The organism is Bacillus sp. FSL R5-0443 (genome assembly GCF_038608285.1).
GTDB lineage: Bacteria > Bacillota > Bacilli > Bacillales > Bacillaceae > Bacillus > Bacillus velezensis.
Window position 1 is genome coordinate 4,015,971 of the sequence record NZ_CP152013.1, and the last position, 196,778, is coordinate 4,212,748.

185 protein-coding genes, 4 tRNA genes, 5 pseudogenes and 1 riboswitch (1 of these 195 only partly in view) are annotated in these 196,778 nt (G+C 45.2%); of the genes and pseudogenes, 45 read left to right on the top strand and 149 right to left on the bottom strand.

Translation table 11 applies throughout. From position 1 onward, the window contains the following. The 19 genes and pseudogenes from NYE28_RS20270 to NYE28_RS20360 all read right to left on the bottom strand — a co-directional run. Window positions 1-179, bottom strand: the 5' portion of a protein-coding gene (locus NYE28_RS20270; protein ID WP_015240866.1) for a hypothetical protein. The gene continues 157 nt to the left of window position 1, outside the view; the window shows 179 of its 336 coding nt (coding positions 1-179); it begins with the start codon at window positions 177-179; its stop codon lies off the left edge, out of view. Beyond that, entirely contained in the window at window positions 166-426 is a 261-nt protein-coding gene (locus tag NYE28_RS20275; RefSeq protein ID WP_236658288.1) for an SMI1/KNR4 family protein, read from the bottom strand. The genes NYE28_RS20270 and NYE28_RS20275 overlap by 14 nt, the downstream gene beginning before the upstream one ends. Beyond that, window positions 369-530, bottom strand: coding sequence for a hypothetical protein (locus tag NYE28_RS20280; RefSeq protein WP_236658289.1), 162 nt, complete (start codon window positions 528-530; stop codon window positions 369-371). The genes NYE28_RS20275 and NYE28_RS20280 overlap by 58 nt, the downstream gene beginning before the upstream one ends. Before the next feature lie 50 nt (window positions 531-580). Continuing rightward, window positions 581-1,034 (bottom strand): annotated as a pseudogene (locus NYE28_RS20285) (DUF2716 domain-containing protein). Between the two features lie 63 nt (window positions 1,035-1,097). After that, window positions 1,098-1,904 (bottom strand): hypothetical protein, encoded by an 807-nt coding sequence (locus NYE28_RS20290; RefSeq protein WP_236658290.1) that lies wholly within the window; start codon window positions 1,902-1,904, stop codon window positions 1,098-1,100. A 95-nt stretch (window positions 1,905-1,999) separates the two neighbouring features. Beyond that, window positions 2,000-2,242 carry a DNA-binding protein gene (locus tag NYE28_RS20295; protein WP_160223355.1) on the bottom strand — a complete coding sequence of 81 codons (243 nt, stop codon included), beginning with the start codon at window positions 2,240-2,242 and terminating at the stop codon, window positions 2,000-2,002. Continuing rightward, a complete protein-coding gene (locus tag NYE28_RS20300) occupies window positions 2,239-2,619 on the bottom strand; it encodes a YxiJ family protein (RefSeq protein ID WP_025285506.1) in 381 nt (126 codons plus the stop codon). The genes NYE28_RS20295 and NYE28_RS20300 overlap by 4 nt, the downstream gene beginning before the upstream one ends. Beyond that, complete coding sequence (locus NYE28_RS20305; protein WP_164463371.1) at window positions 2,613-2,774, bottom strand: hypothetical protein; 162 nt, start codon at window positions 2,772-2,774, stop codon at window positions 2,613-2,615. Before NYE28_RS20305 ends, NYE28_RS20300 begins: the two co-directional genes overlap by 7 nt. Before the next feature lies 1 nt (window position 2,775). Next, window positions 2,776-3,379, bottom strand: a pseudogene (locus tag NYE28_RS20310) (hypothetical protein). Then, window positions 3,361-3,870: a hypothetical protein gene (locus NYE28_RS20315; protein ID WP_015240874.1), complete on the bottom strand. Its 510-nt coding sequence runs from the start codon at window positions 3,868-3,870 to the stop codon at window positions 3,361-3,363. Before NYE28_RS20315 ends, NYE28_RS20310 begins: the two are co-directional and overlap by 19 nt. 61 nt (window positions 3,871-3,931) lie before the next feature. Continuing rightward, window positions 3,932-4,759 carry a hypothetical protein gene (locus tag NYE28_RS20320; RefSeq protein ID WP_060562348.1) on the bottom strand — a complete coding sequence of 276 codons (828 nt, stop codon included), beginning with the start codon at window positions 4,757-4,759 and terminating at the stop codon, window positions 3,932-3,934. Between the two features lie 42 nt (window positions 4,760-4,801). Next, complete coding sequence (locus NYE28_RS20325; protein ID WP_076424776.1) at window positions 4,802-5,281, bottom strand: hypothetical protein; 480 nt, start codon at window positions 5,279-5,281, stop codon at window positions 4,802-4,804. A gap of 67 nt (window positions 5,282-5,348) precedes the next feature. Beyond that, window positions 5,349-5,756, bottom strand: a complete 408-nt coding sequence (locus NYE28_RS20330; RefSeq protein ID WP_015387499.1) for a hypothetical protein — start codon at window positions 5,754-5,756, stop codon at window positions 5,349-5,351. A gap of 3 nt (window positions 5,757-5,759) precedes the next feature. After that, a complete protein-coding gene (locus NYE28_RS20335) occupies window positions 5,760-12,791 on the bottom strand; it encodes a DNRLRE domain-containing protein (RefSeq protein ID WP_337681120.1) in 7,032 nt (2,343 codons plus the stop codon). Between the two features lie 161 nt (window positions 12,792-12,952). Next, the gene (locus NYE28_RS20340; RefSeq protein ID WP_033574322.1) at window positions 12,953-14,017 is read right to left on the bottom strand and encodes a pectate lyase; all 1,065 of its coding nucleotides are present in this window, start codon (window positions 14,015-14,017) and stop codon (window positions 12,953-12,955) included. 141 nt (window positions 14,018-14,158) lie between these two features. Further along, window positions 14,159-15,070 carry a DMT family transporter gene (locus NYE28_RS20345; protein ID WP_012118812.1) on the bottom strand — a complete coding sequence of 304 codons (912 nt, stop codon included), beginning with the start codon at window positions 15,068-15,070 and terminating at the stop codon, window positions 14,159-14,161. A 147-nt stretch (window positions 15,071-15,217) separates the two neighbouring features. Beyond that, window positions 15,218-15,664, bottom strand: a complete 447-nt coding sequence (locus NYE28_RS20350) for a universal stress protein (protein ID WP_007407802.1) — start codon at window positions 15,662-15,664, stop codon at window positions 15,218-15,220. Window positions 15,665-15,745: 81 nt separating this feature from the next. Next, complete coding sequence (locus NYE28_RS20355) at window positions 15,746-17,143, bottom strand: 6-phospho-beta-glucosidase (protein ID WP_015240882.1); 1,398 nt, start codon at window positions 17,141-17,143, stop codon at window positions 15,746-15,748. 18 nt (window positions 17,144-17,161) lie between these two features. After that, the gene (locus tag NYE28_RS20360) at window positions 17,162-18,997 is read right to left on the bottom strand and encodes a beta-glucoside-specific PTS transporter subunit IIABC (RefSeq protein ID WP_337681119.1); all 1,836 of its coding nucleotides are present in this window, start codon (window positions 18,995-18,997) and stop codon (window positions 17,162-17,164) included. Window positions 18,998-19,669: 672 nt separating this feature from the next. Here NYE28_RS20360 and NYE28_RS20365 point away from each other — a divergent pair. Continuing rightward, window positions 19,670-22,801 (top strand): DUF3427 domain-containing protein, encoded by a 3,132-nt coding sequence (locus NYE28_RS20365; RefSeq protein ID WP_337681118.1) that lies wholly within the window; start codon window positions 19,670-19,672, stop codon window positions 22,799-22,801. Here NYE28_RS20365 and NYE28_RS20370 read toward each other — a convergent pair. Further along, entirely contained in the window at window positions 22,790-23,179 is a 390-nt protein-coding gene (locus tag NYE28_RS20370; protein ID WP_007407807.1) for a (deoxy)nucleoside triphosphate pyrophosphohydrolase, read from the bottom strand. The genes NYE28_RS20365 and NYE28_RS20370 overlap by 12 nt on opposite strands. 179 nt (window positions 23,180-23,358) lie before the next feature. Then, the gene (locus NYE28_RS20375) at window positions 23,359-24,765 is read right to left on the bottom strand and encodes a glycoside hydrolase family 43 protein (protein WP_337681117.1); all 1,407 of its coding nucleotides are present in this window, start codon (window positions 24,763-24,765) and stop codon (window positions 23,359-23,361) included. A gap of 241 nt (window positions 24,766-25,006) precedes the next feature. Between NYE28_RS20375 and hutP the strand changes: the two genes are divergently transcribed. From hutP to NYE28_RS20405, 6 genes are all read left to right on the top strand, one after another. Continuing rightward, window positions 25,007-25,453, top strand: coding sequence for a hut operon transcriptional regulator HutP (gene hutP, locus NYE28_RS20380; RefSeq protein ID WP_004393292.1), 447 nt, complete (start codon window positions 25,007-25,009; stop codon window positions 25,451-25,453). A 112-nt stretch (window positions 25,454-25,565) separates the two neighbouring features. After that, window positions 25,566-27,104, top strand: coding sequence for a histidine ammonia-lyase (gene hutH / locus NYE28_RS20385; RefSeq protein ID WP_064108000.1), 1,539 nt, complete (start codon window positions 25,566-25,568; stop codon window positions 27,102-27,104). Beyond that, on the top strand, window positions 27,101-28,693 hold the full coding sequence (gene hutU / locus NYE28_RS20390; protein WP_342490236.1) for a urocanate hydratase: 1,593 nt from the start codon (window positions 27,101-27,103) through the stop codon (window positions 28,691-28,693). The genes hutH and hutU overlap by 4 nt, the downstream gene beginning before the upstream one ends. A 1-nt stretch (window position 28,694) precedes the next feature. Continuing rightward, on the top strand, window positions 28,695-29,960 hold the full coding sequence (gene hutI, locus NYE28_RS20395; protein WP_099567214.1) for an imidazolonepropionase: 1,266 nt from the start codon (window positions 28,695-28,697) through the stop codon (window positions 29,958-29,960). Next, window positions 29,953-30,903 (top strand): formimidoylglutamase, encoded by a 951-nt coding sequence (hutG, locus tag NYE28_RS20400; protein ID WP_047936324.1) that lies wholly within the window; start codon window positions 29,953-29,955, stop codon window positions 30,901-30,903. The genes hutI and hutG overlap by 8 nt, the downstream gene beginning before the upstream one ends. A gap of 70 nt (window positions 30,904-30,973) precedes the next feature. Beyond that, window positions 30,974-32,392 carry an amino acid permease gene (locus tag NYE28_RS20405; protein WP_007407815.1) on the top strand — a complete coding sequence of 473 codons (1,419 nt, stop codon included), beginning with the start codon at window positions 30,974-30,976 and terminating at the stop codon, window positions 32,390-32,392. Between the two features lie 39 nt (window positions 32,393-32,431). Here NYE28_RS20405 and NYE28_RS20410 read toward each other — a convergent pair whose 3' ends face one another. From NYE28_RS20410 to NYE28_RS20440, 7 genes are all read right to left on the bottom strand, one after another. Continuing rightward, entirely contained in the window at window positions 32,432-33,733 is a 1,302-nt protein-coding gene (locus NYE28_RS20410) for a pyrimidine-nucleoside phosphorylase (RefSeq protein ID WP_025285525.1), read from the bottom strand. A gap of 27 nt (window positions 33,734-33,760) precedes the next feature. After that, window positions 33,761-34,942, bottom strand: coding sequence for a NupC/NupG family nucleoside CNT transporter (locus tag NYE28_RS20415; protein ID WP_004393280.1), 1,182 nt, complete (start codon window positions 34,940-34,942; stop codon window positions 33,761-33,763). 92 nt (window positions 34,943-35,034) lie between these two features. Continuing rightward, window positions 35,035-35,703: a deoxyribose-phosphate aldolase gene (gene deoC, locus NYE28_RS20420; RefSeq protein WP_004393277.1), complete on the bottom strand. Its 669-nt coding sequence runs from the start codon at window positions 35,701-35,703 to the stop codon at window positions 35,035-35,037. Between the two features lie 90 nt (window positions 35,704-35,793). Further along, entirely contained in the window at window positions 35,794-36,735 is a 942-nt protein-coding gene (locus tag NYE28_RS20425) for a sugar-binding transcriptional regulator (RefSeq protein WP_007614813.1), read from the bottom strand. A gap of 70 nt (window positions 36,736-36,805) precedes the next feature. Continuing rightward, on the bottom strand, window positions 36,806-37,618 hold the full coding sequence (gene yidA, locus NYE28_RS20430) for a sugar-phosphatase (RefSeq protein ID WP_015240895.1): 813 nt from the start codon (window positions 37,616-37,618) through the stop codon (window positions 36,806-36,808). A gap of 68 nt (window positions 37,619-37,686) precedes the next feature. Next, complete coding sequence (locus NYE28_RS20435) at window positions 37,687-38,211, bottom strand: hypothetical protein (RefSeq protein WP_337681115.1); 525 nt, start codon at window positions 38,209-38,211, stop codon at window positions 37,687-37,689. Continuing rightward, a complete protein-coding gene (locus tag NYE28_RS20440) occupies window positions 38,201-38,620 on the bottom strand; it encodes a DUF3255 family protein (RefSeq protein WP_025285528.1) in 420 nt (139 codons plus the stop codon). Before NYE28_RS20440 ends, NYE28_RS20435 begins: the two co-directional genes overlap by 11 nt. Window positions 38,621-38,730: 110 nt before the next feature. On the opposite strand from NYE28_RS20440, the gene NYE28_RS20445 reads away from it, so the two are divergent. Then, the gene (locus NYE28_RS20445; protein WP_032867907.1) at window positions 38,731-39,117 is read left to right on the top strand and encodes a hypothetical protein; all 387 of its coding nucleotides are present in this window, start codon (window positions 38,731-38,733) and stop codon (window positions 39,115-39,117) included. 160 nt (window positions 39,118-39,277) lie between these two features. Further along, complete coding sequence (locus NYE28_RS20450) at window positions 39,278-39,640, top strand: hypothetical protein (protein WP_007407823.1); 363 nt, start codon at window positions 39,278-39,280, stop codon at window positions 39,638-39,640. A gap of 50 nt (window positions 39,641-39,690) precedes the next feature. Here the strand turns inward: NYE28_RS20450 and NYE28_RS20455 are convergent. After that, window positions 39,691-40,076, bottom strand: a pseudogene (locus tag NYE28_RS20455) (hypothetical protein). Between the two features lie 126 nt (window positions 40,077-40,202). Between NYE28_RS20455 and NYE28_RS20460 the strand changes: the two are divergent. Then, window positions 40,203-41,165 (top strand): iron-hydroxamate ABC transporter substrate-binding protein, encoded by a 963-nt coding sequence (locus tag NYE28_RS20460; RefSeq protein ID WP_025285529.1) that lies wholly within the window; start codon window positions 40,203-40,205, stop codon window positions 41,163-41,165. Window positions 41,166-41,205: 40 nt separating this feature from the next. Here the strand turns inward: NYE28_RS20460 and NYE28_RS20465 are convergent, their stop codons facing one another. From NYE28_RS20465 to NYE28_RS20495, 7 genes are all read right to left on the bottom strand, one after another. After that, window positions 41,206-41,553, bottom strand: a complete 348-nt coding sequence (locus tag NYE28_RS20465) for a YxeA family protein (RefSeq protein WP_012118831.1) — start codon at window positions 41,551-41,553, stop codon at window positions 41,206-41,208. Window positions 41,554-41,566: 13 nt separating this feature from the next. Continuing rightward, window positions 41,567-43,435 carry an ABC transporter permease YxdM gene (yxdM, locus tag NYE28_RS20470; RefSeq protein ID WP_342490237.1) on the bottom strand — a complete coding sequence of 623 codons (1,869 nt, stop codon included), beginning with the start codon at window positions 43,433-43,435 and terminating at the stop codon, window positions 41,567-41,569. Beyond that, window positions 43,410-44,183: an ABC transporter ATP-binding protein YxdL gene (gene yxdL / locus NYE28_RS20475; protein WP_015240899.1), complete on the bottom strand. Its 774-nt coding sequence runs from the start codon at window positions 44,181-44,183 to the stop codon at window positions 43,410-43,412. The genes yxdM and yxdL overlap by 26 nt, the downstream gene beginning before the upstream one ends. A gap of 143 nt (window positions 44,184-44,326) precedes the next feature. Further along, complete coding sequence (gene yxdK / locus NYE28_RS20480) at window positions 44,327-45,304, bottom strand: two-component system sensor histidine kinase YxdK (protein WP_059367500.1); 978 nt, start codon at window positions 45,302-45,304, stop codon at window positions 44,327-44,329. Next, window positions 45,301-45,990: a two-component system response regulator YxdJ gene (yxdJ, locus tag NYE28_RS20485; RefSeq protein WP_342490238.1), complete on the bottom strand. Its 690-nt coding sequence runs from the start codon at window positions 45,988-45,990 to the stop codon at window positions 45,301-45,303. The genes yxdK and yxdJ overlap by 4 nt, the downstream gene beginning before the upstream one ends. A gap of 149 nt (window positions 45,991-46,139) precedes the next feature. Beyond that, complete coding sequence (locus NYE28_RS20490; RefSeq protein WP_059367496.1) at window positions 46,140-47,579, bottom strand: HAMP domain-containing sensor histidine kinase; 1,440 nt, start codon at window positions 47,577-47,579, stop codon at window positions 46,140-46,142. Then, window positions 47,576-48,298, bottom strand: a complete 723-nt coding sequence (locus NYE28_RS20495) for a response regulator transcription factor (RefSeq protein ID WP_012118836.1) — start codon at window positions 48,296-48,298, stop codon at window positions 47,576-47,578. Before NYE28_RS20495 ends, NYE28_RS20490 begins: the two co-directional genes overlap by 4 nt. Before the next feature lie 242 nt (window positions 48,299-48,540). Here NYE28_RS20495 and NYE28_RS20500 point away from each other — a divergent pair, with 242 nt between their 5' ends. From NYE28_RS20500 to NYE28_RS20510, 3 genes are read left to right on the top strand one after another with little or no spacing between them, the layout of a single operon-like run. Beyond that, entirely contained in the window at window positions 48,541-49,452 is a 912-nt protein-coding gene (locus tag NYE28_RS20500; RefSeq protein WP_012118837.1) for an ABC transporter ATP-binding protein, read from the top strand. Further along, window positions 49,449-50,207 carry an ABC transporter permease gene (locus NYE28_RS20505; protein ID WP_012118838.1) on the top strand — a complete coding sequence of 253 codons (759 nt, stop codon included), beginning with the start codon at window positions 49,449-49,451 and terminating at the stop codon, window positions 50,205-50,207. Before NYE28_RS20500 ends, NYE28_RS20505 begins: the two co-directional genes overlap by 4 nt. Before the next feature lie 16 nt (window positions 50,208-50,223). Continuing rightward, on the top strand, window positions 50,224-50,958 hold the full coding sequence (locus tag NYE28_RS20510) for an ABC transporter permease (RefSeq protein ID WP_012118839.1): 735 nt from the start codon (window positions 50,224-50,226) through the stop codon (window positions 50,956-50,958). 277 nt (window positions 50,959-51,235) lie between these two features. Here the strand turns inward: NYE28_RS20510 and fba are convergent, their stop codons facing one another. From fba to iolA, 10 genes are all read right to left on the bottom strand, one after another. Then, entirely contained in the window at window positions 51,236-52,108 is an 873-nt protein-coding gene (gene fba, locus NYE28_RS20515; protein WP_059367494.1) for a class II fructose-1,6-bisphosphate aldolase, read from the bottom strand. Window positions 52,109-52,110: 2 nt separating this feature from the next. After that, complete coding sequence (iolI, locus tag NYE28_RS20520; RefSeq protein ID WP_007407832.1) at window positions 52,111-52,953, bottom strand: 2-keto-myo-inositol isomerase; 843 nt, start codon at window positions 52,951-52,953, stop codon at window positions 52,111-52,113. An 88-nt stretch (window positions 52,954-53,041) separates the two neighbouring features. Beyond that, window positions 53,042-53,911: a sugar phosphate isomerase/epimerase gene (locus NYE28_RS20525; protein WP_007407833.1), complete on the bottom strand. Its 870-nt coding sequence runs from the start codon at window positions 53,909-53,911 to the stop codon at window positions 53,042-53,044. Window positions 53,912-53,930: 19 nt separating this feature from the next. After that, window positions 53,931-54,965, bottom strand: a complete 1,035-nt coding sequence (locus tag NYE28_RS20530; protein WP_015418570.1) for a Gfo/Idh/MocA family oxidoreductase — start codon at window positions 54,963-54,965, stop codon at window positions 53,931-53,933. Between the two features lie 22 nt (window positions 54,966-54,987). Then, the gene (locus tag NYE28_RS20535) at window positions 54,988-56,283 is read right to left on the bottom strand and encodes an MFS transporter (RefSeq protein WP_032867917.1); all 1,296 of its coding nucleotides are present in this window, start codon (window positions 56,281-56,283) and stop codon (window positions 54,988-54,990) included. Window positions 56,284-56,295: 12 nt separating this feature from the next. Continuing rightward, the gene (gene iolE, locus NYE28_RS20540; protein WP_012118844.1) at window positions 56,296-57,192 is read right to left on the bottom strand and encodes a myo-inosose-2 dehydratase; all 897 of its coding nucleotides are present in this window, start codon (window positions 57,190-57,192) and stop codon (window positions 56,296-56,298) included. Between the two features lie 15 nt (window positions 57,193-57,207). Continuing rightward, the gene (gene iolD / locus NYE28_RS20545; RefSeq protein ID WP_039253257.1) at window positions 57,208-59,121 is read right to left on the bottom strand and encodes a 3D-(3,5/4)-trihydroxycyclohexane-1,2-dione acylhydrolase (decyclizing); all 1,914 of its coding nucleotides are present in this window, start codon (window positions 59,119-59,121) and stop codon (window positions 57,208-57,210) included. 24 nt (window positions 59,122-59,145) lie between these two features. Next, window positions 59,146-60,138, bottom strand: a complete 993-nt coding sequence (gene iolC, locus NYE28_RS20550; protein WP_007407838.1) for a 5-dehydro-2-deoxygluconokinase — start codon at window positions 60,136-60,138, stop codon at window positions 59,146-59,148. Between the two features lie 23 nt (window positions 60,139-60,161). Further along, entirely contained in the window at window positions 60,162-60,977 is an 816-nt protein-coding gene (gene iolB / locus NYE28_RS20555; RefSeq protein ID WP_032867923.1) for a 5-deoxy-glucuronate isomerase, read from the bottom strand. 73 nt (window positions 60,978-61,050) lie between these two features. Further along, window positions 61,051-62,514, bottom strand: coding sequence for a methylmalonate-semialdehyde dehydrogenase (gene iolA, locus NYE28_RS20560; protein ID WP_012118848.1), 1,464 nt, complete (start codon window positions 62,512-62,514; stop codon window positions 61,051-61,053). Window positions 62,515-62,960: 446 nt separating this feature from the next. Between iolA and NYE28_RS20565 the strand changes: the two genes are divergently transcribed. The 4 genes and pseudogenes from NYE28_RS20565 (at window position 62,961) to NYE28_RS20580 (ending at window position 67,501) form a co-directional block, all read left to right on the top strand. Beyond that, entirely contained in the window at window positions 62,961-63,716 is a 756-nt protein-coding gene (locus tag NYE28_RS20565; RefSeq protein WP_007614879.1) for a DeoR/GlpR family DNA-binding transcription regulator, read from the top strand. A gap of 77 nt (window positions 63,717-63,793) precedes the next feature. After that, window positions 63,794-64,726, top strand: a complete 933-nt coding sequence (locus tag NYE28_RS20570; RefSeq protein ID WP_337681112.1) for an aldo/keto reductase — start codon at window positions 63,794-63,796, stop codon at window positions 64,724-64,726. Between the two features lie 115 nt (window positions 64,727-64,841). Beyond that, window positions 64,842-65,970, top strand: a pseudogene (locus NYE28_RS20575) (IS3 family transposase). A 142-nt stretch (window positions 65,971-66,112) separates the two neighbouring features. Then, the gene (locus NYE28_RS20580) at window positions 66,113-67,501 is read left to right on the top strand and encodes a sugar porter family MFS transporter (protein WP_032869301.1); all 1,389 of its coding nucleotides are present in this window, start codon (window positions 66,113-66,115) and stop codon (window positions 67,499-67,501) included. A gap of 42 nt (window positions 67,502-67,543) precedes the next feature. Here the strand turns inward: NYE28_RS20580 and htpG are convergent, their stop codons facing one another. Further along, window positions 67,544-69,424 (bottom strand): molecular chaperone HtpG, encoded by a 1,881-nt coding sequence (gene htpG, locus NYE28_RS20585; protein ID WP_025285538.1) that lies wholly within the window; start codon window positions 69,422-69,424, stop codon window positions 67,544-67,546. Between the two features lie 171 nt (window positions 69,425-69,595). After that, window positions 69,596-69,844 carry a hypothetical protein gene (locus tag NYE28_RS20590; RefSeq protein WP_007614882.1) on the bottom strand — a complete coding sequence of 83 codons (249 nt, stop codon included), beginning with the start codon at window positions 69,842-69,844 and terminating at the stop codon, window positions 69,596-69,598. Window positions 69,845-69,972: 128 nt separating this feature from the next. Between NYE28_RS20590 and NYE28_RS20595 the strand changes: the two genes are divergently transcribed. Then, a complete protein-coding gene (locus NYE28_RS20595; RefSeq protein WP_007407847.1) occupies window positions 69,973-70,794 on the top strand; it encodes an SDR family oxidoreductase in 822 nt (273 codons plus the stop codon). Window positions 70,795-70,850: 56 nt separating this feature from the next. Here NYE28_RS20595 and NYE28_RS20600 read toward each other — a convergent pair whose 3' ends face one another. The 4 genes from NYE28_RS20600 to NYE28_RS20615 all read right to left on the bottom strand — a co-directional run bounded on the left by NYE28_RS20600 (window position 70,851) and on the right by NYE28_RS20615 (window position 75,156). After that, window positions 70,851-71,450 (bottom strand): response regulator transcription factor, encoded by a 600-nt coding sequence (locus NYE28_RS20600; RefSeq protein ID WP_007614886.1) that lies wholly within the window; start codon window positions 71,448-71,450, stop codon window positions 70,851-70,853. Continuing rightward, window positions 71,447-72,583, bottom strand: a complete 1,137-nt coding sequence (locus NYE28_RS20605) for a sensor histidine kinase (protein ID WP_025285539.1) — start codon at window positions 72,581-72,583, stop codon at window positions 71,447-71,449. The genes NYE28_RS20600 and NYE28_RS20605 overlap by 4 nt, the downstream gene beginning before the upstream one ends. A gap of 118 nt (window positions 72,584-72,701) precedes the next feature. Further along, entirely contained in the window at window positions 72,702-73,751 is a 1,050-nt protein-coding gene (locus NYE28_RS20610; protein ID WP_012118854.1) for a fatty acid desaturase, read from the bottom strand. Window positions 73,752-73,998: 247 nt separating this feature from the next. Continuing rightward, entirely contained in the window at window positions 73,999-75,156 is a 1,158-nt protein-coding gene (locus NYE28_RS20615; RefSeq protein ID WP_136396738.1) for a TetR/AcrR family transcriptional regulator, read from the bottom strand. Between the two features lie 141 nt (window positions 75,157-75,297). Between NYE28_RS20615 and NYE28_RS20620 the strand changes: the two genes are divergently transcribed. After that, the gene (locus NYE28_RS20620) at window positions 75,298-76,635 is read left to right on the top strand and encodes an aldehyde dehydrogenase family protein (RefSeq protein WP_136396739.1); all 1,338 of its coding nucleotides are present in this window, start codon (window positions 75,298-75,300) and stop codon (window positions 76,633-76,635) included. Window positions 76,636-76,672: 37 nt separating this feature from the next. Here the strand turns inward: NYE28_RS20620 and NYE28_RS20625 are convergent, their stop codons facing one another. Both NYE28_RS20625 and NYE28_RS20630 read right to left on the bottom strand, forming a co-directional pair. After that, window positions 76,673-77,893, bottom strand: coding sequence for a PQQ-binding-like beta-propeller repeat protein (locus NYE28_RS20625; protein WP_113766532.1), 1,221 nt, complete (start codon window positions 77,891-77,893; stop codon window positions 76,673-76,675). A gap of 130 nt (window positions 77,894-78,023) precedes the next feature. Continuing rightward, window positions 78,024-78,443 (bottom strand): DUF5391 family protein, encoded by a 420-nt coding sequence (locus NYE28_RS20630; RefSeq protein WP_015240917.1) that lies wholly within the window; start codon window positions 78,441-78,443, stop codon window positions 78,024-78,026. A gap of 142 nt (window positions 78,444-78,585) precedes the next feature. Between NYE28_RS20630 and NYE28_RS20635 the strand changes: the two genes are divergently transcribed. The 3 genes from NYE28_RS20635 to NYE28_RS20645 all read left to right on the top strand — a co-directional run bounded on the left by NYE28_RS20635 (window position 78,586) and on the right by NYE28_RS20645 (window position 80,667). Then, window positions 78,586-78,897, top strand: coding sequence for a helix-turn-helix transcriptional regulator (locus NYE28_RS20635; RefSeq protein WP_015240918.1), 312 nt, complete (start codon window positions 78,586-78,588; stop codon window positions 78,895-78,897). Window positions 78,898-78,975: 78 nt separating this feature from the next. After that, a complete protein-coding gene (locus NYE28_RS20640) occupies window positions 78,976-80,142 on the top strand; it encodes an MFS transporter (RefSeq protein ID WP_326144828.1) in 1,167 nt (388 codons plus the stop codon). A gap of 69 nt (window positions 80,143-80,211) precedes the next feature. Further along, on the top strand, window positions 80,212-80,667 hold the full coding sequence (locus NYE28_RS20645; protein WP_014419310.1) for an RDD family protein: 456 nt from the start codon (window positions 80,212-80,214) through the stop codon (window positions 80,665-80,667). A 36-nt stretch (window positions 80,668-80,703) separates the two neighbouring features. On the opposite strand, the gene NYE28_RS20650 is transcribed toward NYE28_RS20645, so the two are convergent. Further along, window positions 80,704-81,390, bottom strand: a complete 687-nt coding sequence (locus NYE28_RS20650) for a VOC family protein (RefSeq protein ID WP_342490239.1) — start codon at window positions 81,388-81,390, stop codon at window positions 80,704-80,706. A 298-nt stretch (window positions 81,391-81,688) separates the two neighbouring features. Between NYE28_RS20650 and ahpC the strand changes: the two genes are divergently transcribed. Then, a complete protein-coding gene (gene ahpC, locus NYE28_RS20655) occupies window positions 81,689-82,252 on the top strand; it encodes an alkyl hydroperoxide reductase subunit C (protein WP_004393188.1) in 564 nt (187 codons plus the stop codon). A gap of 13 nt (window positions 82,253-82,265) precedes the next feature. Continuing rightward, the gene (ahpF, locus tag NYE28_RS20660; RefSeq protein WP_007614902.1) at window positions 82,266-83,795 is read left to right on the top strand and encodes an alkyl hydroperoxide reductase subunit F; all 1,530 of its coding nucleotides are present in this window, start codon (window positions 82,266-82,268) and stop codon (window positions 83,793-83,795) included. Window positions 83,796-83,839: 44 nt separating this feature from the next. Here ahpF and NYE28_RS20665 read toward each other — a convergent pair whose 3' ends face one another. Together NYE28_RS20665 and NYE28_RS20670 are read right to left on the bottom strand one after the other, a co-directional pair. Next, the gene (locus NYE28_RS20665; protein ID WP_012118862.1) at window positions 83,840-85,072 is read right to left on the bottom strand and encodes a Fic family protein; all 1,233 of its coding nucleotides are present in this window, start codon (window positions 85,070-85,072) and stop codon (window positions 83,840-83,842) included. Window positions 85,073-85,211: 139 nt separating this feature from the next. Continuing rightward, window positions 85,212-86,558, bottom strand: coding sequence for an amino acid permease (locus NYE28_RS20670; RefSeq protein ID WP_007614904.1), 1,347 nt, complete (start codon window positions 86,556-86,558; stop codon window positions 85,212-85,214). A 145-nt stretch (window positions 86,559-86,703) separates the two neighbouring features. After that, window positions 86,704-86,784: riboswitch (glycine riboswitch) on the bottom strand. Between the two features lie 297 nt (window positions 86,785-87,081). Between NYE28_RS20670 and fbp the strand changes: the two genes are divergently transcribed. Continuing rightward, window positions 87,082-89,007: a fructose-1,6-bisphosphatase gene (gene fbp / locus NYE28_RS20675; protein ID WP_108725218.1), complete on the top strand. Its 1,926-nt coding sequence runs from the start codon at window positions 87,082-87,084 to the stop codon at window positions 89,005-89,007. Window positions 89,008-89,044: 37 nt separating this feature from the next. Here fbp and NYE28_RS20680 read toward each other — a convergent pair whose 3' ends face one another. The 16 genes from NYE28_RS20680 to NYE28_RS20755 all read right to left on the bottom strand — a co-directional run bounded on the left by NYE28_RS20680 (window position 89,045) and on the right by NYE28_RS20755 (window position 107,252). Next, window positions 89,045-89,503 carry a (2Fe-2S)-binding protein gene (locus NYE28_RS20680; RefSeq protein WP_015418586.1) on the bottom strand — a complete coding sequence of 153 codons (459 nt, stop codon included), beginning with the start codon at window positions 89,501-89,503 and terminating at the stop codon, window positions 89,045-89,047. Beyond that, on the bottom strand, window positions 89,496-90,338 hold the full coding sequence (locus tag NYE28_RS20685; RefSeq protein WP_206583768.1) for an FAD binding domain-containing protein: 843 nt from the start codon (window positions 90,336-90,338) through the stop codon (window positions 89,496-89,498). The genes NYE28_RS20680 and NYE28_RS20685 overlap by 8 nt, the downstream gene beginning before the upstream one ends. Further along, window positions 90,325-92,655, bottom strand: coding sequence for a xanthine dehydrogenase family protein molybdopterin-binding subunit (locus NYE28_RS20690; protein WP_337681389.1), 2,331 nt, complete (start codon window positions 92,653-92,655; stop codon window positions 90,325-90,327). Before NYE28_RS20690 ends, NYE28_RS20685 begins: the two co-directional genes overlap by 14 nt. 5 nt (window positions 92,656-92,660) lie before the next feature. Beyond that, entirely contained in the window at window positions 92,661-93,281 is a 621-nt protein-coding gene (locus NYE28_RS20695; RefSeq protein WP_039063855.1) for an NTP transferase domain-containing protein, read from the bottom strand. Next, entirely contained in the window at window positions 93,278-94,294 is a 1,017-nt protein-coding gene (locus NYE28_RS20700; RefSeq protein ID WP_342490240.1) for an XdhC/CoxI family protein, read from the bottom strand. The genes NYE28_RS20695 and NYE28_RS20700 overlap by 4 nt, the downstream gene beginning before the upstream one ends. A 68-nt stretch (window positions 94,295-94,362) precedes the next feature. Beyond that, the gene (locus NYE28_RS20705) at window positions 94,363-95,379 is read right to left on the bottom strand and encodes an FUSC family protein (protein ID WP_342490241.1); all 1,017 of its coding nucleotides are present in this window, start codon (window positions 95,377-95,379) and stop codon (window positions 94,363-94,365) included. A 602-nt stretch (window positions 95,380-95,981) separates the two neighbouring features. Beyond that, on the bottom strand, window positions 95,982-97,319 hold the full coding sequence (locus NYE28_RS20710) for a hypothetical protein (protein WP_337681386.1): 1,338 nt from the start codon (window positions 97,317-97,319) through the stop codon (window positions 95,982-95,984). Further along, a complete protein-coding gene (locus NYE28_RS20715) occupies window positions 97,319-99,298 on the bottom strand; it encodes a DUF87 domain-containing protein (protein ID WP_337681385.1) in 1,980 nt (659 codons plus the stop codon). Before NYE28_RS20715 ends, NYE28_RS20710 begins: the two co-directional genes overlap by 1 nt. Window positions 99,299-99,312: 14 nt before the next feature. Continuing rightward, complete coding sequence (locus NYE28_RS20720; RefSeq protein ID WP_326133984.1) at window positions 99,313-100,125, bottom strand: Dam family site-specific DNA-(adenine-N6)-methyltransferase; 813 nt, start codon at window positions 100,123-100,125, stop codon at window positions 99,313-99,315. An 834-nt stretch (window positions 100,126-100,959) separates the two neighbouring features. Next, on the bottom strand, window positions 100,960-102,450 hold the full coding sequence (locus NYE28_RS20725; RefSeq protein ID WP_342490489.1) for an AAA family ATPase: 1,491 nt from the start codon (window positions 102,448-102,450) through the stop codon (window positions 100,960-100,962). 402 nt (window positions 102,451-102,852) lie between these two features. Beyond that, window positions 102,853-103,815 (bottom strand): DUF4365 domain-containing protein, encoded by a 963-nt coding sequence (locus NYE28_RS20730; RefSeq protein WP_326133982.1) that lies wholly within the window; start codon window positions 103,813-103,815, stop codon window positions 102,853-102,855. Between the two features lie 190 nt (window positions 103,816-104,005). Continuing rightward, on the bottom strand, window positions 104,006-104,485 hold the full coding sequence (gene rlmH, locus NYE28_RS20735; protein ID WP_007407874.1) for a 23S rRNA (pseudouridine(1915)-N(3))-methyltransferase RlmH: 480 nt from the start codon (window positions 104,483-104,485) through the stop codon (window positions 104,006-104,008). A gap of 80 nt (window positions 104,486-104,565) precedes the next feature. Continuing rightward, on the bottom strand, window positions 104,566-104,736 hold the full coding sequence (locus tag NYE28_RS20740; protein ID WP_004393147.1) for a CxxH/CxxC protein: 171 nt from the start codon (window positions 104,734-104,736) through the stop codon (window positions 104,566-104,568). A gap of 153 nt (window positions 104,737-104,889) precedes the next feature. After that, on the bottom strand, window positions 104,890-105,060 hold the full coding sequence (locus NYE28_RS20745) for a hypothetical protein (protein WP_007407875.1): 171 nt from the start codon (window positions 105,058-105,060) through the stop codon (window positions 104,890-104,892). 268 nt (window positions 105,061-105,328) lie between these two features. Then, window positions 105,329-106,492, bottom strand: a complete 1,164-nt coding sequence (locus NYE28_RS20750) for a hypothetical protein (protein WP_337681382.1) — start codon at window positions 106,490-106,492, stop codon at window positions 105,329-105,331. 10 nt (window positions 106,493-106,502) lie between these two features. Next, a complete protein-coding gene (locus NYE28_RS20755) occupies window positions 106,503-107,252 on the bottom strand; it encodes a hypothetical protein (protein WP_342490242.1) in 750 nt (249 codons plus the stop codon). A gap of 182 nt (window positions 107,253-107,434) precedes the next feature. Between NYE28_RS20755 and NYE28_RS20760 the strand changes: the two genes are divergently transcribed. Further along, window positions 107,435-108,415, top strand: coding sequence for an aldo/keto reductase (locus NYE28_RS20760; protein WP_012118882.1), 981 nt, complete (start codon window positions 107,435-107,437; stop codon window positions 108,413-108,415). A 29-nt stretch (window positions 108,416-108,444) separates the two neighbouring features. On the opposite strand, the gene NYE28_RS20765 is transcribed toward NYE28_RS20760, so the two are convergent. The 8 genes from NYE28_RS20765 to NYE28_RS20800 form a co-directional block, all read right to left on the bottom strand. Beyond that, window positions 108,445-108,918: a GNAT family N-acetyltransferase gene (locus NYE28_RS20765; RefSeq protein ID WP_012118883.1), complete on the bottom strand. Its 474-nt coding sequence runs from the start codon at window positions 108,916-108,918 to the stop codon at window positions 108,445-108,447. Window positions 108,919-108,965: 47 nt separating this feature from the next. Beyond that, window positions 108,966-109,100 carry a hypothetical protein gene (locus NYE28_RS20770; RefSeq protein WP_342490243.1) on the bottom strand — a complete coding sequence of 45 codons (135 nt, stop codon included), beginning with the start codon at window positions 109,098-109,100 and terminating at the stop codon, window positions 108,966-108,968. Next, the gene (locus NYE28_RS20775) at window positions 109,087-110,202 is read right to left on the bottom strand and encodes an aspartate phosphatase (protein ID WP_025285560.1); all 1,116 of its coding nucleotides are present in this window, start codon (window positions 110,200-110,202) and stop codon (window positions 109,087-109,089) included. The genes NYE28_RS20770 and NYE28_RS20775 overlap by 14 nt, the downstream gene beginning before the upstream one ends. A gap of 130 nt (window positions 110,203-110,332) precedes the next feature. Then, window positions 110,333-111,223, bottom strand: a complete 891-nt coding sequence (rocF, locus tag NYE28_RS20780; protein WP_169510212.1) for an arginase — start codon at window positions 111,221-111,223, stop codon at window positions 110,333-110,335. Between the two features lie 73 nt (window positions 111,224-111,296). Next, window positions 111,297-112,697 (bottom strand): amino acid permease, encoded by a 1,401-nt coding sequence (locus tag NYE28_RS20785; protein WP_020958097.1) that lies wholly within the window; start codon window positions 112,695-112,697, stop codon window positions 111,297-111,299. A 223-nt stretch (window positions 112,698-112,920) separates the two neighbouring features. Next, complete coding sequence (locus NYE28_RS20790; protein ID WP_004393130.1) at window positions 112,921-114,126, bottom strand: ornithine--oxo-acid transaminase; 1,206 nt, start codon at window positions 114,124-114,126, stop codon at window positions 112,921-112,923. Window positions 114,127-114,355: 229 nt separating this feature from the next. Continuing rightward, window positions 114,356-114,991, bottom strand: coding sequence for an SdpI family protein (locus NYE28_RS20795; RefSeq protein WP_063093748.1), 636 nt, complete (start codon window positions 114,989-114,991; stop codon window positions 114,356-114,358). Further along, window positions 114,988-115,275, bottom strand: coding sequence for an autorepressor SdpR family transcription factor (locus NYE28_RS20800; RefSeq protein ID WP_015240946.1), 288 nt, complete (start codon window positions 115,273-115,275; stop codon window positions 114,988-114,990). Before NYE28_RS20800 ends, NYE28_RS20795 begins: the two co-directional genes overlap by 4 nt. 204 nt (window positions 115,276-115,479) lie before the next feature. On the opposite strand from NYE28_RS20800, the gene NYE28_RS20805 reads away from it, so the two are divergent. After that, the gene (locus tag NYE28_RS20805) at window positions 115,480-116,865 is read left to right on the top strand and encodes a sigma-54-dependent Fis family transcriptional regulator (protein ID WP_160242669.1); all 1,386 of its coding nucleotides are present in this window, start codon (window positions 115,480-115,482) and stop codon (window positions 116,863-116,865) included. A gap of 41 nt (window positions 116,866-116,906) precedes the next feature. On the opposite strand, the gene NYE28_RS20810 is transcribed toward NYE28_RS20805, so the two are convergent. From NYE28_RS20810 to dnaB, 20 genes are all read right to left on the bottom strand, one after another. Next, window positions 116,907-117,626 (bottom strand): cupin-like domain-containing protein, encoded by a 720-nt coding sequence (locus tag NYE28_RS20810; RefSeq protein ID WP_025285562.1) that lies wholly within the window; start codon window positions 117,624-117,626, stop codon window positions 116,907-116,909. A 13-nt stretch (window positions 117,627-117,639) separates the two neighbouring features. Beyond that, window positions 117,640-119,265, bottom strand: a complete 1,626-nt coding sequence (locus NYE28_RS20815) for an ABC-F family ATP-binding cassette domain-containing protein (protein WP_072589768.1) — start codon at window positions 119,263-119,265, stop codon at window positions 117,640-117,642. A gap of 27 nt (window positions 119,266-119,292) precedes the next feature. After that, a complete protein-coding gene (locus tag NYE28_RS20820; RefSeq protein WP_014306161.1) occupies window positions 119,293-120,483 on the bottom strand; it encodes an MFS transporter in 1,191 nt (396 codons plus the stop codon). 18 nt (window positions 120,484-120,501) lie between these two features. Then, on the bottom strand, window positions 120,502-121,824 hold the full coding sequence (locus NYE28_RS20825) for an ABC transporter substrate-binding protein (RefSeq protein ID WP_052828045.1): 1,323 nt from the start codon (window positions 121,822-121,824) through the stop codon (window positions 120,502-120,504). Further along, on the bottom strand, window positions 121,821-122,828 hold the full coding sequence (locus NYE28_RS20830) for a ThiF family adenylyltransferase (RefSeq protein WP_337681380.1): 1,008 nt from the start codon (window positions 122,826-122,828) through the stop codon (window positions 121,821-121,823). The genes NYE28_RS20825 and NYE28_RS20830 overlap by 4 nt, the downstream gene beginning before the upstream one ends. Before the next feature lie 231 nt (window positions 122,829-123,059). Further along, on the bottom strand, window positions 123,060-124,478 hold the full coding sequence (locus NYE28_RS20835; protein ID WP_136396746.1) for a HAMP domain-containing sensor histidine kinase: 1,419 nt from the start codon (window positions 124,476-124,478) through the stop codon (window positions 123,060-123,062). After that, window positions 124,475-124,684, bottom strand: a complete 210-nt coding sequence (locus NYE28_RS20840; protein ID WP_042635664.1) for a winged helix-turn-helix domain-containing protein — start codon at window positions 124,682-124,684, stop codon at window positions 124,475-124,477. Before NYE28_RS20840 ends, NYE28_RS20835 begins: the two co-directional genes overlap by 4 nt. A 509-nt stretch (window positions 124,685-125,193) precedes the next feature. Then, a complete protein-coding gene (locus tag NYE28_RS20845) occupies window positions 125,194-126,390 on the bottom strand; it encodes a S1C family serine protease (RefSeq protein ID WP_007614967.1) in 1,197 nt (398 codons plus the stop codon). 86 nt (window positions 126,391-126,476) lie between these two features. Beyond that, window positions 126,477-127,271, bottom strand: coding sequence for an MBL fold metallo-hydrolase (locus NYE28_RS20850; protein WP_007407895.1), 795 nt, complete (start codon window positions 127,269-127,271; stop codon window positions 126,477-126,479). Between the two features lie 14 nt (window positions 127,272-127,285). Next, window positions 127,286-128,125: a two-component system regulatory protein YycI gene (gene yycI / locus NYE28_RS20855; RefSeq protein WP_160222781.1), complete on the bottom strand. Its 840-nt coding sequence runs from the start codon at window positions 128,123-128,125 to the stop codon at window positions 127,286-127,288. After that, entirely contained in the window at window positions 128,112-129,470 is a 1,359-nt protein-coding gene (yycH, locus tag NYE28_RS20860) for a two-component system activity regulator YycH (protein WP_025285568.1), read from the bottom strand. The genes yycI and yycH overlap by 14 nt, the downstream gene beginning before the upstream one ends. Further along, the gene (gene walK / locus NYE28_RS20865; protein ID WP_004393106.1) at window positions 129,460-131,295 is read right to left on the bottom strand and encodes a cell wall metabolism sensor histidine kinase WalK; all 1,836 of its coding nucleotides are present in this window, start codon (window positions 131,293-131,295) and stop codon (window positions 129,460-129,462) included. The genes yycH and walK overlap by 11 nt, the downstream gene beginning before the upstream one ends. Window positions 131,296-131,301: 6 nt before the next feature. After that, a complete protein-coding gene (gene walR / locus NYE28_RS20870) occupies window positions 131,302-132,009 on the bottom strand; it encodes a cell wall metabolism DNA-binding response regulator WalR (protein ID WP_004393104.1) in 708 nt (235 codons plus the stop codon). 337 nt (window positions 132,010-132,346) lie between these two features. Continuing rightward, window positions 132,347-132,419 (bottom strand) — tRNA-Phe (locus NYE28_RS20875). A 36-nt stretch (window positions 132,420-132,455) separates the two neighbouring features. Next, window positions 132,456-132,532, bottom strand: a tRNA-Asp gene (locus NYE28_RS20880). Between the two features lie 84 nt (window positions 132,533-132,616). Next, window positions 132,617-132,688 (bottom strand) — tRNA-Glu (locus tag NYE28_RS20885). A gap of 8 nt (window positions 132,689-132,696) precedes the next feature. Continuing rightward, a tRNA-Lys gene (locus NYE28_RS20890) sits at window positions 132,697-132,772 on the bottom strand. A 202-nt stretch (window positions 132,773-132,974) separates the two neighbouring features. Beyond that, window positions 132,975-134,267, bottom strand: a complete 1,293-nt coding sequence (gene purA / locus NYE28_RS20895) for an adenylosuccinate synthase (protein ID WP_012118894.1) — start codon at window positions 134,265-134,267, stop codon at window positions 132,975-132,977. A gap of 238 nt (window positions 134,268-134,505) precedes the next feature. Further along, window positions 134,506-134,919 (bottom strand): VOC family protein, encoded by a 414-nt coding sequence (locus NYE28_RS20900; RefSeq protein WP_041482233.1) that lies wholly within the window; start codon window positions 134,917-134,919, stop codon window positions 134,506-134,508. Window positions 134,920-135,035: 116 nt separating this feature from the next. Beyond that, complete coding sequence (gene dnaB, locus NYE28_RS20905) at window positions 135,036-136,400, bottom strand: replicative DNA helicase (protein WP_004393100.1); 1,365 nt, start codon at window positions 136,398-136,400, stop codon at window positions 135,036-135,038. 170 nt (window positions 136,401-136,570) lie between these two features. On the opposite strand from dnaB, the gene NYE28_RS20910 reads away from it, so the two are divergent. Further along, window positions 136,571-136,768: a DUF2188 domain-containing protein gene (locus NYE28_RS20910; protein ID WP_025285570.1), complete on the top strand. Its 198-nt coding sequence runs from the start codon at window positions 136,571-136,573 to the stop codon at window positions 136,766-136,768. Between the two features lie 30 nt (window positions 136,769-136,798). Here the strand turns inward: NYE28_RS20910 and NYE28_RS20915 are convergent, their stop codons facing one another. Continuing rightward, a complete protein-coding gene (locus tag NYE28_RS20915; RefSeq protein WP_015418617.1) occupies window positions 136,799-137,008 on the bottom strand; it encodes a hypothetical protein in 210 nt (69 codons plus the stop codon). A gap of 118 nt (window positions 137,009-137,126) precedes the next feature. Here NYE28_RS20915 and NYE28_RS20920 point away from each other — a divergent pair, with 118 nt between their 5' ends. Together NYE28_RS20920 and NYE28_RS20925 are read left to right on the top strand one after the other, a co-directional pair. After that, complete coding sequence (locus NYE28_RS20920) at window positions 137,127-137,270, top strand: YycC family protein (RefSeq protein WP_014306172.1); 144 nt, start codon at window positions 137,127-137,129, stop codon at window positions 137,268-137,270. 92 nt (window positions 137,271-137,362) lie between these two features. Beyond that, a pseudogene (locus tag NYE28_RS20925) lies at window positions 137,363-137,608 on the top strand (hypothetical protein); the annotation flags it as partial. Between the two features lie 79 nt (window positions 137,609-137,687). Here the strand turns inward: NYE28_RS20925 and NYE28_RS20930 are convergent. The 10 genes from NYE28_RS20930 to NYE28_RS20975 form a co-directional block, all read right to left on the bottom strand. Beyond that, window positions 137,688-138,980 (bottom strand): glycosyltransferase family 4 protein, encoded by a 1,293-nt coding sequence (locus tag NYE28_RS20930; protein WP_305175715.1) that lies wholly within the window; start codon window positions 138,978-138,980, stop codon window positions 137,688-137,690. A gap of 22 nt (window positions 138,981-139,002) precedes the next feature. Beyond that, entirely contained in the window at window positions 139,003-140,058 is a 1,056-nt protein-coding gene (locus tag NYE28_RS20935) for a phosphotransferase (RefSeq protein WP_342490244.1), read from the bottom strand. Continuing rightward, complete coding sequence (locus NYE28_RS20940; RefSeq protein WP_007614989.1) at window positions 140,051-141,238, bottom strand: carbamoyl-phosphate synthase; 1,188 nt, start codon at window positions 141,236-141,238, stop codon at window positions 140,051-140,053. Before NYE28_RS20940 ends, NYE28_RS20935 begins: the two co-directional genes overlap by 8 nt. Beyond that, window positions 141,228-142,562, bottom strand: a complete 1,335-nt coding sequence (locus tag NYE28_RS20945) for a glycosyltransferase family 4 protein (protein WP_025285574.1) — start codon at window positions 142,560-142,562, stop codon at window positions 141,228-141,230. Before NYE28_RS20945 ends, NYE28_RS20940 begins: the two co-directional genes overlap by 11 nt. Then, on the bottom strand, window positions 142,559-143,215 hold the full coding sequence (locus tag NYE28_RS20950) for a PIG-L deacetylase family protein (protein WP_023357224.1): 657 nt from the start codon (window positions 143,213-143,215) through the stop codon (window positions 142,559-142,561). Before NYE28_RS20950 ends, NYE28_RS20945 begins: the two co-directional genes overlap by 4 nt. 87 nt (window positions 143,216-143,302) lie before the next feature. Further along, window positions 143,303-144,001: a kinase gene (locus tag NYE28_RS20955; protein ID WP_079891037.1), complete on the bottom strand. Its 699-nt coding sequence runs from the start codon at window positions 143,999-144,001 to the stop codon at window positions 143,303-143,305. Between the two features lie 6 nt (window positions 144,002-144,007). Beyond that, window positions 144,008-144,457, bottom strand: coding sequence for a 50S ribosomal protein L9 (rplI, locus tag NYE28_RS20960; protein ID WP_004393063.1), 450 nt, complete (start codon window positions 144,455-144,457; stop codon window positions 144,008-144,010). Then, window positions 144,454-146,433 (bottom strand): DHH family phosphoesterase, encoded by a 1,980-nt coding sequence (locus tag NYE28_RS20965; RefSeq protein WP_342490245.1) that lies wholly within the window; start codon window positions 146,431-146,433, stop codon window positions 144,454-144,456. The genes rplI and NYE28_RS20965 overlap by 4 nt, the downstream gene beginning before the upstream one ends. A gap of 30 nt (window positions 146,434-146,463) precedes the next feature. After that, window positions 146,464-147,399, bottom strand: a complete 936-nt coding sequence (locus tag NYE28_RS20970; protein WP_007615002.1) for a DUF2232 domain-containing protein — start codon at window positions 147,397-147,399, stop codon at window positions 146,464-146,466. 243 nt (window positions 147,400-147,642) lie between these two features. Then, entirely contained in the window at window positions 147,643-147,795 is a 153-nt protein-coding gene (locus NYE28_RS20975; RefSeq protein ID WP_004393059.1) for a hypothetical protein, read from the bottom strand. A gap of 133 nt (window positions 147,796-147,928) precedes the next feature. Here NYE28_RS20975 and NYE28_RS20980 point away from each other — a divergent pair, with 133 nt between their 5' ends. Beyond that, window positions 147,929-148,414 carry a spore coat protein gene (locus tag NYE28_RS20980; RefSeq protein WP_007407913.1) on the top strand — a complete coding sequence of 162 codons (486 nt, stop codon included), beginning with the start codon at window positions 147,929-147,931 and terminating at the stop codon, window positions 148,412-148,414. A 36-nt stretch (window positions 148,415-148,450) separates the two neighbouring features. Here the strand turns inward: NYE28_RS20980 and NYE28_RS20985 are convergent, their stop codons facing one another. Then, a complete protein-coding gene (locus NYE28_RS20985) occupies window positions 148,451-148,822 on the bottom strand; it encodes a winged helix-turn-helix transcriptional regulator (protein ID WP_007615010.1) in 372 nt (123 codons plus the stop codon). A 206-nt stretch (window positions 148,823-149,028) separates the two neighbouring features. Here NYE28_RS20985 and NYE28_RS20990 point away from each other — a divergent pair, with 206 nt between their 5' ends. The 5 genes from NYE28_RS20990 (at window position 149,029) to NYE28_RS21010 (ending at window position 155,186) form a co-directional block, all read left to right on the top strand. Beyond that, the gene (locus NYE28_RS20990) at window positions 149,029-149,958 is read left to right on the top strand and encodes a manganese-dependent inorganic pyrophosphatase (RefSeq protein ID WP_004393053.1); all 930 of its coding nucleotides are present in this window, start codon (window positions 149,029-149,031) and stop codon (window positions 149,956-149,958) included. Between the two features lie 182 nt (window positions 149,959-150,140). Beyond that, window positions 150,141-151,058 carry an EamA family transporter gene (locus NYE28_RS20995; protein WP_282996349.1) on the top strand — a complete coding sequence of 306 codons (918 nt, stop codon included), beginning with the start codon at window positions 150,141-150,143 and terminating at the stop codon, window positions 151,056-151,058. A 346-nt stretch (window positions 151,059-151,404) separates the two neighbouring features. Continuing rightward, entirely contained in the window at window positions 151,405-152,826 is a 1,422-nt protein-coding gene (locus tag NYE28_RS21000) for a glycoside hydrolase family 68 protein (RefSeq protein WP_012118909.1), read from the top strand. 61 nt (window positions 152,827-152,887) lie between these two features. Next, on the top strand, window positions 152,888-154,444 hold the full coding sequence (locus NYE28_RS21005; protein ID WP_123912822.1) for a glycoside hydrolase family 32 protein: 1,557 nt from the start codon (window positions 152,888-152,890) through the stop codon (window positions 154,442-154,444). A gap of 79 nt (window positions 154,445-154,523) precedes the next feature. After that, window positions 154,524-155,186 (top strand): GntR family transcriptional regulator, encoded by a 663-nt coding sequence (locus NYE28_RS21010; RefSeq protein WP_122504312.1) that lies wholly within the window; start codon window positions 154,524-154,526, stop codon window positions 155,184-155,186. Between the two features lie 77 nt (window positions 155,187-155,263). Here the strand turns inward: NYE28_RS21010 and NYE28_RS21015 are convergent, their stop codons facing one another. The 3 genes from NYE28_RS21015 to NYE28_RS21025 form a co-directional block, all read right to left on the bottom strand. Next, window positions 155,264-155,773: a DinB family protein gene (locus NYE28_RS21015; protein ID WP_012118912.1), complete on the bottom strand. Its 510-nt coding sequence runs from the start codon at window positions 155,771-155,773 to the stop codon at window positions 155,264-155,266. A 50-nt stretch (window positions 155,774-155,823) separates the two neighbouring features. Continuing rightward, window positions 155,824-157,041, bottom strand: a complete 1,218-nt coding sequence (locus NYE28_RS21020; protein WP_052828051.1) for an MFS transporter — start codon at window positions 157,039-157,041, stop codon at window positions 155,824-155,826. Window positions 157,042-157,211: 170 nt separating this feature from the next. Next, window positions 157,212-158,090, bottom strand: coding sequence for a LysR family transcriptional regulator (locus NYE28_RS21025; protein WP_059367440.1), 879 nt, complete (start codon window positions 158,088-158,090; stop codon window positions 157,212-157,214). Window positions 158,091-158,216: 126 nt separating this feature from the next. Between NYE28_RS21025 and NYE28_RS21030 the strand changes: the two genes are divergently transcribed. Beyond that, window positions 158,217-158,795 carry a LysE family transporter gene (locus tag NYE28_RS21030; protein ID WP_012118916.1) on the top strand — a complete coding sequence of 193 codons (579 nt, stop codon included), beginning with the start codon at window positions 158,217-158,219 and terminating at the stop codon, window positions 158,793-158,795. Between the two features lie 18 nt (window positions 158,796-158,813). Here the strand turns inward: NYE28_RS21030 and NYE28_RS21035 are convergent, their stop codons facing one another. The 7 genes from NYE28_RS21035 to NYE28_RS21065 all read right to left on the bottom strand — a co-directional run bounded on the left by NYE28_RS21035 (window position 158,814) and on the right by NYE28_RS21065 (window position 164,202). Beyond that, window positions 158,814-160,016, bottom strand: a complete 1,203-nt coding sequence (locus NYE28_RS21035; protein ID WP_076424872.1) for an MFS transporter — start codon at window positions 160,014-160,016, stop codon at window positions 158,814-158,816. Next, window positions 160,017-160,907 carry a LysR family transcriptional regulator gene (locus tag NYE28_RS21040; protein ID WP_342490246.1) on the bottom strand — a complete coding sequence of 297 codons (891 nt, stop codon included), beginning with the start codon at window positions 160,905-160,907 and terminating at the stop codon, window positions 160,017-160,019. It abuts the gene before it with no gap. Between the two features lie 157 nt (window positions 160,908-161,064). Next, window positions 161,065-161,433 carry a DUF1304 domain-containing protein gene (locus NYE28_RS21045; protein ID WP_015240972.1) on the bottom strand — a complete coding sequence of 123 codons (369 nt, stop codon included), beginning with the start codon at window positions 161,431-161,433 and terminating at the stop codon, window positions 161,065-161,067. Window positions 161,434-161,463: 30 nt separating this feature from the next. Further along, window positions 161,464-162,102 carry a nitroreductase family protein gene (locus tag NYE28_RS21050; RefSeq protein WP_337681374.1) on the bottom strand — a complete coding sequence of 213 codons (639 nt, stop codon included), beginning with the start codon at window positions 162,100-162,102 and terminating at the stop codon, window positions 161,464-161,466. 13 nt (window positions 162,103-162,115) lie between these two features. After that, complete coding sequence (locus tag NYE28_RS21055; RefSeq protein WP_007409877.1) at window positions 162,116-162,550, bottom strand: MarR family transcriptional regulator; 435 nt, start codon at window positions 162,548-162,550, stop codon at window positions 162,116-162,118. Between the two features lie 138 nt (window positions 162,551-162,688). Then, window positions 162,689-163,567 (bottom strand): YitT family protein, encoded by an 879-nt coding sequence (locus NYE28_RS21060; protein WP_012118921.1) that lies wholly within the window; start codon window positions 163,565-163,567, stop codon window positions 162,689-162,691. A 182-nt stretch (window positions 163,568-163,749) separates the two neighbouring features. Further along, window positions 163,750-164,202, bottom strand: coding sequence for a MarR family transcriptional regulator (locus NYE28_RS21065; RefSeq protein ID WP_007615031.1), 453 nt, complete (start codon window positions 164,200-164,202; stop codon window positions 163,750-163,752). 119 nt (window positions 164,203-164,321) lie between these two features. Between NYE28_RS21065 and NYE28_RS21070 the strand changes: the two genes are divergently transcribed. Continuing rightward, complete coding sequence (locus NYE28_RS21070) at window positions 164,322-164,753, top strand: GNAT family N-acetyltransferase (protein ID WP_072589783.1); 432 nt, start codon at window positions 164,322-164,324, stop codon at window positions 164,751-164,753. A 351-nt stretch (window positions 164,754-165,104) separates the two neighbouring features. Next, window positions 165,105-165,971 carry a DUF1259 domain-containing protein gene (locus NYE28_RS21075; RefSeq protein ID WP_012118923.1) on the top strand — a complete coding sequence of 289 codons (867 nt, stop codon included), beginning with the start codon at window positions 165,105-165,107 and terminating at the stop codon, window positions 165,969-165,971. A 180-nt stretch (window positions 165,972-166,151) separates the two neighbouring features. On the opposite strand, the gene NYE28_RS21080 is transcribed toward NYE28_RS21075, so the two are convergent. Together NYE28_RS21080 and NYE28_RS21085 are read right to left on the bottom strand one after the other, a co-directional pair. Further along, window positions 166,152-166,553 carry a carboxymuconolactone decarboxylase family protein gene (locus NYE28_RS21080; protein ID WP_007409882.1) on the bottom strand — a complete coding sequence of 134 codons (402 nt, stop codon included), beginning with the start codon at window positions 166,551-166,553 and terminating at the stop codon, window positions 166,152-166,154. A 104-nt stretch (window positions 166,554-166,657) separates the two neighbouring features. Next, window positions 166,658-167,566 carry a LysR family transcriptional regulator gene (locus tag NYE28_RS21085; protein WP_025285581.1) on the bottom strand — a complete coding sequence of 303 codons (909 nt, stop codon included), beginning with the start codon at window positions 167,564-167,566 and terminating at the stop codon, window positions 166,658-166,660. Between the two features lie 118 nt (window positions 167,567-167,684). On the opposite strand from NYE28_RS21085, the gene NYE28_RS21090 reads away from it, so the two are divergent. After that, complete coding sequence (locus tag NYE28_RS21090) at window positions 167,685-168,470, top strand: 3-hydroxybutyrate dehydrogenase (protein WP_015240976.1); 786 nt, start codon at window positions 167,685-167,687, stop codon at window positions 168,468-168,470. A gap of 308 nt (window positions 168,471-168,778) precedes the next feature. Here NYE28_RS21090 and NYE28_RS21095 read toward each other — a convergent pair whose 3' ends face one another. Then, window positions 168,779-170,227, bottom strand: a complete 1,449-nt coding sequence (locus NYE28_RS21095) for a PLP-dependent aminotransferase family protein (protein WP_025285583.1) — start codon at window positions 170,225-170,227, stop codon at window positions 168,779-168,781. A 135-nt stretch (window positions 170,228-170,362) separates the two neighbouring features. Here NYE28_RS21095 and NYE28_RS21100 point away from each other — a divergent pair, with 135 nt between their 5' ends. Both NYE28_RS21100 and NYE28_RS21105 read left to right on the top strand, forming a co-directional pair. After that, window positions 170,363-171,274: an EamA family transporter gene (locus NYE28_RS21100; RefSeq protein WP_025285584.1), complete on the top strand. Its 912-nt coding sequence runs from the start codon at window positions 170,363-170,365 to the stop codon at window positions 171,272-171,274. A 149-nt stretch (window positions 171,275-171,423) separates the two neighbouring features. Beyond that, the gene (locus NYE28_RS21105) at window positions 171,424-173,493 is read left to right on the top strand and encodes a thioredoxin domain-containing protein (RefSeq protein ID WP_043020841.1); all 2,070 of its coding nucleotides are present in this window, start codon (window positions 171,424-171,426) and stop codon (window positions 173,491-173,493) included. On the opposite strand, the gene NYE28_RS21110 is transcribed toward NYE28_RS21105, so the two are convergent. Next, on the bottom strand, window positions 173,490-174,386 hold the full coding sequence (locus NYE28_RS21110; protein ID WP_025285586.1) for a CPBP family intramembrane glutamic endopeptidase: 897 nt from the start codon (window positions 174,384-174,386) through the stop codon (window positions 173,490-173,492). The genes NYE28_RS21105 and NYE28_RS21110 overlap by 4 nt on opposite strands. Window positions 174,387-174,600: 214 nt before the next feature. On the opposite strand from NYE28_RS21110, the gene NYE28_RS21115 reads away from it, so the two are divergent. Continuing rightward, on the top strand, window positions 174,601-175,932 hold the full coding sequence (locus NYE28_RS21115) for an MFS transporter (protein ID WP_007615061.1): 1,332 nt from the start codon (window positions 174,601-174,603) through the stop codon (window positions 175,930-175,932). A 32-nt stretch (window positions 175,933-175,964) separates the two neighbouring features. Here the strand turns inward: NYE28_RS21115 and NYE28_RS21120 are convergent, their stop codons facing one another. From NYE28_RS21120 to NYE28_RS21175, 12 genes are all read right to left on the bottom strand, one after another. Continuing rightward, on the bottom strand, window positions 175,965-176,345 hold the full coding sequence (locus NYE28_RS21120; RefSeq protein ID WP_015418645.1) for a VOC family protein: 381 nt from the start codon (window positions 176,343-176,345) through the stop codon (window positions 175,965-175,967). Window positions 176,346-176,396: 51 nt separating this feature from the next. Further along, window positions 176,397-177,341: a LacI family DNA-binding transcriptional regulator gene (locus NYE28_RS21125; RefSeq protein ID WP_015240984.1), complete on the bottom strand. Its 945-nt coding sequence runs from the start codon at window positions 177,339-177,341 to the stop codon at window positions 176,397-176,399. Between the two features lie 63 nt (window positions 177,342-177,404). Next, window positions 177,405-178,163 (bottom strand): exodeoxyribonuclease III, encoded by a 759-nt coding sequence (gene xth, locus NYE28_RS21130; protein WP_043020840.1) that lies wholly within the window; start codon window positions 178,161-178,163, stop codon window positions 177,405-177,407. Further along, entirely contained in the window at window positions 178,160-178,717 is a 558-nt protein-coding gene (locus NYE28_RS21135; protein WP_015240986.1) for a methylated-DNA--[protein]-cysteine S-methyltransferase, read from the bottom strand. The genes xth and NYE28_RS21135 overlap by 4 nt, the downstream gene beginning before the upstream one ends. Beyond that, window positions 178,714-179,295: a bifunctional transcriptional activator/DNA repair enzyme AdaA gene (locus tag NYE28_RS21140; RefSeq protein ID WP_043020839.1), complete on the bottom strand. Its 582-nt coding sequence runs from the start codon at window positions 179,293-179,295 to the stop codon at window positions 178,714-178,716. Before NYE28_RS21140 ends, NYE28_RS21135 begins: the two co-directional genes overlap by 4 nt. A 192-nt stretch (window positions 179,296-179,487) precedes the next feature. Beyond that, on the bottom strand, window positions 179,488-179,727 hold the full coding sequence (rpsR, locus tag NYE28_RS21145) for a 30S ribosomal protein S18 (protein ID WP_004392983.1): 240 nt from the start codon (window positions 179,725-179,727) through the stop codon (window positions 179,488-179,490). A 43-nt stretch (window positions 179,728-179,770) separates the two neighbouring features. Continuing rightward, a complete protein-coding gene (gene ssbA, locus NYE28_RS21150) occupies window positions 179,771-180,289 on the bottom strand; it encodes a single-stranded DNA-binding protein SsbA (protein WP_004392979.1) in 519 nt (172 codons plus the stop codon). A 39-nt stretch (window positions 180,290-180,328) separates the two neighbouring features. Beyond that, window positions 180,329-180,616, bottom strand: coding sequence for a 30S ribosomal protein S6 (gene rpsF, locus NYE28_RS21155; protein ID WP_004392977.1), 288 nt, complete (start codon window positions 180,614-180,616; stop codon window positions 180,329-180,331). Between the two features lie 111 nt (window positions 180,617-180,727). After that, window positions 180,728-181,828 (bottom strand): redox-regulated ATPase YchF, encoded by a 1,101-nt coding sequence (ychF, locus tag NYE28_RS21160; protein ID WP_004392975.1) that lies wholly within the window; start codon window positions 181,826-181,828, stop codon window positions 180,728-180,730. Window positions 181,829-181,954: 126 nt separating this feature from the next. Beyond that, on the bottom strand, window positions 181,955-183,958 hold the full coding sequence (locus tag NYE28_RS21165; RefSeq protein WP_122504319.1) for a molybdopterin-dependent oxidoreductase: 2,004 nt from the start codon (window positions 183,956-183,958) through the stop codon (window positions 181,955-181,957). 46 nt (window positions 183,959-184,004) lie between these two features. Next, window positions 184,005-184,211: a DUF951 domain-containing protein gene (locus NYE28_RS21170; RefSeq protein WP_012118942.1), complete on the bottom strand. Its 207-nt coding sequence runs from the start codon at window positions 184,209-184,211 to the stop codon at window positions 184,005-184,007. Window positions 184,212-184,296: 85 nt separating this feature from the next. Further along, window positions 184,297-185,322 (bottom strand): hypothetical protein, encoded by a 1,026-nt coding sequence (locus NYE28_RS21175; protein ID WP_088005468.1) that lies wholly within the window; start codon window positions 185,320-185,322, stop codon window positions 184,297-184,299. A 143-nt stretch (window positions 185,323-185,465) separates the two neighbouring features. Between NYE28_RS21175 and NYE28_RS21180 the strand changes: the two genes are divergently transcribed. Together NYE28_RS21180 and yyaC are read left to right on the top strand one after the other, a co-directional pair. Then, window positions 185,466-185,972, top strand: a complete 507-nt coding sequence (locus NYE28_RS21180; RefSeq protein ID WP_163114154.1) for a GNAT family N-acetyltransferase — start codon at window positions 185,466-185,468, stop codon at window positions 185,970-185,972. Between the two features lie 173 nt (window positions 185,973-186,145). Continuing rightward, entirely contained in the window at window positions 186,146-186,760 is a 615-nt protein-coding gene (gene yyaC, locus NYE28_RS21185) for a spore protease YyaC (protein WP_004392969.1), read from the top strand. A 28-nt stretch (window positions 186,761-186,788) separates the two neighbouring features. Here yyaC and NYE28_RS21190 read toward each other — a convergent pair whose 3' ends face one another. From NYE28_RS21190 to rpmH, 10 genes are all read right to left on the bottom strand, one after another. Further along, a complete protein-coding gene (locus NYE28_RS21190) occupies window positions 186,789-187,640 on the bottom strand; it encodes a ParB/RepB/Spo0J family partition protein (protein ID WP_012118944.1) in 852 nt (283 codons plus the stop codon). Continuing rightward, the gene (soj, locus tag NYE28_RS21195) at window positions 187,633-188,394 is read right to left on the bottom strand and encodes a sporulation initiation inhibitor protein Soj (protein WP_007409899.1); all 762 of its coding nucleotides are present in this window, start codon (window positions 188,392-188,394) and stop codon (window positions 187,633-187,635) included. Before soj ends, NYE28_RS21190 begins: the two co-directional genes overlap by 8 nt. Before the next feature lie 298 nt (window positions 188,395-188,692). Next, window positions 188,693-189,544: a nucleoid occlusion protein gene (gene noc, locus NYE28_RS21200; RefSeq protein WP_007409900.1), complete on the bottom strand. Its 852-nt coding sequence runs from the start codon at window positions 189,542-189,544 to the stop codon at window positions 188,693-188,695. A 121-nt stretch (window positions 189,545-189,665) separates the two neighbouring features. After that, entirely contained in the window at window positions 189,666-190,385 is a 720-nt protein-coding gene (gene rsmG / locus NYE28_RS21205; RefSeq protein ID WP_007409901.1) for a 16S rRNA (guanine(527)-N(7))-methyltransferase RsmG, read from the bottom strand. Window positions 190,386-190,398: 13 nt separating this feature from the next. After that, on the bottom strand, window positions 190,399-192,285 hold the full coding sequence (mnmG, locus tag NYE28_RS21210; protein ID WP_007615086.1) for a tRNA uridine-5-carboxymethylaminomethyl(34) synthesis enzyme MnmG: 1,887 nt from the start codon (window positions 192,283-192,285) through the stop codon (window positions 190,399-190,401). Between the two features lie 16 nt (window positions 192,286-192,301). Further along, window positions 192,302-193,681: a tRNA uridine-5-carboxymethylaminomethyl(34) synthesis GTPase MnmE gene (mnmE, locus tag NYE28_RS21215; RefSeq protein WP_007615094.1), complete on the bottom strand. Its 1,380-nt coding sequence runs from the start codon at window positions 193,679-193,681 to the stop codon at window positions 192,302-192,304. A gap of 289 nt (window positions 193,682-193,970) precedes the next feature. Further along, complete coding sequence (gene jag / locus NYE28_RS21220; RefSeq protein WP_025285595.1) at window positions 193,971-194,612, bottom strand: RNA-binding cell elongation regulator Jag/EloR; 642 nt, start codon at window positions 194,610-194,612, stop codon at window positions 193,971-193,973. Next, window positions 194,609-195,358, bottom strand: coding sequence for a YidC family membrane integrase SpoIIIJ (gene spoIIIJ / locus NYE28_RS21225; protein WP_007409906.1), 750 nt, complete (start codon window positions 195,356-195,358; stop codon window positions 194,609-194,611). The genes jag and spoIIIJ overlap by 4 nt, the downstream gene beginning before the upstream one ends. 160 nt (window positions 195,359-195,518) lie before the next feature. Then, window positions 195,519-195,869, bottom strand: coding sequence for a ribonuclease P protein component (rnpA, locus tag NYE28_RS21230; RefSeq protein WP_004392944.1), 351 nt, complete (start codon window positions 195,867-195,869; stop codon window positions 195,519-195,521). 153 nt (window positions 195,870-196,022) lie between these two features. Further along, window positions 196,023-196,157 (bottom strand): 50S ribosomal protein L34, encoded by a 135-nt coding sequence (gene rpmH, locus NYE28_RS21235; protein ID WP_003178075.1) that lies wholly within the window; start codon window positions 196,155-196,157, stop codon window positions 196,023-196,025. Window positions 196,158-196,778: the final 621 nt, after the last annotated feature.

Below are 196,778 nucleotides of genomic sequence, written 5' to 3' on the forward strand. Positions count from 1 at the left end.
GCAGCATGACTCTCCATTTCTTTTATTTGAACGGAAGAAACGTCTTTGCATATGAGCCTCAAACAAATGAGCTGATGTTCATACTCGAAGGAAAACACCAACTCAATTACAGAAATCTCTCGTTCCCGGAAAAGGCGGAATTCTAAAAGCTCTTGAATCAGCCACTTATTCTTTTTCATTTTCTATAAATTCTCCTATAGAAGCGGCATACAACTCAACATCGGCAGTCTCATGATCCCACAAATAAACAGTCTCCTCCATTACACCGTCCTTCTTTTTCAAGCACAGCTTATCTCCGGTTCCGTTGTCAGCAATTACGATCATATCGTCGGGCATGCTCTCTTCTCTGCACACACTGTTTTGCCTGATCACATCATCCCAAGTTTTCTGTAAGCGGCTTTGTTCACGGATAGGAAAAAAATCCATTCTCCGATTTCCGCAGGGTTCTTTTTATGAAGCAGCCGTTTATACGCTTTCGGAAAAGACGCTCTCAAGCTTTGTTCCGCAGCTCCGAACTCTTCTTCTGTCATCCTGTTATTCCTCCTCCCGTAAAAGCATGAGATTCATTCACAAGCTGTCTTCACTTTTGAAATAAGACAGGAGCGTTTCTTTCTATCGCCCTTATTAGCGGTGAGCCAAATATCGTAATGGTTTGCTGCCGCGGATCCCCTAGCAGCCCCCACTGGAAGTCCTGGTGAATAAAGAAACCATAGTCTCCGTTTGGAATAACGGGGACAAGCCATTCACCGAATTCATCTTTATCAATTGGCACATGAGGATTAAATAGATAACATTCATGCTGCCAGTCCAGCGCATACATAAACTCATGCTTTAACGTACAAGATTGAAATGCCTTTAGAATCTGCATCTTCCAGAAAACCGATACCATTGAATCCTTGAGATACATCAAAGACCTGAAACGGCTTTGGAGGTTTTATAGAAGCAAATATACTGCCCGGTTTCCATTTCACTGCGCGATTCACCCTGCGCCACAAGCACTCTGTCTCCTCTTCACTCAAACCATGCCAATTCATGTATTTCTGCCTCCCGCAGTTCAAACGTTTCACCTCTGCTCTTCCTTTTTCAAAAGCCGCCTGTCAGCTTAGTAAGTAAAGCCGGTTGCTCTCATCAACCCCCGCAGCTTTATCTTGATATGCAGCCACTTGTGTAAAACGAAGAGGTTTTCTTGAGACTTTATCAGTGAGCTGATATTCCCCAGCCTGTTTCGCCATGTTATGAAATTTTACTGCCTTGTCAATTCGGCACGAAGCTTCATTCCGAATCAAAAAGTAATATGATGAACCAATCTTGAATTGTACACTAAAGTCAAAGTCTGCCTTATGAAAGCTTAACGTTTCGCCTTGCAAATCGACCTTCCGGATATAATCTTCACCAAGCGTACAGTAATGAAGATAAAGAGCATCCTTTTCTGCATACGCCCCATAAAAATGATCAATAAGGTGCGGAGCCGTACGGAAAGTATCACTGCAAGATTTCCAAGTTCCGTCTTCAAAGGGAAAGCGGGCCACGCCTTTTGAACTGATATCGTCGTCCAGGCAAGAAAATATTCCCGCTTCATCGTAGCCCAGCCACAAATTATTCGCAGAATCGACTGTCATTGACCGGATGTAACGGCCCCCGTAAAACGAATAGTAAAATCCTTTAATCGGGTGCCATACATAAATATTCGGTTCTTCATAAACCATCCCATCCTCATAGTCCTTATGGATAAGAAACAAAAATAAATCCCTTGATTTTTGAACTCCGATTATATTCATTGATGTTTGAATTTGATAGCGATGACGTAAATGTCCATCACCGTTCCGGAATATGAAAATGTGATTGATATATTCTTCTTTCCGCACTTTTTCCTGAGCCAGTACGATGAGTTCCGCTGCATTCATGGACAGAATGATTGGGCCGCTTGTGTTTATTTTTGTATTGATTCTTGTAAAGACTAATTCCGACATGAACGCACCCTTTCTTCATGTATTCCCGGTTACCTATATCCCTGCATCCAATCTTTTAATTCTTCAATCGTATGCAGATACGAATCAGGCGAATCTTTCAGATCAAACCCGCTCAAATACACGAGCATCTCCCAAACGGTTTCGTCCTCAACCGCCGGATCATCTGCAGCCACGTACTCGCACGCCCAATCCGACACTTCTTCCCTTACCGCTTGACCGTTCAGGATCAGATCAGCCTTCTTCAGACATTCTGCTATTGTTGGTTCTTTCACGTCAGAAGCCTGCCTTTCTTGTTTAAAATGCTGACCAACAGCCCTCTCACCCGTTCATGCCGCCCGATCTCCCGGCTGAGCTCCGGATAATCCGTTAAAGCGTATTTCAGCTGCGCATATTGCGGATAAAGCTCAAAAAAGGATTTATATAAGGCTTTACGCTGCCGCGCAGGCATTTGTTTATTCGCCAAAACAAAATCTAAGCTGCCGCAGACAAGCGCGAAATACTCATAAAAATCCCCCGCGCAGGCAACCCCCTCAAAGTCTTCTTCAAATCTCCCAGCATCTGAAGGCAGCGGACCCTCTAATTCTTTTTTGTGTAATTTCAGGTTTTGGATGACGTCATCATTTAAAGAATATCTGTTGGATCTTAACATCTCAGAATCACTCGAATATCACCTAATTCATCGATGATCGTAAACGAAAGCCCGTCATTCTGATGCCGTCCGAGATACAGATGCCCGCAGTAATCAAAATGACAAAAACATCCTTTTACTGATTCTTCGACTATCTTATTCATTTTTATTTTCATGTCATTGCCCCTTGTATTTATAATGCGCCGCGAGCTTTTTTTGAAATTCATCCGAAACAATCTGATCCGGGAATACAACAGATACCCAGTCTAAAACACGGTCGTCTAAGGGCCTCCATGATCCTAACGTTTTTCCCGCAATCTCCTGATCAATACCTAGAATACAGATTTCAAAATCTCTCTCCGTAAATCGCCCACTTTAAAGTCGGTGAAGCCCATACGACGCGGGATGCAATATTCATTATGCTGTCATTTTTACTGTGCTTTGGATAATCAGTTAAGATTGAAAGATATTCATCTTCGGTTATATTTAAAGGAATCTTTAACCAGTTAAAATATCCGAATTCCTCGTAAAACCGATTCATATCATCCGGTTGTGTCAGAACAGCCATTAAGATAAATTCATCGTGATGATGATGCGCCAAACTTTTGAGCATTTCCCAGCCTTCTTCAGACAAGACCCAGTGGAATTCTTCGAATAGATAATAATGTTTTCGTTGTTTAAAAACTTGTTCGGGCAACGCTTTGTCTTCATGAAATAAGGAATATATTCGAAATTGAAAGACTGCCGATTCCTTTGTGTTCTTTATAAAAAAGGGATGCATCTTGTACCTCTTTTCGGCGGTTTACACACAAGCTCACAGCCGTATTCTGTGTGAAATAAACAGACAGAAAATGAGAAGGACGGCTCCACTAAAATAAAGCTGTTAGAAAGCAGCCGGCCTTCAAAATCTATAAAATCCATGAGACAGTGCAGATGACTTGCACAATCCTTCAGCGCACATTTGATAGCACCGACTTCATTACTATACGGATGAAACAGATAAACAATATCATTCATCCGTTCAACCCCCGTATCCGCAATGTTTTCTAAAATAAGCGATATGGCTGTCTCCTTGTCGCTTATATCAACTTCACGCACTGCACTTGGGAAAGAATTCGATAATATAGTCTCAAATATCTGCCTGCTTTGTTCTGCCTCAGCTAATTGATAAACAAACCCTGATTCTTCACAAGATCTTAGCGAGGCACGCACCTGTTTCATTAAAAAATGCCTCTTGTTTTCCTCAAGCTTGTCAATTAACTTTTCTCTCATCACTGAACACTTCCTTACAGGATATTTTCATTCTGCCGGCATGTATGCTGCATAGAAGTAATCAATACTTCACCAGATATAAATCGTTATCATGAAAGATAAACATGCGGTCCTGTACGGCTCTGTACGTTGTTTCTCCTTTTCTATCAATACCGTGTATCATGACGTCAGTCTCTGATAAGCCTTTGTTCTCTTCATGAAATGCAAATAGGGTATCCTCGTGACTCTGAATCAGCAGCACCCTATTTTTCGAAACGGACAGCTGGTCACAATAGGAGTATTGATCGCCGTTTAGCACATATTCTGCAACAGTACGAATTCTGTCCTGTCCAATCTGATAATGCCCGATGACACAGCAATCCTCTCCCTCGAAACATACATACAAATCAGATTTGATCGATTGTACGGCATAGCATTCATGCATCATTTCTTTAAAATCGTCTTCAAAATAAAACGTTCTGTCTTCTGCATGAAAAGCAAATATCGCTTTCCCTTGAGGGTTTCTCTCATCATACATACCCTCGTCCGTTAATCCGATCCATAATAATCCATCCTCACCCAGATGAAATACATTGGCGCTTAATAGAAAAGAACAAATCGGATTGATTTTATTACTGTTTATGCAGTATGTTGCCAATTGACACGTATGATTTTCCAGATAAACGATCACGATTGTGTTATCATACGAATCAACGAGATAGAATTGGGCATCTTCAGAAAATCCGTGTAACTCTTTTTTGATTAAAAGAGAGCTGCCTTTCATAACCTCCAATATTACTTTGTGATCGTGCACCGACACAATAAATACTTGATCATCCCGACCCGCATTGAAATAAATGATGTGCTCTCTTTTATATGACCCAACCCGCTCCGCGATAAGTTCTAACATCAGCAACACTCCATAGATTAAGAATCTGGAATTTATATTAAATTAATCAATGATATATAAATTTGCTGCATCGTATTCAAACCAAATGATTTTTTCATTATTTTCAGTAGTTACATCAACCTTTTGAGTGTTCAGGTTCATGTAGGACTTATTTTTGGCAGGGTTTGCTATTATAACAACAAAATCATTGATCGATGATAAAAAATATAATTCATCTAATAAGTGATCTGCCATCAATTGTTCTTTGGTTAGGGCACATTCAATATGAATGAACTTTTTCGATACAGTATTCATATTTATCATTTTCTTTTCAACCTTCTTCTTCCGCTCTTCAATAAAAGAAGGAAATGCCATTACTTCTATTAGAGCTGTTTCGAACTCTAAGTCATTCATTAATTGAGAAAAAGTATCTTTACTCACTAGATCATACGAATATAGCGAGTTGTATTTAAGCGGATTAATCACATCCAGATTCCCTATAGCCCTCAATGATTCTTTTTGTATATTTAAAGGACTGCTCATGTTTGCCTCCGCGAACGGTTTCGTTATGTAAGAAAAGAGAGGCTGGGGACCTCTCTTATTTGTTTATTTATGATTTCGAATGATACGCATAAAATGATTGATCATCAAAGCGAACTGTTTCAGCTTCTATAGCAATCAGCATTCTGTTCATGTCAATGAGAAAATTAGCATTTGATTGATACTCCGGAATTACAGCATTTGATAGATTACCGATTCCTTCCGGGTGGTAACTCATCTCAAATACTTGCCAATTGTATTCTTCAGGATCTATTTTTTCTAATCTCATATCACCAATATCTGCACTAAAATAAACAGATGCTACATTTTGAAAAAGAATGTTATGCGTATATTCGGCTTTATTTTCAACGACCTGAATCTTAAGTGAAAGTTCTTTTTTAAACACTTGAAAATCAAAATGAAGGACAGCGCACCCCCCATCTATGTAATCTACCCATTCATTTATTGTTTTGTACATCGTTTATCTCCCCTTACGTAATCTTTTATTGATATTTCTATATGAATGCCATCTTAATTTAATATGAGTCTCAGCTTGTTTATTTGAATAGTGTCCCTTTGCGTTCATGGCCCCTTTTTTATGATGACTCATTCGATAATAAGGTCTTTTCCTTTGTCCTGAATTCCTTCCCATTAATCTTACTGTATGTTTTTTAGTAGTAACTACCCAACCTTTCTTATTTCTAGCTCTTTTAATTACACCTTTGTTTGCTTTTGCAACTTTTCTAGCGTTCCAATACGTTTTAGATAATTTTCCAGCCTTATATAGAGTACGTCCTACTCGTAGATAGTTTCCCCCGATTGCTCCGCCAGCAGCACCTAAGGCTACAGATCCAACTAACCTCCAACCTCTTGCCCCCTTTGCTTTTGCTGCTTTATAAGATGAAATTCCGCCAATTAAAGCTCCTGCTACCATCCACACCCAATGCCCGTCAGGATCGACGTTCATCACCGGGTTGTTGTTTCCGTATGCATATCCATTCTGATCTAAAGAATCGCCGTCACTGCCCGGGTCTGGGTCTAGTGATAAGAATACGCCGTTTCTTGGCTCGTAGTAGCGGGCCATGAGATAGTACAGGCCGGTTTCTTCGTCGTATTGGTAGCCTGCGTAGCGGTAGCGGTTGTCTTTTACTTCGTCGCTCGCTTCGGTTTTTGTCGGATTTCCCCATGCATCGTATTGATATTTGGCAACGGTTTTTCCGGTGCTGTCTGAGATGGCGATGACGTCACCGTGTGCGTTGTAGTGATAGAAATATTTCTTGCCGTTCTCTGTATAGGATAACAGCTGGCCGCTGTCACCGTACGTGTATGATTTAGTGACGTTGTTGTCGGCGTCTGTTTCATACAGGACATTCAAGCTGTCTCCGTCGTAGAAGTAGTTCGTGACGTTTCCGTTGACGGTTTTTTGGATTCTGTTTCCTTTTTCATCGTATTTGTATGTTGCGAACGGCTTGTCTTCGCCTTTTTTCGTGACGGCGGTCAGGTTGTCTTCCGCGTCCCACGTATATGTGTATTTGCCGTCGGATGTGCGGTTGCCGTTTTTATCGTAGGACAGGTCTTCGTCATTCACCTTCGTCAGCTGGTTCATGATGTTGAAGGATGCGTTGACTGATTTGCTTGCGCCGTCCTTGGTGGCGGTGACGTTTGTCCGGTTGCCGAAGCCGTCGTACGTATATTGAATGACGGTGCCGTCTTCATGAGTTTCTTTGACGAGCTGGTTGAGCTTGCCGTATTCGTACTGCACCTTTCCGCCCGCTGAGCTGTCGATGACCGTGCGGTTGCCGTTGGCGTCGTATTCATAGCTTTCCCGGAAGATGCTGCCGCCGTTTTTCGCTCCGATATGAAGAGAGCTGACAAGATTCCGCTCATCATATGAGAAGCTCGTGCCGACTTCATTTCCGCTGATGAATGTCTGGACATTGCCGTTTTCATCATAATCAAATGTATAGGCTGAAGTGCCGTCTTTCATTTCAATCATTTGATCAAGTTTGTTGTACGTAAAGCTGTTTGTTCCTTTTTGGCCGCCGTGGCTCCATGAGAAAGTTTTCAGCTTATCCGAATCAGCCGGATACGTCCAGCTTTGGCTGCCGCCGCGGTCGGTTAATTCGGTCAGGCGGTTTTTGTTGTCAAAGGTGCGTTTTTTCGTTGTATTTTGTTCTTTGTTTGTGACCGATGTTTCATTGCCGTTTTTGTCATAGGTAAAGTTGTATTTTTCAGTGCCGTTATACGCTTTTGACTTAACCCGGTCGGTGCCGTCATAGGTCAGCGACACTTCATTGCCGTTGGCGGAAACGGTTTTCGTCAAGTTGCTGTTGGCGTCATATTCACTCTTCAGTACATTGCCGAGCGGGTCGGTTGTTTTGACGAGCTTGCCCATGACGTCATATTCATATTGATAGGTCTGGTCTGCGCCGGCCCGAATCGTTTTTGTCAGCTCATTTCCTTCCTTGTCATAGCTGTGAAGGATGGATGTGCCGTTTGACAGGGTCAGCTTTGTCAGCTGGTCGGCCTGATCGTATTCGTAGGCGGTTGTTTCGCCTTTCGCGTCGGTTTCAGACATTTTCTTTCCAGTCTCGTCATATGAAGCAGTGCTTGCATACCCTAGTTCGTCTTCTTCTTTTGTGACGTAGTTTCCTTTTTCGTCATAGGTGTTTTTCGTCAGGATGCTTCCTTCGATTAAACGGATATCATCAAACCACGCCGTTCCTGTGGCGCTTTTTTGGAACAGAATGCTGAGTTCGATTTTATTGATCGGCTTTGTTTTCGGAATGACTGCCGCTGCCCGGTTCCATTCCTGTGTCCCCTGCGGGAATTTGGCGGTGTAGACGCCCGTCGTGCCGTCCGCATAAGTGACGTCAGCCTGAAGAGCGTAATCATTGTCATTCGTAAATTTTACGCCGTCAGCCTTGGACATCCCCGTCAGCGTGATATATACCGGCTTATCGTCCGCGCTTTGGCCTAATGTAACGGTTTGTTTTGCGGCCGCATTGGCTTGTGATGCATTTGTGCGGGACGCTTTTAATGAGCTGTCATCATCGAAGCCTTCATCAAGGTCAGCGGCGGCTCCGCTTGTGCTCCAGCCATCTGTTTTGGCCGTGAAACTGCTGTTTTGCACCGGGTTATAGCTTGAAGAGACTTCGCCTTTTTCCAGCTGAACCTGATCAAACCACGCTTTTCCTTTACCGTCCTTGTCGTTATGATCCACTTCCATATAGACGATGGCTTTTCCTGCATTGGCCGGTGTTGTAAAGGTGATCTGCCGTTTCGTCCAGTCATTCTTTCCGGCTAATGCGCCTGATTCATTGTGAATCCATTGAATGCGTTTTTGGTCTTTGTCACGCAGATCAATGTTGAAATACGCTCTTGCCTTTGTCAGATCCGTTTTGATCTGGCCGCTGAGTGTATACGTCGTATTCGGCTCAAGCTGCACTTCCTGCGTTGCGGACGCATGGCCGTGCTCTGTTCCGGCAGTAGAGGATTGTGAGGTGATCTCCAATGCTTTTTGTCCGGACAGCGCGCCACTTCTTCCTTTGACAGACGCGATGCTTCCGCTGTCTCTCGTAGCAGTGAGATTCCAGCCAAGCTTTGTTCCTTCAAAGCTGCCGTCTTTCAGCAGGCTCGCCGAAGCTGCCAGCTCTTTGCTTGATTGAATGAGATTTCCGTACTTGTCATACACGGCGGCGGATGAGGATTTTCCGCTTTGATCCGTCTCAGAAACGGCATCAAGTCCGTCGTACGCAATATCAGTGATGTTCCCCTCGGTATCCTTCATTTTCGTTACGTCATTGTTTTTGTTGTACTGATACGTTTCGGTGCCGTAGTTGTCTTTTACGGCTGTGACGTTTCCGTCTTTATCATATTGATAGCTTTCTGTCGCTTTGCCCGCATCCGCGTCGTTCGGATCGGTGTCCTGAATGACGTTGTTGCCTTCGTATACAGTGTTGGTCGTGATTTTCAGCCCTTCGGCATCATCGATCATCTGAATCGGGTTGCCCGCCTCATTATAGCCGTACTGCACTTTGCGGCCGTTCGGCTGCGTCATGAGCAGCGTTTTTTTGTCCGCGTCATAGCTGTAGTCGTACGTTTCTTTTTTCGCATTGACGGCTTTGGTCAGGCGGTGGCCGCTGTATTGGTATTCAGTGAACAGCGGTTTATCATCCGTGCTGTTTGCGGAATACTGCTTGACGAGGCGCCCTTCGGCATCATAGTCGTAGCTTGTGACGCTGCCGTCAGTATCCGTCACCTTTTTGAGAAGGTCTTTGTCATATGAATATGAAATCTTTTTGTTTTTCGGCCCTGTAAGAGATGTGACATGGCCGTTTTCATCATAGGTAAATGTCAGCTTGCGCCCTGATGCGTCTGTTATGGCGGTCAGCTGATTGCTGTCGTTATATTCGTATACGGTTGTATTGTTGTGTCCGTCAACGATTTTTTGGAGCTTGCCGCCTTTTTTGCTGAAATAAGCGTTCGTCTGATCTTTTGTTTTTAATACAAATTGGTCGCTTGTTTCCGTCAGTTCGAGATAAACGCCCGTCGGCGGCTGATACGTGCCGTCAGATTTTTTCGTGAAGACATGTGTTGTCGCGTCCTCATCAATATAAACGGCTCTGCCGTCTTCAGAAAGGATCGACGTTTCCGCATCGGCATACCAGCCTTGGCCGAACATATGGTCAGAGCTGTCAAGGCTGTTGAAGGTCCGGGAGAGCCCGAGCCCCGGCCCGCGTCCGTCGATTGACATATCTTCCTCATTGACGATGACATTTCCCGTCGCGCCGTTCAGCTGTCCGTCCGGAATGTCGATAATAGACCAGAATTCTTCCGTTCCGAGGAATTCCGCCCCTTCATGGAAAACAGGGTTAAAAGGTGCCGTCGGTATGCTGTCACCGTTTGCGTCATAGGCGGTCAGCGTGAAGGAATAGTTCTTCTTCCCTTTGTAATTGCCGTTTGCGTTTTCGTAAACAGGTGAAGGGTCAAGCGCCAGTTCGCCGCCCTTTCCGTCCGTGTGAAGCTGGAATCTTCCCGCTTTCACTTCATCGGCTGACGGCCAGATGCGTTTGTTTTGGGTCGTCCAATGATCGGTATCCCCGACATCGAATGATTGATAATCTTTTCCGTTGTAGATGTTGATTTTGTAGCCTTTGGCGTTTTTGACTTTATCCCATATGAGATTGACATAACCCGTTTGGCTCGATTTCGTGTTCGTATAGACATAGCCTGTCAGGTTTTTCGGCTTTGCGATATCAGGCAGCGCCGGACTCGCTTCCGGTGAGGCGATCGCTTCTCCGTCTTTGTTATAAGCAATGACTTTAAATCCGTAGGTTTTCCGGTTCGCATCTCCGCCGGCGTTTTTATAAACGGGGCCCGGGTTGATCGGCAATTCCGCGCCTTTTTTGTCTTTCAGGTGAAGCGCATATTTTCCGGCGCTGATTTCCGCCTTTGTCGGCCAGATGTTTTGGTCTTTTGTGGACCAGGATGTTTTATTTCCGAGGTCAAGCGTTTCAAAGCTTTTGCCGTTAAAGACTTGCATTTTATACCCGGCTGCGCCTGATACGGCTTTCCAGGAAAGATCAAACCAGCCTGTGGCGTTGTTGTTATTAAAGCCTTTCGTGCTTGGTTTCTGAACTCTTCCGATATTCGGAATGACGGGCTTGGCGGCCGCAGACATGGCGCCTTCTCCCTGGTCAAACACCGCGCTGACCGCAACCCAGTAATTTTTACTTGCCGGATAGCTGCCGCCGGCGTTTTTATAGACCGGCGAAGGATTAAGCGCTAATTCAGTTCCGCCTTTTCCGTCTGTATGCAGCTTATATTTGCCGGAGTCGATTTCCGCTTTTGTCGGCCAGATGTTTTTTCCTTTTGTGCTCCAAGAGGTTGCATTGCCGACCGGAATGGCCTGATATTCTTTCCCGTTATAAAGCCAGACTTTATAGCTTTTGGCGCCTTCAGCTTTTTTCCAGCTGATATTGAAAAATCCTGTCGAATCTCCGTTATGATACGCTTTGACAGACGGCGTGTCCGCCTTCGGAATCGTGTATGTCACTTCAATGTATGGTTTTTTAGCAGAGTTTGCTGATGACATCAGCTTCTTCCAATATTCTTTTCCGTTGCCGTTTGCGTGAAGCTTAAAGCCGTAATTGGCGCCGCCGCTGTTCCACGACTTGACTGCGGAGGTGACATCGAAGCTTGCCCATTGGCCTTTATAGACCTCGGCTTTGCCGATGTTTTTGGAGCCCGGCTTGTTCTTCCACGTAATCTTGGCATTGTCGTAATTGCTGTTAACGGTGTCGAGCCAAAGCCCCGTCGCCTTTGATCCGTAATAGGAGTGGGCTGTGTACGCTTTGAGCGTCGCTTTCGTTACCGTCATGTTTTTGATCGGCTTTAGATTATCAAACTTCATAAAAGCGTAGTTCGTTCCGGTTGTGCCGTCATAATATCCAGTTTTCAGCACGTACGCTTTCAATCCGGCGTCCCATTTCTGCGAAGCGGCAGAGTAGTTTGTCGTCGGGTACGCGCTCATGACAAAGGTATCGGACGACACAGATACTGATGTTGAAGGGTCAATAGATACCGGATAAACCCGCTTGGGATCTTTCAGCCATTTTTCATCGGCCGTTACATGGAGCAAGTACCCTTCACTGTTTTTTTCAAGCTTGAAGCTGACATCTTCTGACCTGCTGACTTCACCTGACTTTTCGTCGAGATCTGAGTCGGTCATAAAGGGCTTCGGCACGGTGTAGACGACATTGTCTTTATCATCAGAAAACGCGATAGAGCCGTCTTCCTGTTCTTTAGCCTGAAGATCGGTTTTGATTTGAAAGGTGAAGGAATTGTAGCCTTCATATTTGTGAAGCACAAGGTCTTCTTTTATGTTTTCGTTAAATGTGTAGGTTTGTAAATCAATTGCAGGAAACACTTGCTGATACGTAAGCTCGTTGCTGTCTTCCCTTACTTTTGCTGAGGCATCTGTCGGAGTAATTGCAGCCTGATCGGGGCCTTTTGCGCCGGTTAATGAGTATGTGAGCTTATGATCATTGTGTTCAAATGTAGCGTATAATCCGTTTTTCATTTGCTTCAGAAAATCGGAATTCAGCACTGTATTTTCCGTTCCGACTTCCTTTGAGCCGGTTTTCAATTCAGGAGAAACGTCTTCCCAGTCCGCATTGGCGGTTTCTTTCGTATGAATGGGGTCTGTGTAGATTTCCTGTTTGTACACACCCTCGCCTTCATAGTAAAGCTTTGAATTCTCAGTTCTTTCAGACGTGATCTCACCGTCTTGATTAATATCTTTTTGATCAAAAGGCATCTGCTCAGATGCTTTTTCCGCCGGAAGATCTTTTTCCGGGTCTGCAGCCGGAATGGCGGCGGTTTTCGCTTGATCTTGTTTTTCACGCGTTTCTGCCGCAAACACATCGGCAGGCGCAATGGAAATTATCAGCGTTGCCGCAAGAGTGCCGGCCAGCCATTTTTTCCACTTGTTCTTTTTTCCTATTTTCATAGGTTCTCCTCCTTCTTTTGTAATATAGGCTTAACAATAGTAATATTATTGAAATTGTTTATCAATATTTTCCTAGGTATTTAAGGTTATTTTAAGGATTATAGGGATTTTGAACCTTTTATTCATATAAAAAAACCGCCGGCTGCCGGCGGTTTTTCGTATTATGGATAGCGGAGATTTGTATTTTGCGCTCCCGCGTAAGATTGGGCGAAGTTTTTGGCGTCCTGGGCTGAAAGGGTGCCATAGCTGTAATTTGATCTCGGATTCCAGCCGGTGCGCGGTGATTTCGGGGCTTTGAGCGACGGGAATGAACCGATGTCGGTGAATTGGGCCGTCCCGTAGTCGTCTATCATTCCGCCTTTTTCATTTCCGTTACCGAAATAGTTGGCTTCTGAGAAGACAGTCGCGTTTGTATGAATGGTGAATCCTAAATTGAAATTGGTCACATAGTTGTTTTTCGCGTGAAAATAGCCGTATCTCATCAGGCCCGGTGAACGCACATAGACGTTATTAAAATAGTTGTTGGTGATCGTCATATGCGGATAGCCGATATAATTGCGTCCTTCGTTATCATCATTCGGATAACCGAGAATCAGGCCGTACAGATGGTCTGTGAATTTAGAGTTAGACAGCGTCACAAAATCCGCTTTGGCGCCGACATACAGAAGCTTTCCCAAATCACTGTGGCTGTTCGGATTGTAGCTGTGTCCTTCAAACCACACGTGGTCAATCCAGTAATTCTGTCCGTTCGCTATGTACATCGGAATATCGTTGTTGCCTGTAATGGCGGCACTATGGCTGATAATGAGATTTTTGAAAATCACATTGTTTGAGCCGGAGCCGGTGGTCAGATAGATGTTGGTCAGCCTGTGGCTGGTATAAGAGCCGACGATGGTTTTATTGGCGCCGACTGTCACAACGGCTTTACCCGGGGAAGAAATATCACTTGTGATGACGATGGTTTTGCGATCCGTTCCGCCCGCATTGTTTTTCAAATCATTGAGATTGCTGACGTAGACGACGGGGCCGCCCTGGCCTCCCGATACGGCAGATTTTGCTTTTCCGTTATGATCCTTCGCATTGCCCGCGAATCCGGTAAGTCCCTGCATCACATCCGGATAAGCCGCTGCCGCTTCTGCCTGCTTTGATACGGAACATACGATGGCCAGACAAAGCGCAAAGCCGAGTGCAGCCAAGAAAGCGAGATGACGCGTCTTCTTTATCATGCCCTTCACTCCTTTAATCTCTTAAATTGTAAACACAAGAAGTATTATACAATTACTATCCTCTTTTTCCATGATCTGTTTGTCTGCTTTTTCGTTATAGCTGAAAAGCCCCAAAACAAAAAAAGCAGCCGGTATGGCCGCCTATATACGGGTGCTGTCTGCCTGAGTTTCCGCCGGCACGGCTTTTTGCTTTCGAATCAGGGACAGCGCCATTCCCGCAAAAATCAATACAATCCCCAAAGATTGATAAAGGTCGGGGCGAAATCCCGTAAATACGGTGTCAAGCACAATCGCCACCGCCGGATCAAGAAATACGATGATTGAAATAAACCGGGTGGATAAAAACCGCAAGCTGTCAAAAAAGAGCAAATACACAATTCCCGTATGGATGATACCGGTCGACACAATCATGATCCAGTTCACATGCGACAAATCAGAAAAAGCGCCGAAACGGACGAACGGAAGAAGAATGATAACGCCCAATCCGGTCTGCAAACAGGTGACGGCGTATGGGCTGAGGCTGTTGATGCCTTTCCCGGCCAGTGTCGTAAAAGCATAAAAAAGAGCGGCCAGCACGGCCCAAATAATACCCGATCCCATCAGCTGAGAAAATGATGTACTTCCGTTGATGCCGGAAATCAGGGCGGTGCCCAGAAAACAAATTACGATGGAAGTGACGGACACCATATGCAGTTTCTCCCGGTATATAAGGCTCCCCAGAAGAAGGACGAGAACCGGAGCCAAATGATAAACGGAAATCGCTATCGTCACTGATGTCTCCTCAAACGATTTAAATAAAAACACCCAGTTCAGCACGAGAAAAAATCCGCAGGCCAGTGTCTGCAGCACCTCCCGCCGGTTCCATTGTTCGGTGCGGTACCGTCCGGAACCAAACCAGCAAACGCCCAGAAACAATGAGGCGCACAGACATCTCACAAAGACCAGTTCAATTGAAGGCACATTCGTATGTTCCGAGAAAAAGCCGATTGATCCGAAAATGACCATGGAAATGACCATTTTGATGACGGCATTTGATGTTTGTTCAGCTTGCATTGATTTGCTTCCTCCATATCATTGACTGTTTATTCAGACAAATACTAACAGCCATTTTACTTGATTCAGAGGAAGATTTCACCCTATTTTTCGAAAACCGGCGGTCTTTTCTCATGAAAAAAACCCCGCATCAGCAGGGTCTTCTGTTTAATGAACGATCAGTACAGGACAAGGAGACAATTGTGAGACCTTATGGCTCACGCTTCCGAGCATCATTTCTTTAAATCCGCTGATTCCGCGGCTTCCGACGACAATCAGATTGAAATGCTGTTCTTTCGCTATGTTTAAAATTTGATGCGCAGGTTCGCCTTGGACGTACAGGCTTTCCGCGTTTACTCCGCTTTCAGCCGCTTTCTGCTTGGCATCTTCCAGAATGGCCGCTCCTTTTTGCTCGACTTCATGTTTGATGTCTTCAATGAAGTTTTCCGGAACATAGACAATCCCGGTTAAAGCTGATGTGGAGACAACGGCTTCACGTCCCGCATAGAGAATGGTGAGTTCAGCCTGCTGTTCTTTCGCCAGATGGATCGCTGCGTCCAGGGCTTTATTGCTCATGTCTGAACCGTCTACTGCTGCAAGAATTTTTTTAAACATATGAATCCCGCCTTTCTGCTTTTATTGTCCTCCTCTCTTTGCTGAATGTCAATTTTGCCGGCTTTCTCCGGAACATTGCGCTTACAGACTTTCTCCGTTTGTGGCGATGACGTCTTTATACCAATAAAAACTTTTCTTTTTCTTTCTTTCAAACGTGCCTTTTCCGTCATTGCCGCGGTCGACATAGATATAGCCGTAGCGTTTTTTCATTTCTGCCGTTGAGGCGCTGACGAGGTCAATCGGCCCCCACGACGTGTAGCCGATCAGGTCGACGCCGTCTTCAATCGCCTCTCTTGCCTCTATTAAATGATCACGCAGATAATTGATGCGGTAGTCATCCTGAATGGTTCCGTCCTCCTCCGGCTGATCAACCGCGCCGAGTCCGTTTTCGACGATGAAGAGCGGTTTCTGATAACGGTCGTACAGCGTGTTTAAGGTGATGCGCAAGCCCTTCGGATCAATCTGCCAGCCCCATTCGGAAGATTTCAGGTACGGGTTTTTCACGCCGCCGAGAAGATTTCCCTTAGATTGCGCCAGATCCTCAGGCGCCGTGCTGGCCGTCATCGACATGTAGTAGCTGAAGCCGATGTAATCCACCGTATGTTCTTTCAGGAGCGCCTCGTCCCCTTCCTTCATCTCGATCGTAATTCCGTTTTCTTTAAAGAAGCGTTTCATATAGCCCGGATAGCTGCCCCTCGCCTGTACATCAGAAAAGAACAGCGTGCTCCGCTCTTTTTGCAAAGCAGCATATACATCCTCCGGCTTCGGCGTCATCGGATACGTCGTCGTCGCGGCGATCATGCAGCCGATCTGTGAATCCGGGATGATCTCATGGCCTGCTTTTACCGCCAGCGCGCTCGCCACAAATTGATGGTGGGCCGCTTGGTACATCGTGTTTTGTTTATTTTCGCCTTCCCGGAATATAAGACCGCCGCCTGTAAACGGAGCGTGAAGAACGACGTTGATCTCATTGAAGGTCATCCAATATTTCACCTTGTCTTTATAACGGGTGAAAACCGTGCGGGCGTACCGCTCATAGAAATCGACCGTCCGGCGGTTTCTCCATCCGCCGTAGTTTTTCACAAGACCGAGCGGCATCTCATAGTGAGAAATCGTGACGACCGGTTCTATCTGATGTTTTCTCAATTCGTCAAACAAACGGTCGTAAAATTGCAGCCCTTCTTCGTTCGGTTCTGTTTCATCACCGTTCGGAAAGATTCTCGTCCACGCAATGGAGGTGCGGAACGCTTTAAAGCCCATCTCCGCAAACAGGGCGATATCCTCTTGATAGCGGTGATAAAAATCAATCGCGTCGTGATACAGATTCAGCGCATCGTCTGTCTCATGAAACGGAGACATAATGCCGTCCGGGGAGACATCCGCCGTAGAAAGTCCTTTGCCTCCTTCTTTATAAGCTCCTTCAATCTGATTGGCAGCCGTTGCGCCGCCCCATAAAAAACCTTCCGGAAATCTCTTCATGTTTTCTCCACCTCTTTTTCAGGATAACGCCAGAAGCGCTTCGTTCGGTTTGACCATTCCGCTTTTTTTCACGTCTGTAAATGAATATTGATCCGTATTCGTAATGATGACCGGCGTGATCACGTCAAAACCGGCAGCCTTTATCTCGTCGATATCAAAAGTAATCAGCAGATCTCCCGGCGCGACAGTATCGCCTTCTTTGACGTGCATCTCAAAATGCCTGCCATCCAGCCGGACGGTATCAAGCCCGATATGAATGAGAACCTCGGCTCCCCGGGTGCTCGTAATGCCGATGGCGTGCTTTGTTTTAAATACGGCTGTCACCCTCCCTTCTACGGGAGAAACCGCTGCGCCCTCTTCAGGCAGAATCGCAAAACCTTTTCCCATCATTCCGCCGGAAAAGACGCTGTCGTTCACTTCGCTTAATGCTTTCACTTCGCCTTTAATCGGGCTGTGAATGATTTCTCCGCCTGCCGTCACCCCCGGCGCTTCAGACGCTTCGTCCCGTTCGGACTGTACATCCTCAAACCCGATCAGCAGTGCCGCCGCAATACCGGCCGCAAACGAGATAAAAAGCCCGATCAGCGCGTAAAGAAACGTCGGCCCGATAAAGACCGGAATGCTCGGCAGACCGGCGTTTCCGCCGACAATGTAGGAAGCGACGCCCGTTACACCGTAAAAAGCTCCGCCTGCCGCGCCGCCGATTAATGCTGCCGCGAACGGTTTTTTCAATCTCATGTTAACGCCGTACATCGCGGGTTCGGTAATGCCCATCAATGCCGTAATGCCCGTCGTAAACGCCAGCGATTTGAAGGTTTTGTTTTTTGATTTTAAGAAAACCGCAAATGACGCGCCGGCCTGCCCCATATTCGCCAAAAACATCGCGGGCAGAATGTAATCATGTCCGTTTTGGGCGATGTTATTGATCATGATCGGCACAAGCGCATAATGCATACCGGTCATAATAATGAGGGAAAATGTGCCGGCAAGCAGAATCATCGCGGCAATGCCCGCATGATTGAACAAATCATTGACGCCGACAGACAGGTAATTCCCGAGAATCGCGCCGAGCGGGCCGACTGTGATCAGGGTGACAGGCACGACGATCACAAGCGTAAGCATCGGAACGGCAATCAATTTCAAAGAAGAAGGCGTGATGCGGTCAATTCCTTTCTCTACATAGGACATCAGCCATATCGCCAGCAAAATCGGGATCACTGTCGATGAATACGTGGCAGCGGTTACAGGAAGACCGATAAAGGAGATGCTTTTCCCTGCTCCAAGCAGGGCCGTTAAATCCGGATGCAGAATCGCACCCGCCACAGCGGCCGCCACGTACGGATTACATCCGAATTTTCTCGCCGCGCTTACCGCAAGCAAAAGCGGCAGAAAATAAAACGCACCGTCACCGACAGCCGTGAGAATGCTGTGAGTCTGGCTCTTCTCCGACATCCAGCCGAATGTCACCGCTAGCGCGACAAGCCCTTTTATCATGCCGGCTCCGGCAATGGCCGGCAGAATCGGTGTAAACACACCGGAAATCACATCAAATACGGCACTCAGCACATTTTTCTTCTGCTTCGAAGTTTTGTTTGCGCTTTCATCACTGAGCCCGCTGCTCTCCATCAAAGCCTGATACACCTTCGGCACATGATTGCCGATAATGATCTGAAATTGCCCGCCGCTGATATTTGTCCCCATCACGCCTTCCATCTGTTCCAGCCCGCTCCGATCTGCTTTCGCATTGTCATACAAATTAAAACGAAGCCGCGTCATGCAATGGATGACACTCTGAACATTCTCCTCCCCGCCGACAAGTTGTAAAATCTCTTTTGATATTTTATGATAGTCCATGAGTATACCTCCTTAAAAATGGGGGAACCGCCGGACGAAAGGTGCCCGCCTTTCTCCGGCTTTTTTTGTTATGAAATCAGCATCACCTCCGAAAAAAAGGGTATAAAAAAAACCCAAACTGCACAGAACACGGGAGTCTCCCCCTGTCTGACGCAATTTAGGTTTTGCCTGCGGTTTGCAGTAACAATCCTAGGTGAATGATATTGGGTTGATATGTATACTTTAGCACTGGATTTATTGGGTGTCAACGCTTACATTTTTAAAAATATACTAGTCAAATATATAAAGGCATTAAAATATTGTTCCCATCTACTATATTAACTAAAAGAACCCTCATGTTAAGTACCTCTGATAAAGTAGCTTTAAGTTAAATTGCGCCCTAATTCCTCTTCTCTACTTTAATTGCACACTTCTCTAGTTTGTCCACAACGGTTAAAGTAGTACCTGCTTCCAGTTGATAAGAGCAAATACTAGATCATGCAGTCAATTCATGCCCATTACCTCAACAGTAACCTCATTTTCAATGTAAGAATACTCCATACTCCACCAAACTACCTCAGCGTTATTTTTTTAGCGCTTAATAAATAGGACTTTATTCTCTTCTTTTTTAGTATTACCTATTGGTAAGAGTAGTGATAAAATGGAATTATTGATATAAAAAAGGAGATTATGATGAGAAATCATAGAGGCTTCCATGAGGAAATTCAGCAACAACAAAAACTTTATCCAACATCACATCGCATTCAACCGGTTAGCCCTAAAGAATATGCAGAGGTTTTGACTTTACATACGGCAAAACAACTGAGCGAGACATTTCAAACACTTGTGGATCAAGATCAATATGAACAAGCGATTCAGCTGAGCGAGAAAGTTGCCTCTCAGCTTGGACAACATACGAATTTTTCATTACCACTTTCCACAGTGCTTTATAGTTTAAACGAAATGGAACTTCCTATTTCAGAGGAATTTTCTCTACATCGTCTGAAACTGCTAGGAAATCATCAAACTCATGATAACTTTTTCAAAGCATTAAAACACGAGATGTTAACGGCGGATCGGGTAGACTTTATGGTTAGTTTTACAAGGTGGTCTGGTGTTCAGCTTTTGATCCCTCCGCTTCAGGAGCTTGCTAAAAGACATGTCCCTGTACGCATCATTACATCTACCTATATGGGTATTACAGAACCGAAAGCGTTAAGACATCTTCTTCAATTTGAAAATGTTGAGTTGAAAATTGTAAATGAATATAAAAAATCTTTCCATACGAAAGCATACTTATTTGAACGCTGTTCTGGACAGCATAGTGTCATTGTAGGATCTTCAAATCTATCACAAGCTGCCCTTACGACCGGGTATGAGTTAAATGTTAGACTACCTGAAACCAGATATCTCCCCGTTTATCAACAAACAAAAGATTTGTTTGACACTGTTTGGAATGAAAAGACACAGCCTGTTGACGAACAATTTTTACAAGCCTATGAGGAATTCCAAGCAGGAAGCCAAAAGGTAAGTGCTTCCTTTGCTGCTCAAAACTCTCTTTACAAAACGAAAATGTCGCCGAATGCCATGCAAAAGGAAGCGTTACGAAACCTTAAAAAAACAAGAAACGAAGGGGAGACAAAAGCAGTCATCATCGCCGCCACTGGAACCGGAAAAACATTTTTAGCAGCATTTGATTTTGACCAATTTAAACCAAATAAATATCTTTTTCTTGCCCACCGGGAAGAGTTACTTACAAAAGCAATCGAAACATTCCAAAAAGTCACCAATAATCATGAAGATTTTGGTTTATTGACTGGAACGAAAAAAGAAAGAGATAAGCGTTTTTTATTTAGCACTGTACAAACGCTACATAAAAAAGAAACATTGGAATCCTTTTCAACAGATGAATTTGACTACATTGTGATTGATGAATTCCATCATGCAGAAGCATCTACCTATCAAGCTGTATTAAACTACTTTACACCAAAGTTTTTATTAGGTTTAACTGCAACACCAGAGCGTCTTGACGGTAAAGATGTGCTTCAGATTTGTGATCATAATGTTGTTTACGAAATCAGACTCCGCGATGCTCTAAAGGCAGAGCTACTTGCACCATTTCACTATTTTGGAATTTCAGATCACACTGTAGATTACGAAAAAGTAAAAGTAAAAAATGGACTGTACGAAGAGAAATCGCTAGTAGATCATTTAAAAACTCATAAACGAGTAGAATATATCATCAAGATGATCAACATGTATGGATTCCACGGCGAGAAAATGGTTGGCTTAGGTTTCTGTACAAACGTCGAACACGCAATATACATGAGTGATGAATTTAATAAATTGGGATTTTATACAACTTACTTAACAGGAAAGGATTCTCCTGCAAAAAGACAAGAGGTCATTCGTCATTTGGAGGACCCGCACCACAGTTTAGAACTTATATTTACAGTAGATATTTTCAACGAAGGAATAGATATTCCAAAACTCAATCTACTATTGTTCCTTAGACCAACAGAATCACCAACGATTTTCATTCAGCAATTAGGACGGGGACTTAGAAAAATTGACGACAAAGAGTTTGTAACGATACTGGATTTTATCGGAAACTATCAAAAGTCATTCGTTATTCCACTCGCACTATCTGGACAAACAAGCCAAAAATCGTTTGATAAAGATTCCCTCCGAGTGGCCGTGACGCATGAGTTTTCAGATTTACCTGGGGGATCTTATGTTGACCTTTCAGCCGTAACGAAGAAAGAAATTTTAAATAAGATCGATCATATTAAACTAAATTCAGATGCCATGCTGAAAACGTTATACAAGCAATTTAAACAAGAGCTAGGACGCTCTCCAGAATTAATTGATTTTCTATACTCTGAACAGGCACCTGGGCTTACCTTTTTTATAAAGAAATACAAATCGTGGGTACAGACCAAAAAGAAGATGGACGATTTGAATGTTACAGATGAAGCAATTCTCAATAACCCCTTGGTTGTAGGGATAGTAGCAAAATTAGAACAGCAATTACCTATTAAATGGCCTTATGAATGGTTAATTTTACAGAGCGGTTTTCACAAAAATATCATCACAATAGAAGATGTAAAAGAATCGTTAGAAAAACAGTTTCATATTCAAATCACAACAGATACACATGATGACCTCATTCAGCGAGCAATGGAGCGTTTAACGAAATCAGATCAAAAACAGAATTGGCGCTTTGGTACATTACAAGGTGATACATTCAAGTTAGATCCAGAAGTGAGCGAGATATTAAACGATCCATTATTCGGACCGTATATTAAGGAGCGCGTCCACTATGGACTGATTGAATTTAGACGTATGAACAATATAGAAGCCCTTGCTTCAAAAGAGATTAAGCTTACAATGTATCAAACCTATACAAGAAATGAGCTCATTTATCTTTTTCAGTCAACTGATCAGGAAGGGACTTGGCGAGAGGGTGTACGTAGAGTTAAAAATCACTATTTAATCTTTATCAATTTGAATAAGTCAGAAAAAGTAGAAGATCATTTGCTATATAAAGATTATTTTATTGATCCTAGCCATTTTCACTGGCAAAGTCAAAACCAAACCTCACATACATCAAGCGTAGGGCAAAACTTTATTCACCATAAGGAAAAAGGATACCATATTCATTTATTTGTGAGGAAATTCACTGAAATGCACAACATCACTTTACCATTTATTTATGTAGGAGAAGCGGATTACGTATCAAGCCACGGAGACAAGCCAATGAATGTCAAATGGAAGCTCCATCAGCCTGTCCCAGAAAACTTGTATGTGGATTTAACGAATTAAGGCAGATACGGTCGGAAGATCAGCGGGTGCCCACTCTAGTGATTCTAGCTCACGTATAGGCACCCATCTGAATTCCGCATGCTCTTTTGCTACCGGCTTCCCAGATACAATCTTCGCTTTTATTGAAATTAAATTGACGATGACCTTCTCATATTCATGATGAATATCGGCTATCACATCGCCCGCAACAATTTTACAATCAAGTTCCTCTTCAATTTCTCTTACAAGTGCTTCTCGTGCATTCTCCCCTTCTTCAAGCTTTCCACCAGGAAACTCCCACAGATTAGGCAGAGACATTGTTGGAGAACGTAGAGCACATAGAATTTCATTGTTTTCATTTTGTATGACTGCGGCGGCTACTTTTATTGTTTTTTTCAAAATTAAAATTCCTTTCGTTTTTTCTTAGGTATGTATTCAAATTTTTCAATTTTATACTGTTCACTGTAAACGATAGAGGTTGAATCCATCATAATTCAAATGGTTTATTAAAAGCAATAGAAGGTCATTCTCCTAATTAGCAAGAAAAAAGCACCCTCCAAAATGGAGTAAGTGCTAATTTACTTCACTCCCCAAACAGCCTCCCCATCACCGCTCAGCACACTAAACGTCACAACTTCTTTCTCTCTCGCTGAGTCCCATTCTTTCAGGAAGACGCCGTCATAATTTGTGCCGTTCAGGTTGATTCGGGCTTTGCTGCTGTCCGTTTTTGTCCAGGTTCCGGTCATTTCCCCGGAAATGGTGCCGTCGTTGTTAAGCTGGATGTTTTTTGGGTTTTTGATCGTAGCTGTGATGTCTTTTCCGTGCTGGATGAGTTTGTAGGTTCCGGATGCGGCGGCCGCCGATATCTGTGTATCCGGTTCTCCCGCGTAGCGGTATGGCGCTGCAACGGGCCATCCGTCTTTGTTCATGTACAACCGATGGACTCTGACTTCGTGCTCTTCGCCTCTGTTCGGGAAACGGGTGTGGAAAATGAGGTATGATCGTTTCATTTTCCCGTCGTAAAACACGGAGTTGTGTCCCGGCGATACGTAGCCCGTGCCTTTTTCAGATTGTGAGGCGAAGCTGTAGCCGCCCATGAGTTTGACCCCGTACGGTTCAATTGCTTTGTCGTCGAAGAAACTGCCGTCTTTTCCTTTGGCATCAAGCATGTTATGGCCTGCGGCGTCATAGTACGGACCGTCCGGATTTTTAGAGCGCGCCACACGCATATGATAACCGCCGGCTGCGTCAAGTCCGCCGAATGACAGATACAGATAGTAATATTTCGTTTCCGGATTGTAGCTGATGTACGGGCCTTCGATTCTGCTGTGATTTCCGCCGAGCAGTTTTTTTCCGTAGCCTTGGTTCGGGAGCGGGAAACCGGTTTTCGGATTCATTTCCAGTATGAAAATCCCGCCGGAGTAAGAGCCGTACACCATCCAGAGCTTGCCTTTATGGTCAAAAAACGTTTGCGGATCTACGACGTTCGGGTGAACGTTTGCATGATACGTCGTGCCGTCTTCGCTTTTTCCTTCCATGCCCGATTTCAAAAAGATGCCTTTGTTTTTGTAGGGTCCTTCGATCTTGTCACTCACGGCGACACCGAGAGCGGATCGCGGCGAGTCCCCTTTACAGGCGTTATAGTACATGTAATATTTCCCGTCAGACAGCTGGGCGACGTCCGGCGCCCACAGCGTATCAGACTGGGCCCAGTCGAATGTCTCTTTTAATTCGGTGTAGACGTTCGGGATCAGGGGATTATTGGGATTGACGCTTGAAGACATCTGCTGCCACTGCATCAGATTTTTCGACTTGGCGGAAGCCAAATGCGAGCCGAATACATAATATGTATCGCCTGTTTTGATGACGGACGGATCATGCACGCTGACCTCTGAAAAAACCGGATGCTGGGCTTTTGCCTGCGGCAGAGTGAACCCGATGACCGCTGCTGAGACCAGGCACACACGAAAGAAACTGGTTTTCATTTTCTGAAATCTCCTCGCTCTCTTCTTTTCTTAAAACGCTTTCAAGACAACGCTCCATTTTATGACGCGGATGGCGGAAATATGTGATCAACAGCGCCGGCTTCGCGATGTACCGCTTTACTTCGATAACAATCTGATTTGTGAAAGACTGGAAAAAAAGTTTTGACTTCTGATTCGCAAACACTTAATATAAAAAACAGTTACTAGTTATCAGAATATTTAAGAATTGAGTGAAGCATATATGACCTTACACAAAGACCGCCGCATCGGGCGCTTGTCCGTCCTTCTTCTGCTTCATGAGACTGAAGAAAACCAGCAGATCAGCCGGCTGGAACGGGACGGCTGGAAAGTCTGCCTCGGCAGGGTGGGTTCAATGGATGCGCATAAGGTGGTAGCCGCAATTGAAACCGCTTCCAAAAAGAGCGGTGTCATTCAATCTGAGGGTTATCGCGAATCACATGCGCTGTATCATGCCACAATGGAAGCTTTGCACGGAGTGACGCGGGGCGAAATGCTGCTTGGCTCGCTGCTTCGTACCGTGGGCCTGAAGTTTGCCGTCTTGCGGGGAAATCCGTATGAAAGCGAGGCGGAAGGCGATTGGATCGCCGTTTCACTTTACGGCACGATCGGAGCTCCGATTAAGGGGCTTGAGCACGAAACATTCGGAGTCGGAATTAATCACATATGAATCAGCCCATAGATTTCAGATGATAGGGGGCTATGCATGAAATATCATTTTCATGGCATAGCTCCTTTTTGTATGGGCGCTTTACCAAAGTAAAGGAAAAGGGGTTGAAATGATGGTGACGTTAGACGGTTCCTCACTGACAACCGCAGATGCCCAGCGTGTGCTGTTTGATTTTGAAGAGGTTCAAGCATCTGCCGATAGCATGGAACGTGTGAAAAAAAGCAGGGCGGCGGTTGAACGGATCGTTCAAGAAGAGAAGACCATTTACGGGATTACGACGGGATTCGGCAAGTTCAGCGATGTGCTGATTCAAAAAGAAGACGCCGCGGATCTGCAGCTGAATCTGATTCTTTCTCACGCGTGCGGCGTCGGTGATCCGTTTCCGGAATCTGTATCGCGGGCCATGCTGCTTTTGCGCGCCAATGCCCTGCTGAAAGGCTTTTCCGGCGTGCGGACTGAGCTGATTGATCAACTGCTCGCGTATCTCAATCATCGCATTCACCCGGTCATCCCGCAGCAAGGGTCACTGGGGGCGAGCGGGGATTTGGCGCCGCTTTCTCATCTCGCACTGGCGCTTATCGGTCAAGGCGAAGTCTTTTACGAAGGGGCCCGGATGCCGACAGCTCATGCTTTAGAACAGACAAACCTTCAGCCGGCCGTCCTGACCTCTAAGGAAGGGCTCGCGCTGATCAACGGAACGCAGGCCATGACCGCGATGGGGCTGATCGCTTACCTCGAGGCCGAAAAGCTGGCCTATCAGTCGGAACGGATCGCGAGCTTAACGATCGAAGGCCTTCAGGGCATTATCGATGCGTTTGACGAGGACATTCATGCCGCCCGCGGTTATCAGGAACAGATGGATGTCGCAGAGCGAATCCGCTATTACTTGTCAGACAGCAAGCTGACGACCGTCCAAGGGGAGCTGCGTGTCCAGGACGCCTATTCGATCCGCTGTATTCCTCAAGTCCACGGCGCATCATGGCAGACATTAGCCTATGTAAAAGAAAAATTAGAAATTGAGATGAATGCCGCGACAGATAACCCGCTCATTTTCGAAGACGGCGCCAAAATCATCTCAGGCGGAAACTTTCACGGACAGCCGATCGCCTTTGCCATGGATTTTCTCAAAGTGGCGGCGGCCGAGCTTGCGAATATTTCTGAACGCCGGATCGAACGGCTTGTGAATCCGCAGCTGAATGACCTGCCGCCCTTTCTGAGCCCTCAGCCCGGCTTACAATCCGGAGCGATGATCATGCAATATGCGGCGGCCTCCCTCGTGTCAGAAAATAAAACCCTGGCCCATCCCGCCAGTGTCGATTCCATTCCTTCATCGGCAAACCAGGAGGATCACGTCAGCATGGGAACCATCGCCTCAAGGCACGCCTACCAGATCATTGCGAATACGAGACGGGTGCTTGCCGTTGAAGCTATTTGCGCGCTGCAGGCCGTGGAGTACCGGGGTGCGGAACATTGCGCCTCGTACACAAAACAGCTCTATCACGAAATGAGAAACATCGTGCCGTCCATACAAGAAGACCGCGTGTTTTCTTATGACATCGAGCATCTGAGTGACTGGCTGAAGAAGGAGTCTTTTCTGCCGAATGAGCATCACCAAAAACTGATGACCAATGAAGGGGGACTTACAAGATGACTGATGTAAAGAAATCAATCCGCGCCGGCCGCGGCACCGAACTTGAATGCTTAGGATGGGAGCAGGAAGCCGTGCTCCGCATGCTCCGAAACAACCTTGACCCGGAGGTTGCCGAAAAGCCGGAGGATCTGATCGTATACGGCGGCATAGGCAAGGCCGCACGAAACTGGGATGCTTTTCACGCGATTGAGCGTTCCCTCAAAATGTTAAAAGATGATGAAACACTGCTGATCCAATCCGGAAAACCGGTCGGATTGTTCCGCACGCACAGCCGCGCGCCCCGCGTCCTGCTGGCTAATTCGGTTCTCGTGCCGAAATGGGCGGATTGGGAGCATTTCCATGACCTTGAGAAAAAAGGGCTGATGATGTACGGGCAGATGACGGCCGGAAGCTGGATTTATATCGGCTCACAAGGTATTTTGCAAGGCACCTATGAAACCTTTGCGGAGCTTGCGAGACAGCATTTCGGCGGCAGTCTGAAAGGAACCCTTACGCTGACGGCCGGACTTGGCGGAATGGGAGGCGCCCAGCCGCTGTCCGTCACGATGAATGATGGCGTCGTCATCGCCGTTGAAGCAGATGAAACACGGATTGATAAACGCATTGAAACAAACTATTGCGACCGTAAAACCGCATCAATTGACGAAGCGCTGCGCTGGGCCGAAGCAGCCAGACAAGCCGGAGAGCCTTTATCGATCGGCCTTCTCGGTAATGCGGCTGAGATGCATCATGAGCTTTTGAACCGCGGCGTCCATATTGACATCGTGACCGATCAGACTTCAGCTCACGACCCGCTGATCGGCTATATTCCGGCAGGATACTCACTTGAAGAGGCCGACCGCCTGCGCCGGGATCAGCCTGAATTATACGTAAGGCTTTCCAAGCAGAGTATGAAAAAGCATGTGGAAGCCATGCTCGCCTTCAAGAAAAAAGGTGCCGTCGTCTTTGATTACGGCAACAATATCCGCCAGGCTGCCAAAGATGAGGGTCTCGCCGATGCTTTTGATTTTCCGGGATTCGTTCCCGCCTACATCCGGCCTTTATTTTGTGAAGGAAAAGGGCCGTTCCGCTGGGCCGCGCTGTCGGGTGACCCTGAAGATATATACCGCACGGACGCTTTATTAAAAGAGCTGTTTCCCGAAAATCAAGCCCTTCACCGCTGGATTGACATGGCACAGAAAAAAGTCACATTCCAAGGCCTGCCGTCCCGTATTTGCTGGCTCGGCTACGGTGAACGGGAAAAGATGGGGCTCGCCATCAATGAATTGGTCAGAAACGGCGAGCTGAAAGCCCCGATCGTCATCGGAAGAGACCATTTAGACTGCGGATCTGTCGCCTCTCCGAATCGGGAAACAGAAGCGATGAAAGACGGAAGCGACGCGGTCGGCGATTGGGCGGTGCTGAACGCGCTGATCAACACGGCCTCAGGCGCAAGCTGGGTTTCTTTTCACCACGGCGGGGGCGTCGGCATGGGGTATTCCCTTCACGCGGGAATGGGCATCATCCGCCATGCGGACGCAGGTTATGAAAAAGCGGCTCAAGTCGCCGAGGAACAAGACATTATGATACCGATGAAAAAGGAGCGGTAACATGCCGAAACAAATAGATACCATACTCACCAACATCGGCCAGCTGCTGACGATGGAATCCGGCGGCCCCCGAACAGGCGGAAGCATGCAGGATCTTCATGTCACGGAAGATGCCGTCATCGGCATTTCCGACGGGCGCATTGTTTTTGCCGGACATCAAGGAGCGGAGGAAGGATACGAGGCAAGAGACATCATCGACTGCGGGGGACGGCTCGTCACCCCCGGCCTCGTCGATCCCCATACCCATCTTGTATTCGGAGGGTCCCGGGAAAAAGAACTGAATTTAAAAATTCAGGGCATGTCCTATTTGGATATTCTGGCGCAAGGCGGCGGTATTTTGTCAACGGTCAAAGACACGAAAGCCGCTTCCGAAGAAGAACTGATTGAAAAAGGGCTTTTTCACCTCGGACGCATGCTGTCATACGGCATCACGACGGCAGAAGTAAAAAGCGGCTACGGACTCGACAAAGACACGGAGCTGAAACAGCTGACCGCGGCGAAAAAACTGGGCGAACACCAGCCGGTCGACCTTGTCACAACTTTTATGGGGGCACACGCCATTCCGCCTGAGTACCGGAACAGCCCTGACGAATTTCTGAATCGCATGCTGCAGCTTTTGCCTGAAATAAAAGAAAAAGGCCTCGCGCAATTTGCCGATATTTTCACAGAAACAGGCGTCTTTACCGTCAGCCAGTCGCGGGACTACCTGAAAAAGGCGTCTGAAGCCGGTTTCGGCCTGAAAATCCATGCTGATGAGATTGACCCGCTCGGCGGCGCGGAATTGGCGGCAGAACTGCATGCTGTTTCTGCCGATCATTTGGTGGGGGCGTCTGACGAAGGCATCGAAAAACTAGCGGCGTCCGGAACAATCGCCGTCCTGCTGCCGGGCACGACTTTCTATCTCGGCAAACACACTTATGCAAGAGCCCGGGAGATGATTGATGCGGGCGTACGGGTCAGTTTGGCGACTGACTTCAACCCGGGCAGCTCACCGACGGAAAATCTCCAGCTCATTATGTCGATTGCCGCGCTCCATTTAAAAATGACCGCAGAAGAAATCTGGCACGCTGTCACCGTTAATGCCGCGTATGCGATCGGAAAAGGCGAAGAGGCCGGACAAATTAAAGCCGGACGGGCGGCTGACATTGTCATTTGGGAAGCGCCGAATTACATGTATATCCCGTATCATTACGGCGTCAATCATGTCCGCCGTGTCATCAAGAACGGAAAGACGGTCGTTTCAAGGGAGGGAGCCGCTCTTGGATAAGTATCCGTTTCTGCAAAAAGCCGGCTCCCTCTTCAACGACCGCCATGTGACAAGGATCGGCGATGTGACGGAAGCGTGGGCGGGACAAACGATCAAAGGGCCGGCTTTGATCGGCGTTCCGCTTTCTAAGTCGTCAATCAGCCATTCCGGCGCCTGCTTTGCACCCGGTGCGATCCGCCGGGCGCTCGGCGGGATTTCCGCTTATTCCGCGGAGCTGCGGGAGCATGTCATTGACCATCTGTACGATATCGGCGATATTCAGATTCACGTCACGGATGTCGTCACATCTCACGAACACATTTATCGGACCATTCATGACATTCTGACGGACCAGCCTGACTGGGTGCCCGTCATTCTCGGCGGCGACAACTCCATCAGTTATTCCACCATCAAAGCCATTGCGGAAACGAAAGGAACAACAGCCGTCTTTCAATTCGACGCCCACCACGACGTCCGCAACACAGAAGACGGCGGACCGACAAACGGCACGCCATTCCGCCGGCTGTTAGATGAAAATATCATAAGCGGACAAAACCTGATTCAGCTTGGGATCAGGGAGTTCAGCAACAGCTTGGCATATGAACAATATGTAAAAGAGCGGCAGGCAGACGTGCATACAATGGAGATGATCCGGGAGAAAGGGCTCCTCCGAACGATACAAGAGGTCTTGCCGGCCGTTCAAAAAAGAGCCGACGCCATTTTTATTTCGGTTGATATGGATGTGCTGGATCAAGCTCATGCGCCCGGCTGCCCCGCGATCGGCCCAGGAGGCCTGTATACCGAAGAACTGCTTCAGGCGGTCCGGTTTTTAGCCAGTGAGGCTGACATCTCGGGTATTGAGATCGTTGAGGTTGATCCGACACTTGATTTTCGCGATATGACAAGCCGGGCAGCCGCACACGTCATTTTACATGCATTAAAGGGATTTAAATTGTCACGTTAAAGTCAAATCCGGCACGCGTGCTCTCGGCTGCCGGAAGATTCTCACGCCACGCAAAAAGGGGGAGATCACGATGGATGTTGATCAAGGCGGCAATCAACTCAAGCGCACGATGAAAAGCAGGCACTTATTTATGATTTCATTGGGAGGGGTCATCGGCACGGGGCTGTTTTTGAGCACAGGGTATACATTGAGCCAGGCCGGGCCGGGCGGGACGATCGCCGCTTACCTGATCGGGGGCTTGATGATGTATCTTGTCATGCAGTGTCTCGGAGAATTGTCAGTAGCCATGCCTGTGACCGGTTCATTTCAAACGTATGCGACAACGTTTATCGGGCCGTCCACGGGTTTTATGGTCGGTATCATGTATTGGGTGAATTGGGTGGTGACGGTAGGATCGGAGTTTACAGCTTCCGGTATCCTCATGCAGCGCTGGTTTCCTCACAGCAGCGTCTGGATGTGGAGCGCGATTTTCGCGGCTCTCCTTTTTGCCGCCAATGCATTCTCCGTTAAATTGTTTGCAGAAACGGAGTTTTGGTTTTCAAGCGTCAAAATCGTTACCATCCTTTTATTTATCATCTTAGGCGGCGCCGCGATGTTCGGTTTGATTTCATTGCACGGTTCGGGTGAAGCTCCGATGCTGTCGAATTTCACCTCACACGGCGGGCTGTTTCCGAACGGCTTTCTTGCGGTTTTCATTGCAATGATTTCCGTAAGTTTCGCCTTTTCAGGGACGGAGCTGATTGGAATTACAGCGGGTGAAACCGCCAATCCGGCAAAAGATATTCCGCGTTCGATCCGAAATGTCGCCTGGAGAACGGTCATCTTTTTTATCGGCGCCATTTTTGTGCTGTCCGGACTGATCTCCTGGAAGGAAGCCGGTGTGATTGAAAGTCCGTTTGTCGCGGTCTTTTCCCAAATCGGTATCCCATACGCCGCAGATATCATGAACTTCGTGATTTTAACGGCTTTGCTTTCGGTCGCCAACTCCGGACTGTATGCTTCCACCCGGATGCTGTGGTCTCTTGCGAATGAAAACATGATCAGCGCCCGGTTCAAAAAAGTCACGCCGAAAGGCATTCCGCTGAATGCTCTGCTCGCCAGCATGGCCGTTTCCTGCATATCCTTGATCTCAAGCATCGCCGCCCCGGGCACGGTCTACGTGGTGCTCGTGGCAATAGCCGGATTTGCCGGCGTCGTGGTGTGGATGAGCATCGCCCTGTCTCAGCTGTTATTTCGAAAACATTATGTGAAAAACGGCGGACGCGTCTCGGATCTGACCTTCCGCACACCGTTATACCCTCTCGTTCCGATCGCCGCTGTGATCTTATGTTTCGCTTCATGCGTAGGCCTTGCATTTGATCCCAATCAAAGAATCGCCCTCTTCTGCGGAATTCCTTGTATGATCCTGTGCTATCTCATTCGTTTTTTGAGAAAGAAACAGCCGAAACAATCCGTCCGTGACATTCATTTGGATAAAACCATGCCATAAAAAAAGGCACATACTGATGAGGTATGTGCCTTTCTTCTCTTATTCCGTAATCAGCGTATGAATCAGTTTCGGCGCTTCCGCTTTTTCTGAGATGCGGATGTTGTCATAGACTTTGGCGGTCACGTCGTCAACGTTGTCGCGGTTGGCGTAAAGGGTGACGAGCGGCTCGCCTTTTTCGACGTTGTCACCGACTTTTTTGCGGAGCATAATGCCGACGGCAAGATCGATTTCGTCCTCTTTTGTCGCACGTCCCGCGCCCAACAGCATCGCTGCGACGCCGATTTCGTCAGCGACGATTTCTGAAACGACACCCGCTTCTTTTGCCGGAACGTCAATTTTGTACGCCGCCTGCGGAAGTTTGGACGGATCGTCAACGACAGAAGCGTCTCCTCCCTGATTGCTAAGGAACTCTTTGAACTTTTCAAGCGCTTTGCCGTTTTTCATGACTTCCTGAAGCTTTGTTCTCGCTTCTTCCAATGTCTCAGCTTTTTTCGCCAATACGACCATTTGGCTGCCGAGCGTGAGGACGAGTTCGTTTAAGTCTTCAGGCCCTTCCCCTCTTAATGTATCAATGGCTTCTTGTACTTCCAGGGCATTCCCGATCGCAAAACCGAGCGGCTGCGACATGTCAGAAATCACGGCCATCGTCTGGCGGCCGACGTTGTTTCCGATGCGGACCATTGCTTTGGCGAGGTTCACGGCGTCTTCATCCGTTTTCATAAACGCGCCGGCTCCCGTTTTGACGTCAAGCACGATGGCATCTGCTCCGGCGGCGATTTTTTTACTCATAATTGAGCTTGCGATCAGCGGGATGGAGTTCACCGTACCCGTTACATCACGCAGCGCATACAGCTTTTTATCGGCAGGCGTCAAATTGCCGCTTTGTCCGATGACGGCTACCTTGTCGCGGTTCACAAGCTTGATGAATTCATCTTTTGACAATTCTACGTGGAAGCCTTCGATCGCTTCCAGCTTATCAATGGTTCCCCCCGTATGGCCAAGACCGCGGCCGGACATTTTAGCGACGGGAACGCCGAGCGCCGCGACGAGCGGTGCGAGTACGAGAGTTGTCGTGTCGCCGACCCCGCCCGTAGAGTGCTTGTCGACCTTAATGCCTTCAATGGCGGAGAGATCAATCGTTTCCCCTGAATTCACCATCGCCATTGTCAGATCGGCGCGCTCCTGATCTGTCATATCCTGAAAGTAAATCGCCATAGCCAGCGCGCTTGCCTGATAATCAGGGATGCTTCCGTCCGTGTATCCTTTTACGAAAAATTGAATTTCTTCGGTTGTCAGTTCTTTTCCATTTTGTTTTTTTACAATAAGATCTACCATTCTCATGATCTATCACCTGTCCTTCATTTATGTTCAGTGAATCAATCCGACGATCGCCGCTGTCAGGAAGCTGACGAGCGTTGCGCCGTACAGCAGCTTCAACCCGAACCGCGCGACGACGTTTCCTTGTTTTTCATGCAGCCCTTTCACCGCACCGGTAATGATTCCGATAGAGGAGAAATTCGCGAATGAGACAAGGAATACAGATACCACTGCCTGTGTATGCGCACTGAAATGGAAATCACCGGACGAGAGCGTCTGCATCGCCACAAATTCATTCGATACCATTTTCGTCGCCATAATGCTTCCGGCGCTCACCGCTTCATTCCACGGAATACCGGTTAAAAACGCAAACGGCGCGAATACATATCCGAGCAGCGCCTGGAATGTAATGCCGAAGACCGCATTAAAAACGCCGTTGACCAGAGCAATGAGTGCGACAAATCCGATCAGCATCGCCGCTACGACGACGGCGACTCTGAATCCATCCATTATATACTCACCGAGCACTTCAAAAAAGGATTGCTTTTCTTCTTCAGGAACGACGATCAAATCCTCTTCTTTGCTGACAGTGTACGGGTTGATGATAGAAGCGATGATAAATCCGCCGAATAAGTTCAGCACAAGCGCCGTCACGACGTATTCAGGCTTCAGCATCATCATGTAAGAACCGACGATCGACATTGAGACCGTCGACATTGCGGACGCGCAAAGCGTATATAAGCGCTGTTCAGTAAGATAACCGAGCTGTTTTTTCAAACTGATAAAGACTTCTGATTGCCCTAAAATCGCGGATGCGACAGCGTTGTAAGATTCGATTTTCCCCATTCCGTTCACCTTGCTTAACGCAAGACCGATATACTTCGTGATGAAGGGGAGGACCTTCCAATGCTGCAGAATTCCGATTAAAGCGGATATAAAGACGATCGGCAGAAGCACGCTCATGAAGAACGTCGTCTGTTTCGCATTCACAAGCCCGCCGAATACAAAGTTAATCCCTTCTGAGGCATATTCCAGCAAGTAGTTAAATCCTTTTGCAAAACCGCCGACAAGAAAATTCCCGATACCGGTGTTGAGGAGAATATAACCGAGAATCAGCTGCAGCACGAGCATGACGGCGATCGGCCGGATTCTGATTCTTTTTTTGCCGTTGCTGGCAAGCCAGGCAAGACCTAAAAACACAATGATTCCGATAATTCCGATGAGATACTTCATATGTGTTCTCCTTTTATTTGTATTCGCTTACAATTTTTTATGCATCAACAAAGAAAGAGGATGGCGGAAGCTTTCGGCTTCCGCACTGCTGATTAATAGTCGCTGCTGCCGCTGTCTCCGCCGCTCACGATAGAGACGCCCGCACTTGCGCCGATCCGGCTCGCGCCCGCAGCGATCATGCTGTCAACATCAGCTTTTGTTCTGATGCCGCCTGATGCTTTGACCCCGATGTCCGGTCCGACTGTTTTTCTCATGAGAGCGATATCTTCAGCCGTTGCCCCGCCTGTAGAAAAACCGGTAGACGTTTTGACGAAATCTGCGCCTGCGGATACCGCCAAGCGGCACGCGCGCTCTTTTTCTTCATCTGTTAAAAGGCATGTTTCGATGATCACTTTGACGAGCGCTTTTTTATCAGCTGCTTCAACTACCGCGCGGATATCAGCTTCAACCGCTTCATCATCGCCGTCTTTTAATGCGCCGATATTGATGACCATGTCAACCTCAGTTGCCCCTTTTGAGATGGCATCCTTCGTTTCAAATGCTTTTGTTTCCGATGTCGTTGCGCCGAGAGGAAATCCGATAACGGTGCAAACGTCAACTCCCGTGCCTTTCAGTTCCTCCGCTGCGAGTTTGACCCAAGTCGGGTTTACACAAACGGAAGCGAATTTATATTCTTTTGCTTCTTTTATCAGTTGTAAAATATCCGCTTTTTGTGTATGCGGTTTCAAAGCAGTATGGTCTATTTGACTTGCAATTGACATTGTATGCACTTCCTTTTTCCTAGGATACGTTTAGAATAACCGAATTTTGAACATATGTAAATTGGTAATTGAAATTATGTTCAAGAATTGTCACAATTCTTGAATGAGTTTTTTGGCCGTATGCTGATCGGTAATCAAAACGTTGGCGTACTTTCCTTTCAGGGCACCGTGAATGGCCTTGCATTTTCTGCTGCCGCCCGCCACCAGAATCGAACGCTCTTTCATTTTCAAGTCGCTGAGCTCGACTCCGATCGTCCTGCCGTTAATGCTGCTGCTGCAAATCCTGCCTTCCTCGTCAAAAAAGCGCGAACAAATATCGCCGACTCCGTGTGCTTTCAGCAATTGTTTCTCTTCTTCCCGGAAATAGCCGAGTCTGAAAAGCAGCGCCTCATCCCGGACGGTTCCGACCGTAAACAGGGCGATATTGGCTTGTCTGCCCATTTCAATGATCCGCTTAATATGTCTGTCCCGCTCGACCATCTGTTTCACATCGGCGCTGTCAAATATAACCGGCAGCGGCAAATACCTCGGCATCGTCTGAAATGCTTCGGCGAACAGCTGAATCGTTTCTGACGAGTACGTATTGACATTGGAATGACTGATGCCGCCTTTCAGCTGCACGACTTCAACGCTCTTTACCTGCTTCGGCTCCATGCGGCTTGCGATCTGGTACATCGTCGTCCCCCAGCTTACGCCGAGTATATCGCCGTCCTTTACGGTTTTATGCATATAGTCTGCGCCATAGCGGCTTAAGTAATGTGTAATGGCCTGGTAATCGTCGCTTGGAGAAAAGACGACGTGCGCCTCAAGCAGCCCGTATTTTTCTTCCAGCTTCGCGCCGAGTTCGTCAAGGTCCTCAAACGGGTCCATGACGCGAATTTGAACATACCCTTTTTCCTTTGCGTACTGAAGCAGCCTTGAAACGGTGGGGCGTGACAGATCAAGCCGTTCGGCGATCTGCTGCTGGCTGTAATCTGATTGATAATATAGTTTTGCCGCTTCTATGCTGAGCTGCTGTTTTTCACGATCCATGTCGCGCCTCCCCTCTCCGCTTATCATATCACCAAAACACGCGGTAAAAAAGCACCCTCTGATGGGGTGCCTATTTTTTCAGCACAAGCTCCTGAATCGCATGCGCCACGCCGTGTTCGTTATTTGATTTCGTTTCAAAATCAGCAATCTCCCTTACTTCCGGGATGGCATTGGCCATTGCCACACCGCAGCCGGCCCACTGAATCATGGACATGTCGTTGCCGTTATCGCCGATTGCCATGACGTCTTTCTGTTCAATGCCGAGTTTTTCGGCCAGCAGCTTGACTGCGTTTCCTTTACTGACTTTCGGGTGAAGAATCTCATGGAAGAATGGCGCGCTTTTGACCATTGTGTATGTTTCCTTGAATGATTCCGGAATGGAAGCGATCGCTTTCTCCAGCTTGTCCGGATCGTCAATGAACATGACTTTCGGAATCAGAATATCCTTCGGCACTTCATCGATCGTGCGGAAATGAAGCGGCACTTTCGTAATGTATGATTCGTATACCGTGTATTCACTGATATCCCGGTTCGGCGTGTACAGATTGGCTGTGTCAAAGTAATGCATCGGAGTATCCAGCTGTAAGCTCAGCTCGTAAAGCGACTTCAAATCCTCATAACCTAATGACTGCTCGGCCACGACACCGTTTGTATACGTATTTTGGACGAGTGCGCCGTTATAGGCAATCACAAAGTCGCCTTCTTCCTGTAAGTTCAGCTCTTCCAAATACCGACGCACGCCGCCGATCGGCCGGCCCGTGCACAGGACGATATTGACCCCTTCCGCTTTGGCGGCATCAAGCGCCCCGCGGACTTCAGCCGTCACTTCATGATGATCGTTTAGTAGTGTTCCGTCCATATCTATTGCGATTAACTTGTACATCCTGCATCTCCTTTGTATCCTTTTCTTCTTATTCTTTCATCATATCGTTTTTTCGTTTCAATGAAAAATCAAACGGACAAGTTTCTCCGCCTTCTCTTCGTATACCGGGCCTGCCTCCGGATGCGGGGCCGTCTTTTCCCCTTGTCAGCTTGTTCGCCGCCGTCATCTGTTTTCTGCTTCAAGAGCATCAGCCCCGCCGCAAAGAAAGGGATGGCCGCTATGTCCAGAAGGGCAAGCTTTATTCCCATCGCTGCGGGAAAGTATGCCCATAATGAACGGCTGTTCCGCCTGATCATGATATAAGAAACGATTTCCAGCAGGATAAACAGAGCGTTCACCCACATGTAAATGAGCAGCGCCGCAAACAGAAACAGCAGGAGCGTATTCCGCAGCGTGCCGGAAAACAGAAGAGCGCGCATCATATCAAAGAATGAAAAAGACTGCATGCTTCCGTTTACGACATTGGGATTGTAAATGGTAAAACGCCCGAACTGATCAAAAAGCATAAAAAATAACCATAACAGTGAAAACCATTGAATGATATGTACGATGACACCCGTCAAAACGAGTCTGTCGGCAGCCTTATTTCTCATGTGCATCCTCCCCGCCGGTTTTTATTCTTGTCATTGTCTTTGTTTCTCCGTATATCTTCCAAATGAGCGTATCGTTTTTTCCTCTTTTCAACGTGCTTTTGACGGGGTGCGGATGTCCGAGGTATTCAATCTCGATCGTCCCGTCCGTGTTTTGTGAGATCACCTTGTACACATCTGAGGGCATGGCAACCTCGCCGCGGCCTTGAATGACCTGCTTTGTCAGCACGCTGTCTTTCGTAAACGTGACGGTTTCAGATCTGACCCCGTCCATCGGGCCCGGTTTCAGCCCCGCATCCCATGTCCCGTAATAAAAAGGGGGTTCGTCTGCTTTCTTTTGCGAGCAGCCTGTTATCATGACGCATCCGAAAACAAGAACCGTCATGATGAAAATCCGTATGTTCCGCAACATGATCACCTTCCTTTGAAGCTTTTTTACGCCTGTAACTTAGGCGGATGCCGTGGCACTGTGCAATTGACTACATAGTGTATAAAGACTTCACTAGATAAGGAGAATGATGAATGAACCCATATCAGTACTACACCCCGCCTGCCTATTTCCCTCAGCAGCAGGAATACGAAGTGAACCACGTTGAGTATGAGCCGTATCAGCAGCAGGAAAGCTATTATTATGCGCCCCCTCAGTCCGAAGAGCGGCAGCCGACAGGTTTAGAACGGAGAGTCGCCCAGCTTGAAAGACAAAACGCCGAGCAAACGAGAGAGCTCACCCGCCTCTCACAAGAAGACCAGCGCCAAAACCGGGAAATCACGCGTATGAATGAGCAGATCAGACGGCTGAGCCAGTCCATTGAAATCCATACCCGCCGCTTAAACCGTTTGAATCAGCGCCTGCGCGCAGTCGAAAACAGACTCAATATTCCTTTTCACGCTACAGAAGGCGGCTTCTGAGAAAAAGGGCCGGAATACAAAGCTCGACAGGCCATCCCGAGCCTTGTATTCCGCTCTGTACATAACAGGTAAATATTTGAATCCTTTTCTTGCATGAATGCCTCTCCTATTCTTTCACATGATAAATGTGTAAAATCAATCACTCCAGGAGGTCTTCATGATGTATCAAAACCAATACAGCGGAAATCAGCTGCAGCAATGCCGCCAAACAGCACAGCAGCTTATTCAGCAGACACAGCAAAGCAGTCAGCAGTACAAGCAAATGCTCCAGCAGGAACAGCAAAACATTCAAATGCTTCAGCAGATGCTTAACCATGAACAGCATGCCGTTCATACCATTCAGCAAGCGCTGCAGGGGCATGAAGCGGCCATTCAAAAATGCCAGCAAATCGTGAATGTGTGCAATCAGCTTCAGCAGGAAGTAAGCGGACACATGCCTGCACCGATGGCAAACGCTAATGTTTCTTCATTCCCGCAAACACAGCATCACACACCGTTTCAGCAGCATTCATACCAGCAATAGGCCGGTCATGCAAATGACAAAGCGCGAGATACCGGCTTTGTCATTTGTTTTTATCTCTGTTTTGTCAGATCAATGCGATGAGCGGCTTTTCCGCCGAATTTTGCTTCCGCCTCATGCCTTACCGCTTCATACGCTCTTGCTTCGACGTTTTGTTTAAACACATCAAGCTGTATCAAATAAGCCGCCCGCACTTTCAGCCCGTGAATGATGGAGATGACCCATAAAGGCAGCACGATATACACGCCCGGCGTGCTCGGCAGCACAATTGCTAAAATAATAAAATAATAAGTCCGTATTTCAGCCATTTTTTGTTCTTAGCCCGGTAGCCGATATAGAAAAAGGCCAAGAAAGCGGTCAGCGCAAACGGCGCAAAAGTCAGCAGCAGCCACCAGCTGTGCAGCACTTCCCACCAAGTCCCTCTTTTCGTAATCAACATTCATTCCTCCTTTACTACTATAACATGGATAATCAAGGAAGGTTTTCTATAAAAAACATAGACGGAATGACGTCTTCCTGCTATATTAATAATGATAATCATTATCACTGAAATAGGGGGATCATTATGAAGAAACAATCATGGCTGATCGGCCTGGCACTTCTGCTTGTTTTCGCATTAAGCGCTTGCAGCGGCGCGAAGGAAAACAACGGATCGGCATCAGGCAAAGGAAAGACAGACATGCGTACATATGAATCAACAAAAGGAAATATTGACATACCCGCACATCCGAAACGGATCGTCACTGACTTTTATGCAGGTGAGCTGCTGTCCGTTGACGCAAATGTCGTCGGGGCGGGCTCATGGGCTTTCAAAAATCCGTTTATCAAAAAACAGCTGAAAAACACCACGGACATCGGCAATCCCGTCAATGTGGAGAAAGTGATGCAGCTGAAGCCTGATTTAATCGTGCTGATGAAGGATGACCAATACGAGAAACTATCGAAAATCGCACCGACGATTGTCATTCCTTTTAACACCGCAAAGAATACGAAAGATACGGTCAGCCTATTCGGCGACATTGCCGGGGCGAAGGATAAAGCCAAAAGCTTTATGGCAGACTTCAACAAAAAAGCCGAAGCGAATCAAAAGCGCCTCAAAAACGTGATCGGCAAAGACGAGACAGTCGGCCTTTATGAAACGACGGATAAAGGCGAAATCTGGATTTTCAATGACAATTCCGGCCGCGGCGGCCAAGCCGTTTATAACGCGCTCGGATTGAAAGCGCCGGCCAAAATTGAAAAAGACATCATGAAAACGGGCGCCATGAAACAGGTTTCCCAAGAGGTCATCCCTCAATATGCGGCTGATTATATGTTCATTACCGATTACAATCCGAATGGAGAAAGCAAAACATTTGAGCGTCTGAAAGATTCATCCGTTTGGAAAAATCTCGATGCCGTAAAAAACAATCGTGTCTTTATCAACGATTTCAACACCTTCTATCCTTATGACCCGATTGCCGTCAGCAAACAGATGGATATCATCACCGACATGCTGATCAAACGGGCTGAAGAAAATAAAAAATAAAAAAAACGGCACAGTCATGACACTGTGCCGTTTTTCCTGTTCACTTTAATTTTGACTGTACGGAGCCCGGCATATCTTCAAACCTGACTTCTTCCCAGGTCTCGACATACTTTCCTTTCGCCTTCACCTTCAAATACGCGTTCTTCCGAAGGTCTTTCGCGGCGTAAAAGGTCACTTCTTCTTTTTTCCCGGATGCGTTGTATCCGTCTAATGTATACTCAGTACCGCCCGGGCTAAGATGTTTGCCATCTCGATCAATCTGCACATAGACATCTTGCTGGTGAATAAACGGATTAAATCTGTCTGTAACATCGTTATGAAAAAAGAGAAGTCCGTATATGACGGCAGCGGCCGCCAAGACGGCCAGGATTGCCAATGCTTTTTTCATCTTTGCACTCCCCTTACTTGTTCATTTTTTTCAAATAGCTTGACCGCACTGTGAGGAAGAACAGAAGCTGAAAAATGAAAAACCCTCCGATGGTCAGACTGAGCGGCCCCGCTACATCGGAATAGCCTTCCACGGCCAATGTTCTCAAGGCAAACAGGGTATGCATGACGGCAATGACGAAAGGAAAGAAAAAGAGAATCGCCAATTGTATCGTCACGCTTTGTGCCATTTCACGCTCACTCAGACCGATTTTGGCCAATGAACGGTAGCGCTCCCGGTCCTCATCTAAATCAGTGAACAGCCTGAAATATAAGAAACTTGCTGCCGCGACAAAGAATACAATTGCGATAAACAGGCCGATAAATAAACTCAGGCTCGGCAGCTGCACCGTATCATAGTACGTCCCGGCTTTTGCCATAAAATCAGAATGCACGTCGATATAGTTGCCGTAAATCTCATTTTTCAAGGATTGGCTGATCCCAAGACTGTCTTTCCAATGATCATAGCTGTAGCCGTATAATGACGCTTTTTCACCGAGTGATTTAAGCTGATCAAAGGTTTGATCGTTCACCGCAATGACGGCATTTAATGAAATCAGCGGTTTTTCGACTTCTTTTACCGTCAGTTTTTGGTCAGACGGCTTGCCTTTTTGGTTCAGCAGCTTCAGCTGATCCGGCGCTTCGTTTTTGAAATTGCGGTCATACGTGCCCGGGAAATAGACAGCCTCATCATGTTTCAGGCCGTTCAGCTTGACATGGAAGTATGTTGACACATCCGATTTGCTGATCATGTAAACAGGGGGAACAGTTTCTCCTTCCTGATAGCGGACATAGGAAACATTTATTTTGTCTTTCTTATACGTAAAGCCGTGTGTTTTCAGTTCATGGTCAATTTTTTTCAAATGAGTCTGTTCTTTTGGGTTGCCGCTGTAAGATAAATACTCCATCTCATAAGCGGACTCTTCCGCCCCGACGGTCGATTTGTACATCGCGAGCACGCCCGTCGCCGTAAACGCTACCGCGGAAATAATGCTGACGATAAAGAACAGGCGGGCGTTGTCTTTTAATCGATAGACAAGGTCAGAAACCCAAATGACATTTTTCCCGCGCAGATAAAAGGTTTTCCACTTCTTCAGCGCGCGCAGAATCCAGATGCTGCTTTGGCTGAAAAAGAAATACGTGCCGATGACGGTAAGCAGTAAAATGATAAACGGTTGAGTCCCGTGGACATTGCCTTTTAAAACCATGCCGTACCCGCCGCACAGGCAGGCGATGCCGAATATAGACAGAAGCACGGACGGCTTCGGCTCCGGCTTGATCTTGTCAGTGCCCTTTATTAATTTGATCACCGTATTTGATCTGACAAAAAGGATCGTGAACTGCGATAAAAGGAAAAATAAGAGCAGAAATCCGCCGGCCGTAATGCCGAGCGCTTTCCAAGGCATGTACAGAGGCAGCGCGTCCATTTCTAAAATATAAGCGCCGACCGTAAAGAACGTTTTCGAAAAAATGAAGCCTCCGATAATCCCGGCTGCAATTGACATGACGCCGATGATCATGTTTTCCGCCGTAATGAGCTTTCTCAGCTGCCCCGGCGTAATGCCCTGCATCAGCAGGATGCCGAATTCTTTATTTCTCGATTTCAAAAATGCGTTAACCGAATACAGAACAAATAAGAAAGAAAAAACAAAGATCATCCATTCCGCGGCGGTTAAGCCTTTTCTGGCGATGTTATTCAGGTAGCCTTCCTTTAGTGCCGGATGAAACAGGAACATCGCAAAGGTAAAGAAAATCAAAACGGAAAAAGCGCTGCTTAAAAAGAAAGCAAGATAGGCCCTTTTGTTTCTCGTGACGTTTTTATAAGCGAACTGAAGAAAGGTCATTTGCGTTTCCCCCCAGCATAGACAGCACATCAAGAATCTGCTCATAAAAGACTTGGCGGTTTTCCCCGCGGTAAATCTCATTAAACAGTTCGCCGTCTTTTATAAAGATGACGCGGCGGCAGTAGCTTGCCGCAACCGGATCATGGGTCACCATCAAAGCCGTGACATGATCATCCTGGTTCAGGCTCTGCATCGTTTCCATGACGTCTTTTGACGCTTTGGAATCAAGGTTTCCCGTCGGTTCATCGGCCAGAATGAGTGACGGCTTATGAATGACCGCTCTTGCGATGGCGGCCCGCTGGCGCTGTCCGCCGGATACTTCAAACGTCCGTTTGTTGAGCAGGTCTTCGATTCCGAGCTTTGCCGCGATGCCGTGCAGTTTTTCTTCCATGACAGACGGCGCTTCTTTTTCAAGCGTTAACGGCAGCATGATATTTTCACCGATCGTCAGTGTGTCCAGAAGGTTGAAATCCTGAAACACAAATCCGAGCTGCTTGCGGCGGAAATGAGCGAGCTTTGTCCGCTTCAGCCGGTGCGGGTTTTCTCCATGAATCAGGATATCGCCTGAATCCGGCCGGTCGATCGTTGAAATGATATTCAAAAGCGTTGTTTTTCCTGAGCCGGACGGTCCCATCACCGCCGTGAACCCGCCTTCTTCTATTGAAAACGAAATTTGTTTTAAAGCTTGATAGGACACTTGTCCTTTATAGGTTTTATTTATATGTTTGACTTCAAGCATATTCGCCATGAAAATCCTCCTTATGGTTTTATTCTTGTTGGTCTGGGCTGCTTTCATGTAGTGCCGGGGCATTTAACATAAAAATCCCCTTGACATAAATCCATGTTATCAAGGGGAAACAAAACGAGCTATGTTGTTTTCTTAACGCAGCCTTACATTTTTGTAAGAAATGAAAATCGGACCGATGTCCCTTCACCGGGGGACGAGCTGATGTCCACCGTATGATTGAGCTTGCCCGTAATTTCTTTGACGAGATGGAGGCCGATTCCCGTAGATTCTTGGAAACGCCGTCCGTTTTCGCCGGTGTAATAAGGGTCAAACACCCGCTTGATATCTTGCGAGGGTATGCCGACACCGTAATCTTTGACTTCAAGCACCGTCCTGTCTTCATCGCGGAAGACATTCAGCTCCAGTCTGTCACTCTTGCCTGCCGAATACTTGACCGCATTTGTGACCACTTGGCCGATCGCAAATTTGAGCCATTTCGCATCGGTGTAAATCTGATGATCATCGCGAATATCCATTTTCGGATAGACCCGGTATTGAATAAAAAATCGTTTATAGCTTTGAATGACCGATTGGAGAAGCTCTGATAAGGAAACCGCTTCGACTTTAAAATCCCGCTCAAACAGGTCGAGCCTTGAAGAATAAAGAAGCGTCTCCAGCCCGAATTCAATCTGCCGAACCTCTTTTTTGATTTGTTCAAAGACGGGCTCATCCTCTTCCTGAATGATTAAATTAATGACCGACAGCGGCGTTTTTACTTGATGCACCCATTGGTTCATATACGTCACCCGCGCGTCAAGCTTGGCTTCGGTCTCATGGAGCTTCTGGTGCTGCATCCGGATCAGCTCCATCTGCTTTTCATACAGCTCTGAACAAAACACTGAAGAACCGAGATACGGGATGTCCGTCCCTTCCTGCTCCCAGCTGAGCCAATGATACACACCGCGGTCTTTGTACCAGCGATAGGCAAGATATCCCGCCAAAATAAGAAGCTGCACGCCCAATATGTAAAACAGGTGGGAAAAAGAATGAAGACCCGCAAACCAGTAATAAAAGAAGACAAACAGCCCTTGAAGGAGAAAAAGCAGAATCAGCACGGCATGAGACCGGAGAAACAGCTTCATGACAGCCCCCTCAGCTGGTAGCCTTCGCCCCGCACCGATTCAATGGAAACAGGCGCATTGAGCTCCCGCAGTTTTTTTCTGAGCCGCGTGATATACACGTTAAGTGTATTATCATCGACGAAAATGTCGGTGTCCCACGTCTTTTCCATGAGCCGGTCTCTTCCCGTCACCTTTTCTCCCCGCTCCAGCAGCACTTCCAAAAGCTTGCTTTCTTTTTTAGAAAGCAAGCTTTTTTCGTCCTGAAAGCCCAGTTCAAACCGTTCCACAAAGAGCTGCACACCGGCATATTCAACCACTTTCTCTCCCTGCTTGGCGGCGTACTCTCCGTATGCCCTGCGGATCTGGCTTTTGATTTTCGCCAGCACAATATCATAAGAAAACGGTTTTTCGATATAATCATCTCCGCCGTTTTCAATCGCCATCACTTGATCCATTTCCCCGCTTCTGGCTGAGATGAAAATGATCGGGCTTGTAGAATGCTGGCGGATCTGGCGGCACCAATAATAGCCGTCATAAGACGGCAGATTGATATCAAGCAGCACCACATCAGGCTTTTCCCGCAAAAAAACATCAAGAACAGCCGTGAAATCCGCGGCGGCCACGGTTTGATATCCGTATTTTTCAAGGTAATTCTGCAATAGTCCGCGAATGTCTTCACTATCTTCCACAATCATGATTTTATTCATGCAACCATCCTCCAAAAGGATACGGCTTTTCGGAGCCCTCATTATTTGATGCCCCCATCATAATGCTTTCATCGGTTCTCTGCAACATGAGAAAGCGGGCCTTTATAAAAGACCCGCTTCTCCCTTTCTCAATGTAAGATCGATTATTTCTAATTGACATTGTTATACTTAGATGGCGGACTCGGAAAGGTAATTTTAAATCTTGTGCCAATTCCCGGCTGACTATATATATCAATATTTCCCCCATGCGCCTTGATAATTTGTTGAGCAATAGCCATTCCTAATCCAGTCCCTGAGTTATTTAACGAAGCGCTTGTCCCTCTGAAATACCGATCAAATAAACATTCAACCGTCTCTTCGTCCATTCCTATCCCATCGTCTTCTATTATAATTTGTATTTCATTGTCATGTACCACGTCCTGATATAATATGACCTTTATTTTAGTGCCCGGAGGATTATGTTTAATACAATTAGCAATCAAGTTTTCAACTGCGCGCTTTAGGTACCTTTCATCCATATTAAAAAGTATCTTATTGTGACTGGATTCTATAGCGAATCTCTTATTTTCTGACTCCGGTAGCAACTTCATTTTTTCTAAAGTGTCATGAATTACTTTCACTACGTTTTTTTCTTCAAGATGGATTGGAAGCGACTCATTTTTCAATTGAAAAGTTAAGTTGAAATCTTCAATCAGCTTTTCCATATATTCGACACGTTCTTCCATTATTAAGGAAAAATCACGCACTTGCTGATTTTCCCACTCATATTCATTTGAAGATAAAAGAACCGTATATCCCTTAATAACCGAAAGAGGGGTTTTTAAATCATGTGAGACACCGGCCATCCACTCTTCTCTTGTTTTTTCCAACAACTCTCTCTCAGCCTTATTCCTTTGAAGCGTTGAGGTAAGTTCAGACAGAGCTTGCATTAATTCTTGATAGGTCTTATATCCAGATTTATTATGTCTATATTTGCTTGAATGAAACTTCCAATCATAAGGTTCTTCATATTTTTCTTTAGACAAATTCTCAATCCAAGATACAATAAACAGCAGGGGAGCACCTAGTTTTTTTCCGTAAAATATTGCAATTACAATCCCTGCCATAATAATAGAAACTATCCACAAGTTATTCACCCAATAGAAAAAAGGGTTATTTTTTTCCATCGGTTTTCCCCATACCCATGTTAAATCCTGATTGTTTTTCGTTTCATACCACGTAGATAATTGATAACCTTTTTTGGCAGGATACATGTAATCTGATATTAACTCTCCAAGAATATAATGCTTAGGTATATTTTTAGGTTTATTAAAAGAAAAAACCTCATCTCCTTGTTCATCTAAAATTTGAATCCACATTCGGTTCTCTAATAAATCTTCTTTTGCTTTCGTATTTATTGAAAATTGTTTATCTGCAACAACTGTTTGGTCAACAATTTTTTTTAAGGATAAGTGCGGCGTTTCCATTTTATTCTGACCTAAGACGAGGCTGAAAAATATGATACTGCCCACAATGAGCAGACCCCAAATAAACATGAGTAAAAAAAGTCTCGATACGAAGTAAAATGCTATCCTATTTCTCAGCTTCAAAATAAATCCTCATCTATAGGCTCTGCTTCAAATATATAGCCCTGTCCTCGAACCGTTTTAATCCATCTTGGTCTGCTCGGGTCTTCCTCTAATTTTTCACGTAATCGTCTTACATGTACCATTACAGTACTATCTCCGCCATAAAACTCCCCCCACACATCTTTATAAATTTGGTGTTTACTTAAAATTTGATTGGGATGTTCACAGAAATAAATCAGAAGTTTCATTTCCTGAGCAGGGCAATCGATTCTTGTCCCGTTAACAACAAGTCTGCCGGTATTGGGATCTATTTTAAAATATTCATAATCGTATACCTGTTTTAGAGGGTAAGAAGAAGAGAGTTGAGTCATTCTCTTTAATTGGGCTTTTACACGAGCTACAATTTCTAGTGGATTAAATGGTTTAGTAATATAGTCATCCCCCCCAAAACTAAACCCTTGCAATTTATCTAAATCTGTTGTTTTTGCCGTTAAGAAGAGTATCGGCACATTTGTATGGGAGCGTATTTTGCTGCATAAGGTGAAGCCATCAGTGTCCGGAAGCATGACATCTAATAAAATAATATTTGGAAGTTCCTGATCGATTTTCAGAAGGGTTTCGCTCCCTGTCATAGCTGTGGAAATATTGCTGAAACCTTCCTTTTCAAAGCAAGTTATTAATAAGTTTAAGATATGTTCGTCATCATCCACCATGAGGATTTTGTTCTCTTCTAACGTCATAAGTTACCCTCCTTTTTATTTCTTATTTTATATGAGATCAATGACATAAAGGTCAGAAAAGGAAAGAATTTAACTTTCGTTAAGGGTTCAGAATATTCTTTTAAATTTTCGACCTTGATATTCAGGTATCAATATAACTACATACAGAAAATAAACCAGGGATGTCGTTAAGTGAATGTTTAGGAAGAGTTTCGTTTGTGTTTAAAGAACATCGCTTATGATAAAAGTGAGGTGAGAGACAAATGAATGATCAAATAGTGGTAACACACGATCTAACTAAAAAGTATAAAAAGCATACTTCAGTTGATGGATTAAACTTAAGGATTAGGCGCGGCGAAATTTATGGTTTTCTTGGACCGAATGGTGCTGGTAAAACAACAACCATCCGAATGTTATTAGGTTTAATTAAACCAACAAAAGGAAACATCGAAATCTTTGGCCAAAACCTAAACAAGAATCGTTTGCAGATATTGCAAAGAATCGGGTCACTGGTAGAATCTCCAACTTATTATGGTAATTTAACAGCTTACGAAAACTTAGAAGCTGTTAGGAGGTTACGAGGACTTCCGGAACAACGAGTCAATGAAGTATTGGAAACTGTAAGGTTATCTAAAGTAGCAAATCGACTGACTAAGGAGTATTCCCTTGGAATGAAACAACGTTTGGGAATTGCAGTTGCCCTGTTAAGCAGTCCTGATTTATTAATTCTGGATGAACCGACAAACGGTTTAGATCCATCCGGTATCCAAGAAATAAGAGAGCTAATTAAAGAATTGCCTAAATCGGGAATGAGTGTTATTGTATCCAGCCACTTATTGAGTGAAATAGATCAAATGGCTACTCAGGTGGGGATTATTAACAATGGAAGGATGATTTTCCAGGACTCGATTGCAAGTTTACATCAAAAACGAAAACCACTATTAAAAGTCGGTGTTAGTGACGTAATCGAAGCAAAAACAATACTAAACAGGAAAGGATTAAAGGTTGATTTACAAAAAAATTATTTGTGGCTGTCTCAAACAGAACCGGAATTTGTTTCAGAAATCAATTCCATACTTCTTCATTCAGGGCTGTCTGTATTTCGACTTGAAGAAAAGACACGATCGCTTGAGGATATTTTTTTAGAATTAACTGGTACAGAGGGAAGTCTATGAAAAAGTTATTATGGGCAGATCAATTAAAACTGAAACGTTCGTCGTTATTGATTGTAGTCTTATTGGTTCCCTTACTCATTATAGCATATGAGTTGGTAAATCTTACTTATCGATCTGAATACGTGGAAAAACAAGCTGAAATGTTCCATGCTGGATCAATGTGGATGTATTTACTGTATGATAACAGTTTGTTATTTGGTCTGGGTTTTCCATTAGCCGCAACACTTTCTGCGTCAATAATAGCAAATATAGAACATCAAGCAAACGGATGGAAGCAAACCCTTTCTTTTCCCGTATCTAGAATGCGAATTTATGTAAGTAAATTTATTTGCTTAGTAGTCAGTTTATTTATTTCGTCAACAATCTTCTTGCTCGGCATGGTACTGCTAGGCAAACTGGTAGGATTCGAAGGTAGTGTACCTTGGGGACTTTTGTTTGGAGATAGTTACAGCATGTTAGTTACAGTACTGCCTATAATGGCATTCCAGATATGGTTATCTATGGTGTTTAGCAACCAAGCATTCTCAATTCTTGTAGGATCAATATCATCTATAATGGGTTTGTTTTTGGCAGCTGCTCAATCAACGAGATGGTTTCCGCTGGCTTATCCTAGTCAATCTTCGACAGTCATTCTGCAGTATGAAGGTATAGGATATAACCCAGATCTTTCATCTTACCTTTGCATTAGCCTTTTCTTAGGGATAATTATATTATTTCTAGGCTCTATTCATTTTGCTAAACGGGATGCTTTGTAAAAAGGAGGCGAAATACTTGAAAAACATTTTATTTGTAGAACGTTTAAAGCTTAAGCGATCAAAGTTATGGATCATCTATTTATTAGGGCCTTTGTTAGGTGTATCCCTGGCATACACGAACTTTATTAAAAACTATAACCTTTTTATGAATCCTGGAGACAATCCCTGGGTAGAGGCTTGGACACAAGTTGCCTTATTTATGGGCCCTTTTGTATTGCCTATCGTAGTGGGAATTTTCGCCGCCCTTGTTTGCAGGGGGGAACATGTAGGAGGCGGTTGGAAACAGCTTCTAGCCTTACCAGTCAAACACTCAGATATCTTTCTGGGAAAGTTTCTAACAGTGGTCCGCATGATATTCATTAGTATGTTCATTTTAATCCTCTTATTTATTGGATTCGGTTATATGTTAGGCATAAGCGGGAGTCTTCCTTTACTTACAATTCTAGGTTATGGAATTAGAGGGATCTTAGCTTGTTTACCATTAATTTTATTGCAGCTTATTGTTTCAATCAGGTCTAAAACATTTGGCATACCACTCGCTGTTAGCATTGTTTTTACATTACCGGCCATTATTATTGCCAGTACACCATTAGGTCAAGTATATCCATGGACACAGCCTATGTTAGCAATGTCACCCGAAGATGAATCACCGATTCAATCAAACTTCCTATTTTACTCAATTATGGTAATAACATGTCTCGGTCTCCTGGTTTACGGAATAAGAAATTTTACTAAACGCGACCTTACGTAGGGTATATGCGGTACTTATGAGAATTCGAGACAAGGTAATAATGAAATCACTGCGAAAGACAAAGATACATGACTTATGGATTATTTTAAGAAAAGGATAATAACGAATTCTAGTTTTCATAACTATAGTAAACGAGGGGGGCAAGCTGTAACAAATCGCTTGGATTGAAAGAGCCTGTAAAGATGAACAGGTTGATTTGATTGTGATACTTTGGTGAAACGCGAGAAGGACATAAACGGAAAGACGAAAGCACTCACGATGTTGTGAGTGCTTTTCATCAGCCGACCTGCTGTTTTACGGCTTTACCGGCTGATCCGAACTCTCTCATTTTGCTTCGCACCGTCTCTTCCACGGCTTCAATGCCGGGTGTCATGTAGCCGCGCGGTTCGTACAGATCTCCGTTTTCCTGAAACATGCGGCGTGTTTCGTCTGTCCAGGCGACCATGCATTCCGTGTTGATATTGATTTTCGCGTGGCCGAGCGTGATGGCTCTTTTGATCTGATCCTGCGGAATCCCGGATGCTCCGTGAAGAACGAGAGGAATATCAGTCATGCGGGAGATAGCCTCCATTTCTTTAAATCCGAGATTCGGTTCACCTTGATATTTGCCGTGGACGGAGCCGAGGGCGGCGGCCAGCGCGTCGATATTGGTTTCTTTGACGATCCGCTCACATTCGGCGACATCGGCATAGCGGACCCCGCCGACCAGCCCGTCTTCCATGCCGCCGACCGTGCCGACTTCCGCTTCTACTGAGACGCCGTGCTGAGCGGCATAATCGGCGACTTCTTTTGTCATCGCGATGTTCTCATCAATCGGATGATGGGAGCCGTCAATCATCACTGAGCTGAATCCGGCGTCAATGGCCTGTCTGCAGCGTTCCGCACTGCTTCCGTGATCAAGATGGAGCACGACGGGAACGGTAATCGCCATTTCTTCCATTAACGCGCCGACCATGGCGGAAATCGTTTTAAAGCCGCCTAAATAGTCGACCAGACGATCGGAAGCCGCGGCGATGACCGGCGATTGCTCCTTTTGCGCCGCCTGCAGAATCGCCTTCGTCCATTGGAGGCCGTTGATATTAAATTGGCCGACTGCATAATGCTCCCGTTTCGCTTCTGCAAGAAGATGTTTCATGGTGACAAAAGCCATGTTCACGCCTCCTTCATGAAGTATTTTGATACGACGGCTTCCGTTGTTTCCTTTGCCGTTTTGATCGTTTCCTCCGCAGTCAGCTTATAATATTCAGGTCTGAACAGCTCTACGGAGACAACATCATTGAATCCGATTTCTTTTAACGCTGACAGATGGGCGTCTAAGTCAATCGCACCCTGTCCAGGCCAGACGCGGTCTTCATCCGTTAAAAAGCCGATCGGAAAGTCTTCTGTATCGTCGATATGATAGATGAAAATTTTCTTTCCGTCCGCCTGCTTCAAACTCTCAATATTGGAGCCCATCGCGTGGAAATGGAAGCTGTCAAACACCAGTCCGACATTATCGCGGCCGACAGCGTTCACGATGTCATACGCCTGTTCAAATGTATTGACCGTACATTGCGGGTGGCCGACAAATTCAAGGGCAATGTTTACGCCGTACGGCTCCGCGATGTCCGAAAGCTCAGTCAGCACCTCTATGCTGCTCTTTTTGATCTCTTCTTTCAAGATTTTCCGCTCTGTCACAAGCGGCACGGCCACCACATATTTCACGCCGAGCGTCCTGCAGGTTTCCATCATGCTTTTGAATTCCGAAATGATCTCCCTATAGCCCTTCTCATCACGGTTGTTGAAGAAAACCAGTGCGTTCAGGGCAAGCGGTTTAATGTGATGGGTTCGAAAATATTCCGCCAGATCGGCCAGTGAATGGTCTTTTAAGTATTCCGGCAGCTTATCCATTGTGCGGATTTCAATATAATCATAGCCGTGCTTTTCGCACAGTTCTAAATCCTGTTTCAGGTTTGAATTCTCCAGCGTAGTCGCTTCATTAAAGCAAAGTTTCATGTCAGCCTCTCCCATCTAACGTTTTCGATATGAAGGGAGTCCGGCAGGAGGGCTTGTTTGCCCCGCTCCGCCGAACTCCGTACTCAGCTTATGCCATGCCTAATTCTTCCTTTAATTTCTTAAGCGTGGTCCGGCTTGATTCATCCGCTCTTTCGCCGACCCAAGCAAAAACGGCGTTCGTCGCAATTCCGTCGAATTTCATCTCTCTCATCTTTCTGAAAATCGTCTCAAAATCAACCTCGCCTTGCCCGATGTCCAAATGCTGGTGAACCGTTACTTTCGCGTCAGGCGGGTTGACGATGTAGCGCAGGCCATGCGCCGCTTTATGATTAAAAGTATCTGCAAATAAAACATGTGTGAGGCGGTCGCCGGCTTCATCAAACATGGTCGCAATATCGCCTTTTCCGTCATCATAGAAGAACGTATGCGCAGTCGAGTAGACAAGATTGATCCAATCCTTGTCAAGCGCGCGGATCATATCCATCGCACCTTTGTGCGTTTCGATAAAATCGTATGGGTGAGCCTGCAGATTGAGTTTAACGCCTTCTTTTTCAAAGACGGGCAGCAGTTCATCCATGGATTTGATAAATTTTTCTTCACTTGTCAACGGATCATATTTTGAACCGCTGAATTCACTGTTCATCAAATCCACTTCAAGTTCAACCGCAATTTCGATCGCCCGTTTCCAGTTGCGCACGGCGGCCTGACGGCGGTCTTCATCAGGACCCGCCCAGTGGTAAAGCGGAAGAAGAGAAGACAGCTTCACACCTGTATCTTTTAAAAGGCGCTTCAATTGTTTGATTTTTGCTGAATCGACTTTCGGATATTTATAGAAAGGACAAAAATCCTCGCGCGGAGACAGTTCGATATATTCGTATCCGAGTTCCGCCGTTTTATAGACCATTTCTTCTAACGTTAAATCATCGCGGTACATGGATGGATCTAAGGCCAGTTTCATTTCTTTCACTCCCGATCTATTATTTGTTCACAGTCGTAAATGATTGGTAGAATGCCGGTTTCTCTTGCAGCGCCACAGGCTCTTTCTGTCCGGATTCCTGAGCTTTTACGCACGCGTCAGTTGTCACCGCGGCAATATAACCGTCCCATGCCGTCGGACCGCTGACTTCACCTTTATTCCGGATCGAATCAATGAAGTCTTGAATTTCCACATCATACGCAGCCACAAATCGGCGCTGCCAGTCCATCAGAATATCGGTGCTGAATTTCCCTTCTTTTCTCAAGCTGATGCTTGACGGTTCCGGAAGCTTGATAATGCCGTCTTCCCCGACGATTTCACATTGAATGTCGTAGCCGTATTTACAGTTCACGTAGATTTCGGCATTGATGACGATGCCGCCTTTTGTTTCGATGATGACCATCTGCGGATCTTTCAGATGCGGCAGCGCATTTTTTGATTTCTTCGGATAGATCACCTGTACGGATTCATAGTCGTCATTGACGAGCCAGTGGAGGACATCAATTTCATGAACGAGCGTATCGACGACTGCCATGTCCGTTGAATAATTGGATGCGACTGTCGGGTTGCGGTGCGCACAGTGAATCATCAGCGGCTCGCCGACCACGCGGTTGTCAATCGCTTCTTTCAGCTGAACGTAACCGCTGTCATACCTGCGCATGAAACCTACCTGCACCAATCGTTTTCCCGTCTTCATTTCTTCCTCGACAATGCGCATACAGCCTTCTGCCGTTGTCGCAAGCGGCTTTTCACAAAACACGTGCTTGCCGTGCTGAATCGCTTTCAAAACGCTGGACTCGTGAGCCGGGCCCCAGCTTGTCACTAAGACGGCATCCACATTTTCAGCAGCGAGGAGGCTGTCGTCATCAGGATAAACGGAGGCGTTCAAATTGAAATCCTGAACGGTCTGCTGCGCGGCCTCCTGATTCACATCTGTGACAGCGGTAATTTCCGCTCCGGACAGCTTATTTGTGATGCGGTTGATGTGCTCTTTTCCGATAGCACCGGTTCCGATAACACCTATACGTAAATTCATTGATCGCCACTCCTTCTGATAATCAAATAATGGTTCTCGTCTTTCTTTTCTCGCTGCCGTCCTGAGGAGCGCCGTACAGTTCCTCCTGTATTTGTTCAAGCGACTTGCCGGACGTATTCGGTGCGAAAACAAGCCCGATGATCATACTGGCCGTCACACATATGAGCAGAATACCGGCCATAAAACCGATGCCGAATTGTGACATGATGACCGGCACAAATAAACTCCAAATTCCGATTGAAATACGGACGAGAAAGAACATGAGCCCTTGTGCTGACGCTCTGTGTTCTGTCGGGAACAGCTCGCTTGCCCACAGCTGGTAGTTCGCCTGCTGGCCGGCTCCGTTATTGATGCCGATCGCTAAAACAAACAAAAGCAGCATCGGGAGCCCCTGAAACGGCAGTAAAAACAGCGACCAGCCGACAACGGCCATACATGCGCAGATTCCGAACACCGTTTTCCGATATTTATCTGCGAAAGGCATGAAGATACAGGCGACGCCGAGCCCGGTGAAGATAAACAGGGCCATCTGCAGAATGTTGGCCGTATTTGCGGATACGCCGCCGACCTGCTGGTAGATGTACGGCATGAAGAATCCCATGACGCCCGCGGCGAGATTCCATACGAGAAACACACCCATTAAAAACAAAATGTTCTTGAAAAATTTCGGCTGAAGCAGGTCAAAATAAGATGTTTTTTTCACGGCGGCAGGCCGCTCTTCACTGTTTTTCCAGGCATCCGACTCAGGTAAACGCTTTCTTATCACATATGTGATCAGGGCGATCACCAATAGATGCGCAAAGACAATTTTATTTCCTAAAAGCCCGAGGTCACCGACCAAAACGGATAACAGCAGAACCACAACGGCTCCTGCGGCCCACGCCACCTGCGCCACTCCGCAATGCCTCGCCCGGTTTTTCTCAGGGGCGTTTTCCGCGATAATGGTCCATGAAGCCGTAATATCCGCGCCTACAGAAATCCCGATAATCATGTATCCGCATAACAGCATGGGAAAGTTGAATCCAAACAAAACCAAACAAATTCCTAAGGCGTAGACGAGCATACTGTTTGTGTATACAGCTTTTCGGCCGACCTTATCAGCCAAATACCCGCCGAGCAGCGCTCCGATGGCCGCTGATATCGCGTTTGCGCTGAAGGCGCCGAGCAATCCGATCTGGCTGTCGGACAGCTTCAAGTAGCTGACCCACATAGATAAACCCGCTGATCCTGCCACGATGGAACCTGCATCAATGTAATTTGCTAATGCTGCGGCGATGGTCCTTTTGCTGAAAGCTGATTCCGCCTTGGCACTATTCATATAAGTCCCCCTCTAATTTGCAGGATCAAGCAGTTCACTGTCGATGTACTTTCTTGCAATCAGCGCGTACTCAAGCGGATTGGCGACTGCCGGGTCTTGTTCGGCTTCGATGACGATCCAGCCTGAATAATCATGACGGACGAGCGTTCGGTATACTTCGGTAAAATCGATGCATCCGTCGCCGGGAACCGTAAAAATGCCCTGTAAAAACGACTGCCTGAATGACTTGCCTTCCTGTCTGCACCGCTCCATAATGTCAAACCGCGCGTCCTTGAAATGAACGTGTCTGATCCGATCCATATGCTTGTTGAGAATCGTCATATAGTCTCCGTCCGAGATATAGGCATGGCCGGTATCATAAAGTAAATGGACATACCGCGGGTCCGTTCCATCCATCAGCCGGTCAACTTCTTCCGCCGTCTGGACGCCTGTGCCGAGATGATGATGAAACGTGAGGTCCAGCCCGTATTCGCCAGCGATTTTCCCGAGACGGTTCAAGCCTTGGCACAGCGTATCCCATTCTTCATCTGAGAAGTGCGGTTTTTCCTTAAATACATCAATGTCCAAGCCCTGAACGCTGTACGTCTGTTCAGAAACGATGGCGACATCCGCTCCGACTTTCTGCAAATAATCACAGTGTTCTGTAAATTGTTCAGCCATTTTTTCAATACCGTCTTGTATGATAAAGCTGCTGAACCATTTCCCCGCAATCCGCAAGTTTCGGAGAGCCAGCTCTTTATTGAGGACGGAGGGTTCAGGGAAAAACCCTCCCACTTCCGTACCTTGAAAGCCGGCGACAACAATATCGCTTAACAAATGCTGCAGCGTATTCCCGGCTCCGATTTCCGGCATATCGTCATTGCGCCACCCAATGGGAGCGATGCCCCACAGAATATCTTGTTTGCCCATCGTGATGCCTCCCCTCTAGTACTGCTTTGCAGACTTCAGCTTCGTCTCTTTCGCTTCGTATGCCCGCTGAACGCTTTCCTGCTCCGACACTTCCGCCACGCCGACATGCCACCAGCTGTCATAGCCGTCCGTCATCGTTTTCGGCAGAACCTTCATTTCAATTAAAGTGGATACGTCTTGCGTTTTCGCATCTTCAAGCGCCGCTTTCAGTTCTTCAACCGTATTGGCTCTGTATGTTTTAGCGCCGTAGCCCTCTGCCACCTTCGCGTAATCAACGTTTAAAATCTGATTGTCCTCTGTGCGGAACTCGCAGAAATAACTGCCGCTCCCGTGATCCATCTGCAGGTTGTTGATACAGCCGAATCCGGAGTTGTCAAAAAGCAGGACATTGATTTTTTTGTTATATTGAAGCGCGGTAATCAGCTCTGAGTGCAGCATCAGAAAGCTTCCGTCGCCGACGAGTGAATAGACTTCTTTGTCGGGATGGGCCAGCTTGAGGCCGAGCGTGCCTGATACTTCATACCCCATGCAGGAATAGCCGTACTCGAGGTGGTACGTATTCGGGACATTGGAATGCCACAGCCGCTGCAGATCCCCCGGAAGAGACCCCGCCGAGCTGATGACGACGCTGTCTTCAGGAATCGTGTCATTGATGGTCAACAGCGCCGTTGTCTGCGGCAGCTCAGTCTCGAGCGCGTCGGCATACTCGTTTAACACATCCTGTGAGAAATGGTTTTTAATTTCCGGTTCGAACGCGTCACGTGTAAAAGTGACCTTTCCGAGCCGGTCCCGTTCAGCAAGCCATTCATCTTTCCAGTCTTTAATCGCCGTGCCGAATGCACTTTTATATCCGTCTAATAAGCCGTGCAGCCTGCCGAGCGTCACTTTCGCATCGGCTACGACCTGAAACGCGTCAAGCTTGTAAGCCTGCATGCGGCTGACGTTGATATTCAAAAATTTTGCTTTGTCAAAATCAAACGCCGTTTTCGAGGATGTCGCAAAGTCCGTGTACCGTGTGCCGACACCGATGATCAGATCAGCCTGGCGGGCGGCTTTGTTTGCGGCGAGTGTGCCCGTGATGCCCATGCCGCCCAGATTGTTGGCGAAATCGGCTTCAACCGTTGACTTGCCGGCCTGCGTTTCGACAAGCGGAATGCCGTATGTTTCAGAAAGCGCGATTAATTCCTCACGCGCGCCGGAGTACTTCGCGCCGCCGCCCACTAAAATGACGGGACGGCTGCTCTCCTTAATTCTTTCCGCGGCGCCTTTCAGTTCACGCTCGCTCGGCTGCATCCGGTCAATGTAATGAACGCGTTTTTCAAAGAAGCTTTCATCAAAATCAAATGCTTCTCCCTCTACATCCTGAGAAATGCAGATGGTCGCCGGACCCGCTTTTGCCGGATCTGTCATCACTTCAAACGCCCGGATTAAGCTGCTCATCAGCTGCTCGGGGCGGGTGATGCGGTCCCAATAGCGGGACACGGGCTTTAACGCATCGTTTGTTGTGACGGCGGCACTGTATTCCTGCTCCACCTGCTGAAGCACCGGGTCAGGCTGCCTCGTCGCAAAGGTATCGGCCGGAAGCAGCAGCACCGGGATATTATTGGCCAGCGCCGTACCCGCGGCAGCCGTCAAGTTAGCGGCACCCGGACCGACCGATGTCGATACCGCGTAAATTTTTCTTCTCAGCATCTGCTTGCTGTATGCCATCGCGGCATGCGCCATGCCTTGTTCGTTTTTGCCTTGATAGACTTTCAGGTGCCCGGCGTCCTGCTCAAGCGCCTGCCCGATCCCCAACACATTTCCGTGGCCGAAAATCGTGAAGATGCCCTCAACGAACGGCTCTTCTTTTCCGTCAACATGAATGTACTGCCGGTTCAAGAATTGAATCAGCGCTTGTGCTGTCGTTAAGCGAATTGTCTTACCCACAAACGATCCCACCTTTTATACGTTCTATTTACCGTTAAGACTGTGCTGCGCTTCAATCAGTTCGATGATTTCACCGGCAGCCGGCATTGCTTCTGAGGAGCTGTGTTTGCTGACGACGATGGAAGCGGAAGCGCTCCCGTATTTTAAAGCCGTTTCAATATCCCGGCCGCTGACAAGTCCGTAGATGAAGGCGGACGCATAGGAATCACCCGCTCCGAAGGTCTTCAGCACCTTTGTTTTATAGGCATGCGCCCGGAAAACTTCTCCCGATCTGCTGTATGCGTATGATCCGTCAACGCCGTGCTTAATGACGACAAGGTCAGCGGAGTGCGCAAACAAATGGCGGACGGTTTCATCGTTATTTCCGCCGCTGCGGTTTTCCATTACGTCAAATTCGTCACGCGTACCGATGACGATATCGGATTGTTCCGCCACCAGCGTGTAGTACACGGCTGTTTCTTCTGCCGATTGCCATGTATACGGACGGTAGTCGAGCTCAAACACGACTTTTACGTCATGTTTTTTTGCGATATGCACCGCTTTTAAGACGGCTTCGCGCGACGGGCTTTTCGCAAGCGCCGTACCTGATACGAGCAGCATTTTCGCGTTTGCGATGTAGCCTTCATTGACTTCGGACGGCTCAAGATACAAATCCGCCACGTCATCCCGGTACATCAGGATGCTGCACTCTTCGGGACTGAGAATTTCCGTAAAAGCGAGCCCGGCTTTGCGCCCTTCTCTGTCAACGGTCATTTGTGACGTATCAACGCCCTTTCCCTGCATATAAGAAACGATGAATCTGCCGTGCTGATCGTCCGGGATTTTGCCGATAAAACCGGCTTTTAATCCGAGCTTGGCGCTGCCGATCGCAATATTTGCCGGGGAGCCGCCGACATATTTAGAAAACGTCATCGTTTCTTCCATCGGCCGGTTGTATTCCGCAGCGTTCAAATCAATACACGCGCGTCCGATCGCGACAATATCAAACTCTTTTTCTTCATTAAATGTATATTTCATCGTTATCTGCCACTCCTCACTTGTTAGCGTTCCAGGATCCATTCATGGGCCGGATCATTATGAAACTTCCATTTTCGTGTCGGTCCCGCCATTACATTCAGGTAGTAAGAGGTATACCCGTCCGGAACACCAACCGGGTGATAGCCCGCCGGCACGATGACAACGTTTTCATTTTCTGCGGTCATCGTCTCATCGATCGAGCGGTCGTCCGTGTACACACGCTGGAAGACAAACCCCTGCGGCGGGTACGTTTCATGGTAATAGGTTTCTTCTAAAAAGGATTCAGCCGGCAGATTGTCTTGGTCATGTTTATGAGGCGGATAGCTCGACCAGTTGCCGCTGTCCGTGTAAACTTCAACAACGAGAAGGCTGTTTGCCGATGGATCTGAATCGGGGAGAATATTATGAACGGTTCGTTTGTTTGCCAGCTTGCCGCGATGTTCCACACCGTTGTCTTCCGCTTTAATCAGCTTTGTCGGAAGCTGGTGTTCGGACGGAGAATAGCACAGCGCGACCCTCGCCCCGCTGACCGCTGTGATTTCAAAAGAGCGGTCATTGGACACATAAACGCTGTCCGTCGGTTTTCTTTCAAATACGCTTTCACGGGTGCCGATGCTTTCAAATGTCTGATCATAATCAGTGACGGTGATTTTTCCCGTTACCGCAACGATGCAGCACTCCGTCTTTTTCAAATCTTCTGTATATGCGGAACCGGGAGTGAGGTCAACGACTTTAAATCCGACGTATTTGAGGTCTGAATTGGCTGAAGTGACGTCATGTATGATGTTCACGCCTTGAGAAATCTCATCGGCCTGCGGTTTGCGCAGCAAATGACTCATGTTTATTCCTCCTTAATTGATGGTAAAAGAAAACCCGGACGGAATCACAAAGCCGTCCGGGCCGGCTGTCAGATCAATTGAAGTCAGGAGACGGGTATCGTGCCGTCACGACTTTTTTACGTGTATAGAAGTCGACGCTGTCCTTTCCGTTTGCGTGCAATGTGCCGAAGAAAGAAGACTTCCAGCCAGAGAACGGGAAGAATGCCATCGGCGCCGGCACGCCAAGGTTGATGCCGAGCATTCCCGCGTCAATATTCTCACGGAAGTAGCGGATCGCATTCGCATTTGAAGTGAACAGACACGCGCCGTTCGCAAATTCAGACTGGTTGGCGATGTCCACCGCTTCTTTTAAGTTTTTCACGCGGATGACCGACAGAACGGGCGCAAAGATTTCATCTTTCCAGATCGTCATATCCGTCGTCACGTTGTCAAAAATCGTCGGTCCGACGAAATAGCCGTCTTCCGTTGCGTTTTCACGCCCGTCACAAAGAAGTCTCGCTCCTTCTTCGATGCCTTTTTCAATATAGCTGTGCGTGCGTTTTTTGTTGTCCTCGCGGATGACCGGGCCTAAGAACACGCCGTCATCCAGTCCGTTTCCGATCTTGATGTCCGCTGCTTTTTCCTGTAATTTCGCCATAAACTCATCGGCGATTCCCTCTTCAACCGTCACAACCGCGCATGCCATGCAGCGCTCTCCTGCCGAACCGAATGCCGCGCCGATAATGTTTGTCACCGTATCTTCAAGGTGGGCGTCATTCAGCACGATCGTGTGGTTTTTCGCGCCCGTTAACGCTTGCACGCGTTTCAAATGTTCGCTGCCTTTTTTGAAAACATACTCGCCGACAGGTTTTGAACCGACGAATGAGATGGCTTTAATATCCGGATGTTCAAGAACGCCGTTTACGACGTCATGCGCGCCGTGCACGACATTGAAGACGCCCTTCGGCAGACCGGCCTGTTCAAACAGCTCTGCCAGTTTTTCCGTTAACAGCGGCGTGCGCTCAGACGGCTTCAGAATGAACGTATTTCCTAACGAAATTGCCATCGGGAACATCCAGCACGGGACCATCATCGGGAAGTTGAACGGTGCGATACCGCCGACCACCCCGATCGGATAGCGGTAGTTCGCCGCCTCTACATCCGTCGCGATGGAGGCAAGTGAATCGCCCATCATGAGTGACGGCGCGCCCGCTGCGAATTCGACGTTTTCAATTCCGCGTCCCACTTCACCGAGTGCTTCCGTCGTGTTTTTACCGTTTTCCAAAGTAATCAGACGGGCAAGCTCTTCTTTGTTCTGCTGGAGAAGCTGCTGATAGTTAAATAGAATTCTCGCACGGCGCGGCACTGCCGTCTTTGACCATGTTTGAAATGCCTCTGACGCTGAGCGGACGGCGTATTCCACATCCTCCCGCGTAGAAATCGGAACCTGGCACATCACTTCTTTTGTAGCCGGATTGATAACGTCTTCATATTGATCTGTCTTACTTTCAACCCATTCACCATTGATGTAGTTTTTCAGTTTTCTGATCTCTGCCATTCTCATTGCCTCCTTAAATAGTAAACATCCTGTTCAGCTGGATAATAACGGATGAATATATTCATCTTTTACATATAAAAGACATGATTTAAACGCTTACAAATGCTAAAATGATGGTGAATCCCAATCTTCCCATGTAAAAGTTGGTCATGTACCGGAAAAAGCAAACGGTTACATCTTTCACTTTTGATTTTACAGGTTATGTTTTGGTCATTTCTTGGTTACATTGTAAGCCCAACACATCTTCAAGTCAATCTAAAAAATCAAAATTTTTTCACATTATTTTTACCATACTTTTTTTGATCGGGAAAACAGGAACTTGGAGAACCGTGTCGAATCGGAGGGGATGATCCCTCTTTTTTATCATTTGTTAAGTAACTATTGATTAACTTCTGGTGTTTATTATATATTTTAATTACTTTAAGAATTCTAGAAGGAGTTTTTTTATGAAACTGATGCGGATTCAGGAGATGGAAGAATACATTCTCAAACACGGAGCCACTTCACTGGATGAGCTGTGCGAGGTATTCAACGTCTCTAAAAACACGGTCAGACGCGATATTAATAAGCTTGCGGAAAAAGGGGTTATCAAAAAGGTATACGGCGGCGTGACGTCAGCCGAAAAATCTGTGCTCGTCCCTTTTGAAAACCGCACCATTCAACATCAGGATGAAAAAATCAAAATCGCCCGCTATGCGTCACGGTTTATCGAGGATCACGATCTTGTATTTATTGATTCCGGCACGACGACCAAATCGATGCTGGAGACGCTTGATCCCGATAAGAATGTAACGGTTTTGACGAACAGCCTGGATATTATTAACGCGGCTTCATCCATGAAAAATATCGACCTGATCATCATCGGCAATAACTACAAACGGAAGACAAGGTCGTTTGTCGGCATTGATGATCCGAGCACACTCAATAAATACAACATTAACAAGGCGTTCATGTCCGCTACTGGGACAACGATCACCCACGGCCTGACGAATTCCGACTTACTGGAATACGAGGTGAAAAAGAGAATTTCCGAAAAGGCGAACGAAGTGTATCTGCTCGCGGATCATTCCAAATTCGGCAAATCCACGCTTTTGACATACGCGCCTTTCGACCGGCTTCACAGCATTGTCACTTCTCAGCAGCTCGATGAGGAATATACGAAGTATTGCCAAGAGCATCAAATCGACATTCACTTGGCATAGCGTTATAGTTAATAGAGAACGCTGCCGTATTTTTCCGGCAGCCGCTATGATATCCAATTTTTTCAGGGGGCGAAAACATGAGCAAAGTAACAATCGGCAAAACTGACCTAAAGGTATTTCCGATCGGTTTGGGAACAAATGCGGTCGGCGGACACAATCTCTATCCGAATCTGAATGAAGAAACGGGAAAAGAATTGGTTCGGGAAGCGATTAAAAGCGGCGTTACCATGTTAGATACCGCCTATATTTACGGTGTGGGCCGTTCTGAAGAATTAATCGGCGAGGTGCTGAAAGAATGTAACCGCGAGGATGTCTTCATCGCCACAAAAGCCGCTCACAGAAAAGAAGGCGATGACTTTGTTTTCGACAATTCACCGGCCTTTTTGAAACAATCGGTCGAAGACAGCCTGAAACGCCTGCAGACTGATTACATCGATTTATTCTACATCCATTTCCCGGATGAGCACACGCCGAAGGACGAAGCCGTTCAAGCGTTGAATGAGCTGAAAAAAGAAGGAAAAATCCGTTCCATCGGCGTATCCAATTTCTCTTTGGAACAGCTGAAAGAAGCCAATAAAGACGGCTTAGTCGACGTGATTCAAGGAGAATACAACCTGCTGAACCGTGAGGCGGAAAAGACTTTCTTCCCTTATACGACAGAACACGGCATCTCATTCATTCCGTACTTCCCGCTCGTATCCGGACTGCTGGCCGGCAAATACGACGAGAACACAACCTTCCCTGAAGGCGACCTGCGCAATGATCAGGCGCATTTCCAAGGGGAGCAGTTTAAAGAAAACATCAAAAAAGTCAACCAGCTCAAACCGATTGCCGAAAAGCACAATGCCGATACGGCGCATATCGTGCTTGCCTGGTACTTGGCGAGACCTGAAATCGATATCCTGATTCCGGGCGCCAAACGCGCGGATCAATTAAAAGACAACATGAAAGCAGCCTCCATTACGCTATCTGCTGAAGAAATCGCGTTTATCGACAAGCAGTTTTCCTAAGAAAAAAACACGCCTTTTAAAGGGACTGACCCCATAATATGAGACAAACAAAAAACACCTTCAAGTTTGAAAACGGATCGTTGTTATCCGAAATTAGACTTGGAGGTGTTTTTCTATGAGGGCAAGAGTGAGTTATCCGGTTGAAGTCAAACAGAAGGCTGTAGAAATGAGATTGGCGGGCGTGCCTGTGAAGGAGATCATGCAGGAATTGAATATAAAGAATAAGACGCAGGTGCAGACATGGGTCAGGTGGTATAAAGCTGGGGACACACATCGATTCGAACAACCTGTCGGAAAGCAATATTCTTATGGAAAAGGTCCAGAGTATTCTTCCGAATTAGAGAAACTGCAGGCAGAAAATCGTTATCTGAGACAACAGAATGAAGTGTTAAAAAAGTACAACGAATTGGAAAGGAAGCTGATAGCGAAACGCCAGTCGAGCTTGTAGAAGCATTGCGCAGCACAATGACCATAAAGGATATCTGTATTCATTTAGGTATCTCACGAGCATCTTATTATCGTTGGAAGAAGAATCTGATGAAAGATAACCCTAAATACCATTTAGAAAAACAAATCGGCACGTTGTGCCGAGAACACAAGTATCAGCCATATTAAAAAAGGGAATGCGTATGAATCATAAAACGGTTCAGCGCATTATGCAGAAGAATCAGTGGCAATGCCGGGTTAAGGTGAAAAAGCGTAAGAAGAATGGGCAGCCATATGCCGTGGCCGAGAATATATTGGATCGGAACTTTCAGTCTGATCGCCCTCTGGAAAAGCTAGTAACGGATATCACATATTTGCCTTATGGGCAGAAACAATTGTATCTTTCCAGTATATTGGATTTATACAATGGAGAAGTGATTGCTTTTACGATTGGCGATAGACAGGACACAGACTTTGTCTTACACACACTTGATCAGCTGCCCGCACTGCCAGAGAACTGTGTGTTACATAGTGACCAAGGTTCTGTTTATACATCTTATGAGTATCAGAAAGCTGTTAAAACAAAAGGCATTACCATGAGCATGTCCCGCAAAGGGACGCCCGCTGATAATGCCTCCATCGAATCGTTTCATTCCTCACTAAAGTCTGAAACGTTCTACCTCGACAGGTTGGAAAGCACTACGACGACCATCGTAGAACAAACTGTCGAAACCTATATACACTATTATAACAACATTCGTATTCAAACGAAACTAAACAACCAGCCGCCGGTCACATACCGACAGCTGGCTGCTTAAAGGTGTTTTGATCCCTGTCTCAAAAACGGGGGTCAGTCCCTAAATGGGGCGTGTTTTTTTATGTTTATATTTTTCTCTTCGGGGAATGAAATAGTTATCTAAATAAACTATTATGCGTTCCAAAAGATGAGGAGGATCATCTGTGAAGAAAAACACCAAAAAATACCTGATTTACTTTTTCGGAGCATTAGGCGGGCTGCTTTACGGCTATGACACCGGTGTGATTTCAGGGGCTTTGTTATTTATTAACAATGATATTCCTTTAAACACGCTGACCGAGGGATTGGTCGTCAGCATGCTGCTGCTCGGTGCGATTTTCGGGTCCGCATTAAGCGGGACATGCTCTGACCGATGGGGCCGGAGAAAAGTGGTTTTCGTCCTTTCACTCATTTTTATTATCGGCGCGCTTGCCTGTGCGGCTTCGCAAACCGTCACTATGCTGATTATCTCCCGTGTCATTCTCGGGTTAGCCGTCGGGGGCTCAACGGCGCTGGTTCCCGTTTATCTATCTGAGATGGCGCCGACGAAAATACGCGGAACGCTCGGCACATTGAATAACTTAATGATTGTAACCGGAATTTTACTCGCATATATTGTGAATTACATATTCACCCCGTTTGAAGCTTGGCGCTGGATGGTCGGTCTCGCCGCAGTACCGGCGGCGCTTTTATTAATCGGAATCGCGTTTATGCCGGAATCTCCGAGATGGCTCGTCAAACGCGGCCGTGAGAAGGAAGCCAGACAAGTCATGGAAATGACCCACGACAAAGAGGATATCGCCGTTGAATTGGCGGAAATGAAACAAGGTGAAGCCGAGAAAAAAGAATCTACACTCGGCTTGCTGAAAGCCAAATGGATCCGCCCTATGCTGCTGATCGGGATCGGCCTCGCCATCTTCCAGCAGGCGGTCGGTATCAACACGGTGATTTACTATGCGCCGACCATCTTTACAAAGGCCGGACTCGGCACTTCGGCGTCCGTTCTCGGCACGATGGGCATCGGTGTCTTAAACGTCATCATGTGTATCACCGCCATGATCTTAATTGACCGGATCGGCCGGAAAAAACTGCTGATGTGGGGAAGTGTCGGCATTACCTTGAGCCTGGCGTCACTATCAGCCATTCTCCTTCTGGCCGGCCTGTCAGCTTCAACAGCATGGCTGACCGTGCTGTTTCTCGGCATCTATATCGTCTTCTACCAGGCGACATGGGGTCCCGTCGTATGGGTTCTGATGCCGGAGCTATTCCCGTCAAACGCACGCGGAGCCGCAACCGGATTTACGACATTGATCCTGTCGGCAACCAACCTGATCGTTTCACTGGTATTCCCGCTTATGCTGAGCGCCATGGGCATCGGCTGGGTATTCGGAATATTCTCAGTCATTTGCCTCTCATCCTTCTTCTTCGCCGCTTACATCGTTCCTGAAACGAAGGGCAGAAGTTTAGAAGAAATCGAAACGCACTTGAAAAAACGGTTCTCCTTAAAGAAGCGCAGCAAACAAAATCAAATTCTTAAACAGCGCACACTGTAACAAAAAAAGGAATCGCCCCCGCTGGGCGATTCCTTTTTGGCGTCATACCATAACTTTGCAGATGTCATTCGTAAATTCGACCGGATCATGGATCGGCAGCCCTTCAATCAGAAGCGCCTGATTGTAGAGAAGATTTGTGTATAATGCCAGCTTTTCCCGATCTTGTCCGTGCGCGTTCTTTAACGTCTCAAACACTTCGTGATTCGGGTTGATTTCCAGCACTTTTTCCGCTTTGACCTGCTGGCTGTCAGGCATGGCGTTTAATACTTTTTCCATTTCGATCGTCACTTCGCCGTCTGTCGCAAAGCATACCGGATGGGATTTTAAACGTTTCGACGCTCTGACGTTCTTTACTTTATCCGCAAGAATCTCTTTCATGCTTTCGAACAGGTCTTTATATTCGTTCTCTTCGGCTTCAGTCTGCTTTTCATCCTCATCACTGTCGATGCCTAAGTCGGCGCTTGATACGGATTTGAATTCTTTTTCCTCATAGCTTGTCAGCATTTTGATCGCGAATTCATCAATATCTTCCGTGAAGTATAAAATTTCGTAGCCTTTGTCCGCCACCATTTCAGTTTGCGGCAGCTTTTCAATCCGCTCATATGAATCGCCGGACGCGTAATAGATATATTTTTGATCCTCAGGCATTCTGGACACATATTCGTCCAGAGTGACGAGCTTTTTCTCCTTAGATGAATAGAAGAGAAGCAGATCTTTTAAGACATCTTTATTCGCGCCGAAATCATTATAGACGCCGAATTTGAGCTGTCTGCCGAAAGATTCATAGAAAGATTCGTATTTTTCTCTTTTGTTCTTCAGCAGGCTCTTCAGCTCGGCTTTGATTTTTTTATTGATGTTTTTCGCAATCAGCTTCAGCTGGCGGTCGTGCTGCAGCATCTCTCTGGAAATGTTCAGCGACAGATCCTCAGAATCGACCATGCCTTTTACAAAACTGAAATGGTCCGGAAGCAGGTCGGCGCATTTGTTCATGATCAGCACGCCGTTGGAATACAGCTCCAATCCTTTTTCGAATTCCTTCGTATAATAGTCAAACGGCATGTTTTCCGGAATAAACAAAATCGAATTGTAGCGCACCGCTCCATCGACGCTGATATGCACATGGGTCAGCGGTTTATCAAAGCCGTAATGCTTCTCGGCGTAAAAAGCCTCGTAATCTTCATCCGTCAGCTCGCTTTTATTTTTTCTCCAGATCGGCACCATGCTGTTGACCGTCTGTTCTTCCTGAACTTCTTCAAATTCGTTCTCGCTGCCCTCTTTCGGCTTGTTGACCGTCTCTTCCATTTTGATCGGGTAGCGGATAAAATCAGAGTACTTTTTCACGATCGCTTTGATGCGGTAGTTTTCTAAAAACTCATCATAGCTTTCATCTTCTGTGTTTTCTTTTATTTGCAGGGTGATTTCCGTACCGACGGTTTCTTTGTCACACGGCGCGATCGTGTAGCCGGCAGCCCCTTCCGACTCCCATACATACGCCTCGTCACTGCCGAGCGCCTTACTTTTCACCGTGACTTTATCAGCCACCATAAACGCCGCATAAAATCCGACGCCGAACTGGCCGATAATGTCATGGCCATCTTTCGTGTCATTTTCTTGCTTGAAAGCGAGTGAACCGCTTTTCGCAATCGTGCCGAGATGCTGTTCAAGCTCGTCTTTTGTCATCCCGATACCGGTGTCTGTGACGGTGAGCGTTCTCGCTTCTTTGTCCGCCGTCACTTTTATGTAGTAATTGTCTTGATCAAACGTTAATGAATCATCGGTTAACGCCTTGTAATAGATTTTGTCAATCGCATCGCTCGCGTTGGAAATTAACTCGCGGAGAAAAATTTCCTTCTGCGTGTAAATGGAGTTAATCATCATGTCCAGCAATCGCTTGGATTCTGCTTTAAACTTTTTTTTCCGCACTTCAGATCTCTCCTTTAATTATGCTTTGATGTTATGTAAAATCTTTTCAGCATCTATTTATCATATACAGTGACAATTGTCAACTAGGATTAGCAGATGCATATATTGTAAATTTAACATGTTAATGGATTCATTTCACCCATTTTATCAATAAAAAAGAGAGAATGTTGATCATCCTCTCCTCTCTGCTTCTTTCCGGCGGCCGAATTCCTTCTTCATCCATATGTATGACGGGTAGAAAAACAAACTAAATAAGATAAGAGATCCCAAGTTTCGCAAAGACTCATGCAGAACATTTCTTACAGTGAGAGGAAATATGATGTCCTGAAATAGAATAGAGATAACGGTGTAAATCACAAATCCCATAGGAACAATGGCATAACAATAAAACGCTATCTCCTTCTTATGCTGTATCTTCAAAATATGTAAACCTCCCAATGATGTATATACATAATATTAACATATTTAATAGGTATTTAGAAACAGACCTCCGTATGTTTATCCCCCTATTCAGCGGGAACAGATATAAAAAAAGGAGGAATCGCAATATGGGAAGATTAACAGACAAAACCGCAATCATCACAGGGGCCGCGACAGGCATCGGACAAGCGACGGCACGGGTTTTCGCCGATGAAGGCGCCCGCGTGATCTGCGGTGACATCAATGAAAGCGAACTGAATGAAACCGTCAGCGCCATCAGAAAAAACGGCGGAGAAGCAGAAGCCTTTCACCTTGATGTATCAGACGAAGAAAACGTAAAGTCTTTTGCGGACGGCATTCAGCAAAAGTACGGAACAATTGATATTCTGTTTAACAATGCCGGTGTTGACCAAGAGGGCGGAAAAGTCCATGAATACCCGGTCGACCTGTTTGACCGGATCATCGCCGTCGATCTGCGCGGCACATTTCTTTGCAGCAAATACCTGATTCCGCTCATGCTCGAAAAAGGAGGCTCCATCATCAACACCTCCTCCATGTCCGGCCGGGCCGCAGACCTTGACCGCTCAGGCTATAACGCCGCAAAAGGCGGAATCACGAACCTGACGAGAGCGATGGCCATTGATTACGCCAGAAGTGGAATCCGCGTCAATTCCTTATCGCCGGGGACGATTGAAACGCCGCTCATTGATAAATTGGCAGGCACGACAGAAGACGAAATGGGCGAAGCGTTCCGTGAAGCCAACAAATGGATCACGCCGCTCGGCCGGCTCGGAAAACCGGAAGAAATGGCAGCCGTCGCGCTCTTCCTCGCTTCAGACGACAGCTCTTACGTCACGGGAGAAGACATCACCGCAGACGGCGGCATCATGGCATACACTTGGCCGGGAAAAATGCTGATTGATAAGAAGTGGAAGGAAGAGACGGAGTGACGGTGAAAAAGAAACAAGCCAGTGCAAAAACACTGGCTGAACAAGCTGAGGGCGGGTTACTTAAACCAGCCCTTTTCCTTTGATCTGGTAATGGCTTCAATTCGATTTTTCACTTCTAATTTATCCAGGATCATCGAAACGTAATTGCGGACTGTGCCGCTTTTGATGCTGAGGGCGTTTGCGATTTCTTTCGTGTTTTTTCCGTCTGCGACAAGCTCGAGCACCTCTTTTTCCCGTTCGGTCAGCGGGTTTTCTTCACTATAGATGTCCTCCATTAATTCAGGTGCGTAGACGCGTCTTCCTTTCATGACGCTGCGGATGGCGCTGACGAGCTCATCGCTCGGGCTGTCCTTGAGCATGTACCCGCTGACGCCTGCTTTTAGCGCCCGCTGAAAATAGCCGGAGCGGGCAAAGGTCGTCAAAATGATGATTTTCACACCGCTGTCCTTGAGCTCTTCTGCCGCTTCAAGACCTGATTTCCCGGGCATTTCGATATCCATCAGACAGATGTCGGGCGCATGTTTTTCCACGAAATCGATGGCATCCTGGCCGCTTGTGCCTTGGCCGACAACCGTCATATCCTCTTCTAAATTCAACAGTGAACCGAGTGCGCCGAGCAGCATTTGCTGATCCTCGGCAATGAAGATGTTGATCATCTGCTACCATCCTTTTCTTTTGATTTTGAATCATTCGGGATTCTCATGGTCAGCTTTGTTCCGGCGGCTGTATCGATGGCTAAACTGCCGTTTGCGAATTCAAGACGTTCCCTCATTCCAAGCAGGCCGTGCCCCTTTGAAAAAAAGCGATCTTCTTTGCATTGAAAGCTGCCGTCATCTTCCACCGTAATGACAACCTCTTTCCAAAGCTGCTGAATGGTGATGCGGCATACTTTGGCGCCGCTGTGCTTCACGACATTGGTGACGGCTTCTTTTATGCACATGCTGACGATGTTTTCGTTCAGCAGAGAGATATGTTTTGGCGCTTCTTTTTCTTCATACACAAATTCAATTCCTGCCGCTTCAAGAATTTGCCGAACATTGCCGAGCTCATCCTTCAATCGGATGCCTTTCATCGATGAAACGATTTTTCTGACCTCATTTAAGGAGGTGCGGGCCGTCTGCTGCACGCTTTTCAGCTCAGTGCGGGCCTGTTCGGGGTCCTTGTAAATCAGCTTTCGGGCGAGGTCGCTTTTCAGTCCGATTAAGGAGAGCTTTTGTCCAAGTGTATCGTGAAGGTCCCGGGCGATTCGCTGCCTTTCTTCCAGCTTCACAAGATCGGCGATTCGCTCATTTGCATATTCTAATTTCTCTTCAAGGCGCTCCCGTGCCTTTCTGCTTCGAATGCTGAGCGGGAGCAGGATGGCACTGATCAGTGTAATGACGATAAACGGTATTTGTGTCAAAAACCACCCTTTTTTCAGAACAAGGCTGAAGTTGACGGCAACCGCCGCACTAATGATATGAATGTAATATAAGATGTAAAATGGAACTTTGTCTCGGATATGGCCGATGAAGTAGGCGATAAAGAAGGCGAAGTAAATATAGCTGAACAGCATAACTGAGCCGGTCGAAATGCCGATCAGAAGAAGCGCCCATAAGTAAAGCGGCCAGCCTTTTGCAACAAATGCGAAGCGGTATGCGCCAAAGAAAACAAGTGTGAAAATGATGCCGGCCACGATGACAAAGGTAGAAGAGCTTTTAAAAATAAAATAAAAAGGCAAGATGAAAAAAATCATCCATATATAAGGAGAAATCCCATTCAGTTTTTGAAATTTAAAATACTTCTTCATCTTTGTTCCACCTTCTGCTGCTTGTGTCTACCATCACTTTATCAAAACACCGCCTTCATTGCATCCTCACGCATGAAGAGAAGGCCCTTTCTGATAAGAGAAAGAGCCGCGCGCCATATCAGGCATTTTTCTTTAAAGGTTCTTTCGGCACCGGATGGGGCGCCGGTTTTTTCCGCGCCTCCCGAAAGGTGACAAATTGCTTTTCGTCCTCATCCCACAGACGGAATTTCATGGATTCAAGACTTGTTTTAAGCGTAATGGTCGGTACGTTTTTTAAAGGCTCGTGCCCCTCATGAGCGGCTTCCAGCTTGTAGTTCGGCACTTTCGGGCTTAAGTGGTGGACATGATGGTAGCCGATATTGCCTGTCAGCCATTGCAAAAGCTTCGGAAGCTTGTAAAAGGAGCTTCCTTCTACCGCAGCCTGCACATAATCCCAATGCTCATCGGCTTCAAAATAAGAATCCTCAAACGTGTGCTGAACATAAAAGAGCCAGACGCCGATTGACCCCGAAATAAGGAAAATCGGACCTTGAACAAGCAAAAAGTTTTCCCAGCCGACAAGCAGGCACGTCGCAGCAGCCAATAAGACAATCGCCGCGTTCGTGAAATAGGTGTTCCAGCGCTCCTTGCGGCGGGCGCCTTTTACATTGAAACGGTTTTGAATCAGAAATACGTAAATCGGGCCGAGAATAAACATAATAAACGGATTGCGATAAAGTCTGTAGCGTACTTTTGTCCAAGCTGACGCTTCGTTGTATTCCTTGACGGTCATCATCCAAATATCGCCGGTGCCCCGTTTATCTAAGTTGCTGCTTGTCGCATGATGAATGGAGTGGCTGCGCTGCCATTGAAGGAACGGAAACAGTGTCAGCACACCTGAAATAAACCCGAACAGCCGGTTCAGCTTCTTTTGTTTGAAAAAGGATTGGTGGCAGCAGTCGTGGAAAATAATAAAGATTCTTGTCAAAAATCCCGCTGCTATAACAGTAAAGGCGAGGGTCAGAAGATAGGAGACATTGAGGCTGAAGTAAGCAAGAAACCAAAGGGCAAAAAACGGCACAAACGTGTTGAAAAGCTGATTGACACTATGCTTTGTATCGGCACCGGAAAATGCAGCAACCTGCTTTTTTAAAGATGCTTGTTTTTGAGTTGCGGCGTGATTGGTCATGAATGTCATATCCCCTTTTTTTTATTATGATTCCAAGTATACCGAGGCGCTCGCGGCGGTTGTAGTAGCAGCCATCATGCCCCGAATATGACATTTGTCATGTTTGGCGGCAGAATGCTGATCAGGCGGCATATGGAAGGTATCTTTTTTATGAGGGATAAAGCCGGACACTTCATATCGGCACTTCTCAATGAAAACAGCAAAAAAGAACCCGGCCTGTTTTCGGCTGAGTTCTTTTTCATCATCCTCACAGCAAAATCACCCGATACTTCTTTACATCCAAAAACTGCAGAAACTCCCGGGCCAGCATGTCCGGCGCGTGGTCTTTTCCTTCATGAAGACGATATTGAATCAAGCCGGCGAGCATGGACGCGACATAATATGCATAGAGTTTTTTGCCCGCCTGAATGTGCAGGGGCTGATGAAGATAAAACGATTGCAGCGCTCTGAACATTTCCGGAATGACGTCAGGCACTCCGGAGCCCTCTCTCAGAAAATGGACGAGCGGCAGGCCTTCCGACAGTGCCGAAAAGAGACGGACGAGCGCGGCTTCCGCTTCTTCCATGGAGCAATCGGCAGGCTCTCCTTTTACCGTCAATAATCCGATCAGATCCCGGCATGATTGATGGATGATCGTTTTCAGCAATGCTTCTTTGTTGGCGTAATGGTCATAAAAAGTGGCACGGCGGAGGTTGCTTTGACGGGCAATATCGGAAATCGTAATCGCCGCGTACTCTTTTTTTTCCGCCATTAAGCCGATCATGGCTTCTTGCAAGGCCTGCCTCGTTCGGGTCACCCGGCGGTCGGCGGGCTTTTTTTCTTCTTGTTCCGGCACCCGGCGGCCAAACAGCCAGTAAAACCGTTTTTGAGAAATCAAATCCCACACCTGTCCGCTGATCGCTTCCGGGGATGCCCCGGGCTCCTCATTCAGCCAGTACAACACAATGGCATACGTGTATAAAGCGCGGTAATGAATGTACATATCCTGTTCAGTCGGTGAGAAATCCGCATTGACCGGTGACAGCAGCACATCATGCCGGAACACATCTTTTAAAAAAGCATGAAAGTGAAAATAGGGCATTTTATTGCGGTCCATCATCGTTTGAAAAAACACCCGATGCCGATCAACAAAAGACAGGGTCGGATGCACTTTTTGCCATCCGCCATGTAAATGAAGCACATCTTTATTCTTTAGCGAATCATACAGCGCTTCGCTCAGCCCGTCTTTCATTTCTTCCTCTATATCCTCTAAAATCGCATATTTATCTTCGTAATAAAGGTACAGTGTCCCCCGGCTCACATGCGCCCGTTCGGCGATGTCCTTCATGGTCACACGGCGGATATCCCGCTCTCCAAGCATGGCCAAAAGCGCTTGTTTGATGTCAGTTGTCACAGAATCCGGCATAAGAGACACTCCTTCCATTAGACAGATCACCGCAATTTGTACGGTAACGTATAGATGTGTTTACGCTGTCTTTGCCGCAAAAACACATCACATTATAATAGGCCCTGAAGAAACAAAAAAGCAACCAGAGGAGGAAGACCGATGGATCAGCATATAAAAGCAGAAATCAAACGCGTCTTTGAGCTTCAGAAAAAAAATCAAAAAACGCTGCGTGCTTCAACAGCCGGGCAGCGCAGAGAAAAGCTTCAGCGCTTTTTAGATGCCGTCACCGCACATGAAGAAGAAATCATCGAGGCGATCAGACGGGACGTCCGCAAGCCTTATCATGAGGTGAAAAGAGCGGAAACGCAGGGAACGATCAAGGCGATTAAAGATAATATGAACAATCTCGACACCTGGATGGCGCCGAAACGCGTCGGCTCATCCGTCAGCCCCGACGCTGACGGCGTATTAATGTATGAGCCAAAAGGCGTCACCTTAATTCTCGGCCCATGGAATTATCCGTTTATGCTGACGATGGCTCCGCTTGCGGCTGCCATTGCGGCCGGCAACAGCGCGATTGTGAAGCTGTCCGATTTTACGATGGAGACGAGCCATATCGCCGCGACAGTTATTCGCGAGGCATTTCACGAAGAAGAAGTCGCCATTTTTGAAGGTGAGGTCGATGTCGCCACAGAACTGCTCGACCAGCCGTTTGACCACATTTTCTTCACCGGAAGCACGAATGTCGGTAAAATCGTCATGACGGCAGCGGCGAAGCACTTGTCGTCCGTCACGCTTGAGCTTGGCGGAAAAAGCCCGACGATCATCGACAGCGGCTATGATTTGATGGACGCGGCGAAAAAAATCGCCGTCGGCAAATTTGTCAATGCGGGGCAAACATGTATCGCACCTGACTATCTCCTTATGAAGAAAGAAGTGCAGAGCACCTTTACAGATCTCCTGCAAACCATTGTCAATGCAGGTTTTATGGAGGATGATCATACGGTTGACCGCAACAAATTCACGCAGATTGTCAACGACCGCAACTTTAACCGTGTCAAAGTCCTGTATGATGACGCCATTGAAAAAGGGGCGAAAACGGCGTTCGGCGGCGTATTCGATGCGCATGACCGCACGATTTCTCCGACCGTGCTGACAAACGTGACGCCTGATATGAAGATCATGCAGGAAGAAATCTTCGCACCGATTCTGCCGATTATGAATTACGAAGATATCAGTGAAGCCGTTGATTACATCACTGAACGGGACAAGCCGCTTGCCTTGTATGTATTCAGCCATAATCAGGAGCTGATCGATTATGTTCTGCAGCATACGACATCCGGCAATGCTTCTGTCAATGATGTCGTCGTTCATTTCACTGACGTCAACCTTCCGTTCGGCGGTGTCAATACGAGCGGGATCGGTTCATATCACGGTGTGTACGGCTTTAAAGAATTTTCTCATGAAAAAGGCGTATTTATTCAAGCCTCTAAATAAAAAAAGAATCCGCGCAGATGACGCGGATTCTTTTTTATTATTTTTTTGCCCCGAATGCGAGCAGTTTCGTATAAGTGCCGACATAGAGCGTGCCGTCTTCAGCCAGAACCGGGGAGGAAATGACATTGCTGTCTGTTTGATAGCGCCATTTTTCATTACCGTCAGCGTCAACCGCATAGACATTTTTATCGTCAGAACCGAAGTACACATTGCCGTCCGCATCAATCAGCGGCGCCGTTCTCACAGGCCCGTCCGTATAGAAAGACCAGTTCATATTGCCGGTTTTGCTGATGGAAAACAGCTCGCCGCTTCCGGAACCGATATACACATTGCCGTTATGGTCGATCGCTAATGAAGAGCTGGAGAAACCGTTTAACGGGAACGTCCACTTTACAGCACCCGTTGATGTATAGGCGTATAAATTGCCGTCCTGGTTTCCGGCGTAAACGGTGCCGTCTCTATCAATAACCGGATAGCCTTTAAACCCGTTGGACGTCGTTTTTGACCATTTCACTTGGCCTGTTCCGGAATTGATCGCGTAAAAGATATTATTGTACGTTGCCGTATACAGCGTGCCGTTTGACGCTAACACGGGAGCGGAGCCGACCACGCCGTTTGTTTTAAACTTCCACTTTTGCGTCCATGTCGAAGGCGACGTCGGTTTAATCGCATAGATATAGTTATCCAGCGTCGACACATACAGCGTGCCGTCAGAGCCGATAGCCGCATCGGAACTAGGCGCTCCGCTCAGCGGAACCGATGTTAAAATGGTTCCGGTTTCTTTGTCGATGAAATACAGTTTTTTATCGTGAGAAGGAAGATAAATGACACCGTTTGTTCCGAGCACCGGAGTCAGCGTATAGGTCGTCCCGAGGTTTTCCGTCACCCATTTCACAGTACCGTCCGGATGATACGCCGTCAGCTTCCCGTCTTTTGATTGAATAAATACGGTGCCGTCCCCATCAACCGCGGCTCCCGCACCGTTTTGAGGATTGGCCGGAACATTCTTTTCCCATTTTAATGCGCCATCGGCAGTGCTTGTAAACCGGCTTTCTCTTGACCAGTTGAACATCGTCGGAGACATCGCCTGCGCGTCATACCGTCCCGCCAAGAAACCGGATGCCGCATGATTTTGTTTAAATACCGTTTCCGCAGCTTGAGCAGCCGCCGGATGCAGCCATTTTGCCCCCGGCAGATCAGAAACCGCTCCCACAGATAAAGCCGCAGCAACCGCAGCGCCGGCCGCCAATGTTTTCATTCGCAATGAAGCTGTCTTTTTTTTCAATGTCAGTTCCTCCCGTTTCTATTAAAAGCTGCTATATCACTTCGATCATACCATAATTAACCTATGAAATATTTGTATTTTCGGTAGATTTATAGAACAAATGTCACATAGCCTGCTGATGCTTCGGGGATGATCGAAACGCGGCAATATACCACACCACATTGACGATGAAAGCCGCGCCTGACCAAACGAAAAGGCCGTAATAAAGAGACAGCTCCTGCCCTAAGGAAATTGCGGTCAATAACGTCACCAACAAGACAGCCGCGCAAATGATGAGCCCGATTCCGCAAAAAACGGCCATGATGATTTTCATGACACGAATACCGAGAATATACAAAATGAGCGGGACCGCATATATAACAAAGATCTGGCCGACGGCGGCCCACATGCCCGCGGAATTAAAACGATTCGCGTTCGGCCCCGTTTCCGCAAGCGGAGAAAGCGAGACGAGGACCGGCAATAAACAAAACAGCAGAGCGGAAAGCAAGGTCACCGCAACCGCACCTTTTTTCTTTTGATTCATGTGAATATCCTCCTGACAATAACCCGGCTTTTTTACCGGTAATCTGATAATATGTTATATTTTAGCACGATTTTTACTTAATTTGAGAATGTTTTGTCAAAAACGAATTTACAAATCCAGAAAAATAGATATAATAAACGTTATGGAACCGATATTGATTCATAAAGCGCTATCTAACAAAACACGAAGTGATATTATGACGTGGCTTAAACACCCGGAAGACCATTTTGATGAAAGACCTTATCTTGAGCAGGGACTCAGTTTCCGCACCGGAATTTGCGTCGGTGATATTCAGGCAAAGTCGGGGCTTGCGCAGTCCGTCATCTCCAGCTACCTGCTGACCATGCAAAAAGCCGGCCTGCTGGAATCCGAACGAATCGGAAAGTGGACCTATTACAGAAGGAATGAAAAACAAATTAAAGCCTTTGCTGACTATGTTCAGCACCAGCTATAACCATGAAAGGAGGGCTTTTTTTGTTCTAACATATCTATTTTTCTGTATATGTAGTTATAAAAGGAGGCATACATAACAATGAAAAAAAGCAGTTCCATCTTCATTCTGTTTTTGGCATTAGGGGTTTTCGGAATTATCACGACCGAAATGGGCATTATCGGCGTTCTTCCGCAAGTGGCGGACAGATTTCATATTTCTGCTTCAAAAGCGGGGTGGCTTGTCAGTATTTTCGCGTTCATCGTCGCTGTGTCGGGACCGTTTTTGACCTTGCTTGCTTCAGGCATAAACCGGAAAGTCATTCTGCTTTTGGCGGTGCTGATGTTTGCCGTTTCAAATGCGGTCTACGCGTATACGGCGCATTTCAGTGTCATGCTGGCGTTTCGGATCATTCCGGCTTTATGCCACCCGGTGTTCTTTTCTGTAGCGCTTGCGGCCGCGGCCCGGCTTGTCCCCGCCGGCCAATCCGGAAAAGCCGTAACGAAAGTCTTTTCAGGCATCACCGCCGGCTTTGCGTTCGGCGTGCCTTTCACGTCTTATCTGGCGGAGCGTCTCTCCCTTGAAGCCGCCTTCTTATTCGGCGCTATCATCAGTCTCATCGCATTCACGGGCATTCTTCTCTTTTTGCCATCCATGCCGGTCACAGAAAAAATGTCTTTCAGAAGCCAGCTCGGCATCCTTCGCAAACCGGTTTTGTGGCTCAATATCGCTGCCGTCACCTGTCTCTTTGCGGCCATGTTTTCTGTCTACAGCTATTTTGCAGAGTACCTCGGACGGGTGTCCCATATGAACGGCACATGGGTCAGCTTTATGCTGATGAGCTTCGGAGTGATTATGATAGCCGGGAATTTCGTCTTCGGCGCTTTGTTATATAAAAATATGAAAAAGACCGTCATCCTGTTTCCGCTTCTTTATACAGCCGCCTACTTGCTCATATACGGGTTTGGGACGTCTTTCGCGCCGATGGCCGTCCTCGTCTTCGTATGGGGCGCCGTTCATTCCGGCGGTCTCATTGTCAGCCAGACATGGCTTACTGCGGAAGCAAAGGAGGCGCCCGAATTCGGCAACAGCCTGTTTGTCTCTTTTTCCAACCTCGGCATCACCATCGGAACGGCGGCGGGCGGCTGGTTTATTTCACATTTGGGAATCCATCAGCTGATGTGGTGCGGCATCATGTTTGCCCTTCTGGCTTTCGGGCTGATCATGGGACGCTTGGCATGGGGAAAGAGGCTGCTCGCAAAAGCTTAAGCTCCGTTGCAAAATCCGGAATGATTACGTATAATATTCCAGATTAAAGCAAGGGAGAGAAAAAGATACATGGAAAGACCGGCAGGATTTTGGATTCGGTTTCTGGCTTACGTCATTGATCAAATCATCATAGGAATTCCGATTTTTATCATTCAATTTATGGTCTCTTTTTTATTTGCGGCAGGCGTTGCGGCGGCTGACCCCTTCATGACCGAAAATCAGTTTAACATCTCTTTTCTGGTGTTCGGCGTCATCCCGATTCTTGCGAGCTCTTTTGTGATCAGTATCTTATATTTCAGCCTGCTCACGGCCTCAAAGATGCAGGGGACACTGGGAAAAGCATTGCTCGGCCTTAAGGTCGTCAATGAGGATGGCGGACGGATTTCCATCGGCCAGGCCTTCGGACGCGCTTTCGCATATATCATATCTAAGCTCATTCTTTATATCGGATTCATCATGGGCGCCTTCGGAGAGAAAAAAACGCTGCACGACATCATGTGCAGCACCCGTGTTGTCTATAAATAATGACCTCAAGTCCGGGCCTTTTGAGCCCGGGCTTTTTTATGACGGCTGTGCCCGCCTGATGTCAATGCCGCCCTTTCCGTCAGCCTCAATGCGGATCGTCCCGTTCACAATGACAGACAGCGGATGGAACTCCGCATGCTGATCAGAAAAAATCCAGCGGCGGCCGCTCGGCCCTAAAAGCAAAAACGCACCATCATTGTAATCACCCATAAAATGAAACCCATTTTCACTAAGAGGCGCATGCTTTCTCACCGGAATGCCGAAACGCTGCAGCTCCCTCCCGGTTGATACGACTTCGGCAGCCGTCAGATTCACCTCGCCGATATTCAGAACGGACTCAATCGAAAAATGTTCCGCGCTTGGCGGCGATGTTTCTCTCGCGATGAATTCCGCCAGATTGTTGGACGGATCTTTGAAATAAAAGGAACGCGCCTGAATATGAGAGAAATACACCTCATCCTCCCCATCTTCCGTTTGAAAAACGACTTTATCCTTTATCCACTCCTTCGCCTCATCAAAACGATTATTCGGAATGTTAAACGCGAAATGATACGTCGGATGAGAGTGAGAATCGGCGCGCCTGAATTCCAACTCACTTTCCCCCGCCTTGATGGTAAACGAATCACCGGACTCATCAATTAAAGAAAAACCTAACATCCGTTCATAGAAGTGTTTCGTCTCCTCCAACGCACAACTGTACAAAGTAATGTTATTTATTTGCATGATCATACCCCCTTTGGTTTATACTGCCATATAGAAGGGTTGATTCCTACTGTTTCGATTCACCAATTGAGAATCCCCCTTTCGCCCGGCGTTAAACATGACAAACAGCGCCAAACCGCTTATACCAGGCGTTTTTAAACGTCTAAAGCAAAAAAAGCAGAAAATAATACCCCATATAGCTTGACAAAAAATAAATGTTATTTAATAATCTATATATAATTAGAATTATTATTGAAAGATAAAGTGAATGCTTTGTCTTTTTAATATATTTCAAATCACATTTCAGGAGGAAGATATTATGTCTTTAATCGGAAAAGAAGTACTGCCATTCGAAGCAAAAGCTTTCAAAAACGGTGAATTCATCGATGTAACAAACGAAGATTTGAAAGGTCAATGGAGCGTTTTCTGCTTCTATCCAGCGGATTTCTCTTTCGTTTGCCCGACTGAACTTGAAGATCTTCAAGGACAATACGCTGCACTGAAAGAATTAGGTGTTGAAGTATACTCTGTTTCTACAGATACTCACTTCGTACACAAAGGCTGGCATGACAGCTCTGAAAAAATCGGCAAAATCACTTACGCAATGATCGGTGACCCATCTCAAACGATCTCCCGCAACTTCGACGTTCTTGACGAAGAAACTGGTCTTGCTGACCGCGGAACATTCATCATCGATCCTGATGGCGTTATCCAAACAGTTGAAATCAATGCAGGCGGTATCGGCCGTGACGCAAGCAACCTTGTAAACAAAGTAAAAGCAGCTCAATACGTTCGTCAAAACCCAGGTGAAGTCTGCCCGGCTAAATGGGAAGAAGGCGGCGAAACACTTACACCTAGCCTTGATTTGGTAGGTAAAATCTAAGGAGTGCATTCCATTGGTACTTGATGCAAATATCAAAGCACAATTAAATCAATACATGCAGCTAATTGAGAACGACATTGTTCTCAAAGTAAGCGCCGGGGACGATGACACTTCTAAGGACATGCTGGCTCTCGTTGACGAGCTGGCTTCCATGTCATCTAAAATTTCAGTTGAAAAAACTGAATTAAACAGAACACCGAGCTTCAGCGTTAATCGTACCGGAGAAGACACAGGCGTTACATTCGCCGGTGTTCCTCTCGGCCACGAATTTACATCATTAGTGCTGGCATTGCTTCAAGTCAGCGGCAGAGCGCCTAAGGCTGATCAAAAGGTCATTGACCAGATTAAGAACATCAGCGGAGAATACCGCTTCGAGTCTTATATCAGCCTGACGTGCCACAACTGCCCTGATGTCGTCCAAGCATTAAACATGATGAGCGTGCTCAACCCGAATATCACTCATACAATGATTGACGGCGCGGCATTCAAAGAAGAAGTGGAAAGCAAAAACATCATGGCTGTTCCGACTGTATTCTTAAACGGTGAATCTTTCGGAAGCGGCCGTATGACCATCGAAGAGATTCTCGCAAAAATGGGCAGCGGCGCAGATGCGTCTGAGTTTGCCGACAAAGAGCCGTTTGACGTTCTTGTTGTCGGCGGCGGACCTGCCGGCGCAAGCGCGGCGATCTACACGGCGCGTAAAGGCATCCGCACCGGTGTCGTCGCTGAACGCTTCGGCGGCCAGGTACTCGACACCATGAGCATCGAAAACTTCATCAGCGTTAAAGCGACTGAAGGACCGAAGCTCGCTGCAAGCCTTGAAGAGCACGTGAAAGATTATGATATTGACGTCATGAACCTTCAGCGCGCGAAACGCCTTGAGAAAAAAGACCTCTTCGAACTTGAACTCGAAAACGGCGCTGTACTGAAAAGTAAAACAGTGATCCTTTCAACAGGTGCCCGCTGGCGCAATGTCAACGTACCTGGTGAGCAAGAGTTCAAAAACAAAGGTGTTGCATACTGCCCGCACTGTGACGGACCATTGTTTGAAGGCAAAGACGTAGCCGTTATCGGCGGCGGAAACTCCGGAATCGAAGCGGCGATTGACCTTGCAGGTATCGTCAATCACGTGACTGTGCTGGAATTCGCGCCTGAACTGAAAGCAGACGAAGTCCTGCAAAAACGTCTTTACAGCCTGCCAAACGTCACTGTGCACAAAAATGCACAAACGAAAGAAATCACAGGCGACCAAAACGTAAACGGCATTACGTTCGTTGACCGTGAAACAGGCGAAGAAAAACACGTTGAACTCCAAGGTGTATTCGTCCAAATCGGCCTCGTGCCTAATACAGAATGGTTAGACGAAACGGTCGAACGCAACCGCATCGGCGAAATCATCGTCGATAAGAGCGGCGCGACAAGCGTTCCCGGCCTATTTGCCGCAGGGGACTGCACAGACGGCCCGTACAACCAAATCATTATCTCCATGGGATCAGGTGCAACTGCCGCTTTAGGCGCATTTGATTATTTGATCCGGAATTAATGTGAAAGCCGCCATATGAATGGCGGCTTTTTTACATATACTAATTAAGAAGGCAGTATTTCCTCTAAACAATCCTCGCTGATTTTATAAGATTTTGGCCTTCTGCTTACCAGCTCAACAAATCCTTGCTGTTCTAAATAATCCATTACTCTGTTAATTTTATGTCTCGATTTATTTGAGAGCTCCATTAAATCTTGCACCGACAGCGTAACCTGATCATTTACAAATACATTAATCGTGATAATGATATTAAAAATATCACGTTCATCTTTATAATCAGCCCATTGATCGCTATCAATATAGTTCCTAATTCGTTTCAGTTTCATTAAATTAAATTCAAGATCCTCAATAATTCCTTTTTGTCCTGACAGAAGCAACTCCAGCATATCCATTAAATAAAAAGTCAGCTCTCCCCGGTTTAAAGGTGCGGGAATTTCCTCTAATGCCTTATAATACTTATCTTTGTTCTTATTAACTGCGTAAGAAAAAGTGATGGCTGAATATTTTTCTAAGTATCGGGACAAATAACTCCCAACGATAAGGCGTCCTGTTCTTCCATTGCCGTCATAAAAAGGATGAATGTATTCATAGTAGTAATGAGCTGTCATGTAACGATACAGCTGGGGATGTGTTTCATCATGAAGATAAGCAATTAAAGCCTCAAGCGCTTCTGTTATCTTCTGTTCAGAATTAACGCCGATATGGGTGGTCATGTTCCCATCGTTCACTTCAACATAGCCTTTTCTGAATAGCTCACCATCCGGCGCATCTTCTGTTCCGATTTCATCTGCGACCAGCTCGTCATATAATTCCCTAAAGTCATGAATGCTTGTAAACGACGGAATTCGGTCTATAAATTGATATGTTTTCATCAATCCGACAAACCGCTTATGTGAGGGCTCGGATTGTGCTAACGCTTTAAGAGCCTCTTTCAATTCTTTTTTTGTACTGCGGATTCCTTCAATTTCATTATTACTCTGTGCTTCATTAATAATTAATTTATCAAAATAAGGTTTGACAGCAAATTCAGGGAGCTGACTGATAAGGGATGAAATTTTGGAACTGTTTAACAACACTTCATTATTCAGCTTCATGAGTTTATGTGTATTCACATAAAATAGCTCAAATGAATCGTCCGTGGGTCGGCCTTTTCGGAACCCCCGTATGTTTAATGATGTTGAATAACTGCCATAGCTGCTTGTTCTCTTTTTAAATTCTTTCTCATATGAATCAGCATCCATTTTATAAAAAAGCTTAGATAACTTCTCATACTTCATATCATCACCTCGCTTAATTTAAAATTATACACTTTTTTAAATTATACAATCATTATAGCCTGATTTCTAACAAATATTCTCGCTTTCCAATCAAAACAAAAAACGGCGTACTGCATGGCAGTACACCGTCTGAAGCAATTCAATCTGTCTTTCTCCCTCTCGCCCGATAGATAAGAAATAATCCAATAAACCACAGCGGCGTCAGCAGCAAAGCCGGGCGCGTTGCATCCGCAAACAGCATAATCACCAGAATGACGGCAAACAGCGCCAGCACGGCGTAATTGATAAACGGCGCAAACGGCGCCTTGAAAGACGAGCTTGCGTGTAAGTCCGGACGGGTTTTCCTGTATCTGATATGACAGACAAGAATCACGCCCCACACCCAAATGAAACAAATCGCGCTGATGGTTGTCACGATGCCAAAAGCCGCTTCCGGTATTAATTTGCTTAAAAGAGCGCCAGCTGACAGCACAATAACCGATATCCATAATGCGCGGCTCGGCACATGATTTTTATTCAGCTTCGCAAAACTTGCCGGCGCTTGTTTCGTTTTGCTTAAGTTATACAAAATCCGGCTTGTTGAAAACATCCCGCTGTTACAAGCAGAAGCGGCAGACGTTAATACGACAAAATTAATGATTCCCGCGGCTAACGGGATGCCGACCAGACTGAAGGTCTTTACAAAAGGACTTTCCGCCGCATTCAGCTGCATCCACGGATTAATACATAAAAGAATGAGCAATGCCCCGACGTAGAAAAATAAAATCCGCAATGGAATTTTATTGATAGCGGACGGAATATTTTTTTTCGGATTTGACGTTTCCGCCGCCGACACACCCACTAATTCCACACCGACATAGGCGAAGATCACCATCTGGAACGAAAGCAAAAAGCCGGAAAATCCGTTCGGAAACAAGCCGCCGTGCTCCCACAGATTCGCCGCTGAAACCGTTCCGGTATGCGTTTTGAACCCAATCACCAGCAGAACCACACCGATGACAATTAACGCGAGAATCGTGACTACCTTAATTAAGGCGAACCAAAACTCCAATTCTCCAAAAATCTTAACCGTTAACAGATTAAGCCCTAATAAAATGAGCAAACAGATAAGTGCCGGAATCCACTGCGGAATATCAAACCAATATTTCACATACACACCGACGGCGATCACATCAGCCATAGCCGTCATAATCCAGCAAAACCAGTAGGTCCAGCCGGTGACAAACGCTGCACGCGGCCCTAAGTACGCCTCGGCAATATCCGTTAATGATTGGTATCCCGCTTTAGATAACAGCAGTTCTCCCAGCGCCCGCATGACGAAAAAAAGCGCAATACCTACAATAAAATACGCAAAGATGATAGAAGGACCCGCCAGCTGAATCGCCTTACCAGACCCTAAAAACAATCCGGTGCCGATCGTGCCGCCAATGGCGATCAGCTGCACGTGCCGATTCGATAAGTCCCTCTTTAGCTCTCGTTGCTCCACATCTGACTCCTCCTTACCTCTCTAGTGAACGACGAGCAAAAAAAGCCAATAAAAAAAGAGATTGGATGCCCTCCAATCTCATGGTCATAAGAATATCAAATTATATCTGCGCCGCTGACAATCAACAGCATGACAAATACATATTCGGTACTCTTCTGTCCTTTTGCCTGAGATTGTGAACCCTTCGGCGCCGCGGAAAACCCGCGGTCTCTCCAGAAGCCGCTCCTGCTGTAGTTCGACCCACAGCAATCATAGCCTGCTACGTATTGAGTTTCTGATAGAAATACCTATCAGCTAACTTTTTATTTTAATGGAACTTGAATGCATTGTCAATAGAGGGATGAGCTGCACGGCGTTATCCCGGTCCAATTTTGATGCCTGAAGCGCGTATTTTCCGTTTTCATTGTCTCAAAAAGGCGTTATGCGGTACTATCATATAAGGTCTAATCATTTAAACATTATGTCATACTTTAAATTCACTTTATCATACAATTGCTCGTAAATAAAAAGGGGATGGACGAGATTGGAAACGAAATATTTAGATCTGCTCGCACAAAAATACGATTGTGAAGAAAAAGTGGTCACGGAAATCATTAATCTGAAAGCGATACTGAACCTGCCGAAAGGAACCGAGCATTTCGTCAGTGATCTGCACGGGGAGTATCAGGCATTCCAGCACGTGCTGCGGAACGGTTCAGGAAGGGTAAAAGAGAAGATCCGCGATATTTTCAGCGGCGTCATTTACGATAGAGAAATTGATGAACTGGCGGCTTTGGTCTATTATCCTGAGGACAAACTGAAGCTGATCAAACATGACTTTGATACGAAAGAGGCATTAAACGAGTGGTATAAAGAAACGATTCACCGGATGATTAAGCTCGTTTCTTATTGTTCTTCCAAGTACACCCGCTCCAAATTGCGCAAAGCGCTGCCCGCCCAATTTGCTTATATTTCTGAAGAGCTGCTGTACAAAACAGAACAAGCCGCCAACAAAGAACAATACTACTCCGAAATCATAGAACAGATCATTGCGCTCGGCCAGGCCGATAAGCTGATCACCGGCCTTGCCTACAGCACGCAGCGTTTAGTGGTCGACCATCTGCATGTTGTCGGCGATATTTATGACCGCGGACCGCAGCCGGATAAGATCATGGAAGAACTGATCAACTATCATTCAGTGGATATTCAATGGGGGAATCATGATGTTCTCTGGATAGGCGCTTATTCCGGCTCAAAAGTATGCCTGGCAAACATTATCCGCATCTGTGCCCGCTATGACAATCTGGATATTATTGAAGACGTTTACGGCATCAATCTGAGACCGCTATTGAACCTTGCCGAAAAATATTACGATGATAACCCGTCTTTCCGCCCGAAAGCGGACGAAAACAGACCGGAAGATGAGATTAAACAAATCACAAAAATTCATCAGGCGATCGCGATGATCCAATTCAAGCTTGAGAGCCCGATTATTAAGAGACGGCCGAACTTTAATATGGAGGAACGGCTGTTACTGGAAAAGATCGATTATGACCGCAATGAAATCACGCTGAACGGAAAAACATATCAACTGGAAAACACCTGCTTTGCGACGGTGAATCCTAAACAGCCTGACGAGCTGTTAGAAGAAGAAGCAGAAGTCATGGACAAGCTGCTGTTCTCTGTTCAGAACTCCGAAAAGCTGGGCCGCCATATGAATTTTATGATGAAAAAAGGCAGCCTTTATTTAAAATATAACGGCAACCTGCTGATTCACGGCTGTATTCCCGTCGATGAAAACGGCAGCATGGAAACGATGATGATAGAGGATAAAGCTTATGCGGGCCGAGAGCTGCTCGATGTATTTGAACGGTTCTTACGGGAAGCGTTTGCCCATCCGGAAGAAACCGAAGATCTGGCGACAGATATGACTTGGTACTTATGGACAGGCGAATACTCTTCCCTCTTCGGAAAACGCGCCATGACAACCTTTGAGCGGTATTTCATTAAAGAGAAGGAAACGCATAAAGAAAAGAAAAACCCGTATTACTATTTGCGCGAAGACGAAGCAGCCTGCCGAAACATCCTGAAGGAATTCGGCCTTAATCCAGATCACGGCCATATCATCAACGGCCATACACCGGTAAAAGAAATCGAAGGCGAAGATCCGATCAAGGCAAACGGAAAAATGATCGTCATCGACGGCGGCTTCTCCAAAGCCTACCAATCCACAACAGGCATCGCCGGCTACACGCTCTTATACAACTCTTACGGCATGCAGCTCGTCGCCCATAAACACTTTAACTCCAAGGCCGAAGTGCTGAGCACCGGAACCGACGTCTTAACAGTGAAACGATTAGTCGACAAAGAGCTGGAGCGGAAGAAAGTGAAAGAAACAAACGTCGGTGAAGAACTGATGAAAGAAGTGGCGATTTTGGAGAAACTGCGAGAGTATCGGTATATGAAATGAAGAATGGAGTTCAGAGATGATTCTCTGGGCTCTTTTTTTACGGTTTCCCTGTATGTAAAACGGATTTAACCGCTTCTTCAATCTCCCTATAACCCGTACATCTGCAAATATTGGACTCCAGCCAATTTTTTATCGTGTCATCACTTGCATTCGGCTCAGTATTCACCAAAGCATGACAATTCATGAGAAAACCCGGTGTGCAATAACCGCATTGAAACGCGAACTTTTCAATAAAAGCCTTTTGAATCGGTGTATTGATCAGTCCTTCAATTGTCGTAATGTCCTTTCCTTCCCCTTCTGCCGCAAGCATTAAGCAAGATTTCATCGGCACCCCGTCCGTTAATACCGTACAGGCGCCGCAATCCCCATTTAAGCAGCCCGGCTTTGCACCAGTTAATCCGAGACGAAGACGAAGAGCAAATAACAAAGTATCAGCCGGCCTGACCGTAATCTGTCTTTCCTCGCCATTTACTTTCAACGTAATAGGATCAGACATTTGGACCTCCTTCTAATTCCCGTAGGGCATCTAAAATTGTATTTTGCAAGACAAATATTCGGTATTCACTTGAGCCTTCTGCATCATCAAGAACGGGTTTGGGTACATACTGTAAAGACCTGCGCACTCTTTCTTCTGCTGATCGGTTTTTATCGTTAAGCACAGCCTCCATTTCAGCAGAACGAAACGGAAATGGACATACGCCGCTGAAGGCCATTCTGATCTCATCATCTTTTTTCAGCGCACAGACTGTCACCAATGGATACCCGACATTCCACTGCTGTCTTCTTTTGATACTGACAAATGGCAGGTCAACGTACGCTCGATCGACAACGACATGAAATAAAAAATCACCTTTTTGCAATTGTATTTCCTTGTTAAATACTTTATTTATGGGACGGTAATGAATCCCCGCTCTCCCTGCAATCCCTATCAAACTATCGGAAATTAACAACGGCAGCACGGCCTCACGGTAATAGATGCCCCCGCAAATGTTTCCGCCCAGGCTGATCTTATTTCGAGTCGTCCGATCGGCTATTTCACTGACTGTTTTACTTAATAGCGGAAATGGATTTTCTTCCTCCAGTTTCGTTAATGACACGCCCGCTCCGATCACCAGATCATTTTCATAAAAGCGGATGGTTTGAAATTCCGGAAGCGCGTTCATATCTATCACCGCATCCGTATAGATGATATTCAGCCTTCCTAACGTGATAATTTCCGTGCCGCCGGAATAATACATTGGTGTTTTCTTTTCGGCCGCAAGCGAGTGAAATAGATTGATTGTTTCTTGAATGGTCTTCGGTTTAAAATAGTCGAAATCAAACGGTATCATCTTTCCACCCCTCTTGCGTCCTCCATAATCGTTCGGGAATGAGAGGAAGTTGATTCAATTGGACACCTAAAGCGGCGGAAAGGCAATTTCCCAATGCTGCCGGCATCCCCAACAGTCCGTGTTCCCCGCCGCCGCGCGCTCCATAAGGGGCAATCACATGCGGGGTTTCAACAAATTCAATGATATATTCAGGCTGCTCTCCATAGTGAAGGGGGCGGTATGTTCTAAGCTGAGGATTTAATACTCTGCCATATGAATCAAATACAAAGGTTTCTCTTCCTCCAAATGCGATTCCCATACTCATCCCCCCCATCACTTGACCCCTAGCAGCTTTTTCATTCAGTACAGTTCCTATATCCACAACAGAATAGGCTTTTGTAATTCGATACGTATAATCCCGTTTATCCAACTCAACTTCAATTCCCTGAGCACCGACAGCCCACTCGGGTCCCGGCTTCCCCCTTCCCGTTTCCCGGTCTAAATTCGTCATCCGGGTTAATGTGTAATTGCCGCTCGCAATGATTTGGCCGCCAATGGTATTTCCATTTGGAAACGTATATCCGTAAGCAATGTCTTTTATTTCAACATGTACAGAAGGATGATCTATAAAATAAACCTTTCCGTCGGCCACTTCCAATTCCTCGACAGGAACCCGCAACACACATGATGCCACGTCTTTCAGCTTTCGAATGGCTTCCTCCGCTGCATTCAGTACGGCTCTTCCGGCCATTAACGTCCCTCTGCTCCCCACGGTTTTCCAATGCTCGGGTGTTGTTTGTGTATCTATAAGCATTTTTACGTGAATTTTGCTTATATCCATTTTCATTCGTTCCGCTAAGATTTGGGCTAGCACTGTTTTTGTCCCTGTTCCAATTTCCACTACCCCTGACATCAAATTAATGCTTCCATCGGGATTAAAGGTTAGAATCACCCCGGACGTTGCATTTGTATCAAATGTTGAGGTTTTCCAAATGCAGCTGATTCCCTTCGCCCGTATCTTCCGGCCGTCGATTTCAATTCGCTGTCCCTCGTCCCAATTCATTAATTCCTTCAATCTCTCAATGCACTTCGGCACATTTCCGACCGTGCTTGAATTGAGAAGAACTTGAGTCGGTGTGGTGTCACCGGGGCGAATGGCATTTTTATAGCGGAGTTCTAATGGATCCATGTTCAGCTTTTCCGCCAATACATCCATCGTCCGCTCAAAGGCAAATAACACTTCAGCATGGCTGTAGCCCCTGAATGCACTTGGATATGGATGATTCGTATACATACAATATGAATCACACCGTATATGATCGATCGCGTACGGACCCGTACAATCAACCACCGCAGCCCGGCTGATGTCCACTCCTTTATCAGAATACGCTCCGCCATCAAATAAAAACTGAATGTCTGCCGCCTTTAAGATTCCATCCTTTGCAGCCCCTAATTTGACAATGGCATCCAACCCGATATGAACGGGAGATGTGATCAGATCCTCTTCTCTCGTATTAAACAATTTGACGGGCCGGCCTCCGACCGCTTTTGATGCCAAATAGGCAATCACCTCTAACTGAACGGCTGCTTTTCCCCCGTACGCTCCTCCTACTAAAGGCGTTTTGACGATCACCTTTCCGGGTTCGATTCCAAAATACCACTGCATTAATTTTTTAATGGCAAAAGGAGCTTGAGAGGATGTGGTAATGATAATCTCCTCATTCGCCCGAATTTCAACAATCGAGCATCTTGTTTCCATCGCAGCGTGATCAGAAGGGTTAAAGGAAATCTGGAATTCTGCTGTCACATCACTTTCCCTAAACCCGTCTACAATATTTCCTTTTCTAACCTTATCCACGTTTGCGATATTTGTCTTCGGAACCGGGAATACACCTTTTGTCTTCTCATAGCGGTCCGCATTTTCATGGACGAGCGGCGCATCCTTTTGAAAGGCCTCACGAGGGGAATTGACGACGGGAAGAGGTTTATAGGATACTTTGATGGCATCCGCTGCCTTTTTAGCTGTAATCGGATTTTCCGCAACAACAACAGCAACCGGCTCACCATGGTATCTGACCCTTTTATAAGCAATCGGCGACCTGTCTTTAATTTCTTCACCTGCAAGCGGAAAAGGTTCATCACCCAATATCGCTCTCACGCCGGGAATCTTCCAAGCTTCTGAAAAGTCCATAGACACAATATCGGCATGAGCATATGGACTGACCAGCATTTTTGCGTGTAATGTGCCTGTTTCTTGAAAATCATCCGTATATTTCGCTTTACCCGTCACTTTTTCAAGGGCCTCTTTTCGAATGACACTCTTCCCGATATACTCCAACTCATTCACTCCCCGAATTTATTCAGCAGCAGCGTATAATCTTCAACTGTATCGACGTCATAAAAAAGCAAAGGGTCTTGAAAGCTGATCATTTTTCCCGTATTGATCATACTTTCACGGATGACATGCCGGGCGCCCTGATCTCCCTTTAACTGATGCAATACCGGAAAACATTGATTTGAGAATAAAATGGGGGGCATAGGAAGATGATGATTTTCAGCGGCGATAAATGAATAACGGCGCTCCTTTTGATAGGAATCAATTAACGTATTGATGATATCTGAGGTGACAAACGGCTGATCTGCAAGGAGAATGATAACAGCGTCAGCCTCGTACTCTGCCGCTTTTTGTAAACCGCATTGTATAGAATGGCCTTGGCCCTTACCCGCTTGCTCACATTCTGCCTGACTCCACTTATTTGATATGGGATCTAAAAAGAAAAAATCCGAAAGCCAATGCAGTGGATCTCCCTTTCCCGTAATAACGAAAATATGATCTAATTCAGATAACAAGGCATTTTTAAGAGCCATACTTCCAAGGGAAACTCCATTGAGAACTAAACTTCGCTTATCCGTCCCCATGCGTCTGCTTGTACCGGCTGCCAGGTAAATGGCTGCTGTTTTCATAAGCGAGACCTTTGTTTTCGCATTTTTTGAATCATCTCGCCAACAATACTTACAGCAATCTCTTCAGGGCCCTGTGCCCCGATGGGAAGTCCGATAGGGGAATGAATATCCTCCGGAATCTCAGCTCCGCCTAATAGCCGTTCAGTGCGCCTTCTGGGGCCTAATACACCTTTATAAAATACATTCTCGTTTTTTAATGTATGTAAAATGATCTGATCTTTTTGAAAGCTGTGCGTCATAATGACAACAAAATCCCTTTTTGTCATGCTCAGACCTTCCATGACTTCTTCCGGTGCTCCTGTTATCAAATGGCCGGCTTCAGGAAAATGGCCGTGATGACATAAAGCGGGACGCCAGTCAATCACCGTCACATGAAAGCCAGTGCCAGCTGCCAACGAAACTAACGGCTTCGCATCTTCCCCTGCTCCGAAGACATATAAACAAGGTTTTGGCACCATCTGATGGATAAAAAATAAATCAGAGGTATGTTCATCCCTTTTGATTCCCTTTTCCGTCTGTCTCAGTTTTTGAATACAGCCTTGTTCCATAACATCCCCGGTTCCAAACACTCTGCCGCCTTCAGCTATATACAGATCTTCCTTCGGCTCTAACGTTTTAGTGAATCGTTTCATTCGGGTCACAGACTTTTTTCCATCTAAGCATGTCTTCACTGTCATCAGATTTCGTTCCAATTCCCCTTTTACAGGCTCAAGTAAAACCGTCAAAACACCATTACAGCCAATGCCCTGTCCCCAGGATAAATCGTCCTCCGCACTCATATCAAAGCGGACAATCAACGGCTCTCCTGCAGCCCAGACCTGTTCCGACCGTTCAACGAGATCTTCTTCCAGACAACCGGCGGATAACATTCCGACTCTTGTTTTATCCCCTAAAATCAACATCGAAGCCCCTTCTTTCTTATAAGCGGACCCCTCTGTTTTAATAATGGTAGCCAGTACCTTAGCTTTTTTAGAAGTGGCGATGACATCCAAAATCCGGTGTATATCATCCATTTCATGTCCCCCGTTTTACCTGATCATATCTGCATCTGTATATCCGTATTCTTTAATTCCAGAAAACATTACAAACGCTTCAGCAATTTCTTCGTTTCTAAAAAAAAAGAGTCTTTATAGACCTTATGACCGGGCGGCGGATGCGACAGCATGTCGGAACGGAGAGATTCCAATAACACGTCCTGTTCCTTCTGTTTCCAATTGTCTGTTTCACCCTGCTGTATGCCTTTAAAGCCCGCAAAGTATTCACTTAACACTTGTAAATCATTCCCCAGCTCTATTTTGTCACTTGAAGATAACTCCCCCTCTTTTTCCCATTCTTTTAACGTTTTCACTATATTTGATAGATACTCAAATCCGGCGTTCAACTTTTGCATCTCAATTTGATAGCTTGAAATGATATTTTTATGTTTTTTTCTGACGGGGTTGAATTTTAAGCTGTCAGAGGCTGTTTGCAGCATCTCTTTTGTCATATGCAGCTCTTGCAGAAGATTGTTCATTTTATACGCCATGAGGTTCCCTTTTCCTTGTCCCCACTCTGATTGCACCCATTTGGAAAGGTCTGAAAGTGTGCCGGAAAGCTGACGAGCTAATGTTTGAAAAGAGTCCGCTGCCTTTTTTGTGTAGTCCGGCGGAAAAAGGAACATGTGAACCAGAATGGCGATGATGACGCCGATCACCGTATCGATGATTCGGTCGAATGCATAATCTTTAGCGTTTCGTTCAAACGTAAAGACCAACAAAATGGTGAGCGCTACCTGATGTAAAACCGTTACATCTATTCGCAACCACTTCGCAATGTAAGTACCGCCTAATAGGAACAGCCCCAGCATCCAGCCATTCATTGGCAAGTGACTGACAAGATAGGATGTTAGCATGACCCCAATTGCAGTTCCCGCAATACGATGAAAAGAAAAGCGAATTGACTGATCTATCGTTGGCTGCAAACATAAAATAACAGAAAGAGGCGCTAAATAGGGGTGATCAGAGCCGACCAGTTTTGCCGCTTCCCAAGCAACAGCAGAGGCAATCGCCATCTTCCAAACCAAAGAAGTTTTGTTTTGAATTTCTTCACTTTTCATCATACGCCCCCTCCTTTCAGAAACCTTTTCCACTAGGTTTCCGTGACGCAAAGGGATTTATACTGATATGTGGGAAATGCGAAAAGAAGCTGTGATTCAAGGGGGGAATTCTTGAATGACGGATTCTTTTCTAAACTATCCATAGCAGACAAGTTGATGAAATTGAGAGACATTGTTTGCATACGGATTTGGTATTTCAGTCCAAAACCGACCTGAATACAATTTAGAAGCAGTTAGGAGTTCACCCGTGCTTAAAGTATCAGTAAAAAGAAGTCAAGATGGAGGGGGAGCACTTATCATCAGCAGCAGAAATTTGCGTAAGGACAAAGCAATCTGCTGAGATATCCTGAACGAGTTCGGTCTAAACCCGGATCATGGCCATATCCAACAGCCATACACTTGAAAATAGTCCATTTTATTCGATAATCTCGCTGCCTTTGCGTGTATTTGTAGAGACCCAATTGAATACTTCTTCACTGTAATGAATTTTTAGTTAAAATAATGCTCTCATATAAAAAGGGAGAGGTGTTTATAAACTCTCTCCCCTTTGCTATCTTATATTTATAACACTTGAAAATCATTCAAATATAATATAGAAGTAGTTTTCATGACATATTTTCTTCTAAAAACCTTTGAAGAATACTTGAGGAAGGGTAACTAGACATTGATGCTATACCATTAGCTAACTCTATTGGAAAAAGAGCACCTGTATAACGATGGCTTATAATATCGGGTAGTGTTTTTAATATCTTTTTTAATCCAATTAAATCATTATCATTAGGGTGGCTTTTTAAGTCAACGTATTGACCAGTAGGAATATTTAATACTAAGTAAGTGTTAGGATCCGTCTTCACATAAACCTTTTCTCCCCAATTCGTTCTTTTACCATAAGAATTCAATAAATCAGGAGTTCTATATACTTCTTTTCTAATGTACTCATGGGTTAACACAGAATAATGCATTGACTCATCTCTGTTTTTAGGATTTATCTCTCTAGAGATCTTCTCAAGATGATCAACAAATACACCAGACTTTTCTTGACCAATTATATAGATTGGCCTCTCTACAAACTTAGCGTATTCTAAAAAATTGCGAATTGAGGGTACCAACTTCGAATATTGACTCCTCAATGTGAGCGGCCCATCTTTAATAAACAAGGTTTCCGAGACTAAATTCTTGTCTTTATGATTCCATAATAAACGAATTGCTGTAAATAGCATAACGTGTTCTACGACCAGCATGTATGCAGAACTTATGCTTTCTGGGGCACTATCCTCAGTCATATCTAAATGAAAGCCAATCATATCGGTTAAATAAACTTCTTTTTGGCAACTTTCGCAACTCTTACTATCTTCATCAGGCTCCAGACCACTTACTTGACTTTCACAATGTGGACACTGGAAATCAGGAGAATGAACATATTTCTCTCTCCATTTTTCATAAACCAACCATTTAAGAGTTTCATAAAAAATCCCCTTTTGATCTAGTTTTAAAGAGTCCCTAACTATATGTCTGATAGAATTATAATTGCTACCCATCGATGTTTTAATGTTTCTAAGCGGAAATACTGTAGAATGATGTACAGCACTTTTTGCCAATAAATCCTTAAGCAGGAGTGGATGAGGCTGTTCTTTATCTATTCTATTAAGTTTCGATTGTTCAATAGAAAGCAAGCCTGCTTTTACAAAGGAAACCTCTCTAGGAGGAGTGGTATTAGAGCTAACAGTTACATATGAGCCATCTACAGCCCAAAAGTGTTTTAATTTAGTTATACCTTCTAATTTAGCTTGTACCCAACCGTCCTTTTCATTCTGTGAAACTTCGTAAAAATTTGATTCAAAATCTTTGACTAAAGACTTCACCCACTCACTTTCTATAACATCAAGATGCCCCAATTTAGATGCATATTCAAAAGGAGAATTAGAAGTACTATTATATGCCATTACTCCTTACCTGCTTTCACTTCAAACTTATTTGCTTGAAGGGGTACAACGAACCTATGTGACATCGTTAACATTCTCATATATCCTGGAGTTTTTGCCTTTTGTATATCTTCTTCAACACCGTTAAAGGCTGTCTGTACTCTTGATAGTGCTCTTGTCTCTTCACTTGATGACAGATGACCTACAAAGAAATTTTCAGTTTGGGCCAACAACTCTTTACTAATTGTTGATGGAGACTGAGTAGAGTAAACCATCCCGATGTGGAATTTTGCTCCTTCTTTTGCAAACCTAGAATAAATGCCAGTATGGTCATCTGTGTTGGGCGGAAATAAATTGTGTGCTTCCTCAAAATACAGTTGAATATATTTTCCACCAAGATTATTATTTATGAATTTTTGCTCTTGATGAATAAAAACAGATTGTGAAATTAAATCAGAAAAATAACGTCTGATTTTATCAGTAGCGTTTCCCAGATCTAATATCACAGTTTTTCCTTCATCTAGATATTCAAGAATTTCCTTAGTAAAGTTAGTTGCATCTTTTGAATGATATTGAATATAATCTCTCAGGATAATAGGTCCACTACCTGACTTAGGTTTAAAGAAATTTATCAGCGCTTCATCATCAGCATCTAATAGGGGCTTACCTGACGAAGATGACTTTAATTCAGAAGTTCCATGATCTAAAATGTATGTTGCAAGCGCCTCTATTTCACTAACAAGATCATCAATGGTTTTAGGTATTGCCGGTACTGTGTCACCGTGAATGGTATCCCGAATTTCTTTTGAGAATCCCGGATTAAAATCAAACGTGTTTCTAACTCTTAATTTTAAATCTCTTAAATTTTTTTCTTCACAAGGAAAACCAGCTTTTTTTAGAATCGCCCAATATAATTGCACTTTCCTAATCATTCTAATCTTGTCATTTTGATCAGCTGAGTTAATTTCTTCAATAGAAGGAAGAACAACACTACTAAAACTCTTTACATAGTTTGCTTGCTGCTTATCTTGAATTAGTAGAGTGGATATTACGTCTTTACAGGAAGATGGATGTTCATAGAAATTCAAGCGCAAATCTTTTGATTCAGTACCTGGGCGTTTTGTTAATGCATATACTACACACTGTTCTTCATAAGCTGATCTAATAGATCTATTTCCATCTTGTGGATTGTCATTTGCATATTCACCATTAATATCGAATATAATTTGACCTACATTTTGGTCTATTCGTGAAGATTTAATTATCGATTCTGCAATAAGTTTTACGACATTTGATTTACCAAGTCTAGTCTTTCCAAACATAGCAGTTCTCGTACCCTTAAAATCTTCAACTGATATTTTAACTTCTGGTTGTTGACTTGTATCACTAGTTAAAAGACATTCAGTAGCCCGAAGATTACCTAAAGAATACCGCCCGTTTGAATTAACTAAACCGTTTACAATTAAATCTAGTATTTCTTGGTTAGGGGAATATACTTGATAGCGATGTGCACTAACGACATTATTAACATCCCCAGAGAATTCTAACTTTTTTGAATCAGTGGGATTTTGATAGAACATTCCTATTACATCACAATCCAATGCCCCCCATTGCAGCTCACTTTGTGTCCAAACATCTAATTCAGGCATTGATTTCTTATGTAATTCAAAATATGTTTGTTGAACGTGATTACTTAGGGGTGTTGGTGATACACCAGCTACCCTTAGTAGTGTAAAGTGCACAGGTAATCCCCGGAAATCATTAGGGACTAATATTAAAAAAGAGCCTCGCGGAATACCACCTACAGCTATTTTATAAGGGTCAGATGTGATAATCTTAGCTGAGTCATAGTTTAATTCTAGCGTGTAACCAACGAATTTCATATTCTCTACTTGTCTAGCGTCCTCAAGTCTTTTTTGTTCTTCTAGAAAACTTGTTAAAACGTGTAAGGGATTCTCACTTACTGAGGCACTTGCCACTAATTGTTCTATACTATTCATTAAAAATTCCTCCTTTATAGATTGCAAAAAATTAAAAGTTCTTGATAATTACTTCTACTTTTTTTGTTTGCAGAAATTGAGCTGTACCTAGATACAGCTTTAATATTAAAGCCATTAGGCTCATATAATTGTCGGATTGAGGGATGTGCAGCATTTGTCATCAAAATTTTTACCCCCCTATTCTTAGCCTTAATAAGGCACTGTGCTAATCTCTCTTGATCCTCCCAGGAAAATAAAACTTCATTGTACTTAACAAAACCATTAGAGTTGTGCCTTACGGTGTAGGGTGGATCTACAAAAACAAAATCATGTTCTCTAGAAAGGTTTATAACTTTCTCAAAGTCAGTATTAAATAACTTAATACCTTTGAGAATCTTGGAAATCTTTTGAAAATCATCTGTATCTAAAAGGACTTGAGTTTTTGAACCTATAGGCACATTAAACTCACCCTTCTTGTTAACACGATAAATCCCATTAAAACATGTTCGATTTAAGTAAATCATTTTGGCTGCTCTTTCTTCTAAAGAACAATAGCTTGTCGATCTGATGTTATAATAGTAATTTTTGCAATGATTTTTATGATGCTCTGATAAAAGAGTGTAAACCTTTCTCCATCTACTTCTTATTGCTTTATATGCATCTATTAAGTCCTTATTAGTATCATTCAATACTGCAAATTCAGGTTGTATATGGAAAAATACTACACCACTTCCCAAAAACGGTTCAAAATATGTATTGTATTCAGTGGGGAATAATTCAGGATATTGTTGTATCAACCACCTTTTTCCACCTGCCCACTTTAAAAAGGGGGTTACTTCTTTTTTCATTATATTCATCCTACTTACAATTAGAGTTTGTATATCATTAAATTATCATATTAAATAATGTCAGTTTATTGAGTCATAAAAATATAACCAAAAAATAACGTGCCGAACCTTGAAAAACTGCCATGATATTGTCGCTTATTTACAATTATAAGTATTTACTTTAGTGCCGAACACTTTGAGAAAACTAGTACCAAGGATATAATATCATACTTGTAAATACTCTTTGTCAGACCTCTTAACAATTTTTCCATTTAATTATTGAAATTGTACAATAGTTGCAATTAAGTAGTGGTCGACAAAAAGTTTTAATTTCCTATCTCTCATCCATTTACTAAACACATACACTTCATAACCTCGCATCCAGCGATTATTGAATAATTTAATTCATTCTTTAGCAGTTTTACTTGTACAATTGGTTCTTCAATTTACCCTCACTGTATTTGATCCAGGATCAAGCTTTCTCTTATATCATTATTGGTTAACTTAGAATCCCCAATATTGACTATGAAATTTTCGTAAGCAAAAGTTCATACAAGATACAAGTAGCTATGAAAATTGACTTACTTGTAGACGGACGACAAATCAAGATTATCAACTTGATGTTTGATTCACCACTGACACTTTTAAGGTAGCTCTAGTATTCTAATTAAGAAGATCCTGAAGTAAATTGTATAGAACCGCACGTTACACTCTTCACAAGAATCATTTTCATGGGAAGGAATCTTCAGAAGATCCTTATCTTTCCTGAAGATTTTACCTCGCTTATGATACGGCTCACCGTGATGTATCTAAATGAGGTTTTCAGCTAGTTTTGTATTACTAAAAAGTAATCCGTTAGGTTGTTTGAATTACTTGTTCATTAGGAACGTCTTCTATTAACTCATGTCTACGAGCATTAAGCCATATTTTAATGGGAGCTATATACTGTTCCCATCTTTCGTGTTGGCTTGCAACATCAATAATTTTACTTAATCCCACTTCTTTACTCTGATAATTCATTCTTTCAATTATATCGTCCACATATTTATGAGTATTATCCATTTTTTGTATTTCCTTTGCAGTTTCAACTATTTGGTTAGGGATTAACAGTTCTTTCAAAAGGCTATGAATAAAAAGTTCAGGGGCAACACCATCCGGTAAGTTAAAATGAATTATATAACTTAAAAGCTTTTCTCTCATTTCGTAATTTTCTTGAGTTGTACCAGTTAATGCACTTTTTATTCTTTCCATTTTATCCTCTTCACGAACATACATATCCCCATCGAGAATAAATAGACACTGTGTAGTCAACTTATTGGATAGTAACATTCCTGCTGCTGTAGTAAAGCAGTTTTGTGCAGCACCAAAACGTGTAACATTTACATATCTGGACATATTTAATGATTCAATTATTTGATTTACAATTGTAAAAGCTAAATCATCTTCCACAAATAATTCAATAGGTCTAGTACTCTCACCTGTTATTCGATAAATAGTATCTGGTTTTGTATCTGTTAAACAAATTGTCTTTTCAGAAGTACTATGTAAATGTCGTATATTAATGAGATCGCTATAGTTTAAAATATCTATTGAATGAGTTGTAAATACAATTTGTAGTTTTTTTTCTTCCGCTCTTTGATGTAGAATTCTAATTAATTTCTTAAAGGCAAATACATGTAGAAGTAAGTCAATTTCATCAATTAAAATTAGTGAATTTTTTGGAGCATTATAAACTTCAGCTAAGATTTTAAAAATCCTTTGTTCACCAGCGGACATACTCAAAGAAGAATATTTAGTTTGATTATATTCAACACCAATATACTTTCCTTTTGAGTCACTGTGCAAATTATAAGAGCTATAATCACGATTCATTATATAACCAGCTTTTTCTTTAATAATTCTAGAGACAGTATCATCCAAAGTAGTGGTACTATATTTTATGAAACTTTGCCTTTTTTCTTCTTCTATTTTAGGAACTCCAGAACTTATACCAATATAAAAAACATCTCGTGGAATTCTTCGGTTATACTTTGGTGACCATCTATCAGTGTTTTTAGAATAAATGGTTTCTTCATTTTCGTATAATTTGCTACCAAGTCTATAATCATGGTACATGGTAAAACGACTACCTTGCCAAAGTGAATCTACAGTCGGGGTGAAAAACTGACTGAATTTGTAATTGGTAGTTTTATTTTCGTCTACAGGTTTATAACAACAGGCTAAGGCATGTAAGATTGTAGATTTTCCTGAACCATTTATACCTATTAAAGCAGTTAGTCCACTACCTGGAAAATCTATTTCTACTTCTTTAAGGTTCTTTAATAGATTAATATGGACTTTGTTAATTTTTTATTGTGAGTAATTTGCCATTTTTGTTCACCCTAATAATTTTTATAAATTAATATTCTGGCATAATAGGAACAAACAAAAATACCCAATCTCCTTGATAGAGTACTTCAATAATTTAATCCTTTTGATAGCCCTTACTAAATTCTTGGAGTTTGTTCATATATAAATCTCTTGATTGTTTTACACTTTTAAATAAGGATTACGAAATGACTTAAAATTCTCCTTATTAAAGCTCTCTAAACCACTCATTGACTAATTTCAGAAATTAATATAATCTTTAATTAAGGAGAGGCTGGCTCTGGTTGAAACTGTTTGACACTTCAGTTTTTTAACAAAAAGTGTTAAAAGGCGCGGGAATTTTTCCAAATGCGCTTGGTAGCTAATTTGCCGAGCAAGTCTCTACCCCAAAATTTGTTCTAAATATTTTTTCCTCCTTGATTCATAAACTGAGTAAAACCAAACTCTTTCAGTTTCTCCTCCAGTATTGAATTCCCTTTTTCTCAATAATACAACTCTAATTATTGAGGGAAATCTATAACTAAAACTACTTTGTGCATGGATAACTAACTTTTCTAAAATAGCCTTATTTCCGGTCCTAGCATCATTGTAATATTTAGCCTCTACTTTCTCATAATCTGTTGCATTATTAATAATTTCCTTAACAACAGGTAATAGCATTAATGACTGAGCAATTCTTTCTTTACTTCTTTTAGACCTCGTAATATGTTTCCAACCAACACGTGTAAATTCTATTTTACCATCTAACTCCATACAATTAGAATTTATTTTATTTTTCGCTAGTTCTTTATATACTGTTCTGGAAACCTTCTTTAAACTACTTTCGACTAAGTAATTTGGTAAACCGCTACTTCTAATCCGTAAATTTGGGATACCATTTTGTCTTAACTTTTTGGATAATAAATTTTTTAATTCTCTTTTAGCTTTAACATTAAAAATTCTACTGCTGTTACCATAGAGCTCTTCTCCAGTAGAATCATAGCTATCATTACTTTTTAAGTCTATCCACCAAGCTTTTTTATTATTATCGGTAACTACAAGAATAGCTGGGCTTGGTGCTTTATTCCAAACCTCTTTGTGTTCCTTCACATAATTTCTGGTTAAATTTTGAAGTCTAAACTTACCATCCTTATTAACAGGTAAATAACTATTTCCACCTTTGCATTGTACATATATTACATCAATAATATTTCCTTTTTCTCTCCAGAGGATAATACCATCAAATCCGTTATCTATCCTTTGTGGAAATTCAATAAATTCTCCTTTGAATTGCTCTCTTACCACTTCACCTACCTTGTTAATGCATCGTACCTCTGATAAAGTTCTTTCTTCTTTACCACTCATTATTCTCTACCCCTATTCATTTTAAGATGAGTAATGTTTTTTAATTAATCTTACTTCATTTTAAAAATTAAAGTGGAAAAAGGGAGGGGATATTTACCTACTGCAAAACCCCCTATCATTTCCAATATATTGTGGCATAATCAGTTTCATATTTTTGATTCTAATGTCTAACATTTTTTTAAAACCTCACTCACTTATGATAAGGCTCCCCACGATTTATCCGAAACGCCCGATAAATCTGCTCCACTAAAATCAGACGCATCAACTGATGAGGAAATGTCATCTTCGAGAATGACAGCTTTTCATCCGCTCGCTTCATCACTGCGTCACTCAATCCGAGTGAGCCGCCGATGACGAAGGTGATTTTGCTTTTTCCATAAGTCGCCAGCTTATCTATTGTATCGGCTAGTTCTTCGGATGTTTTCATTTTTCCTTCGATGGCAAGGGCGATGACGTGGGTGTCCGGGCTGATTTTGGCCAGGATGCGTTCGCCTTCTTTGTCTTTGACGATTTTCATGTCTTGGTCGCTCAGGTTTTCCGGGGCTTTTTCGTCCGGGAGTTCGATGATGTCGATTTTTGCGTAGGCTGAGAGTCGTTTTTTGTATTCTTCAATGCCTTGCTTGAGGTATTTTTCTTTTAGTTTTCCGATGGTCACAATATTGATATTCACAGGTCATCCCCACTTTAGAAACAAGTTATTCATATATATTGTCCACAATTGTGGATATCTTTTCTGTATTTTGTGTAGGATCATTCGTTCCCTACTAGATATGTTGCAGTGTCCCCACATAATTCACAGGCTGTGGATAAACTGTTAGTATGTTCGATTTTTCTGATTTCGGGCGGAAGCTCATGATCATCTATGTACATGTCCAGCACGGTTTCGATATGTTCTTCACAAGAATAATAAGCGGTTTTCATTGTTACATCCTCCGGTTTTCTTTTGCACGCGGCAATTGTTCTCTTTTCAATATAACCTATTTATACACATGTTAGTAGTGCTTCGGGCTGAGTTTTATCCACAATTCGGCAAATCACGCGCAAAAAGAGCCGGCGTTTGCAGCATCCGGCTCTTTACGTGTTTTCTCTTTTTTCTAAGCGAAGGACGAACAGAATTCCTAATAGACACGCCAGCAGTGTAGAGCAAACATCAATCCAGTCCGGCTTTCCGCCGTTTAAAAAAGAGTTGGTTATTACGGAAACCAGGAGAATGGTGACGGTCACCGCGGCAAGCTTTTTCTTCATCGGCTCCCTCCTTCACCGACTGTCTTCTTGTTATATAGCCTGATTAAGAGGGTCACAACGATATATACAATCATAATCAATGCCCCGTTACTCACATCAGGGTATCCAATCAACATATTCATTATGACAAAAACAATGGTTATACAAATGATGGACAACAATAAGAAGATACTGAATGATTTCAAATGACCACCTTCTTTCTTGCAGTAACGTTTCATTATAAAAAGCTTACCAAAAGCGGCAAGCTCTTCCGAAATGTTTATACTCTTCAAAACCCACCCATCACCTGCACATCATACAGCTTGAGATGGCTTTTCGGCGTGACGATGTTTTTTAAGTTTGGGATGGTCAGGTCATTCAGCTTTTTGCCCGTTTTCAGGTCGAAGGATTCGATTTTGGCGGGCTTTTTGTAGCTGTACGTAAACAGATACAGCTTTCCGTTTTGATGGGTCAGCTCCTTGAAGTCGGCTTTCATTCGTGATGCGGGGAGCTTGAAGGCTTTTTTGCTTTTTCCGGTCTCAGGGTTGATACGGTACACGTTTCCGAAGCCGTCAACGAAATAGAAGCTGCGCCGCTCCATGAAAAAGCTTTTTTTGAAGCTGAACGGCATGGAGTCATAGATCGTCTGTTCGTCATTTTTATAAGCGGCGATGTCATACGTTTTGATGGCGCCGTTGTTTTTCATGACTTTCACCATTTGATAGATATGATCTGCTTTTTCCCCTCTGGTGACAAAGCAGACGGCGCTGTCGTCCGCGGTGAGCTGGGATTCGACAGACGTGCCTTCTTTATACGTCCATGTCGCGATTGATGTTGTATGGAGCTTTTCTTTATCGGTCTGAATGTCTTGGATGTGATAGCCTTTTTCGTCATCTGTCGGCGTGAGTGCGAAAAGATGATCTTTAAAAAAGCCTGAAGCGCGGATGTAGTGCGGGATGACGTTTTGCTTCCACCTGCCGTCAATCTGGCGGTACAGCTCTGAGCGATAGCTGCCGCCGCTCTTGTCGTAGCCCGAATTATACAGCGTGTAAAAGCCTTTCGCCCGTTCGATATATCCCGCGCTGTCTCCCGTATGCTGGTACGCTCTTTTATACGTGTGAAGGCCGTCCTGAACGGTATAGATTCCTTTTTTGTCCTCCAGCAGCACGCTGCCGTCATGCACTTTGGCCGATCCGAGCTCAAGCCCCTTCATGTGATAAGAAGAAAGCCGTCCTTTTTCATCGGCGAAGAGGGCATAGCTTTTTCCGCCGCCGAACGTGTCTTGGTCAGCCGCAGTGGAGAAGTACAGCAGCGCCTCTTTATCTTTCAGAAAATCAGGGTCATTTAATGTGTCTCTCACAACCTCCGCAGGATCTTCCGTGCGGAAATAGAAGAAGCATAAAACCGCTGCGGCGGCGATGATCACTAAGGGTATCCAGATGATTTTTTTCACGTTGTTCTCCTTAGTGAATGGTCAGAATCGTGGTTGTGTAGGACGAGCTTGTGATGTCGCGCGGGTATACGCCTAAGCCGCCATTAGAGTCGATATCAATCCCCGCTTTTAAAAGGAATGCCGACCACAGCAGTTTTGAGCAGTTTTTGGCGCCTTCATGGCCCGTATTTCTGTTATTGACGAAGTTGAAGGAGTACTCATCACCGACTCTTGATACAGCCCAGTCAGCGGCGGCTTGTTTTTGGGCATCGGTAACTTTCACGGTCTGAACGATTGAATTGTCTTCGACTTCTCTGCCGTTATAAGCAATCTGGCGGACGCCGTCTCCCGGCACGGATTCAACAATTTTATCAGCGGATGAATACATGCCGACATGCCCGTGGTTGTAATAAGCGGTGTATGAGTTCGTGTAATAAATATTGCCTTTTGTGCTTTTCGGAAGTTTTTTGGTTCCTGACGATCCGCCCATCGCAGAGAGCCCTTCTTTGGAAGCGATTATATTTCCCTGCACCTTGTCTGCCGTGATTTCTTGATGAAACTGCTTGAGAATTACTTCTGTTGAAACGTGCTTCTGTTTAGCAAGCTCTTTGGCGGATTGGAGAACGTCTTGAGGAGTCGTGCCCTGCTGAAGCTCTGCGATTTCTTTTGCGTAGCGGGCTGTTTCTGTTTCTTTCGCTTTTACATTCATACCGGAGAATGACAGAACCATGGTGAATGACAGGGCAAACGGGAGGACGGCTTTGAACAGCTTTTTACACATATTACTTCGCCTCTTTTCTTTGAGTATAATTTTTCCACATTTGTATTATATGACGGAATTGCGATAAAAAAATAGATAATTTACAGATTTTTAAAAATTTTATAACAATATGTAAATCATATGCATAAAACATTTTCAAATATCAGGAAATCCGGTTATCATACAAGAAAGGGGGAGGACATATGAAGGACAGAACGATCGGTTCGATGCGGGTTTCCGCAATGGGGTTAGGGTGCATGGGCATGTCGGAATACTACGGCAGCCAGAGTGAGGAAGAGTCGATTTCCACCCTGCATCATGCCGTTCATCTCGGCGTGAATTTGTTTGATACGGCTGATCAATATGGATTGGGTGCAAATGAAGAGCTTGTCGGCAGAGCACTCGCCCCATTCAGAAAGGAGCTTTACCTCGCGACGAAATTCGGTTATGTCCGAAGCGAAAAGGGTGAGTTTATCGAAATTAACGGACGGCCCGATTATGTGAAAAAAGCGTGTGACGCCAGTCTGAAACGCCTTGGGACGGATTATATCGACCTTTACTTTCTGCACCGGGTTGATCCGCGGGTGCCGATTGAAGAAACTGTCGGCGCCATGAAGGAGCTGATAGACGAAGGAAAGGTGAGATATATCGGATTGTCAGAGGCTTCCGCAGAAACGATCAGGCGCGCCGTCCGCATTCACCCGATTGCCGCGCTTCAATCGGAATATTCTTTATGGAGCAGGGAAGCGGAGGAGCATGTGCTGCCCGCCTGCCGTGAGCTCGGCATTTCATTTGTGCCTTACAGTCCGCTCGGCAGAGGTTTTCTTTCCGGAAAGATGACGTCGACCGATCAGCTGGATGCCGATGATTACAGAAGAAGAACGCCGAGATTCCAGGGAGACAATTTGGCGGTGAATATAGGGCTCGTCCAAAAACTTACCGCCATTGCCCGGGAAATGAATATCACTGCTCCTCAGCTTGCGCTCGCATGGGTTCTCGCAAATGGCGATGATCTCATTCCGATCCCGGGCACAAAAAAGAAACACTACTTGGAAGAGAACCTCGCCGCTCTCGACATTGTGCTTCCCGAGGATGTGAAGGCGCGTTTGGATGAGATGTTTCCGATCGGCACCGCGGCCGGCGAGCGTTATCCGGAACACATGATGACATTGTTAGATGAATAACAAAAGAGGCCCATCGTGCGGGCCTCTTTTCATGACAGCTTTTTGCTCATGATGACATCCGTCTCCAGAAATCCGGTCTTCTCATACAGCTTCCGCGCCGTTTCGTTATGAGCGAACACATGGAGAGAAATCTTGCGGACACCCAGGTCTTTGGCTTTGTCCTCCAGCCTTGCGAGCGCCTCTTTCGCATAGCCTTTGCCGCGGAAAGGCGGATGAAGGCCGAAATCATAAATAAATGCGTCCTGCTGCGGGTGGTCCGGATCGGCGTGCAGCCACAGCCAGCCGGCATTTTCCTTTCCGTCCAATGTCAGCGTCCATAAATAGTGATCGGCCGTCTCCAAGCCGTCAGGAAGCAGGTCTTCAAACGCCAGCTCCGCTAATTCCGGCGCTTCGTCAGGCAGCCACGTTCCCGCTTTTACCTTTTCTTCACCGTAATGCTTGGTTGAATGAGCGAGATAGGACTGAAATTCTTGTCCTGTCATCGGCCGCAGCGTGATAGCCATTGAATCACTCCTTACAAAACACGGACTGAAAGCGGTATCATGAAGTATTATCCGAAAGCTCCGTTTTCCGCCAGTTTTATGATTTGTTCGGCTTGTGCCGTTGAACCAGTTTGCGCAAATAATCCAATCGAAATGAGACTTGCCAAGGCTGCTGAGAGTACAATGAATTTACATGTTTTCATTACGAATCCCCTCCGTTAATCTCAAAATTTGGTCATTGGCATCAATTGATTCTTGAAAATACTTCGCCGCCGGTTTGTAATTCTCCTGTTTTTTAAAATGCGCCGCGGCCTGATACGACAAGTCGGAAACGTCACTCCACAGCTCTTTCCTTCTTAACTCGGCGAAAGCTGATTCAAGCGCTTCTTCATTGCGGTCAATAAAGACATGCTGTAAGATGCGCAGCTTTTGGGTGTATACGGGCTCGTTTTTTTCTTCAGCGGCATTCAGCGCTTTATGCAGCCAAAACCGGCCCTCATCCGTCTGTTCCTGTTTCAATAACACTCTGGCCAGCATGTACAGACTCCGCACCGAATACGCTGATTGCAAATGCTCCTTTTGATCGAGAGCCGTTTCAAACTCGACCCGCGCCTCCTCAAGCTTTTCCTGTCTTTCATAGCAAATGCCTGCGTTAAAGTGGGCGAGCGCCTCAATATGCGGATCGCCCGCTTTGGCGGCTTGATGAACCGCCGTCTGCAGGAGCTCTTCGGCTTTCTGGTAGTGAAACAAGTCCATTCTGTTACAGCCGATCACCATTAAACACTGTGCTTCTCTGACCGCGTACATTTCATTGGCTTTGTAGATCTCCAACGCTTTTTCCGCGTGGTTCATCGCAAAGTAGTTTTGGCGGATTTCATAGTAGGCAATCGCCACTTGATAATTAAACTCGGCTCTTTCAATCTCATTCGGTATGTGCCGGAGCCTGCTTTCAGCAATCCGGTAAAAATTAATGGCGTTCATAAACCGTTTACGGTAAAACTCGTGCATTCCGGAAAAGAAATAATAGTAGTATTGAATCATCTGATCTGTTTTTTCTTTATCGGCGTTCAGCTGGATCGTTTTTAAAATGCCGTCTGTTTTCTCATACTCTTCCATCAAAAGCTTATAGCGGGAATCAATTAAATTAAAATAAAGGAGCACCGTTTGATTTTGTGTCATATTTTGCAGATCCGTAAGCAGTTGTTCTCTTAACGCCTCAGCCGATTCAGTGTTGTGCTTTTTGATTTCCTCATACCAGTCACTGATTTTTTTCGCAACTGTTTCGTGGGCCATCACTTCAGCCATCTGTCAGGACACCTCCCTTTCCCATTTTGTGTAATAAATATATCATATTTACAGGTTCAAAAAGAGGGTGGCAGCCCGCTAGTTTCCTCGTGGCAACAAAAAAACCTCCGCAGGTGCGGAGGCGCATATTTTATAACAGTTTTTTTCCTAACAAAGATTCTACCAGCTCGACCGCTGTTTTGCCGGTTTTGTTTTTGTGATCGAGGATCGGGTTGACTTCGACAAATTCAGCTGAAGTGATGATGTCGGCATCATACAGCATCTCCATTGCCAAATGGCTTTCACGGTAGCTGATGCCGCCGACGACAGGTGTGCCTACGCCGGGCGCGTCGCTCGGATCAAGGCCGTCGAGGTCAAGGCTGAGGTGAACGCCGTCACAGTCTGACAAGTAGTCAATGGTTTCTTCAATGACCTTTGTCATGCCGAGGCGGTCAATCTCATGCATCGTATAGACCTTCATGCCTGTTTCCTTAATGTACTCACGCTCGCCTTCATCAAGCGATCTCGCGCCGATGATGACGACGTTCTCCGGCTTGATTTTCGGGGTATACCCGCCCAGATTCACCAGCGTGTCGTGCCCGACGCCGAGGCTGACGGCCAGCGGCATTCCGTGAATATTGCCTGACGGCGATGTTTCCAGGGTGTTTAAGTCGCCGTGCGCGTCGTACCAGATGACGCCGAGCTGTTTATAGTGCTTTGCCGTTCCTGTCAGCGTTCCGATCGCGATGCTGTGATCGCCGCCCAAGACGAGAGGGAACCGCTCATTCTCAATGACGCTGTCCACCTTTTGGGCGAGCTGCTCGTTCCCCGAGAGCACAGAGTTCAGATTTTTCAGCTCTTCATCATTTTTGAGTTTTTCACGATTGACGGGGATGTCGCCTAAGTCTTCCACCGCATACCCCATGTCAGATAACCGTTCAATGAGATGCGCATAGCGGATGGCGCTCGGGCCCATGTCCACTCCGCGTCGTGCTTGTCCTAAATCCATCGGCATTCCAATAACTGAGATATTCTTGTTCATCCGTTTTTCCACCTCAACATGTTGTATGTTGTCCTGTGCGGGTTTCTCAAAGATGACTTGGACACGAAAAGATTTAAAGCTCTATCTGTTTTTCTGACTGCTTATGCTTCTTTACATACAGATGATAGACGATAACGCACACCGCCATGAACGGGATGCCGCAATAAAGGGCGAGCCGCTGTTCTGAATCAAATGCGAGGCTGATCAGAACAACCGTGTTTAACGTCAGCCCGATAATAGGCAGCACCGGGTACAGCGGTGTTTTAAACTTCAGGTCTTCCACTTTGCCGCCTTCGCGGATGTATTTCCGTCTGAACATCAGCTGTGACAGGGAAATCGTAATCCAGCCGACCTGCGCGCTTAGTCCGGCTAATGATAAGAGAAACATATAAACGGTTTCCGGCGCTGCCACTTTAGACAGCAGTGACAGGCAGGCGACGGCCAGCGTCACGATCAGAGCGTTCATCGGCACGCCGCGTTTATTTATTTTGCCGAGCGATTTAAAGGCTTGTCCTTCGTTCGCCATGGCATATAAGATACGCGTCGATGCAAACAGGCCTGAGTTGGCCACTGAGAGCAGCGCAATTAAGATAACAAAGTTCATAATATCGGCGGCATATGGAATACCGATTTGTTCAAACACCACGACAAACGGGCTTTCGACCACTCCCGCCTGCCTCCACGGAATCATCCCGGCAATGACGATGATGGAGAGAACGAAAAAGACAAGCGTTCTCCATACCGTCTGCCGGATAGAGCGCGGAATCGTTTTCTCGGGATTTTCACTTTCTCCCGCGGCAACCCCGATCAGCTCCGTTCCCTGGAACGCGAAGTTTACGGTAATCATCGTAATAAGCATAGCCTTAATGCCGTTCGGAAACAATCCATCCTCATAAAAATGAGAGAAGAAAGGAGCCTGCTCGCCGTGTTTCATGTCAATCAGGCCGAACATGGCGGCGCCGCCCAAAATAATAAACAGCAGAATGACTAAAATTTTAATACCGGAAAACCAAAATTCCGACTCAGCGAACGCTTTTGTGGTAATGGCGTTCAAAAGAAACATCAGTCCGACAAACACGAGGCACCACACCCATACGGGAACATGCGGAAACCAGCGGAGCATCAATTGCCCCGCAGATAAAAACTCAATGGCGCATGTCACCGCCCAGCCGAGCCAGTAGAGCCAGCCGAATGCGAAACCGAAAGCGGGGCTGATGAATTTGGTTGCGTACGTCTGAAACGACCCTGATACGGGAAGGGCAACCGCAAGCTCGCCTAAGCAGAGCATTGTCAAAAACATAATAAAACCGCCGACCAGATAAGACAGAACCGCGCCCAGCGGTCCCGCCTGGTTAATTGTAAATCCGGTACTCAGGAAAAACCCGGTGCCGATCACTCCGCCCAAAGAAATCATAAACAAATGGCGTGATTTCATTGTGCGCTGAAGCTGATTCTCTTTTTGATTTGTATTCACTATTCTGCACCCCTTCAGCAACTTGTATTGGAACCAAGCCGGTGCTTTGAAACCGATTTGCTGTCCAAAGAGCCTCTATTTGTATATGAATGTTATATGAAATTCATTTTCGTACATAAAGATACATTATACTAAAATACTGTCGCCGCGCAAATAGAGTGTGCTGAATTTTTTATTTGTAAATTCCATACAAGCCGAGGGAAAGCATTGCCGCATCAAGGTTTTACGCGTTTTGAAGCACGTTTGTGATCTTTTGGATCGCCCAGTCCAAGTCTTCCTTGGAAATCATTAACGGCGGTGCAAAACGGATCACGGTATCATGTGTTTCTTTGCATAAAAGCCCTTCGCCTTTCAGCTTTTCACAGTACGGGCGGGCCGCTTCTGTCAGTTCAACGCCGATAAACAGGCCGCGTCCGCGCACGTCTTTTATGATCGGGTTATCGATTTTCTCAAGCTCTTCTTTAAAATAACGGCCAAGCTGAAGGGAACGCTCTGCCAGCCCTTCTTCCTCAAGGACTTCAAGAGATGCGAGCGATACCGCGCAAGCGAGCGGGTTTCCGCCGAATGTCGAGCCGTGGGAACCCGGGTTAAACACACCGAGAATGTCACGGTTCGCCGCGATGCACGAAATCGGGAAGACGCCCCCGCCGAGTGCTTTGCCTAAGATGAACATATCCGGTACGATATTTTCCCAGTCAACCGCGAATGTTTTCCCTGTGCGGCCGAGTCCCGTCTGAATTTCATCAGCGATCAGAAGCACATTTTCTTCCTTACAAATGGCGGCCGCTTCTTGTAAAAATCCTTCCGGCGGAATGACGATGCCCGCTTCTCCCTGAATCGGTTCGAATAAAAAAGCGGCTGTGTTCGGCGTGATCGCCCGGCGCAGCGCTTCTGCGTCTCCGTATGGAATTAATTTTATACCCGGAAGCATTGGTCCGAAACCGCGTTTATACTCATCTTCTGAAGAAAGGGATACCGCAAGCATCGTTCTGCCGTGGAAGTTGCCGATACACGCAATGATTTCCGCCTGATTATCCGCTACTCCTTTGACCTCATATGCCCAGCGTCTCGCCGCTTTGACAGCGGATTCAACGGCTTCCGCCCCCGTATTCATCGGCAGAATCATATCTTTTCCGGTCAGCTTGGCTGTTTTCTCATAAAACGGACCGAGCTGATCATTATGGAACGCGCGTGACGTCAGAGTGATTTTATCAGCCTGATCCTTCAGCGCCTGAATGATCTTCGGATGTCTGTGCCCCTGGTTCACCGCAGAATAAGCACTCAGCATATCCATATATTGATTGCCTTCAGGGTCTTTTACCCAAACACCCTGCGCTTCAGAAATAACAATCGGCAGAGGATGATAGTTGTTCGCGCCGTAATGTGAAGTTTGGCTGATAATTTCTTGAGATTTTGTGAAAGCTGACATAATCTGATTCCCCCTTGTTTTGTAATCATTCAACATTAGATCTTGCTTTCCCTTTTTATAAAGCAAGTTCCGTGCCAATCCGAAAAAACGGGATGTTTCGCCAGCATTCTTTCTTTTCCCGCAAAATTTTCCGGCAGTTTGTGTGCAAACTTCAGCCAAGCGCAAAATTTTTTTGCGTTTCCCGCTGACAAAATAGGAGCAATCCAATTAGATTGCTCCTACTCAACAGTTATTTATTCAATTGTCTCTGATATACAATGTAAGAATATAGTAAAGATAATATGATACAGCCGATCGCAGACATGAAAATGACTGACACTCTATACACCGGCGGCAAAAAAGCTGCAAGCATCATGAGCATGCCCGCTAAGACAAAAAGTTTCGAACTAACCCTGTGTGTATCCTTCCAAACTCTTTCACTGCTCAGCGTCCAAGGTGTTCTTATCCCTAAAAAGAAATTAGGCTTAACGATCTGAATGAAGTTTCCAAACACCATGAAAATGACTCCCACTATAAAGTTTCCTAAATAAGATATAGGGAGATCATATCCCAGACCGGTCAAGATGGTAATCAGATTAATGACAAACAGAACCGCAAACATTGTATTAAATATAGCCATATATGGCCGGATAAATGTTTTGTAGTTATTTTTAGGATCAATCTTAGGGATGATAACCATTAAAATATATAGAATAATCATGATGCCAATAAGCATCATCATCGCATTAGCTTTCGTTTGGTAATCATTTGCACTTCCGTTTAATCCCCAGTGTGTCGCCAAATTGTCCGGTAAAGATGAATATGTGCAAACCCATGTGAAAACAGTTAAAACTATGATTCCTGCTGAAAAGAGATATTTTTTCATGATTCCCCGCCTTTCTTATTATCATGTTCTGAATCAGTCAGAGAAAAGAACCAGCCTATAAGATCCTGTAATACAGTGGTATTTAATGAATACATAATAAATTGGCCTTTCCTCTCATCGTGAACCAAATCAGTATTTTTCAATATGGTAAGGTGATGAGAAATACTGGGTTTTGACATGTCGAAGTGTTCCGCAATTTCACCAGCTGTCATGTCTTGTTTCTTTAATAAGTCCAAAATTCTTCTCCTTGTAGGATCGGCCAGTGCTTTAAAAGCTTTATTCAAAAACTTTCCCCCTCTCATACATACATAATTTAGATATTTAAGTATATATCTAAATATTAGCCCTTTTCCTAAAAAAGTCAATGGTTTTATTACCTAAATTTCCATTTATTTTTAAACATTGTCCAAGCGCAAAAGTTTTTTGCGTTTCCAGTTCGATTTATTTTAAAATAATGAATGTTAAGACGATTGAGAGGAGGAATTGACCTGCACACAACCAGCGAATTTTACACACTCGTGTTACAAAGCATTTTGGAAGAGATTGATGTCGGGCTGCATGTGGTGGACGAGAAGGGCAGCACCGTCATTTACAATAAGAAAATGATGCAGATTGAAGATATGGATGAACGGGACGTCCTGCATAAAAACCTGACTGATGTATTTATGTTTTCCAATCAGCAGGACAGTACGCTCGTTCAGGCCCTTCAAGAAGGCAAAACGATTAAAAATGTAAAGCAAAGCTATTTCAATAACAAAGGCCAGGAAATCACGACGATCAACCACACCTTCCCGATTGTGCAAAACGGCGAGATCAAGGGAGCCGTGGAAATCGCCAAGGACGTCACCAAGCTCGAACGGCTGATCAGGGAGAACATGCACAGGAAAGAACAGAACAGCTACACGTTTGACAGTATTCTCGGCAACAGCTCGGTTATTCGGGAAGTCATCGAAAACGCAAAACGGGCAACCCGCACATCATCATCGGTGCTTTTGGCCGGCGAGACGGGAACGGGCAAGGAACTGTTCGCCCAAAGCATTCATAACGGCAGCCAGCGCTCAGGCGCCCCGTTCATCTCACAAAACTGCGCCGCCCTGCCGGATAGCCTGGTCGAAAGTATTTTATTCGGCACGAAAAAAGGCGCCTTTACCGGAGCCATCGACCAGCCCGGCTTATTTGAGCAGGCGCAGGGAGGCACCCTGCTCCTTGATGAGATCAACTCGCTCAACCTCAGCCTGCAGGCAAAACTGCTCCGCGCCCTTCAGGAAAAGAAAATCAGGCGCATCGGATCAGCGCAGGACAAACCGATTGACGTCCGCATCATCGCCACGATGAATGAAGACCCGATCACCGCCATTTCGGAAGAGCGGCTGCGCAAAGATTTATACTACCGCTTAAGCGTTGTCACACTGATCATTCCCCCGCTCCGGGAGCGCAAGGAGGATATTCTGCCTCTGGCCGAAGTCTTTATCCAGAAAAACAATCACCTGTTCCAAATGCATGTCGATTCGATCAGTGACGATGTGCAGCGATTCTTCCTGGAATATGACTGGCCGGGCAACATCCGCGAGCTTGAACATATGATTGAAGGCGCCATGAACTTTATGACGGATGAAACGACGATTACGGCGGCCCACCTGCCTTACCAATACCGGATGAAAATCAAACCGGCTGACACGGAAGCCAAAGCCGCCGCAAGCACCCAGCCCGGCACCGATTTAAAAGACAAAATGGAAAACTTCGAAAAATACATGATCGAAAAAACCCTGAGAAAACACGGCAATAACATATCCAAAACGGCAAACGAGCTCGGAATCAGCAGACAGAGCCTGCAATACCGCCTGAAAAAATTCGGTCTGGACCGGATGAAATGAATCCATACAAAAAAAGGCTGAGATGCTCCTCAGCCTTTCGTTTATATCTGATTGGCAAGCCGCTCTCCGGTAAACCAAAAGTTCTCACTCACTGCCAATGTATGTTCCGTATTCTCGACTTGATGCCACCAATGGCGCGGCGCGTAAATGATTTCTCCCGCCTTTTGTCTGAAGCGGATCGGAGACGCCTTTTTCACCAGCGGTTTTTGCTCAATGTCTTTTTCATCAAAGACATTGATATTTCCTTCGTACAAATACGGAGAGTCGTCCGGATGATAGAAGATCCATTCCTTCTCCCCAAAAATGACGCCGTTCCACGCGTGCGTGTTGTTAAAATCCTGATGCAGCGGTGTGCCTGTCTGCTTAGAACCGAGAAAGAACCATTTCCAGTCCCGTCCCGTTTCTTCATCCGCTCTCAATGTGTCTTTTGTAAAATACTCGGGTGCGGAATAGACAAGGTCTAAGTCATTTTGGTTCAGCTGCGTAAAATTCCAGTCACAGTACCATTTGTCATCATTCTGATCAATGTACTCGATATAGTTGGAAAGCTTTACTTGTTTAAACGTTTTGACCCCTTCGATATCTGATTTCCGGATGGTGACCATTCTGTCCCCATAGTGTTCGTCAATGTATTCAAGCGTCCACGGCCTGCATTCCCAGTGATCCATTGCCCCCGTCAAAATAAAAGGTTTCTTATCAGCATACTCGCTTACAAAAAGATCGTACGATAACTCATTGATTGTCAGTCTGTCAATGGTCATATCCATTCCCCTTTTATTCGGCAATCTGCCGTTTTTTTTGTTTGGCGTAACTGTATGGACCTGAAAAGATGGTGACGTTTTGATTCTCAAGCCAGAAAATCTTGTTGAACTTCTCCAGCAGGTTTCTGTCGTGAGAAACGCAGATGATGGTGCCTTGAAACTGCATCAGGCTGTTTTCGAGAATTTCCTGAGATTCAATATCCAAGTGGTTGGTCGGCTCATCCAGGATCAGGACATTCAGCTTTTTTTCCATTAAGATGGACAGCTTCAGCCTGATTCTCTCACCGCCCGACAGGACGGAAAGTTTTTTAAAGACCGACGACCCGTAAAATCCGTACTTGGCCAGCATATTCCGGGCCATGCCCTCTTCAGTCAGCAGATTTTCTTTAAAGAATTGCAGAATCGTCTGACTCGAATCTCCGACATGGCTCTTTTGATCAATGTAGCCTATTTTAAGATTTTCTCCCACTTTAATGGTGCCGTCCGACAGTTCTCTTTCCCCGATGATGCAGCGGATCAGCGTTGTTTTGCCGACGCCGTTTCTGCCGACGATGCCGATTCTGTCTTTATGCTTTATTCGCAGATTCACATTTTGATATAAAAGAGAAGATCCGTTGGTCACCTTTCCGTTTTCAATGAACACAATATCTTTTGAACCGGCGCCCGCTTCCTGAAATGCGTTTTTTAATTTTTGCTCCGTCCGGACCGGCTTATTGATCAGCTCGATCCTTTTCAGCGCCTTTTCCATATTATTCGCGCGTCTGTGCAGGCCGACAGACGGCGGATTTGAGCGGTTGGCCCAATCTCTCAGCTGGGCGATGGATTCCTTCATCTTCTGTATTTTTCTCTGCTGTTCTTCATATTTCTCAAACTGGGCGATGATGAATTCTTCCCGCTTTTTCAAGTATTCGCTGAAGCCGTAAGGCCAAATCTTCACCTCGGTATCGTCAATCTCGAGCACCTTCATCGCCGTTTGGTCGGCAAACGTTTTATCGTGGGTCGTAAACAGAATGGTTTTGTTCGATTTTTTAATAAACCCTTCAAGCCACTCAATCGCATGGACATCCAAATGGTTGGTCGGCTCGTCCAGCAGTATAACGTCGTCGTTGCGGATTAAAATTTCGGCAAGGCCGGCTTTTGTTTTTTCGCCGCCGCTCAGCTTTGAAAACGGCTGATCCTTTAATTCGCTGAGGCTGAGCCCGTTGCATACCTCGTCAATCATCGCATGCATCTGGTAGCCGTTGTTCCGCTCAAATGTTTCCGTGTATTGACTGTACTTTTCCAATAAAGCAGTCAGCTCGTCATCACTCATCGGTTCCGAAAGCTTCAGCTCAATGGCCTTCATTTCGTTCTGGATCGCCGCGAGAGCTTCAAACGATTTTTCCAGATATTGATACAACGTCAGATCCTCATGGGGATCAGCGATCTGCTTCAGCAAACCGACCTTCGCCCCTTTGTTGATCGCAATCGTTCCTTCATCTGCCTCAAGCTCTCCGGAAAGCACCCTGAACAGCGTGCTTTTGCCGGAACCGTTCGGCCCGGCCACAAGCACTTTTTCACCTTCATTGATGAAAAAAGAAACTTGTTTGAATATGGTATCTCCCGCTAAATTTACCGTAAGATTATGAATATTCAGCAACTCACATCATCCCTTTGTCATTCTGGTTCAAAGCTCGACTTTATTCTGGATGGCGACGCTCGCTTTCAGTTTGTAAAAGCTGAGCATCATAAACAGCGACAATAAGATGGATAATACCCCGATTGCGGTCAGCAGCAAAGCTGAATCAAAATAGTCCGTTAAGAATCCGATAAACGGAAAGGCAATGAACATGAAGAGCGAGGTCATCAAACTGATAATGGAAAGCAGAGTGGCTCTCGTTCTGGACGGAATCTCATTATTCACCACCTGACTGGATACGGGTTCTATCACATCATAGAGCGCGTTAATGACGACAAAAGCTGCAATCGTCACGTACAGACTGCCCGAAGGTATAAACAGGTAGGCCGCCCCGATGATGCAGAATGTCAGCAGAAGCACGCGCCTCGGCGTGAATTTTTCCGCCGGCTTGGAAGAAAAGATGGAGCACAGCGCCTGCAAGATGGACAGTCCCGCAAAAATAATGGATATATTGCGCACGGACAGCCCTTCCTGACTTAACAGATCTTGTCCGTACATATAAAAAACCGATGTAATCGCAAAGAAAACGGAGAGTGACAGCACCAGATATTTAAAGGCTTTGTTCAGCCTGAAGAAATCTTTGACTTCTTTTAAGATGTCACCGACCGTCTGCGTTTCGTGTTCACTGTTTTCAAATTTGATTTCCGTCAGCTGTGTAATGACCGCCATTGCAATCAGCTGAGTGACAATCCCGGCGATAAACACATACGACCATGATATTTCCTGCAAGTAGCCGCCGATGCCCATGGCGATCGCAAGACCGAGTATGACAAGTCCGTTATAATTTCCGATGGATTTGCCGTACCACTTTTCTTTCCCTTGTTCTTTCAGTGAATCAAACAAAAAGGCGTGATCCGTTCCTGATATAAACGTCAGCCCGATACCGTATATAATATGGGCGATGAAGAGGGCGATGAAGTTATGGAAGCTCAGGAACATCACCAAATAGACAATGACCATAAAATGGCCGAGCAAGAGCGATTTTTTTCTCCCGATTCTGTCCGAGATGACGCCGCTCGGCACTTCCGCCAGAAACATCGCCAAATTCAGGACCGATTGCAGGATGCCCACTAGAAACAATGAATAATTCATACTTGTTAAATATAAAATCCAAATTCCCCGTTCGAAAAAGAAGTTTCCGAAAAAACCGGAGAAGTAAAGCAAATTTCGATTCCGCAAATGAATACCCCTTTCCAGCTATCTGCATTTAACATCATGAACAGAAAGGAGCCCGTCAGTCTTTACACTAAAACCCTCTATACATGGATCTTGCAGATACAGACTTTTCCCAAAACAAATTGGGCAATAATGAGTTGTATTCTCGAATAACCCAAAAAGTTCCTTCTTTTTTTCAGATCCTATGGCATCAATGATCGTTTTTTTCTTCTCTGGATCGCTGATGTCGCGGATGAAATATTTGATATAGCTCAGCTCATGCATGTAAGCCGGCAGGAACAAATGGAGCTCAATATCAAACCCGCTTTTATCCATATGGTAATAATCATTGAAATGACAGACGCGGGAGACGGATACGTCCGCTCCGGCCCGCCGAAACAGACCAGCCAGCCTTTCAATGATCTCTCCGTTGGGATAATAATCGGCATAAACGATTCGGATCGGTTCTTCTTTTGTCAAAAGGGGCGGATCTTTCTGCGGTGTCCTCCCGCTTTCCCATATACCGATCAGTGAATCAGTCGGTGTGATGATATGCCCCAAATCCCCGGCCAGCTTTTGTTTATCAAAATAATGCTGAATGAAAGTTCTCAGCATGTCGTCCTTTACCTTGAAGGTAAATAACATCGGCAAATGATTTTCTTTAAAATCAGCATACTGCCGATACCTCATGTTTGAATGATGAAACTGGGTGTGGCAGGTCACGTCCGTTTGATTCGCTTCGTACAGCCCGATGCTTTTTTCCAGATCATCATTCAAAATAAATTGGATGGTCTGAACCGTGCGGTGATCCGCGGGCGTCATTTTATATTGCGGATTCCGCTCAAATTCCAGCCCCTTCTCAAACGTGCGCTTGAATCGGTACGGGCCGTTTTCCGGCACATCGCCCCCGGCGGTCCCCGGAATCAGAAAGCTGCTCTGCAAAACGGCTTCTATTTCATCAGACGGCTCGTCCAAGGTGACTTCAAAGCGTTTTTCGCCTGTTACGTTCACCCCGAGCTGATCGGATGAGACGAGGCCTTTTACATACGGAACGGCCTGTTTTATGTTCAGGAAACTGCCGAGATGGGGGCTTTGATTTTCTTTCGTCAGATGATAGATGATCGTTTGAACCACGCCCTCGGCGTCGCCTAAATAGTCCGGGTGAATGTCCACCTGACAGGTGCGGGGATCTTTGCGGATGATCCGGCAGTTATAGCCGTCCTGCAGACTTTCATACATAATGCTGCAAATCATCTTGCTTGTGTAATCCTGCGTATCTAATGGGTTCAAGCGTATCGGGCTTGTGTCGATTTCTATTTTTAGAGGGTCGCCCGGTTTTCTCGCCGTACGATGCATCGTCTTCATAAAGCGCTTTCCTTTTGAGAAAGCTTCGTTTCTGTAATATGAAGGCCGTCAAAGTCCAGGCCGATGCGGGTATTCAGGGATTTCGGGCTTCCGCCTGCAAGGTATGTGATAATGTCATGAGACATAAACGAGGATATAATACCGTTTGTCGCTCCTAAGGAACCTTTGATCGGTTCATCGGGGTAACAGTTCAGAAGTCCGGCCGGCATGTTTTTTTCATAGGTGACGCCGGATTGATAGGATTCAGGCGTGAGCAGAGGCCCCCATTGGCCGCTGAAGCTGCCGACACCCCCGGTCATAAACGCGATATTCCGCTCCTTACAATACCGGTAAACCCATTCAGAAATGTTATGGGGTTTGTCAGCGGCATTTATGACGATATCAATTTCATACGGATCTAACACACGCAGGTCCTGCGGCTGTGTCATTTCCTGATGGTAAAGTGCTGCGTCCGCATGGGGATTGATACCCGCAATATAATCTCTGCATTCTGAGATCTTTAATTTGCCTACAGAAGATTGATTATAGACGAATTGTCTGTTCAGGTTATGTACTGATACGGCATCGAAATCAATGAGAATAAAATGCTGCATGCCCGCCGCCAAAAGATTTTGAAGAATGATCGTTCCGACGCCCCCCAGACCCACGATCGCTGCCCTGCTGCCGTCTAATCTGTTTTGGATCAGATTAGGGTTTTGGTTGTATTTCTCAAAATGGTACAGCTGCTTTTCAGTGATGCGGCCTTCACGGCCGTTTTGCCATGGCTCTATTAAAGCATCCAATTTCATTAACGCATCGAAAAACTGGTTTCCCGCTTCTTCTCCCAGAAGATCAGAAAGCTCTTGTTTTTCACAGCCGATGGTCAGCCGTTCAACCGCCTCTTTGATCTCACTCGTATGCGCAAGCTTAATCGCCTTTCGATATTGAATGATAATATGCGCCGTGTAGGTCAGCACCTGCACGCTGTCTTTAAACTTCCAGCGCTTACAGTACGTTGACATCATGACATACCCCCTGAAAGATAATAACTCCCCAATGAGGGGAGTCACGGCTTTACTAGCAACGATGCACCAAGCTTGCTGTTTCTGTATCAAGATCAAGTTCTTCAATCTTCATCAGTACACACCCCCTTTACCAATAACTAGATATTATCACCAATATTGGAAAAGGACAAGTTATTTTTTGAAAATTTAGAATTCATATATAAATTGTGATTTTTCTTCCTTCTGCCCGGTTTATCCCGGCAGCCGGATGATGAACACAGAGCCTTTTCCCTGCTCACTTTTCACTTCAATTGTTCCGTTATGGCTGTCGATTATGGTTTTTGTAATGGCAAGACCCAGCCCCGCGCCGCCGGATTGACGGGATCGGGAGGTTTCCGCCCTGTAAAAACGGTCAAACAAATGAGGCACATGCTCCGGAGCGATTCCCGTTCCGTTATCTGCAATCATAAGCATGATTCCTCCGTCTTTCTGCAGGGAGACGGTGATGACACCCTTGTCTTCATCCGTATGCTGCACCGCATTGTAAAAGAGGTTGAGAATGACCTGCTTCATTTTGTCTTTGTCAAAAACGGCTTCTATCTTTTGATCGACAAAGAACTCGAGCTTCCGGTTTCTCGCGAGCAGCTTCAGCTGAGCCTCCATTTCCAAAATGACGTCTCCCAATGCGCCTTTTTTCATTTCAAAGCTCGGCACCCGGTCAATCTTCGCGAGAAACAGAAGATCCTCTATCAGCTTATTCGCCCTGGCGGATTCCGCGTACATGCTTTGAAGCGCTTTTTCTTTCTGCTCCGGCTTCTCCGCCGCTCCGCGCATTAACATTTCGATACAGCCGTGAATGGAGGTAAGCGGCGTTCTCAGCTCATGTGATGCGTCTGATATAAACTGCCGGATGCGCTCCTTCGCTTCTTTTTCCGCCTGAAAAGAGGATTCAATCCGTTCCAGCATCTGATTGATGGAGATACCCAATGACTCAATTTCGGCCTGCCTTTTATCAATCGGCAGCCGTTTATCGAGACTGCCGGCATGAATGTCACCCATCATACGCACAATGCGGGACAGCGGCTTGAGTGTGAGCCGGATCACCGGCAAAAACACAAACAGGCCGATGACCAAAGCCGCAAAGGAAAGCACCGCAAATATGCTGATCTGGCGGAAAAGCGAATCATTCAAAGGCTGGGTCAGCGTGCTCATCTGCACAACTCCCGCCTGCCTTCCGTCAACGGAAATCGCCTGAAACACGACGATGATTTCCTCACCCGCCTTATTGTGAGCCACCTGATAGTGAAGCGCCATGGTATCTGTCAGCGCATCCCGGTACACTTTTTTCGGGAAAGAAGGAGCAGCCCCCGCGTGCGGGTCTTCTGATAAAACAGACATCTTGTATGATTGATTGATAAAAGCAACCGTCACCCCGGGGTAAATCAAATTCGGATGAGCCGGTGTTTCGGAACGGGCAAGGGTTTTGATGGACCTCCATACGCTTTGATCCATTGAATTGATATCACTCTGAATGCTGATCGCCTGATTTTCATACATCGTCCGTGTCATAAACATGTACTGAGTGCCGCCGATGAAACACAACAGCAAAGCCAAAATCGCCAGTGACCTGAACAGGAGCTGGAACCGCAGGGTTCTGTACAGCCGTTTCATGCCAGATCCACCCTGTACCCGGCGCCCCGAACCGTGCGAATCACCTTGTGCTCTTTGTCCTTCAGCTTTTCGCGCAGAGAACGGATGTACACCTCGACGATATTGTCTTCCCTAAGGACCGTTCCGTAATGAAGCCCCATCGTTAAAGAATCAATGAGTGCAGACTCGCCGTCTGCACTCAGCTTGATGCCTTTCAACTTTTCCATGATGCAGTCTCTCCTTAGATGTATCAGCCTGTGTTTATTTTTTTCGCTTCCCCTTCTATTATTCGCTTTTATCTGAAACAAAACGGAATCTAAGCTGAATTGGTGAAAGGAAACGCTGAAAACGGAGCAATCTGCAAATAAAAATCATTATCTGCCGCTTCAATTCAGCAGCACCAGTCTGTTTCAATCACAAAGTTCTAAGTTTACGTCTACCTTTTTCTAAATATACCCATTTTTAACTGAACGTGTTGTGACCCGCGTTCAGTTCTTTTTTATGGCTTCTGAAAAACGGCATAAAAAAAGCGCCCTGAAAAAGGACGTTTAATATAACATGTTTCATGTTCTTAAATTCTGCATTCTAAAATAATTCTTCCTTCACATTCACCTTCAATTTCATTCAATACGATGATCACATCAGCCGTTTTCATGTGTGTCACCTCCCGTTTTCATAATAGTATAATATTAACAAATAAATCAATAAAAAACAGCCCGGTTGTCCGGGCTGTTTTTTATTTCTGTAATCGATCCGCTTCTGTCAGTTTGACTTCCGCTGTTTTTTTCTTTCCCGAACGGTAGAACGTGATGTTCACACGGTCGCCGATCTTTTTGCGATACAGGCGCTCACGGAGATCCACAACGTCATTGACCTTATGTCCGTCGAACCCGGTGATCACGTCGAGCTTTTTCAAACCCGCTTTTCCGGCCGGTGAAAACGCGTCGACACCCATAATGACCGCCCCGGTTTTAACGCCTTTCGGAAGTTTCAGCGTCTGGCTCCAATGGTAGCTCGCAATATCCGTTAAGGATTTCATCTCAATACCGAGGAAAGGCCGTCTGACTTCTCCGTATTTTTCTAAATCCTGAATAACGGGAATGACAAGCTTTGACGGGATGGACAGGCCGATCCCTTCAACGGCGGATTCAGCGATCTTCATTGAGTTGATGCCGACCACCTTGCCCGATATATCCATCAAAGCGCCGCCGCTGTTGCCGGGGTTAATCGCGGCATCGGTCTGCAGCACTTCCGCATTCCAATCCGGCTGTCCGTCGCCGTTTGAGTCAACGGGCACCGCCCTTTCCGTGCCTGAAATGATCCCCTGTGTCACTGATCCCGCAAATTCAAGCCCGAGCGGATTTCCGATCGCAATGACCGGTTCTCCGACTTTGACCTGATCGGAATTGCCGAACTGGGCGGCCGATTTGATTTTATCAGATTTCACCTTCAGCACGGCGAGATCCATCAGACGGTCGCTCCCGATCAGCTCAGCAGGCACGCGTGAGCCATCCTTCAGGCTGATCTCAATCTCAGTCGCACCTTCAATGACATGGTGATTGGTTACGATATAAGAAGTGTTTCCGTTCTTTTTGTAAATGACGCCGGACCCGCTTCCCGCTTCGCCGCCCTCTCCCCAAATATCGGTCTTTTGGATATTGAGAACGCCGACTACCGAATCCGATACACGGCTGACCATATTCGTGACAGCGTCATTGACATTTACGTTAACTGTTTTCACCTGTTCGCTGCCGAGACGCTGGCTGGTGCTTTTGCTGCTTTCCCCATGGTCTCCGCCTGTCCAGTACGGCAGCAGGAATGCCATGAGCGCGGCCCCGACGATGACGCCGATCAGACTTGATAGAAAGTACCCTCTCTTGCTGCGGCGGGGCTGTTCGGAGGCGTACTGTTCATCATCGCGATTATAATCCACCCTATCTCAAATCCTTTCAAGAGTACTCGATTTGCTTATAGTGTGGGTCAGATCGCGGATTAATAATCATGATTCATTTGGAAAAATTACACGGCGCACAGCGGCGTCGGGATTTTCGGATCGGTATCAAATAACTGAAACGTTTCCCCGGCGACAAATCCTTTCGCAGCCAATGTCTGCTGCACGGACATTCTCGCCAGTTCCTTCATATTGTTGTCTTGGCTCAGATGCGCCAAATAGATGCGCGATGTGCCGTCGCCGATGACATCAGTCATGGCGAGCGCCGCATCTTCATTGGAGACGTGGCCGACATCGCTTAAAATCCGCCGCTTAATGCTCCATGGGTATCTGCCCATTTGCAGCATGCCGACATCATGGTTGCTTTCAAACACAAACACATTGGCCGAACGGATAATGCCTTTCATTCTGTCGCTCACATACCCGGTGTCCGTCATCAGCGCGAGCTTTCTGCCTTGGTAGTGGAAAACATAAAACATCGGCTCGGCCGCGTCATGAGAGACGCCGAATGACTCAACATCAAGCCCGCCGAAGGATTTCACGCTTTCCATCGGGAACAAAAACTTTTGTCCGGTATCCAGCTTGCCGATCTGATTCTCCATCGCTTTCCACGTCTTTTCATTGGCGTAGACGGGAAGTCCGTACTTTCTCGCAATGACGCCGAGCCCTTTAATATGGTCGCTGTGCTCGTGAGTGACAAAGATGCCGTCGACGTCGTCTATCTTGCGGCCGATTTTCTCCATCAGCCCGTCCATCGCTTTACCGCTCAGGCCGGCATCCACCAGAAAAGAGTGCTCCTCTGTCTCCAGATAAAACGCGTTTCCGGTACTCCCGCTCGCAAGCACGCTAAATTGCAAGCCCATTGTGTCTCACTCCATTATTTATTTTGATTGTTATCAATGACTGTACTTTCCAATGCGTTCACAGTGTACGTTTGCAGTGTCTTTTTCTTCGTCCCTTTTGACTTATCTTCGATTGTAATTCTCCATACCGGCGCCAGCACCTGCGTACTTGTCAGCGGATATTGGGCAATATAGCCGAACTTAACGCTTTTAACGGCGCAATTCGCTTTTAAGTAATTTTGAGAATACAATAATTCGACCGCATCAAGCTCAGGAATCAGGCTCTCCGTCTGTATTCGCTTGAATGACTCCAGCATGGTCTGCTCGTAAGATACGACCTCGTTTTTATCGTTCAGATGCAGAATCACCTGTCCGATCGCATCCGTGGACGAGTCAAAATCCTGATAAATCAACTGGCCGTCATACATCTGGTAAAAAATGATCTGTTTTTTATCCTTGTCGACTTTCCACAGTTTATATTTTTCACCGCCGGTTATTTTAGAGCTGACGAGCGATTCCGCATCCTCTTGCGGTTTTTGCTTCGATAAACCGACCGGATCGGTAAATTTCATTTTCAGCGTCGTAACCTTGTGATCATCCGCCGGCATCTCCATTAACGGCTTTTGATCCTTCAAAGCATCAATATCTTCAGCGGTAAATACTTTTTGGCCCGCCGTCAGCCGGTAGCCCGTCGCGGAATCAGAAGACAGGTTGCCGAAAGTGATATGATCCATCTCCATGTCTTTTTCCACATTTGAATTTTTAATCACTTCGTATTCACTGCTCGAGCGTTTTTCAAAAAACTGATAGCCGAGAAATATATCAAGGATGAGGAAGGCAATGATGAAGATCGTTTTTGTCTTATTCCACTCCATTATCGTCCTCCTCCTTCCCCAGCAGATCTTTCGTAATCGGAACGATCTTCCCGTTGATTTTCATACTCCAGACGGGTTCCAGTTCAACGAGATCATTCGTTGATGAAGAGACCATTTGATAGGCCAGGAAGATCTGGTCGATTTTATTCACGTCGTATTTATCCTGCTGCTCCAGCAGAGACACAACCTCATTGCCGTTCATCATTTTTACGTCTTTTGTTTTAATCGGATTCGGTCCGAGAACATAGTTCGGCCGCTTGTAGCTGAGAACCTCGTCATTGGCCCATTGCAGGGTCAAAACAGGTCCGGATCCGAAAGGCTTAGACGTGCTGTTGATCACAGGCATTTGGTCTTTAAACATGTAGAAACTCAGCTGCTGGTTATCACTCACATTGAAAAATTGATAATGATCCGTCCAGCTTCCCGTATCCTCTAAATATTTATAGCTTTTCTTAATCAGCTCCCCTGTTTGATAAGAAGCGCTTTGTGCCAGGTTCCGATGCTGGAATTGAATCTGCCGCTGTGTCGAATTGATTTCCAGACGGCTGATTCCGTCAGTCAGCACATTCCGATTGTAATTCGGGTCCTCTCTGACCGTGCTCGGATCATTAAAAAGCGTCTGCTTAAACAGGTTCGTCTTAATGGTTTCAGTGATAAATTCTTTTTCCTTCATATTAAATCGCGCATTCGGCATGAGAAATTCTTTGCTTTTTCCGACCGAATAGAGGTGGTATAACGGCATACTCGACTTTTTGCTGTACAGCTCATTCATCAGATTGCGGTAATTCGCCGATTCCACAGTCACTTCCAAAATCAGCTGCTTGCTGTATGAGACCATGTAAATCTTTTTATTTGTCTTATTCTCATTAAACGGAATGACAATATGGTCAAATGAGCTGTATTCCATTGACGGATTCGACCATTTAAACATTGTTTGGAAGAAATCAATCGGAATGGTGTCATTGAATTGCAGATCGAGCTTTGCCGAATTGCCGTTTCTGCCGTAAAGCCAATTTTTAAAACCGAGCTTGTCGTATTGATCGGAAATATCCTTCATCCCTTTTACTTCCCATTGCGGCAAATCCGCCCATAGGTCATTAAAGAGCGTCTCATCATCCACTTTGTAATGAGAGCCGTTTGTATGAATAAACATATCCCGGGGTTTTACCGTTTGCGCTACTTTTTGACTCGTTTTATCAATTTTATGCTTTTCCCGGACAGTCGATTTGGTTGAGGCCGTGCCTTCTGAAAAATTGGGCTGGAATGTCCAAATTCCCCATGTTAAAACAAGACTAATGACGACCAGCACTGACAGTATGACTGTTTTTATATTTTCACGCCTCATCCCAATCATCCTCTTGCTCTTCTTTATATGGAAGAGTAAATGTAATCTTCGTTCCTTTGCCTTCTACACTGTCGGCCCAAATGTCTCCGCCGTGCGCCTGAACCATCTCTTTTGCAATCGCAAGGCCGAGCCCGGTGCCGCCGAGTTTTCTCGTGCGCGCTTTATCCACTCTGTAGAAACGGTCAAAGACTTTTTCCACATCTTTTTTCGGAATGCCGATACCTTCATCTTTTACGCTGATATAAAGCAGCTCTTCTTTCTCATTCACATCGACTGAGAAAGTGACATGTCCGCCTTCCGGTGAGTATTTCAGTGCGTTAGAAATGATATTATCGAGAACCTGCGTCACTTTATCCTGATCAATCTCCACGTACAGATTTCTGTCCGGAAGCTCGCGGATAAATTCGACATGCTGTTCTTTTGTCATTTCAAAACGGTCAATAATCAGTGACATAAAGCGGATCATATGAATCCACTCCCGATTAAACTGATAATCTTTGCTGTCGAATTTAGAAAGCTGAAGCAGGTCGTTCACCAATCTGATCATGCGCTCAGTCTCATTTTGGGTCACCATTAGGAAACGCGGAGCGATATCTTTATTTTCCCACGCGCCTTCTGCAAGCGCCTCTAAATAGCTTCGCATGGTCGTCAGCGGTGTCCGCAGCTCATGAGACACGTTGGCAACGAACTCTCTGCGTTCCCGATCGAGTTTTTCCTGTTCGGTGACATCATAAAGAACCGCGATTAAACCGTCGATTTTTCCGTGCTCTCTCTGAATAACGGAAAAATTCACCCGCAGTACAGTCGTTTCATCGTCACGTTCGATCTCCAGCAGCATTGAATCCTGCTGTTCTACTAAATCCTCAAATGTAAAGTTCTCTTTTATGCCTAATAAAGACGTAATCGGCATCTCTAAAGCCGTTTCACGTGAAACATTCAGCAGCTCAAGCGCAGGGCTGTTTAAAAGAATAATAGCTCCATTGCGATTCGTTGCGATGACGCCGTCTGTCATATACGCGATAACGGATGAAAGCTTTCTTCTCTCCCCTTCCGTCATGGCTTGGGCATCTTCAAGCTCTCTCGTCAGATGGTTGAACGTCGTTGCGAGCTGACCGATTTCATCATGCCCGTATTTCCGCACCTTTCTGGAGAAATTCCCTTTTGCCAGTTCCATCGCCTGCTTACGCATATCCGACAGCGGATGGGTAATGGTGCGGGCGAGAAATATACCGAGAAGAGCCGTCAGAACAAGGGCTAAGCCTGTTCCAGAAGCAAGAATCGAGTTGACGGTTTTCATCTGGTTAAAGGTATCTTCCATACTGGCCACGACATATATCGCGCCGACAACTTCCTGATTCTCTGTGACGACAGGTTTTGCTGAAATCAGCACTCTGTTTTTGCTTTTAGGATCATAATATTTTTTTGAATAGGCCTGTTTTGTTGAGAAAATCCGTTTAAAAATCGGATCAGTCGTCTGTTTCCCCGCTATTTCCTCACCATAAGGCCTCGAGGAACCGACGACCTCATAGCTTTTATCAACAAATGTAATCTCCCGTATTTCATTGTTTTTCGTAAAATCATTCAAAATCCGTTTGACGTCATCTTTAATGACGGTGCTGTCATTATCTCCTTTATATTCCTGCTCAATATAATAGGATAGATTGTCAATGCGCTGATTTAACGATAATTCATAGGACTTGAGAAGAGAATTCTCCACCTGTTTCACAAAGTACACGCCGATAATCTGCATGGCGATGATAATGAGAAGCACATAGATCAGCGTGATCTTAAATTGAATCGACCGAAAAAAACCAACCTTATTCATCGCCGGTTAGTCCTGTTCAGGGTTTCTCAAGTAATAACCGACACCCCGTCTTGTGACGATCCAGTTCGGATGGCTCGGATTATCCTCGATTTTCTCACGAAGACGGCGCACTGTTACATCCACCGTTCTCACGTCACCGAAATAGTCATAGCCCCACACAGTCTGCAGAAGATGCTCACGCGTCATGACCTGTCCGATATGTTTGGCTAAGTAATGAAGCAATTCAAACTCACGATGAGTCAGCTCGATCGTTTCTTCTCTTTTTGATACGACATAAGCGTCAGGGAAGATGACGAGAGAACCGATATGAATGTCATTAGAAGCTGATTCTTCCTCAGCCGGCGCAACCGTAAGCTGGCGGCGCAGGTTCGCTTTGACGCGGGCCAGAAGCTCACGCGTGCTGAAAGGCTTCGTGACATAGTCATCCGCTCCGATTTCAAGCCCGATGACCTTGTCAATCTCCGAGTCTTTTGCCGTCAGCATAATAATCGGCATATCATATTTTTTCCGGACTTCCCGGCACACTTCAACTCCGTCTTTATTCGGAAGCATAATATCTAAAAGAATTAAATCAGGCTGAAGCTCCTCCACCATTTCCACGGCCTCGTTTCCGTCGTACGCACAATGCACGTCATAGCCTTCTTTTCTTAAATTAAACTCTAATATATCTGCAATCGGTTTTTCATCATCGACTACAAGGATTTTCTTATCCATCATCTTGATTTTCCTCCTGCCAGAATGACTTCATTTCATCTATTGATGTTTCATGATGATCACAATTCGGATCGTGAAAAACGTTCCCCGTCTATTATAACGGTTTCAGGTCAAAAGATAAAAAAATTAAAGAGAACAGCGCAAAAACGTATTGAACTGCCATCCTTTTGTCATGTTTTTTATTTTCTTTTAAAAAATAATATTTTTTTGAAACCTCACGAAAAAAAACGCCGTCTAGTGTTTGACGTCTTCTTCTGGGCCGGCTGAAAAGCCGGCTCTCCCTTTTTTTATAACAAAAGAAAAAACGCACCTACTATTGCAGATGCGTTTGGGTAAGTGGCTCGGGACGGAATCGAACCGCCGACACACGGATTTTCAGTCCGTTGCTCTACCAACTGAGCTACCGAGCCAGATGTTTCTTTTCTATACTATAAAGTAAAGTAAAATGGCGGTCCGGACGGGACTCGAACCCGCGACCTCCTGCGTGACAGGCAGGCATTCTAACCAACTGAACTACCGGACCTTACAGTAATTTGTCCGGAGAGCCGTATCGTGGCGGCCCTCCGAGGACAAATAAGGAGTTAGCAATAACGCTAAAGTAAATCAATGACCCGTACGGGATTCGAACCCGTGTTACCGCCGTGAAAGGGCGGTGTCTTAACCGCTTGACCAACGGGCCATAAAAAGTGGTGAGCCATGAAGGACTCGAACCTTCGACCCTCTGATTAAAAGTCAGATGCTCTACCAACTGAGCTAATGGCTCCTGATGTGTCGGATTATGTATCATAGAGCATTCAGACAAAAGCTTTCTTGCAGTACTCTATTGAAGCTGTTCCGTAACAACGAGATTTATAATATCATAGAACATTCGAAAGTGGCAACTACTTTTTTGAAAAAAATCTATTATTTTTTTCCTACATAAAAAAACAAGCCTCCGTGACCGGAGGCTTGTTTGCTGCAAATTCTTAGTTAGCGCGGTATACACTGCGGATGACGTTCGTTTGTGAACGGTCGGGACCGACAGAGAAAATAGAAAGCGGAATACCTGTCAGCTGAGATACGCGTTCCAGATAATGGCGCGCATTTTCAGGAAGATCGCTTAATGTTTTTGCGCCTGTGATATCTTCCGTCCAGCCAGGCATTTCTTCATATACCGGTTCACACTCTGCGAGAGCTTTCAGACTTGCCGGGAATTCTTCAATCACTTCACCTTTGTAGCGGTAAGCGACACAGATTTTCAATGTTTCAATGCCAGTCAGCACATCGATTGAGTTCAGAGAAAGATCTGTGATTCCGCTGACGCGGCGGGCATGGCGGACAACAACGCTGTCAAACCAGCCGACACGGCGCGGACGGCCTGTCGTTGTGCCGTATTCGCGTCCGACTTCACGGATTTGATCCCCGATTTCATCTTTCAGCTCAGTCGGGAAAGGACCGTCACCGACACGGGTTGTGTACGCTTTAGATACACCGACGACGTGCTGGATTTTTGTCGGGCCTACGCCTGAACCGATCGTCACCCCTCCGGCGACCGGGTTGGATGAAGTGACAAACGGGTATGTCCCTTGGTCAATATCAAGCATAACCCCTTGAGCGCCTTCAAATAAAACGCGGCGGCCTTCATCCAGCGCGTCATTTAAGACGACGGATGTATCGCATACATACTTTTTAATCTGCTGGCCGTATTCATAATACTCATCCAGAATATCTTCAATTTTGAAGCCTTCTGTTTCATACATTTTTTCAAGCAGACGGTTTTTCTCTTCAAGGTTCCGTTCAAGCTTTTCAGCAAACACGTCACGATCTAGCAGGTCTGCGATCCGGATGCCGATCCGCGCCGCTTTGTCCATATAAGCAGGTCCGATGCCTTTTTTCGTTGTGCCGATCTTATTGGCCCCTTTGCGTTCTTCCTCTACTTCATCCAGTTTCAGATGGTATGGAAGAATGACGTGGGCTCTGTTGCTGATTCTCAAGTTATCCGTGCTCACATTGCGTTCATGAAGATACGCAAGCTCTGTTATGAGCGCTTTCGGATCAACAACCATTCCGTTCCCGATGACACACGCTTTTTCTTTATAAAAAATTCCTGATGGGATTAAATGAAGCTTGTACGTGACGCCATCAAACTTGATGGTATGTCCTGCATTGTTTCCGCCTTGATAACGTGCGATCACTTCTGCATTTTCTGATAGGAAATCTGTAATTTTACCTTTTCCTTCATCGCCCCACTGCGTACCTACTACGACTACTGAAGACATATATCCGTGCACCTCCGTTAACCTTTCAAAACGATATCTCATTCAAACAAATTAAGTGTATCAGTGCCGAAACAGAAAGTCAATCGTAAATCCGAACATTTAAATCTTATCAATCTATATTTGTTCGCCTTAAACATGATTAAAAGCGTTTTCTCTTTCATTTGCTATCTATTACTCCCGAAACTTTCATGCTTTAACAAGAAAAAGAACCCGTAATCAGGGTTCTTCAGACAGTCACTTATATGCCGCTTGTATTCATCAGGACGACCCGCCAGCCGTCAGGATCTTCGATGGTCACGCCTTTTTCTTCCCAGTACGGGTTTTCGGGTGCTTTCTCCTCATATCCCATCTGCTTTAATGTCGTGCTGATGCGGATGACCTCCTGCTGATCCTGGATGTAAAAGACAAGCAGGCTGTCGCCGTGCGGAACGGGCGCCGGCTGAGACGCGCCGGTTTCTTCGGTGAATTCTAAGTGATATTGCGTATGGGGCAGGCCGAACATGACGCCGCTGTAGCCCTCATGTCCGGAAAAACTGCCGACCCTCTTCAGCCCGAGGCCCTCTTCATAAAACCTGATGATTTCTTTGAGCTGTCCGGTCGGCCGGGCAATCCGGATTTGCGCCGCTTGAAATTGCGGAAATTCAATTGCCATCATCATCCCTCCCTTAATGCCATTATATAAAAGCGCTTTCTTTTTTTCGTCTGCCGAACGGACGGCATTCTCTCATTCTTTCGGATGAAAAAAGCCTCAAGACATTGCTTGAGGCTTTACGCACCTGCCGGAACACCGCCGTCATCAAAGCGCCTTTCCAGGTTTACGAACTTATTGTATTCTTTCACAAAAGCCAGTGAGACGGTGCCCACCGGGCCGTTACGCTGTTTGGCGATAATGATCTCGATGATGTTTTTGTTTTCGGATTCTTTATCATAGTAATCATCACGATACAGGAAGGCGACGATGTCGGCATCCTGCTCAATACTTCCCGACTCACGGATATCTGACATCATCGGACGTTTATCCTGCCGCTGCTCAACACCCCGGGAGAGCTGAGACAGGGCGATGACCGGGACTTCAAGCTCCCGCGCCAGCGCTTTTAGCGCCCGTGAAATTTCCGATACCTCTTGCTGGCGGTTGTCGCTTGAACGGCCGCTTCCCTGAATGAGCTGCAAGTAGTCAATTAAAATCATGCCCAATCCGTTTTCCTGCTTCAGCCTGCGGCATTTTGAACGGATTTCGCTGACGCGGATGCCGGGGGTGTCATCTATAAAGATACCGCTGTTTGACAGACTTCCCATCGCCATCGTCAGCTTGCCCCAATCTTCTTCCGTCAGATTTCCCGTTCTGAGATTTTGGGCATTAATATTCCCTTCAGCGCAGAGCATACGCATGACAAGCTGCTCGGCACCCATCTCAAGACTGAATATCGCGACGCTCTCATCCGTTTTGGTGGCCACGTTTTGCGCAATATTTAAGGCGAACGCCGTTTTCCCCACAGACGGACGGGCCGCGACAATGATCAAATCATTCCGCTGAAAACCCGCCGTCATCCGGTCAAGCTCAATAAAACCAGTCGGAATCCCGGTAATATCGCCTTTCCGGTTGTGAAGCTGCTCAATGTTGTCGTATGTTTGCACAAGCACGTCTTTGATATTTTGGAAGGCGCCCGAATTTTTTCGCTGCGCGACCTCCATAATCGTTTTTTCCGCATCGCTTAATAAATCTTCAACTTCATCCTCGCGCGTATACCCGTCTTGAGCGATCGAGGTCGCCGTTCTGATCAAACGGCGGAGAATCGATTTTTCCTCAACGATTTTCGCGTAATATTCTATATTAGCCGCTGTCGGAACGGAATTCGCGATGTCCGTCAGGTAAGAGACGCCTCCCACCTCTTCTAACAAATCGGTATTCGCAAGCTCTGACGTTACCGTGACCAAATCAACCGGTTCACCGCGGTCTCCGAGCACGAGCATGGCATTGTAAATTTTTTGATGTGACATTCTGTAGAAATCATCCGGAATCAACACTTCAGAAGCCAGTGTTAACGCAGACGGCTGTAAAAAAACAGCACCTAACACGGCCTGCTCAGCTTCTATGTTTTGCGGCGGCAGCCGATCATTCAGAAGGTCTGTCATGCTAAGCACCGTCCTCTCCTTAAAAAATATCCAAACTCCATTTTACCATTTCTCAAGAAAAAGAATAGAAAAACATCACTTTCCCTGTATTTGTCAAACAGCGGCTGCGTGTTTCACCATTCCGAATGCTGGGAAACAAATAAATAAATCGAAACCAGGAGGTAAGAAGGATGAAAACATATGCAGTAACACCCAGTATTGATGCGGACGGATGGTTTGTGAAGGTGGAAAATGTGGCGCCGACGGCTCTTTATACATCAAAGGACGCGGCGATCGAGAAAGCGGAGCAGACGGCTAAAGAGAACAGCCCGTCTAAGCTTGTCATTTATGATCAGCATAAAAATATTGAAGAAGAACGGTCCTTTTAAGAAAAGCCTTCGCCCGAGCGAGGGCTTTTCTTATTCGATGAAACGGATGTGCAGCACCGTCTGCGCCATGAGATCGGCCGTTTTTTGATACAGCTCCCATTCTTCACAGGCGGCGAATACTTTCATCATGTCCTGCAATGTCTGTTTCAGTATGATAAATTCGTCAATTGTCCGCAGTTCTGCGGCTTTTTTCTGATAATCAGCCAGCTTCAGCTGTAATAACATCAATGGCGATTGCATAAAAAACCTCCCCCATTCTGTTATAAAGCCCCGCTTTTCAAACCTCCATTCCTTTGTCATATCCTCTTACGATAGATTTCTGATTTTAGTACAATAAAGAAACGGAAGGAGTGATCACATGAAACCGCTGCAAATTTCCGCCGAAACGGCGCAAAAGCTCGCAGAATCACTGAATATGCCGCTTGAGAGAATCATGCACATGCCTCAGCACATTCTGCTTGCCAAATTAGCTGAAATCCAAAAAGAGAACGATCACAAATAAAGGCTGCTCTCTCATATATATGTGCGGGAGGCGGAAGCGATGGCTTTCCGCCTCTTTTTTTCCCGAAGAAAATTTTGGTAAAACATTCTTTGAACGGAACCGATCCGATTTTAACCGTCTCACAGCTGAAAAAACTTGTTGACGAAGGAAAAGTGAAATATTTCTTATTATCCGGAAACAATTCAGGCAACACAAAGCTTGTCTCATGGATGAAAAAGAACGGCACAAAAATCTCAGCTGACCAATACAGCACCGGAAAAACAAGCTCAGCCCGGCAAGGAATGACAGGCGGCCCGGGCGGACAAAGTCAGCAGACTCTGTATGAGATGAAAAAATAGTTCGGAAAGAGGCTGGATAGTTAAACGCCGGCCTCTTTATTTTGCTCTTGAAGCACCTGCCACGCGGCGCCGGTATCATTCAGAAAAATGATTGATAAATCCTTTCTATTTTTGAAACCATCAGTTCCTGACGCAGATGCCGGCCGGCATAGGAGCGCGCTTCTTTTCCAAGCCGTTCCCTGAGAGACTGATCCGTAATCAGCATTACGAGAGCATCAGCAAGTTCGCGGCTGTTGCCGGGCTGGCAAATAAGCCCTGTGGCCTCATGCCGGATCATCTCAGGGATTCCTCCGCAGTCAGTTGCGACAATGGCTTGGCCTGAGAACATCGCTTCGATGATCGCTATGGGGAAATTATCATTCAATGTCGGCAGGACAAATATAGATGATTCAGCCAAAAGCGCCGGCACATCACGTCGTTTTCCGAGGAAAAACACATTTGAGAGGCCCAGTTTCCGTCTCTTCTCTTCCAGAAACCCTCTCATGTTTCCGTCTCCGATGATCCATATATCAACTCCGGATAAATGGTGCCGGATGCGGGCGAGAGCGTCCAGCAGCACATCATGTCCTTTTCGCTCGGTCAGACGGGAAACGCACGCAATCACGAGCTTTTCAGCACGTTTTGACTCAGGGGCATCCTGAATGTCAATGCCGGTATGAACAGTCGTCAGCTGAGCCTCCTTCGCTCCGTACTCCAGCAAGGGCTCGTGAAAGGAGTCGCTGATTGTAATGATTTTATCCGAAGCCCGAATACCCTGCCTTTCTATTTCACTGAAATATGCCTCTTCTATTGAACCCTTTTGGATTTTATGAAACTTCATCCGGCTTTTCGTAAAATGTCCGTGCGGCGTGAAAAAAAGAGGACGCTGGTACGTTTGATTAAGGTATCCCAGCAAAAATACCGCAAATAAATCCTGCGCGTGAAACAGGTCATATTGTTCTAAGTCTTTCTCCTTCAAAAATCTTTGAAAGACATGTAAATAGCTGAGATTCTTCACAAACTTTTCGTTTGCTGCGCCGTATCTGCCAACAAGAAACGCTCTTATCTCGTCAGCGGCCCGCGGGATATCTTCCTGAAAAAAAGATGGCGGCATTTGAAGCGGCGAGATGACATCCGCCTGATGACCGATGCGCTCAAAACCCGTCTTAATTGATGTGATATAACTCGCCAACCCTCCGACATTCGGGTAACGGAGAAAGGTTGCGTACAGAATACGCAATGGCTTTTTTCGTTTGGGGGAGCTTTTTCCTTCCGCACAGAACGAATACAGCATCTCTGGCTCACTTTGATGTTCGATCCCGTAAAATTGATCCATGACGCGCAATAAGGCTGGAGGCACCAGACCGTTCGGCTTGCCGATCTCTTCTTTCACATCCGCTCCCCCTCTCTCAAACTTATAATCCTAATTCCCGTCCCCATTTTGACACTTTGTCAACATGATACGGCAGCAGTTCCCCTCCCCGATTGTCGAAGATTCTCCGCAATTGGGTATGAAGCCCTTTCTCAAGTGTTCTCTGCAAATAAGCCATTTTATAAAGCGTCATAGGAGGGGTCTGAAAATGAATGCCCCGCTTTTTCATTTCTTTCGTATACACTTTTACGCAATACGTCCGAATATCTTCTGCGTGCCGGCTCCAATCTTTTCTGAAGCCAAGCAGAATTTCAACCAGCACCGTCATATCAAACCAAACCGGCGCATATTTTGCGGACTCCCAATCGATGAATTGAATATCCCACGGTTCATGTCCGGACGCATCGTGGGTGCAGATATTCTGCATATGAAGATCACCGTGTGTGATGGCTGAGCCGTTTTGTATCAATTCAGGGAAAAAATCCGGCTCTTCCTGCTCAAGCAAGTTTGTGATTTGCCGATAATGAGGCTTCACGATATCTTTTGTGCGCTCATCTTTAAGAGCCCTATCCAATAATTCCGCTGTCTTTTTGATCTGCTTTTTACGCCCTTTTCTCATGGTTTCCGATCCATATACCGGCAGCCACGACCGCCATTTACCGTCAGAAATATTCTTGTTTTCAAAGGTGCGGCTGTGCAGTTCTGCGACAGACGGAATAATATACTTGAAATGCTTCGGGTGAAATGTAAGCTGTCCCCTGATCTGGCTGACAAACTCCATAAATATCCACGTTTCATGGTCACTTTCTTCTATAAGATAGATATCCGGCAGCAAATCCCCTAAAACAGAACGGGCTTTCCCGTATATATTAATCTCGACCTTGTTTTTTTCACGGGAAGATTTATATACCTTCAATATCAGCGGAACAGTGCCGGATTTTTTCTTTACAGACAGTTTATAAATGGCGCTTCTGTCCGTCGATTTCAGGCATGTGATGTCATCCGGATTCACCGCAGCCCTTTCACCGAACGAATACGACAGTTTTTCGTCAATTCTCAGTTTTTGAAATGCGCCATACAAAATCTCCTTTTCATACATGCCGATCTTCCTTCCGCTTCCGTTTCCAGCTGTTTTTGAGATGAGACCAAGTGTTTCTGATAAATGGCATCGGGTCATTCCAAGCAAAAAGAGCGTACTCTTTTTTTCCTTTACACCCTTTCCAAAAATCCCGGAACGTCATTTCTCCTCTTTTTCGTTTCTTCAAAAACGTTAAGAAATAACGCACCTCATAAATCCAGTTGATTCCGTCTTTTTGTTCGAGCTGGGGCTTCACATGTTGTCCGGTCAAATACAGATAGTACATGTAAACGAAATGAACGCCTGCCGGTTCTGTCAGGCTATGGCTGAGCCAAAAGCGCGGATTAATTTCGATAAACTTGTAAACATTGTCCCGGGGATCCTTTTTAAATTCCGCCATGCCTACTCCCTTCAGCTGAATCGCTTCAAAAAACGGCAGGGTCTTCTCGATTAAATCAGGAAGCCGTTTGCTGACGACGTGGGCCCCCGCGCCAAAATCTGCAGGGAATTGATGGTTCTTTTGCAGAGAGAATAAGCCCATTAATTTCATTTGGTCATCATAAAAAGTGGCGACTTTATAAAAACACTGGTTGTCTCCGGGGATGATCTCCTGCACGAGCAGTTCTCCATTTTCTCTGTAGGAGCTGAACTCCTTGCGCAATTGTGCGGCATCCTTCATTACAATTGCTTTTTTGTTTACTTTTTTTCTGTATTCATGGCCGGCCACCGGTTTTAAAATACACGGGAAGTCAATATTGGCGATGGCCTCTTCCAGCTCATCCTGATTGTTCGGAAAAAAGGTTTTCGGGCAGGGGATGTTATGCTTGACCGCTAATTCATATGCTTTGCTTTTATCTAAAACCGTTTCTAACAGAGAGTGGCTCGGGAGCAAAAATAAAAAAAAACCGGCTAATGTCTCGCGGAATTTAGATATAAATCCCGCATAATCATCAGATCCTGCGTACAGAACCGGCTTTGCTTGGAATCGCTTCCCAAAATCAGTCAGAAATGTCAGCAATTCTTCCTCTTGTGTTAAAGGGCTGGGACATATCCCGCAATCTGCCAATCTTGATTTTCCGATACGATAAGGTCCCTCCGTGTCAAACGCGTAAACATCGATTCCTCTTCGGGCCAGGCTGCGAATGATCCCAATCCCGTTTGCACTGAAATCAAGTACAACGGCTGCATGTTCATGTTTCATGATCTCCCTCCGAGCTGTTGGTATTTTGATAAATCGATTCGATATTTTTTATCATCGTCTCACTGCTTAAATATTTCTCCGCGTAGGCCTTTGCGTTTGAAGCAGCTATCTTCCGCGCAGATTTGTTAGTGATAAAAAACGCTAAAGCCCGGGCAAGAACCTTTACATTTCCCGGCTCGACAATAAGCCCCGTTTTGTTATGGCGGATCAGATCCGGAATACCCCCGCAATCGGTCGCGATGATAGCCGAGCCGCTGAACATCGCTTCAATAATCGAAATAGGCAGACTATCATTAATGGTCGGCAGTACGAATATGTCCGTCATATTCAAAATAGCGGGAACATCATCTCTTTTTCCTAAAAAGGAAACCATAGATAGATTCAGTTTTCGAGCCTGTTCCTCTAAGGCGCTCCTCATCTCTCCGTCGCCCGCGATCAGCACTTCAACATGCTCAAGTACATCAGATGGAATTCTCGAAAGGGCGTCCAGTAAATATTTGTGACCTTTTCTCGGGCCTAATCTTGCAATACACGAGATGATGATCTTATTTTTCGGTACCGGGGTTTTTCTTTTCCCGCCTGTTTTTGCATCGTAATCGATTCCTGTGATCACCGTTGTCATGTCTTCCTGTTCGGCTCCGAGCTTCATGAGCGGGCTGCGGAACGTATCGCTGATAATAATCAGGCGATCTGCGTATTCAATGGCTTTCATCTCTAATGTTTTATAATAAATCTCTTCTACCGAGCCTTTTTTAAAGATGTGAAATTTAAGTCTGTTGAAAGTAAACATGCCATGCGGTGTGAAAAACAAAGGTTTTTTATAGATTTGATTGAACCTGCCTAACATATTGGCTGTAAATAAATCTTGAGCGTGGAACACATCATATCTTTCCAAATGAATCTTTTGAAGCATTTGCTCGTATATAAACATCAGCCGATTATTTTTCAAAATATGATCGTTATAATCCCCATATCTGTCTTTAAAGAAATCTTTTAATTTCGGAACAACAGCCGCCCGCAGTTCTTTTACCTGTGCGGACGGAAACAGATTAGGGGATATGACATCCACCTTATGACCTCTCTTTTTCAGGCCTTCACTAAGCGTTTTAATATAGTTTGATAAACCGCCCGTGTGCGGGTAGTCCCAAAACGTGGCAATCAAAATGGATAACTTCTTTTTTTTCCTGTATACCGGCGGAATTTGATCTGCATGTTTCATCTGTGTCTTTATGGCTTTCTGTTTTTGCAGGCGCGTTTTGACCCCGTAGTAGCGGTCAAGCGTCTGGATCATATACGGATAGGGGACGGAAAATGTCTTGTTCATTTCCAGATCCTCCGCACGATTTCAAAAGCTTCAGCGTATTCCACACCCGCCGTCATCCCTCTGACTTTTCCTAAATGTTTTACGCCTTCATATGAACGGGGATGAGGGTAATCCCTCATTTCTACGTCATAGTGGTGAAGCGCCGCGAGTTTGGCATCCATTGTGTCTGTGATATTGACGAAGTAATTGGGCTTGAAGAGTTTATCAGCCGTATTTCTCTCCCACTCGCTTGAAGATAGCGTTTCAAACGTAAGCAGTTCGATAGGCTTTTGATTCGGAAGCGGCCTGGCGGCTGTTAAAACTGCTTGGAATGTTCTCTGGTGGTCCATATTGATATCGCCGTAATGATGTGTAAAGATTTTATCAGGCTGATAGACGCGAATGAGCTGCTCTAATTCTTTGACAAGCTTATGAAGAGGGATACATTCCAGCTCTAAATTCGTGTGCTCCAAAAAGATGACTTTCTCAATTCCAAGCTCTTGATTCGCGCGTTCGCCTAATTGTTTAATATGATGAGCTTCTTCTTTTCTTCCTAATGCCGTAATAACGGAAATCACTTTATATCCTTCATTGATCAGCCGTTTTATGGTGCCCGCTGATCCCAATAGTTCATCATCGGGATGAGCGCCGATAACCATAATGTATTCTGCCATTTTTTCCACACTCCACCAAACAAATGTTACAAATATCATATGACGACCCTAAAAAAAGGAAACTTACATGTGCGGATTTTCAGAAACTTACATGTGCGGCTGCCATTCCAGGTAACGTGACGGATTTAATTTTTTTATAGTGTTCAAAAACTCATCCGCCAAGCCGTATTTGTCCAGTCCTTTTAATAGTTTTACGGGAAACCGGGTAATGGCGGAAAAAGCTCTTTTATGGTCGATGACTTTAAGATTGCCGTATTCATTGATCAGAATGTGCCTGATTTCGGCATCCCATCTGGTAAAACCGATTTTCTTTAATTCATCCAGCATATTTAAAATATCAGCAGTCAGTTTGACGGACAGGGATTTTTCTTGTTTGATATGGCGGGCAAGAGAGGTGCCTTGGACATATTCCATCACAATATAACGATCTCCGTATTCATACAGTCTTGGAATCACCGGGGAACCTTGTCCGGTCTTTAAAGCTGCCAATTCCTTCTTGCATGTCTCTTTTTCAAAGAAGTACTTTACGCATTTGTTGTGTGTTAAACGATAGACTTCCCCGTCTTTTCCGTCACCGATCAGCGGATAGTGCTCCAGCGCCTTTTTATTCTCCGGATTATTAAAATATGTTTCAGAAAAAAATCGTTTCATACCGACACATCCTTCGTTATGATGTAATATAATATGCAATCTGGTAACGATCGGAAATGAAACAATCTCATCATTTTCTTGCGCTGCGCCGTCTGCTGACATGAAAAAAACCCGCCGGATCGGCGGGTTTTTCATTGTATATTACGCTTCTTCTTTTACGTGAACCTTCAGCACAGCCTGAACTTCAGGGTGCAGCTTTACAGGAACGTTTGTATATCCCAGTGTGCGGATACCGTCTTGGAGCTCCAGTTTCCGTTTATCCACTTTAATCTTATGCGTTTTTTGCAGCGCTTCTGCAATTTGTTTGCTTGTGACAGATCCGAATAGACGGCCGCCTTCACCGGATTTGGCACTCAGCTCAACAGTCAGCTGTTCAAGCGTTTCTTTCAAATCTTTCGCTCTTTCAAGCTCGGCAATCGCTTCTTTTTTCTCTTTTTCTTTCTGTCCTTTCAATGCGCTGATGTTCGTCGCATTTGCTTCGACAGCGAGGCCTTTTTTAATGAGAAAGTTATGTGCATAACCGTCTGCTACGTTTTTCATTTCGCCTTTTTTTCCTTTACCTTTTACATCTTGTAAGAAAATAACCTTCATCTCTGAACGCCTCCCTCAAAATATTCATCAATGGCTTCCTTCAGCCGGACGAGCGCTTCTGAGACAGAAATGCCCGATAACTGGGTTGCCGCATTGGTTAAATGCCCTCCGCCATCCAGCGCCTCCATAATAATCTGCACATTGACCTCGCCCAGCGATCTCGCACTGATGCACACCGTATGCTCATCCCGTCTGGCTACCGCAAATGAAGCTTCCACTTCACTCATCGATAAGAGGGAATCAGCCGCCTGCGCAATCAGCACCTGGTCAAAGTACTCCTCTTCGTTCTCAGGAAGAGAAGCAATCGCGATATGTTCTTTATAAAGAGACGTATGCTGGATCAGTTTCGCCCGCTTGATATAAGAACCGACGGATTCTTTGAGAACTTTCTGCACCAGAACCGTATCTGCGCCTTTCGCTCTCAAATAAGAAGCGGCGTCGAACGTCCGCGAGCCCGTGCGAAGGGAAAAACTCTTCGTATCCACTATTATACCAGCTAACAGGGCCGTCGCTTCAATCATATTGATTTTGAGCCGCTTCGGCTGGTATTCAAGCAGCTCCGTCACGAGTTCTGCGGTGGATGAAGCGTATGGCTCCATATAAACGAGCAGCGGGTCTTTAATAAATTCCTCGCCTCTGCGGTGGTGGTCAATCACAACGATGTGCTCGATTTTGTTCACGAGACGCTCTTCCATCACAAGGGACGGTTTATGTGTATCAACGACGACAAGCAGCGTGTCATCATTTGAAATTTCCATCGCCTCTTCCGGCGTGATGAACCGCGACCACAGCTCTTCATATTTTTTAATTTCTTCAATCAGACGCTGAACGCTTGATCCGATCTGGTTCGGATCAATGACGATGTAGCCTTCTTTGCCGTTGGCCTGCGCCACCTTCAATATTCCGATTGCGGCTCCGACTGCGTCCATATCAGGAAATTTGTGCCCCATGATAATGACATTGCTGCTTTCTGAGACAATTTCCTTGAGCGCGTGGGAAATCACCCGGGCGCGCACCCTTGTGCGCTTCTCCATCGGATTCGTTTTGCCGCCGTAAAATTTCACCTTGCCGTTCGGCATTTTGATCGCCACTTGGTCGCCTCCGCGGCCGAGAGCCAAATCGAGGCTGGACTGCGCCAGATCTCCAAGCTCCTTCAAGGAAGAAACCGATGCGCCGATCCCGATGCTGAGGGTCAAAGATGCAGTGTGAACGGATGTTTTTTCTCGGATTTCATCCAAAATCGAAAATTTCGCGTTTTCAAGCTCCGTTAAAATGTGTTCATTTAACACCGCGATAAACCGCTCCGAGGACGTCCGTTTCAGGAAAATGCCGTACTCCTGCGCCCACGCATTTAATAATGAGGTGACCTGGCTGTTCATCGTACTTCTCGTTTGGTCATCCAGCCCCTGTGTGACGTCATCATAGTTATCTAAGAAGATATATGCCAGCACGGTTCTCTCATTTTCGTACTGCTTTTCAATCTGAATCTGTTCTGTCACATCAAAGAAATAAAGCAGGCGCTCATCTCTTTTAATCACTACTTTAAACTTCCGCTCATTCAAGGTGATCGTTTCCGAATCGACCTCCTGCTTGATCAGCGGCACGACGGCCTCGCATGTGTCATACAGCGACCGTCCGACGAGCGTGCTTTCATTAAAACAGGAAGACAAAAACGGATTCGCCCACTCAATGTAATATTGATCATTAAACAGCATAATCCCGATAGGCATTTCCATTAATGCCTCTTCGCCTACTTTTTTCAATCTATACGATAACGTGGAGATATAATCGTCAATTTCTTTTCTGATCAGAGAATCCGCACGCTTAATGAAAAACAAGATCACGGCGAGCAGCACAACGCCGATGGCTCCTATCAGCCAGTTAAAGTAAATGCTGATGAGAATTATGATGATTGACAATGCAATCAATGCATAGATGGGATACCGAAACAACGGTTTTTCATAAAAACTAGGCATTTCTATCAACTCCCCACCTGTAAGTCACACTCAATTTCGCGTCACCTTATTTCTTATGTTAAAGCCTATGTCAATGATGCCTAAGAGGAGATACACGGACAAGATAAGCGGAAAAAGCACCCCCAGCACAATTGCTAATACAGGAACGGCTTTCGGCATCTCCATTTCGCGGCAATAGAAAAAAATAAACGCTAATCCTTGAATACAAATCAGCAAGCTGAGAATAAATCCCCCATTCAATGAAACCGAATACAGCATATGCCCTTTTTCTAAAGGCAGAAACCCTAATATCGTCACAATAAAATACAGAATGACAACGCTTTGCGGGAGTTTGAGCTCTCTAAAAGGCTTCATCTTCGGAAGATCAGGGGAAAATCGCCGTAAAAGCGGCCTTGCCATAGCATAACTGAGGAAAGAAAAAACGATGCCGGTCAATACGAGCACTGTCGGAAAAAGATATTGAACCGTGCTCAGCTGACTTTCCATCAGCTTGATCTGCTTCCCGAACTGGTCTCCATAACCGAGCTGCTTTGACATGGTATCAGCCACAGACAGCGACTCCCGAAGCTGGGACATGGTGGTATCAACCACATTCATATTAAGAAACACGATGCTGACCACAAAAAAAACGACGCCGCACAGCACATACGCCATAGCGCCGGCAGCAACCGCATAGCCGGGCTGTTTCTTTTTAAAATAATATCCCATGGCGATTCCCGTACAGGCCGCCGTAAAAGCGCCTGTAAGCCCGGTAAACGAACTTACAATAAAGCTGACAGGAAGGCTGGCAAGCCCCATCCATACCCCGGGCTTCAGACCATGCCGAATGGTGTAAAGAATGATCGGCAGCGGCAAAGCAAAGAGAAGAATTGCCCCCAGTAAAGGGAGGTACACGACCAAAAGGGAAATGATTGCAAAAATACTGATCAAAATGGCGCCTTCTATTAGAGCCCTTGTATTTTTCACTTACTCACCTCAAACCTTGGATCATTCGAACATACGAATAGAAAAGAGCAGCTTAGACGACTGCTCTTTTGACGCCGCAATGTCTCTTTCAAGACCTGAATTTTCCATAAACTCTCCAAAATACACGTATATATTTTAACATAAGTCGAAATCGCAAGTAAAATGAGCGCGGACAGCCGCAATGTTCCATGTGAAACATGAAAACAGACAAACGGACATCCCAGTGAAAGAATGCCCGTTGTATCAGTGATCCTGATCATCCATGAAACCAGAAGTATCTCTGTTTTTCTTTTTGGTTTTTCGTACATATAACAAGACGATAACGATAAGTAAGAGAGTGGTCGCCTGCAAAACCCCGCTGCTGAAAAGGAAGAAGTTCTTTATCATGTCCCACATATAGTTTCACCTCTATTTCGTATTTCCTTTACATTGAGTTTCCCTTTCTGGAAACTTCAAAACATCAGGAACAACATCGGGACCGGGGCATATGCTGAAAGTGAAAATGAAGGATAAAGGAGATTCTTACACCATGACTGAGCGGAGAACATTAGCATGGCATGAAACGTTAGAACTGCATGAGTTAGTGGCTTTCCAGGCAAACGGACTTGTGAAATTAAAAAGAACAGAGCGGGACGTAAGCGATGCCAGATTAAAACAGCTTTACAGATTTTCCATCCATTCGCTGGAACAAAATCTGCGTGAACTGCTTCCTTTCTTCCCTGAAGCTCCCGCTTTTCGTGAGGATGAAACAGAAGAGCGCGCTGATTCCTCCTTTTACAGCGGCGGCCTGCTCATTCTGGCCAAAACATCTGTCCGCAATTATGCCGGAGCCATTACAGAGACGGCCACACCTCAATTAAGACACGTCTTCGTCAAGCACTTAAACGCGGCCATCAAGTGGCACCAAATGGTCTTTGAGTATATGGAAGAACGCGGTCAATATCCGGCTTACAACCTGAGCGAATTGCTGAAAAATGATGTGCGCAACGCCAGAAAAGCCATCGCGATGAAATAAAAAAAAGCAGCAAGGAATTTAATCCTTTGCTGCTTCTTATTTTTGAGCGGACTGATCTTGAGGAGACGTTTTTTCCCGGTATGCCTCGAGAAACTCCCGGTTGGCATCTCCCCATTTCTTCATTTGCAAAACGATCGGTTCCAGCGACCTGCCGAATTCGGTAAGAGAATACTCCACCTTTGGAGGCACCTGCTGATATACCTCCCGATGCACGATGCCGTCCGCCTCAAGCTCGCGAAGCTGAAGCGTCAGCATACGCTGCGTAATGCTGGGGCAAATGCGCCGAAACTCATTAAACCGCTTTTTTCCGCCGATCATATGATAAAACAAAATACCCTTCCACTTTCCGCCGATAACGGAAAGCGTCAGTTCAACCGGACAACCTTCTTTATTCGGATATATGTTCATTTTTCATCCTCCATAGTACCTTTTTTGATACTATATGCTGATTAGCATCTGACTTACCCAGTATTTTACTCGCAATCCTCTCCACCTCTCAACAAAAATGCTTCTTTTTCACATCAATTTTTAAGGTTTTGAAGATTACACCCTCCTCAAGACGTGTTAAACTATAAAAAGATTGTTTACACTACAAAAAAGGACAAGGAGTTATTATGGAAAAAATTCTTATTTTCGGACATCAAAACCCAGACACAGATACCATTTGCTCTGCCATTGCCTACGCTGATCTAAAAAATAAACTCGGCTTCAATGCTGAGCCCGTCCGCCTCGGACAAGTCAACGGCGAAACACAATACGCGCTTGATTATTTCAAGCAGGAAAGCCCGCGTTTGGTGGAAACAGCCGCAAACGAAGTAAACGGCGTCATCCTTGTTGACCATAATGAACGCCAGCAAAGCATCAAGGATATCGAAGACGTTCAGGTTCTTGAAGTTATCGACCACCACCGTATCGCCAACTTCGAAACAGCGGAACCTCTTTACTACCGTGCTGAGCCGGTCGGCTGTACGGCTACGATCTTAAACAAAATGTACAAAGAAAATAACGTGAAAATCGAGAAAGAAATTGCGGGCCTCATGCTGTCAGCAATCATTTCCGACTCTCTGTTATTTAAATCTCCGACTTGCACGGAGCAAGATATCGCAGCGGCAAAAGAGCTTGCTGAAATTGCCGGCGTAGATGCGGAAGAGTACGGCTTAAACATGCTGAAAGCGGGCGCCGACTTAAGCAAAAAAACTGTGGAAGAACTGATTTCTCTTGATGCGAAAGAGTTCACGCTCGGCAGCAAAAAAGTCGAAATCGCCCAAGTCAACACAGTTGATATTGAAGATGTTAAAAAGCGGCAGCCGGAATTAGAAGCGGCTCTTTCAAAAGTAATTGCTGAGAAGAACCTTGACCTGTTCCTTCTCGTGATTACGGATATTCTGGAAAACGATTCCCTTGCGCTTGCCATCGGTGATCAAGCGTCAAAAGTGGAAAAAGCATTCAACGTGACTTTAGAAAACAACACGGCTCTTTTAAAAGGCGTCGTATCCAGAAAGAAACAAGTCGTTCCTGTTTTAACAGACGCGATTGCAGAATAACCAACACACCCCGGAAACCAGCCGGGGTGTTTTTTTATTGCTCAATCATCAGACGGCGTTTCGTAAGCGCTTTCTCCGAAAATTATTTTGACGGAATTTAATATACAATATATAATATATCACATGAAAGACGTTCATTTTTCTAATTATTGTAAGTTAGCATCACAACATCAGAATCGGGGGTGTCTATCCTGGAAAAACACGCTGCTCTTTCTTATTCACGAACAACAGGCATTTGGCTTGTGCTGACAGGAGCTATCTTATGGGGGGTCTCGGGAACGGTTGCCCAGTATCTGTTCCAGCACCGCCATTTTAATACAGAATGGCTGACTTCGGTGCGCCTTCTGGTGTCAGGAGCGCTTCTGCTCGGCATCGCGTACCGCAAAGAAAAAGGACGGATATGGGCTGTTTGGAAAGACAGACGGGACAGAATTCCCCTTCTTTTATTCGGGATTTTCGGAATGTTAGGCGTTCAATACACCTACTTCGCGGCAATTGAGTACGGCAACGCGGCAACTGCTACCGTTCTTCAGTATTTAGGGCCAGCGATCATTACATGCTTTTTAGCGATTCGCGCAAAGAGAATTCCTTCAGCAAAAGAGCTGCTCGCCGTCTTATTGGCAGTTGCCGGCACATTCATTTTGGTCACGCACGGGAATGTCGGAAGCCTGTCCATATCCGGTCTGGCCGTCTTTTGGGGCATCAGTTCGGCGTTTGCACTGGCATTTTACACCCTTCAGCCGCATCGTCTGCTGAAGAAATGGGGATCGGCCATTATTGTCGGATGGGGCATGCTGATCGGCGGAGCCGCCCTCAGCTTGATCCGCCCGCCCTGGAAATTTGAAGGCGAGTGGTCCTTTCCTGCATATGCCGCGATCGTGTTTATCATCATTTTCGGGACGCTCATCGCTTTTTATTGCTACTTGGAAAGCCTGAAATATCTGAGTGCCTCTGAAACCAGCCTGCTCGCCTGTGCAGAGCCGCTGTCGGCAGCTTTTTTAGCTGTGATCTGGCTGCATGTTCCCTTCGGAATATCAGAATGGCTGGGTACTTTGCTGATTTTAGCTACCATCGCTTTATTATCTATCAAGAAAAAATAACCTCTCTTTTTTAGAGAGGTTTTTTCCTAGGCCCAGAGCACCCCTTAGTCTCAATTACCCATATATTAAAAGGCCTTTTTTCATTTTACTATCATCCAAAAGAGGAAAATAGACCAGTTGTCAATAGAATCAGAGTCTAATAGAATGATGTCGACAAGTAAATCATGCAGGATTGTTACTGATAAAGCAGGCAAGACCTAAAATGTGTTAAGGGCAAAGTGTATTCTTTGGCGTCACCCCATACATATTTTAGGTCTTTTTTTCTGTAACAAACCTGCCATCCATGAATGCAGGAGGATCGAATCGGCAGATCGCAAAAAAGGTACATACAAAAGGAGACATGAACATGAACATCAAAAAATTTGCAAAACGAGCCACAGTTCTAACTTTTACGACTGCACTTCTGGCAGGGGGAGCGACTCAAGCCTTCGCGAAAGAAAATACCCAAAAACCTTACAAAGAAACGTACGGCGTCTCTCACATCACACGCCATGATATGCTGCAGATCCCTAAACAGCAGCAAAGTGAAAAATACCAAGTGCCTCAATTCGACCAATCAACAATTAAAAATATCGAGTCCGCAAAAGGACTGGATGTGTGGGACAGCTGGCCGCTCCAAAACGCTGACGGAACAGTAGCTGAATACAACGGCTATCACGTCGTGTTTGCTCTTGCCGGAAGCCCGAAAGACGCTGATGACACATCCATCTACATGTTTTATCAAAAAGTCGGCGACAACTCGATCGACAGCTGGAAAAACGCGGGCCGTGTCTTTAAAGACAGCGATAAGTTCGACGCCAACGATGAAATCCTGAAAGAACAGACACAAGAATGGTCCGGTTCTGCAACCTTTACATCTGACGGAAAAATCCGTTTATTCTACACTGACTTTTCCGGTACACATTACGGCAAACAAAGCCTGACAACGGCGCAGGTAAATGTGTCAAAATCTGATGACACGCTCAAGATCAACGGAGTGGAAGATCATAAAACGATTTTTGACGGTGACGGAAAAACATATCAAAACGTTCAGCAGTTTATCGATGAAGGGAACTATACATCCGGCGACAACCATACGCTGAGAGACCCTCACTACGTTGAAGACAAAGGCCATAAATACCTTGTATTCGAAGCCAACACTGGAACAGATAACGGATACCAAGGCGAAGAATCTTTATTTAACAAAGCGTACTACGGCGGCAGCACAAACTTCTTCCGTAAAGAAAGTCAGAAGCTTCAGCAAAGTGCTAAAAAACGCGATGCTGAATTAGCGAATGGCGCCCTCGGTATGGTAGAGTTAAACGATGACTACACATTGAAAAAAGTCATGAAGCCGCTGATCACTTCAAACACGGTAACTGATGAAATCGAGCGCGCGAATGTTTTCAAAATGAACGGCAAATGGTACCTGTTCACTGATTCACGCGGTTCAAAAATGACGATCGACGGTATTAACTCCAACGATATCTACATGCTTGGTTATGTATCAAACTCTTTAACAGGTCCTTACAAGCCGCTGAACAAAACTGGTCTTGTACTGCAAATGGGTCTTGATCCTAACGATGTAACGTTCACTTACTCTCACTTCGCAGTGCCGCAAGCCAAAGGCAACAATGTCGTGATCACAAGCTACATGACAAACAGAGGCTTCTTTGAGGATAAAAAGGCAACATTTGCGCCAAGCTTCTTAATGAACATCAAAGGCAAGAAAACATCCGTTGTTAAAAACAGCATCCTTGAACAAGGACAGCTTACGGTTAACAACTAATAACAACAAAAAGAAAATGCCGATACTTCATTGGCATTTTCTTTTATTTCTCAACAAGATGGTGAACTCAATCATGGCACGAAAATGGCCCGTTGTAATATTGATCTTTTTGGGTGCGTTCCTGTTTGTCGGCTTACTGCCGAACAAAAGCCACAATTCCTCTGACACAAACACGGAGCATAAGAAAGATTACCGTGCGGCGTATCATTTTACGACCCCGGACAAATGGAAAAACGACCCTCAAAAGCCCATTTTTTTCGAGGGGAAATATCATTACTACTATCTTTATAATCGGGATTACCCGAACGGCAACGGCACAGAATGGCGGCACGCCGTATCAGAGGACTTGGTGCACTGGACGGACGAAGGCACGGCTATTCCGAAATACACCAACGAAAACGGCGATATATGGTCCGGTTCTGTCGTCATTGATAAACACAACACCGCGGGCTTCGGCAAAAACGCGCTGGTCGCCGTCACAACGCAGCCGACAGCCAAAACAAAAGCCCAGGAACAATATTTATGGTACAGCACGGACAAAGGAAAAACGTTTACTTCCTATAGTGATCAGCCCGTGATGAAAAATCCGGGAACTAAGGATTTCCGGGACCCGAAAGTGATCTGGGATGAACAGGATGACAAATGGGTGATGGCCATGGCCGAAGGCGAAAAAATCGGTTTTTATGAATCACCCGATTTAAAAAATTGGAAATACACGGGCGGTTTTATCACTCAGCAGATCGGCCTCGTCGAATGCCCCGACCTTTATATGATGCGTGCAGATGACGGAACAGCCAAGTGGGTTCTGGGCGCAAGCGCAAACGGCAAACCCGCAGGCAAACCGAATACGTACGCGTATTGGACCGGAAACTTTGACGGGAAGGAATTTACCGCCGATCAAGAAGAACCGCAATGGCTCGATTACGGCTTTGACTGGTACGGCGGCGTCACATTTGAGGACGGTAATAGCGAAGATCCTCTGACAAAACGCTATGCGCTGGCATGGATGAACAATTGGGATTATCCGAATGAAACACCGACACTAAAAAACGGCTTTAACGGCACGGATTCTATCGTCCGTGAAATCCGCCTTCAGCAGCAGGACGGCGGCACATACAGCCTAGTGTCAGAGCCGGTTGAAGCATTGAACCAATTAACCTCTTCAACTGACAGCATAGAACACAAACAGGTGAACGGTTCAGAGACACTGCCGATCAAAGGTGATACATATCAGCTTGATATGGATATCGCTTGGTCAGATATCAAAAATGCAGGTGTCAGACTCAGAGAATCAGCAGACCAAAGTCGGCATATCGATGTCGGTATTTCGGCAGAAGACGGCTATGCCTATGTGAACAGATCGTTTACAGACCAGCCTGATAAAACCGGTGCATACGCCGAAAGCAAAGCCCCATTTGACGGAAACAAAGGGCGCGTCCATCTGAAAATTCTCGTGGATAAAACAAGTATTGAAGTATTTGCAGACGACGGAAAAACCGTTTTGACAAATGAAGTGTTCCCAAAACACGAAGATCAGGGAATCACGCTCTTTTCTGAAGGCGGCTCCGCTGACTTTCAGCATATTGAGATGAAGCATCTCGGTTCGATTCATTCTTAGACGTTCCTCTTCATTTCTAACCAGCGCCCGGACTGTGGTAAAATGCAAATATGTATACTACGATTCATGAGGTGTTCCATTGGATAATCAAAACAAAGAACCTGTGCTGAAAAGAACCATCATGCGGGACGAAGTGTATCGCACACTCAGAAACTGGATCATAACGGGCAAGCTCAAACCGGAAACAAAGTTAAAGGACAAGGATTTGTCGGAAACATTGGGAATCAGCCGCACCCCGATACGGGAAGCCTTATTGCGGCTGGAAGATGACGGCTTGGTGATAACAAAAGCGAACAGATGGACGCTTGTCGCTCCGATTGAGTTAAAAGAAGCGGAAAACTTGTATTCCATCGTCTGGACGCTTGAAAAACTGGCATTGCAGCAAGCTCTCCCGCATGTGGACGATGCCGTGATTCAGGAATTGAAACAGCTGAATGAAAATCTTCTTCAAACAATGAAAGACGGCGATAAACTGGCCATCCTGGAAGCGGACAATGCATTTCACCATCGCATCATTCTGCTTGCGGACAACGCCGAACTTCACAAATTTCTTGTAAGCCTGAAAGTCAAAATTCAGAGAATGGAAATCCGCTATTTCAGTGAAAACGGCGCTTTAAACAGATCATATAATGAACACTCTGATATCATTCACGCATTAGAACAGCAAGATGCCGCCGCTGCTTTTACAGCGCTTGAAGCGAATTGGAAAAACAGTTTAGAACGGCTGCAGAACATGGCATAGCAAACAAAACAGCCAAATCACTCATATGATTTGGCTGTTTTACGGATATCACAAGACAGCCGCGTTGGCTGTCTTGTTTACTTTTTGTTTATATATAAATACATACCGTAATCCGTCGGCACAGAAGCATACCCCATCTGTCTGAGCATGGCTGTTATATTCCCGCGATGATACGTTCCGTGGTTCACAACATGGAGGATCATATCGGCCGCTGCGGTTTTCATGATGTCTCCTGACGGATGCTCTATTTCAAGGGGGAGACTGATATTTTCTTCCTTTTGCAAAAATAATTGATATCGATCTGATAATTCCAAAAACATATCTTCCAGCTCTTCTATCTCTTTAGACAAGATGTCCTCTTTTTGCTGTTCAGCTGATTTCAGCGTATCCTCCAGACGCTCTCCGGAGAACACATCAAACCACCCCTTATCCGACAGATACACATGAGTCAATACACCGGCTATCGACGGAAAGACACTTTGAATCTCCTTACGGTACACATCCTCCGGAAGCTCTTTAAGCCGGGTGAATATTTGCTGATTTGCCCAAAGATGATAATCATACAATTGCAGTGCCAGATGTCCCACATTACCCTCTCCTCTCTCGATATAGAACGTACGTTCCTCATTATACTACACTACATGCGGCTTTGTACCATCTTCTTCATTCGCAGCTGAGAAAATCCGATAAAAGCCGAAATTAATAAGAGGAGGCCTGCGCCAATATAAATAAACCGCACGCCGAATACATCCGAGATGACCCCCGTTCCGATAATGGAAAACATAAAAATGAACTGAACTAAAGCTGATCTCGCCGCTAATATATTGACCCGTGTCTTTTCGGTCGTGATGTTTTGGAGTAATGTTTCCTGCGTGAGATCTCGTAATACACAAGCCGGCCCCATACACAGCACCAGAAAAAGGGCCGTAACGGCGCTTGTGATCAACCCATAAATAAACGTGAACATTCCATATGCCAAGGCTCCCGTCAGCATAAGCGGAATGAGATGATGCTGAAACTGACCGGATAACTTATAGATGATCAGTCCGCCGATCATCGTCCCTGCATAATAGACTCCGTTGACATACCCCCACCAAGCCTCTCCTTTATGAAGGACGTCATGCACATAAGTCAAGGACACAGACCCGATCCATATCATGCCTGCCCACGATTCGATCACATCCATCACAATGAGAACCCTCAGCTGCTTTTGCCGAAATAAATACACCCAGCCGCTTGCCGCATCTGCAAAAAGGGAACGTTCCCTGACTGCTGCCGGCGCACACATGCGTACTTGAAGAAACAGAATGATGCCCAAAACCGAAGAAACCAATAACATGACAGTGATGATCATTGTATCGCTCTCTCCCAAGAACGCTATGATGACGCCGCCGAGAGACCACCCCGCAAACTGAACGGTCTGATCCGCCGCAGATAATAAACCGTTCGCTTTCGCCCTTCGATCGGGAGGAATGATTTCCCCAATCAGCGCGCTTTTTATCGGAGCAAACCATCCGTTGCAAAAAGAAATGCCTCCGATCAGACAAAACATCAGAAAAAAGAATGCGGATGAACCGGTTTGAATGACAAAAAACAAACAGACTAACAGTGTGATCTGAATCAATTGAGAACCGATTAACAAAGACCGAAGCGTGAACCGGCCGGTGACCAGCGGCAAAACGGCACTGCCCAATACGCGACATACAATGCTGACGAACGTCATAAGAGAGGCCATCGCCGTCGAACCGGTTTTTGTAAACAAAAACAAGATGACGGCCATCGTATAAAGTGAGAACCCCAAGTTGATAGCGGTCTGGCTGTATAAAATAGCGTAATATGCCCTCTTCATATTCATCTTCTCACTCCCTGATTATGTAAATCATACCATATTTGCTGATCAGCTCTCTTTTTTTAAAAAAGGTAGGTATGGAGTCAAAGCTGGCTGACATCGAAAATGTCATTAAGATTCCGGACAAAAACAAAAGCCGATGCGCGCAGGCATCGGCTTTCAAATTAACCTAAACATTATTTATCACCAAACGACTCAAGAACAAGCGACACAAAAGCTTCAGCGGCCGGAAGCTGCCATTTTTTCTTTTTGACCAGCATATGAGAATAAAGCCGCTCGAACGGCTCAGACTGCTGAAGAATTTTCAGCTTCCCCGCTTTTACCTCTTCTTTTACCGTAATATAAGGTAAAACGGAGAAACCGAGTCCGCTCATCACCGTCTGCTTAATGGCCTCTATACTCCACAGTTCCATTGTTTGTAAATGACTGATATCATGTTTGACGAGAAATCGTTCAAACATAGTCCGATAGCTGCATCCTTCTTCATTTGTAATAAAAAAGTGCTTGCCGCTTTGTTGATAGTCGTCAAAATGTTCCGGTGCGTCATTGCCCGCCACGAGGACGATGCGTTCCTCCATTAAAGAATGATGTATGCATTTTTCCATTTGTATCTCCGGATACACCATAAATGCAATATCCACGCGGCCGCTTACTAATTCCACCTGATTCTGCCCGCATGTTCCGTTGCTCAATATGATATTGACGTTCGGATACTTCATGGAATATTCTCTGATAATCGGCCCCAGTCTGGAAATGGTCAAAGACTCCGGCGCCGCAATTTTTAAAACGCCCTTCACCTCGTGAATGCTTTGCATATTTTTGATCTTGTCATGGGCGGAAAGTAAATCCTCGGCTAACGGTATCAGCTCTCTCCCTAAAGGCGTCAGTTTCAGACGCCTTTTTTCGTACGTAAATAATGCGCCGCCGATCTCCTGTTCAAGCGCCTGAATATGAGTCGTAATCGTCGACTGCGTGTATCCCAGCTTCGCCGCGGCCCCTGTATAGCTTCCCTTATCTACAATGGCCTGAAATGTAATAAGATGTCTGATCTCCATATGAATTCACCTCTAAGATGTATCGAAAAAATCAATAATGCGATTTTATTTTTCAATTTTATTTATAGCTATTCTTATCATACAATAAAAAACGGTTCCATCACATTAGCAAATGAAGGTGATTTAATGAGTATCATAGCTTTTCTTTCTTATGTCCTGATGACATCTATTACACCCGGGCCGAGCAATATTTTAATGATGAATGAAGCGCGCAGAGCCGGCTTTATCGGTTCATGGCGTTTTAACGGCGGAATCCTGACGGGATTTGCAGTGCTCGGCATTCTCAGCGGTCTGTTCACAATGAGTGTTTATCATTGGATTCCCGTCGTGGAACCTTACTTTAAAATTGCCGGAGCCGTCTATTTGCTCTATTTGGCTTGGCAGATCTCGCTGCCCAAAACATCAAAAGGCGATTCTGAAAAAACCCGATCGTCTTTTCTATCGGGATTTCTGTTTCAAATGATCAATATAAAGAGTATTTTATTCTTTTTAACCTTAATGAGCGCTTTTATATTGCCATTTCAGCACACGTATCCATTGATTGCGTTCTGGCTCGCGTCGGCTATTCTCCTGGGCTGGGCGGCTTTACTGCTGTGGTCGGCGTTCGGCTCTGTTTTTAAACATCTCTTTGAGAAACACGATAAAGCGTTTCGCATCGTGATGTGTCTGCTGCTCATCTATTCTGCGGTAAGCATTTATCTGTAATTCAAAAAAGATAAACGCCTATTGGTGTTTATCTTTTTTTCGTTTCGTCAATAATCCCAGCCAGACTGAAACGGCTGCTGAAACGGCAGAAAGCGCCGTAATCATGACGGCAATGCCGCCCCAGCCGAATTGGTGATAGAAAGCGCCGCTTGCAGTCCCCCCAATGCTCCCTCCCACATAATAGGAAAACAAATATAAGGCCGCGGCCTGTGCCTTATCGCGGACGGCCAGTTCGCCAACCCAGCTGCTGGAGATCGAATGGCCCGCAAAAAAGCCGAATGTGAAAATCGCAACTCCTAAAATCATGATCCCTATATCAGCAGATAAAGTAATGCAGACACCAATCATGACAATCACCAATGAGAATGGCAGGATTTTTCTTTTGCCGTATTTGTCTGCTAACATGCCCATCCACGTTGAACTGAACGTTCCGACAAGGTATACGAGAAAAATAAATCCGACTGCCGTTTGGCTTAGTGAATAAGGCGGCTTCATCAATTGAAAACCGATATAGTTATATAAAGATACAAAGCCGGCTTCCAATAAAAAACCGATGATCAAAAGGCAGCCGAAACCGGGCGTCCTGTATTGACGGTAAAATGAGGTGAAAATGTCGTTTCTTTTATATGTCCGGGGCGTAAAATGAGAAGAGGCAGGAAGGATCGTCCAGAAGATAATGCTTGCCAGCAAACTGATGAGGCCGATCGTCAGCAAAGCCGTATGCCAGCTGAAGGAATCCGTCAGAAAGCCGCTGATGATGCGTCCCGTCATGCCGCCAATCGAGTTTCCGCTGATATAAAGCCCCATTGCCATTCCCAAGCTGTCCGGCTCAATTTCTTCAGCTAAATAAGCCATTGCCGCCGCGGGAAGCCCCGCTAATGCGGCTCCCTGCAGCGCCCTGCAAACGACGAGCAGCTGAAAGTCCGAAACAAACCCTGTGAGAACGGCTAGGACGGATGCAGCAAATAATGACACGCCCATTATCTGCTTCCGCCCGTACATTTCTGATAAAAAACCGGCGAATACCAGACTGATGGCTAAAGCAATCGTTGCCGCTGATTGGCTTAAGCTTGAAACCGCCGGTGACAGGTGAAAATCGTTTGCGATATCAGGCAGCAGCGGCTGCGTTCCCCAAAGGATGGCAAACGTGCAAAATCCGCCAGCAAACAAAGCGAAGTTTACCTTTTTGAATTGAAGTGTGCCGCGGCGAATGTAAGTCATTTATCTTCCCCCTTTTCTGTTAAGCCGGGTTTGAATAAACGCTATAAAATTCTCCGCTGCCGGCGATAAATAGCCGTCTTTCCTCCAAGCCAAACCAATCTCTCTTTCACAAATCGGATTGGTGACACTGAGAAGTTTGACCTTTGTTTTATCAAAAACGTGCAAGTCAGGGATAAGAGACACCCCCAGTTTAGTGCCGACTAACCCGGAAGCTGTCACAATATCTTCTCCCTCAAATACGACATCCGGTGAAAATCCCGCTTTTTCACACAACTCTTTAATCATGCCGTGAAGAACATTTGTATCTTTAAAAGAGATAAACGGTTCATGCTCCGCCATTTTCAAATCAATTTCATCATATGAGGCGAGCGGATGTTCAGCAGAAACGGCTAAATATAACTCTTCTGTTAAAAGCGGCTGGCAGATCACCTCATCGTTTTCATCACGAAGCGAAGTCAATGCGATGTCCACTTCTCTTGACGTTAATTGCTCGATAATCTGCTGATTTGATGCTTGGGTCAACTGAAAATTGACATGAGGATACATGTGTTGAAACGAGCTGATCACATCCGGAACCATACTCATGCCAAGCGACGGCAAAAAAGACAATAAAATTGTGCCGCTGTTGGGATGTATTTCATTCCAGACTTCCTGCTTACTGATTTCAATTTGTCTGATAGATTGTTCCACACGATGCAAAAACATTTTCCCGTACCGATTCAAATAAATATTCCTGCCTTTGCGATCAAAAAGCTGAACGCCCAGCTCGTCTTCAAGCTTTGAAATCGAACGGCTGAGAGCGGGCTGAGATATGGGCAGCTGTTTTGCTGCCTGTGTAATATGCTGCACTTGCGCCACTGTCTGAAAATAATTAATCTGATGCCAATCCATTGATTGCCTCCGCTGATTTGTTATTTTCACTTATCATACGTTACCCGATCTATAACTTCTAATTGTTAGTTTGCATGAAACTGATGCATATAAGGAATGATTTTCAAAACAGAATAAAAAAAGAGGGCTTCCTTTCCGGAAGCCCTCTTTCCGTCTGCTACGCCAATAAAAGAAAAATAAGCGCTAAAACAGCCGGAAGTCCTTGTTTTACGATAATTGATTTGTTTGAAGTAAAGCCTCCGAAAATGGCCGCGATGACCACGCAGATGACGAAAAACATTTGAATCATATGGCCAATCGGATCAGCTCCGAGGATCAGCCCCCAAATGAGGCCGGCAGCCAGAAATCCATTATACAGACCCTGATTTGCAAACATGACCGCTACATTCCGATCACCTTCTAAATGCTTCGGCAATTTGAAGGACCGCTTAGCTGCCTTCGAATTGATAAAAAACATTTCAAGTATCATGATAAATACATGTTCTAAAGCTACAATTCCGACGAAAACAGCTGCAATAATCTCCACTGTCCCTCTCCCCTCAGCTTCACTTCAACCTTATTTCCATTGTGCGATTGTTTCGATAGGAAGACGGTAGGAAGCATATCCTTCGTCTGCCGCTTTTCCGATTGATAGCAGCATGACCGGTACATAACGCTCTTTATCCATTCCGAAAACCTCGGCAATCTTTTCTTTATCGTAGCCGCCGATCGGGTTTGTGTCATAGCCGTGCGCGCGTGCCGTAAGCATCAGCTGCATGGAAACGAGGCCTCCGTCAATCAGAATCGTTTCACGGTTCACTTGCTCCGGAAGTTTTTCAAAATGCGCCGTCAACGCAGCGATTTGTCTGTCTTTTACTTCCTGCGGCATGTAGCCCAGTTCGACCGCTTTTGAATAAATTTCTTCTAAATAGTCATCACTGTTCATATCTGCGAAAACCGCGATCACCGCAGATGATGTGCTGACTTGTGTTTGGTTAAAGCTGGCAAGCGGCGCGAGTTTTTCTTTTCCTTCAGGGCTGTCAATGACGAGAAAACGCCACGGCTGCGCGTTGACTGAAGACGGCGCTGTCGTTGCTTCTTCCAGGATTTGAGTCATTTCTTCTTTGCTGATTTTAACAGCCGGATCGTAATTCCGAATGGAACGGCGGCCTTTCATAATGTCCATAAAATCGTTTGTTTTCATTTCTGTTTTCATGTGTAAAACACTCCTATGCTTTCATATTTTCTATATTATTCTGCATCTGCGACAATACGTTTTTTAACATACTGCGTTCTTCCTCGCTGACACCGGCAAGCATTTCCTTTATGAAACGCTCCTTCTCCTTTTTGGAAGCCTCAATTCTCTCCCGCCCCTGTTCAGTAAGCCGGACAAGTATAATTCGGTTGTCCTCGGGCTTCCGTCTTCTTGTGACCATTTCTTTGGCTTCAAGCTGTTTCAAGTGTCTTGTCACGGCTGCGCCATCAATATTCACCTTTTTCTGAAGATCGCTTTGGCTGATCTCATCGACGTAAAAAAGCACGGCGAGAAGCTCAAGGCGGGATTGGCTGATTCCGGTGCACGCTTCAAACTTCGTGCCGATCACTTTATGCAGTGATTGGAGCTGATATAAAATCTCGCCTTCCTCTGAACAACATGCTGTCAAAACCCATCCCCACTTTCTTTTGCGCAATTAATTGACTAGTCAACGTTTGATATATCAATAATATACAGCTGCCATTCTATTTTTGCAAGTTTTTTCTCCTTTTTTAAAAAAAGCTGCCGATTAACGGCAGCTCGCTTCTTAATGATTATGGACTTTTCTGAAATTACTGCCTTTTACTTCTGCGACATCATATACCGTCACAAAGGCTTGTTTATCAATGTCATTAATAATTTCTTTCAGTTTGGTTTCTTCCAAACGGTTGATGACACATGTGATTTCTTGGAATTTTTCATGAGAAAAACCGCCGTATGCTTCTTTATAAGTAGCGCTCCGGCCCAATTCTTCACGAATGGTCTCTACCATTAATGCAGGCTCATTGGTGATAATCTGAAATGTTTTAGAACCGCTTAAGCCTTCCTCAACCACATGAATCACCTTAGATGCAATGTAGTAAGCAATGACGGAAAGCAATGCGCCTTGCAGCCCGAATACAAAAGAAACAAAAATAAACACAAACATGTTTAAAAATAAAATGAGGTCGCTCGTGCCAAACGGCAATTTCCGTGACAGAAGCACAGCCAGCATATCAATTCCATCTAATGCGCCGCCGTTGCGCAATGCCAATCCCATTCCAAAGCCGAGAATAATCCCGCCGACAACGGTGATTAACAGGGTGTCTCCCTCGATGATAGCCGGTGTGTGGTGGAAAAAACTCGTGCCCGCGGCAAGTGAGACAATACCGATAATTGATAGAAACGCAAAACCTTTCCCGATTTGCTTATATCCTAACCAGACAAACGGTATATTGATCACCGCAATTAAGATCCCAAGAGGCAAATGAAACAGCTGTGAACCGACAATGCTCAGTCCGGTTACACCGCCGTCAGATACACTATTCGGAATCAATACGGTTTCCAGTCCATACGCGGCAATAATTCCGCCGATGATGACCATGATGGCCCGTACGATTGATTTCACTCTGAATTTCTTACGTCTTTGTTTTTCGATTGTACTCATATCATTCCCCGCTTCAATTATTTTTTCTTATTTAAATATACCATAATTGATACTTTTCGTTAAAAATAAGCCTATCGGCTAGTTGAAGCAGGAACCGAGGAAGGAGATGTCACAGATAACGTATCCATTTATGACTTTAATCATTCACAACGCAATCATTCACTAAAAGGAACTAATGACCATTAATAATCTCTTTTATTCCCCTTCTTCACATATTCCCAATCATGTTCTATATTTTTTCTCACCCGCTGAAGAAGGCTGAAAATGGTTTCTTTTTCCTCAGATGTAAAGCCGGACAGGGCCACCTCCGCAGAATGCTCTCCTTCTCTTTGCAATAACGGATAAACCTTTCTCCCTTTTTCAGTCGGAAACAGTTTTTTTATTTTTTTATTTTGATCATCAGGACGCTTTTCAATAAACCCCTGTATTTCCAGTTTTTTGATTGCCCTCGCCGCTGTTGTTCGGTCGACTTTAATCATTTCCGCCACTTTTTCCTGTATCACTCCCGGGTTTTCACATATACGCACAAGGTAGAGATACTGCCCTTTTGTTAAGTCTAATTCTTTAAATTCAATATTGCTGATGGAATCCAGTGCCCGTGCGATCATGCCGATTTCCCGCAAAATATCAGTCATATCTTTTCAAACCTTTCATTTTTTGTTGCATTTACAATATAATTATTTTATCGTTACTTCTATAAGACCACAAGCAAGCCGTGCAGTCCAGACTAACATGTGAAAAGGATTGGTTGATTATGAAGATAAAAAGAATAACAACGGAAATTGATTTGCAAGCAGCGCTTGAGATTAGAAAAGCAGTATTCATTGAGGAACAGCAAGTACCTGAATCCGATGAATTTGATCAGTTCGATACGCTTCAGGAACAGTGCGGGCATGTCTTGGTTTATCATGAAAATCAGCCTGCCGGCACAGGACGCGTCCGCATTGTAAACCATACAGGCAAGCTCGAACGAATCTGCATCCTGAAGCCTTACCGCAAATACGGGTTGGGCAAAGTCATCATAAGCGAATTAGAAAACATGGTAAAAGAAAAAGGCATCACCCAATGTAAACTGCATGGACAAACACATGCGGAAGGCTTTTATCACAAACTGGGCTATCAGACAGATTCACCGGAATTTATGGAAGACGGCATCCCGCATGTCTTGATGACAAAAGAGCTGTGAGCTGTCACTGAATGAGCAGCCAAACGGCTGTATGAATTATTTACCGAAAGCCTTGTATAAAGGCTTTTTTTCTTAGCCTGAAACTCAAATTAAAAGGTATGTGTGCGCAGCCGGTGCTTGTCACAAATGGCCGCCACAAAAAAATCAAAGCTGGAATAAAACTACCAATTTAAGCTTTTAATCTATTAAAAATTAACAGTTAAAGAGATTATAAAAAGGGAAGAAAATCTCAAATCATACAAGAAAGGCTGATTCTCTCTAATATGGACTGCTGATGCGTTACATTTTTTCTATCTTCACATATCTTTAATACTAAGTACGTTATAAATAGATTCCAGGAGGAGATATGAAGTGGAAGAAACGAGTATGGAGCCATCACGGCTCTGCAAAGAATTTGCTAGAATTCTCAATTCAACGCCCAGTGTCGTAAATGGCGTATGTACGGCGACAAGATTTCGAAGCAACATTCATCCGGTGGTACTCGGAAGAAGAGCCGAGGCATTTCCTTTCATTCCTCAGGCCTTTTCATTTGAAAGCATGGACCGGGAAGGCAGAGCTTTATGTTTAGGTGAGACTGTTTTACTGCAAGAAGAAGTGAACCCGTTAATGAGTGAGCTGCGCAAATTCGGTATCATCGTAACTGCCGTTCATAACCATTGGCTGTTTGATAAACCGCGTCTGATGTTTATGCATTTTGAATCAATTGATAAACCTCTCAATTTTGCAAGAAAAGTGAGAGAGGCCCTGAGGGTTCTAACTACTAAAACTGTGCGTGCGGTACCAAAAACTGACGGGGAAATGATTGAACGGCATGGTCTTTGTGACGAGTTCAACGATATTCTAGGCGGAACCATGCATACGTTTGAAAATGGAATTTGTACAGTAATGAGATCACGAACGAATATAAAACCTGTAGTACTTGGACGGCCCGGAAGATCATTTTTGCTCATTCCGCAAATGTTTTCATTTGAATCAATGACAAAAGACGGCCGTGCCCTCTGCAGCGGAGAAACTGTCATTCTGCAAAAAGAAATCAATCCATTTATCAGCGTTCTTCGGAAACATGATCTGATTGTAACGTCACTTCACAATCACTGGCTGTTTGATAAACCGAGACTGATGTATATTCATTTCGAAGCGATTGATAAACCTGTCAACTTCGCCTTAAAAGTGAGAGATGCTTTAAAAGTGCTTACTGATAAAGAGGTCAAAGCTTAGCATGTTTCGAAGTATCAAAAAGCGATTAATATAATCGCTTTTACATATGATCAACCGAAAACAAAAAAGAGGTCAGACATTTTAATGTTAAAAAACAGCCTTATAGGCTGTCGTTTTGTGTATATTCTATTGATGAGTTTATACTAATTCAACCCGCATTCCATACAAGCTCTTTATTTCTCAATGGTTTTCTACATGTCGTTGTGCAAACACCTTCTTAGCCACTGAAAGAGCATTAAGTACACGCGGGAAGCCTGTATAAGGAACCAATTGGGTGATACTCTCTACAATCTCAGTCGGTGTTAATCCGGATGTAAGCCCTGTATTGATATGAAGTTCAAGCTGAGGCTCGGTTCCTTGCGTTACTAGGGATGAAATGGTAACAAGCGCACGTTGTTGATTGGTTAATCCCGGCCGTGAATATATATCTCCGTAAGCAAATTCTATCATGTACTTACTTACATCTGGGGCGATATCTTTCAAGTCTTCAGAAATCTTTAAATGCGTAGAGATTTTATCATCGCTTGTTAAAGTGTACTCCATTAATTTGTCTAAACCTTGTTGGTAACGGCTTTGATCCATTTGAATTTCCTCCTGAAAGGTACTTATTTTCTGACATAAGATAATATATCGCAGCCCTCTCTAACCGTAAAATACATAAAAACTATAAAAACCATTCATTTTTTTCATGAGTTATCTTGATTTACGTAATTACTCTTACAAAAAAATGAAATATACCGGATAAATTCGCGTACTGCGTGCGAAACGTATTTTCCTTTTTTTAAAATAATCGCCACTTTCCAAGGAATTGATGGATTAACAATGGAGATTGCCTTAACTAAACTTTGATCAGTCTTTTTTACTATAGACTGAGGAAAAATGGAGATACCTAGTTCTTCTCCAATCATTTCGCTGATAAAATCCCATTGAGAACTTTCATAAACGATATTTGGACGAAAACCGGCTCTAATACACTCTTGAATAATCCGATCGTGAAGAGAAAAGTCTTCACTAAACAGGATGAAAGGTTCATTTTTCAAGTCTTGCATTTCCACAATCTCTTTATGAACAAGCGGGTGAGCGGAATGAACGAAGAGCATCAGTTCTTCATTAAGCAATGGAATGATATCAAACTGCTCTTCGTCCACTGGTTCAATAACCACTCCAAGATCCAGTACCCCATCTTCAACCTCCTGCTTCACCTTGTTACCCCCATGTTCTATCAGCTTGATGTTCACATCAGGATACAATTGTTTAAATCCTCTAATGATTTTAGGAAAAAACAAGACACCGATAAGCGGCGGTATTCCAATTTTCACTTTTCCTTTTTTTAAATGTAAAAGATCGTATAAGTTCGTCGACAAGTCATCTATTGACTTCATAATCATTTGACCTTGTTCAAATACAATTTCGCCCGCATCTGTCAATGCGATCTGTCTAGCGGATCGATCAATGAGCTCAACCTTTAATTCCTCTTCCAAACTTTTCACCATCTTACTTAAGGCAGGCTGTGACAAATGTAAATTTTCTGATGCCTTAGTAAAACTGTTGGATTTAGCAACTTCAAGAAAGTAAGTGATTTGGCGTATATCCATCGTATGACCTCCATTCCATAAGTTTAACGAATACATTACATTCTTTTTATTCATTTTACTTATACAACTGCTGGGTGTAAACTTTTAGGAGACCAAAATGAATCCTGGAGGGGTTACTATGAGTAAATTATTGGAAAGTAAAGTTGCTCTTGTTACAGGCGCGGCGAGTGGAATTGGTTTAGAAATTGCACGTGAATTCGCTAAAGAAGGCGCAAAAGTGGTGATTTCCGATTTGAACGAAAAAGCCGTGCAACATGCAGCTGAGGAACTTACGGAACAAGGATACGAAGTCCTCTCTGCGGTTTGTGATGTAACAAACGAAGAACAAGTAGAAAAAAGTGTCTCTAAGACACTTGAAACCTTTGGACGATTGGATATTCTGGTAAACAATGCGGGGATTCAGCATGTGTCGGATATAGAAAACTTCCCGACTGATAAATTTGAATTTATGCTGAAATTAATGCTTACTGCTCCTTTTAGTGCGACAAAAAGAGTATTCCCTTTGATGAAAAAACAAAAATTTGGCCGCATTATCAATATGGCTTCCATAAATGGTTTAATTGGTTTTGCAGGGAAAGCGGCTTATTGCAGCGCTAAACACGGTTTGATCGGTTTAACTAAAGTATCAGCATTGGAAGGAGCGGAATACGGAATTACCGTCAACGCCTTGTGCCCGGGATATATCGACACTCCATTGGTGCAAAACCAGTTAAAAGATATTGCAGAGACTAGAGGCATTTCTAAAGAAAAGGTGTTTGAAGAAGTCATTTACCCCTTGGTTCCTCAAAAACGTTTGTTAGCCGTGCAAGAAATCGCTGATTACGCAGTATTCCTCGCCAGTGACAAAGCGAAAGGCGTTACAGGGCAGGCAGTCGTAATGGACGGCGGTTATACGGCCCAATAATCTGAAAAAGCGCTATTCTTCATCTGTAGATATAAGAATTTCTGTGAATGATTTACTCTTCATAAACCAAGCCGATGTTCTTCTAGGAAAGACATAGCCATACAGATTGAAGTTTGAATAAAACAAGGAGGGCAAAGATTAACCTTTTTTAACATTTTGCATCTTAACTTAAGAAAAGCCGCTTTGTTAGCGGCTTTTTTACTGGTTTTCATGAGGGGGAAGAAGCATTTGAAAAAGCGAAACGCGAAAACAAGCCGATTCTTGTCATTGATAGCTTGTCTCTTTCTATTAAAGTAATCATTATATATTTATCTGCTTGCCAATTCCTTAATCATCAAACCCAATTCATAAATTCCCTTTTGAAGGTCTTCAAGAGATGCATAAGCATATGATAAGCGAATATAATTCCCTTTTTCTTGAGCATAGATACTGCCGAGATTGAGAAGTATCCCTTTTGTCAAAGCTTTTGTATAAAGTAATTTCATAGATAGTGAAGGCAATATTTTTACCCAGACAAAGAATCCTCCCTTCGGCATATTCCATATAGCGACATTCTTCAAATTGGTTTCTAAGAGACTCATGACCAATTGCCTTCTCACCTTTAATTGACTTCTCACCTGTTCTAGATGTTGCTGGTATTCACCGGATGTAAACCACTCTGCCGCTACTCTCTGAGATAACGAACTGGAGCCGTAATCTGTTTGCATTTTTATGTCGGATAAACGTTCAATCACTGGTTCTGGACCGACGATCCATCCAATCCTCAAACCCGGACTTAACGTTTTCGATAAACTGCCTATGTAAAGCACATGCCCATTTTTATCTATTGTTTTAATAGGATCTGGAGGAATCTCATCTATCCATAACTCACGATAAATGTCATCTTCAATAATGGGAAGCTGTGCATTCTCACTTGCGGCAAGGATTTCTTCTCGTCTCTTTTTTGACATTAAAATACCTGTCGGATTATGAAAACAAGGATTTGTATATAAGATAGCCCTCCCCCGCTCCCCCCTTGCCACGTGGATATGTTCCGGCAAAAGCCCATCGTTATCCATAGGAACTCCAGTCAGCTTCATACCGGCTGATTGAAATACGTGTAATGAATAAAGATAGGACGGCTGGTCAAGATAAACGGTCGATCCCCTTTGTAAAAGCCCCATTGATATAAGCTGCAAGGCTTGCAGTGCGCCCGAAACAATAAGAATGGAAGAAGGAGACGCTTGAATGCCGATTGTTCTTAAATAGCCGCTTAATGCCTCTCTCAAAGGCAAATATCCTTTTGGTTCCTCATACCCGAATGCCTCTATGTTTTGAGATACCTTTCCCATGATCTCTTTCATAACAGCTAAAGGAAAAATCTCATGTGAAAGTTCTCCTTTACTGAGCTGTATAAGATCAGAATTTGATTCTGATTTATTGATCTCTTGAACGATTTTTTGGCTGGGCTGCTGGATTCCGGAGGTTACATACTGATCCCAATCGGGAGCGGAATTCTTAGCCAAAAGTGTCCATGTATTGTTCGTAACAACTGTCCCTTTGCCCATTCTGCCTTCGATTAATCCATCCGCCGTCAATTCCTCTAAGGCTGTAATGACTGTGCTCCTGTTCACCTCAAAGTGTTTAGCAAGCGTGCGCTGGCTTGGAATCTTACTTCCAATCGGCCATTCTCCATTTCCTATTTTCTCTTTTATAAATTGAATGATTTGTATGTACTTAGGAAGCTTTTTCATCTTTTTTTCTTCTGGAGCTCTCATAAAAAGGATCCTCCTTAAAAACTAAAGTGGTTGGGTCAAAATCTATTTAACTGGTTGAAGCCATATCATCAAATCTTTATTAATATAGAACCACATTAAATAACTGGTTGGTTTTTGTAAAGAGGAGTGAGAAAGATGAGAAAGAAAACAGTTCGAATCGGTATATCTTACAGTCTGATGATTGGGTTGTGGGCATCAGCTTTCCCGGGAATTCGAGCGGGTTTGGAGAGTTACACGCCGGAACACCTCGCTTTGTTTCGCTTGTTGATTGGGTCAATGGCACTGTTGGTTTTTGCTGTTTTGACTCATATGCGTTTACCTGACATGAAGGATATCCCTGCTATTTTATCGTTAGGATTTTTAGGTTTTGCACTATATCACATTTTGCTGAATATCGGAGAAAAAACAGTCAGCGCAGGGGTAGCAAGCTTACTCGTGACCATGACACCTATTTTTTCTGCAATGTTATCCCGTCTGTTTTTTGGTGAACATTTTGGGCTTTATAAATGGATTGGCTCTATCATAAGTTTATTGGGTGTGTCGATCATTTCATTTGGGGCAGGAAACTATACAAATTCAGTGAACGGCATTTTGTTAATCCTGCTGGCAGCTTTTTCGGAGAGTATTTATTTCGTTTTTCAAGCTCGCTATATAAAAAAATATGGATTTATTCCATTCGTTACATTCACTATTTGGGGCGGGACAGTACCTATGCTTGTGTTTCTGCCTGGCTTAGGGGAAGAGTTTTTGAACGCTTCAATGAACTCAACATTGTCTATCGTTTACTTAGGTTTATTACCAACGGTTGTGCCTTACTTTGCACTTGCGTATGTAACTTCACTCGTCGGTGCTTCAGAAGCAACCATTTCACTTTATTTAACACCAGCCGTAGCCTTGGCCATTTCTTGGGTGTGGTTAGGTGAGGTGCCTGCGTTTATTGCACTGACAGGCGGGATGGTTACAGTCGCCGGAGTGTGTTTCACCTATCTAACAGTAAATAAAACGATAAAGATTTTAAATCCTTATTTCTTATCTAAAAAGCAATAAGGTGGATGAAGTTTAATCCTGAAAATAGAGTCATAAGCAGTTCTCCTTTTTAATGACTTGGGTGTGGTTCACAAAGTTGAGTGTATGAATTTTTTTAGAGGATTGTGGTATGTTAAACATACAAATATTAATAGAAAGAAGGTGAGCCCATGCCAAACAATAGTAAACCCAACAGTTTAATCATGGAGAAGTCCCCCTATCTGCTCCAACACGCCCACAACCCCGTAAACTGGCATCCTTGGGGAAAAGAAGCCTTCGAAAAAGCAAAACGCGAAAACAAGCCGGTTCTTGTCAGCATCGGCTATTCGACGTGTCACTGGTGCCACGTAATGGCCCACGAGTCCTTTGAGGACGAAGAGATCGCCGGTATGTTAAACGATAAATTCATAGCCATCAAGGTTGATCGTGAGGAGCGGCCTGATGTGGATTCCGTGTATATGAGAATCTGCCAGCTGATGACGGGGCAGGGCGGGTGGCCGCTGAACGTGTTCGTCACCCCAGATCAGAAGCCGTTTTATGCGGGGACATATTTTCCGAAGACGAGCAAATTTAACCGTCCGGGCTTTATCGATGTGCTTGAACATCTGTCCGAAACGTTTGCGAATGATCGGCAGCATGTCGAGGATATCGCCGAAAACGCCGCCGCTCATCTTGAAGTCAAGGTTCACCCGGCCGAGGGCATGCTTGGCGAACAGGCTGTTCATGACACGTATCGCCAGCTGGCCGGCGGGTTTGATACAGTGTACGGCGGATTCGGCCAGGCTCCGAAATTTCCGATGCCGCATATGCTCATGTTTCTGCTTCGCTACTACAGCTATACGGGCAAGGAACAGGCTTTGGCCGGCGTAACCAAGACACTCGACGGCATGGCGAACGGCGGAATTTTTGACCACATTGGGTACGGCTTTGCCCGCTACTCGACTGATAATGAATGGCTCGTGCCGCATTTTGAGAAAATGCTGTATGACAACGCCCTTCTCCTGACCGCATATACAGAAGCCTACCAAGTCACGGGTAATGAGCGCTACAAACAGATTGCGATGCAGATCGTAATGTTTATTCAGCGGGAAATGACGCATGAAGACGGCAGCTTTTTCTCAGCTTTAGACGCTGATACCGAAGGCCGTGAGGGGAAATATTACATATGGTCCAAAAAAGAAATCATGAACCTTCTCGGTGATGAACTCGGCCCGCTTTACTGCAAGGTGTATAACATCACAGATCAAGGCAATTTTGAAGGCGAAAACATCCCGCACCTCATTTTCACGCGGCGTGAGGCCATTCTCGAAGAGACCGGCCTCACCGGACATGAACTGGCTGAACGCCTTGAAGAGGCAAGAACAAAATTGCTGGAGGCCCGTGAAAACAGAAGCTATCCGCATACAGATGACAAAGTGCTGACCTCATGGAACGCGCTCATGATTGCCGGGCTGGCAAAAGCCGCAAAGGTATTTCACGAGCCTGACTTTCTCAGCATGGCGGAAACAGCGATCCGCTTTCTCGAACGGCACCTCATGCCGGACGGGCGCGTCATGGTCCGCTATCGCGAGGGCGAAGTGAAAAACAAAGGGTTTGTCGATGATTACGCTTTTCTCATCTGGGCTTATCTTGAACTGTATGAAGCGGGTTTTAATCCGTCTTATCTGCAGAAAGCGAAAACGTTATGTACAAGCATGCTGGAGCTGTTCTGGGATGAACGGCACGGAGGTTTCTTCTTTACGGGGAATGATGCTGAGACCCTTCTTGTCAGGGAAAAAGAGGTTTATGACGGGGCCGTGCCTTCCGGAAACAGCGCGGCTGCCGTACAGCTGCTTCGTCTCGGCCGCCTGACGGGTGATATATCACTGATTGAAAAAGCCGAAGCGATGTTTTCTGTGTTCAAACGGGAAATAGAGGCCTATCCGAGCAGCAACGCTTTCTTCATGCAAAGCGTACTGGCACATACAATGCCCCAAAACGAAATCGTTGTTTTCGGAAGGAAAGATGACCCGGACAGAAAACGTTTCATTGAGGCGCTTCAGGAGCATTTCACTCCCGCCTATACGATTCTCGCCGCAGAACATCCGGAAGAGCTTGCCGGCATTTCTGACTTTGCCGCGGGTTATCAAATAATCGACGGGAAGACAACGGTCTACATTTGTGAGAATTTCGCCTGCCGGAGGCCGACGACGGATATTGATGAAGCGATGAACACCTTACAAATCAGCAGCAGAGCCTAGGCGGCCTGCTGCTTTTCTTTTTTCACAAAACGGAACGCGAGCCATACGAAGATGATATTGATCACCAGAGTCGATATGCAATCATATATTTCATAGCCGCCGGCTGCTGTTGTAAATATCGACGGAATGCCGCCGTACACCGAATGATCCTCTGTGAGAAAGATAAATAAAAACATATTATTGGCAGCGTGACCGCCAAGGGACATCTCCAGACTGCCCGTTTTAATCGTGATAAAGGTCCAGATCATGCCGATGGTGACATATCCGATTCCCGCCCAGAGAGCCCCATTATCCATCTCCGGATTCCCGAAATGAAGTGCGCCGAATAATCCGCCGATAATGACTGTCAGAACCACCGCATTTGCCGTCAATTTTCCGGCGAACTGAAGCAGAAAACCGCGAAAGAGAAATTCCTCCGCAGAGGTTTGAATCGGCACCAACAAGACGGCCGCCGCTAACAGCAGCAGAAAACGTGAAGCATGGAATTCCTGAAGCATGAAACGATCCGGATGAATTGTAAAATCAATCAGCCCCGCGACAAACATCAGCACAACATATGTGCCGAATCCAAAGAAAATCCTCTTCCAGTTCAGCGACTGATTCGGTGTGATGATGGATAAAAACCGCCGTTTCATAATGAAACGAACCGCTATCCAAATGCCCGGAATCGCTATGAAATAGACGATATGCTGTAAATAAATATCCGCCAGCGGGTCACTTAATGCCCCCTCATCCCAATTTATCGTCAGTGAAGGATTGAAAGCGGACGTGAGAAACATATAAAACACGGTCAGTATGCTTCCGAAAAAGAACAAACCCACAATGACCAACAGAGAAAGAATATATCTCGATACACTATTTTTTCCCTCTGCGGGCCGTACAAACGTATTCATATTTATGCATCAACTTCCTTTCCTTCAACATTTTACAATATAAACAAAAACAGATATAGGAAATGTTATATATTTTAAGAAGAAAGCGCTATGCCGTTTCCTTTGGCTCTGGTTATTTACACTCTGTTTTTGCCAAAAAAAGACCTTTATAATGTATTCGTCAGATAAATTCACAGTATTTTCTGATTACAATTGCAAAGTCAGGGGGTTTTTTATGAAACATCAGACATTCTCAAATGTAGCGAACCGATTAGACCGTCTCCCCATTTCACGTGTGCACTATCAAGTATTAACCGCTCTCGGAATCATCTATTTTTTTGATCTCGCTGATCTGTTTACGCTCAGCAACGTGGCTCCGGCGCTGATTGAGCATTGGGGCGTGAAGCTGTCCACCATTGCCGACATCACGGCCGCATCCTTCCTGGGCATGTTTTTAGGCGCGTCCATCGGCGGAAGGCTGTCCGATCGGATCGGCAGGAAAAAAGCGCTGAATTGTTTTGTCCTTGTCTTTTCGATCTCATCTTTTCTGAATGCGCTGGCATGGGACATTCCGTCCTTAATGATTTTCCGCTTCTTGACCGGGCTCGGCGTCGCGGCCGCCATGATTGTGACGAACAGCTATTTGGCGGAATTTTTTCCATCCTCCGTACGGGGAAAATACATCTCCCTTTGCGCCATGATCGGGCTAATCGGCGTTCCCGTTACAAACGTTGTTTCCGCTTTTGTCATTCCTTTAGGCTCATGGGGGTGGCGGCTCGTATTCGTATGGGGGGCGGCCGGACTCATTTATTTCTTTTTTATCCGCCGGCTTGAGGAATCGCCGCGCTGGCACGAAAATCGGGGCGCATATGATCAGGCAAACGCCATTATGAACCGTCTTGAAGCACGTGCAGAGAAAGAAAAAGGCCCGCTTCCCGCGCCAAAAGAGGCGGCAGAAGTACATACAGTGAAGCACGCAGGCTACTTAGGGCTGTTTCAGGGCAGGAATTTAAAGATCACCATCATCCTGTCAGCTGTATGGATTCTTGAAACCTTTGGCTTTTACGGCTTTGCTTCATGGGTGCCCAGCCTGCTGAAAAGCAACGGCATCACCATGGAAAAAACGCTGTGGTACAATGTGCTTCACTCTGTCGGCGCGCCGCTTGGCGCATTGCTCGGTTCCATGATATCCGAAACGTTCCAAAGGAAATGGATTCTGGCCGCAAGCGCCTTTCTGACTGCCATTGCCGGACTGTTATACGGCATGACGTTTATTCCCGTCATGATTATTGTGTTTGGGTTTGTCGTTAACGTCACGGAACGGATCTTCACCTCAAATCTATACGCCTACACATCGGAACCGTATCCTACGGAATATCGCTCGGCCGGGAGCGGGCTGGCGTATGGGCTCGGCCGTTTTTCCAACATATTCGGCTCCCTGCTCGTCGGATTTATTGCCGTTAAGCTCGGCTACATCAGCGTCTTTTTGTTCATCGGCGGCTGCTGGCTTCTATGTTCCGTTTTGTTAATCCTCTTCGGCCCGAAAACAAATGCACAGCAAATTTAATCAAAAAAACAGTGCGGAATCACTCCGCACTGTTACACTGTGATTTCTATCAAATTGCCTTCCCCATCCTCTATCACGCTCTCATAATATCCGTCACCCGTCACGCGCGGGCCGCTTACAACCTGAAATCCATCGTTTTTAAACGTTTCCGTCAATTCATTCACCCGCTCCTTGCTGCCTGTAGAAAATGCGAGATGCGCCCATCCGGTCATATTCTGTGACGGAACTTCATCAATGCCGCCTTTTTTCATAAGTTCCAGCCTGCATCCAGAGTCAAATGAAAGAAAATACGATTTGAAATCTTTTTTCTCATTATGATAAAGGTCATTGGCCTTGGCGCCGAAGTATGTCTCATAAAACTCTTTCATCCGTTCCAAATCTTTCACCCATATCGCTGCATGTTCAATTCGCATATGTCCGCCTCCCTTTTTTTCTCAATCTATTTATAAAGCATGAAACCCATTTCAGCTCAAGACTTTTTTCCGCTGAAATTGATGCATAATTTGTTTTTTAGCCGTTTCTTCGTGAAAAAACAATAAAAATGCTTCCTTTCCGACCCGTTCCAAATGAAGTTCCAGGGATGGAATATTCAATGCCCGGCTGACGCTCAGATTTCCCTCGCCGATGATCTCCGCGTTCCATTTCTGTTCTTTCGCAAACTGGTACAAGCCGGCAGCCACGTCATCACTGTGCGCATAGATGGCCGTCGGCGCCTTGTCGAAACCCCAGAAGTGCTCACCCGCACGCTTTCCGTCGTCCATATCATGGCATCCGACCAGAATGCGGGTTTCATCAAGAGAGCCGAAAACCGCCTTATATGCGGTTACCTTGTCGGCCGTACTCGGGCTTTTTTCCGCTTCCCGCACACATGTAAAAGCAACGTCTTGATGCCCGCGGTTTTTCAAATACAAAAAGCTTTCTCTGTATGCTGCCTGCCTGTCATTATAAGCGCAGGGAATCTCTTGATGCTGTGTATATTCACAAGCGACAATGGGACCGTATTCCAGGTAAGGCACGGCGGTTTCCCATTCATTCGCCCGGGACGTGACAATCAGTCCGTCAATCTTTTTCATTTTCAGCAGTTCGAAATATGTCATCTCTATAGCGGGGTCATAGTTGGTGGGGAGAAGGGTTGTCACGTAATCATGGGCAAACGCTTCCTTCGTGATACCGTTTACAATTTTGTCAAAGCAGGGATGGTCGCTGTACGGCAAAATCACGCCGATTGTATTGGTCTTTCCGCGAATCAGATCAATGGCGGTTCGATTAGGGGTATAATCCAGCTCCTTCATCACTTGATTCACAAGACGCCTTTTCTCCTCAGATACGTACGGATGTCGGTTTAATACGCGTGATACGGTGGCCACCGACACATTCGCCAGTTTCGCTATCTCTTTTATATTTGCCATGTGCTCCTCCATTTTCGGTGATAAAAAAAGCAGCAAGAGTGGATTTCTCTTACTGCTATCTCATCATAAATCCAATGTCATTTCAACAGGGCAATGGTCAGAACCCATGATATCGGCACAAATGGCCGCTTGGCTGATCCGCTGCTTCAGTCTGTCTGAAACAATGACGTAATCAAGCCGCCAGCCGATGTTTTTCTCACGTGCGTTCGTCCTGTAAGACCACCAGGAATACGCGCCTTCCTGGTCAGGATATAAATAGCGGAATGAGTCGGTAAATCCCGCGTTCAGCAGGGCGCTGAACGCTTCCCGCTCCTGCTCCGAGAAACCGGCGTTCTTCCGGTTGGCTTTCGGATTTTTTAAGTCTATCTCCCTGTGTGCGACATTCAGATCGCCGCATAAGATCAAGGGCTTCTTCCGGTCAAGCTTCTGCAGATAATCCTTAAAATCGGCTTCCCATTGAAGACGGTAATCAATTCGCTCTAATCCGCGTTTGGCATTCGGCGTATAACAGTTGACGACAAACACATGCTCAAATTCAAGCGTGATCACCCGTCCTTCTTGATCATGGTCGTCAATCCCCAGTCCATAGAACACGTGCAGCGGCTTTTCTTTCGAAAAAACAGCCGTGCCTGAGTAGCCTTTTTTCACCGCATAGTTCCAATAGGCGTGATATCCTTCAAGCTGTAATGATACTTGTCCGTCCTGTACTTTTGTTTCTTGCAGACATAGAATATCGGCTTCCGTTTCCTGAACGTAAGTATTGATATCTATCTTTTTCATCACGGCACGCAAGCCGTTTACATTCCAAGAAATCAGTTTCATGTGATCCCTCCTGTCCGGCTCAGCCGGTATTTCAGTGTTTCAATGTTTCCGCCCTCTAATGCCAGCAGCTGCTTTTTCATTTCTAAACCGCCTCTGAACCCGGTCAGTTTCCCGTTTTTTCCGATGACGCGATGGCACGGAACCGTAATCAATACCGGATTTTTCCCGATTGCGGCGCCCACGGCTCTTACGGCTGCCGGTTTCTGAATCATTTCTGCTATATCCGAATAGGAGTATGTCTCGCCGTACGGTATGTCCATAAGCGCTTTCCATACAGCAAGCTGAAATTCTGTCCCGTAAAGATCCACCGGCACTGAAAAAGCTGATCTGCCATTGTCAATGTACTCGGACAGCTCTGCCGTGTAAGGCGCCAGCTTTTCATCATCACGTGCCAATCGGTATTGCGGCAGTGATTTTTTTGCCCACTGCTCAAGCTCTTCAAAGCTTCCATGATTTGACCCTATAAAGCAAAGCCCCTTAGATGTAGCGGCTGTATACAGGCTCCAATCATTCCGTGTGAAGAGTGTCCAATAGATCATAGGCTCTTTACTCATATTGAACCTCCCTGTCCCATTTTGGCCGTTTTTCTGTATTCTGTGGGCGAACTCCCGGTTCCCTTTTTAAAAAGGGTCGCGAAATGCGCTGTGTTTGGAATTCCGACAGTCAGAGCGATCTCCATGACTGCCATATCAGTATGCTTTAAAAGGTGTTCCGCCTTCGACAATCTTATTTTCTGTATATACGCAATCGGGGATATTCCCCTGATTTTTTTAAATGTCCGCTGTAAATGATAGGGGCTGCCGTGACACATTTCGGCCAGTACGCTCAGATTCAGGGATTCGTGATAATGGCGGTCAATGTACTCAGTGATTTGAGCAATCCATTCTTCATCAGGAAGACGAAGACCGTTCGGCCGGCACCTTTTACAGGGACGAAAATGTCTCTCGAGCGCTGCATCAGCCGTATCAAACACCAGCACGTTATCTTTATTCGGAACTCTCGATTTACAAGAAGGCCGGCAGAAAATCCCCGTCGTTTTTACTGCATAATAAAATGCCCCGTCATAAGAAGCATCATTGTGTATGATTGCGCTCCACTTTTCATCAGTCAGGATATTTCTGTCTGTCTCCATCTCATCCACCCCCTGTTTTTCAGTATAAACAAATTCATTGCATAAGTACGCGTTTTTGAATAGAGGAGCAAGATAACAAAGATAGGTGTCAGGAGCACTTCCATGTTTCATGTGAAACATTTCGGCAGGATGGAGGGGGATTGATATAAAAAAAGAGCAGGAGCCCGCAGGCTCTTGCTCTTTTCTTTCGGCTTACTCGCCAGTTACGTATGGAAGTAAAGCCATTTGACGTGCGCGTTTGATCGCGATAGTCAATTTACGTTGGTATTTCGCGTTTGTTCCAGTTACACGGCGAGGTAAAATTTTACCACGCTCAGAAACAAACTTTCTAAGAAGATCTACATCTTTGTAATCGATGTGCGTAATGCCGTTAGAAGTGAAGTAACAAACCTTACGGCGTTTCGCACGACCGCCTCTGCGTCCTCCTGCCATTGTCATTTCCCACCTTTCTCGTTATGAATATAGCGATAATCTATTAGAACGGAAGATCATCATCCGAGATGTCAATCGGCTTGCCGTCGTTGGCAAATGGATCATCATTAAAGCTGTTCCCTTGATTTCGTCTCTGGTTATTCTGATTTCCGCCGAACGGATTATCATTTTGGCCTCCGCCAAAGTATTGGCCTCCGCCGCTGTTTCCTTCGTTGTATCCGCCTGATCCAGAACCGCCGCTGTTTTTAGGCTCAAGAAATTGAACACTTTCAGCTTGGACTTCTGTCACGAAGACACGCTGTCCCTGCTGGTTTTCATAATTTCTTGTCTGGAGTCGGCCGTCTACGCCGGCAAGGCTTCCTTTTTTAAGAAAGTTTGCAACGTTTTCGGCTTGTCTTCTCCAAGTGACACAATTAATGAAATCGGCTTCACGTTCTCCGGACTGGTTCGTGAATGTACGATTCACAGCTAGAGTAAACGTGGCGACAGCCGCACCGCTTGGCGTATAACGAAGCTCTGGGTCTTTTGTCAGTCTTCCGACTAATACAACTCGGTTAAGCATATGAAAGACCACCTTTTAACATTATATATTTCAAATTGCTTATTCTTCTTCTTTAACAACGATGTGGCGAATGATATCGTCACTGATCTTAGCTAAACGGTCGAATTCAGCAACCGCTGCAGCTTCAGACTGAACGTTTAAGATTTGGTAGAAACCGTCACGGAAATCGTTGATTTCGTAAGCAAGACGACGTTTACCCCAATCTTTTGTTCCAGTGATCTCCGCTCCGTTAGAAGTCAATACGTTGTTGAAACGCTCGATAACTGCCTTCTTTGACTCTTCGTCAATGTTCGGACGGATAATGTACATAACTTCGTACTTTTTCATCTGTTTGCACCTCCTTTTGGTCTAAGCGGCCCTATAATGGGCAAGGAGCAATAATTCTATTACTCACAAGTTTATATTATACCAAAGCTCTTGTCCCTTTACAACTGTGTCCTATACATTAAATCGGAAATGAATGACATCTCCGTCTTGGACTACATATTCCTTACCTTCCAGACGCACTTTTCCGGCTTCTTTCGCTCCGGACATTCCGCCGCCTGCCAAAAGGTCTTCATAAGCAACCGTTTCAGCGCGGATAAAGCCGCGTTCAAAGTCAGTGTGGATGATACCCGCACACTCAGGAGCTTTCATGCCTTTTCTGAATGTCCATGCGCGCACTTCCTGTTCGCCCGCCGTAAAGTATGTCGCAAGGCCGAGAAGAGAGTATGACGCTTTAATCAGCTGATCAAGACCTGATTCTTCGATGCCGAGCTCCTCAAGGAACATTTGCTTTTCTTCGCCTTCCAATTCAGCAATTTCAGACTCAATTTTCGCACAGACGACGATAACTTCGGCGTTTTCACCCGCGGCGTACTCCCGGATTTTCGCAACATATTCATTATCTGAAGGATCAGCCACTTCATCCTCGCTTACATTTGCTACATAAAGCACGGGTTTTGACGTAAGCAAATGAAGCTGCTTCACAAGCTTTTGCTGTTCTTCCGTAAATTCAACGGAACGGGCAGGCTTTTCTTGTTCGAAAGCTTCTTTTAATTTAGACAGAATGTCAAATTCAAAAACCGCTTCTTTGTCTTTTTGCTTAGCAAGCTTGCTCACACGCGTGATGCGTTTTTCGACTGTCTCCATGTCGGCAAGAATCAATTCAAGATTGATCGTTTCAATATCGTCAATCGGATCGACTTTCCCTGACACGTGCGTAATATTGTCATCAGCGAATGCGCGTACAACGTGGCAGATCGCATCAACCTGACGGATATGAGAAAGAAACTTATTACCGAGTCCTTCACCTTTTGATGCGCCTTTTACGATCCCCGCGATATCAGTGAATTCAAACGCAGTCGGCACCGTTTTTTTCGGGTTCACCAATTCAGTCAGCTTTTGCAGACGTTCATCCGGCACTTCCACGATTCCCACGTTCGGATCAATTGTACAGAACGGGTAGTTGGCTGATTCGGCACCAGCCTGGGTAATTGCATTAAATAACGTCGATTTTCCGACATTCGGCAAACCGACAATTCCAGCAGTTAAAGCCATTCTTTCATCTCCTCTATATCAAACCATCATCGTATAAACGTATTGTAAACCTAGAGCAATTATAAGGAGGTTCATAGGAAAAGACAAGCTGAGAAAAAAGCATTTCCCGCCCTCTCTCTCCTTAGATTATCCTTTTTTAACCGCTACCAGACAGTCAAAAAGCGTACTTCCCATTCCATTATCGGAATTTGAATCCTTTGTGAGCATGTTGACAGAGCCTCCGAATGCCGCCCACATGCCTTCATCTATATTCACCGTCTTCGGATGAGCCTGCTTCATGATTTTCACCCTGCCGCGCAGACGGCCGCGGTCATTGTACACCTCTGCCGTATCTCCGTCTTGAAGTGAAAGCTCCTCGGCGATATCCGGCGACAGATCCACCTGAATCTGCTGAAGCTTTTCAATAAACGGCACGTGCTGTGAATGATTGGAGCGCTGCGGGTGAATGGACAGCAGCGTATACGGATATTTCCCGGCCAGTCCGGCGTCATGATAAACAGACTCCTCCGGCACTTCCAATTGAGGGAGGCCGCTGTATCCTTTCTCTTCTGCCAGTGACGAGACGAATTCAAATTTTCCGCTCGGGGTTAAAAATTGAAAATCACTCCACGGAACCTGTTTGACCGGAAGCGGCATATGTCCTTTTTCCTTTAATTGCTCAAGGGTGATTCCTTCTTTCTCCAAAGAAGAGAGCCCCATTTTTAAGAAATCTTCCGTACTGTAATCAAACAGCTCCCCGAATCCGAGACGCTTTGCGAGTTCCGTCCAGATCCAGCGGTCTGATTTTGCCTCTCCCTGCGGTTCCGCAAGCTTCTTGCCATATTGAACATAGTGATGATACATGCTGGAATAATAAATATCTTCCTCTTCGAAAACAACGGCCGTCGGCAGCACATAGTCACAGAGCTTCGCCGTATCGGTCATGACCGAATCAATGGCCACTGTGACCGGTGTTTTTTCAAATGCTTCCTTCACTTTTTTTGTATTCGGCACCTGTGTCAGCGGATTGCCGCACGTCACGATGATCATTTCAATCGGCGGATCGGCTGCATTCAGCGCCTCTTCGGCTTGAGTCATCATCGAAAACGTTCTCGAACTTTTCTTCAGATCAGGACGGGTGAGCTCGGCCTTTGCAAAGCTTTCACCGACTTGCACATTTCCGAAGTTTGCGCCGCCGCCTTTGATACCGACATTTCCGCTCGCCGCAGCTAAAGCGTCAATCCACCGTATCGTCCCGCCCCCGTTTTTATATCTCTGCATCCCAAGACCCATAAAAGTGGAGGCGGGACCGTCAGCATATAAATCAGCAAGATATTCAATCACTTCTAAAGACGTTTCTGTTTTCTCAATGATCTCCTCAATAGAAATCGTCTGCAGAAGCTTTTCTATTTCTTCAAAACCGACCGAATGCCTTTGAATGAAATCGGAATCGGTTCTGCCGGTTTGGCATAATATTTTTAAAACACCCGCCGCAAGCCAGCCATCCATGCCGGGTTTGACGGATATATACCGGTCGGCAAGCTTGGCAGTCGGGTTAAAAATAGGATCAATGACCGTCAGTGTCGCTCCTTTTTTCTTCACCTGCTGCAGATGATGATAGAGGTGCATATTCGTCCGGGACACGTTTCTGCCCCATACGATCACATGCTTGCTGTGATAAATATCAAGCGGTCCATGCCCGTAAGAACGCCCGAAATCCCAGCGCTGCGCTTCAATGCCGGAACCCCAGCAAATGCTGCCCGCAATCTCCGTCACACCGCCGTATCCATTGAAAAAACGCTGGTCGAGCGCCTTCAAAAGACCGTTATTGGCGTAATCATGACTGTGCAGCACTGCGGCAGTGCCCAACGTCTCCTTAATCACCGCCATTTTTTCAGCAATTTCATCTAACGCCTGCTCCCAGGAAATGCGGACAAATTCGCCGTTTATCTTTTTTAAAGGAAAACGAAGCCGTTCCGGCGCATTCGTTTTCGTCTCCAGCATTCTGCCACGGCCGCAAATTTTCCCTTCTGTAATGGGATGATTCGGGTCTCCGTCTACTTTCGTCACCTTTCCATCCTCAACTGTCACCAAAAAGCCGCAGCTGTCCCAGCAATTCAGCGGGCACGCTGACTGATGCACTTTGCTCATCGGGCCTCTTCCTCTCCTCTATATGAAAAAGCATGAGCGCCAGCCCTTATGATGCAGGCTCCTCATGCTTGACGAGTACTTTTTTCAGCTTTCTCTCAAAATCTCTTCTCGGAATCATGACACTGTGGGAACAACCCGTGCATTTGATCCGAATATCCATTCCCATCCGAATGATTTTCCACCTGTTTTCACCGCAAGGATGCGGTTTCTTCATTTCAACAATATCATTCAGGCCAAAGTCTTTATCCGCCAAGACCCTTCACCTCTCTCCATAGACTGCTTTATTTATTGTACAAAAAAAAACAGGATAAGAGCAACGGCCGCACTCAAAATGAGCATTATACTTTTTTCCATCTCCCTAAAATAGGGTAAAGAAGAAGACATACCAGCAAATAAAGACTTAAAAGCCCGTAAATGGGATATAAAATCGCGATCAAATCCGAAAAACCGATTGTCGTAAAAGGCACCATCACAGCTAAAAGAAGAGATACGAGCGTCCATCTCGGCAATTTCACAAATGCAAGCATGCGGCTGGACAGCCCGAACAGACCGGTCACGGTTGTCGTATAGATGGCTAAAAAAAGCACGGCGGCCATACAAAGAAATAACGGATAAGGAGCGCCTTCAAGGACAGCGAAAAGAGGAATCTCATATTGTGTAAGACTGCCTGAAAGCTGTACAAGCGTTTCATTGTAAACAAATGAAATCATACCGAAAATCAGCCCGCTTGCAACGCTTGCGATTTTCGCTTCTCCCAGTCCCTTCATATCTTTTCCGATTGAAGAAAGAACAGCGACAACAGAAAGGATGTTTAAGGACGTGAAGGTAATGCTTGCCGGCCAATTATACTGGCGGGTCAAATCTATCGTCCACGTGTAATGATGGGTTGTCTGAAAAAAGACCAATGCATATAACAGCCCCGCTACAAGAATCGGTATCAAAATACTATTCAGAGATAATATTCCTTTTATATCCCAAAAGAATAAACCGACGGTCACAATACAAAGAAGAAAAATACCGATCCAAAACGGCAGCTTATACATTTGCAGCGTCACACCGCCGCCGGCAATCATAACCATCGTCATTGAAAACAAATAAAACATAATAAGCACATCATAGACTTTAGCAAGAGCCGGCCCCATCAGATGCTCAAGCACAGGTAAAAAGTGCGTTGATTGAACCCGATAGCTGATCTTCAACACAATATAAGCCGAAATCGTAAACATGACTGTAAACAATACAATAGCCAGTCCGCTTTCGACACCGAAAAACTGCCATATTTCCTGCCCGCTTGCATATCCAGCCCCAATCTGGCTGCTTAATATGAGCAGCATCCACTTCATCCCGGCTCTCCACACCCTCATCACCTCATAAAATTTCTGATCATCTCCGCATATTGCTACTATATTGAGTGACAGCGGCAATCATTCATACAAATGGGACAAATATGGTATGATATCGAGGATTGACTATTCTGAAAATTTTATTTATATAAGGAGCTTAAATCATGTACATCAGGCGTTTAACCCCAAATGATACCAAGCCTTACACCGATATCAGGCTCAAAGCTTTAAAAGATCACCCGGACGCATTTGCCGTCAGCTATGATGAGGAGAAAGAATGGCCGTCCGAAAAATTTAAAGCCAGGCTTGAAGCCGGCAATGATGCCATCGTGCTTGGCGCCTTTGAAAAAGACAGACTGATAGGAATCCTCAAGATCTCCAAGCATCCGCTGTTTAAACTAAGACACATTGCGGTTATCGGTTCTATGTATATTTCCCCCAAACACCGAGGGTCAGGCGCGGGAAAAGCTTTAATGACGGAAGCCATCAGCCGAGCAAAAAAGATGAAGGACACAGAACAGCTCCATCTCTCTGTTACCTCAACAAATGAACCCGCAATAAAACTCTACGCCCAGTTAGGATTTATCCTCTTCTCTACAGAAAAAAGAGCGCTGAAATTAGATCATCAGCGATATGTTGATGTAGATCAAATGGTCTTATTTCTTTCATGAACTTAGAGAACAATCTCTCTGGGTTCTTTTATTATCCCGCTCTTTTCAAACAACCGGCATGCTCATCATGACATAAGCATAAAAAAAGGCAGCGCTGGATATACTGTAAACAACCATACATCACCAAAAACAACAATGTAATACTCGTATGACATGACAAGGAAGTGAACCTTATGAATCGAAAAGGCGGACTTTTTTCTCAAGAACGGGCAAAACAATATGTATCTCATACGGATTCTTCTGCTGCGAATCAAATACAAGCGATCCTTACTTCATCTTTACGTAAAGCAGCCGGCAGACCGTTAGTCACCGTGTGTATCGGCACAGATCGGTCGACCGGAGATTCATTAGGTCCGCTCGTAGGAACAAAGTTAGAAAAAATGAATTTAGGCAGATTGCACGTTTACGGCACGCTGTCAGATCCTGTTCACGCCGTCAATATGAAAGACAAGCTGAAAGATATTCAACATCTACATAAAAATCCGTTTATTATAGCGGTTGATGCTTGTTTAGGCCGCGTCAAAAGCGTAGGGTCATTTCAAATCGGCGATGGGCCGCTGAAGCCCGGAGCAGGTGTTCAAAAAGATCTTCCTGAAATCGGTGACGTCCATATCAATGGAATCGTCAATGTCAGCGGGTTTATGGAGTATTTTGTCCTGCAGAATACGAGGCTTCATCTTGTTATGAGCATGGCAAATGTTTTAGCAGAGGGGTTACAGCTGACAGATAAATCAGAAGGCCGGCAGGAACGGCTCAGTCCGTTTCATAAGTTGACAAGACGTATATAAAAAACCATCTTTTTTAAAAAGATGGTTTTTACGCTTCTCTTTCAGACAATAGTTCCAGGATACGTTCAAGATCTTCATTTGAGAAAAACTCAATCTCAATCTTCCCTTTTTTCTTTTGTCTCTTAATATTTACAGTTGTTCCGAAGTAATTTTGCAAATACGATTCCCGCTCTTTTAACACCACATCTTGAACAGGTTCTTTTTTCTTTGTTTCACGTGGAACATTGTTGTTTAACTGCTGAATCAGCTGCTCAAGCTGACGGACGTTCAGCTGTTCTTCAACCACTTTCTTCACAAGCGGTTCAAGCTTGTCTTTATTTTTCAAACCAAGCAAGGTTCTGCCGTGTCCCATGGATAACGTACCTTCTGCAATGAGGTTCTGGATGCTTTCCGGCAGCGTCAGCAGTCTTAAATGGTTGGCAATATGAGGCCTGCTTTTCCCGAGCCGTTTAGCGAGCTGTTCCTGGGTTAAATCCAAATGCTTCAGCAGTGAGTCATATGCCAGAGCTTCTTCAAGCGGTGATAAGTCTTCACGCTGAAGGTTTTCCAAAAGAGCGATTTCCCGCATCAGCGATTCAGATAAATCCCGCACGATAGCCGGCACTGTCTCTTTACCGGCAAGTTTTGCGGCGCGGTAACGGCGTTCGCCAGCTACAATATCATAGCCCTTCAATGATTTTCTCACGATAATGGGCTGAAGAATGCCATGCTGAATGATGGATTCCTTCAGTTCAGCTAATGACTCATCGTCAAATTGTTTTCTTGGCTGATAAGGATTGGGGCGCAAATCACTGATTTTAATCTCTTCCACTGTCTCTTCAGACAAATCAACCTGATTAAACAACGCGTTAATCCCTTTTCCGAGCCCGCCTTTAGCCATTCGCTGCCACTTCCTTTGCTAAATCTAAATATACTTCCGCACCTCTCGAACGCGGATCGTATAATATGATCGGCTTGCCGTGACTCGGCGCCTCACTTAAACGGACATTGCGAGGGATAATGGTTTGATACACTTTATCTCTAAAGTATTTCTTTACCTCTTCTATCACTTGAATGCCGAGATTCGTTCTGGCATCAAGCATCGTCAGAAGCACTCCTTCTATCATTAAGTCGGTATTTAAATGTTTTTGCACAAGCCGAACTGTATTTAATAATTGACTCAATCCTTCAAGAGCGTAGTATTCGCACTGAACCGGGATAACGACTGAATCTGAAGCGGTAAGCGCATTAATCGTTAATAACCCGAGAGACGGAGGACAATCAATAATCATGTAATCGTAATTTTGTTTCACTGATTCTAATGCTCTTTTCAGCCTGACCTCCCGTGAGATCGTCGGAACCAATTCGATTTCCGCTCCCGCAAGCTGGATCGTGGCCGGAATGACATCTAAGTTCTCTACTGAAGTCGGTTTAATAATATCTGTAACATCTGCATCATCTACTAAAATGTCGTACACACAATGATCCACATCGGCTTTTTCAATCCCTAATCCGCTCGTTGCATTGCCCTGCGGATCAATATCAACAAGAAGAACCCTTTTACCTATGTAAGCCAAGCAAGCCCCCAGATTAACGGAAGTCGTCGTCTTCCCGACTCCGCCTTTTTGGTTCGTAATTGCTATGATTTTTCCCACGATGTCACCTACCTTCACATGAACATGTACTGTCTTGTTTCTATCTTATCAAAAAAAGAGTAAAGCGTTTTATTTTTTTCATAATTTGTTTATCAGCAAGTGAAAAAAATGTAAACGAAAAAGACACTTTCTAATATAAGTTCTCCGATAAAGTGACTTTTTTGACTGTAAAAAGACAATTCACGACACAAAAAGATAAAATTTTACATATATAATGTATAGTGCACAATAAATCTATCATTATCTCAAAATAGTTTTTTGATTAAAATAAAAACTCCCCTGCTGATCAGGAGAGTTTTTATTTAGGTATCCGAATGGTAAGCTGGATGTACTCTTCGAATTCTTCTTCTTCAGTATTCAGTCTGACGCCGCTGTCTTCTACCATAGACAGTGACTGACGAATCGTATTCATCGCAATTCTTGTATCCCTGCTGAACGCTTTGCGTCTCGGCTTTGGTTTCTGCTTATTCTGTTCAAGCATTTTCACTACTCTGTCTTCCGTCTGCTTGACGTTTAAGCTTTTCTCAATGATTTCCGCAAGCAATGTGACCTGAAACTCCGGCTGTTTGAGCGGAATCAGTGCTCTTGCATGACGTTCCGTAATTTTTTTCTCCATAATCGCATCCTGGACGGGTTCCGGGAGCTTTAACAATCGGAGCTTGTTCGCAATCGTTGACTGGCCTTTTCCTAAGCGCTGCGCCAAGGCTTCCTGTGTTAAATCATGAAGTTCTAACAGCCTTGCGTACGCATGAGCTTCCTCAATGGAGGACAATTCTTCCCTTTGCAGGTTTTCAATCAAAGCGACAGATGCTGTTTCCGTATCAGAAAAATCTTTAATAATTGCGGGAATCTTCTCCCATTCAAGCGTCTGTACCGCTCTCCAGCGCCTTTCACCCGCAATGAGCTCATATTGTCCTTCATCTTCTGTATGTCTGACAACAATCGGCTGAATGATGCCGTGTGTATGGATAGTCATTGCTAACTCTTTGATTTTTTCATCTGAGAAAATGGTGCGTGGCTGAAAACGGTTGGGAACGATAGCATGTACCGGTATTTCGAGTATCTCTTCTTTGTTTGTATCATGCTCAGCTATCTCCGGTTCCTCTTCCTTCTCACCAAACCCGAAGAAACGAGAGAATGAATGCTTCATGTACCTACACCACCTTTAAAAACTGCCATTTTTATAATTCTATTTTCTCATGGTTTTTCCTGCTGTATCTTCATCAATTTTGCAGAAAATATGATGGAATTGTCACATCAGGCTGTCTAAATTACCCTTCAATTGGCGATTTATTTGGAGTACCCGGTTTTCTCGGATATTTTTTCGGAGTGCTTTTCGTCTTGCGAATGATCATGATGTTCCGTTCACTTTCTTCAACAGGAAGTGTAAAGGAATGAACTTGTTCAAGCTCTCCTCCCAATACTTTAATCGCCTTTTGCCCCGCTTTCAGCTCTTCATCAGCTGCTGCTGCTTTTAGTGCCGCAAATACGCCGTTTTTCTTGGCCAGCGGCAGACAAAGCTCACTCAGGACCGACAAACGCGCCACCGCACGGGCCGTCACGAGATCGAAGCTTTCCCGTACGTCTTTCCGTTGTCCGAATGTCTCCGCTCTGTCATGGACAAATGTCGTATGCTCTAATTGTAAAGCATCAGAGAGAGTTTCCAAAAACGTAATCCGCTTATTCAGTGAATCGACGATGGTGACATGCAGATGCGGGAAGCAGATTTTGATGGGCAGGCTTGGAAAACCGGCGCCGGCGCCGACATCACAAAGAGTGGTGACCTTTTCAAAATCAATATAAAATGCCGCCGTTATCGAATCATAAAAATGCTTGAGATAAACTTCCTTTTTCTCAGTGATGGATGTCAGATTCATTTTTTCGTTCCATTCCACGAGCATCCGGTAATACAACTCGAATTGCTCCAGCTGGCGGTCAGAAAGGGAAATCCCTTTCTCCGCTAAACTGGATGTAAATTCCTCTATATTCATGCCGTCATCCTTTCTATTCAGCTACCTTGGCAATACGGCCCTGCTCCAGGTATACCAGCAGGATTGAAATGTCTGCCGGATTGACGCCGGAAATACGGGACGCTTGAGCAACTGATAAAGGACGCACTTCTTTCAGCTTTTGACGGGCTTCAGTAGCAATTCCTTTAATGGCGTCATAATCAATCCGATCAGGGATTTTTTTGTTTTCCATTTTCTTTAGCTTTTCCACTTGCTGCAAGGATTTTTCGATATATCCTTCATATTTCACCTGAATTTCCACTTGTTCCGCCACATCTTGCGGAACCGGAGAATCTGCAGGCGCAAGTTTTGTCACTGTTTCATAGTTCATTTCCGGACGTTTCATTAAATCTGTGCCGCGCACTCCGTCTTTCAGCTCGCTTCCGCCGAGTGAACGGATATATTCCTGATTCTCAGGAGACGGCTTGATAATAACAGACCAGAGACGTTTTTTCTCTGCCTCGATCGCCGCTTTTTTCTTCTCAAACGCTTCATAGCGCTCATCAGAAATTAAGCCGATATCGTGGCCGATTTCCGTCAGACGAAGATCCGCGTTGTCGTGACGGAGCAGCAGTCTGTATTCCGCCCGTGAAGTCAGCAGACGGTACGGTTCATTGGTTCCTTTCGTTACCAAATCATCAATCAATACACCGATATAAGCATCGGAACGGCTGAGGATCACTTCTTCTTTTCCAAGCGCTTTGCGGCCTGCGTTGATCCCTGCCATAATTCCTTGCCCGGCTGCTTCCTCATAACCTGATGTACCGTTAATTTGACCGGCTGTGTACAGGTTAGGGATTTTTTTCGTCTCCAGTGTAGGCCAGAGCTGCGTCGGTACAATCGCGTCATACTCAATCGCGTAACCGGCTCTCATCATCTGCACCTTTTCCAGTCCCGGAATGGTCGCCAGCATCCGCTGCTGCACGTCCTCAGGAAGACTCGTGGATAAACCTTGAACGTATACTTCCTGCGTATTTCTGCCTTCCGGCTCAAGGAAAATCTGATGACGCGGTTTATCATTAAACCGAACGACTTTATCTTCAATCGAAGGGCAGTATCTCGGTCCCGTTCCTTTAATCATACCGGAATACATTGGCGAACGATGCAGGTTGCTGTCGATGATCTCATGAGTCTCAGGACTCGTGTAAGTCAGCCAGCAAGGCAGCTGATCGGTAATGTATTCAACCGTTTCATATGAGAAAGCGCGCGGAACCGGGTCCCCCGGCTGGATTTCTGTTTTGCTGTAATCAATGGAATCGCTTGAGACACGAGGAGGCGTACCCGTTTTAAAACGGACGAGATCAAAACCGAGCTCCTCTAAGTGCTCAGAAAGTTTAATAGACGGCTGCTGGTTATTCGGACCGCTTGAGTAAGACAAATCACCGAGAATGATCCGCCCTCTTAAATACGTTCCGGTTGTCAGCACGACCGTTTTTGCCTTATATTCAGCACCGGTTTGCGTAATGACACCGCGGCACTCCCCGTCTTCAATGATTAAACGCTCGGCAATCCCTTGAAGAAGTGTCAAATTCGGTGTTTTTTCCAGCGTATGCTTCATTTCATGCTGATATTGGAATTTATCCGCCTGCGCACGCAGCGCCCGTACGGCCGGACCTTTTCCTGTATTCAGCATTCTCATTTGAATATGAGTTTTATCTATATTTCTAGCCATTTCTCCGCCGAGCGCGTCAATTTCGCGGACGACAATCCCTTTCGCGGGGCCACCGACAGACGGATTACATGGCATAAACGCAACCATATCAAGATTGATCGTCAAAACAAGCGTTTTGGCTCCCTGGCGCGCGGATGCGAGGGCAGCCTCAACACCGGCATGCCCGGCGCCGATGACAATCACGTCGTATTGGCCTGCTTCATACCCCATGGTTTTTTCCTCCCTTTTATTTACCTAAACAAAATTGTGAAAAGAGCTGATCAATTAAGCTTTCGTGGACGGCATCTCCGATGATTTCGCCCAGCAGCTCCCAGCACCTTGTCAAATCAATTTGCACCATATCAATCGGAACATCCTGTTCAATTCCGTTCAGCGCATCATCAATCGCTTGCTTTGCCTGATGCAGAATCGAGATATGGCGGGTGTTGCTGACATAGGTGAGATCTCCGCTTTCGATCGCTCCTGTATAAAATAGCGATTGAATCGCTTCCTCTAAATCTTGAATGCCTTCTTCTTTCAGCAATGAGGTCGTGACGACAGGCCGGCCTTTCGCCAGTTCCTTGACGCGCTCAGCGTCAATCTTAGCCTCAAGGTCCGTCTTATTCATAATGACAATGACGTCCATTCCCTCAACCGCTTCAAACAATTTCACATCTTCTTCAGAAAGCTCTTCGCTGTGGTTAAGCACAAGCAAAATGAGATCCGCTTCCTTCAGAACCTGCCGTGACCGTTCCACACCGATTCTTTCGACGATGTCTTCTGTCTCACGGATTCCGGCGGTATCGACAAGCCGAAGCGGCACGCCTCGGACATTGACATATTCCTCAATCACATCACGCGTCGTTCCCGGAATATCGGTTACGATCGCCTTCGTTTCATGGACAAGGCTGTTAAGCAGAGAGGATTTTCCGACGTTCGGACGGCCGATGATCACGGTAGACAGTCCCTCACGCAAAATTTTCCCCTGCTCAGACGTACGGAGCAGCGCCTCGATTTCTTTCTTCACGCCGCTTGCCTTCTCCACTAAAAGCTGATGCGTCATTTCTTCGACGTCATCATATTCCGGATAATCTATATTAACCTCAACATGGGCAAGTGTTTCTAACAACTCATCACGCAGACGGCGGACAAGCGCGGAAAGCCGTCCTTCCATCTGGTTCATGGCGACATTCATGGCACGGTCCGTTTTGGCCCTGATCAGATCCATCACCGCTTCCGCCTGTGATAGGTCAATCCGTCCGTTTAAAAATGCGCGCTTCGTAAACTCACCGGGTTCTGCCAGTCTCGCACCTTCTCTTAAAGCAAGCTGGAGCACCTGATTAACCGTCACAATACCCCCGTGACAATTGATTTCAATGACATCTTCCCTTGTGAATGTTCTGGGCGCTCTTAAAACAGACACCATGACTTCCTCAATAATCCGTCCCGTCGTGCTGTCCGCGATATGCCCGTAATGGATGGTATGCGATTCTGCCGAACTGAGCGTTTTGCCTTTCGGACCCTTGTACATTTTGTCGGCGATCTCTACGGCTTCCGGGCCGCTCAGCCGAACGATCGCGATCGCGCCTTCACCCATCGGAGTTGAAATCGCTGCAATTGTATCCATGCTGTTCACCTCTCTTTATCTCTGTTTCCATCTATATAAAAAATTTTATTTACGCCAAAATTAAAAGATAACATAGTTTGGTTTGAAGTGGAAGATACGTTATCCACAAAGGCAGAAATTCATCCCTTATTACTTTAACTTATCCACATGTGAATAACAATTAATTTTATTTCCTAAAACCTTTTTTATCAACAGCATAGACCGAAAAAGAAAAAACTTAAACGCGAAAAGTGCGATTCTGCTTAGGAATAGAGCCATTTTTACCAATAAAAAAACCGAAGTTCCGATTTTACCCGGACTTCGGTTTTCTGCTATCTTTATGGGAAATAACGAGATGGCGGTACCGGCCTTCACCGGTAGAAAACGTTTTGATATTTGGATGCTTTGACAGCGCGTCATGGATGATTTTTCTTTCACCTGACGGCATCGGTTCTAAATGCACATCTTTTTTCGTTTTCGACACTTGCTTGGCCAGCCTGTTTGCCAGCTGCTCCAGAATTTCTCTTCTTTTCCGCCGATAATTCTCAGCGTCGACAACGGCTTGGCGATACTGGCCGGAGCCGCGGTTCAAAACAAGCTGCGTCAATGTTTCCAGGGCATTGAGTGTTTGTCCTCTTTTGCCAATAAGCAGCGCCGCTTTTTCACCTTTAATGTGAAAACAGACTGTTTTCTTGTTTTCTTCCGTAACAATCTCAGAAGGTCCGGCAATGGAATGGATGATTTCTTCCAAATACGCTTTCGCTTCATGAACAGGATTTTTTTTCTCTTCCAGTTCTACGATCGCATTCTTTTTTCCGAAAATACCCAAAAACCCTTTGTATTCTTCTTGCACTACCGTTATTTCTACTTGATCTTTCCTCAGTTGAAGTTCCTGAAGGCCTGATTGAACTGCTTCTTCGACATTCCGTCCCGCAGCAGTCACCTTCTTCACTTTTTCTTTCCTCCCGCTTTCTGCGTTTCCGGATCGTGTTTAATGTCAGGTCCTTTAATAAGGAATGTCTGAGCAATCATAAACAGGTTTCCGACTACCCAATACAGAGAAAGCGCGCTCGGGAAGTTGATCGCAAATACGATAATCATGATCGGCATAATCCATACCATCATTGCCATTTGAGGATTCTGAGTCGGATTTCCGGCCATCATCAGCTTCTGCTGGACAAAAGTGGCCACACCGGCAACGATAGGAAGAATATAGTAAGGATCCTTCTCTCCTAGGTCAAACCATAAAAAGCTGTGCTGTGAAATGGCTTGCGTACGCATAATGGCGTGGTAGAATCCGATCAAAATCGGCATTTGAATCAGGATCGGGAAACATCCGGCCAGCGGGTTTACCCCGTGCTTTGAAAACAGGGCCATCGTTTCCTGCTGAAGCTTCTGCTGCGTTTTTTGATCTTTAGAGCTGTATTTTTCTCTGAGCTTCTGCATTTCAGGCTGCAGCGCCTGCATCGCTTTTGAGCTTCGAAGCTGCTTGATCATCAGCGGCAGAATCAGCAGACGAATTAAAATCGTAACGATGATGATCGATAAACCATAGTTATCGCCCGTCAGTTTCGCTACGTACGTAATGACTTCTGACAATGGATACACAACATATTTGTCCCAGAAATGCGGACTATTCGCCGTAATCGGCTCTTTCACACTCGAGCACCCGGCCAGCAGCACGAGCATACCGACCATACTCAGTAGTAACCATATTCTCCTTTTCAAGAACGTTTCCTCCTATACCAATCTTTATGAACCTTGTATGTATTTTAGCATCTTTCAGTTTCAAATGGCGTTCATTTTTCGCCAAATAAAAGGAAGCGCTTTTAAAAACGTGAAGAAAACAAAATATGAGCTATTTTGACGAAGATTTCTTATATAATGAGGTTTTTCTGAATAAGTGCTGCAGACTCTTTTTCGTTTCTTCAAAACTGAGGTCGCCGGCGGGTTTTCTTGCGATAATAATAAAATCTTTCGGCTTGAGCAGCTCTTTTTCCTCCTGAACAGCCTGTCTGATTAACCGCTTCACCCGATTGCGCACGACGGCATTGCCGATTTTTTTACTGACAGAAAGCCCTACCCGGAGCTCTTCCTGTTTCGGCTGATCAAGCGTATACAGCACGAACTGGCGGTTTGCCATAGACGTTCCGCGTTTAAACACTTTTTGAAAATCTTCATTTTTCTTTAACCGATTTCGCTTCTTCACTTTAATTCACTCCGATATTCACTCGCAGAAACTTTTATTTCTATCTAAAAAAAACGGGCCGCCGGAATACTGAAGAAATTTCTCCAGTACCGGGCGACGCATGACATCTCACTCTCTTAATGTGAAAAAAGACCACTGACATTATTCAGTGGCCTAAGCTGATAATACTTTTCTGCCTTTGCGGCGACGGCGTGCTAATACTAGACGACCGTTTTTTGAACTCATACGGCTTCTGAAGCCATGAACTTTACTGCGTTTACGGTTATTCGGTTGGAATGTTCTTTTCATTTATGACACCTCCCTCGAGGAATAGCTGTTAAAGACAGTCTTACTTATTATATTTGTGCTGCCTATTCATTGTCAACTTCAGCAGTGCTTTTATTTCTTACAACCATAATAGGATAACATACCTTAACCAGTTTAGAAACCTTATTTTTCATATTCCTTTTTTTAACGCAAAAAAAAAGCCGCGCTCCCCCGGAAAAACGACATGTGGATAATTTTTTTGCTTTTTTTTAATATCCACAGTCGTTATCGACAACATTTTCACATTGCTAACTCCTGTGGACAAAGATTTTTCAACAAGTTGTCAGGTTTGTGGATAAGATTACGAGAACCATTGCAAGTCCTCGCTTAATTTGATATTATATTTGTGTTTTAACTCTTAATTACTTATCCAGCCCATTCTCCTTATCCACAAACTGTGGATAAGTTGTGGATTGTTTTCACACAGCTTGTGTAGATTGTTGTCCACAACTTGTGGAATTTGTCGAAAAGCTGTTTTTCTACTATACTATATGTTTTCAACATTTCGTGTGTACGAATGGTCAGAGCCATATGCTCTTTTTTTGTGTTCTATAACAGGGAAAGGGCGCTGATTTTTAAAGAAAAGGAGGGCTGTGCCGGATA

Bases quoted from the DNA above. Each gene is read 5' to 3' on its own strand.
- NYE28_RS20275 (WP_236658288.1), bottom strand. From the start codon at position 426: ATGGATTTTTTTCCTATCCGTGAACAAAGCCGCTTACAGAAAACTTGG.
- NYE28_RS20280 (WP_236658289.1), bottom strand. From the start codon at position 530: ATGACAGAAGAAGAGTTCGGAGCTGCGGAACAAAGCTTGAGAGCGTCT.
- NYE28_RS20290 (WP_236658290.1), bottom strand. From the start codon at position 1,904: ATGAATGCAGCGGAACTCATCGTACTGGCTCAGGAAAAAGTGCGGAAA.
- NYE28_RS20300 (WP_025285506.1), bottom strand. From the start codon at position 2,619: ATGTTAAGATCCAACAGATATTCTTTAAATGATGACGTCATCCAAAAC.
- NYE28_RS20305 (WP_164463371.1), bottom strand. From the start codon at position 2,774: ATGAAAATAAAAATGAATAAGATAGTCGAAGAATCAGTAAAAGGATGT.
- NYE28_RS20315 (WP_015240874.1), bottom strand. From the start codon at position 3,870: ATGAGAGAAAAGTTAATTGACAAGCTTGAGGAAAACAAGAGGCATTTT.
- NYE28_RS20320 (WP_060562348.1), bottom strand. From the start codon at position 4,759: ATGTTAGAACTTATCGCGGAGCGGGTTGGGTCATATAAAAGAGAGCAC.
- NYE28_RS20325 (WP_076424776.1), bottom strand. From the start codon at position 5,281: ATGAGCAGTCCTTTAAATATACAAAAAGAATCATTGAGGGCTATAGGG.
- NYE28_RS20330 (WP_015387499.1), bottom strand. From the start codon at position 5,756: ATGTACAAAACAATAAATGAATGGGTAGATTACATAGATGGGGGGTGC.
- NYE28_RS20335 (WP_337681120.1), bottom strand. From the start codon at position 12,791: ATGAAAATAGGAAAAAAGAACAAGTGGAAAAAATGGCTGGCCGGCACT.
- NYE28_RS20340 (WP_033574322.1), bottom strand. From the start codon at position 14,017: ATGATAAAGAAGACGCGTCATCTCGCTTTCTTGGCTGCACTCGGCTTT.
- NYE28_RS20345 (WP_012118812.1), bottom strand. From the start codon at position 15,070: ATGCAAGCTGAACAAACATCAAATGCCGTCATCAAAATGGTCATTTCC.
- NYE28_RS20350 (WP_007407802.1), bottom strand. From the start codon at position 15,664: ATGTTTAAAAAAATTCTTGCAGCAGTAGACGGTTCAGACATGAGCAAT.
- NYE28_RS20355 (WP_015240882.1), bottom strand. From the start codon at position 17,143: ATGAAGAGATTTCCGGAAGGTTTTTTATGGGGCGGCGCAACGGCTGCC.
- NYE28_RS20360 (WP_337681119.1), bottom strand. From the start codon at position 18,997: ATGGACTATCATAAAATATCAAAAGAGATTTTACAACTTGTCGGCGGG.
- NYE28_RS20365 (WP_337681118.1), top strand. From the start codon at position 19,670: ATGAGAAATCATAGAGGCTTCCATGAGGAAATTCAGCAACAACAAAAA.
- NYE28_RS20375 (WP_337681117.1), bottom strand. From the start codon at position 24,765: ATGAAAACCAGTTTCTTTCGTGTGTGCCTGGTCTCAGCAGCGGTCATC.
- hutP (WP_004393292.1), top strand. From the start codon at position 25,007: ATGACCTTACACAAAGACCGCCGCATCGGGCGCTTGTCCGTCCTTCTT.
- hutH (WP_064108000.1), top strand. From the start codon at position 25,566: ATGGTGACGTTAGACGGTTCCTCACTGACAACCGCAGATGCCCAGCGT.
- hutU (WP_342490236.1), top strand. From the start codon at position 27,101: ATGACTGATGTAAAGAAATCAATCCGCGCCGGCCGCGGCACCGAACTT.
- hutI (WP_099567214.1), top strand. From the start codon at position 28,695: ATGCCGAAACAAATAGATACCATACTCACCAACATCGGCCAGCTGCTG.
- NYE28_RS20405 (WP_007407815.1), top strand. From the start codon at position 30,974: ATGGATGTTGATCAAGGCGGCAATCAACTCAAGCGCACGATGAAAAGC.
- NYE28_RS20410 (WP_025285525.1), bottom strand. From the start codon at position 33,733: ATGAGAATGGTAGATCTTATTGTAAAAAAACAAAATGGAAAAGAACTG.
- NYE28_RS20415 (WP_004393280.1), bottom strand. From the start codon at position 34,942: ATGAAGTATCTCATCGGAATTATCGGAATCATTGTGTTTTTAGGTCTT.
- deoC (WP_004393277.1), bottom strand. From the start codon at position 35,703: ATGTCAATTGCAAGTCAAATAGACCATACTGCTTTGAAACCGCATACA.
- NYE28_RS20425 (WP_007614813.1), bottom strand. From the start codon at position 36,735: ATGGATCGTGAAAAACAGCAGCTCAGCATAGAAGCGGCAAAACTATAT.
- yidA (WP_015240895.1), bottom strand. From the start codon at position 37,618: ATGTACAAGTTAATCGCAATAGATATGGACGGAACACTACTAAACGAT.
- NYE28_RS20435 (WP_337681115.1), bottom strand. From the start codon at position 38,211: ATGAGAAATAAGGCTGCCGACAGACTCGTTTTGACGGGTGTCATCGTA.
- NYE28_RS20440 (WP_025285528.1), bottom strand. From the start codon at position 38,620: ATGTTGCGGAACATACGGATTTTCATCATGACGGTTCTTGTTTTCGGA.
- NYE28_RS20445 (WP_032867907.1), top strand. From the start codon at position 38,731: ATGAACCCATATCAGTACTACACCCCGCCTGCCTATTTCCCTCAGCAG.
- NYE28_RS20450 (WP_007407823.1), top strand. From the start codon at position 39,278: ATGTATCAAAACCAATACAGCGGAAATCAGCTGCAGCAATGCCGCCAA.
- NYE28_RS20460 (WP_025285529.1), top strand. From the start codon at position 40,203: ATGAAGAAACAATCATGGCTGATCGGCCTGGCACTTCTGCTTGTTTTC.
- NYE28_RS20465 (WP_012118831.1), bottom strand. From the start codon at position 41,553: ATGAAAAAAGCATTGGCAATCCTGGCCGTCTTGGCGGCCGCTGCCGTC.
- yxdM (WP_342490237.1), bottom strand. From the start codon at position 43,435: ATGACCTTTCTTCAGTTCGCTTATAAAAACGTCACGAGAAACAAAAGG.
- yxdL (WP_015240899.1), bottom strand. From the start codon at position 44,183: ATGGCGAATATGCTTGAAGTCAAACATATAAATAAAACCTATAAAGGA.
- yxdK (WP_059367500.1), bottom strand. From the start codon at position 45,304: ATGAAGCTGTTTCTCCGGTCTCATGCCGTGCTGATTCTGCTTTTTCTC.
- yxdJ (WP_342490238.1), bottom strand. From the start codon at position 45,990: ATGAATAAAATCATGATTGTGGAAGATAGTGAAGACATTCGCGGACTA.
- NYE28_RS20495 (WP_012118836.1), bottom strand. From the start codon at position 48,298: ATGACGTTAGAAGAGAACAAAATCCTCATGGTGGATGATGACGAACAT.
- NYE28_RS20500 (WP_012118837.1), top strand. From the start codon at position 48,541: ATGAATGATCAAATAGTGGTAACACACGATCTAACTAAAAAGTATAAA.
- NYE28_RS20505 (WP_012118838.1), top strand. From the start codon at position 49,449: ATGAAAAAGTTATTATGGGCAGATCAATTAAAACTGAAACGTTCGTCG.
- fba (WP_059367494.1), bottom strand. From the start codon at position 52,108: ATGGCTTTTGTCACCATGAAACATCTTCTTGCAGAAGCGAAACGGGAG.
- iolI (WP_007407832.1), bottom strand. From the start codon at position 52,953: ATGAAACTTTGCTTTAATGAAGCGACTACGCTGGAGAATTCAAACCTG.
- NYE28_RS20525 (WP_007407833.1), bottom strand. From the start codon at position 53,911: ATGAAACTGGCCTTAGATCCATCCATGTACCGCGATGATTTAACGTTA.
- NYE28_RS20530 (WP_015418570.1), bottom strand. From the start codon at position 54,965: ATGAATTTACGTATAGGTGTTATCGGAACCGGTGCTATCGGAAAAGAG.
- NYE28_RS20535 (WP_032867917.1), bottom strand. From the start codon at position 56,283: ATGAATAGTGCCAAGGCGGAATCAGCTTTCAGCAAAAGGACCATCGCC.
- iolE (WP_012118844.1), bottom strand. From the start codon at position 57,192: ATGGGCAAACAAGATATTCTGTGGGGCATCGCTCCCATTGGGTGGCGC.
- iolC (WP_007407838.1), bottom strand. From the start codon at position 60,138: ATGAAATATACATTTAATGAAGAAAAAGAGTTTGATATTGTCGCGATC.
- iolB (WP_032867923.1), bottom strand. From the start codon at position 60,977: ATGAGTCATTTGCTGCGCAAACCGCAGGCCGATGAGATTTCTCAAGGC.
- iolA (WP_012118848.1), bottom strand. From the start codon at position 62,514: ATGGCAGAGATCAGAAAACTGAAAAACTACATCAATGGTGAATGGGTT.
- NYE28_RS20565 (WP_007614879.1), top strand. From the start codon at position 62,961: ATGAAACTGATGCGGATTCAGGAGATGGAAGAATACATTCTCAAACAC.
- NYE28_RS20570 (WP_337681112.1), top strand. From the start codon at position 63,794: ATGAGCAAAGTAACAATCGGCAAAACTGACCTAAAGGTATTTCCGATC.
- NYE28_RS20595 (WP_007407847.1), top strand. From the start codon at position 69,973: ATGGGAAGATTAACAGACAAAACCGCAATCATCACAGGGGCCGCGACA.
- NYE28_RS20600 (WP_007614886.1), bottom strand. From the start codon at position 71,450: ATGATCAACATCTTCATTGCCGAGGATCAGCAAATGCTGCTCGGCGCA.
- NYE28_RS20605 (WP_025285539.1), bottom strand. From the start codon at position 72,583: ATGAAGAAGTATTTTAAATTTCAAAAACTGAATGGGATTTCTCCTTAT.
- NYE28_RS20610 (WP_012118854.1), bottom strand. From the start codon at position 73,751: ATGACCAATCACGCCGCAACTCAAAAACAAGCATCTTTAAAAAAGCAG.
- NYE28_RS20615 (WP_136396738.1), bottom strand. From the start codon at position 75,156: ATGCCGGATTCTGTGACAACTGACATCAAACAAGCGCTTTTGGCCATG.
- NYE28_RS20620 (WP_136396739.1), top strand. From the start codon at position 75,298: ATGGATCAGCATATAAAAGCAGAAATCAAACGCGTCTTTGAGCTTCAG.
- NYE28_RS20625 (WP_113766532.1), bottom strand. From the start codon at position 77,893: ATGAAAACATTGGCGGCCGGCGCTGCGGTTGCTGCGGCTTTATCTGTG.
- NYE28_RS20630 (WP_015240917.1), bottom strand. From the start codon at position 78,443: ATGAATCAAAAGAAAAAAGGTGCGGTTGCGGTGACCTTGCTTTCCGCT.
- NYE28_RS20635 (WP_015240918.1), top strand. From the start codon at position 78,586: ATGGAACCGATATTGATTCATAAAGCGCTATCTAACAAAACACGAAGT.
- NYE28_RS20640 (WP_326144828.1), top strand. From the start codon at position 78,976: ATGAAAAAAAGCAGTTCCATCTTCATTCTGTTTTTGGCATTAGGGGTT.
- NYE28_RS20645 (WP_014419310.1), top strand. From the start codon at position 80,212: ATGGAAAGACCGGCAGGATTTTGGATTCGGTTTCTGGCTTACGTCATT.
- NYE28_RS20650 (WP_342490239.1), bottom strand. From the start codon at position 81,390: ATGCAAATAAATAACATTACTTTGTACAGTTGTGCGTTGGAGGAGACG.
- ahpC (WP_004393188.1), top strand. From the start codon at position 81,689: ATGTCTTTAATCGGAAAAGAAGTACTGCCATTCGAAGCAAAAGCTTTC.
- NYE28_RS20665 (WP_012118862.1), bottom strand. From the start codon at position 85,072: ATGAAGTATGAGAAGTTATCTAAGCTTTTTTATAAAATGGATGCTGAT.
- NYE28_RS20680 (WP_015418586.1), bottom strand. From the start codon at position 89,503: ATGTCTGATCCTATTACGTTGAAAGTAAATGGCGAGGAAAGACAGATT.
- NYE28_RS20685 (WP_206583768.1), bottom strand. From the start codon at position 90,338: ATGATACCGTTTGATTTCGACTATTTTAAACCGAAGACCATTCAAGAA.
- NYE28_RS20695 (WP_039063855.1), bottom strand. From the start codon at position 93,281: ATGAAAACAGCAGCCATTTACCTGGCAGCCGGTACAAGCAGACGCATG.
- NYE28_RS20700 (WP_342490240.1), bottom strand. From the start codon at position 94,294: ATGGATGATATACACCGGATTTTGGATGTCATCGCCACTTCTAAAAAA.
- NYE28_RS20705 (WP_342490241.1), bottom strand. From the start codon at position 95,379: ATGATGAAAAGTGAAGAAATTCAAAACAAAACTTCTTTGGTTTGGAAG.
- NYE28_RS20710 (WP_337681386.1), bottom strand. From the start codon at position 97,319: ATGGCATATAATAGTACTTCTAATTCTCCTTTTGAATATGCATCTAAA.
- NYE28_RS20715 (WP_337681385.1), bottom strand. From the start codon at position 99,298: ATGAATAGTATAGAACAATTAGTGGCAAGTGCCTCAGTAAGTGAGAAT.
- NYE28_RS20720 (WP_326133984.1), bottom strand. From the start codon at position 100,125: ATGAAAAAAGAAGTAACCCCCTTTTTAAAGTGGGCAGGTGGAAAAAGG.
- NYE28_RS20730 (WP_326133982.1), bottom strand. From the start codon at position 103,815: ATGAGTGGTAAAGAAGAAAGAACTTTATCAGAGGTACGATGCATTAAC.
- NYE28_RS20740 (WP_004393147.1), bottom strand. From the start codon at position 104,736: ATGAAAACCGCTTATTATTCTTGTGAAGAACATATCGAAACCGTGCTG.
- NYE28_RS20745 (WP_007407875.1), bottom strand. From the start codon at position 105,060: ATGAAGAAAAAGCTTGCCGCGGTGACCGTCACCATTCTCCTGGTTTCC.
- NYE28_RS20755 (WP_342490242.1), bottom strand. From the start codon at position 107,252: ATGTGTAAAAAGCTGTTCAAAGCCGTCCTCCCGTTTGCCCTGTCATTC.
- NYE28_RS20760 (WP_012118882.1), top strand. From the start codon at position 107,435: ATGAAGGACAGAACGATCGGTTCGATGCGGGTTTCCGCAATGGGGTTA.
- NYE28_RS20765 (WP_012118883.1), bottom strand. From the start codon at position 108,918: ATGGCTATCACGCTGCGGCCGATGACAGGACAAGAATTTCAGTCCTAT.
- NYE28_RS20770 (WP_342490243.1), bottom strand. From the start codon at position 109,100: ATGAAAACATGTAAATTCATTGTACTCTCAGCAGCCTTGGCAAGTCTC.
- NYE28_RS20775 (WP_025285560.1), bottom strand. From the start codon at position 110,202: ATGGCTGAAGTGATGGCCCACGAAACAGTTGCGAAAAAAATCAGTGAC.
- rocF (WP_169510212.1), bottom strand. From the start codon at position 111,223: ATGAACAAGAATATCTCAGTTATTGGAATGCCGATGGATTTAGGACAA.
- NYE28_RS20790 (WP_004393130.1), bottom strand. From the start codon at position 114,126: ATGTCAGCTTTCACAAAATCTCAAGAAATTATCAGCCAAACTTCACAT.
- NYE28_RS20795 (WP_063093748.1), bottom strand. From the start codon at position 114,991: ATGAAAAAATATCTCTTTTCAGCAGGAATCATAGTTTTAACTGTTTTC.
- NYE28_RS20810 (WP_025285562.1), bottom strand. From the start codon at position 117,626: ATGACCATTGACAGACTGACAATCAATGAGTTATCGTACGATCTTTTT.
- NYE28_RS20825 (WP_052828045.1), bottom strand. From the start codon at position 121,824: ATGAAGACGATGCATCGTACGGCGAGAAAACCGGGCGACCCTCTAAAA.
- NYE28_RS20830 (WP_337681380.1), bottom strand. From the start codon at position 122,828: ATGATGTCAACGTACTGTAAGCGCTGGAAGTTTAAAGACAGCGTGCAG.
- NYE28_RS20835 (WP_136396746.1), bottom strand. From the start codon at position 124,478: ATGAAACGGCTGTACAGAACCCTGCGGTTCCAGCTCCTGTTCAGGTCA.
- NYE28_RS20840 (WP_042635664.1), bottom strand. From the start codon at position 124,684: ATGGAAAAGTTGAAAGGCATCAAGCTGAGTGCAGACGGCGAGTCTGCA.
- NYE28_RS20850 (WP_007407895.1), bottom strand. From the start codon at position 127,271: ATGGGCTTGCAATTTAGCGTGCTTGCGAGCGGGAGTACCGGAAACGCG.
- yycI (WP_160222781.1), bottom strand. From the start codon at position 128,125: ATGGAGTGGAATAAGACAAAAACGATCTTCATCATTGCCTTCCTCATC.
- yycH (WP_025285568.1), bottom strand. From the start codon at position 129,470: ATGAGGCGTGAAAATATAAAAACAGTCATACTGTCAGTGCTGGTCGTC.
- walK (WP_004393106.1), bottom strand. From the start codon at position 131,295: ATGAATAAGGTTGGTTTTTTTCGGTCGATTCAATTTAAGATCACGCTG.
- walR (WP_004393104.1), bottom strand. From the start codon at position 132,009: ATGGATAAGAAAATCCTTGTAGTCGATGATGAAAAACCGATTGCAGAT.
- purA (WP_012118894.1), bottom strand. From the start codon at position 134,267: ATGTCTTCAGTAGTCGTAGTAGGTACGCAGTGGGGCGATGAAGGAAAA.
- NYE28_RS20900 (WP_041482233.1), bottom strand. From the start codon at position 134,919: ATGGCAATTGAATTTCCGCAATTTCAAGCGGCGCAAATCCGGATTGCC.
- dnaB (WP_004393100.1), bottom strand. From the start codon at position 136,400: ATGACAGACCTTCTGAATGATCGGCTGCCGCCGCAAAACATAGAAGCT.
- NYE28_RS20910 (WP_025285570.1), top strand. From the start codon at position 136,571: ATGAAAACATATGCAGTAACACCCAGTATTGATGCGGACGGATGGTTT.
- NYE28_RS20915 (WP_015418617.1), bottom strand. From the start codon at position 137,008: ATGCAATCGCCATTGATGTTATTACAGCTGAAGCTGGCTGATTATCAG.
- NYE28_RS20920 (WP_014306172.1), top strand. From the start codon at position 137,127: ATGAAACCGCTGCAAATTTCCGCCGAAACGGCGCAAAAGCTCGCAGAA.
- NYE28_RS20935 (WP_342490244.1), bottom strand. From the start codon at position 140,058: ATGTATGAAAAGGAGATTTTGTATGGCGCATTTCAAAAACTGAGAATT.
- NYE28_RS20940 (WP_007614989.1), bottom strand. From the start codon at position 141,238: ATGAAACATGAACATGCAGCCGTTGTACTTGATTTCAGTGCAAACGGG.
- NYE28_RS20945 (WP_025285574.1), bottom strand. From the start codon at position 142,562: ATGAACAAGACATTTTCCGTCCCCTATCCGTATATGATCCAGACGCTT.
- NYE28_RS20950 (WP_023357224.1), bottom strand. From the start codon at position 143,215: ATGGCAGAATACATTATGGTTATCGGCGCTCATCCCGATGATGAACTA.
- NYE28_RS20955 (WP_079891037.1), bottom strand. From the start codon at position 144,001: ATGAAAAACCCGCCGATCCGGCGGGTTTTTTTCATGTCAGCAGACGGC.
- rplI (WP_004393063.1), bottom strand. From the start codon at position 144,457: ATGAAGGTTATTTTCTTACAAGATGTAAAAGGTAAAGGAAAAAAAGGC.
- NYE28_RS20965 (WP_342490245.1), bottom strand. From the start codon at position 146,433: ATGCCTAGTTTTTATGAAAAACCGTTGTTTCGGTATCCCATCTATGCA.
- NYE28_RS20975 (WP_004393059.1), bottom strand. From the start codon at position 147,795: ATGTGGGACATGATAAAGAACTTCTTCCTTTTCAGCAGCGGGGTTTTG.
- NYE28_RS20980 (WP_007407913.1), top strand. From the start codon at position 147,929: ATGACTGAGCGGAGAACATTAGCATGGCATGAAACGTTAGAACTGCAT.
- NYE28_RS20985 (WP_007615010.1), bottom strand. From the start codon at position 148,822: ATGAACATATATCCGAATAAAGAAGGTTGTCCGGTTGAACTGACGCTT.
- NYE28_RS20990 (WP_004393053.1), top strand. From the start codon at position 149,029: ATGGAAAAAATTCTTATTTTCGGACATCAAAACCCAGACACAGATACC.
- NYE28_RS21000 (WP_012118909.1), top strand. From the start codon at position 151,405: ATGAACATCAAAAAATTTGCAAAACGAGCCACAGTTCTAACTTTTACG.
- NYE28_RS21020 (WP_052828051.1), bottom strand. From the start codon at position 157,041: ATGAATATGAAGAGGGCATATTACGCTATTTTATACAGCCAGACCGCT.
- NYE28_RS21025 (WP_059367440.1), bottom strand. From the start codon at position 158,090: ATGGAGATCAGACATCTTATTACATTTCAGGCCATTGTAGATAAGGGA.
- NYE28_RS21030 (WP_012118916.1), top strand. From the start codon at position 158,217: ATGAGTATCATAGCTTTTCTTTCTTATGTCCTGATGACATCTATTACA.
- NYE28_RS21035 (WP_076424872.1), bottom strand. From the start codon at position 160,016: ATGACTTACATTCGCCGCGGCACACTTCAATTCAAAAAGGTAAACTTC.
- NYE28_RS21040 (WP_342490246.1), bottom strand. From the start codon at position 160,907: ATGGATTGGCATCAGATTAATTATTTTCAGACAGTGGCGCAAGTGCAG.
- NYE28_RS21050 (WP_337681374.1), bottom strand. From the start codon at position 162,102: ATGAAAACAGAAATGAAAACAAACGATTTTATGGACATTATGAAAGGC.
- NYE28_RS21060 (WP_012118921.1), bottom strand. From the start codon at position 163,567: ATGAGTACAATCGAAAAACAAAGACGTAAGAAATTCAGAGTGAAATCA.
- NYE28_RS21065 (WP_007615031.1), bottom strand. From the start codon at position 164,202: ATGACTGATATTTTGCGGGAAATCGGCATGATCGCACGGGCACTGGAT.
- NYE28_RS21070 (WP_072589783.1), top strand. From the start codon at position 164,322: ATGAAGATAAAAAGAATAACAACGGAAATTGATTTGCAAGCAGCGCTT.
- NYE28_RS21080 (WP_007409882.1), bottom strand. From the start codon at position 166,553: ATGGATCAAAGCCGTTACCAACAAGGTTTAGACAAATTAATGGAGTAC.
- NYE28_RS21085 (WP_025285581.1), bottom strand. From the start codon at position 167,566: ATGGATATACGCCAAATCACTTACTTTCTTGAAGTTGCTAAATCCAAC.
- NYE28_RS21090 (WP_015240976.1), top strand. From the start codon at position 167,685: ATGAGTAAATTATTGGAAAGTAAAGTTGCTCTTGTTACAGGCGCGGCG.
- NYE28_RS21095 (WP_025285583.1), bottom strand. From the start codon at position 170,227: ATGAGAGCTCCAGAAGAAAAAAAGATGAAAAAGCTTCCTAAGTACATA.
- NYE28_RS21100 (WP_025285584.1), top strand. From the start codon at position 170,363: ATGAGAAAGAAAACAGTTCGAATCGGTATATCTTACAGTCTGATGATT.
- NYE28_RS21105 (WP_043020841.1), top strand. From the start codon at position 171,424: ATGCCAAACAATAGTAAACCCAACAGTTTAATCATGGAGAAGTCCCCC.
- NYE28_RS21110 (WP_025285586.1), bottom strand. From the start codon at position 174,386: ATGAATACGTTTGTACGGCCCGCAGAGGGAAAAAATAGTGTATCGAGA.
- NYE28_RS21115 (WP_007615061.1), top strand. From the start codon at position 174,601: ATGAAACATCAGACATTCTCAAATGTAGCGAACCGATTAGACCGTCTC.
- NYE28_RS21120 (WP_015418645.1), bottom strand. From the start codon at position 176,345: ATGCGAATTGAACATGCAGCGATATGGGTGAAAGATTTGGAACGGATG.
- NYE28_RS21125 (WP_015240984.1), bottom strand. From the start codon at position 177,341: ATGGCAAATATAAAAGAGATAGCGAAACTGGCGAATGTGTCGGTGGCC.
- xth (WP_043020840.1), bottom strand. From the start codon at position 178,163: ATGAAACTGATTTCTTGGAATGTAAACGGCTTGCGTGCCGTGATGAAA.
- NYE28_RS21135 (WP_015240986.1), bottom strand. From the start codon at position 178,717: ATGAGTAAAGAGCCTATGATCTATTGGACACTCTTCACACGGAATGAT.
- NYE28_RS21140 (WP_043020839.1), bottom strand. From the start codon at position 179,295: ATGGAGACAGACAGAAATATCCTGACTGATGAAAAGTGGAGCGCAATC.
- rpsR (WP_004392983.1), bottom strand. From the start codon at position 179,727: ATGGCAGGAGGACGCAGAGGCGGTCGTGCGAAACGCCGTAAGGTTTGT.
- ssbA (WP_004392979.1), bottom strand. From the start codon at position 180,289: ATGCTTAACCGAGTTGTATTAGTCGGAAGACTGACAAAAGACCCAGAG.
- rpsF (WP_004392977.1), bottom strand. From the start codon at position 180,616: ATGAAAAAGTACGAAGTTATGTACATTATCCGTCCGAACATTGACGAA.
- ychF (WP_004392975.1), bottom strand. From the start codon at position 181,828: ATGGCTTTAACTGCTGGAATTGTCGGTTTGCCGAATGTCGGAAAATCG.
- NYE28_RS21165 (WP_122504319.1), bottom strand. From the start codon at position 183,958: ATGAGCAAAGTGCATCAGTCAGCGTGCCCGCTGAATTGCTGGGACAGC.
- NYE28_RS21175 (WP_088005468.1), bottom strand. From the start codon at position 185,322: ATGAGGGTGTGGAGAGCCGGGATGAAGTGGATGCTGCTCATATTAAGC.
- NYE28_RS21180 (WP_163114154.1), top strand. From the start codon at position 185,466: ATGTACATCAGGCGTTTAACCCCAAATGATACCAAGCCTTACACCGAT.
- yyaC (WP_004392969.1), top strand. From the start codon at position 186,146: ATGAATCGAAAAGGCGGACTTTTTTCTCAAGAACGGGCAAAACAATAT.
- NYE28_RS21190 (WP_012118944.1), bottom strand. From the start codon at position 187,640: ATGGCTAAAGGCGGGCTCGGAAAAGGGATTAACGCGTTGTTTAATCAG.
- noc (WP_007409900.1), bottom strand. From the start codon at position 189,544: ATGAAGCATTCATTCTCTCGTTTCTTCGGGTTTGGTGAGAAGGAAGAG.
- rsmG (WP_007409901.1), bottom strand. From the start codon at position 190,385: ATGAATATAGAGGAATTTACATCCAGTTTAGCGGAGAAAGGGATTTCC.
- mnmG (WP_007615086.1), bottom strand. From the start codon at position 192,285: ATGGGGTATGAAGCAGGCCAATACGACGTGATTGTCATCGGCGCCGGG.
- mnmE (WP_007615094.1), bottom strand. From the start codon at position 193,681: ATGGATACAATTGCAGCGATTTCAACTCCGATGGGTGAAGGCGCGATC.
- spoIIIJ (WP_007409906.1), bottom strand. From the start codon at position 195,358: ATGGTCGGTATGCTCGTGCTGCTGGCCGGGTGCTCGAGTGTGAAAGAG.
- rpmH (WP_003178075.1), bottom strand. From the start codon at position 196,157: ATGAAAAGAACATTCCAACCGAATAACCGTAAACGCAGTAAAGTTCAT.